The following is a 223,240-nucleotide window of genomic DNA, read 5'->3' as shown; positions in this document are numbered from 1 at the left end:
CGCTGGGCGGTGAAGCCAGCCTCAACCGCTATCTCTCGGAAATCCGCAAATTTCCGCTTCTTACGCCTGAGCAGGAATATATGCTCGCCAAGCGGTATGAGGAGCATCAGGACCCTGAGGCCGCGGCCCAGCTGGTCACCTCGCATCTGCGCCTGGTGGCGAAGATCGCGATGGGCTATCGCGGCTATGGCCTGCCGGTCAGCGAGTTGATCTCCGAAGGCAATATCGGCCTGATGCAGGGCGTGAAGAAATTCGAGCCCGAACGCGGCTTCCGCTTGGCGACCTACGCCATGTGGTGGATTCGCGCCTCGATCCAGGAATTCATCCTGCGCAGTTGGTCGCTCGTGAAAATGGGCACCACCGCGTCGCAGAAGAAGCTGTTTTTCAACCTGCGCCGGATGAAGAACAATATCGAAGCGTTCGAGGATGGCGATCTGAAGCCGGAGGATGTGACCAAGATCGCGACCGATCTGGGCGTGTCCGAACAGGATGTCGTGTCGATGAACCGCCGTATGGCGATGGGAGGCGACACCTCGCTCAACGTCCCCATGCGTGAGGATGGCGACGGTCAGTGGCAGGATTGGTTGCAGGATACCGATCCGCTGCAGGATGAGCGCGTCGCCGAGGAACAGGAACGCACCCAGCGCCACGAAATGCTGGTCGAGGCGATGACGGATCTTAACGACCGGGAAAAGCATATCCTGGCCGAACGGCGTCTGGCCGAAGAACCCAAGACGTTGGAGGAACTGAGCCAGGTCTATGGCGTATCGCGCGAACGTGTCCGCCAGATCGAGGTCCGCGCCTTTGAAAAGCTGCAAAAGGCGATGATGCGGATTGCCGGCGACAAGCTCAGCCACATGGCCCGCTTCGCCGCCGCCTAATTGGCCTATAGACGATAGAAGAAGGCCCCGGAGCGATCCGGGGCCTTTTTTATTGGACCCAGTCCATCAGCCCGCAACTGGTGCCTTGTTTACATGCGGCACGCTGATCATATGGCCGCGATCCATTCGACGCTTGGGGGCTGTAGCATGATCTCGACCGCACTGGCCCATAAGCTGGCCGCGCGCCACGTTCATTATGGCTGGGCGGTACTGCTCGCCACCTTCTTGACCATGCTGGTCGTGGCGGGCGCGGTCGGTGCGCCGGGCGTGTTCATGGTGCCGCTGCAACGCGAATTTGGCTGGACCACCGCCGATATTTCCGCTGCCCTCGCCATCCGCTTCTTGCTGTTTGGCCTGATGGGGCCATTTGCCGCCGCCTTCATGAACCGCTTTGGCGTGCGCCGGATGATGCTGATTTCGCTGGGCATCGTCATCACCGGCCTGCTGCTGTCACTGGGCATGAGTCAGCTTTGGCAGTTGGTCCTGCTATGGGGCGTGGTGATCGGCCTTGGCACCGGCCTCACTGCAATGGTGCTGGGCGCGACCGTCGCGACCCGTTGGTTTTCGGACCGGCGCGGGCTGGTGATGGGGTTGTTGTCGGCCAGTACCGCGACTGGCCAGCTTGCTTTCCTGCCGCTGCTGGCGGGACTGACTGACAGTTTCGGCTGGCGCTCTGCAGTGCTGCTCGTGTCCGGCACGATCCTGTTCGCCGCGCTGGTCGTGCTGTTGCTGATGCGCGATCGCCCGTCAGACCTGGGCTTTGCGCCCTATGGCGATAGCGTCATCCAGCCGGTCCCGACCCAGCCTGCTGGCCTTGGCGCGCTGCTGATGACGCCGATCACCGTCCTGCGCGATGCCGCAAAAGTGCCGACCTTCTGGTTCCTTTTTCTGTCCTTCTACATTTGCGGCGCCAGCACCAATGGCCTGGTCCAGACCCATTTCATCGCCCTGTGCGGCGATTACGGGCTGGCGGCGATCGGCGCGGCGTCGATGCTGGCGATGATGGGGCTGTTCGACTTTGGCGGCACGCTGGCGTCGGGCTGGCTGTCCGACCGGTTCGACAATCGCTGGCTGCTCTTCTGGTATTATGGGCTGCGCGGGGCTTCATTGCTCTATCTGCCGTTCAGCGACTTCTCGCTCTACAGCCTGTCGCTGTTTGCGGTTTTTTACGGCCTCGATTGGGTCGCGACCGTGCCGCCCACAGTCAAGCTGACCGCCCAGCGCTTCGGCCCGGAACGCGCCAATATCGTCTTTGGCTGGATCTTCGCCGGGCATCAACTGGGCGCGGCCAGCGCGGCGATGGCGGGCGGCCTGTCGCGCACGCTCTGGCACAGCTATATGCCCGCCTTCGTCGCGGCGGGAATCCTGTGTCTGATCGGCGCGGTGCTGGTGCTGCTGATCAACCGTGGCCGACCCGCCATCTTGCAGAGCGCTTGAAACAAGGGGTCAGGGCGCGTTACGCTGGCGGCATGACCGCCAGACCCGCCTCCCCCCGCCGCCGTTCCCGCTGGATCAGCATCCCGTTCAAGCTGCTGATCGGCTTCATCATCCTGTCGCTGCTGATGGTGACGCTCTACCGCTTCGTGCCCCCGCCGGTGACGATGACGATGCTGCTCGATCCCAATGGCATCACCAAGGACTGGATGAGCCTGGACGAGATCGACCCCGATATGGCCCGCGCGGCGATCGCGGCGGAGGATGGGAAATTCTGCACCCATCATGGCTTCGATGTCGATGCCATCGCCAAGGCGGCGATCCACAATGCCAGCGGCGGGCGGGTGCGCGGCGGATCGACGATCAGCCAGCAGACCGCGAAAAACGTGTTCCTGTGGCAGGGTGGCGGCTTCGTCCGTAAAGGGTTCGAGGCCTGGTTCACCATGTTGATCGAGGCGATCTGGGGCAAGCGCCGGATCATGGAAGTCTATCTGAACGTCGCGGAAACCGGTATCGGCACCTATGGTGTGCAGGCCGGCGCGATCCGCTATTTCAAACATGGCGCCGGACGCCTGACCCGCGCCGAAGCGGCCCGCATCGCTGCCATCCTGCCCCTCCCCAAACGCCGCGCCGCCGTCGCCCCGAGCGGCTTCACCCGCCGCTACGGCAACACCATCGCCGCCCGGATCAGCGCGGTCCAGCGCGACGGACTGGACGCCTGCCTCAAATGAAAAAGGGCGGGGATTGCGCCCCGCCCTTTTCGCTTTGTCGGTTGATCGGTCGGATCAGAAGCCCACGATCAGCGAAGCACTGATCGCACGTGGCGAACCGAAGTTCACAAATGCCGACGACGAACTGGCCAGCGTGTCCAGACCGCCGCTGAACGAGCCGACATAGAATTTGTCGAACAGGTTGCTGACGTTCAGCTGGATCGCGCCCTTTTCCATGCCGAGGCTGGCGAGCGAGTAGCGAATGTCCAGATCGACGATTGTGTAGGCCGCGAACTTGGCACCGGGAAAGATCAGCCTTGTGGTCGTACCAGTGGTGACGCTCTGAATCTCGCCATTGATGTCGTTGAGATAGCGCGAACTGGTCCGCTTGGCCTGAACGCCCATGGTGAGGTCGCCCAGATTGGCCTGCATACGGCCACCAAACAGATATTTCGGCGCTTCACGCTCGCGCTTGCCCGATGTGCGCAGATAGGCGGTCCCATCCTGCACATAACACAGCCCCGCCAACGCAATGTCGCTGGTCGCAGTACAACTGGACGTGATGGCGTCGTTCTGGATTTCCGACTTGATGTAGGAACCAAACACATAGGCCGTGAACTGTTCGATCGGGCTGTAGGAAATGCTGGCATCGACGCCATATTTCTTCACCGGACCAAGGTTCGCAGTCGTGGCATTGCCGTCAATGTCATAAGCGGTGATCAGACGGTTCTTATATTCCGAATACCAACCGGTGACAGCGGCCTGCACCTTGGCGCTGGTATAACGTACGCCCGCGTCAAAGCTGTCGGACGTTTCGGCGACACGTTCCGCCTCTTCGCTGCCCGCCGGAAAGGAGAAGGCATTGTAAAGCGCGTCGGTGCTGGGAACCGAAATATTCTTGGCATAGCTGCCTGCGAGGCTGATTTCCGGCGTAATCTTGAGGGTTGCACCAAGATTAGGCAGGAACTTGTCATATTTCAACTTGCGCGCCTGCGGCAATGCCGATCCGCTGGCCCGGCCGGTCGTGCTGTTAAAGCTATATGGATTGGCGGCGGTATAGGCCGCAATCTGGTCGCTCGGCACGCAGTTGACGAAACCGCCAGTACTCGTCGTGAAACAATTTTGGTTCAGGTCGCGCGTGAAATAAGGAATGCGGCCACCGATAAGAACGGTCAGATTATCGTCAAAAAACTGGCCGCGATATTCACCCGCGATCTGGTGCAGCGTCGCATAGGACAGACGATCACGCTTTTGCAGCACATTGCCAGCCCCGTCGGTCAGGGGATCGTTGATAGAGAACACATCCAGCGGCGTACCACCGGCGTCCAGAACGCCCGCTGCACCCGTCTGACGATGGCGCGCACGGTCGTAGCTGTACGATAAACGTACGCGATTGCTGTCGTCGATTTCATAGGCAAGGTTAGCAATACCAATCCAGCGACGCGTGTTAGTCTGGCTGGGCTGGAGGACAGTTACCCGGCCAATTGCGTTATCCCCGTTCAAGTCACGGCCGAAATAGAACTGGCCATTATAGTTGCCAGTGAACAGCTGACCGCCAGACGAGAAAAAGCCTTCATTGGCGCTGGTCGTGCCGCCGCCATTGGCCTTGACATACTGGTAGGCGCCATCAACCGAAAAGGTCAAACGTTCGGCGAGGGTAAACTTCGAGTTCAAACGAACATTGCCAGTATTGGACGGGTTGAAGCGTCGTTCAAAATCAGTGCCGCAGGAATTGGGCACGCTGGTCTGGCTGACCGTGCAGGGGAAGCCGCCAGAGATATTGTAGAAGCGGCCGGACTTGTCACCCGTGAAGGCGCTGGCGCGGAAAGGGGAACCGCCGAAATTGTTACGGTTCTGGTTGTAATGACCGGCGATCGACACGAAATCGCCATTGTCGCCGATGTCCTGCCAGATCTTGGCATTATATTGCTGCTTATAGACATCGCCATAGTTCGCATAGGCAGCGACGTTTTTCGCGCGCGAGGCAGAGAACCACGCCTTGGTGCCGTGACCGGTCAAATCGCCCGTATTGACGACCCCAAACATACGGAAATAAGGACGATCGCCCGAACCATTGGCAACGATGTTGCCATAGCTGACGCTCGCGAGGACGCCATAATCATCGCTGGGTTCGAGCGTGTTGATGTTGACAGTGCCACCAACCGCAGCGGCGGTCGGGCTGTCCACATCGGTAGAACCGAGATTGACGTTCACGGTTTCGATCAATTCGGGATCGACTTGCTGATTAGTGTAAACAGCATAGTTGCCAGAATCGTTCAGCGGGATGCCATCAAACGTCTGCGAGATACGATCGGAGCCGAAACCACGGATGGTGAAGTTACCACCGCTGGAACCCCAGGGATCGTTGTTGGTGAAGCTGACGCCCGGTACGAGGTTGATGATTTCGTTGACCGACTGGCCAGGGCGCTGTGCCTGGATGATCTCCTGGCCCAAAACCACCTTTGCTTTGGGTGAGTCAGGGATCTTGATCCCGCCAACACCTTGGTCGATGCGCGCACCGGTGACGATGATGCTATCTTCAAAGTCCGACGAGCCGGTCGACTGGGCGAAGGCGGCGGTGGGGGCGGCTACGGCGATCATCGCGGCGCTGCACATCAGAAATTGTTTCATGTGACCCTTTGTCCCTTGTTCAGGAGCGGCGCTGGAGCGCCCTGCTGTTATGCTCTTGCAAGCCGGAGCCGCCTGTGACGGCCTCTGGCGACGGCCCTGTGATGCTATGGCTGCACTTTTGTTACAATGTACAACAGCGCTCGTCACAGGTGCGAACAAAGCAGCTCCATCGCGTAACTGGCGAGGATAGACCCTGTATTAAATCATTGTTTTATATATGTTTTATGCGGTTTTTAGCGCGCTATTTGACGGTGGTGCAATTTTGCAACGCAGCAAGAATATTTGCGCTGACGCCGAACAGCATAACGAAAAAGGGGCCGACGGTTACCCGTCAGCCCCTTTTTCAGCGCAGCGCCTGGCCTGAAATCAGGCGGCGTCCTCGGCCCGCTTGGCATTTTCGCTGAACACGCGAATCGGTTCCTTCTTGCCCGCGACCACATCCTTGTCGACCACCACTTCGCCCACGCCCTGCATGGAGGGCAGGTCGAACATGGTGTCGAGCAGGATCGCTTCGAGGATCGAGCGCAGCCCGCGCGCGCCTGTCTTGCGTTCGATCGCCTTCTTGGCGATCGCGACCAGCGCTTCGTCGGTGAAGCTCAGCTCGACATTCTCCATCTCGAACAGCTTGCCATATTGCTTGACCAGCGCGTTCTTGGGCTCGCCCAGAATCTTGACCAGCGCCGACACGTCCAGATCTTCCAGCGTCGCGATGACGGGCAGACGGCCGACAAATTCGGGGATCAGACCGAATTTCAGCAGATCTTCCGGCTCGCTCGACCGCAGTAATTCGCCGGTCTTGCGCTCTTCGGGGGCCGCGACATAGGCGCCAAAGCCGATCGACTTGGCTTCCAGACGGTCACCGATGATCTTTTCCAGACCTGCAAACGCCCCGCCGCAGATGAACAGGATGTTGGTCGTATCGACCTGCAAAAACTCCTGCTGCGGATGCTTGCGCCCGCCCTGTGGCGGCACCGACGCGGTCGTGCCTTCCATCAGCTTGAGCAACGCCTGCTGCACGCCCTCACCCGACACGTCGCGGGTGATTGACGGATTTTCCGCCTTGCGGCTGATCTTGTCGATTTCGTCGATATAGACGATGCCGCGCTGCGCCTTCTCGACGTTGTAATCCGACGCCTGGAGCAGCTTGAGGATGATATTTTCCACGTCCTCGCCGACATAGCCAGCCTCGGTCAGCGTCGTTGCGTCAGCCATGGTGAAGGGCACGTCGAACGTCTTGGCAAGCGTCTGCGCCAGCAACGTCTTGCCGCAGCCGGTGGGGCCGACGAGCAGGATGTTGGATTTGGCCAGTTCGACCTCGCCCGGCTTGCTGCCATGGTTCAGCCGCTTGTAATGGTTATGGACCGCAACCGACAGGACACGCTTCGCCCGGTTCTGGCCGATCACATAATCGTCCAGCACGTCGCAGATTTCCTGCGGGGTCGGCACGCCGCCATCCTTCTTGCCGACGAGACCACCCTTGGTCTCCTCGCGGATGATGTCGTTGCACAGCTCGACGCATTCATCGCAAATGAACACGGTCGGCCCAGCGATCAGCTTGCGCACTTCATGCTGCGACTTGCCGCAGAAGGAGCAATAGAGCGTGCTCTTGGAATCGGAGCCGGTAAGCTTAGTCATTCGCCAATCTTTCTTCCCTGCCGGTTCTACAATCACCAAAACCGCATTCCGGCGCGGGTATTCTGGTCCATATTCATCCTAGACCGTGGCGCGCCGGTTTCACAAGGGGTGAAAGTAGCGCGCCCCGGTAAAGATGGGCTTTAAGAGTCGCTGGCTTCGGGCAGCGCAGGCCGCTTGCTGAACACTTCGTCGACCAGACCGAAGGCCTTGGCCTCGTCCGCCTCCAGGAAGGTATCGCGGTCCATCGCCCGCTCGATTTCTTCCAGCGGCCGGCCGGTATATTCGACATACAGATCGTTCAGGCGACGGCGGATACGCAGGATTTCCTTGGCCTGGATCTCGATATCGCTGGCCATGCCCTGTGCGCCGCCAGACGGCTGGTGGATCATGATGCGGGCATTGCCCAGCGCGATGCGCTTGCCCGGCTCACCGGCAGCGAGCAGGAAGCTGCCCATCGACGCAGCCTGGCCGATGCACACCGTGCCGACCTGGGGACGGATATATTTCATCGTGTCGTGGATCGCCATGCCCGCCGTCACCACGCCGCCGGGCGAGTTGATGTACATCCAGATGTCCTTCTTCGGATTTTCCGATTCGAGGAAGAGCAGCTGGGCGACGATCAGCGAGGCCATGTGATCTTCCACCTGGCCGGTCACGAAGATGATCCGTTCCCGCAACAGGCGCGAGAAAATGTCGAAGCTGCGCTCGCCACGGTTAGACTGCTCGATAACGATAGGAACCAGCGCGGCCATGGGATCATGCATGATGTTGGTCATTTTGCTCTTTCAGTCAGGTGCTTTTGCCCACCCCCTACATCGGCACAAACGGCAAATGGTTCAAGGGGGCGTGTGGGAAGGAAGCCGGTTCAGTCGCGCCGGGCAAAGTCGGATGGCGCGCGGAAGCCCAGATAAGAGAGCCGCCGCACCTCCCGCCGCCCGCGCACTACGGTATCGAGGATGAGGCCGCACATGCCCGACAGCGTCGCCAGGATCATGAGGCCCGTGACGAGGATGGCGGTCGGGAAACGCGGCACCAGCCCCGTGTCCATATAGGTGACGATCAGCGGCGCGGCCAGCCCCAGCCCCAGCGCCACTAGAAACGCTGCAATGACCCCGAAGAACAGGATCGGCCGCTCAATGCGATAGAGCGTGAAGATGGTGCGCAGAATGCGGAAACCGTCGCGATAGGTGGAAAGCTTGCTGACCGATCCTTCGGGCCGCGCGCCATAGGCGGTGACGACTTCGGCGACCGGCATGGCCAGTTCGAGCGCATGGACGCTGATCTCGGTCTCAATCTCGAAGCCTGCCGACAGCACCGGGAAGCTTTTGACGAAGCGGCGGGAAAAGACGCGATAGCCCGATAAAATGTCGGTGAAACTGCGCCCGAACAATTGCTTGAGCAGGCTGGTCAGCGCCCAGTTGCCCAGGCGATGCCCGGGGCGATAGGCTTCCTCCGCCTCCGACTTGCGGCACCCGACCACCATGTCGAGATTATCCTCCAGCATGGCCGCGACCATCGCGGGGGCAGCGGCGGCCTCATAGGTCGCGTCGCCATCGGCCATGATATAGATGTCCGCGTCCACATCGGCGAACATCCGGCGCACGACATGGCCCTTACCCTGTTGGCTCACGCGGCGGACGATCGCGCCAGCCTCCCGCGCCAGATCGCGGCTGCCATCGCTGCTATTATTGTCGAACACATAAATGTCGGCATGGGGCAATGCGCGGCGGAAATCCTCCACCGTCTGCACGATCGCGCCTGCTTCATTATAGCAGGGCAGGATGACCGCGATGCGCGGTACTGCCAACCCGCTGTCGCTCGTCATGGCGGGAAATTCCTTCATCGGCCTTACGATCCTGCTGCTTTCCGTGCCGAACGGCATGGACCGACAGGGTTAATATTTCCTCTGCCATGCCACCTGCGAAATGAAAAGCGCCCGTGCCTCCTGGTGGAAGCCGGGCGCTTGTTCATCGCATTGCAGCCTGGCTTATTCAGCCTTGGCGGCGGCCTTTTTGGGAGCGGCCTTTTTCTTGGGCTTTTCCTCGGCAGCAGGCGCTTCGGCTTCCGCCTCGGCAGGGGCAGCCTTCTTGGCAGCGGCCTTTTTCGGCTTAGCTGGCGCTTCCTCGGCTACCGCTTCGGCGTCGGCGGCGGGTTCGGCAGCGGCCTTCTTGGTCGCGGCCTTCTTCGCCTTGGGCTTTTCGTCATGGTCATGGCCGCAGCCCGGACCGTGGACATGGGGCTTGATGTCGCCATCTTCGGCTTCGATCGCCGCTTCCAGCTCTTCCTTGGTCACGGCGCGGTCGGTGACTTCGGCCTTGTCGAACAGGAAGTCGACGACCTTGTCCTCGTAGAGGGGCGCGCGCAGCTGGGCGGCGGCCATCGGGTCCTGACGGACATATTGCACGAAACGCTCACGGTCCTGCGGGCCGTACTGCTGCGCGGCCTGCATGATCAGGCGGTTCATTTCCTGGTCGCTGACGGTCACGCCATTGGCCTGGCCGATTTCGGAGAGGAGCAGGCCGAGGCGAACGCGACGCACGGCAATGGCGCGATAATCCTCCTTCTCGGCTTCCATTTCGGCAATCGCGGCAGCCGGATCTTCCTCATGGGTGGCTTCATGCTGAAGCTGCTGCCAGATCTGCTCGAACTCGGCTTCGACCATGCTCGGCGGCACGTCGAAATCATGCGCGGCAGCCAGCTGATCGAGCAGCTTGCGCTTCATATGGGTGCGGGTCAGGCCATTATGTTCCTGCTCGATCTGGCCCTTGAGCAGATCCTTGAGCTGGTCGAGCCCTTCCAGACCCAGCGACTTGGCGAAATCATCGTCCAGCTTGGGCTTGTCGCCGTCCAGGATCGACTTCACCTTGATGTCGAAGGTAGCGAGCTTGCCGGCCAGATGGGCCGCGCCATAATCTTCGGGGAAGGTCACTTCGATGACCTTCTCTTCGCCCTTCTTCACGCCGCCCAGCTGCTCCTCGAAACCGGGGATGAACTGGCCTGCGCCAAGCTTGAGCTTGACGTCCTCGGCCGCGCCGCCTTCAAAGGCTTCGCCGTCGATCTTGCCCAGAAAATCGATGACCAGCGTGTCACCGTCCTGCGCGGCATGATCGTCGCCCTTTTCTTCCAGCGCGCCCTGCTGCGTGGCGATGCGGCCGGCGGCCTCATCAACCTGTGCGTCGGCGACTTCGACGGTCAGCCGCTCCAGCTTGATGCCGTCGACGCTGGGTGCGGCGATTTCGGGCAGCACTTCCAGCGCAACCTTGATTTCCGCATCCTTGCCGAACTCGAAAGCTTCATCCAGCTCGACCGAAGGCTGCATCGCGGGACGCAGCTTCTGGTCGGCGATCAGTTTCTGGATGCTCTCCTGAATGCTGTTGTTGAGCGCGTCGCGCTGCAGCGCTTCGCCATGCATTTTCTTGACGAGATTGGCGGGCACCTTGCCGGGGCGGAAGCCGGGCATCCGCACCTGCGGGGCCATGGCCTTCACTTCCTTTTCCACTCGCGCGTCGATATCCTTCGACGTGATGGTGACAGTGTAGGCGCGCTTAAGGCCCTCGTTCAACGTCTCGACAGTCTGCATCTCTTCTCTCAAACGCTTTCTTCAGCTGAATTTCGATGGCGCTGCCGCGGGCGGCATACTGGTGCGGGCGAAGGGACTCGAACCCCCACATCTTGCGATACCAGAACCTAAATCTGGCGCGTCTACCAGTTTCGCCACGCCCGCATCGGTCGCCGGTCGGCGCGGCATAGAGAAAAGCGTGAGCAAGGGCAAGGGATAGTGAGTCGGGTCGCGGAACCGGCGTGATGGCCCATGCGTAACCTGTTCACCCCCCTAGCAGAGAGAGGCAGACATGGCCACCCAGCCCGACCCCACGCCCAACCCGGACGGCGTGCCCCCGCCCGACATCATCGACCCGCAATCGCCGCCCGAAACCCCCGCGCCCCCGACTCCGGAAGAATTGCCGATGACCGAGCCGGACGAAATCACCCCGGTCGGCCCCGATTATGACCAGCCCGACAGCGCGCCTGCGGAAGTGCCGCCGGACTGAGCGCAATTTTCCGCCTCCAGCGCGACATATCCACAGTTTTTATGTCCGGTGGCGGAACCTTTTTGGTTGATCGCTAAAATATGATCGCTCCGCCGCTGGACAGACCCCTGCAAGCATGATTGAATTGTGACAAATAAAAATCACGGAGAGGCGCGGCTGACAAAATAGGGGGTCGACGTGCATAGGGTTCGCGCAAAGCTGGAATGGTTCAAAACCGTCATCCTGCCACAGGAAGCCGCGCTGCGCGGTCGCTTGCGACGCATATTGCCCTCCACCCATGAACTGGACGACATGGTCGCCGAAGTCATGACCCGCGCCTATGCCACGGAAAATTGGGAAAATGTGACGACGGGCCGGGCCTATCTCTTCACCATCGCCCGCAACCTCGTCATCGACACGGCCCGCCGTAACAAGGTGGTCAGCTTTGAAACCATGGCGGACCTGGAGCTGCTGGGCGGCGAAAACACGATAGAGGCGCAATTGCACGCCCGCGAAGCGCTGCGCCAGGTACAGGTCATCGTCGAGTCGCTGCCTGTTCAATGTCGCCGCGTCTTTATTCTTCGCCGCATCCACGAAAAATCGATGCTGGAAATAGCGGAGGAGATGTCCCTATCCGTTTCTACTGTTGAAAAACATCTGGCCAAAGCCATCGCGATAGTTATGCGGGCCTGGGCAGAACGTGAGGAAACGGATTTCGAACGTGCAGGGGTCGGAGCCAGGATCAAGCTGCGGGACCAGGGCCGCGATCGAAGCGGAAGCAGCGCGCCTGCTGGCCAGGCTTAACAGCGACCCCAGTCCGCAAGACGAAGCCGAAATTTGCGAATGGGTCGAGGCTGACCCCAGCCACGCCGTCGCCTTCGCCCGTGCCGAAGCCGCATGGGAAGCCGCCGAGCGACTGAAAAGCGCCGCCGCCGACGTCACCCTGCCCCCGATGGCGCAGATCGTCAGCGAAGAACAGCAGCGCCGCCTGTCGCGCAACATCATGGTCGCCGCCGCCGTCGCGGTCATGCTCTTCATCGTCGCCGCGATCGTCACTGTCCGCACCTTCAGCGGGGTGGAACGTTTTCAGACCGGCATCGGCCAGATTCGCGATATCGCGCTGGAGGACGGGTCGACCCTGCACCTCAACAGCGACAGCGAGGCGGAAGTCCGCTTCACCGACAATGGTCGCAAGATCCGCATCGTGAAGGGCGAAGCGTCGTTCGACGTCGCGCGCGACCCGGAACGCCCGTTCGATGTCGAAGCGCGGTCCGCCGTCATCCGCGCGGTCGGCACCGCCTTCAACGTGCGGATGCGCCCGTCGATCGTCGAACTGACCGTCACACACGGCACCGTCACCGTACATTCGGGCGACAATGTCCAAAAGCGCGTCAGCGCGGGAAGCGGCGCGGTGATCCAGCCACGCACCATCGCGCTTACCCGCCTGGACCCAAAGCTGGTCGGCCAGCGCACCGCCTGGCGCGAACAGATGGTCGAACTGGACGGCGAAACCATCGAGCAGGCGACGGGCGAATTCAACCGCTACCGCGCCGCGCCGATCCTGATTGGCGACACGCGGGTTTCAGCGCTGCGCATCGGCGGCCGCTTCCGCATCAGCGACAGCCGCGAATTCCTCTCCGCCCTGCAACTCAGCCTCCCCATACGTGCGGTGACCGGCGAGGATGGATCGGTCATGCTCCTCTATCGCGACGATGAGCCGGACATGGTGGAGAATGGGGTCGGGTTGTGATGGTGCTGGCTGACCAACATTAAATCCGTTCGCCCTGAGCGAAGTCGAAGGGCTCGGCTGAGCCGCAGGCGAAGCCACTTCGCTCCGCTCAGTGGACGGCTTCGACTTCACCTCCGGTGAAGTTTATCCTGAGCACCTGCCGCAGACGGGCAGTCGAAGGGCTCAGCCCGAACGGATATATTTCTAACCCTTTGCCCTCACCCCAACAAATCCCGCACCATATCCGGCACCAGCACACTCGCGGGGCCAAGCCGCGTTTCCTCGAAATAAGTGCTCCCCGCCGACGGATCGAGATTCAGTTCCAGCGTTCGTGCGCCGACATGGCGGGCGGTCTGGACGAAGCCTGCCGCAGGATAGACCGCGCCCGACGTGCCGATCGACACGAACAGGTCGGCGCGGCGCAGCGCATCGTCGATCGCGTCCATCTCATAGGGCATCTCGCCAAAAAACACGATGTCGGGCCGCAGCTTTGGCCGCCCGCAGCCATCGCAGACCGATCCGGGCGGCAGCGATCCGGTCCATGCCACCGCCTTCCCGCATCCCGCACACAGGGCGGAGCGCAGCGCGCCATGCATATGGATCAACCGCTTCGCTCCGGCCCGCTCATGCAGGTCATCGACATTCTGCGTGACGATCAGCAACTCCCCCGGCCATGCCCGGTCGAGCGCGGCCAGCGCCTCATGCGCGGCATTGGGCGCGACCTCGTCCAGCTTCTCGCGCCGCTCGTCATAGAAACGATGCACCAGCGCGGGATTGCGCGCGATGGCTTGCGGCGTGCAGACATCCTCGACCCGATGCCCCTCCCACAATCCATCCGGCCCGCGAAAAGTGGCAAGCCCGCTTTCGGCGGAAATGCCAGCGCCAGTGAGGATGACGATATTGCGTATGTCCGGGTTCATGTCGCCCAAACTAGCCAATGCGCCGCGTCAACGCCATGCTCCTGCTTATCGAAGTCTTTACCCCGTCCGGGCTAGACCCCGACCCATTATTAAAGCCGGAACATGCCCCATGCGTTTTGTCCTGACCCTGCCCCTGATCGCCGCCAGCGCGCTGCCGCAGCCTGCCTTTGCGCAGGTCGCCGCCGCCGATAGTGGCGACACCGGCTGGATGATCCTGTGCGCGCTGCTGGTGCTGCTGGCCGCGCTGCCGGGACTGATGTTGCGCCATGCGGGCCTCGTCAATGTGCGCAACGCTTTGTCGGTGATGACGCAGGGCGCGGCGGTGGTGGCGGTCGTGTCGCTGACTTGGGCCATTGCGGGCTACTCGATCGCCTATGCACCGGGCAGCGCCTGGCTGGGTGGTGGCGCGAACCTGCTGCTCGCCAATCTGGGGCAGTTGCGGGAGGGGATGACCGTCCCTGAATCCGCCTTCGTCCTGTTCCAGATGGCACTGGCGCTGATCGCCGCCTGCCTGTTGATCGGCGCGGTGGCGGAGCGGGCGCGGCTTGGCTGGTTGGTCGGCTTTGCGCCGCTCTGGCTGTTGCTGGTCTATGCGCCGGTCGCCCATGCGGTGTGGGGCGGTGGCTGGCTGGCGGACCTTGGCGTGCTGGATTTTGCCGGTGGGCTGGTCGTGCATGGCGTGGCGGGTTTTTCCGCGCTGACGCTGGCTTTGATTGCCGGGCGGCGGCGCGAAGCCTCCGATCCTGGCCATGCGCCAGTGTTGAGCCTGGCGGGTGGCGCGCTGCTGTGGGTCGGCCTGTCGGGCGTGGTCGGTGGCTGGGCGCTTGGCGCGACCGACGATGCCGCGACCGCGATCCTCAACTATCATTTTGCCGCCTGCGCGGCCGCCTTGATCTGGGCCTTGCTCGACCGTCTGCTGGGCGCGCGCAGCAGCGCCACCGGCATCCTGTCCGGCGCGCTGGTAGGCATCGCCGCCATTTCTGCGAGCGCTGCGCTGGTCGGCACCGGCGGCGCGATGATGATCGGCGTCATCGCCGCGATCATCTGTCGCCTGATTGGTGGGCTGGCGGGTCGCTGGATCGACGATCCGGCCAGCATATTCGTCGTTCACGGACTGGGCGGCCTCACCGGCACCCTGCTGCTCCCCCTCTTCGTCTTGCCGCTGCTCGGCGGGGTCGGCTATGAAACGCCCGTCAGCCTGAGCGCCGCTTTGGTCAGCCAGTTGATCGGCCTTGCCGTCGTCGTGCTCTGGGCCATGGTCGGCACCGCCATCGCCGCGCTGATCGTGTCGATGGTCGTGCCGCTGCGCGTCAGCGCGCAGCAGGAAGCCGACGGCCTAGACGCCAGCCAGCATGGCCAGCAGGGCTGGGACTTCCGCTAAACGCCATGAGCGTCGCCGTCGCCATCTTCGCCCATCAGGAAGAAAAGCGCATCGCAGCCTGCCTTGGCTCGCTGCCGCTCGACCGGGCGGACACGATATTCCATGTGCTGGTCAATGGCACCACCGACGCCACCGTGGCGCGGGCGCAGGAAGCGGCGGGCGGACGCGCCAACGTTATCGTCCACGACATCGCCGTGGGCGGCAAGTCGCGCACCTGGAACCATCTGGTCCACAGCCTGCTGACCGGCGATGAGGCAGCCGTTATCTTCATGGATGGCGACGCGGAGATACAGGCCGGGTCGATCGACGCTTTGGTAGCGGACCTTGCCGCCCACCCTCATGCCAATGCCGCCGCCGGTATGCCGGTCAATGGCCGGATGGCGGACACCTATCGCCGCGATTTGCGCACGCAGGGCGGATTGTTCGGTGATCTCTATGCGCTGTCGGGGCGCTTCGTCGGCTCGATCCGCGCACGTGGCCTGCGCCTGCCCGACGATCTGATCGGTGACGATGGACTGGTCGCCGCCTGGGCGCATAATGATTTGCAGAAGGATAGCGGCTGGGATGTCACACGCATCGTCGCCTGCGAAGGCGCGGGCTTTGTGTGCGAACAGGTCAGCCTTACCCGCCCATCGACCTGGCGGATGCAGTATAAGAGGCTGATCAACTATTCGGTGCGCTTCTTCCAGAACCGGATCGTGTCGGACATAATGACCCAAGAGGGACCGGACGGCCTGCCCCCGCGCCTCGCCAGCCTCTACCCCGACTGGCTCCCCCGCTTCCGCCCGCGCGGCGGCATCAGCGCCTGGTTCGATCGCAAGGCACTGGCCCGGATGCGAAACGCGGTTTAACGATCCTTGCCCGCCAATTCCTTGTTCACGAACAAGGCAAAGCCGGTGACCACTGCACCCGACAGCAGATAGGCACCCGATGCGGCCAGCCCGAACTCCGCCGAAATCGCCAGTGCGACCAGCGGGGCAAAGCCCGCGCCCACCAGCCACGCCAGATCCGACGTCAGCGCCGATCCGGTATAGCGGGTCGCGGTGCGGAAATTGGAGGCGACCACGCCCGACGACTGGCCGAAGCTCAAGCCCAGCAGGATGAAGCCCAGCACCATGAAGGCGACCTCGCCCAGATCGCCGCCATTGAGCAGCAGCGGCGCGGCGACGGCAAAGAAACCGATGCCGACCGCCGAATAGCCGAGCAACCGGCGGCGGCCAATCATGTCCGCGACAAAGCCGGACACAATGATCGCCAGCACGCCGACACAGGCACCAATCGCCTCGATCACCAGAAAGCGCTCCAGCGGCTGGTCGGTATAGAGTGCGATCCATGACAGCGGGAACACGGTGACCATGTGGAACAGGGCGAAGCTGGCCAGCGGCGCGAAGGCACCGATGACGATGTTGCGCCCTTCGCTGCGGATGGTCGGGATGACCGGCGAAGGCTGGAGTTCGCGCGTCTCGTAGAGGCGCGCAAACTCCTCCGTCACGACGATGCGCAACCGGGCGAACAGCGCGACCACATTGATCGCGAACGCCACGAAAAAGGGATAGCGCCAGCCCCAGTCGAGGAAATCGGCAGGCGACAAGGTGGAGAGGAAGAAAGCGAACAGCCCCGCCGTCACGATCAACGCCAGCGGCGCTCCCAGTTGCGGCATCATCGCATACCAACCGCGCTTGCGCTGCGGCGCGTTGAGCGAGAGCAGCGACGCGAGGCCATCCCATGTGCCGCCCAGCGCCACGCCCTGCCCCGCGCGGAACAGCGCCAGCAGCAGGGCAGACCAGTGACCGATCGTCGCATAGCCCGGTAGGAACGCGATCGCCGCGGTCGATCCGCCGAGCAGGAACAAGGCGATGGTCAGCTTCACCCCTCGGCCATAGGCGCGATCCACCGCCATGAAGATGAACGACCCGATCGGCCGCGTGACGAAGGCCAGCGCGAAAATGGCGAAGGACCAGAGCGTCCCCATCAGCGGCGACAGATAGGGAAAGACATGGGCGGGAAAGACGATGCAGGATGCGATCGCATAAACGAAAAAGTCGAAAAATTCCGACGTCCGGCCGATGATGACGCCAATGGCGATCTCGCCGGGCGCGATCTTCTTGGCCCCTTGCGCATGAAGATTGCGCACGTCATGTTCCGCCTGCGTTTCGTTGGGCGTTGTCGTCGCGGATGTCATGGCGTGGAACGGGCCTTCATGCTGCGGGAACGATTGTCCGCCGCACTTCGTTGCACGGCGAATCATCGGCTTGTCAAATAGACCCATGCCCTATTTCGCAGTCGCACAGGGATAGGACAAAAGGTCCAATGTCGCCCCGGTAACTTCCTGACTAGACGGAGGCCATGATCGCTCGACCGCCCGCCAAAAGCCGCGCATTTCTGCGCCGATTCGCGCCCCTGCTGCTGCTGCCATTGGGGGCGTGCAACTGGGTGGTGATGGCCCCGTCCGGCGACGTTGCGATGCAACAACGCGATCTCATCCTGATCGCGACCGTGCTGATGCTGCTGATCGTGCTGCCGGTGATGGCGACTATCGCCTGGTTCGCGTGGAAATATCGGGCGAAGGCGCAGGCCGCCGATTATGATCCCGACTGGGACCATTCGACCAGCCTGGAACTGCTGATCTGGTCCGCGCCGCTGCTGATCATCATCGCGCTGGGGGCGGTCACCTGGACCAGCACCCATCTGCTCGATCCCTACCGCCCGATCGAGCGGCTGGATGCGCAGCGCAAGGTCGATCCGACCGCCAGGCGCTTGCAGGTGGAGGTTGTCGCGCTCGACTGGAAATGGCTGTTCATCTACCCTGAGCTTGGCATCGCGACGGTCAATGAACTGGCCGCGCCGGTCGACCAGCCGATCGAATTCAGGATCACCTCGGCGTCGATCATGAACAGCTTTTTCGTGCCGGCGCTGGCTGGGCAAATCTATGCCATGCCGGGGATGCAGACCAGCCTGCACGCAGTCGCCAACAAGCCCGGCAGCTTCGACGGCTTTTCCGCCAACTATTCGGGCGCTGGCTTTTCCAACATGCGCTTCAAATTCCACGCGATGGACCAAAGCGGCTTTGCTCAATGGGTCGCCCGCGTGAAGGCCAGCGGCAAGACGCTCGACCGCGTCACCTATGTGAAGCTGGAACAGCCGAGCGAAAAGGTGAAGCCGACCTATTTCGCCAGCGTCGAACCCCGCCTGTTCCACGCCGCGCTCAATATGTGCGTGCAGCCGGGCAAGCGCTGCATGGACGCGATCATGATGACCGACAGCCAAGGCGGCGCAGGCAAGGAATCGGCCCGCAACACCGCTGGCCTGCGCCATGACGGGACCATCGACGTGGGTGGCTATCACCCGGTCGAACCCGGCAAGAAGGGCGAGATCGCCCAGCCTGCAGGCATGACGCCAGCGGCAGAGCGCACCCCCGCCGAGCGCGGCAAACAGGCACCGGGGCAGCAGGATCATGAGGGGCATGATGGGCACTAGAAAACCCACCTCCGTTCGTGTCGAGCGTAGTCGAGACACATCATGCGCCGTGTCGGCGTTTCTCGACTTCGCTCGAAACGAACGGATGTTGTTAGCGAACACTCGCAGTTCGCGTCCCTCCCCCCTTTCAAGGCCGTAACGTCCATGTCCCCGCATCCCGCCTCCGAAAATAGCGGCATCTGGAAGCTGATCTTCGGTCGGCTCGACTGGAGTTCGCTCCCGCTGCATGAGCCGATCGTCGTCGGCACCTTCCTGATGGTCGCGCTGGGTGGCGCGGTGGTGTTGGGCCTCGTCACCAAATATCGGCTGTGGGGGACGTTGTGGCATGACTGGTTCACGACCGTGGACCATAAGCGCATCGGCATCATGTATATGATCCTGGGCCTCATCATGTTCCTGCGCGGCTTTGCCGACGCGATCATGATGCGGTTGCAGCAGGCGATGGCCTTCAACGGGTCCGAAGGCTATCTGAACGCCCATCATTACGACCAGATTTTCACCGCCCATGGCGTCATCATGATCTTCTTTGTCGCCATGCCGATGATCACCGGGATCATGAACTATATCGTCCCGCTGCAAATCGGCACGCGTGACGTCAGTTTCCCCTTCCTCAATAATTTCAGCTTCTGGATGACCACGGCGGGTGCCGTGATCGTCATGATGTCGCTGTTCGTGGGCGAATTTGCCCGCACCGGCTGGCTCGCTTACCCGCCTTTGTCGGGCATCGCTTACTCGCCAGGCGTCGGGGTCGACTATTATATCTGGGGGCTACAGATAGCGGGCATCGGCACGCTGCTATCGGGCGTCAACCTGATCGCGACCATCGTCAAGATGCGTGCGCCGGGCATGACGATGATGAAGCTGCCCATCTTCACCTGGACATCGCTCTGCGCCAACGTGCTGATCGTCGCCGCCTTCCCGGTGCTGACCGCCGTGCTGGCGCTGCTCAGCCTCGACCGTTATGTCGGCACCGCCTTCTTCACCAACGACATGGGCGGCAACCCCATGATGTATGTGAACCTGATCTGGATCTGGGGTCACCCGGAAGTCTATATCCTGATCCTGCCCTTGTTCGGCGTGTTCAGCGAGGTGACCTCCACCTTCTCGTCCAAGCGATTGTTCGGCTATTCGTCGATGGTTTACGCCACGATCGTCATCGCACTGCTTAGCTATCTGGTCTGGCTGCACCATTTCTTCACCATGGGATCGGGCGCCAGCGTCAACAGCTTCTTTGGCATCACGACGATGGTGATCTCGATTCCCACGGGGGCCAAGCTCTTCAACTGGCTCTTCACTATGTATCGTGGCCGCATCCGCTATGAATTGCCGATGATGTGGACGGTCGCCTTCATGCTGACCTTCACCGTGGGCGGCATGACCGGGGTGCTGCTCGCCGTCCCGCCCGCCGACTTCGTGCTGCACAACTCGCTGTTCCTGATCGCCCATTTCCACAATGTCATCATCGGCGGCGTCCTCTTCGGCCTGTTCGCGGCGATCAACTACTGGTGGCCCAAGGCATTCGGCTTCCGGCTGGAAACCACATGGGGCAAGCGCAGCTTCTGGCTGTGGGTCGTGGGTTTCTGGGTCGCCTTCATGCCGCTCTATGTGCTGGGCCTGATGGGCGTCACCCGCCGGATGCGCGTGTTCGATGACCCATCCTTACAAATCTGGTTCCAGATCGCGGCGCTGGGCGCGGTGATGATCGCGGCGGGCATCGCCTGCATGTTCATCCAGTTCGCAGTCAGCATCAAGAACCGCGACCAGTTGCGCGACACCACGGGCGATCCATGGGACGGCCGCACGCTCGAATGGGCGACCAGTTCGCCCCCGCCCGACTATAATTTCGCCTTCACCCCCGTCATCCATGATGGCGACGCCTGGGCAGACATGAAGAAGCGCGGCTATCAGCGTCCGCTGACCGGTTATGCCGCCATCCACATGCCGTCCAACACCGGCACCGGCATCATCATTGCGGGCCTGTCGGTCGCCTTCTCGGTCGGGATGATCTGGTACATGTGGTGGCTGGCGGGCCTGTCCTTCATCGCCATCCTGGCCGTCGCGATCGGGCATACCTTCAACTATAAGCGCGACTTCACCATCCCGAAGGATGTGGTCGAGCGTACCGAGGGCGAGCGCAGCGCGCTGCTCGCAACACAGGGCTAAGCATCATGGCCACACGATCCGCAATCGACCCCGCCTTCCTCGACAATGACGGCAAGCCCCTCTTCCATCTGGGCGAGGAGCCGCATCATCCCGAAGGGTCCAGCACAGCGCTGGGCTTCTGGATCTACCTGATGAGCGATTGCCTCATCTTCGCGTGCCTGTTTGCCACCTATGCCGTGCTGGGCGGCAATTATGCGGCGGGACCAGGGCCGCGCGATCTGTTCAACCTCAATCTCGTCGCGCTCAACACCGCGATGCTGCTCTTCTCGTCCATCACCTATGGCTTTGCCATGCTGGCGATGGAGAAGAACCGGGTCGGCGCGACACAGGCTTGGCTGGCGATCACCGGCCTGTTCGGCCTGGCGTTCCTCAGCATCGAACTCTACGAATTTGCGCATCTGATCCATGAAGGCGCGACGCCGCAGCGGTCGGGCTTCCTGTCCGCCTTCTTCGCGCTGGTCGGCACCCATGGGCTGCACGTCACCTTCGGCATCATCTGGCTGGTGACGCTGATGGTGCAGGTCGGCAAAAAGGGGCTGATCGCCGCCAACCAGCGCCGCCTGATGTGCCTTTCCATGTTCTGGCACTTCCTCGACGTCATCTGGATCGGCGTCTTTACCTTCGTCTATCTCATGGGGATGCTGCGATGAGCGCGCACGATCACGACACCCACGCAGGCAGCCATGGCACGATGGGCAGCTATTTGATCGGCTTTGGCCTGTCGGTGCTGCTGACCGCCATCCCCTTCTGGCTGGTCATGACTGGCTATTTTGCCAATCCGCAGGTTACTGCCTTCATCATCATGGGGTTCGCGGTGGTGCAGATCGTCGTTCACATGATCTACTTTCTGCACATGAACACCCGGTCTGAGGGTGGCTGGTCGATGATGGCGCTGATCTTCACGCTGGTATTGGTGGTCATCACCCTGTCCGGCTCCATGTGGGTCATGTATCATCTCAACGCTAATATGATGCCCCATATGGAGCATGATATGAGCCAGATGCCGTGACATCCCCGCGCCAGGGCCGGGCGGGCTTCCCGGTCGGCCTGACGCTGATCGCAGCCTTGCTGTTTGCGGGGCTGTGCGCATTGGGCGTGTGGCAGGTCGAGCGGCTGGCGTGGAAGCGTGACCTCATCGCCCGCGTCGATGCCCGCATCCACGCCGCGCCGGTCGCAGCGCCCGGCAGCGCCACGCAGGCCGACGAATATCGCCGCGTCAGCGCGACCGGCAGCTTCCTGCATGATCGCGCCACGCTGGTGCAGGCGTCCACCGTGCGCGGCCCCGGCTATTGGGTGCTGACCCCGCTGCGCCGCGCCGACGGCACGATCCTGCTCATCAATCGCGGCTTCGTGCCGCCCGACGCCCGCACCCGCTACGCCCGCCCGACCGGCACCGTCCGCGTCACCGGCCTGCTGCGCCTCACTGAACCGGGCGGCGGCTTCCTGCGGTCCAACGATCCCGCCGCCGACCGCTGGTATTCGCGCGACGTCGCCGCCATCGCCACCGCCCGCGCCCTGCCCGCCACGGCCAATTATTTCATCGACGCTGATGCCGCGCCGCAGCCCGACGCCCTGCCCGTCGGCGGCCTCACCGTCATCCGCTTCCCCAACAATCATCTTGTCTATGCGCTGACATGGTTCAGTCTGGCCGCCATGACCGCGGGCGCCTATATCCTCCTCATGCGCCAAAGCCGCCGCCCATGACCGCGCTCCTGCCGATAGCGACACGCTGGCTGCCCAGCCAGTGGCCCGCCGACGCCGCCGGGCGCAAGAATATGGCGCTGCTGGTGCAGTTGCGCTGGATCGCGCTGGCGGGCCAGGTCGCCACCATCCTGATCGTCCATTATGGCATGGGCATCCGCCTTCCGATGGCGGGGATGCTGGTCGTCCCCTGCATCGCGGCGGGGGTGAACCTCGCCAGCCTCGCCATCTTGCGGCGGCGCACCGACATCACCCATGCCGAACTCTTCCTGGCGCTGCTGTTCGACGTCCTCTCGCTCACCGCCCAACTCTATATGAGCGGCGGCGCGACCAATCCCTTCATCTCGCTCTATCTGCTCCAGGTCGCGCTGGGTGCGGTGCTGCTGCATCGGTGGAGCGTCTGGGGCATCGTCGCGGTGTCCGCCTTGTGCGCCGCGGGCCTCGCTTTCTTCTACCGCCCGCTGGACCTTAGCGAAACGCTGGAGGGTCGCCTGTTCGACCTCCACATCATCGGTACCTGGGTCTGCTTCACCATGATCGCGGTGCTGCTGGTGCTGTTCATGACCCGCGTGACCCGCAACCTTGCCGCGCGCGAAGCCTATCTGGCGCAATTGCGGCAACAGGCGGCGGAGGAGGAACATATCGTCCGCATGGGCCTGCTGGCGTCCGGGGCAGCCCACGAGCTTGGCACCCCCCTATCCTCGCTCGCGGTCGTGCTGGGCGACTGGCGGCACATGCCCGAAATCACCACCCATCCGGCGCTGGTCGAGGAGGTGGAGGAGATGCAGGCCGCCGTCACCCGGTGCAAGGCGATCCTGTCGGGCATATTGATGTCCGCAGGCGAAGCGCGCGGCGAAGCGCCACAGGTCACCAATGTCCGCGCCTTCATCGACTCCATGGCGCAGGGCTGGCGCACCGCCAATCCGGGGATGCCGCTGCGCTGCGACTTCGGCCCGCACGACTATCCCCGCATCGTCGCCGATCCCGTCATCCGCCAGGCGATCACCAACCTGCTCGACAATGCGCGGGAGGCGGGCGCGACCTATATAGACCTGCTGGTCGGGCGCGACAGCCAGTGGCTCAACATCGCCGTGCGCGACAATGGGCCGGGGTTTAGCGCCGACATGCTGGCCGATTTCGGCAAGCCCTATCGCTCCAGCAAGGGGCGGCAGGGCGGTGGGCTCGGCCTGTTCCTGGTCGTCAATGTGGTGCGCAAACTGGGCGGCAGCGTCAGCGCCAGCAATGGCGCGGACGGCGGCGCGCTGATCCTGCTGCGCCTGCCGCTCGGCACGCTGGCGATCGAGGAGGACAGGAATGACCGATAACCGTCTGCTCATGATTGTCGAGGATGACGACGCCTTCGCCAAAACCCTCAAACGCTCGTTCGAACGGCGCGGCTACACCGTGCTGATCGCCGACAGCGTGGAAATGGTCGCGATGCTGCTGGCCGATCATGATCCGGGCTACGCCGTCGTCGACCTGAAACTGGGCGGGCAATCGGGGCTGGTCTGCGTCGAGGCGCTCCACGCCCATGATCCCGACATGCTGATCGTGGTGCTGACCGGCTTTGCCAGCATCGCCACGGCGGTCGAGGCGATCAAGCTGGGCGCGACCAATTACCTCGCCAAACCGTCCAACAGCGACGATATCGAAGCCGCCTTCGCCCGGTCCGGCGGCGACACCGCCACCCCGCTTGCCCCCCGCCCGACATCGATCAAGACGCTGGAGTGGGAGCATATCCACGAAGCGCTGAAGGACAGCGAGTTCAACATCTCCGAAGCCGCCCGCCGCCTGGGGATGCACCGCCGCACCCTCGCCCGCAAACTCGCCAAGCGCCAGGTTGGTTGACGGGACTTTTCCGCCGTGGCAATGGGCGGTCGCACGCGGGTGTAGCTCAATGGTAGAGCAGCAGCTTCCCAAGCTGACGACGGGGGTTCGATTCCCCTCACCCGCTCCAAATCCTCCCAACTTCCTGAGCGCCCTACGTCGCGGCTTCCTCGTCCAGCCATAGGATGTTTGCGCCTGCACCCGGTAGAGCAGACCTTAATCCGGAAAATTGACAATCTTTGTCAATTTCTGCAAATTGGGACGCAAGAGGAGCGGCTTGTGGCGACGATGAACATATCCCTGCCGGACCCCATGAAGCATTGGGTCGAAGGTCAGGCGGAAACCGGGCGTTACAGCAACGCCAGCGACTATGTGCGCGACCTGATCCGCCGGGACCAGGAGCGCGCCATGAAGATTGCGCACATGCAGGCGCTTGTTGACGAAGGCAGGGCCAGCGGCATCAGCCCGCGCAATGTGGACGATATTTTCGCTGACGCAGCGGCGCGCGCGTAGGGATATTGATGCCTTCCTATACGCTGTCGAAAGCGGCGGAACGCGACCTCGCTGACATCGCAGCCTACAGCATCGAAACATTCGGGATTGAACAGGCGCTCGCCTATCGCGACGGGCTGATCAACTGCTTTACGTTTCTTGCCGAACATCCCAAATCCGCCCGCCTGCGCCACGAAATCAATCCGCCCGTGCGTGCGCGCCGGTTCCAGTCTCACCTCATCTTCTATGATGAGCAGCCCGATGGCGGCATCCTCATCCTGCGCGTCCGCCATGGCCGTGAGGACTGGCTGGATGGGGAGTAGGCTAAACCTGCATCGCCCCTCAATAAGGCGCATCCCCGTCCCGCGCCGGGATCGCACCCCGCCGGCCGATATTCCAGCCCGCCAGCCGATGCCCCGCCAGCGCCGCGTCCACCGGCGTCGCGCCTGCCAGCCGCGCGTGGAGATAGCCGCCGTTGAACGCATCGCCAGCCCCGCTGGAATCGATCACCGGCACCCTTTGCGGGATCGGCACGATGGTGCCATCGACCAGGCAGCCATCGCCGCCCAGCTTCACCACCACTTCGCGCCCCTCTCCCGCGCCCCAGCGGGCGGCGGCGTCCTGTGCGTCGTCGGCTGCGCCCATCTCCACCTCGTCCGCCAGCGTCGGCAGGCCCATGTCGCTCACGGCAATCGCCCGGTCGCGCCAGTGGCAGGCGGTCGCCGCGTCGCTCCACAGCCGGGCGCGATAATTGCCGTCGAAGGCGACCTTGCCGCCATTGACCCGCACCCTCGCGCACAGGTCCAGCAACGCCTCCCGCCCTGCGTCCGGCAGGATGGCGAGCGTGATCAGCGAGAAATAGAGCAGGTCGGATTGCGACGCCTGCGCCACCATCTCCGCGCTGCCGGGCAGGTCGAACATCCGCCGCGCCGCTGCCTCGCCGCGCCAGTAATGGAAGCTGCGCTCCCCGGTCGCGTCGGTCTCGATCGCGTAGAGGCCCGGCAACCGGTCAGCCGCGCGCAGCACCAGGCTGGTGTCGACCCCTTCCGCCTCCCACGCCGCGCACAGGTCCGCGCTCATCGGGTCCGCACCCAGGGCGCTGGCCAGCCGCACCGTGTCGCCCGATCGCGCCAGGTGGATCGCGGTGTTGATGACATCGCCGCCATAGCGCAGGTTCCAGCTGTCGCCGCTTCCCCGGCTCAGTTCCAGCATCGCTTCACCGATGACCGTGACATTCGCCTTTGCTACGCTGTTCATGCTGCATCCCGCTCCTTATGACACCGGTTTCGTGCGGAGTGACCGCGCGCAAGTCAAGCCGTCCGCCGTACGAAGTCCCGTTTTGCATCAATTGGGGAACATTTGGGTAACGACAGTGTTTTGCCTTTTAGGCAAGGACGCAACTGTTTCAACCGACGTCCGCCTTCGGGGAATTCATGATTAGCGCTGCGCCTGAAAGTCCCGACAACCGCTTTGAACTTCTGGTCCAGAGCGTCACCGATTACGCGATCTACATGATCGATCCCACCGGGATCGTCGTCAGCTGGAACGCGGGTGCGCGCCGGTTCAAGGGCTATGAGGCGGACGAGATTATCGGCCAGCATTTTTCCCGCTTCTACACGGCGGAGGATCAGGCGAGCGGCGTACCCGCCCTCGCCCTCTACACCGCCGACCATGACGGCCGGTTCGAGGCGGAGGGCTGGCGCGTGCGCAAGGACGACACGCATTTCTGGGCCAGCGTCGTCATCGATCCGATCCGTGATCCGCAAGGGCAATTGCTGGGTTTTGCCAAGATCACCCGCGACCTCACCGAACAGCGCGCCGCACGCGAAGCGCTGCGCCACAGCGAGGAACGCTTCCGCCTGCTGGTGGAGAGCGTCACCGACTATGCCATCTATATGCTGGACCCCATCGGCACGGTGACGAGCTGGAACCGGGGGGCCGAACGCTTCAAGGGCTATCGCGCCGACGAGATTGTCGGGCAAAATTTCGCCTGCTTCTATAGTGAGGACGACCGGATGGCCGGCCTCCCCTCCCGCGCGCTCCACACCGCTGAAACCGAGGGGCGGTTCGAGGCCGAAGGCTGGCGCATCCGCAAGGACGGCACCCGTTTCTGGGCTAATGTCGTGATCGATCCGATCCGTGACCCGCAAGGGCAATTGCTGGGCTTTGCCAAGATCACCCGCGACCTCACCGAACGGCGCGAATCGCAACGCGCGCTGGACGAGGCGCGCGATGCCATCATCCAGACGCAGAAGATGGACGCGATCGGCAAGCTGACCGGCGGGGTCGCGCATGATTTCAACAATCTGCTGGCGGTAATCGTCGGCAGTCTCGATCTGGCGCGGCAACGCATGGGCAGCGGCGCGGACATTAGCCGCTATCTCGACAATGCGATGGCTGCGGCAGAACGCGGCGCGACGCTGACGCAACGGATGCTGGCCTTTGCCCGCAAGCAGGAACTGAAACTGCAAAGCGTCGATTGCATCGGGCTGGTGCGCGACATGGCCGACCTGCTCCAGACGACGCTCGGGTCCGGAATCACTATCGAAACCCGCTTCCCCCTCGCCTTGGCCGCCGCCCATGCCGATCCCACGCAGCTGGAACTCGCGCTGCTGAACCTGGCGGTCAACGCCCGCGACGCGATGCCGGGTGGCGGGCTGATCATTGTCGAGGCGGCGGAAATCACGGTCGATAGCGGCGAGCGGCCCGATCTGGCAGCAGGCGCGTATATCCGCCTTGCCGTTACTGACGCTGGCGAAGGGATGGACGAAGCGACGCTGCAACGCGCGCGCGAACCCTTTTTCACCACTAAGGGCGTGGGCAAGGGCACCGGGCTTGGCCTGTCGATGGTCCATGGCTTTGCCCAGCAATGCGGAGGATCGCTGACCCTGTCGAGCGAGGTCGGGGTCGGCACCAGCGTCGCCCTGTGGCTGCCCGTCGCCAGCGCCGATGCGGTCGAGGCCGCCCCGGCGCGCAGCGAGGCGGTGGATGGCCTAGACACGCCGCTCGTCATCCTGGCGGTCGATGATGATGATCTGGTGCTGATGAACACGGCAGGGATGCTGGAGGATCTGGGCCATACCGTGTTTCAGGCCAGCAATGCCGTCGACGCGCTGCGCCTGCTGGAACAGGGCGCGGTCGATCTGGTGGTGACCGACCATGCGATGCCCGGCATGACCGGCGCGCAACTGGCCGACGCGATAGAGGCCTGTTTTCCTGGCCTGCCCGTCATCATCATCACCGGCTTTGCCGAACTGCCCCCCCACGCCAGCGCCCGCCCGCGCCTCGACAAGCCGTTCAAACAGGCCGAACTCGCCCGGATCGTCAAGGCCAGCCGGGCCTCGCGCGCCGCCGACAGGACTGTCCATGCTACCATTGCGCCGGGCGGCGATTGACGCTTTTGCCGATAGGGGCTTGCCAGCGGCCTGCACATCGCCAATGGGGCAAATATTCCAACAAAATCGCAGGATTACATGGACACGCCGTTTGCGCCCACCCCGACATCGCATTTCTTCACGTCGCTGCGCACCCGGCTCCATTATCTCGACTGGGGCAATCCGTCCGCACCCACGCTGATCCTGATCCATGGCGGGTTCGACCATGGGCGCAGCTGGGACTGGACGGCGCGCGCGCTGGCGAAGGATTATCATGTCGTCGCCCCCGACCTGCGCGGCCATGGCGACAGCGGCTGGTCCGCCGACGGCGCCTATATGATGACCAACTATGTCTATGATCTGGCGCAGCTGGTGGACCTGCTGGACCGGTCGCCGGTGACGATCGTCGCCCATTCGCTGGGCGGCTCGATCGCGCTGCGCTTTGCCGGGCTGTTCCCTGACAAGGTGCACAAGATCGTCGCGATCGAAGGGCTGGGCCTGTCCCCCGACCGGCTCCAGGAAAAGGCGGAGGAGACGGCCCCGGACGCCTGGCGCGCCTGGATCGAAACCCGCCGCGCCAGCGCCCGCCGCACCCCCAAACGCTATCCCACGATCGAGGCGGCGGTCGGGCGGATGCACGAACGCAACGAACATCTCTCCCTCGAACAGGCGCTGCACCTGACGATGCACGGCGTCAACCGCAATGAAGATGGCAGCTATAGCTGGAAATTCGACCCCTATCTCAACGGCATGGCGCCGCAGGCCGGATCGGACGACAGCCTTCCCGCTTTCTGGGCGCAGATCACCGCGCCGACCTTGCTATGCCTGGGGCTGGACAGCTGGGCCTCCAACCCGGTCAAGGACGGCCGCGCCGCCCACTTCACCAACGCCCGCCTGGTCGAATTTGCCGATGCGGGCCACTGGCTTCACCACGACCAGTTTGCGCGCTTCATCGCGGAATTGCGCGCCTTTTTGTGAGTTTACCCATCAGATAGCCAAACCAACCTCCGTTCGGGCTGAGCTTGTCGAAGCCTTGTTCTTCCCTTCAAGAAGGACGGCCCCCTTCGACCGCCTGTCAAGGCAGGCGCTCAGGACAGGCTTCGACAGGCTCAGGGCGAACGGTGTTGGGAGGCTGACAAAGTCGTCGGCAGCCTACGCCACAAACCCCGCCACCGCCGCGTCATATTCCGCCTTCAACCCCGCGATGAACGCGCCAGCAGGCTGCACCTTCGTAACCGCGCCGATCCCCTGCCCGCATCCCCACACATCGCGCCAGGCCTTCTTGTCGGTCATGGCGCTGGCGAAATCCATGTCCGCCGCCTTGGGCAGCGCGTCCGGATCCATGCCCGCCGCGACGATGCTGGGGCGCAGATAATTGCCGTGGACGCCGGTGAACACGTCGGAATAGACGATGTCGTCGGCATGGGCTTCGACGATCATCTGCTTGTAGGCGGCGTCGGCATTGGCCTCGCTCGTGGCGATGAAGGGTGATCCCATATAGGCCAGGTCCGCCCCCATCATCCGCGCCGCCGCGATCGAGCGGCCGGTGGCGATCGAGCCGGACAGGGCCAGCGGCCCGTCGAACCATTGGCGAATTTCCTGCACCAAAGCGAAGGGCGAGAGCGTCCCGGCATGGCCACCCGCCCCGGCCGCGACTGCGATCAGCCCGTCCGCGCCCTTCTCTATCGCCTTGCGCGCGAAGCGGTCGTTGATGATGTCATGCAGCACGATCCCGCCATAGCTGTGGATCGCCTCATTCACCTTTTCCTGCGCGCCGAGCGACGTGATGATGATCGGCACGCGATATTTGACGCACAGCGCCAGATCCTCCTCCAGCCGGGGATTGGTCTTGTGGACGATCAGGTTGACGGCAAAGGGGGCATCCTTGTCGGTCAGTTCCGCCTGAAGCCGTTGCAGCCAGCTTTCAAACACACCCGAAGGCCGGGCATTGAGCGAGGGGAAAGCGCCGACAATGCCCGCGCGGCACTGAGCGATGACCAGGTCTGGCTGCGATATGATGAACATGGGCGATCCGATCAGCGGCAACGACAAACGGCCTTGAAGCGATGTCGGCAGGGTCATGATCGCGGCTCTCCATATCTGTTCGCAATCCGCGCTATCATTCGCCGGGCCGCAGAAAAAGGCCAAATCTACTGTGTTGATGATATAATACAGTCGTGGTATGAAGGGACATAATCAACAGTCCGTTGGAGCTGGACGATGTATAGCGAGAGCGATCTACAGGATGCCGTAGCGGCCGGGGTGATCCCGGCACAAAGTGCGCAGGCGCTGCGCGACCATGTCGCCCGGTTGCGGTCCAGCCCGGTGGTGGATGAAGAATCCTTCCGCCTGCTGACCGGCTTCAACGATATTTTCGTTTCGATCGCTGGCGTCATCCTGCTGGTCGCGGTCGGCTGGCTGGGCAACAGTGTGCGGCTGGGCGCGGCGGAACATCATCCCTCGCTCATGTCGGGCCTGCTGGTCGCAGCGACCAGCTGGGGGCTGGCCGAATATTTCACCCGCCAGCGGCGCATGGCGCTGCCCTCCATCCTGCTGCTGGCAGGCTTTGTCGGCGGTGTCGCCTTTTCGCTTGGCGCGTTGGCAGCGCAATTCTTCCCCGATGCAGGGCATCGCGGCGGCGCGCTGATCCTGTCGGGCGTGGCCGCGTTCAGCGCCTTGGCGGCGTTCGCGCACTGGCGGCGCTTCATGGTGCCGATCACCGTGGCGGCGGGCGCAGGCGCAGCGGCGCTCGTCGTCGCCAGCCTCATCATTGCGGCAGTGCCTTTCAATCAGACACTGCCTTTCCTCCTGCTGCTCGCGGGAGGTCTGACCATCTTCGCCTTCGCCATGTGGTGGGATATGTCCGACCGCAGCCGCATCACCCGCCGGTCGGACGTCGCCTTCTGGCTGCATCTGACCGCCGCGCCGATGATCGCCCATTCGCTGTTCCATCTGCTGGGCGTGTTCGACGGCGATGACATCAGCGTGGCCAAGGCCGTGATGGTGATCGCCCTCTATGTCGCCTTTGGCCTGGTTGCCCTGGCGATCGACCGGCGCGCGCTGCTGGTCTCCAGCCTCGCTTATGTCCTGTTCGCCCTCTACGCCCTGTTCAAGCAGGCGGGCGCGGTCGAACTGTCCGCCGCATTCACCGCGCTGGTGATCGGCTCTTCGCTGCTGCTGCTGTCGGCGCTCTGGCACCATGCCCGCACGCTGGTGGTCAGCGGCCTGCCCCCGGTCCTGACCGACAAGCTGCCCTATCTGGACCGCGCACCGGCCTGATGGGGACGCTCGCGAAGGAAGTGGTGAACGGGTGGTGACGACTACCCCTCGACGATCCGCAACAATTTGCGCTCGACCGGGGCCAGGATGTTCTGCAACTCCTGGCCCCGCTTCAATATATGACCACCTTCGCCGACCAGCGCCCACATGCCCTGCCGGTTGCGTAGCGCCGGGCGCTTTTCGATGCGATATTCGGGGCGTTCGGCGGCGCGGCGGAATGCGCTGAAAATCGCGGCCTCCCGCCCCATATCCATCGCATAGTCGCGCCAGTGCCCGGCCGACACCATCCGACCATACAGGTCCATGATCCGCTGCAATTCCAGCCGGTCGAACCCGACCTGCCCCGCTCCATCCTTGGGAAACGGCGTCACATTGGACATCAGGCCCGGCCACGTTCCTTGAACAGCGACGTCTCATCATCGGGCAGCTTTGGCCGCTGCTGTTCCGCGATCAGCTCGGCCAGCCGCTTCTGCAACTGCTCGACCTCGCACTGGAGCAGTTCCAGCTTCTGCTTTTCCGGGTCGAAACAATCGGTGCAGGGGGTGCCATAGGGCATGAAGTCACGCTGATAGGCGGTCACGTCGACCAGCATCGCGCGCGCCGGGATGCCCACCATCGTCGCGCCCTCGGCCACATCCTTGGTCACCACCGCATTGGCCCCGACCCGCGCCCGCGCGCCGACCGTCACCGGCCCCAGCACCTGGGCGCCTGACCCGACGATGACACCATTGCCCAGCGTCGGGTGTCGCTTGCCCGCAATCCCATTGGCCGGATCGGTCCCGCCCAGTGTCACATTTTGGTACAGCGTGACATCGTCGCCAATCTCCGCCGTCTCGCCGACCACGGTAAAACCATGGTCGATGAAGAAACGCTTGCCGATTTTGGCACCCGGATGAATGTCGTTCCCGGTCAGGAAGCGCGACAAATGATTGACCGCCCGCGCCAGGAAAAAGAGCCGCGCCCGGTAGAGCCGATGCGCCACCCGGTGGAACGCCAGCGACCAAATGCCTGGATAAAGCAGGATTTCCGCTCTCGATCGGGGCGCGGGATCGCGCGACTTGACCGAATCAAGATAGGCAATGAGGTTGCGCACCATCCACATGTTCCCGAACGGGGCGCGCCTGTCCGCACGCCGCTGTTGCAAAATCGACCTCAACATAGCGTCCCAAGTCCGATTTTTCCAGAGACGGCGCTATTTCCCCTTTGCAACGCAAAATAGAAACTTGCTTGGCGGCCCCGGATAAGCCAATCATAGAGGTAGACAATCAGACCAGAGGCAACCGGATGATCGACGCTTTCACCGCCAATTTCGGCGAAATCCTGCCCTTCATCCTTGTCGGCTTTGGTGCCCAGATGGTCGATGGCGCGCTCGGCATGGCCTATGGCGTCATCTCCAGCACCCTGCTGCTCACACTCGGCGTGCCGCCCAGCCGCGCATCGGCCAGTGTCCATGTCGCTGAAACCTTCACCACCGCCGTTTCCGCGATCAGCCATATCCTGCACAAGAATGTGGACTGGAAGCTGTTTTCCAAACTCATCATCCCCGGCGTCATCGGCGGCGTGACCGGCGCCTATGTCCTGTCCAATATCGACGGCGCGGTCATCAAACCCTATATCCAGACCTATCTCGCGGGCATCGGCCTTTATCTGGTCTGGCGCGGCTTTCACCTGCCGCCCAAGCAGAAAGACCCCAATTGGGTTGCGCCGCTCGGCCTGGTCGGCGGGTTCATGGATGCGACCGGCGGTGGCGGCTGGGGTCCGATCGTGACGTCCAACCTGCTGTTGCAGGGGTCCAGCCCGCGCCATACGATCGGCACGGTCAATACGGTCGAATTTTTCCTGACCCTGTCGATCAGCATCACCTTCCTCATTCATCTGGGCTGGCAGGCCTTCACCACCTATACGCTCGGCCTGCTGATCGGCGGCGTCGCCGCGGCCCCGATCGGCGCGATGCTCGCCCGGCACATCCCGCCCCGCCTGCTGTTCACCGCGGTCGGCATCATCCTGACCATCACCTCGATGTTCGGCCTCGCCAAATTTCTTGGATATATCGGCTAAGGCACTTATATTCGGCTTTCTGATCGAGGAAGCCGATAGATGTCCAACTACATGCCTACCCTCAAACAGCTGCAATATCTGGTTGCGCTGAAGGAACAGGGTCATTTCGGCAAGGCCGCCGACAGCTGCTACGTCACCCAGTCCACCCTGTCGGCGGGCATCCGCGAGTTGGAGTCGCTGCTGGGCGTCACCCTGGTCGAGCGCACCCGCCGCGTCGTCCGCTTCACCGCGCTGGGCGATCGCATCGTGGAAAAGGCGCACCGGGTTTTGCGCGAGGCGGAGGAGCTTTCCGCCATCGCCGAAGCATCCGGCAAGCCGCTGTCGGGGGAACTGCGCATGAGCGTGATCCCGACCATTGCCCCCTTCCTCCTGCCGCGCCTCCTCCCCCGGCTGCGCGCCGACCGCCCCGAACTCAAACTCTATCTGCGCGAGGAAACAACATCGGCGGCGATCGAATCGTTGCGCCACGGCAATGTCGATTGCGTCCTGCTCGCCCTCCCCTTCCCGACGGGCGAACTGGAAAGCGAGATCCTCTTTCAGGACCGCCTCTATGTCGCCTTCCCGCGCGACGACCCGCGCGATCCGCCCGACTGGATCGGGCCGGAAATGATCGACGAGAGCAAATTATTGCTGCTGGAGGATGGTCATTGCCTCAAGGACCATGCGCTGGCCGCCTGCAACCGCCCCGAACTGCGCGCCAGCGCGATCATGATGGGGACGTCGCTGCACACGCTGATCCAGATGGTCGACAATGGCCTGGGCGTCACCATGCTGCCAGAAATGGCTATCACCAGCGGCATATTGGAACATACCCAGATTGTCGCCCGCCCCCTCCGCTCCGACCGCGCCTGGCGCGACATCGCCTTGGTCTGGCGCAAGAACAGTCCGCGCGAAAAGGAATTCCATCTCCTCGCCGGGATATTGCGCGAGGCTTCCGACCCTCCTGCGGTGATGGTGGAGGCGGCGTAGCGCCAAATCCTCGTCCGCAGGGCAGGGCTATCGCATATGAAACTACCCCCTCCTTCATCGTCATCCTGAATTTATTTCAGGATCCATTTCTCGTCTCCAACCGCAGCTTTTGGGGCATGATGGATGCTGAAACGAGTTCAGCATGACGTTGAAGGGATAACGGAACGTCATGCACAGTGGCCGTCCCTGCAAAGAGAGGAGTTGCAGTAGCGTTCAGTCCTGGCCATTCCACCCCTTCGCCTTGACCTCATCCTCAACCCGCGCCTCGACCCACCCGGTCGCGCCGTCGGCAAAATGCTCCTTCTTCCAGAAGGGCGCCTCCGATTTCAGCCAGTCGATCAGGAAGGCGCAGCTTTCCAGCGCGGCGGTGCGATGGCGCGATGCGGTGCCCACGAACACGATCCGCGCGCCCGGCTCCAGCCGTCCGAAACGGTGGATGACGCTCAAGCCCAGCAGCGGCCAGCGCGCCATCGCCTCGTCACAGATGCGGTCGACCTGCACCTTGGTCATCGCCGGATAATGTTCCAGTTCCAGCGCGATCAGCCCGCCGCCACCGCGCACCACGCCGGTAAAGCTCGCCACCCCGCCGCCGCCCAGCGCTTCGAGCGCCGCCAGTTCCGCCGCGACATCGAAATCCCCGGCCTGCACCGCGACCCGCTTCATCCCCCGGTCACCGGCGGAAACAGCGCCAACTCGCGCGCATCGCCAATCACCGTATCGAGGCCCACGAACCGCTGGTCCAATGCCGCCCGCAACCGCGTCGCATCCCCCAGCGCCTCGGCATAACCGCCGCCCCGCGCCGCCAGCCCAGCCACCAGATCGGCAACGGTCGCGCCCAGCTCAGGCCGCGCCACCTGCTCCTCATCCAGCCCGATCCGCTCACGCACCCAGGCGAAATAGACGATCGTCAGCATCGGCCCGGCTCAATCCATATGCTTTATGCCGACGCGCAGATAATCCCAGCCGGTTATCAGCGTCAGCAAGGCAGCGGCCCATAGCGTCACGATGCCGACCGCCTGGACGAAGGGGAATTGCGGCACCGCCCCCGCCAGGATCAGCGCACCCAGCGCAATGATCTGGAAGGTGGTTTTCCACTTGGCCAGCCGCGACACCGGAACCGACACCTGTATTCCCGCCAGAAACTCACGCAGCCCCGACACGGCAATCTCGCGCAGCAGGATGATCATCGCGGCAACGATGTGGATGCCCGCTATGTCGCGCGTTGCGCTCAGCATCAGGATGACGGCGGCCACCATGATCTTGTCGGCGATGGGGTCCAGGAAAATGCCCAGCCGCGACACCGCGCCCTGCGCGCGCGCCAGATAGCCGTCGAAATAATCGGTAATGCCCATCAGGCAATAGAGCGCGAAGGCCAGCGCATAGCCAGTGATCCAGCGCGCGCCCATTTCCGCGGGCCACAGCAGGGCGACCAGCAACGGCACCGTGACGATGCGCGAAAGCGTGAGCAGATTAGGCAGCGTCAGCATCGCCGCCGACTGCCACAGTCCGGCCCGACGCACAAGGTGGGCCGCATGTTTGCGGTGACGGGATTGGACAGCGGCACCGGCAGCGGCTAGACCCCGCACCGGTCGCTAACGGAAAAGAAGCCAGATTCATCCATGAAAGCCTCTCTCAGGCTCCTGAACAAGCGCCGTTTTCTGCCGCTTTTCATCACCCAGTTGCTGGGCGCGTTCAACGACAATCTGTTCAAGAACGCGATGGTGCTGTTCGTCGTCTATCAGGTCTATAATGACGAACGATCCGAAACCTGGTTCAGCGCGCTGGCGACCGGCATCTTCATCCTGCCCTTCTTTCTGCTGTCTGCGCTATCGGGGCAACTGGCCGACCAGCGCGACAAGGCGGTCATCATCCGATGGGTCAAGGGTGCGGAAATCGCGATCATGCTGGTCGGCGCGACCGGCCTTGGCCTCATCTGGGGTGGCATCGCCATCCACACGCTGGCCATTCCGCTGCTGCTGCTCGCTTTGTTCGCCATGGGAGTTCACTCCACCTTCTTCGGCCCGATCAAATATGCCATCCTGCCCCAGCATCTTCACGATGAAGAAGTGCTGGGCGGCACCGGCCTGGTGGAGGCCGGCACCTATATCGCCATCCTGGCCGGCACAATCCTCGCTGGCCTGATCCCGGTGGAGATTGCCGCGATCGGCATCGTCATCACCGCGCTGATCGGCTATGTCGCGGGCCGTGAAGTGCCGCCCGCCCCGTCGCTGCTGGAACGCACGCCGATCGATTTCCACATCATCCGGTCGTCCGTCACGCTGGTGCGCGGCACCATGCATATCCGTCGGCTCTTTCTGGCCATCATGTCGATCAGCCTGTTCTGGGCGGTCGGCTCCATCCTGTTCATCCAGTTTCCGCCGCTGGTCAAAAATGTGCTGACCGCCGACAAATCGGTCGCCAGCCTGTTCCTGGGCATTTTCTCGATCGGCATCGCCATCGGCTCAGTCGCGATCAACCGGCTGCTCTGCGGCCATGTATCGGCCAAATATGCCCCCGCATCGGTCATCGGCATGGGCGCGTGCATCGTCGCCTTCCATGTCGTGTGCGCATTATGGACGCCAGCGCCCGCCGGGGAGATGCTGTCCTTTACCGGCTTCCTCGCCCATCCCATGGCGATCGCGCTGTCCGCCTGCCTGTTGGGCGTTGCGACTTTCGGCGGCATGTTCGTCGTGCCGCTCTACGCCTTCCTGACCACCACGGTCGAAAAATGCGAAGCGGCGCGCACGGTCGCGGCCAATAATATCGTCAATTCCGGCGCGATGGTGATCGGATCGGTGATAGCGATCGGCCTGACGATCGCCGGGCTGTCGGTGGTGAAGCAGCTGCTGCTGGTCGCCCTGCTCTGCCTGCCCTGCGCCTGGCTGGCGTGGAAACTGCACAAGGCCTGCGACGGCCCTGTCTGCGCGTGATGCGCTCAGAAAATGAAGCTGTAGAACGCCGTGAAGAAGGCGCAGAAGCTCAACCCAAACAGCTTCCAGTCGCTATCGTCATCAACCATCTTCCGCTTGCGCGCAGGCGCTGGCTCCACGACACGCAGCACATGCTGGGGCAACCGCTGGCGAAAGGGGTGGCGGGCGGATTCGGTCGTCAGGACAAGGGGACGTGTTCGCATAGCCACTGGTTAACGCATTATTTACCATTTGGGCCATCGCGAAAGATGGTTAACATTGGCCTGTCCCGGCGCGGGACAGACTTGACTGTATCAGGTGAATAATACAGCATGGCTGAACCGATGACCGATCCGTCCAGCACCGTCGATCCTGCCTCGCTGCCCCCGCGTGAATTTGGCGCAGGGCCGCCCAGCGCCTTCGCCCCGCCCACGCCCTGGCGACGCCGGTTGCAGATATTGGGCTGGATCATCGCGGCCGGTCTGGCGCTGCTGATGCTGATGATCGGCTGGCTCGCCGTCACCGCCCCACTCTCCCGATCGCTGCGGCCGATCGCCCCGCCCAGCATCAGCCTGATGTCGGCGGACAGCCACCTCATTGCCCGGCGCGGTGCTGTGATCGACACGCCCGTCACCATCGCCCAGCTGCCCGCCCATGTGCCGCAAGCCTTCATGGCGATCGAGGATCGGCGCTTCTACAGCCATTGGGGCGTCGATCCGCGCGGCGTCGCCCGCGCCGCCTGGCACAATCTCTGGTCGGACGGGTCGTCGCAGGGCGGCAGCACCATCACCCAGCAACTGGCGAAGGGCGTATTCCTTTCCAGCGATCGCACCATGGGGCGCAAGGCGCGTGAGGCGATGATCGCCTTCTGGCTCGAAGCCTGGCTGACCAAGGACCAGATCCTCGAACGCTATCTCTCAAACGTCTATTTCGGCGACAATGTGTACGGCCTGCGCGCCGCCTCGCTCCATTATTTCAACCGCGCGCCCGAACGGCTGACCATCCCGCAGGCCGCGATGCTGGCGGGCCTGCTGAAAGCCCCGTCCCGCCTCGCGCCGACCAGCAACCTGAAGGGCGCCCGCGCCCGCGCCGCACTGGTGACGCAGGCGATGGTGGACGCTGGCTATATCAGCCAGGCGGAACGCAACGCGCTGCCGCCTGCCCGCCTCAACGTCCGCGAAACCCCCGATGCCACCACCGGCACCTATTTTGCCGACTGGGTGTTGCCGCAGGCGCGCGACCGGGCAGGCGCGGTCTATGGTGAGCAGAAGATCGACACCACGCTCGACTGGCGCATCCAGCGCCTCGCCGAAGCCGCGATCCGTCGCGCACCGCTGGGCGGGGCGCAGGCGGCGCTTGTGGCGATGAAGCCCGACGGCAGCGTCGTCGCCATGGTCGGTGGCAAGAATTACACCAAGAGCAGCTTCAACCGCGCCGTCCAGGCCAAGCGTCAGCCCGGATCGACCTTCAAGCTGTTCGTCTATCTCGCCGCTTTCCGCGCGGGCATGACGCCGGAGGATATGATCGACGACACGCCGATCACCACCGGCAGCTATCGCCCGGCCAATCATGGCGGCAAATATCGCGGCCGCATCAGCCTGCGTCAGGCCTTTGCTGCCTCCAGCAATGTCGCTGCCGTCCGGCTGACCCAGAAGGTCGGCGTCGATAATGTGATCAAGGTCGCCCGCGATCTGGGCGTCACCGCGCCGCTCACCGAGGATCTCAGCCTAGCGCTCGGCACATCGGAAATTCCGCTGATCGAACTGGCCGAAGCCTATGCGGCGGTCGCGGCGGGTGCCTATCCCGTCCTTGCCCATGGCCTGCCCCCCGAAGAGCAGGGCTGGTTCGAGAAGTTGATGGCGCGCCAGCGCTCCTTTGGCGACGACGAACTGGCGATGATCCGCGATCTCCTGTCCTCCGCCGCCAACCGCGGCACCGGCAGCGCGGCGGCTCTGCGCACCAGCACCTTCGGCAAGACCGGCACGACCCAGGACAGCCGCGACGCCATTTTCGTGGGCTATGCCGGCGGTCTGGTGACGGCGGTGTGGATCGGCAATGACGACAATAGCCCGCTCCCCGGCGGCGCAGCGGGCGGCGGCATCCCCGCGCGCATCTGGCGCAATTTCATGAGCGGCGCGATCAACGAAACGGTCGAGGATGCTCCGGTCGAAACCCAGGACGCAGACCTGGTCAACGCCATCGCCAATATCAGCGTCGAAACCGGCATCGGCAATGTCCAGCTCGGTGTCGACGAAGGCGGCATGACGGTGAATATCGGCCCGGCCCAAATCCGCCTGCCCACCGACCAGCCCGCCCCGCCAGCCGACGTCCCCCCACCCCGCATCGCCCCCACGCAACCGCCAGAGGGAGAGGATAGCGGGCCTTAAATCTATTCCCCTCCCGCAAGCGGGAGGGGCAGCGAGACTTGGGCGCGCAGCGCCTTAGTCGCAGCGGGGTGGGCAAACGCAACCTCGCATCAACCCACCCCCTAGCCCCCTCCCGCCTGCGGGAGGGCGAACAAGGTCAGCCCTAAACCGCCTGCCCAGCCGCCCATCCACTGGCCCAAGCCCATTGGAAATTATAGCCGCCCAGCCATCCGGTCACATCCACCGCCTCGCCGATCGCGTACAGGCCCGGCACCTTATTCGCCTCCATCGTCCGCGATGACAGGCCCGCCGTCGCGATTCCCCCGACCGTCACCTCCGCCTTGGCATAGCCTTCCGTCCCCGTTGGCTCGAACGGCCAGTCATGCAGCCGCGCGCCCAGTTGTCGCAGCACCTTGTCGGACAGGCTGCCCATCTCGCCCTGCACCTCGGCCCGATCCAGCAGCGCATCGGCCAGCCTTTCCGTCAGCGCCTGCGCGACAACCTTGCGCAGGCTGGCCCGCGGCCGCTCCCGCTTGGCCTCGATCAGCCAGTCCGCACCATGATCGGGCAGGAAATCGACATGGATCGGCGTGCGATGCTGCCAGTAGGAGGATATCTGCAACATCGCCGGGCCGGACAGGCCGCGATGGGTGAACAAGGCCGCCTCGCGAAACCGCACCTTGTTCCAGCGGACCGCGACGTCTGCCGACACCCCCGACAGCGCCTGAAACAGCGCCTCCTGCGTCCCCAGGGTAAACGGCACCAGCGCAGGCCGGGGCTGGACAATCGACAACCCGAACTGCCGCGCGACCTCATAGGCAAAGCCGGTCGCGCCCATTTTCGGAATGGACGGCCCGCCGGTCGCCAGCACCAGCGCGGGCGCACGATGCTCAACACCGCCCGTCGTCACCTGATACAGGCCGTCGCCATGGCTCACATCCGCCACCGGCTGCCCCAGCGCCAGCCTCACGCCGCCCTTGGCACATTCCTCCTCCAGCATCGCGACGATCTGTTTCGCGGACCCGTCGCAGAACAGCTGCCCCAGCGTCTTTTCATGCCAGGCGATGCCATAGCTATCGACCAGCGCGATGAAATCCTGCGCGCTATACCGCCCCAGCGCCGACTTGGCGAAATGCGGATTAGCCGACAGATAGCGATCCGCCGCCGTGTCGACATTGGTGAAATTGCACCGCCCGCCGCCCGAAATCAGGATTTTCTTGCCCACCTGGTCGGCATGATCGACCAGCAGCACCCGCTTGCCCCGCTGACCCGCGACAGCCGCGCACATCATTCCCGCTGCGCCCGCGCCCAGGATGATCGCGTCCCAATCGGCCATCAGCGACCCCGCTTCAGACGCACCAGCGCCTCGTCCAGCGCCGACAGGAAACGCGACCGGTCATTCTTGCCGAACGGCGGTGGCCCGCCAATCTGCTCACCCCCGGCGCGCAGATCCGCCATGATCGCCCGCGTGGCAATCGCCGCGCCGATGGAACTCAATGTGAAGGGCTTGCCATTGGGCGCGATCACGACCGCGCCCTCTTTCAGGCACCGGTCGGCCAGCAAAATGTCGGCGGTGATACACACCGTTCCCGCATCGGCGCGCTCGGCAATCCAGTCATCGGCCGCGTCGAACCCGTCGCTCACCACCACCCGGTCGAGCAATTCATGCGCCGGGATTCGGATCGGACTGTTGCTGACGATCGTCACCGGCACGCCATGGCGAAAGGCGACCTTGTAAATCTCGTCCTTCACAGGACAGGCATCGGCATCGACCAGAATCTTCATGGATGGCGCGATAAGCGCGGGGGCCGCACTTCACAATGGCCCGATTGCAGCGCCGCGTGGTCCCATTATTTCCCCCTATGACCATTCGCCGCCTTCACCCCACAGCGATCCTGCCCTACATGGGACGCAATGAGCGCTCCCCTGTACAACAAAGATATTTTGCGGCTCGCCGCCAGCATCCCGCACCACCACCGCCTGCCCGCCCCGCAGGCGAGCGTCGAGCGGCGGTCGCCCACTTGCGGATCACGGGTGACGGTGGACGTGGCGATGGCCGACGGTCGCCTGTCCGACATCGGGCTGGACGTAAAGGCGTGCGCGCTGGGGCAGGCGTCCGCCTCGCTGATGGCGGCGCAGGCGATCGGCATGAGCGCCGACGAACTGGCCGAGGCCCGCGACAAGCTGACCGCCTATCTGTCGGGCGCCAGCGACGATCTCGATTTCTGGCCTGGCCTTGCCGTGCTGGCCCCGGCGCGCGGCTATCCTGCCCGTCACGCCTCGATCCGCCTGGGCTTTGAAGCCATTGCCGAAGCCGCGCGGATGGCGGACGCCTGATGCCGACACCACCCACGCCGGTCAGCGCAACCGAAATACTCCTGTCCGATGGCGTCATCCTGCTGGGTGCTGCCTTGTTGTTCGTCATCATTTTCCGCCGCTTCGGGCTTGGTGCGGTGCTGGGCTATCTCGTCGCGGGGGCGCTGGTCGGGCCGCAGGGGCTGGGGCTGGTCGGCGGGGGCGAATCGAAGCTCGCCATTGCCGAAATCGGCATCGTCCTGCTGCTCTTCCTCGTCGGCCTGGAACTTCATCCCGCCCGTCTCTGGCGGTTGAAAAAGGACATCTTCGCACTCGGCATGGCGCAGGTCGTGCTGTGCGGCTGCGCCCTCACCGCGATCATCTTCTACTTCACCGGCTTCACCTGGGGCGCTGCGATTGCGCTCGGCCTGCCGCTCGCGCTTTCCTCGACGGCGCAGGTCTTGCCGGGCCTCAAGTCCAGTGGCAGAATCAATTCGCCCTTTGGTGAAAAAATATTCTCGATCCTGCTGTTTCAGGATCTCTCCATCGTCCCGCTGATCACTATCGTCGCGGCGCTCTCCCGCAATCCGGCTGACGCGGGCGGACCACCGGGATGGATGACGGCGGCCTACACGGTCGCAGCGATTGTCGGCCTCGTCCTTACAGGCCGCTTCATACTGCGCCCGCTCCTGTCCCTTGTCGGGCGGTTTGGCGAGCGCGAGCTGTTCGTCACCGTCGGCCTGTTCACCGTGCTGGCCGCCGCCGCGCTGATGCACAGCCTGCACCTGTCGACCGCGCTGGGCGCCTTCGTCGCGGGCGTGATGCTCGCCGATTCGCCCTACCGGCATGAGATTGAGGCCGACGTCGAACCCTTCCGCTCTATCCTGCTCGGCCTTTTCTTCCTGGCCGTCGGCATGGTGCTGGACCTCGCCACCGTCGCGGCCAACCCGATATTCGTCATCGGCATGGCGCTGATCCTGGTCGCGACCAAGGCGGCGATCATCGCTGGCCTTGCCCGCCTGTTCGGCATGGACTGGCGACCCGCACTGGGCGCTGGCCTGTTGCTGAGCCAGGGCGGCGAATTCGGCTTCGTCCTGTTCGCCCAGGCGCAGGGCGCGCTGCTGATCGCGCCCGAAGCCGCCAGCCTGTTCAGCGCCATCGTCACCTTCTCCATGGCGACCACGCCCTTCCTGATGCTGTTCGCCCGCCGCTTCGAGTTCGCCGCGCCCAAAGATGGCGCGGACCTGCCCGGCCCGGACCAGGCGCCACGCGGCACCGCCATCGTCGTGGGCTATGGCCGGTTCGGCCAGACCGTCGCGCAGATGCTGATCGGCCATGGCTTTGCCGTCGTGTCGATCGACAAGAAGCCTGCCCAGATCGAAGTGTCGCAGCGCTTCGACACGAAGGTCTATTATGGCGACGGCACCCGTATCGACCTGCTACACCGCGCAGGTGCGGACGAAGCCCGGCTGATCGCCTTCTGCATCGACGATCCCTCGCTCGACAGCCGCACACTCCAGCCGATCGCCGAAGCCTTCCCGCAGGCTGCGCTCATGGTCCGCGCTTTCGACCGGCGGCAATTGCTGGCCTTGCAGGATATGGATCTGGCCGCCGTCGTCCGCGAAGTTTATGAATCGGCCATCTGCATGGGCGTGCAGGCGATGCAGGCGCTCGGCGTCCCGCCTGAGGAAATCGAGGAAGTCGAACGCCAATATCGCGCCAATGATCAGCAGCGCCTCGCGCTTCAGATCGAGCATGGCAGCCTGATCGCGGCCAAAGACCTGATGTATCGCCCCGGCCGGGGGATGCGCCTGCTGACCCGTGGCGATGGAGACAAGACATGATCGCGATTTTCGCCGCCCTGTCCGCCGCCCTGGCCATCGGCGCGGGCGCGTTCGGCGCGCATGGCGTTACCGATGCCAAGGCGGTCGAATGGCTGCGCACCGGCGGCCTGTATCAACTGGTCCACGCCGTCGCCGCGCTGGCGATCATGGGCGTCGCGCGCGGCGCGGCGGCGCTGCTGCTGGTCGGCGCGGCAATATTCGCCCTCACCCTCTATGCCATGGCGCTGGGCGCACCCAAATGGCTGGGCGCGATCACCCCGATCGGCGGGCTGCTGATGATCGCCGGATGGCTGTGGGCGGCATGGACCTTCGGGCAACGCTGACGCGCGCCCTTGCCCCCGCCACTGACCCGGCCTAGATTGACGTCATGGCCGACCATCACCATCATCATCACGAACCCACCGGCACCCGGCTGGCCGACGCCGCGCGCGTCACGCTGGAAGCGCAGAGCGAACAATGGACGCCCATGCGCGCGGCCATTTTCGACGCGCTGGCGGCGGAGGAAAAGCCCGCTTCGGCCTATGACATCGCCGATACCGTGTCCAAGGCGCGCGGCAAGCGGGTCGCGCCCAACAGCGTCTATCGCATCCTCGACCTGTTCGTGACCAACAATATCGCGATGCGGGTGGAAAGCGCCAACGCCTATATCGCCAACGCCCATCCCGGCTGCCATCACGACTGCATCTTCCTGGTGTGCCGCACCTGCAAGCAGGCCACGCACCTTGATGATGACAAGGTCACCAACCAGGTCCGCGCCGTTGCCGAGCAGGAAGGGTTCAGGCCCGAACGCCCGGTGATCGAGATTTTGGGAACATGCGCCAAATGCGCTGCATAAGTGGATCGTTGCGCTTCGCGACGGAACGGCCTAGCGCCCTGACGAGTCTATGCCTTTTATGAACGATCGCCCCGAAACCCCGTTGCTCGACCAGGTGATCTGGCCGTCCGACCTGCGCGCCCTCAAGCCGGAGCAGCTGCGGCAACTCGCCGACGAGCTGCGGCAGGAAGTGATCGCCGCCGTCGGCGTCACTGGCGGCCATCTGGGGTCCGGGCTTGGCGTGGTGGAACTCACCACAGCGATCCATTATGTGTTCGACACGCCCCGCGACAAGCTGATCTGGGACGTGGGGCATCAATGCTACCCGCATAAAATCCTGACCGGGCGGCGCGATCGCATCCGCACCCTGCGTCAGGGTGGCGGCCTGTCGGGTTTCACCAAGCGCGCCGAGTCCGAATATGACCCGTTCGGCGCGGCGCACAGCTCCACATCGATCAGCGCGGCTTTGGGCTTTGCCATCGCCAACAAGATGCAGGATCAGCCGGGCAAGGGCATCGCCGTCATCGGCGACGGCGCGATGTCGGCAGGCATGGCCTATGAGGCGATGAACAATGCGCAGGCGGCGGGCAATCGCCTGATCGTCATCCTGAACGACAATGATATGTCGATCGCCCCGCCGGTCGGCGGCCTGTCGGGCTATCTCGCGCGCCTTGTCTCCAGTCGCGAATTTCTCGGCCTGCGCGACCTTGCCAAGAAGCTGGCGCGCAAGCTGCCCCGCCCGCTCCACAATGCCGCGCGCAAGACCGACGAATTCGCCCGCGGCATGGCGATGGGCGGCACCTTGTTCGAGGAACTGGGCTTTTACTATGTCGGCCCGATCGACGGCCACAATCTCGACCAGCTGATCCCGGTGCTGGAAAATGTCCGCGACGCCGCCGAAGGGCCGTGCCTGATCCATGTCGTCACGCAAAAGGGCAAGGGCTACGGTCCCGCCGAAGCCGCCGACGACAAATATCATGGCGTCCAGAAATTCGACGTCATCACCGGCACCCAGGCCAAGGCACCGCCCGGCCCGCCCAGCTACACCAATGTCTTTGCCCAGGCGCTGATCGCCGAGGCGCAGCGCGATCCCACAGTCTGCGCCATCACCGCGGCCATGCCGTCCGGCACGGGCCTCGACAAATTCGCAACCGCCTTCCCCGACCGCTGCTTTGACGTCGGCATCGCCGAACAACATGCCGTCACCTTCGCCGCTGGCCTCGCCGCGCAAGGGATGCGGCCTTTCTGCGCCATCTATTCGACCTTCCTGCAACGCGCTTACGATCAGGTCGTCCATGACGTCGCGATCCAGAATCTGCCGGTCCGGTTCGCCATCGACCGCGCGGGCCTTGTCGGTGCGGACGGCTCCACCCATGCGGGCAGTTTCGATGTCACCTATCTCGCCACCCTGCCCAATATGGTGGTGATGGCCGCGGCGGACGAAGCCGAACTGGTCCATATGACCCACACCGCCGCCTGCCATGACAGCGGGCCGATTGCGCTGCGCTACCCGCGCGGCAACGGCACCGGCGTCGATATGCCTGTCGTCCCCGAACGCCTGGAAATCGGCAAAGGCCGCATCGTGCGCGAAGGGCGGCAGGTCGCCATCCTCTCACTCGGCACGCGGCTGGAGGAAGCGCTGAAAGCCGCCGAAGCATTGGAAGCGCGCGGCCTTTCCACCACCGTCGCCGACCTGCGCTTCGCCAAGCCGCTCGACGAAGCGATGATCCGCCGCCTGCTCACCACCCACGAAGTCGCTGTGACGATAGAGGAAGGCGCAATCGGCGGCCTTGGCGCCCATGTGCTGACACTGGCCAGCGACCTTGGCCTCATCGACAACGGCCTGAAACTACGCACCCTGCGCCTGCCGGACGTGTTTCAGGATCAGGACAAGCCCGAAAAACAATATGCCGACGCCCACCTGGACGCGGATGCCATCATCGACACCGTGCTGACGGCATTGCGGCATAACAGCGTGGGAACGGAAGCGCGGGCGTAAAGTCCTCCTCCTTAGGGGGAGGGTCTGAGGTCTGATAACCTCACTTTGCTCCGTTCATTTCGAGCGAAGTCGAGAAACATCATGCACAGGTTTCTCGACTTCGCTCGAAACGAACGGAGGGCAGAGTTTCACCCGAAAATCAGCCAATGCAGCTATCACCATAAAAAAGGGGCCATCCGGCCCCTTTTCTCATTCCTTACTGCTGCGGCGTTGCCGCCCTCGCGTCCTGCCCGTCGCCTTCCGGCGCTGCAATAATGTCGCGGGTGGCTGCGCCCTTGTCGACCACTTCGGTCCCCGGATCGCCCGCGGTCGAGCGGATTCCCGCCGCTGCATTGGCGCGACCGGCGGCGTTCAACGTCGATGTTTCGGTCGCGCTGCGCTGGGCCGGGCCACCGAACATCGCTTCCATCGCCGCCTTGCTCGAATCGACCGCATTGGACGAAGGCGTGCCGGGCGCGGGCGGGACCAGCGCGAAATCGGGCGGGATCACCAGCGGCGCCTGACGCGACACCGCAAATTCATCGGGCCGTTCGCGGTTGAACAGGCCACCGCCGCCGCCACAGGCCGACAGGGTGGAGAGCAGACCGGCGGCAAGGATCAGTTTAAGCTTCACTTCAAAGTCTCCGTATTTGCGCCCTTGTCGCGCAGCAGCAACGCCCGCGCAAGCAGGATCAGCACGCCGATGGTGATCGCTGCGTCAGCCAGGTTGAAAATCAGGAAGGGCCGCCATGCGCCAAAGTGCAGGTCCGCATAATCAACGACATAGCCCAGCCTGATCCGGTCGACGATATTGCCGATCGCCCCGCCCAGCACCAGCCCCAGCGCCGCGACATCCTGCCGCGCCTTTTCGCGCCACATCCACACGCCGACAAAGCCCGCGATCAATATCGTCATCCCCACCAGCGCCCAGCGCATCAGGTCGGTATCGGCATGGAAAAAGCCCATCGACACGCCGCGATTTTCCAGCCAGCGCAGGCGAAAGATCGGCAAAATCTCGATACCCGTCTCCGCCCGGCTTTTCAGCGCCAGCGGATAGGTGACGGCATATTTGATCAGCTGGTCGAGCGCCAACGTCACGATCGCAACGGTCAGGCCCAGCGGGCGGTGATTGGCAGGGGTGGGCATGGTTCTGTTGTCTCAGCCTAAAAACATAGCGTCATGCTGACGAAAGTCAGCATCCAGGGTCGGTGCAGCGCCGCCCTGGATCCCGGATCGAGTCCGGGATGACGAAACGGTGCAATGGTCGTCATGCCGTCACCACATCATCGCAACGGTCGCACAGCGCGCCGTCATCGGTCACTTCCGGCAGCAACCGCCAGCAGCGCCCGCATTTATGCCATTCGCTGGGGCGGACGCTGATGCCGTCGCCCTTGCCCATCGTCACCCGCGCGACGATCGCCACTTCGGCGAAATCCACGTCACCCACGGCCAGCACCTGCCCCATGGTGACGTCGGCCTCCAGGCTGGATCGGACGATCTTCTCGCGCCGCAACGGCTCGATCGCCTCGTTCACCTGTTCGCGCTGGCTGCGCAGCTCGGTCCATTTTTCGTCCAGATGCGCGTTGATCCAGTGACGGTCGATCTCCGGCCATTCCAGAAAATGCACGCTTTCCTCGTCACTTGGGAAACGGCTTTGCCATACTTCCTCGGCGGTGAAGGGGATGATCGGCGCAGCATAGCGGACCAGCGCGTGGAACAGCGTATCGAGCAACGTGCGATAGGCGCGGCGCTTGGGGTCCGACGGCGCGTCGCAATAGAGGCAATCCTTGCGGATATCGAAGAAGAAGGCCGACAGGTCGCTATTGGCGAAGTCGAACAGCGCGCGGGTGTAGCGGCTGAACTCCAGCCAATTGTCGCTGCCCGCCGCCTTGTCCACGACCGACCGCAATTCCGCGTCCAGCACCGCCAGCCGGTGGAGCATATAGCGCTCCAGCTCCGGCATCTCGGCATAGGATACCGCCTCGACCTCTTCATCATAATCGGCAAGAGCGCCGAGCATGTAGCGGAAAGTATTGCGCAATTTGCGATAGGCGTCGGACGACCCGGCCAGCACTTCCTTGCCGATGCGGACGTCATCGAAATAGTCGGTGCTGGCGACCCAGACGCGCAAGATATCCGCGCCGCTTTCGCCCATGATCTTGAGCGGATCGACAACATTGCCCAGCGACTTGGACATTTTGCGCCCGGTGCCGTCCAGCGCGAAGCCATGAGTCAGCACCGCGTCATAGGGCGCACGCCCCCGCGTGCCGCTGGATTCGAGCAGCGAGGACTGGAACCAGCCGCGATGCTGGTCCGACCCTTCCAGATACAGGTCGGCGCGCACGCCCTCGCCATAGCGGGCTTCCACCACGAAACTGTGGGTCGAACCGCTATCGAACCACACGTCCAGAATGTCGGTCACGACCTCATAGTCGTTGAGGTCGTAGTCGGGCCCCAGCAACGCCTGATGATCCGCCCCGAACCAGGCATCCGCCCCCGCGCCTTTGAACGCTTCGATGATCCGGGCATTGACTGCCGGATCAACCAGATATTGCCCACTCTTGCGATGCACATAAAGCGCGATCGGCACGCCCCAGGCCCGCTGGCGGCTGATCACCCAGTCGGGGCGATCGCTGACCATCGCATTGATCCGGTTGCGCGACCGCTCCGGCACCCAGCGTGTATTGGCGATCGCATCGAGCGCCACGCCGCGCAGGGTCGGGCCGTTGGTCGGCAGGACCGTCGCCAGCGCCCCGGTGACCGGCTCCAGTGGCGGCAGCGGATAGTCCGCCACCTGCCCACTGGGCTTGTCCATGGGGATGAACCATTGCGGCGTGCAGCGATAGATGATCCGCGCCTTCGACCGCCAGCTATGGGGATAGCTATGCCTGAACTCGCTGGCCGACAGCAGCGCGCCAGCCGCGCGCAGATCGCTACAGATCGGGCCGTCCGCGCCGTTGAACTTGGTATTGATGACGCTGCCCTGCCCCGGCAACCATTCCCAATCGTCGCGATAGAAACCCGCATCATTGACCGCAAACACCGGGTCGATCCCCAGCGCCTTGCACGCAATGAAATCCTCCTCGCCATGGTCGGGCGCCATATGGACAAGGCCCGTGCCCGCGTCGGTGGTGACATGATCGGCGGGGAGGAAGGGACGGGGGCGATCGAAGAAGCCATCTCCCTTAAGCCCCTCCCCTTCAGGGGAGGGGTTGGGGTGGGGGCTATCAACCGGCGCGGTGCCATCTGGATGGCCCCCACCCCCGGCCCCTCCCCTGAAGGGGAGGGGTGAAGAAAGGCGGCCTGCCATCGGGTGGCGGGCGACAGCTCCGATAAGGTCGGTGCCTTTGCCTTGCCAATAAATGTCTACCTCGCGCGCCATACCGAGGCGATTGAGCAACTCGCCATTCAGCAACAGATCCTTGGCAGCCAAGAACTTGGGGCCGCCATGATCGCCGAAGAGAACATACTCAATCCCCTCCCCAAACGCGATCGCCTGGTTCACCGGGATCGTCCAGGGCGTCGTCGTCCAGATCACCGCGTAAGCGCCAACCAGTTCCGGCGCGTTGGGCGCGTCCACAATCTCAAACGCCACGTCGATCTGCGTCGACGTCACATCCTCATACTCGACCTCAGCCTCGGCCAGCGCGGTCTTTTCAACCGGGGACCACATCACCGGCTTGGCCCCGCGGTAGAGTTGGCCGCTTTCCGCAAACTTCAACAACTCGCCAACGATCGTCGCCTCGGCCTCGAACTTCATCGTGAGGTACGGATCGGCCCAATCGCCCATCACGCCCAGACGCTTGAACTGCTCCTTCTGCACGCCCACCCATTTGTCGGCATAGGCGCGGCACTGGGCGCGGAATTCGGCGGCGGGCACCTCGTCCTTGTTCAGCTTCTTCTTGCGATATTCCTCCTCGATCTTCCATTCGATCGGCAGGCCATGGCAGTCCCAGCCCGGCACATAGGGCGCATCCTTGCCCAGCAGCGATTGCGAACGGACGATGATGTCCTTCAGCACCTTGTTCATCGCATGGCCCATATGAATGTCGCCATTGGCGTAGGGCGGGCCGTCATGCAGGATGAAGCGCTCGCGCCCCTTGCGCCGCTCGCGCAGCCGGTCATACAGACCCATCGCCTCCCACTTCGCCGCAATCGCGGGTTCCTTCTGCGCCAGACCGGCCTTCATCGGAAAGTCGGTAACGGGCAGGAAAACGGTGGACTTATAGTCAGTTGCGTCGGTCATATTGGGTCCGGCAATAAAATTACCCCGTTCGTCCTGAGTAGCCATTGAGCGAAGTCGAAATGGCGTATCGAAGGATGCGTATGCGCACGATGCTTCGATACGGGCCTTCGACAAGCTCAGTCCCTACTCAGCACGAACGGCTGAAGTGAGCGCGGCATTAGGCGAGGCGGGGCGTTCCCGCAAGGTTTTGGCCCGCAAGGATTTGCCGCGCATCGTCACAGTCGCGCGCGATCTGCGCGATCAGCGCGTCCAGCCCGTCATATTTCGCCTCCGCCCGCAGGAAGGCGATCAGTTGCACGGCGATGCACTGGTCATAGAGGCTCTCGGCAAAGTCGAAGAAATGCGGCTCCAGCAACTCCTTAGGCGGGTCGAAGGTCGGTCGGATGCCCAGATTCGCCGCGCCGTCCAGCACCCGCCCGTCGGGCAAAATCCCGCGCACCGCATAAATACCATAGGCCGGGCGCAAATAGCTGCCCATATCGACATTGGCGGTCGGGAAACCGATCGTGCGACCCAGCTTGTCGCCATGCTGCACCACGCCCTCGATCGTGAAGGGCCGGGTCAGCAGCCGGGTCGCGGTGGCGCAATCGCCCGCCTGCAACGCCGCGCGAATGCGGCTGGACGAAATCACCGCCCCATCGGCATCCGTCACGGGCGCAACCGCCTGCGCCCACATATCCCATGGCGCGCCCAAATCGGACAAAAGCGCCACCGACCCGGCCCGCCCCTTGCCAAAGGTGAAATCCTGCCCCGTCACCACCCCGGCCACGCCCATATCGACAGCCAGCATGCGCACGAACGCCGCCGGATCGAGCGCCGCCAGCTCGGGGGTAAAGGCAAACACCATCATCGCGTCCGCCCCGGCGGCGGCGAACAAGGCCTGCCGCTGGTCCAGCGTGGTCAGGCGGAAATGGGGCGTATCGGGCCGGAACAGCCGCATCGGATGGGGATCGAATGTCGCGACGATGACGGGACGCCGCTCCGCACGGGCGCGGTCCATCGCATGGCCGACCACGGCCTGATGCCCGGCGTGAAACCCGTCAAAATTGCCCAACGCCATGATGGCCCCGCGCAGATGCGCCGGGACCGGGGCGCCGCTTGTCAGCCGCTCCATGGCGCGGCCTATAGGGGGCATCCCGGCCAAGAGCAATGACCGAGCCCCCTGTCGCGAACGCCCGCAATCCTCAGTCGTCAGCCCCCACGCAGGAAGGCGATCAGATCGGCATTCAGCCGGTCAGGCACCGTCGCGAACAGACCATGAGGTTCGCCCTCATATTCCAACCATTGCGCGCCAGCGATACCTGCGGCCGCCGCGCGACCGCTGGGGTCGATCGGGACCGTCTTGTCGGCGCTGCCGTGGATCACCAATGTGGGGATAGTGAAGCTCGCCAGATCGGGACGGAAATCGGTGCGACCAAAGGCATCGACACAGGCGATGGTAGCCAGCGGGCTGGCCATGATGCCCAGCGCGAAACTCCAGTCCAGCACACCCTTGCTGACCGGACTCGTGACCCAGCCAACGCCATAGAAATCCTTGGCGAAACTCTGGAGAAAGTCGAAGCGATCCTTGCGGATATCCTCCTGCATCTCGGCAAACACATGCTCCTCCACGCCATCGGGATTGTCGGCGGTCTTGAGCAGATAGGGCACGACCGACGACACCAGCACCACCCGGTCCACCCGCGCCGCGCCATGGCGGGTCAGATAACGGGCAATCTCGCCCCCACCCATGGAAAAGCCGACCAGACTGACGCGCGGCAGGTCCAGATGGGCGATCAGGTCGGCCAGATCGTCGGCAAATATATCATAGGTGTAACCGGTCGCGGGATGGCTGCTATGGCCAAAGCCGCGCCGATCATAGGTGATGACCTGATGCCCTGCCTCGACCAGCGCGACGGTCTGATATTCCCACATGTCGCCGGTCAGCGGCCAGCCGTGAATCAGGATGACGGGCGGACCTTCTCCGGCCACCTTGTAATGGATATGCGCGCCGTCGCGTGTGTCTAAAATGGGCATGGATGCAGTCCTCTATCCGGGGACTGGCTTAACCTGCGGGAATAGCGCCCTGTTCCGAACCGATACGACGAAGGGAGACGAAACTATAGGCAGGCCGATCATCGACAGCCTCATGCGCTTCTCGCGCCACTTCCGCCCAGTCGGCCGGATCGGGATAGGCAATGCTGGCGTCCCCCACCGCGTCCAGATGCACTTCCGTCAGCTCGATCCGGTGCGCCTGGCTCAGGAACAGTCGATAGATTTCCGCCCCGCCAATCACCATCACGCTAGGCGCATCGGCCAGCGCCAGCGCGCCTGCGACATCATGCGCGACTTCTGCGCCCGCGCCCGTCCACTTGCCGTCACGGGTCAGCACGATATGGCGACGCCCCGGCAGCAAGCCCGGCAGGCTGTCGAACGTCTTGCGTCCCATGATCATCGGATGCCCCAGCGTCAGCGCCTTGAACCGCTTGAGGTCAGCCGGCAGCCGCCAGGGCAGATCGCCATCCTGCCCGATCACGCCATTATCGGCGCGGGCCAGGATCAGAACGATCTCGCTCACAGCACCAGCCGCGTCACATGCCCCATCTTGCGCCCCGGCCGCGCTTCATGCTTGCCATACAGGTGCAGATGGTTGGCCGGGTCCGACAGGATCGCCAGCCAGTCATGCGCCGCGTCGCCGATCAGGTTGCGCATCTCCACCCGGCGCGCCGCCAGCGCCGTGTCGCCCAGCGGCAGGCCGCAAATCGCGCGGACATGATTTTCGAACTGGCTCGTCAGCGCGCCTTCGATCGTGCCGTGGCCGCTATTATGGACGCGCGGGGCCATTTCGTTGAACACCGGCCCGTCGGCGCTGGCGAAAAATTCGCAGGTCAGCACGCCGACATAATCCAGCGCATCGGCAATCTTGCGGGCCAGTGCGCGCGCAGCAGGCACCTGCCCCTCGATCAGCGGCCCGGCGGGCGCGATCGACGTGTCGAGGATACCGTCGACATGGACATTGGCAGAACTGTCCCAGAAGCGCACCTCACCGTCCGCCCCGCGCACCAATATGACCGAAAATTCCTCGGCAAAGGTCACAAAGCCTTCCAGGATCGCGCTCTGCCGCCCGATGGCGTTCCATGCACCGACCGCATCGCCCGGCTCATTGAGCCGCGCCTGCCCCTTGCCGTCATAGCCCATGCGGTTGGTTTTCAGGATCGCCCGGCTGCCGACCTGCGCAATGGCCGCTTCCAGATCGTCCAGATTCTCGACCGGCGCAAACGGCGCGGTCAGCCCGCCCAGGTCGCAGACGAAGCGCTTTTCGGCCAGCCGGTCCTGCGCCACCCGCAACGCCTGCGCGCCGGGGCGGACCAGACCGTGGGTGGAGAGCACCTCGACCGCCGCCGGATCGATATTCTCAAATTCATAGGTGACGACATCGACGCCATCGGCAAAGGCCGCCAGCGCCACCGCGTCGTCATAGCTGCCCCGCGTCCAGCGCGGCGACACGTCGGCGGCGGGGCCGCTCTCCTCCGGCGCATAGATAGCGGTGCAATAGCCCAGCTGCGCGGCGGCAATGGCGATCATCCGGCCCAGCTGGCCGCCGCCAAGGATGCCAATGGTCGAACCGGGCGCGATGGTCGTCATGGGGCCGCTCAGTCCTCGACCGTTTCGGCGACCGCATCACTCTGCTTGGCGCGCCAGGCGTCCAGCCGCTCGGCGAGCGCGGGATCGTTGGTCGCCAGGATCGCCGCCGCCAGCAGCCCGGCATTGATCGCGCCGGGCTTGCCGATCGCCAGCGTCGCCACGGGAATGCCACCTGGCATCTGGACGATCGACAGCAGCGAATCCATGCCCTTCAGCGCCTTCGATTCGACCGGCACGCCCAGCACCGGCAGCCGCGTCATCGACGCGCACATGCCCGGCAGATGCGCTGCGCCGCCCGCGCCCGCAATGACGACTTTCAGGCCGCGATCCACCGCGCTGGTGGCATAATCATACAGCCGCTGCGGGGTGCGGTGCGCCGACACCACCTTGCATTCATGGGCCACACCCAGCGCGTCCAGCGTTTCGGCGGCATGGCGCATCGTGTCCCAGTCGGACCGCGACCCCATGATGATGCCGACCTCGATTGCCCCGCTCATGCCCGTGCTTCCCCTCATGGCGCGGCCGCTACGGTGCCGCCCGGAAAGCAAAGCCCCTTAGCGGCACTAGGGGCGTTGGGCAAACGTCAAATCCCCCAACCCACCGTGCTCCCGCGCAGGCGGGAGCCCAGTTGAAACGGCGCGACCGGGCTCCCGCCTGCGCGGGAGCGCACAGGCTTTACCGCTCCGACAGATAATAGCGCTCGATCGCGCTCAGATCGTCGGCCAGTTCATAGACGATCGGCTGGCCGGTCGGGATTTCCAGTTCGGTGATCTCGTCATCTGGAATGTTCGACAGATGCTTGACCAGCGCGCGCAGCGAATTGCCGTGGGCGGAGATCAATACCCGCTTGCCCGCCTTCAGGTCCGGCGCGATGCGGCTTTCCCAATAGGGCAGCACGCGGGCGATCGTGTCCTTCAGGCTCTCGGTCTGGGGAATCGCGATCCCCGCATAGCGGCGATCCTTGCTCAGGTCGAACTCGCTGCCCGCTTCCAGCACCGGGGGCGGAATGTCGAAGCTGCGGCGCCAGATCTTGACCTGCGCGTCGCCATGCTTGGCCGCCGTCTCCGCCTTGTCCAGGCCCGTCAGCCCGCCATAATGGCGCTCATTCAAGCGCCAGTCCTTCTCAACCGGCAGCCACAGCCGCCCCATTTCCTCCAGCGCCAGATTGAGCGTCTTGATCGCGCGGGTCTGGAGCGAGGTATAGCATTGGTCGAAATCCAGCCCCTTGGCCTTCATCAACTGCCCCGCCGCCCGTGCTTCGCCCGCACCCTTCTCGGTCACGTCCACATCCCACCAGCCGGTGAAGCGGTTTTCCAGATTCCATGACGACTGGCCATGGCGGATTAGAACGAGGGTGGGCATCGGGCACGTCTCCTGCGCATCGGGAAAAGTCTGCCGCCCCCCATAACGCGCGAAACGCCCGGCGCAAGCTTGCAGCGGCGCGCGCGGCCCCCACATTGCAGTCGACAGGGCGATGGGCTAGCCATGGCGGACCGGGCAGAAGGAACACCCACTTGGCATTTGTGAAGGGCGCGTGGCGCATATTGGTCGCGATCAAGGACGGGCTGGTCCTGCTGTTCCTGTTGCTGTTCTTCGGCGCGCTCTACGCCGCCCTCTCCTTCTCGCCCAAGCCCGCCGCCAGCATCAGCGCGGGCGCGCTGCTGCTCGACCTCGACGGCACGATCGTCGAACAACCCGCCGAAACCGATCCCTTCGCCCTCCTGTCCGGCTCCGGCCCGGACATGAAGGAATATCGCCTGTCCGACATCGTCACCGCGCTGGAGGCGGCAAAGACGGACAGCAAGGTCAAGGCGGTCGTGCTGAACCTGGATGGCTTCATGGGCGGCGGTCAGGTCGCCATCGCCCGCGTCGGCCAGGCGCTCGATGGCCTTCGCGCCGCGAAAAAGCCGGTCCTCGCCTACGCCACCCTCTATACCGACGACAGCTACCAGCTCGCCGCCCATGCCAGCGAAGCGTGGAGCGATCCGCTGGGCGGCGTCGCGATCATGGGCCGGGGCGGGTCGAGCCTCTATTATAAAGGGCTGATCGACAGACTGGGCGTCAACACTCATGTCTATCGCGTCGGCACATACAAGAGCTTCGTCGAACCCTATATCCGCGCCGACCAGTCGCCCGAAGCCAAGCAGGCCAATCAGGCTTTGGCCGATGTTCTGTGGCAGAACTGGCAGGATGATGTCGCCAAGGCACGGCCCAGGGCGAAGATCGCCGCCTATGCCGCCGACCCCGTCGCCGCCGCCACCGCCGCCAATGGCAATATGGCGAAGGCCGCCTTGTCCGCCGGCCTGATCGACAAGCTTGGCGACGCCACCGCTTTCGGCGCGCGCGTTGCGGAAATCGCAGGCGAAGCGTCCGATGCCAAGGCTGGCACATTCGCCAAGATCGACCTGGCCGCCTATGTCAAAGCGCGCAAACCGGCCAATGACGGCCAGATCGGCGTGCTGACGGTCGCGGGTAACATCGTCGATGGCGAAGCTGGTCCCGGCACGGCTGCGGGCGACACGATTTCGGACCTGCTGCTGACCGCGCTCAACGAAAAGGATTTGAAAGCCCTGGTCGTCCGCGTTGATTCGCCGGGCGGTTCGGTCCTGGCGTCGGAAAAGATCCGCAACGCGATCCTCAAGGCCAAGGCGGACGGACTGCCCGTGGTCGTCTCGATGGGCAATGTCGCGGCCAGCGGCGGCTATTGGGTCTCCACCCCTGCCGACATGATCTTTGCGCAGCCGGATACCATCACCGGATCGATCGGCGTGTTCGGCATCCTCCCCAGCTTTGAAGGCACGCTGGCCAAGATGGGGGTCACCACCGACGGCGTCGCCACCACGCCCCTGTCCGGCCAGCCGGACCTTGCCGGGGGCACATCCCCGCAATTCGACGCGATCATGCAGATGGGGGTCGAGGATATCTATCGCCGCTTCGTCGGCGTCGTCGCCCAATCGCGCCGCAAGACCCCGGCGCAGATCGACGCCATCGCGCAGGGCCGCGTCTGGGACGGCGGCACAGCGCGGCAGAACGGCCTTGTCGACCGCTTCGGCGGGCTGGAGGACGCCATCGCCGAAGCCGCCCGTCGCGCGAAAATCGACCCCAAAGCCGCCCGCGCCTACACCATCGAAAAGACGCCCGACAAATGGGCCGCCTGGATCGAGGCGATGGCCGAGCGCGACACCGACGACGCAGGCGCACCCCGCGACATGCTGGCGCGCCAGGCCATGGTCCAGCGCGGCTGGGCGATGCAGGCGGTCGCCGACGTCAAGGCGCTCGTCACCGGCGCAGGCATCCGCGCCGACTGCCTGGAATGCCGCAGCTACGGCGCGCCGAAGATGCAGAGCGCAGCGGATGAACGCGGCATGATGGCGATGATCGCCGGGTTGTGGCGCTAACCCCTTCTCCCCAATGGGGAGAAGGATACGCAGCCTTACCCGCGTAGCGGGTTAGGCGAAGTTGGAAGAGGGGGTTCGACGTTAATATGGCGCTCCAACGTGAGGTCGGCGCTCCGCCTCCTCAAGCAAGGGAGTTGCATATGATTTTTCGTTATCTTTTCAACGTCATCCTGAACTTGTTTCAGGATCCATCGCGCGCCACAACCCGCCGCTTGTGACGATAAATGGATGCTGAAACGAGTTCAGCATGACAAAGTAAACGAGATGCACTCCATATGCGATAGCCCGGCTCCCCAAAGAGAGAGGGTACTACCCCTCCTCATCCCGATACACCGGCAACCCCAGCCCGCGCCAAATCGCCACCGCGCGCAACACGAACCCCAGCAGCGCCGCAATCAGCCCCGCCACCGGCACGTCCAGCCCGGCCATCCGCAACCCCACGAACAGCCCCGCCGCGACCGCCGCCGCCGTCACATAAAGTTCGGGCCGCAACAGGATCGACGGTTCGCCCGCCAGCAGATCGCGCATGATCCCGCCGACGCAGCCGGTCACCACGCCCATCATCCCGGCGACAAAGGGCGGCACGCCGAAACTCATCGCCTTGGCCGCGCCGAACACCGCGAACGCCGCCAGCCCGATCGCATCCAGCCAATCAAGCGCCCGCTCGCTCCAGAAGCGGCGCGGCGTACACCAGACGATCACCGCCGCACACATGCAGGTGATGGCAGGCGCGGCATCCACGACCCAGAATACCGGCGCGCCGATCAGCAGGTCGCGCAACGTGCCGCCACCCACCCCCGTTACCAGCGCGAAAAAGGCGAATGTCACCAACGTCTGCCGCAGCCGCGCCGCCGCCAGCGCCCCGGACGCGGCGAACACGAATGTGCCGATAATGCTGAGCGTCTCCAGCACCGGGCCGATGGTGGTGGCGAGGAGGGGTGTGGGTGGGAGCATGACTATACACTTACATCCGTTCGTTTCGAGCGAAGTCGAGAAACGTTGCGCACCCCAAACCCGTTCGGGCTGAGCGAAGTCGAAGCCTTTGCCTGAGCGGAGGCGAAGGCACCTCGCTTCGCTCGGTAGAACCCTTCGACTTTGCTCAGGGTGAACGGCGGTAGAGTACCCCTACTTCCGCCCCTTCTCCCCCGCCAGCCGGCTCATCAATATCGCCGCGCGCTTGGCCTGGCGTTTCATACTCGACAGGTCGGCCTGTTCCGCCGGGCTATGGTCGCCACTCGACGTCACGCCCAGCCCCACCAAGCCGTCCGTATCCTGCGCCACAAAGCTGATGTCGCCCGCGCCACGCTTCAGCGGGTCCAGTTCCGGCATCACCGCCAGCCCCAGATCGGCATTGACCCCGTTCAGCTTCGCCAGCAGCGCGCGATTGCCAGCCGTGGGGGCCATCGACGGATAACCCATGTCGAACGCGATCGTCGCCGACGTGCCGGGCAGATGCCCTGCGCCAACGATCGCCTGCATCTTCTCCCGCACCCGCGCCGTCTGTTCCTCACTCAGCGTGCGAAAATCGCCCTTGGCCACGGCGATCGGCGGAATGATATTGGTTTTGCCCGTCACCGCGATCCGCACGCCGTCCTTGTCCACGTCCGCGCTCTGCCCGCCACCGATCAGCCCGACATTGAAGGTCAAATTGGGTTCGGGCAGCTCCTTGCGAAACGCCACGATGATCCGCGCCAGTTCATAGACCGCGCCATCGCCCGCACTGGCGGAGAAAATCCCCGAACTATGCCCCGACTTGCCGGTCGCGGTCAGCGTCCAGCTGTTGGAGGATCGCCGCGCGATCGACCCCATATCCTTGCCATTTTCCTGGCTCAGACCCTCAAAATCCAGCGCCACATCGGCGCGCTTGCCGGCGGCAATCAGGTCGGCCCGCGCGATGCTGATCGGGTCGCCCGAATCCTCCTCGTCCCCGGTCAGCACCACCTCGATATTTGCGGCCTTCAGCGTGCCTGCCGCCTGCATGGCTTTGAGCGCCAGCAGCATCGTGACGACCCCGCCCTTGTCGTCCGCCACGCCCGGCCCGCGCGCCAGATCGCCCTTGCGCTCGAACTTTTGAAACGGCGAATCCGGCTCGAACACCGTATCCAGATGCCCGATCAGCAGCATCTTCGTGGTCCCCGCCTTCCCCTTATGCACCGCGATCAGATGCCCGGCGCGCTTGGCCGCATCCATCGGCTGCCAGGTCACGACAAAACCCAGCCTCTCAAATTCAGGCCGCAGCATGTCGGCCACCGCCTTCACCCCGACCAGGTTCATCGAACCGCTATTCTGGTTCACCAGTTTTTCGAGCAGGCCGATCGCGGGTTCATAGCCCGCCTCGACGCTGGTGGTGATTGTGCGTTCGGCGGGGGACAGCGCTGCCCCGGCGGGCATCCCCGCCATCAGCATCACGCCCGCGATCAGGCCTGCCCGCATCCTCACTTGGCCAGTTCCGCCTCGATGGCCGCGACCAGCGCCGTGTCGTCCGGCGCGGTCGTCGGCGCAAAGCGCGCCGCCACGCTGCCATCCTTGGCGATCAGGAATTTCTCGAAATTCCACAACACTTCCGGCACCGGATTGGGGGTCATGCCATAGCCTTTCAGCTTCTCGCGGAACGCATCGCCATCGCCCTGCGCTTCCGGCACAGCACTGGTCAGCGCGGCATAGAGCGGATGCTTGTCCGGCCCGGTCACCACGATCTTCTCGAACATCGGGAAATCGACACCGAAATTGGTGGTGCAGAAGGTCGCGATCTCGTCGTTGGTCCCCGGTTCCTGCGCGCCGAAATCATTGGCGGGGAAGCCCGCGACCACCAGCCCCTTGTCCTTATAATCGGCGTAGAGCTTTTCCAGCCCTTCATATTGCGGGGTCAGGCCGCATTTGGACGCGACATTGACCGCCAGCACCACCTTGCCCGCATAGTCCGCCAGGCTCGTGTCCGAGCCCTTGATCGTCTTGAGCGGAATCTGCTGAATGTCGGTCATATGATCGTCTCCTGTGAAAATTTGCGTGTAGCCTGCCACTATATCGCCGCGCCGAACAGATGCCCCGCACCCGCCGTCACCGCCATCGCCAATGCGCCCCAGAACAGGGTCCGGCTGATCGATCGCACCACCCGCGCACCGCCCAGCCGCGCACCGACATAGCCCAGCAGCGCCAGGCAGAGCAGGCACAGGCCTACGATCGCGACAATCGCGCTGCCCGCCGGCACGATCGCCGCAACCAGCACCGGCGGCGCGGCCCCCACGGCAAAGCTCGCCGCCGACGCCAGCGCCGCTTGCACCGGCCGGGCCGTGGCGATATCGGAAATGCCCAGTTCGTCGCGCGCGTGCGCGCCCAGCGCATCGGCAGCCATCAACTGCTGCGCCACCTGCCCCGCCAGATCGGGCGTCAGGCCGCGCTCGACATAGATGTCGCGCAGCTCCGCCCATTCCTCGTCCGGCTGCGCGGCCAGCGCATGACGCTCCTTGGCCAGGTCGGCGCGCTCCGTATCCGACTGCGCACTGACGGAGACATATTCCCCCGCCGCCATCGACATCGCGCCCGCCACCAGCGCCGCGATGCCGGTCAGCAATATCGTCTGCCCGTCCGCCCCGGACGCGGCGATGCCTGTCATCAGGCTGGCGGTCGACACAATCCCGTCATTGGCCCCCAGCACCGTCGCGCGCAGCCAGCCGACCCGGTTCACATAATGAACGGCATGATGCGGCTGGTCGGTTACAGTGTCCATTGGTCAGCCCTCGTTACGTTCCTGCCCCACCCTGCCGTCGGTTTGGCGCGAAGTCGAGTGTCCCATGATACGTGCTCCCGCGCAGGCGGGAGCCCAGTCCCACGCTATCAACTGGGTTCCCGCCTGCGCGGGAACACATCAGCCTTAACCCGCCAGTCCTTCCGCCTTCTCCGCCAGTTCCAGCCAGCGCATTTCCGCCGCTTCTTTCTCCGCCCGCGCCTTCTCGATCGCGCCGGTCAGCGCATCGAAGCGCTTGCGATCGCGCGTATAAAGCGCCGGGTCCGCCAGCAAATCCTCGTCCCGCGCAATCGCTGCTTCCAGTTCCTCGACCCGCTTGGGCAGCAGCTCCAGGTCGCGCTGGTCCTTGTAGCTGAGCTTGGCCGACACCGGTTTCGGCGGCGCGGGCGCGGCGACCGCCTTCTTCTCGGCTTTCACCGTCTTGCGCGGATCGCGCTTGGCGATCCAGTCGGCATAGCCGCCCACGATCACATCGACCACGCCGGTCCCGTCCAGCCCCAGCGTGACCGTCACCGTCCGGTCCAGAAAGTCGCGGTCATGGCTGACGATCAGCACCGTGCCGTCATAATCGGCAATGACTTCCTGCAACAGGTCGAGCGTTTCCAGATCCAGATCATTGGTCGGCTCGTCCAGCACCAAAAGGTTGGATTCACGCGCAAATTCCCGCGCGAACAGCAGCCGCGAGCGCTCCCCGCCGGACAGTGTCGCGACCTTCGCCTCCGCAAGGCTCGGATCGAACAGAAAGTCCTTCAGATACCCATGGACATGCTTGCGCACTCCGCGCACGTCGATCCAGTCGCCCCCCTCGGCCAGCACTTCGCGCACCGTCTTGTCGCCCTGCATCAAGCTGCGCTGCTGGTCGATGAAGATCATGTCCAGCGTCTTGGCCTGGCTCACCGTCCCGCTGTCAGGCTGCAACTCGCCGGTCAGCAGCTTCAGCAACGTCGTCTTGCCCGCGCCATTGCCGCCGACAATGCCGATCCGGTCGCCGCGCTGGACCCGCAGCGACAGATTGTCGATGATCGTGCGGTCGCCGAACATCTTGGTGGCATGTTCGACCTTGATCACGCTCTTGGTCTTGCTGTCATCGCTGGCCACCGCGATCTTGGCGACGCCCTGCGGCCCGTTCATCGCCGCGCGCGTCTCGCGCATTTCCCACAGCTTGGCCAGCCGCCCCTGGTTGCGCTTGCGCCGCGCTGTGACGCCCCGCTCCAGCCAGTGCGCCTCTATCTTCAGCTTCGCGTCCAGCTTTTCCGCCGCCCGCGCCTCTTCGGCATAGACCGCTTCCATCCACTGCTCGAAACCGCCAAAGCCGATCTCGTTGCGCCGCATCTGCCCCCGGTCCAGCCACAGCGTCTGCCGCGTCAGCCGGGTCAGGAAGGCGCGATCATGGCTGATGACGATGAAGCCGCCATTATAGCGCGCCAGCCAGTTTTCCAGCCAGTCGATCGCGGCAATATCCAGATGGTTGGTCGGCTCGTCCAGCAGCAGCAGGTCCGGCTCGCTCGCCAAGGCCCGCGCAATCGCCGCCCGCCGCCGCTCGCCGCCGCTCGCTGTCTTGGCCTCACGCGACAGGTCGATGCCCAGCTGGTCGGCAATCGCCTCCACTTCATGCGCGGGTGGCGCAAACTCACCCGCCAGCGCGAAATCATGCAGTGTCGCGAACGCACTGACGTCCGGGTCCTGCTCCAGCGTGATGATCCGCGCGCCCGGCTGCACCGACCGCACGCCTTCGTCCGCTTGGATCTGCCCGCCCAGCAGCTTGAGCAAGGTCGTCTTGCCCACGCCGTTGCGCCCGATCAGCGCCAGCCGGTCGCGCGCGCCGACATGAATATCCATCCCGCGAAACAGCCAGTGACTGCCCTGCGAGAGGCCGAGATTTTCAAACGAAAGAAGAGGTGCTGCCATGCGCGTGCAGCTAGGGCGTTGCGCGCGCCGGGGCAAGAGGCCGTGGAGCCCCAACCTGTCTGACGGCTTTCAACGCATGTCAGCATCCATTCATCGCAGCCGTCACAAACAGGCGACATCCCAACAGGAGAGTTCCCCCCATGAAATCCGCCCTCGCCCTTATGGCGCTTGCCGCTTCGTCGCTGCCGATGGCCGCCATTGCCCAGACCAATGTGACCATCGCCGAAACCGCGCCGGTCGTGACCCTGAACGTCACCGAAAGCGTCGAGGGGTCGCCCGACATCGCCACCGTCGGCACCGGCGTCCAGACCCGCGCGCCCACTGCGCAGGCCGCGATGCAGGACAATGCGGCAAAGACCGAGAAGCTGATCGCCGCCCTCGCCAAGGCCGGGATCGCGAAAAAGGATATCCAGACCAGCGGCATCAACCTCTCCGCGCAATATGACTATAACCAGCGCGAAGGCGAACCCAGCGGCGCGCGCTTCATCGGATATGACGCGTCGAACCAGCTGACCGTCAAACTGCGCGACATCAAAAAGGTCGGCCCGCTGCTCGACGCCATGGTGGCCGCAGGCGCGACCAACATCAACGGCCCGACCTTCGCGATCGACAATACCGCGCCGATGCTGGTGCAGGCCCGCGGTGCCGCGCTCAAGAGCGCCAAGGCCCAGGCCGATTTCTACGCCCAGGCCGCAGGCTACCGCTCCGCCCGCCTGCTTTCGATCGCCGAAAGCAACAGCGGCGGCCAGCCCCCCATGCCGATGCTGCAAAGCGCCCGCTTCAAGGCCGACGCTGCCCCCACCACCCCGGTCGAACCCGGCCAGGTCAGCGCATCGGTCACCCTGACGGTGCAATACGCGCTGGAACGCTGATCCTCATTCCTCAACACGCCAGCGCAGGACCGCCCGGTCCGCGCTGGCCCCGGCCACGATCCGCGCATCAATGCCCCGATCGGTAAAGCGCTTGAGCAGCGCCTCATGCCCTGCCCCGCGCACCGCGACATCCACCGGGATACCGACACGCTGCGCCGCCCAAAGCGCCAGCGCCAGCTGATCGGCATCACTCGGCACATCGTCGCTGTCGATCGACAGGGTCGGCAATGGCAGAACCGGCGGGGCTATCTCTATCGTCCAGCCCGGCGTCATGGCGGCGGCCCGCCGCTCCAGTTCGCGATAGCTGGCCAGCCCGGCGTCGGGCAGCGGCCTTGCGCGCACCACCGCCCGCTTGTTGCCGCTATCCACCGTCACCCCATCCATGGAAACGCCCGCGACCAGCGCAAGATGCTCGGTCATCCGCGCGACCTGGCCCTGCACCTCCCGCCGCACATTCTGCGTCGCCAGCAATTGCGCGGATTCCGTGTCGGTGCCTTCGCCCACGCGAATCTGCTCAATATCCAGCATGACCGGCTGGCCCAGCACATCGGTCAGGATGCGCGACGCGCGCGCCGCCGCATTTTTCTCATAGCGGCTGGTCAGCACGCTGGCGGTGACGGCCAATGGCTTGGCATCGAAATCCAGGTCGATCTGGCTGATCCGGGCATCGTCGGGAAATTCGCGGCGTATGATGTCGCGCGCGTCCCGCGACGCCCGTGCTTCCCACGCAATTTTTTGCAGGGACAATCCCAGCGGCATGGCAAGCGCCACGAAAATCACGATGATGAAGCTGGTCTGCACCCAGCTTTGTCGCGGCGACAGCGTGCGCCCAAAGCCATAGAGGCGCGCCATGATCCCCACTGCCAGCGCGATCGTCACGAAATTGGTGAAGAACAGCAGGAACGCGCCCCCCGCCACCGTGCCATTGAGCGTCGCCAGCCCAAAGCCCACAGTCGCCAGCGGCGGCATCAGCGCAGTGGCTATGGCCACGCCCACGATCGTCCCGGACTTTCCCCGGATCATCGCATAGGCACCGGCCAGCGCCGAAAACAGCGCCACCATCAGGTCGAACAGATTGGGCCGGGTCCGCGCCGCAATCTCGCTCGTCACGGTCTGCAAGGGCGATAGCAGGACGATGAAGGCGGTAAAGAATATCGCCACCGCCGCCCCGCCTGCCAGCGTCGTCAGCGTGCGCCGGATTTCCTGCGAATCCGTCGTCGCCAGCGCAAAGCCCAGCCCGACAATCGGTCCCATCAGCGGGGAAATCAGCATCGCGCCGATCACGACCGCCGGCGACGACAGCAACAGCCCCAGCACCGCAATGCCCGCCGACATCAGGATCATGAACGCATAGCGCGGCGTCCATCCATCATCCTCGCGCACCCGCTCGACCACGCTTTCATGGTCGATTTCGCGGATCACATGGCTGCGCCACCATCGCGGCACGGCGCGCCAAAGGGGTGGATCGACGACGGAGGCTTGATCTTGAATGGCCATGTTTACGGGGCATAAGGCAGGATGATACGGCTTGCCAGCCTGCAACGTCGCTTCATTCACCACCTGTTCAATGCCTTCCGCCTATGCCATGCCCATGAATATGATGCGCAAAAGTCTGATCGCCGGAATCATCGCCATGGGGGCCGCACTCGCGCTGGTCCCCGTTGCAGACGCAGGCGGACGACGCGATGAGCAGGACGCCGCGCGCCGCGCCATGCTCGAAGGCCAGGTCATGCCCTTCGCCATGATCAAGCGCCGCGTCGATTCGCAGATGAACGGGGCCAGCTATGTCGGCAGCGAATTCAACCCATCCTCCAACCGTTACCGCCTGAAATATGTGAAGGACGGCAAGGTCATGTGGGTTGATGCGGACGGCCGGACAGGCGATATCATCGGCTGGGCGCGCTGACCGCGCCTGACACGGAATAGAAACGGAACAGCCCATGCGTCTGCTGATCGTCGAGGATGAACCAAGTCTGGGCCAGCAGCTCAGGAACACGCTGGAGGGCGCGGGCTATGCCGTCGACCTCGCCACCGATGGCGAGGACGGGCATTTCCTTGGCTCGACCGAAAATTACGACGCGGTCGTGCTGGACCTTGGCCTTCCCACCATTGACGGCCTGACCGTTCTGGACCGCTGGCGCAAGGAAGGCCGCGCCTTCCCCGTGCTGGTGCTGACCGCGCGTGACAGCTGGTCGGATAAGGTGGCGGGGCTGGACGCGGGCGCTGACGACTATCTCGCCAAACCCTTCCAGTCCGAAGAGCTCATCGCCCGCCTGCGCGCCCTCATCCGCCGCGCGTCGGGCAATGCGTCGAGCGAACTGACCGCAGGCGACGTCCGCCTCGACACGCGATCGGGTAAAGTAACGCTCAGCGGCGATCCGGTAAAACTCACCGCGCAGGAATATAAGCTCCTGTCCTACCTGCTCCACCACAAGGGCAAGGTGGTCAGCCGCACCGAACTGATCGAACACATCTACGACCAGGATTTCGACCGCGATTCCAACACGATCGAAGTGTTCGTCACCCGCATCCGCAAAAAACTGGGCGCGGACGTCATCACCACCATCCGCGGCCTTGGCTACAGCCTGGACGAGCCGGGGCGGTAAGCAGCCTTTCCCCCTACCCCGTTCGGGCTGAGCCTGTCGAAGCCCTGCACTTTCTTAAGAAGGACGGCCCTTCGACAAGCTCAGGGCGAACGGATATGGGAACAGTCTGAAAATATGACCGATCCCATCACCCCTCTCCCCGTCCACTCCACCGGCTCCATCAGCCGCCGGATGATCGGCATCGCCGCGCTGTGGATCAGCGTGCTGCTGGTTGGCGGCGGCGTGGCGCTGGACCGGGTGCTGACGGACGCCATCACCCGCAATTTCGACGATGGCATGAATTATGTGCTGACCGCGATGATCGCCGCGTCGGAAATCGGCCCCGACGGCGAAGTCCTCTTCAACCGCGAACTCGCCGACCAGCGCTTCCTCGAACCCAATAGCGGCCTCTATTATCAGGTCAGCGCGAAGGGGCATGAGGACTGGCGCTCCCGCTCGCTCTGGGACCGCGCGATCAAGGTCCCCGCCGATCATCATGACCGCCACCTCCACGTCTATGACAGCAAGCAATTTCCCGGCGAAGATCTGCGCATCATGGAGCGCACCGTCGTCCTGCCCGGATCGAACACCCGCTGGATGTTTGTCGTAGCGCAAGCGCGCCAAGGGCTGAACGCCCAGATCCGCACCCTGCGCACCACGCTGGTGCAGAGCTTCGCCCTGCTCGCGCTCGGCCTGTTCGTGCTGGCCACGCTCCAGACCATTTACGGCCTGCGCCCCTTGCGCAAGGTGCGGCTGGAAATCATCCGTATGCGCGACGGCCTCAAAAGCCGCGTCACCGAACCCATGCCCGCCGAAGTGCTCCCCATGGTCGAGGAGTTGAACGCCCTGCTCGCCCATAACGAACGGCAGGCGGAGGAAGCGCGCACCCATGCGGGCAACCTCGCCCATGCGCTCAAGACCCCGCTGACCGTCATCATGAACGCCGCTACCGCGCAGGCGCCCGACCTTGGCGAAACGGTGATCCGCGAAGCCACCACCATGCGGCGGCAGGTCGATCATCACCTCGCCCGCGCCCGCGCCGTCGGGCGGCGCGGTGCCGCGCAGAGCCGCGCCGACGTCTGGGCCAGCCTCACCGCCGTCGAACGCGCCGTCGCCCGCCTCTATGCCCATGTCCGCGTCGATATGGACGGCGACAAGAACGCCGCCGTCCGTGTCGAGCGGCAGGATCTCGACGAAATGCTCGGCAACCTCGTCGAAAACGCCGCCAAATATGGCGGCGGCAGCGTATTCGCAACAGTCCAGCGCGCAGGCGACATGGTCGAGATATTGGTCGAGGATGACGGCAACGGCATCCCCCCGGAGGAGCGCACCCGCATCTTCGACCGCGGCGTCCGCCTCGATTCCGGCAAACCCGGCACCGGCCTTGGCCTGGCCATCGTCCGCGACGTCGCCGAAATCTACGGCGGCACCGTCACTCTGGAAGAAAGCGAGGATCTGGGCGGCCTCCTGGTCCGCCTAAAACTCCCTGCGGCCTAAAACCTTCTCCCCACGGGGGAGAAGGATACGAAGCCTTGGCCGCGAAGCGGCTTAGACGAAGTTGGATGAGGGGGCACGACGCCAAAGCCACCCTCCACCCTTGCCATCCACCCCCGCACCTGCGAAGCAATAGCATCTCACGCCCCACCCCGGCCAGAACAGGAACCCCATGCGGCGGCACCTCTACCTCATCGCCGGCTTCGCCTCGCTCGGCCTCGGCGCGATCGGCGCCTTCCTGCCGCTGCTCCCCACCGTCCCCTTCATGATCCTCGCCGCCTTCTGCTTCGCCCGCTCAAGTCCCGCGCTGGAGACAAAGCTGCTGGACCACAAACATTTTGGCCCCCACATCCGCCGCTGGCGGGACCGCGGCGCGATCAGCCGCCGCGGCAAGAAAGCCGCGCTCGCCGCCTTCACCTTCAGCGCCACCCTCGCCCTCTTCCTCTCCCCCTGGCCCTGGTATCTCCTCCCCCTCACCGCCGCCCTGATCGGCGGCACCTGGATCTGGACCCGCCCGGAAGCGTGAGGGGGGATCGCTAGAAGAACGACGCCAGTTCCCTCACTTCGTCATCCCGGACTTGATCCGGGATCCATTCCCGCAAGACTAGCGATTGAGCGCAAACGTAGAGCCAATGGATCCTGACTTCCGTCAGGATGACGACGCTGTTTAATTGATAGCAAACAGCGCCCCCCTCCCTTCTCCCCACGGGGGAGAAGGATACGCAGCCTTACCGATCGCTATGAGGTTAGGCGAAGTTGGAAGAGGGGGACCGACGCAGGCGGCGCAGACATATCGAGAGGCCGCCACACCACCTTCGTCACCGTGGCAATGAACGACCAGAAGCGGACCTTTAACGCCTTCTTGCTACTAGGCATCCCGAAGGAGACGCTATGCCATTCCGAATGCCAATTCTCGCATATGTGACGCTACTCGCAGGGTGTGGTCCAAAGCCGCCGGAAGTAGTTCACGTTGGCGATGCATATCTGCGCTTTCCCCGACACGACTTTTATAGAAGTATCACAGATGATGGAGCGTCTCGCCCGTCCTTTGTAGCATATGTAACGCCTGAAGAGGATCGACAACAAAGCATCAACCTCGAATATGACGATCGAGAGATAATTGAAAACAGGATTGATGCTGAACGAAAGGGAATACCCTACATTTACCGAGGTAGCTTTCAATTCAGATCTTCTCCCGACGCCTTCATCGTTAAGCGGCCATGGGGAACGTCGATCTGCCTGAGAAACTCGATAAAAGTCGGATCGCTTAGCAACTGTGCGACCAATGTGACCTACCGAGCAGCGCGCTGGAACGTATATTTCCAATATGAAATGCTAGACAACCGAATGAACGTAAAGGAGCGCGGTCTGTCCGTTTTAAGGGCCTACACTATCAAATCCTGATGTCGTAAGCCGCGCGTCCGCCATCCACCCCTGACGGCCATTCCCTAAAATCGCAGATTTGCGTGCATTTTCAGTGTTACAACCGTAACCTCTTGCAAGAGACTGGTTCATGAAGATGGTTAACAGCCGGGCAAAGCGGACTGTCGCCGAACGACCAGTTTTTGCCGTTCGGACTAGAAATATCTTTCCCCGCTAGCGGACATTATAAATGCCCTGCTACAGCGCTCCATCATGAGAGCCTATCGCCCATGAGCATTCGAAATACCATTGGTCGATGGACGAAACGCGAGGAAGCCGCTCTCCGCCGTCTATTCCATGGCAGGACTGCGAATGATCGTTTTCACGGCTTGCGGCGATCCAGGCGCAATGAAGCAAAGCTGTTTCTTTTGGCGTTCACTCCAGCGATTTTGACCGTCCCTTTTACCGGGAAATGGTCCGATGCTTCATCTACAGGCAAAACCATCATGGTCGTGACTGGTCTATGGATGATTTTCGTTTTGGTGGTCGGTGGATACCTGTTGTTCAGGTCTATCTATAGGACCTCGCGGAAGTAAACTGATTGAAAGCCGCCATTCCGCTAACCACCCTAGCCAGACCCACACGCTGTCCTACAACCACCCCACCTGCTACACCCGTGCCCAGCTCTTTCCCATCGTCCACCCCAGCACGCCCGCGCAAATCCCCCACACGCGACACGGGCGAAGTTTGCGAACTTCCGCACCGCCCGCAACCACCGCCCCGCGTAACATCCTGTCCGCAGTACGCACGAAAATATCGCAATCACCGGGAAATATGCGAAGTTAAGCCCCGCAAATCCTATTTGTCGGTCGCGCCCCAGACATCCTGCGCCTTCACATAACCGCGCTGGCCCTTCACGTCGAAGCTGCACCACCCGCCCGAACAGTCGGACAGGCGCCCGACCACGCCCTTTTGCGCGCGGAACAGCGTCCGCGCGCCATCGCTCGCTGATTCGCGCATCGGCGCTTCGGCCACCCGCACCACGCCGGTAGGCGTGTCGCTCAGCAGGCGGACATGCATCCACCCCTGCGCGCCGTCCGGGTCCTCGACCTTGCGCCACAGGCCCAGCACCTGCACCACCTTCACCGGCAGGTCGCGGCGGCGGTAGATCCAGTTGGACGGGTAATCCAGGCTTGGCCCGACCCGCATCCGCGCCTCCGGCTGCGAAATCGACGCCCAGTAAGGCACGGGCTTCCCCGCCGCGATCACCGCGCCGCCCGCAACGCCCAGCGCCATAACGACGCCCGCGCCCAGCCAGATGCGCTTCATGCCAGACCTGTTTTTCCTGTCACCCATGGCCTTCCCATAGCCGCTGCGCCGCCCCCGCGACAACCGCAGACTTGCCCGATCCGCCATAAGCGCTTGACCGATGGCGCGGGCGGGCATAGCGGCGGGACATGGCCAAAAAACCGCGCCCCGCCAAGCCGCGCGTCATCGTCACGCGACGCCTGCCCCCCAATGTGGAGGCGCGCATGGCCGAACTGTTCGACGCCAGCTTCAATGTCGGTGATCAGCCGATGAGCCGCACCGAACTCGCCCGCGCCATGGCGCAATGCGACGTGCTGGTGCCCACCATCAACGACCAGATCGACGCCACACTGATCGCCGCTGCGCCCGACCGGCTGCAACTCATCGCCAGCTTCGGCAGCGGCGTCGATCATATCGACCTGACCGCCGCCCGCGCCAAAGGCATCATCGTCACCAATACGCCCGGCGTCCTGACCGAGGATACCGCCGACATGACGATGGCGCTGATCCTGTCGGTCCCCCGCCGCCTGGCCGAGGGCGAGAAGCTGGTGCGCAGCGGCGAATGGCGCGGCTGGAGTCCGTCGGGGATGCTGGGCCACCGCATCGGCGGCAAGAAGCTCGGCATCATCGGCATGGGCCGCATCGGTCGCGCTGTTGCCCGCCGCGCCCGTGCCTTTGGCCTGACCATCGCCTATCACAACCGCCACCGCCTGCCGTTCGAGGTGGAGCAGGAACTGGAGGCTGAATGGGTCGGCGACGTCGACGGCCTGCTCGCCGCCTGCGACATCGTGTCGATCCACTGCCCGCTCAACGCCGACACGCGCGGCCTGATCGACGCCCGGCGGATCGCGCTGATGCGCCCCGACGCCTATCTCATCAACACATCCCGCGCGGAAATCACCGACGAAGCCGCGCTGATCGTCGCGCTGGACGAAGGCCGCATCGCGGGCGCGGGGCTGGACGTCTATACCCACGAACCCGCGGTCGATCCCCGCCTCTTCGCCCTCTCCAATGTCGTGCTGCTGCCGCATATGGGGTCCGCCACCTTCGAGGGCCGCGACGCCACCGGCGCGCGCGTCATCGCCAATATCCGCAGCTGGGTCGATGGCCACCGCCCGCCCAATCAGGTGCTGGAAGGCTGGGTCTGACCGCGTGACGGAGGTTGGCGCAGCGGTGGACGAAACCGGGCGACTGGTCCGCGACGCCGCCGGTTTCCTGCTCCGGCGTGATAGTGGCGGCACCTATCGCCTCGTCCTGCTGCGCGTTCCTGTCGATCTGGTCGAAAAGCGGGTCCGGGTGCGCGGTTTCCACGCTGGCGACGACATCGTCGAAGCGGACGGCGTCGCACCGGCCTGATCTCCCCGGCCTGATCCCCTTGCCAAATGCGCCGGGACGCGCGATCCCTTGGCCCATGCGCAATATCATCGCCCTCCTCCTCGCCCCCCTCGTCGCCACCGCCAGCCCCGCTATGGCGCAGGCGCAAACGCCCCATGACGCCCTCACCAAAGTCCTGGACGATCATTGGGCCTGGTGGCTTTCGGTCCATCCGGTCGATGCCACCGCACGCGGCGTCCGCAGCTATGACGACCGCATCTACGACATTTCGCTGGCGGGCCGCGCCGCGCAGATCAAGGCGGAGCAGGCCTTCGTCGCCCGGCTCGACGCGATCGCTGACACCGGCCTCGACGCCAGCGATCGCGTCAACCGCGCCGTGCTGCTCTGGATGCTGCGTGATGATATTGCCGGCGAAGCGCATCCCGCCGAACGGCTGATGCTGTTCACCACCTATTATGGCTGGCATCAGGGCTTTGCCAGCATGGGCGACGGCCTGCCCTTCTACAACCGCGCCGACTATGACAGCTATCTGACGCGCCTCTCGCTCTACCCCAGGCAAAATGGCGATGCGCTGGCCATCACGCGGCAGGCGATCAGGGGCGGCTATGTCCAGCCCTGCTCGGTTCTGGGCAAATATGCCGCCAGCATCAGCGGCATCGTCGCGGGCCAGCCGCAGGACACCCGCTTCTACGAACCCTTCACCCGCGCCAAGCCCCGCGACATCAGCGATGCGGACTGGGCCGCGATGCAGGCCCGCGCCGCGACCCTGATCCGCGATGTCATCGCCCCCGAATATGGCAAATGGCACGACCTGTTCGTGAAGGATTATCTGCCCGCCTGCCGCAAGAGCGACAGCGCCTCCACCCTGCCGGGCGGCGCGGCCTGGTATGCCAGCCGGGTCCGCGCCCATACCACCACCGACCTGACGCCGGACCAGATTCATGCCATCGGCCTGTCCGAAGTTGCCCGCATCCGCGCCCGCATGGATGAAGTGTCGGCCAAGGCAGGCTATTCCAGCCGCGCTGCCTTCACCACCCATTTGCGCACCGATCCGCGCTATTATGCCAAGACGCCGGAAGAACTGCTGCAAGTCGCCGCGCGTCAGGCCAAGGCGATTGACGGCCTGCTCCCCCGCTATTTCGGCACCCTGCCCCGCCTGCCCTATGGCCTCAAACCCATCCCCGCCGCCGAAGCCGAAGGGACGACCACCGCCTATTATATGCCCGGCTCCCCCGAAAGCGGCATTGCGGGGACATACTACGTCAACACCTCGAAACTCGACCAGCGCCCCTTTTGGGAACTGCCCGCGCTGACCGCCCATGAAGCGGTGCCAGGGCATCACAACCAGATCGCGTTGCAACAGGAATTACCGCTGCCCCCGTTCCGCAAATATCTCGCAGGCTTCACCGCCTATGTCGAAGGCTGGGCGCTCTACACCGAATATCTGGGTGAAGAGATGGGCCTGTACGACACGCCCGAAAAGATGATGGGTCGCCTCTCCTACGAAATGTGGCGCGCCTGCCGTCTGGTGGTCGATACCGGCATCCATGCCAAGGGCTGGGACAAGGCCCGCGCCGTCGCCTTCATGAAGGATAACAGCGCGCTGTCCGACGCCAATATCGATGCGGAGGTCAATCGCTATATCAGCTGGCCGGGCCAGGCGCTGGGCTACAAGCTGGGCGAGATCAAAATCCGCGAATTGCGGGCAAAGGCGGAGGCGGCACTGGGTCCGAAATTCGACCTGCGCGCCTTCCACGACGCCGTACTGGCGCAGGGCGCGGTGCCGCTGACGGTGCTGGACAGCCAGATCGACGCCTGGATCGCGGCGCAAAAAGCGCGCTGACCCGTCCCACCCAACGGCCCCAAGCCATTTTTGCTGCGCTGCGGCGGCTTGCCAATCCGTGTCGGTTCGCCTACCGGGGGCCGACAGCTCCCCAGACCGGGCATAAAGATCGGCAAGTGGCGCTGCGCGTCGAATCCGTGCACTTTATGACGTTGGGGAAAAGATGAGCATTTACCTGGATTATCTGGCCGAAATCGACAGCCGAAAGACTCAGGGACTTGCGCCCAAGCCGATCGACGACGGTGTCCTGCTCACCGAAATCATCGCCATCATCCAGGATGCGGCAAGCGAACATCGCGCCGACGCGCTCAAATTCTTCATTTACAACACGCTGCCCGGCACCACGAGCGCAGCCGCAGCCAAGGCCGCGTTCCTCAAGCAGATCATCCTGGGCGAAGTGACCGTCCCGGAAATCACCCCCGCCTTCGCGCTCGAACTGCTCAGCCATATGAAAGGCGGCCCCTCGATCGGCGTGCTGCTCGACATCGCGCTTGGCGATGATGCCGCGATCGCGGTTCAGGCCGGCGACGTCCTCAAGACGCAATTCTTCCTCTACGACGCCGATATGTTCCGCCTGCGCGACGCCTATCTGGCGGGCAACGCCGTCGCCAAGGACGTGCTGGAAAGCTACGCCCAGGCCGAATTCTTCACCAAGCTCCCCGATGTCGAGGATGAGATCAAGGTCGTCACCTACATCGCTGGCGAAGGCGATATCTCGACCGACCTGCTCTCGCCGGGCAATCAGGCGCACTCTCGCTCCGACCGCGAACTGCACGGCCTGTGCATGATGACGCCGCAGGCGCAGCAGGAAATCGTGGCATTGAAGGCCCAGCACCCCGACAAGCGCGTCATGCTGATCGCGGAGAAAGGCACGATGGGCGTCGGCTCCTCGCGTATGTCGGGCGTCAACAATGTGGCGCTGTGGACCGGCAAACAGTCCAGTCCCTATGTGCCTTTCGTCAACTATGCCCCGGTCGTCGGCGGCACCAACGGCATCTCGCCCATCTTCGCGACCACCGTGGACGTGACCGGCGGCATCGGCATCAACCTTAAAAACTGGGTCAAGATGACCGGCCCGGATGGCAAGGCCATCCTGAACAATGATGGCAATCCGGTGCTGGAGGAAGCATTCTCGGTCGCGACCGGCACCGTTCTCAAGATCGACGTCAAGAACAAGAAACTGACCGACGAAGCGGGCAATGAGCTGGTCGATGTCGCCTCCGCCTTCACCCCGCAGAAGATGGAATTCATGAAGGCGGGCAGCAGCTACGCCATCGTGTTCGGCAAGAAGCTCCAGACCTTCGCCGCCGAAACGCTGGGCGTCGAAGCGCCGCTCGTTTTCGCGCCGAACAAGGAAATTTCGGTCGAGGGCCAGGGCCTCACGGCGGTCGAAAAAATCTTCAACCGCAATGCCGTCGGCGTCGCGCCGGGCAAGGTGCTGCACGCCGGGTCGGACGTCCGCGTCACGGTGAACATCGTCGGGTCGCAGGACACGACCGGCCTGATGACCGCGCAGGAACTCGAAGCGATGGCGGCCACCGTCATTTCGCCGCTGGTCGACGGCGCCTATCAATCGGGCTGCCACACCGCGTCGGTCTGGGACAAGAAGGCGCAGGCCAATATCCCCAAGCTCATGTCCTTCATGAATAATTTTGGCCTCATCACCGCGCGCGACCCCAAGGGCCGCTATCATGCGATGACCGACGTCATTCACAAGGTGCTGAACGACATCACCGTGGACGACTGGGCGATCATCATCGGCGGCGACAGCCACACCCGCATGTCGAAGGGCGTGGCCTTCGGCGCGGACTCCGGCACGGTTGCGCTGGCGCTGGCGACGGGCGAAGCTACCATGCCGATCCCGCAGTCGGTCAAGGTCACCTTCAAGGGCCAGATGCAGCCCTATATGGACTTCCGCGACGTGGTCCACGCGACCCAGGCGCAGATGCTCGCCCAGTTTGGCGAAAATGTGTTCCAGGGTCGCATCATCGAAGTCCATATCGGCACGCTGCTGGCCGATCAGGCCTTCACCTTCACCGACTGGACCGCCGAAATGAAGGCCAAGGCGTCGATCTGCATCTCGCAGGACGAAACGCTGATCGAGTCGCTGGAGATCGCCAAGTCGCGCATCCAGATCATGATCGACAAGGGCATGGAAAATGCCGCCGGCACGCTGCAGGGCCTGATTAACAAGGCCGACGCGCGGATCGCGGAAATCCGTTCGGGCGTGAAGCCCGCGCTGGCGCCCGACCCCAACGCCAAATATTTCGCCGAGGTGGTTGTCGATCTGGACCTGATCAACGAACCGATGATCGCCGACCCGGACGTCAACAATGCGGACGTGTCCAAGCGCTACACCCACGACACGATCCGCCCCGTTTCCTATTATGGCGGCACCAAGAAGGTCGATCTGGGCTTTATCGGTTCGTGCATGGTGCATAAGGGCGACATGAAGATCCTGGCCCAGATGCTCAAAAATATCGAAGCTGCCGAAGGCAAGGTCGAGTTCAAGGCCCCGCTGGTCGTCGCGCCGCCCACCTACAACATCGTCGACGAACTGAAGGCCGAAGGCGATTGGGACGTGCTCAAAAAATATGCCGGCTTCGAATTTGACGATGTCGCCCCCAAGAGCGCGGCCCGCACCGCTTATGAAAATACCCTGTATCTCGAACGTCCCGGCTGCAACCTGTGCATGGGCAATCAGGAAAAGGCCGCCAAGGGCGACACCGTCATGGCCACCTCGACCCGCTTGTTCCAGGGCCGCGTCGTGGAAGATACAGACGAGAAAAAGGGTGAATCGCTGCTGGCCTCAACTCCGGTCGTCGTTCTGTCCTCCATTCTTGGCCGCACGCCCAGCATGGATGAATATAAGAGCGCCGTCGTCGGCATCGACCTGACCAAGTTCGCCCCGCCCGTCGCCCACTGAACCGGAGGGCTGGCAGACAATCGTCCCCTGCAAGGGGATGTGTCGGCACGAAATGCTGACGGAGGGGTGTCACCCTAACGATAGGGCGACACCCCTCCGTCTGGCCTGCGGCCATCCACCTCCCCTTAAAGACAGGGGAATCGCATATGGAACCGCCCCCCCCCTTCACCGTCACCCTGAACTTGTTTCAGGGTCCATTTCTCCAGCTCAAGCGGCTGTTCATGGCGAGAAATGGATGCTGAAATAAATTCAGCATGACGAAGTAAAATGATGTCCGGCTCATATGCGATAGCCCTACCCACAAAGGGGAGGATCGGCTTTGTTGGGCACGCCAATGATGCCGCACTCGGCAGTCCTATGGCGACAGGCGACGCCCGATCTCTCCTGCCTCCCAAACGCACACCTTGGCCGACCGGCCAATTGATTTGCCGCCCGCAATGCCTATCTCCCTGCTACACCGGGACATAGCTGCTTCGACCCATGGTTCATGCGTTCCCCGCTCGACCGGGGCGAAGCTACCGCGAGGAGACGCACATTCATGACCGCCATCGGACAGGACACACTTGGCACGCGCGACACATTGCATGTCGAGGGCAAGGACATCGCCTTTTATTCGCTCAAAAAAGCCGCGGCCAAGCTTGGCGACGTCTCCCGCCTGCCCTTCTCGATGAAGGTGCTGCTCGAAAATCTGCTCCGTTTTGAAGATGGCGTCACCGTCACGGTCGAGGATATCCAGGCGATCATCGACTGGCAGAAGGACAGGGGCAAGGCCGAGCGCGAAATCCAGTATCGCCCGGCCCGCGTGCTGCTCCAGGATTTCACCGGCGTCCCCTGCGTCGTCGATCTCGCCGCGATGCGCGACGCGATGAACGCGCTGGGTGCCGACGCCAGCAAGATCAACCCGCAAGTACCTGTCCATCTCGTCATCGACCACAGCGTCATGGTCGATGAATTCGGCACGCCCAAGGCGTTCGAGCAGAATGTGGAAATCGAATATCAGCGCAATATGGAGCGCTACGACTTTCTGAAATGGGGCAGCAAGTCCCTCGCCAATTTCTACGCCGTCCCCCCCGGCACCGGTATCTGCCATCAGGTCAATCTGGAAAATATCGCGCAGGCCGTCTGGTCCTCGGTCGATGCGGACGGCAATCTGGTCGCCTATCCCGACACCTGCGTCGGCACCGACAGCCACACCACCATGATCAACGGTCTGGGTGTATTGGGTTGGGGCGTGGGCGGCATAGAAGCCGAAGCCGCGATGCTCGGCCAGCCCGTTTCCATGCTCATCCCCGAAGTCGTCGGCTTCAAATTCACGGGCGAGTTGCAGGAAGGCGTGACCGCCACCGACCTCGTCCTCACGGCCACCCAGATGCTGCGCGCGCGTGGCGTGGTCGGTCGCTTCGTCGAATATTTCGGTCCCGGCCTCGCCAGCCTGTCGCTCGCAGACCGCGCGACGCTCGCCAATATGGCCCCGGAATATGGCGCGACCTGCGGCTTCTTCGGCATTGACGACAAGACGCTCGACTATATGCGCCTGACCGGCCGTAGCGATGACAACATCGCGCTGGTCGAAGCCTATGCGAAGGAGCAGGGCTTCTGGATCGACCCGTCAGCCGACCTCGTATTCACCGACACACTGGAACTGGACTTGGCTACCGTTGTCCCCAGCCTTGCCGGTCCCAAGCGTCCGCAGGATCGCGTCTCGCTGCCGCAAGTCGATGACGTATTCAACGCCGACCTCGTCAACACATACAAGAAGGCGCAACAGCGCGTGGCCGTAGAGGGCAAGGATTTCGACATTGGCGACGGCGACGTCACCATCGCCGCGATCACCAGTTGCACCAACACGTCGAACCCCGGCGTCATGGTCGCCGCGGGCCTCGTCGCCAAGAAAGCCAACGAACTGGGCCTCAAGCCCAAACCCTGGGTCAAGACCTCGCTCGCGCCGGGCAGTCAGGTCGTGACCGACTATCTGGAACGCGCAGGTCTCCAGAGCCATCTCGACGCCATCGGCTTCAACCTGGTCGGCTATGGCTGCACCACCTGCATCGGCAATAGCGGCCCGCTGGCCCCGCCGATCAGCGCGGCGATCAACGACAATGGTTTGGTCGCCGCCGCCGTCATCTCCGGCAACCGCAATTTCGAAGGCCGCGTCTCGCCCGACGTGCGCGCCAACTTCCTGGCCTCGCCCCCGCTCGTGGTCGCCTACGCGCTCAAAGGCACGGTGATCGAGGATTTCATCACAACGCCCATCGGCGTCAGCAGCGCGGGCAACGATGTCTATCTCAAAGACATCTGGCCCACCAATGACGAGGTCGCATCGACCATGGCAGGCTGCATGGACCGCGCCATGTTTCAGGCGCGCTACGCCAATGTCTATAAGGGCGACGCCCATTGGCAGGCGATCGACGTCACCGGCAGCGACACCTATAGCTGGCGCGCAGGCTCGACCTATGTCGCCAACCCGCCCTATTTCGAAGGGCTGTCCATGACCCCGGCACCGGTCACCGACATCATCGAAGCCAAGCCCTTGGCCATATTCGGCGATTCGATCACCACCGATCACATCTCGCCCGCAGGCTCGATCAAGGCGTCCAGCCCTGCGGGAAAGTGGCTGTCCGAACATCAGGTCGCGCAGGCCGATTATAACAGCTACGGCGCGCGGCGCGGCCATCATGAAGTCATGATGCGCGGCACCTTCGCCAATATCCGCATCAAGAATCTGATGCTGGACGGAGTCGAAGGCGGCATGACCAGCTACAAGGGCGAAACCCTTCCCATCTATGACGCGGCGATGAAGCATAAGGCCGACGGCACCTCGCTGGTCGTCATCGGGGGCAAGGAATATGGCACCGGCTCCTCGCGCGATTGGGCGGCGAAGGGGACCAACCTGCTGGGCGTCCGTTCGGTCATCGTCGAAAGTTTCGAGCGCATCCACCGCTCAAACCTTGTCGGCATGGGCGTGCTGCCGCTCCAGTTCAAAAATGGCGACACGCGCGATACGCTGGGCCTGACCGGCGATGAAAGCTTCACCATCACCGGTGTCGCGGACCTGAAACCCCGTCAGGACGTGGACGTGCTGGTCACCCGCGCCGACGGATCGACCTTCACCTTCACCGCGCTCTGCCGGATCGATACGATCAACGAGCTGGAATATTTCCTGAACGGCGGCATCCTCCAATATGTGCTGCGCAAGCTGGCTGCTTGATCGCCCCATAGGCTAGGCTAAGGCAGAAGGGCGCTTCCTACCGGGCGGCGCCCTTTTTCCTGTCAGGGGCAGCGATGAACATCTTGGTTGAAATCGTCGGCTGGACCGGCGCGCTGCTCGTTCTGGGCGCCTATCTTGGCGTATCGAGCGGGCGTCTGACCGGCGAATCGACGGCGTTCCAATGGCTCAACGCGCTGGGCGCGGCCTTCTTCGTCCTCAACACATGGTGGCACGGCGCGATACCCTCCATGGTCCTCAATATCATCTGGAGCGGCATCGGCTTCGTCGCGCTGTGGCGGATCGCCCGGCGGGATCGGGGCGTGCGCGAATAGGTCCGTTTTCCCGGCCCCAAGAAAGGCTGGGCTGGCGCGCCTCTTCTACCTTGGTTAGCATCGCCGCAGAATGAAAAGAGCGCTCATTGTCCGCCATGTTCCCCGCGAAGGGGCCGCGGGATATCTCCAGCCGATCGAAGCGGCGGGCTATCATATCGACCGGGTCGATGTGGCCAGCCCGGATTTTGCAGGCGTCGACCTGTGCGAACCCGACCTGCTGATCATGATGGGCGGGCCGATGGGCGTCTATGAGGCCGACGTCCACCCCTGGATTCCGATACAGATCGACAAGCTCGCCGCCCGGCTGGACCGTGACCGGCCGACGCTGGGCGTGTGCCTGGGCAGCCAGATGATTGCGGCGGCGCTGGGCGCGCCAGTCTATCCGGGCGGGCGGATGGAACTCGGCTTTGCGCCAGTCTCGGTCAATACCACCGGCGCGCAATCGCCGCTCCGCCATATCGATGGCGTGCCGGTGCTGCACTGGCACAGCGACACGTTCGACCTGCCCGATGGCGTCGACCTTCTGGCCTCGACGGACCTCTACGCGCATCAGGCCTTCCGCCGCGGACCCAACCTTCTGGCGCTGCAATTCCATGCCGAAATGGGCGAGGATGCCCGCTTCGACGAATGGCTGACCCATTTCTGGGCCGATCTGGACGTCGCGGGCCAGTGCGGCATCGCCCTGCGGCAGGACCATGACGATCACGGCCCCGGCGCGGTGGCGGCGGGCCGCGCGATGATCGGCGAATGGCTGGCAGGGGTCAAAGCATAGCGCGCTTGATCTTGTCATCGATTTCGCATTAACTCCGACAAATGAAAACTCTCCATTGGAACGCCAGTCGCCGCACCCTGCTGACCGTGGGGGTCGCAGGAGTAGCCGGGGCCACATCCGCACGGGTCAACGCCGCGCCACAGCGACGCGATCGATCGCTCGCCCCGCGCCCGCCCATGGGCTGGAACAGCTGGAACAGCTTTGCCACCACCATCACCGAAGCGCAGGCACGCGAAACTGCCGGGATCATGGCCGATAAGTTGCTCCCCTTTGGCTATGATATCTTCACCGTCGATATCCAATGGTATGAACCCGAAGCCTCCAGCTACACCTATAATGCCAAACCCAAACCCGCGATGGACGCCTATGGACGCATGATACCCGCGCCCAATCGCTTTCCGTCCAGCGCCAATGGGCGCGGCTTTGCGCCGCTGGCAAAGGCGGTGCATGATCTGGGCCTGCGATTTGGCATCCATGTCATGCGCGGCATCCCGCGCGCGGCGGTCGAGCAAAATCTGCCGATCCTGGGAACGTCCTACCGCGCGGCCGATATCGCAGACCAAGCCAGCCTCTGCTCATGGAACCCGGACATGTATGGTGTCGACATGGCCCGCCCCGGCGCGCAAGCCTATTATGACAGCATCTTCCGCCTCTATGCCGATTGGGGCGTCGATTTCGTGAAGATGGACGATATGAGCCGTCCCTATGACGCCCATGCAGCGGAGATCGAGGCCGCACATAAGGCGATTCTGGCCAGCGGACGGCCGATCATCCTCAGCCTCTCACCGGGCGAAACCCCCGTCATCCGGGGCGACCATGTCCGCCGCTTCGCGCAGATGTGGCGTATTTCCGATGACTTTTGGGACGATTGGACGATGCTGGAGGCGCAATTTACCCGCCTTGAGAATTGGACACCCTACCGCGGCCCGGACAGTTGGCCCGATGCCGACATGCTGCCACTCGGTCGGCTGGCGCTGGGGGAAAGGGACACGCGCTTCACCCCGGACGAGCAGCGCACGCTGATGACGCTGTGGGCGATCGCCCGTTCGCCGCTGATCATGGGCGGCGATTTGCGACATCTCGATAGCGCGACATTGGCGCTGCTGACCAATGGCGACGTGCTGGCCGTCAATCAGGCCAGCCATGGCAATTGCCCGCATTTCGTCGAAGATGGCGTGCGTGTCTGGTCGGCATGGGCGGACGGCGGCACCGATCGCTATGTCGCTTTGTTCAACACCGGCGACAAGGCGCGCGAGGTCGGCATCAAGTTACGCGACCTTGGGATCAGCAAGCCGGTCGCCGTGCATGACCTGTGGGAGGGCAAGGCGCTGCCACGGCAGGCGGATCGCATCTCGGCGATGTTGCCGCCGCATGGGGCTGCCCTCTACCGGCTGCGTTGAACCAGCGCCTTAGGGCCGCGCCGCCGCGCTTGCGTCCCGCACCGCCTTGAACTCCGACCCCGGCTTCCATCGCGGCCAGCGGGTCGATGTCGCGAGGTCGCGGCCGATGTCCAGCATCAGCTCCACATCCTGCGCTGCCCCGTCCAGCTTCCATGTCGCGTCGACCGCATCGCAGGCCTGATGATAGCATTGGCCGGTATAGGCATCGACCCAGGCCTGACCCGCTACGCGCCCTCCCTCGACCAGATCGGACGCGCCCGCAATCCCCATCATCAGCAGCACCGGCACGCCGCGCTTGGCCATGGAGAAATGATCGGCGCGGTAGAATAGCCCGCGTTCGGGCAGGCTTTCGGGCGTCACGACCCGGCCCTGCGCGGCGGCAGCCTTGCCCAGATCATCCTCCAGCGTCCCCTGCCCCTTGCCGACCAGAATGACGTCCTTCGCCTTGCCAGCCGTCTGGAGAATGTCGAGCGTCAGGTTGGCGACGGTCTTGTCGAGCGGCCAGACCGGGTTCTGCGCATAATGTTCGGACCCCAGCAATCCCCGCTCCTCTGCGGTCCAGGCGGCGAACAGGACGCTACGATCAGGCGCGGGGCCAGCCTTGAAGGCGCGGGCAATCTCGAACAGCCCGGCGATGCCCAGCGCGTCGTCATTGGCCCCGGCACGATAGACGCGCCCCTGCGCGTCGGGGGCGCCCTTGCCATAGGCGTCCCAATGCGCGCCGTACATCACCGTTTCGTCAGGCCGCTTGGTGCCGGGGATGCGGGCGAGGACGTTGGCGCTCTTGACGATGTCCTGCGTCACCGGGAAGCCAGCCGAGAAGCTCGCCCCCTCCAACTCAACGGCACGAAAGCGCTTCGACCGCGCCTGTTTGCGCAGCGCCGCCAAATCCAGACCCGCGCCCGAAAACAGCTTTGCCGCCGCGCCCCCTTCGATCCAGCCCTGCAACTGGAGGCTGGTCAGCTTTTCGGGCGCGCGGACCAGATCGTAATTTTCGCCGCCCGGACTGATCACCACATTCCAGCCATAGCCAGCGCCCGGCGTATCGTGGACGATCAGCGCCCCGATCGCCCCGCGGCGCGCCGCTTCTTCGAACTTGTATGTCCAGCGGCCATAATAGGTCATCGCCCGCCCGCCGAACTTGCCGACCGCATCGTCGCCCTTGGCGGCCTCGAAATCCGGGTCGTTGATCAGAAAGACCGCGACCTTGCCCTTGAGGTCCGTGCCCTTGAAATCATCCCAGCCGCGTTCGGGGGCAGACACGCCATAGCCCACGAACACCAAAGGCGCGGCGCTGATGGCGACCTTGTCCTTGGGCTGGAGGGTGGAGAGATACACGTCCTTCCCCGCCGTCCACGGCGTTGCGGTATCGCCCTGCTTCACGCCCAGCGTCTCGGCCTTGCCCAGCCTGGTGTGGAGCAACGGCACGCTCTGCACCCATTGCCCATCCGGCCCGCCCGGCTCCAGCCCCAGCGCCTGGAACCGGCCAACCAGATAGCCGATCGTCCGCTCCTCCCCGACCGTGCCGGGGGCGCGTCCCTCGAACAGGTCGGACGCCAGCACCCGGACCGATTGTTCGAGCTGCTGCGGCGCGACCGTCTGGGCGTGAGCAGGAAGGGCGAGGAGGCTCAGAGCCAGGAAAGCACGGGTCATGACAGGGGCTTACCCCCTGCCCGGCATCAGGGAAAGGGTCGTCAGAATTCGATGTCGAGTTCTTCCACCTCGTCCGGTTCGACCCGTGCCTCATCGATCCATTCGCGCATGATGTCCCAGCTGTTGATCGTCCGGCAATAGGCCGCAGCCGTCGCCGACACCGGCACGGCATAGGTCAGGAAGCGTTCGGCCACCGGCGCGAACATGGCGTCGGCGACGGTCGGCTTTTCGCCGAACAGCCACGGCCCGCCATAGCTGTTCAGACATTCGGCCCAGATCGTTTCGATCCGTTCGATGTCGGGCTTGGCCCCGGAAAAGATCGGAAATTTGGCGTGCCGGACTTTCAGGTTCATCGGCAAGGCGGAACGCAGATTGGCAAAGCCTGAGTGGATTTCCCCCGACACCGACCGGCAATGGGCGCGGGCGATGCGGTCAGCGGGATACATGCCTGCGTCAGGATACAGCTCATGCAGATATTCCGCGATCGCCAGCGTGTCCCAGACGCTAGCCCCTTCATGCGTAAGGCGCGGCACCAGCACGGAGGGCGAGAGCAAAAGCAGCTCAGCACGATTTTCAGGGTCGTCCAGCGCGATCAGCTTTTCTTCGACCTTCAGTCCCGCGATGCGACACAGCAACCAACCACGCAGCGACCAGGACGAATAATTTTTACTGGATAGAGTGAGTTGTGCGACGGCCATGACATTCCCTCCGGTCAGCCTTAACCTACATTTATGATGATGCGGTGCAACATATAATCCGTGTATAGCGTTGCATTCGTAAACCGATTCGGATGGACGGATTGAACAAGGCGCGCTTATAGTCATGCGAATGCTGTACAGTGGTTATCAGGCGTGGAACGATATGCTGGCGCCGGCACGCTTCGGGGCGCAGATTGCGCTGGGGATGCGCGACAAGCTGGGGCCGATGGCCGACTGGGCCATGCCGCGCCGCATGTTCGCGCTGATGGATGTGTTCCAGGGCGCGCGCGTCACGCACAAGCGCCCGGCCTATGCTATTACCTCGGTACGCAGCGGCAATGCCGAAGTCGCTGTGCGCGAGGAGATTGTCGCGGACCTGCCCTTTGGCGACCTGCTGCATTTCGTGAAGGATGAGGTAGACACCGCCCAGCCGCGCGTGCTGGTGGTGGCGCCGATGTCGGGTCATTTCTCCACCTTGCTGCGCAGCACGGTGGTGACCCTGCTCCAGGACCATGACGTCTATATTACCGACTGGAAAAATGCCCGCGACGTGCCGCTGGAGGCCGGGCGCTTCGGCTTTGAGGATTATGTCGATTATATCATCCAGTTTTTCCAGACGATGGGGCCGGGCGCGCATCTGCTGTCCGTATGCCAGCCCTGCGTCCCCGCTCTGGCGGCGGTCGCGGTCATGGCCGAGGATAAAGACCCGGCAACGCCCAAGTCGATGACGCTGATGGGCGGGCCGATCGACACGCGGGTCGCCCCGACCGTGGTCAATGACCTGGCCAATGACAAGCCGATCGACTGGTTCGAGAAGAATCTGATTTCCACCGTGCCGTTCCGCTATGCCGGGCGCGGGCGCGAAGTCTATCCGGGCTTCCTGCAACTGTCCGCCTTCATGGCGATGAACATGGAGCGGCACGGATCGCAGCATCGCGAACTTTACCAGTTGCTGGCCGATGGCAAGACGGTCGAGGCGGACAAGATCAAGACCTTCTACGAGGAATATTTCGCGGTCCTGGACATGACCAAGGAATTTTATCTCGAAACCGTCGACTTGGTGTTCCAGCGCACCCTGCTGGCCAAGGGCGAACTGATGCACCGCGGTCGTCCCGTCAATCCGGGCGCGATCCGCAAGACCGCGCTGCTGACGGTCGAGGGCGAGAAGGACGATGTTTGCGCCGTGGGCCAGACGGCGGCAGCGCACACGCTCTGCACCGGCCTGCGCCCGCACCTCAAACGCCATCATTTGCAGCCGGGCGTCGGCCATTATGGTGTATTTTCGGGTAGCAAATGGGAAAAGCAGGTCTATCCGCAGGTGCGGAACATGATCCTGTCGATGAACTGACAGCCCCGGTCGCGGGCAGCGCCGAATAGGAAATGCGGGGCATAGCTTCGCATATTTCCCGGCAATCATGATATTTTCGTGCGCAGTGCGGACAGGATATTACGCATCCTGCCATGGCTGGTGCGTGCGGAACTTCGTAAACTTCGCCCGTATCGCTTACGGGGAATGTGGGTGAAGTTTGCCGGTCGGCCATGCGGCGCGCGCGGTCGGGTGTGGGGTGTGAACGATGGGAAGGAGCCGGGTGCGCTTATAGCAGGCGGGGCTGGTATAGGACAGCGAGGGTTCTTCCCCCTCTTCCAACTGCGGCATAGCGCGCGATGGCTTGAGGGTTTTCTCAACCTCCGTTCGTTTCGAGCGAAGTCGAGAAACCTGCGCGCTGTGTTTCTCGACTTCGCTCGAAACGAACGGGGCGGGGTTGCGACGGCACACCCTATCGCCGCCGCCCCGGCCCTACCACTCATACGCCTTGGGTAGCGCGCCCTCGCTCGGCGTCGCATAGCGGTCGCGCAGCTTGGTCTGGCGGTTGTCGATCGGTTGCGGCACGCCGTCGATCCACACCGCGATCGGGGCGGAGGTCATCTCCAGCGGATCGCCGTCCCACAGCACGACATCGCCTGCCCGCCCGACCTTGAGCGATCCGATCCGGTCGCCCAGCCCCATGGCTTCGGCGGGCGCGCTGCTGATCGTGCGGAGCGCCTGACCCCAGCTGAGGCCCGTGGCCCCCTGCACCTTGTTCAGCGCCACCATATTGCCCGCCTGCTGGGTCGCGAGGCGCAGTTGCAGCCCCTCGTCCCGGTCCATCAGTCCCATGGAGACGGCGACGCCCGCCTTCACCATGCGCCCGACATTGCTCTGGGTCGCGGCGAGCTTTTCGAAGCTGGAGGGGAGATCGTCCAGGCCGCCCGCGATCACCGGCACCTTGGCGGCGGCGATTTGCGGCGCGACCATCCAGCCTTCGGCGGCCCCGGCGATGATGATCTTGAGCGCGGGGAAATCCTGCCGCAGCGACAGGACCGTCACTATGTCGCGCGCGCTTTCGACATGGACCATCAACGGCATCGCCCCGGTGACGACCGGCACCAGCGCTTCGGCATCCACACGGTTAAGCAGCGCATCCTTCGACCGCCCGTCATAGCTGGCAGGGGCTTTGGCAAACGCCTGCGCCTCACGCAGCATCGTCTTGAAGGTCAGGATCGCGGCGGGGCGACTGCCACCTGCATCCTTGGCCCCCTCCTCGCCCAGTTCGACATATTGGAAGGCGCGCGCCCTGGTGATCGCGTTCATGTCCGCGCCCAGGTCCACGACCGCACCTTGCCCGGCGAAAATGCCGGTGCCGGTCGAGGGGACGACGACGGCGCGGGTGATCCCCGCCGTGCGGCTGATCGCGATCGGGTTGGCAAGCGGGTTGATCGCGGGCGCCACGTCGATCGCGGCGGAGAAGGGCGAGCGGGCGCTGGCGTCGTTGGTTTCGTTGACCGCAGGCACCTCGACCAGGCCAACGCGCGAGTATCCCGACACCAGACCCGGCGTCACCCATTTGCCGCCCGCGTCGATAGTTTTGGTGCCGGGCGGAACGGCGATCCCGGCGCCAGCGGCGGTCACCTTGCCAGCGGAAATGAGGACGGTGCCGTTGCGGATGGGTTCGGAGCCGTCGCCAATGGCGAGGGTCGCTCCGGTGATGGCGAGGGACTGGGTGAAGGCGGGGGTCGAGAGGACAAAAAACAATGCCCCTAACACCGTTCGGGCTGAGCCTGTCGAAGCCTTGCCCTTCTTGCGAAAGAAAGAACGACCCTTCGACAGGCTCAGGGCGAACGGAGGGAGAGGATGGTTCTTGTAGCTCATTTCACATCTCCCGCGCCGATCTGGCCGAGTTCAAAATCGCTGACCGGGCGCAGTTTGGGATTGGCGCTGTCGTAGAGCAAAGCCCCGTCGATCCACACTTTTTCCGGCCGGGTGTAGGTGCTGAACGGATTGCCGTTCCACAGCACTACGTCGGCCATCTTGCCGACTTTCAGGCTGCCGGTCTGATCGGCGATGCCCATGGCGCGCGCGGGATTGATGGCCAGCCATGTCCAGGCGACCTCGTCGGCGATGGCGATCCCCATGCGGCGGCCAGCGCCCAGCGCCTTGGCGGCCTCCTGATTCAATCGCTGGATGCCATTCTCGTCATCGCTATGGACGATGGTGCAGGCGCCTGCCCGGTGGACCAGCGGGATATTTTCCCTGATCCCGTCATAGGCCTCCATCTTGAAGCCATACCAGTCGCCCCACAGCGCCGAACAGATGCCATTGTCGCGCAGCAGGTCGGCGATCTTGTAGGCCTCGACGGCGTGGTGGAAGGCGGTGACCTTGTAGCCGAACTCCTTGCCCATATCGATGACATTGGCCATTTCATCGGCGCGGTAGCAATGATTGTGGACAAGGATCTTGCCCTCCAGCACATCGGCCAGCGTTTCCATGCCAAGGTCGCGGGTCTGGTCTTTCCCGGCGGCGCGTTTCTTCTGATAGTCGCGCGCCTTGATCCAGGTCTGGCGGTTGACCGCCATATTGCCCATGCGGGTGGAGGGTTCGCGGCCCTTGGAGCCATAGACGCGCTTGGGATTTTCGCCGCAGGCCATTTTCAGGCCATAAGGCGCGCCGGGAAATTTCATCCCCTGCATGGTGCGGGCGGGGACGTTTTTCAGCGTGACGCTGCGCCCGCCAAACAGATTGGCCGATCCGGGCAGGATTTGCAGGCTGGTGACCCCGCCATTGGCCAGCGCCCGGCCGAAACCGGCATCCTGCGGCCAGACACTATGTTCGGCCCACACATGGGCGGTGACCGGCGCGGTCGCTTCATTACCGTCGGACAGCGCGTCCACGCTGGGGCTGGGATAGTCGCCCAGATGGCTGTGAATGTCGATCACGCCCGGCGTCACATATTTGCCGGTGCCGTCGAACACAGCGATGTCGGCGGGGATCGGCGTGTCCGGGCCGCCGATCGCCGTCACCTTGCCATCGGACAGGAATATGACGCCATTGTCGATCCGTCCCCCCTCCCCGTCGAAAATGGTCGCGCCCCTGATCGCCGTGGCGACGCCGGGGTAGGCTTTGTAGGTGGAGGGATAGGGATTGTCCGGTTCGGCAGAACTGCCCTGCGTCGGGGCGGGCGCATCCTTCTCCTTCTTCGCGCCGGCAGGCGTTGCGGCGCTGGCCAGCAGCGCGGCGATCAGTAATATCCTCATGCCCCGATTCATGGCTTATCCTCCGCGCCGATCGTGTCGAGATGCATCAGCCGTTTGATCGCGGGCGAAACGAGCAGCACCAGCACGCCCACCCCCATCGAAAACCAGCCGATGCGGGTATAGACGCCCAGCACCTGGGCCACGCCATCCGCGTCACCGCTACCGGTCGCGCGGGCGATCAGGCCAGCGATGAAATTGCCCGCTGCCATGGCCAGAAACCATGTCCCCATCACCAGCCCGACCATGTTGGGCACCGACAGCCGCGTCATCGCCGACAGGCCGACGGGGGAAAAGCACAGCTCCGCCATGGTGTGAAACAGGTAGATGAGGATGACGAACAGCAGCGGGGTCAAATCCTCCCCCGCCATCGCCGCGCCCGCCACCAGCACCAGAAAACCAGCCCCGCACAGGATCAGGCCAATGCCGAATTTGGCGGGCGAGGAAGGTTCCAGGCGGCGCTTGTCAAGGAAGGTCCACAGGATAGCGAACAAAGGCGCGAGCAGGATGATGAAGATGGAATTGACCGACTGGAACATCGACGCGGGAATGTCCCAGCCCAGCACCGTGCGATCGACATTGCGGTCGGTGAAGATGTTGAGCGACGATCCGGTCTGTTCAAACAGGCCCCAGAAGAGCGGGTTGAGCGCGATCAGGAACAAAGCGGCGAACATGCGGTCGCGGTCGACCTTGGCCAGCGTGCCAAGCGTGCGCCAGACGATATAGATGACTGTCAACGCCGCGAAGGCCAGCAAGGCATAGCCCAGCAGTTCGGCATAGCGGATGACGAACCAGATCGCGACCACGCCCAGTATCGCGCCCAGATAGATGGTCCATTCCTGACTGACCCCTGCAACCGCTGGCGCGCGCAATTGCTGCGGCGCGGGCGGCTCGCCCTTGCCCAGCAGCCAGGGGGTCAGCCATACGAACATCACAAGGCCCAGCAACATGCCGACCCCCGCCGCGCCAAAGCCCCAGCCCCAGCCCATCGTTTCGCCCAGCAGGCCGCAGACCAGCGGGCCGATCGCCCCGCCCGCATTGATGCCCATGTAGAAGATGGAGAAAGCCGGATCGCGCCGCGCATCGTCGCGCGGATAGAGTTCGCCTACCAGCACCGAGATATTGGCTTTGAGAAATCCGGTGCCAACGATGATGCTGGCCAGCGCCAGATAGAAACCGTTGAGATAGACGGGGTCCTGACCCCCCGGCCCCTCCGTCACCGCGATCAGGAAGTGGCCGAATGCGATGAACAGCCCGCCCGCCAGCACCGCCTTGCGCGGCCCCAGGAAACGGTCGGCCAGATAGCCGCCGATGACCGGGGTGATATAGACCAGCGAGGTGTAGGCGCCGTAGAGCAGATAGGCCTTGTCCTCCCCGAACAGGAAATGTTTGGTGAGGTAGAAGATCAGGATCGCGCGCATCCCGTAATAGGAAAAACGCTCCCACATCTCTGCGAAAAACAGCAGAAACAGCCCGCGCGGATGGCCAAGCCAGGTCTTGCCCGCTGCCGCCGCGCCAGAAATCGAGGTCGCCATCAGCTACCCTTGTCTTTTATGTGTGCCGGTCCGCCGAACGGGGACCAGAGGATGGCGCGAGACTAGAGCCTATTTCGCATCTGTCAAAAGCGCAGGCGGCCCTTGCGTCAAAGCGGGTGCCGCGCCATCTGGGACGCGATGTTCAATGATCGCTCCTCCCCGCTCGCCCTGCTCCAGACCCGCCGTTCGGGCAAACCGCGCGACCTGATCGCGCCCGGCCCGGATGACGCGCAATTGCGCCAGATATTGGAGGTGGCGATCCGCACGCCCGACCATGGCAAGCTGGCCCCGTGGCGCTTCGTGGTCGTGCCGCTGGAAAAGCGCGCGGCCTTTGCCGACCTGCTCGAAACCGCCTATCGCGCCGAAAAGGCCGATGCCGGACGGCTGGAGATTGAGGCGATGCACCAGTTTGCGCATCAGGCGCCAACATTGGTGGTGGCCCTGTCCGCGCCGGTGACAGGCAGCAAGATACCGGTTTGGGAACAGCATTTGTCGGTTGGCGCGGCGATCATGAATTTGCTGAACGCGACCCATGCGCTGGGCTTTGCCGGGGGCTGGCTGACCGGGTGGCCAACCTATAATCAGGATGTGCGCGCGGCCTTTGGCGCGGAAGGCGAAAGCATCGCCGGCTTCATCTTTATCGGCACGCCGGGCAAGCCGCAGGAGGAGCGACCCCGGCCAGATTATGACGCGGTGATATCAGTTTGGGACAGATAGTTACGCAACCGACCCGATCCGGCGCAAGCAACTGACTTGCGCGCATCGCTGTATTATGGCACTGATGCAGTCATGGCCGACGATTCCAAACCCGTCTATCTCCGCCTGCGCGAGATTATTGCTGCGTCCATATTGGATGGTGAATTTAGCGATGGCGACATGCTGCCATCAGTGCGCGCCTTTGCCGCGCAACAAGGCGCCAATCCGCTGACTGTGGCCAAGGCCTATCAGAGTTTTCAGGATGACGGGCTGGTCGTGGTGAAACGCGGCGTCGGCATGTTCGTCGCCGACGGCGCAACCCGCCGCCTGCGCGTGGCGGAGCGGGAGCATTTTCTGGAAACCGTCTGGCCCCCGGTCGCGGCGCAGATCCGGCGGCTGGGGCTGCGGGTCGAGGAACTGGACGCGCAGAAGGCGTAAGCCGACCGCGCCTTTTCCTGTCTTTTCAGGTGCCATTCCCCAACCTTCGCTCGAAACGAACGGAACAAGGGACAGTCATCGCGCCTTACCAGGGACGATTTTTACAGCGCCGCCAGCGCGTCCACCGCTTCCTGCCGTCCGGTGAAGTTCATCGCCGCGGCTCGACCGAGCGCCAGCTTCGCCTCACCCTTGCGCCCGGCGGCGGCATAGGCCTGCCCCAGATGGAGTTGCAGCACGGGAAGCCCCGGTGCCAGCGCCACTGCCTTTTCCAGCAGATCGGCCACCGCCGGTCCCTTCTCTCCGGTCCGCAATAGCGTCCAGCCATAAATGTCTGCGGTCATCGGGTTGGCGGGCATCAGGCGATAGGCATGGGCCGCGTATGCCCGCGCTGCCGAACGATCCCCGCTTTCCAGCGCGGCGCGGGCGAGGTCGGCCATCAGCACCGCGTCGCCATCGCCGGTCTGCGCCCGCACCGCCTGCAACAGGCGCAGCGCAGCGCGCCAGTCCTGGCGCTGCATGGCGATGGCTGCGGCAAGGCGCTGGGCTTCGGCGTCATTGGGGTGCTGGGTCAGGAAGAGCTGCACGACCTGCGCCGCCCGTACCGCATTGCCCGCCTGCCCCCATGCGGCCACAAGGCGCATGGCAGCGGCGCGGTCGAACCGTATATTGGCGGCCGCCTCATAAGCGCGCGCCGCGTCGGCGGGACGGCCCGCAGCGCCAAGCGCATCACCACGGATCAGCCAAGCGTCAGGCGCACCGGGATTGGCGCGGCTGAGCGCCTCAGCGCGGGCCAGTGCGTCACCGGTGCGGCCGCTGCTTAGCAAGGCACGGATATAGGGGACATTGTCGCGCGCGGTCGCGGCGCTGGCGGGCGGCGGTCCATCGGCCAGCATCGCATCGCGCGGACTGGCGAAGGGATCGGCAGCCGCGCGAACCGGCCAGGCGGCGCGGGCCAGCATATCGGCAGCCATCGCCCGGTTGCCCAACCCCTCCTGCGCGCGCGCGGCCAGCGTCAGCACATAGGGATCGGCGTCGCGCTGGGCGACGATCGGTGCGAGCTGGCTCGCGGCGGCAGCATAATCGCCGCTCAGATAGTGGGCGCGGGCCAGCAGGGTGCGGGCGGTGCGATTATCGGGCTGGGCCGCGACCAGCGGGGCCAGCGCTTGCGCGGCCAGGACGGCATTGCCCTCCTGCAAATTCAGCACGCCGCGCAGCAACCGGGTCGCCGGTTCATCGTCCAGCCGCCCCTGCGTGCGATCCAGCAACGTGCGGGCCAGATCAGCCTTGCCCGCGCGCGCCGCCATCACCGCCTGCATCATCCACGCCCGCGCATTGGCGGGATCGAGCGCCAGTATCCGGCGTGTGAGGCTGAGCATCGCGCCCGCCGATCCGGCATCGGCCAGCGTCGCGGCATATTGCTCCATCGTCGGGATCGAATCGGGACGAACCGCCAGCGCCCGGTCGAACCAGGGCAGCGACGCCGTCAGGCCATATTGCGCTCGGGTCAGTTCACCGCGCAGCGTCAGCGCCTTGGCATCGGCAGGGTTCAGCGCAACGGCCCGGTCCGCCGCCGCAATCGCCCCCGCCTGATCGCCGGTCGCCAGCCGGAAGCGGCCAAGCTCAACCCAATTTTCCGCGTCATCGGGGGCAATCGACAGCGCGCTGGCCAGCGCATTCTGCGCCGCGCGCATATCCCCCTGCGCCATGGCGGCGCGCGCGGTAACCCGCGCGACCATGTCCAGCTCAGTGTCGGGTACGTCAGGCGCGCGCGCCTCCTTGAGCGCAGCCGCGGCATCGCCCTGCAACAATAGCGCCTGCGCCATGACCGCGCGGGTCTGCGACGGCGGCGCACCCAATGCCCGCGCGCGCTCCGCTTCGGCCTGCGCCCCCGCGCCATCGCCCAGTTCCACCAGCGCCCGCGCCTGCGCCTCCCGCGCCACCACGGATCGCGGCGCGCCCTTGATCGCGTTCATCAACTCGATCCGCGCCGTGCGCGCGTCCCCCTTGGCGAGCGCCGCCAGCCCGCGTGTCAGCGCCGCGCTGCCGTCGCGCTCATGCGCGCGCCATTGCCACAGGCCAGCCACGCCCAGCAGCAGGATGACGATCCCGGCGATCAGGAGGATGCGGGTCCGGCTCATGCCTGCATCTGATATTGCTTGAGCAGATCGTAGAGGGTCGGGCGGCTGATCCCCAATATCTTGGCCGCGCCCGATATATTGCCGTCGGTGCGGGCAATCGCCCGGCGGATGGCGCGACGGTCGGCCATTTCCCGCGCGGCCTTCAGGTTTACGACTTCGCCCCCGGCGGCGCGTTCCTCGTCCAGATCGAGATCGGCGGCGGTCACCAGCTTGCCATCGGCCAAGATGACCGCCCGTTTCATGCGATTTTCCAGTTCGCGCACATTGCCCGGCCAGGTCCAGGCATCAAGCGCAGCCAGCGCGTCGGGGGCCAGCCCCTTGACCCCAGGGTTCATCTCGCGGGCGAAACGGGCCAGGAAATGCCGCGCCAGCAGCGCCGGGTCGCCCGGCCTGTCTTTCAGCGTGGGGATGCGGATGACGATTTCGGCGAGGCGATAGTAAAGATCCTCACGGAAGCTGCCCGCCGCGATCATCTCCTCCAGATTCTGATGGGTCGCGCAGACGATTCGGGTATCGACGGCAATCGCGGTGCGACCGCCGACACGCTCGATCGAGCGCTCCTGCAAGAAGCGCAGCAATTTGACCTGAAGCGCCAGCGGAATGTCGCCCACTTCATCGAGGAACAATGTGCCGCCCTGCGCCTGTTCGATCTTGCCCGGCGTCGTCTTGATTGCGCCGGTGAACGCGCCCTTTTCATGGCCGAACAGTTCGGATTCCAGCAGCGTCTCAGGGATCGCCGCGCAATTGATCGCGACGAAAGCGCCGTTCCGGCGCGGGCTGGCATCATGCAGCCCCTGCGCCAGCAACTCCTTGCCCGTGCCGCTGGCCCCCAGCAGCAGGACCGAGACCTGCGCGCTGGCGACCCGTTCGATCGTGCGGGCGACCTTCATCATTTCCGGCGCAGCGCTGATCAGGCGGCCCAAGACCCGGCCATCATCCGGGGCGGTGTCGGCAAGGCGCGCATTTTCCTGTTCCAGCGCATGGACATGGAAAGCACGGCGGACGATCATGCCCAGTTCGTCAATATCGACCGGCTTCTGGTAAAAATCATAGGCGCCGCCCGCAATCGCATCCAGCGCGCTTTCACGCGCGCCATGGCCGGACGCGACGATGACCTTGGTGTCGGGCTTGATCCGCAATATCTCCGCCAGCGTGGCAAAGCCCTCGCTGGTGCCATCCGGGTCTGGCGGCAGGCCAAGGTCCAGCGTCACGACATCGGGCGTTTCCGCGCGCAGCATCTCGATCGCCTCGTCCCGGTCGCCCGCGATGAACAGCTGATAATCCTCATAGGCCCAGCGCAACTGGCGCTGGAGACCCGGATCATCCTCGACGATCAGCAATTTGGGGCGCGTGTCGCTCATCAGGCGGCTTTCTCTTGTCTGTCGATCCGGGGGGCCAGCGGCAGGCGCAGGGTGAAGCGGCTGCCGACGCCGATCTTGCTTTCAACGTCGATCCGCCCGCCCATGGCCTGCGCCAGCGCGCGGGCCTCGAACGCGCCAATGCCGAAACCGCCCACCTTGCTGGAGGAAAAGGGCTTGAACAGGTCGCGGCGGATATATTCCGCGCTCATGCCCCGGCCATGGTCGATAATCTCGACCAGCACATCGCTGGCATCGGCGGACAGGCGCAGTTCCACCGGACTGTCGGGCGCGCTGGCGTCGATCGCATTCTGGAGCAGATGGGTGAGTATCTGTTCGACCCGCGCGGGATCGGCCAGCGCCAGCGGCGCAGTGCCGAACACTTCGACCGGATGCTGGCGTGCGCGGGTGCGGGCGACCTGATCGGCCATGTCGCGCAGCGAGAGCGGACGGGGTTCTTCCGCTCTGCCCTTATTATGCTGCGACAGGCGGGCGAGCATGTCGTTCATCTTGCCGACCGATTCCTGGAGGGTCAGGACCATGTCGGCGCGGAAATCGGGGTTGTCGGCATGGCGCTGCGCATTGCGGGCGAGCAGCGAAAGCTGGCTCACCAGATTTTTGACATCATGGATGATGAAGGCGAAGCGGCGGTTGAATTCCTCGAACCGCTGCGCATCGTCCAGCGCCTGCTGGCCCTGCGCCTCGCTGATATAGGTCGCGGCCTGCCGCCCGGCTGCGCGCAGCATGTCGAAATCCTCCCAGTCGAGCCGCCGGTCGATCGGCGGGCGGGCGAGCAGGATTGCAGCGATCAGGCGGCCATAATGGACCAGCGGCACCAGCGCCCAGCCGCGCCTGTCCTCCGTCATCCAGTCGGGCAGGCGCAGCGCGCCCTCCCCGGTCCTGGGCTTGCCAAGGTCGATGATCCAGCCAGTCTGTTCCCATGCGACCACCGTCTCCGGGGCCAGCGTCGCACTGTCGGGCAGGTCGCCGTCCCAGTTCCAGTGGGTCTCGAAGGTCAGCCCGCCCTGTTCGTCGCGTAGCAACAGCATGGCGGCGGGCGAATCAGTGATGTCGGCGACCGCCTTGGCCACCCGCTCGCCCAGCGGCGCGGCATCCTCGCCGGGGCGGCCGATCGTCTCGCCAAAGCGCATCCATTCGGTGCGATAATCATAGCGATGCTGGAAGAAATGCTTGGCGACCTGCACCTTCCACAGCGCGCGCATCTGCGGCGATGGCAGCAGCACCAGCGCAGTGACGGCAGTGAAGAATACCGCGCCGATCTCCACCACGCGCGCATAAGGCCCAGCGATCAGCTCGACCAGCACAGCAGCAGCGATCAAAACAATGACATAGAGCGCAATGGCAAAGAGCGAGAGCGACTGGAAGGTCAGGGTGCGCGACAATTGCAGCCGCCCGGCCATATCCTTGCGCATCCCCACCGCGATCACCGGGACGAGCAGCGCCATAAGCAGGCCGCGCAGCGCGTAAAGCTCGCTCACGCGGGTCGGGGCTAAATAGCAGAGCGCGTAGAGATTAAGGTCATAGGTCCACATCGCCGCCAGCGCGCCGAGCAGCAGCGCCACCCCGCCCCGCTCACGCGAGGGCCAGCCGGTGTAGAGATGATGGACCAGCAGCAGGCTGCCGATCGCGGTCATCATCCGCAGCACCAGCGACACATTGACCAGCGCGCGATGCATATCGCTGTCTGGCGACAATTGCCGCCAGACCAGGTCGGTGGAGGTCTGGAGCAGGATCAGCCCGGCAACTGCAGCATAAAGCGCGCTGATCGCCAGGATCGGCCCGGCCCGGCCCACCGGCCCGCGTCGCAGCATGACGAACATGGTCAGCAGCCAGGCGGCATTGCGGATGCTCTCGCCGATACCGGTCAGCGGTTTGGAGACGCCGCCGAAGGACACATACAGCGCCCAGCAACTGGTCAGCAGCAGCGCGGCCGCCAGCATCCGGGGTTCGGCCGTGTCGTCCCGCCGCCGCAGGATGAAGATGCCCAGCGCCGCAAACAGCACCGCGGCCAGCGCATGGCCCCAGTCGCCGACAAATTGAAGCAGCGTGCCCATAGAGTGCGCCTCAGCGCGCGCCGTCGGGCCAGAGGACCACCCGCAAAGTCTGGATCAGGATCAAAAGGTCCAGGAAAGGCGTGTAATTCTTGGCGTAATACAGATCATATTCCAGCTTGTGCCGGGCATCCTCGATCGACGCGCCATAGGGGTAGTTGATCTGCGCCCAGCCGGTGATGCCGGGCTTTACCATATGGCGTTCGGCATAATAGCGCAGATGCTGTTCCAGATCCTCGACGAACTGGCGGCGTTCGGGGCGCGGGCCGACAAAGCTCATTTCACCTTTCAGCACGGTCCAGGTCTGCGGCAATTCATCGATCCGCAGCTTGCGCAGCCAATAGCCAAGGCGGGTGATGCGCGGATCATCCTTTTCCGCCCAGACCGCCTGACCATCGACTTCCGCATCGGTCCGCATGGTACGCAGCTTCACGATCCAGAATTCCTGGCCGAACAGGCCAACCCGCTGTTGCCGGTAGAAAGCCGGTCCCTTGCTGTCGAGCTTCACCAAGATGGCGGCGATCAGAATGACGGGGCCGGTCAGCGCCAGCAGCAGGGCGCTGGCAAGGATGTCGAACAGCCGCTTGGCGAAACTGGATATGCGGCGACCGGCGGAAAAGCCGTCGGAAAAGATCAGCCAGCTGGGATTGACGCTGGCCAGATCGACGCGGCCCGTCTCCCGCTCAAGGAAGGTCGACAGGTCGTTGACATGCACGCCGGTGGTCTTGATCCGCAACAGGTCGGACATCGGGATAGCGTTGCGCCGTTCCTCCAGCGCCAGCACCACTTCGCTGGCGTTCAGGCGGACGACGAAATCGGACAGATTATAGATGGCGCTGCGGTTGATCGCTTCCTGCACCACCTGCGGCCCGTCATTCATGGCGATATAGCCGACAACCAAATAGCCAGCGCCCTTCTTCTTTTCCAGTTCGCGGATGCGGTCGGCGCGATTGCCCGCACCCAGCACGACCAGCCGCCGCTTGAACGCTTCGCCGCCCAGCATCGAACCGAGCAGCAGGCGCAGCGCCAGCAGCAAGCCCATCGCCAGCCCCATCGCGTAGAGCGAGTTGGAGCGCCACAGCGTCATGCCGGGCAGCAGGAAATAAAGGACAGAGAGAAAAATGACGCCCAGCGACACCGCGACCAGCAGCCGCGCAAAGGCGAATCGGATCGATTGCAACGCTTCGGTGCCATAGACGCCGACCGCGATCATGCCGGTCTGGATGGCGAAGGCGAAGCTGAGCAGCGGCCCCATGCGGGTCGTCACATGCTCGATATCCATGCCGATCTGGTGCGCGCGCAAGATCCAGCCGCCCTCTGCGGCGCAGAGCAGCAGCACGAAATCGAGCAGCCCCAGCAGCAGCACGGCGTGCGGCACATAATGTTTGAACAGCCTGATCATGGTCGCACTATCGGTCCTGGTGGTGTCGGACCTGCCCTTACAATGACTGTAAGAAAATCCGACAGGCCCATACCCTGCCCGAAAATGGCAAAGAAATCCTGAATCCGGGGCGAAAGTGCTTTAATATGGAGCGCTGGGATTGCCCTATCATGTCAGCGTGTCCCGCCGCTATTGATCAATTATCGTTGCGCAGCTTGTCGGCGGCATCCTTGGCCGCGTCGCCGACCATTTTGGCCGCGTCATCGACCGACTGCGCGGCGCCGGTGACGGCTTCCGCCTGACGGTCATCGCGGCGATCATTGGTCAGGTAGAAAAAACCGATGGCCAGAATCAGCGCCAGTGCGACCAGCGCAAACACCACGCCGCTGCCACGCGATCGCTCGACTATGATGACATGAACGGACGGATCGTCCCGCCCCGTGGGGTCATTGCCCATATTGCGTCTCCTTGATGGAGCAACAACGGGCAGAGCGGGCCAATCGTTCCGGTTAGAGTCTGATTCGAAATGCGCCTCCGGCGCGGTAACAGAAATGCGCTCTTTCGCGCATTTTGAAACAGACTCTCAGTCCTCCAGCGGACCATGGTCGCGACCCCGGCTGAGCCGGTCGACATCGTCCATAATCTCGTCCAGCACGGCTGTTTCGGTCGTCACCTGGCTGCGGCGCGACGGCAGGTCGCCGCTTTCGAGTATCTGTTCCAGCGCCGCGCGACCGCGGGCCACCCGGCTCTTGATCGTGCCGACAGCCACGCCGCAAATCTCGGCGGCTTCCTCATAGGCAAAGCCCCCTGCGCCGACCAGAATCAGCGCCTCGCGCTGGGGCTGGGGAAGTTGCAGCAGGGCGCGCTGCATGTCGCTAAGTTCGACATGCTTGTCCTGCGATGCGGGCGCCGCGAGGATGCGATCGGCGGTCAGATCGTCCCAATCACCGCGAAAGCGCGAACGGCGCATCTGCGAGAGATAATGGTTGCGCAGGATGATGAAGGTCCAGGCGCGCATGTTGGTGCCGGCCTGAAAGCGCTGCCGCGCCGCCCACGCCTTGAGCAGCGTTTCCTGCACCAGATCGTCCGCCGTATCCCGGTTGCCCGACAGCGAACGGCCAAAGGCGCGAAGGTGCGGGATGACCGCTGCCAGTTCACGCTTGAAATCCGTATCCGAAAGCGGCGCACGCTCTTCAGCTGGCACAATCTCGGTCAGGTCATCGCTGTCGCCAACGTCATCAGACATGGGCAGGTCCCCCTTGGTGGTTGCCGTCCTCATCCCATGAACCAACATCGTCAAAGCCATAAATGCGCCCGCATCCTAAATCATGTGCCGTCAAAAACCAGTTCCCGCAATCCGAGCCGTCAGCGCCAAAGAACGAACAGCATTACGATCACGGCCAATGCGAGCGAGATGCCCAGCACATAGCGCACGACATGCTCCGTCGATCCGCCGCGCGCGTCATCGGTTGCGATATGCTTTTCTGGATCAACCATGGCCCATCTCCCGATCGTTACGCATCATTAACGCCAGCAACGATCGGGAGTTCCACCAGTCGGTTATTAACGCCGAGTTGATCAGGCCGGGGCAGTCGCTTCATCGAAGAACAGCGCCTGCGAAATCGCGGCCTTCACCGTGGACCGCTGGAACGGCTTGGTGATCAGGAAGGTCGGCTCCGGCCGTTCGCCCGTCAGCAGCCGTTCGGGGAAGGCGGTGATGAAGATCACCGGCACCGAAAATTCAGCCAGTATGTCCTTCACCGCGTCAATGCCGCTGCTGTCGTCGGCCAGCTGAATGTCGGCCAGCACCAGCCCCGGACGATCGGCCAGCGCTTCGCGCACCGCATCCTCCGCCGTCACGGCGATGGCGGTCACATCATGGCCCAGATCTCGGACGATGGTTTCAATGTCCATCGCGATGATCGGCTCATCCTCGATAATCAGCACCTTGGCGCGGGTCTGCGCCTCGATTTCGCTCAGTGCTTCCTCGACCAGCGCTTCCACATCGGCGCTGTCCATGTCGATGAGATAGGCGACGTCGTCGACGGTGAAGCCTTCGAGCGCAGTCAGCAGCAGCGCCTGACGCGGCAGCGGGGTCAGACGGGCAAGCCGCGCCTGCGCGATCGCTTCGCGACTACCGCCTGACGTGACCGGAATATCCTCCAGATGGGAGGAGGACCAGATGGCGTGGAAGGTGCGATAGAGGCCCAGACGAGGATCGACGTCGGATGGGAACTCCTCCGGCGCGGCGACGATCGCCTCCAACGCGGCGCGGACATAGGCGTCGCCATGCGCCTGGCTGCCGGTCAACGCGCGGGCATAGCGCCGCAGGAACGGAAGATGGGGGTGCAATTGCTGTCCAAGCGACATCGTCAAATCTTCTCCCTGCCCATAAGGGGCGTAATGTTCCGAAGCATCGGTGCCGGCATAGAGGTGTGGCGTGTGAAAGGATGGAATGTCCCTGCCGACATGGCAACCCCCGTCCCCCCAAACATCGCCAAAAGCGCGGCTGCATAAAAAATGCTTCATTCGCCGGAACCATCAATGACGAGATTTGTTTCGCAGCCATATGGATTTTTCGATTTTATCGTGAATTTTGTATCAATCGCGCGGGACGACGAATTGACGTCCTGCAAGAATCCCGCAAATACGGGCAGACTGGCGTGTCAGATATTGCTTCAGAGGGGCTGATTTTGGTTTCTTCATCGACGGAACGTAATGCGGCGGGAGGGGGTAAGCCAGATGGCGTTACCAGCCCGGACAGCGGCCCCCATGCCGCTTCGTCACCCCGCAAGCGCCGTGCCGCCCCCAAAGAAGATGGCCATGTGTCCCAGGCGTTGCGCACCGTCTATCAGCGCGCTGTGGATGAAGATATCCCGTCGGAAATGCTCGATCTGCTGAGCAAGCTGGACTGATACAGTCATGAACGGGGGCAGCCTTCCTCCGGCCGCCCGCACCGGGACCGCCCGATCGCCGGGCGTTCCGCTTGCTGGATTTTTCCGGTCAACCGGCGTCAAGATGTTCCTCATCCTGACGCTGGCGCTTCTGCCGTTGGGGCTGATCGCGCTCATCGCCTCGCTCCAGGCCATCCGCACCGCCGACCTTGAAAAGGAAGCCCTGCTACGCGTCGCGGTGACGCAGAGCGCGCGCAAGCTGACCGCCGATCTGCAATCGGACCGGACAGCGCTGGAACTGACCGTCAACGCCCTCGCCAGCCCGGGTGGCGAGACCGGCATCTGCCAGCGGCTGGAGCTTTTCCTGACCTCGCATGATCGCAATGGCGGGCTTTTTTACATTTACGACCGGCGCGGCCAGCGCCTGTGCGGATCAACGGTCTCGGAACCCGCTGGCATCGCCATTGGCGAGCGTTTCGCGGGCAAGGACGCGCAATTGCTGCCCGCGTCCCAATTTCTGGTGAGCCGGGTGCGCAGCCGCAACGGCGCGTTGGTGGGCTTTGCCTATTATTCGCGCGCGCATCTCGAAAGCGTCGCTGATCCCGCCACCGCGCTGCAAAACCGGCAACTGACCCTGCGGCAGGGTAACGCGCGGATGGTCATCAGCCGTCCCGGCGGCGCGCCGATCAATGGCCATAGCAGCAGCCTGTCGGCCCGGCTCGATCCGCCCGACATCGTACTGACCATGACGGTGCGGGATCCGCCCGCAACGGTTGCCCGGATGCTCTCGCTCTTCCTGCCACTCGTCATGTGGTTTGCGGCGGCGGCGGTCGGCTGGTTTGTCGTCAATCGCCTGTTGATCCGCCCGCTGGTGCTGCTGCGCCGGTCTGTTGCGGCCTATCATCCGGGCGAAGTGCTGGAGCCGCTGCAAAAGGTCCGCACTCCGGCGCAGGAGATCGTCGCGCTGGGCGAAACCTTCCGCGAGATCAGCGAAGATGTCGCCACTCATGAAGCGGAAATGGCGCAGGGGCTGGAAACCCAGCGCAAGCTAACCCGTGAAGTGCATCACCGGGTCAAGAACAACCTCCAGATCATCGCCAGCCTGATCAACCTGCACGCCCGGTCCGCGCATGATCCCGAAGCGGTGGAAGCCTATGCCTCGATCCAGCGGCGGGTTGATGCTCTGTCCGTCGTCCATCGCAATCATTTCGCCGAGCTGGAGGATAATCGCGGCGTGGGCGTGCGCCCGCTGATCAGCGAATTGTCCGCCAGCCTGCGCGGCACCGCCCCGGCACAAGCCCGGCGCTTTGGCATTCAGATCGACGCGGACGACCTGCACATCAGTCAGGATGTCGCCGTGCCGATCGCCTTTCTGCTGACCGAACTGGTCGAACTGGCAATGATGCTCGACCCGCATGGCGCGATGCGGATTGCGGTGCGGGGCGTGGCGGGTCGCGACAATCGCGCGCTGCTGAGCGTGCGGTCGAGCGGCCTGCGCGCGTCGGAGGCGATGACCATCCATCTGGCCGAACGTTATGGCCGGGTGCTGACCGGCCTGTCGCGGCAACTGCGCGCGCCGCTGGACCATGATGCGGAAGCGGGCGGCTATACGATCGAGATCAGCGTCATTCCGTAAAGTTTTGAATGCTTCACCCTGCCCCGTTCATTTCGAGCGAAGTCGAGAAACGGTAGCGCGCCGGTTTCTCGACTTCGCTCGAAACGAACGGAGGTTGGGGCTTTTACGCCAAAATCATCACGCTCAGGCGCGCTGATAATCCCGGCGGAAATCGGCGGCAAATGTAGCGAACTGCCCGGCAGCGATGCTGTCGCGGATCGCCTGCATCAGCGATTGGTAGAAATGGATATTATGCTGGGTCATCAGCATCGCGCCCAGCATCTCTCCGGCTTTCACCAGATGATGCAGATAGGCCCGCCCCCAGGTCGCGCAGACCGGGCAGGTGCAGCGCGGGTCGAGCGGGCCGGTATCTTCGGCAAAGCGGGCATTGCGGATGTTGAGCGGTCCGGCCCAGGTGAAAGCCTGCCCGTTGCGCCCCGACCGGGTGGGCAGCACGCAATCGAACATGTCGATGCCGCGTTCGACCGCGCCGACGATGTCGTCTGGCTTGCCCACGCCCATCAGGTAGCGCGGCTTGTCCTGCGGCAGCATATCGGGCGCGAAATCGAGCGTGGCGAACATCGCCTCCTGCCCCTCCCCCACGGCCAGACCGCCCACGGCATAGCCATCAAAGCCGATGTCGATCAGTTGCTGCGCGGACTGCTGCCTTAAACCTTTGTCCAGCGAACCCTGCTGGATGCCGAACAAGGCCGCGCGCTCCGCATGGTCGCCACCTGCATCAAAACCGTCGCGCGATCGCCTGGCCCAACGCATCGATCGCTCCATCGACCGCGCCGCCTCATCATGGGTGCAGCCATTTTTGGTGCATTCGTCGAACGCCATCACAATGTCGCTGTCGAGCAGCCGCTGGATTTCCATCGACCGTTCGGGGGTCAGCATATGCTTGGACCCGTCGATATGGCTGGAAAAAGCGACGCCCTGCTCGCTCATCTTGGTGAGTTCCGACAGGCTCATCACCTGATAGCCGCCACTGTCGGTCAGGATCGGCCGGTCCCAGCCCATGAAACCATGCAGGCCACCCAGCCGCGCCATGCGCTCCGCGCCGGGACGCAGCATCAGATGATAGGTATTGCCCAGGATGATATCGGCCCCGGTCGCGCGCACTTCGGCCGGGCGCATCGCCTTGACCGTGGCGGCGGTGCCGACCGGCATGAAGGCGGGCGTGCGGATCTCGCCGCGCTGCATCTGTATCGCGCCGGTGCGCGCCTTGCCGTCAGTCGCGGCGATGGAAAAGGAAAAACGGGTCTGGGTCACGCGCGCCGTTTATGAGCGAACGGGCGCAGGCACAAGGGTTCAACCCGCCTTGCGCACGCCTTCAAACAGCATCAGCGCGTCGATGTTGAAGCCTTCGACCCGGCGATAGGGACCGATGAAGCGCAGGCAGTCCGCCGACAGGCGCAACGGCCATGCCGCGCCCGCCGCGTCATGGAGGGCCAGCGTGACAAATTTGGAGTCCTGATCGCGGTCGTTCATCCGACTCTGGCTAATTAATAAAGGTTAACAAAGCCCTGAGCGACGATCGAGAATAGCCAAGGACGGGCATTTTGTTGCATATCCGCAACAAGGAGTCTCATTTGGGCCAATTTGTGACGACGCGTTTGCAACAGTTCCCTACAAAAATAGTTAACGGGCTGTTCACCGGCGGGGGGTTGATTGCATCCTCCATGCGAGCCTGTTCTGTTCAGTCGGAATAGAAAAACGGGGACGCAGATGATTGATTCAGGACGGTTTAGTCCGGCAAGAGACGTGGTCGAAACGGCCGGTGAGGAGCATTTTGCGCCCGACACCGACCAACCGGCCTTTTCCGTAGCGGAAATAGCGGTTCCAACCGGCCGCTCCACCCTTTTCGACCTGGGCCAGATCGATGTGCGCTGGGACGAGGAACTGGCGACCCTGTGGGCATTCATGACCCCGCATGAACGGCCCAATTCCAATCTGGGCCTGATTCGCGACACGATGGCGTGGCAGCGGGAGAGCAAGCGCGTCTATGGCGGCGCTGACGGCAGCGGGCGCGATGGCCCGCTCAAATTCATGGTGCTGGGGTCGCGCTTCCCCGGCGTGTTCAATCTGGGCGGCGATCTGGAGATGTTCGCCGAATGCATCCAGCGCCGCGATCGCGCCACCTTGCTCAGCTATGGCGTCGCCTGCTGCGAGATTGTCGATCGCATCTGGCACTGCAACGACATGAACATCATCAATATCGGACTGGCGCAGGGCGACGCGCTGGGCGGCGGGCTGGAAGCGCTGATGTGCTTCGACGTCATCATCGCCGAGCGGCAGGCCAAATTCGGCCTGCCCGAAGTCCTGTTCGGCCTGTTCCCCGGCATGGGTGCCTATTCGGTGCTGTCGCGCCGGGTCGGCCCCGTGCTGGCGCGCGAGATGATTGCCGAGGGGCGCATCTATAGCGCGGACGAAATGTGCGAGATGGGCATTGTCGCGCAGGTCGTCGAGCAGGGAGAAGGCGAGGCGGCGACTGCCAAATGGATTGCCGACCATAGCCCCCACCATGCCGGTTATGTCGGCATCAACCGGGCCGGGCGACGGGTCAATCCGCTGACGCTGGCCGAACTGACCGACATTGTCGAGACATGGACCGATACGGCCCTGTCGCTGTCCGATCGCGACTTGCGGATGATGCGGCGGCTGGCGGCGGCGCAGACCCGCTTGCGCTGAAACGCCATCGCGGCGGCGGGTCAGGCCTGACGCCGCGGCCGTTTGTGGATGACGGGATCGGGGCGTTCGCCCCCTTCGAGCGGACCGTCGGCGATCATTTCGGCGATCCGTTCGCTCGTCACCGGACGGCTGAACAAATAGCCCTGCACATTGGTAAAGCCGGCTTCACGGGCGTGATGTAGCTGGTCGGCCGTCTCTATGCCTTCGGCCACCGTGTCCATCGCCAGATCGCGGGCAAGGTTGCCGATGGCGCGCACGATCGCGCGATCCTCCGCGTTCGAGCTGACCCCGGCCATGAAGCTCTGATCCACCTTGAGCGTGTCGAACCGGTAGGAACGCAGATAGGAGAGCGAGCTGTAGCCGGTGCCGAAATCGTCGAGCGCCAACCGCAGGCCGATGCGCTGCAATTCGCGCAGGATCGCGTTGGTCTGGCCGCTATCGTCCAGGAAAATAGATTCAGTGACTTCCAGCTCCAGCCGCCGTGCGGGCAGGCCGGTCTCCAGCAGCGCGGCGATGACATTGCCGGGCAGGTCGTGCGACTTCAATGAGGCAGGCGACACGTTGATGGCGATGCGAACCTCGCCAGGCCAGGAGGCCGCAGCGATACAGGCTTCGCGCAGCACCCAGCCGGTCATCGCCTCGATCATCCCCATGCTTTCGGCGATCGGGATGAATTCGCCGGGCGAAATCGGACCCAGCACCGGATGATCCCAGCGCAGCAGCGCCTCGCACGCATCGATATGGCCGCTTTCCAGGTCGACGATCGGCTGGAACAGCAATTTGAGTTCATTCGTCTCCAGCGCGCGCCGCAGACCGGTCTCAATCTCATGGACGCGATTGAAGCGTTCCTTGAGCGACCAGTTGAAGCTGGACGCGCGGTTGCGCCCCTCCCGCTTGGCTTCGTAGAGCGCCAGGTCGGCATGTTGCATCAGCTCGTCCATGTCGCGTCCGTCCTGCGGCGCAACCGCAAAGCCGATGGAGGCGGTGACTTGGAGATGATTGTCCGACAGATCGAAGCCATGGGCGAAATAGCTGATGATTTCCTGCGCGATCGCCGCCGCCGTCACCCGGTCCGTATCAGCGCAGATGATGACAAATTCATCGCCGCCAAAACGCGCGATCCGGCCACGGCCCTGCACGACCTCATCCAGCCGCTCCGCCACCGCGCGCAGCAACTGGTCGCCGACCATATGGCCAAGCGAATCATTAATTTCCTTGAACCGGTCAATGTCCATCCACAGGATGGCGACGGCATCGTTGCGCTTCTGGCTGGTTTCGAAGATTTCGCGCAGCCGCATCTGCATCGCCATGCGGTTTTCCAGCCCCGTCAGACTGTCGAAGCGGGCGAGTCGTTCGAATTTTTCCGCCAGCAACGACTTGTCACGCTTGCCGATCAGCGCCTGGACGACGATGCGATGGGTGGTCGAGCTGATTTCCGCCAGACCCAGCACCATCGCCACCATAGCGACCGACAGGACGCGATAGCCGGTCGATCCTTCCATCCATAGCCCGGTCGCGGTCGGCAGCAGGGCTAGGCATACCTGCCCGATGGCGATCTGGACGCGCCCTGCATTGCGGCCGGAGATACCGCCTGCATAGCCCGTCGCCATCGACACGCTGAGCATATGGATGACCGGATTGCCCGATCCGATGAGCGTCACGAAACCCATCAACCCCAGCAGCCCGGCATAGGCCCAGGCGCCCAGTTCATAGGCCAGTTCCCAGTTGCGCGAGGCCACAGCGGTGCCGCGCACCAGCTGGCGATGGAAGAAAACCGCGGAAATCACGCGCAATGTGGCAACAATACAGACCGCGATCACGACCGCATGGATCGCCGGAAAGTTGCTCATGCTGCTGATAACGATGCCTACGGCGGTGCCAGTGGCCGCGCCGATCGTCAGGGACGTTGGAGACGCATACAGGGATTCGACAAGGCTACGCCGAACATCGGCGTCCTGCCCCGGTCCTTGCGCCAAGCGCTTTTCCAGCAATGTCCTCAAAGCGCGCAAATTGGCGGGTCTCCGGTTCCCAGACCCGGTGTCGCATTTTCCCTTTATTTTTTGGTTAATATGGCCGCAGCCCCAGCCGAAGGGCTGCCCGGCTTGAACCGACTGGTCGGGCTGATATGGCAGCCCCATCCTGCCCCATAGCCTGGAGTCTGCCCGATGCACCCGCTTGATCGTCCCGTCTGGCACACGCTGCGCAGCGGCTGGGCGGCGTTGGCGCAGGGGGATGACCGGGCGATGCGGCTCGATCCCGCTTATGGCCCCTTCGCGGCGACCGGAGATGACGGCCCGGACAGCCTGATGGCGCTGGCCGCGCTCGCGACCGGCGATAGCGAAATGTGGCTGGTCGGACAGGATGTGGCGGTGGCCCCGGCGGGTATGACGATCGCGCGCACCGCGACGTTGGCCCAGATGGTCGCAGCAACAGTTACCCCTGCCCCGGCAACGCCATGTGAGTGGATCGTGCTTGGCGAAGCCGACGCTGACCAAATGCGCGCACTGGCACTATTGACCCGGCCCGGCCCCTTTCACCCGCTCACCCATCGGCTGGGCCGCTTCATCGGCGTGCGCGAACATGGGCAGCTGATCGCGATGGCGGGCGAGCGGATGCGCCTGCCCGGCTTTACCGAGGTCAGCGGCGTCTGCACCCATCCCGATTTTCGTGGCCGGGGTCTCGCCGGCGCACTGATGCGGATCGTCATGCAGGCAATGCTGGAGCGGGGCGAGACGCCCTTCCTCCACGCCTATGCCGCCCATGACCGGACGATCGCGCTTTACGAGACGCTGGGCTTTGCGGTGCGGGCAGAGTTGCCGATGGTGGTGCTGGTGCGCGATCCGGCTAACGCCTGACGGGCTCGCAGGCTATGCCGTCCAGGTCGCCATCCATGCTGACGTCATAGCCCGGCTGCCCGCGGTAAATCGGCGCAACGCCAGCAGCCCATGCCGCGCGGCAATCCCGAAAGACGGTGACCGTCGCATTACTACGGACAATCCTACGTTCGACCGGCGCGGTAGCACGATCGCCACCAGCCGAGGGCTGTTGCGCGTCCAGTTCCGCAGCACTCATCGGCAGTTCACGCACGACCGGCTCCGGCATCACGACCGGGGCCTCGACCATAGCTGGCTCTGCCGGACCCGGCGCGGTAGGTCCGTTGCGGAACCAGTGGAGTGATAGCGCGGCCACCAGCCCGACCGCGAAAACACCAACCAGCCGCAGAGCCAATGTCATCCGGGCTTCGCGCCGCTGCCGGGCGCGGTAGGCGGGGTCGAGTTGCACCGGGACGGCGCGGAAAGGCTTTTTGAAACTCATCGCCATTTTGCTAGCGGCAATCGGTAAACAGCCGGTTGCCGTGCGTAGCGCACAATAAAAAGGCCGGTGGATCGCTCCACCGGCCTCTTCTTGTCATAGCGAGAGCGTTGGACTTAGAAGTCCATGCCGCCCATGCCGCCCATGCCACCGCCGGGCATACCCATCGGTGCCTTGTCGTCGGCAGGCATTTCGGAGATCGCCGCTTCGGTGGTGATCAGCAGGCCAGCGACCGAGGCCGCGTCCTGCAGCGCCGCACGAACGACCTTGGTCGGGTCGATCACGCCGGCTTCCACCAGGTTTTCATAGACGTCGGTCGAGGCGTTGAAACCACGGGTCTCGTCATTTTCGCGAAGCAGGTTGCCGGCAACCACGGCACCGTCAACGCCCGCATTCTGGGCGATCTGGCGCAGCGGCGCTTCGATCGCCTTGCGGATGATGTCGATACCACGGGTCTGGTCGTCATTCGCGCCCTTCATGCCGGCCAAAGCCTTGGTCGCATAGAGGAGAGCGGTGCCGCCGCCAGGAACGATGCCTTCTTCAACGGCCGCACGGGTGGCGTGCAGCGCGTCGTCGACGCGGTCCTTGCGTTCCTTGACTTCGACTTCCGAAGCGCCGCCAACCTTGATAACGGCCACGCCGCCAGCAAGCTTCGCCAGACGTTCCTGCAGCTTTTCACGGTCATAGTCCGAGGTGGTGTTCTCGATCTGCTGACGGATCTGCTCGGTACGGCCCTTGATCGAGTCATGGTCGCCAGCGCCATCGACGATGACGGTGTTGTCCTTGTCGATGGTGACGCGCTTGGCGGTGCCGAGCATCGCCAGCGTGACGTTCTCCAGCTTGATGCCCAGATCTTCGGAAATCACTTCGCCCTTGGTCAGGACAGCGATATCTTCCAGCATCGCCTTGCGACGATCGCCAAAGCCGGGAGCCTTGACCGCTGCGACCTTCAGGCCACCGCGCAGCTTGTTGACGACCAGGGTCGCCAGCGCTTCGCCTTCGATATCTTCAGCGATGATCAGCAGGGGACGACCCGACTGAACGACCGCTTCGAGGATCGGCAGGATCGACTGGAGGTTGCTGAGCTTCTTTTCGTGGATCAGAATGTACGGATCAGCCAGCTCTACAGCCATCTTTTCCGGGTTCGTCACGAAATAGGGCGACAGGTAGCCGCGGTCGAACTGCATACCTTCGACGACGTCCAGCTCGAATTCGAGACCCTTGGCTTCTTCAACCGTGATCACGCCTTCCTTGCCGACGCGCTCCATGGCTTCGGCGATCTTTTCGCCAACCACGGTGTCGCCATTGGCCGAGATGATGCCGACCTGGGCAATTTCCTTGGTCCCGGCGACGGGCTTGGAACGGGCCTTGAGGTCCTCGACAACCTTGACGACGGCCAGATCGATGCCGCGCTTCAGGTCCATCGGGTTCATGCCGGCGGCAACCGACTTCATGCCTTCACGAACGATCGCCTGCGCCAGGACGGTCGCAGTGGTCGTGCCGTCGCCAGCAATGTCGTTGGTCTTGGAAGCGACTTCGCGCACCATCTGGGCGCCCATATTCTCGAACTTGTCCTTGAGTTCGATTTCCTTGGCGACGCTGACGCCGTCCTTGGTGATACGGGGCGCGCCGAAGCTCTTGTCGATGACGACGTTGCGGCCCTTTGGCCCCAAGGTCACCTTGACCGCGTCGGCCAGGATGTCGACACCGCGCAGAATGCGCTCACGAGCGTCGCGGGAAAATTTTACGTCTTTTGCAGCCATGGGAAAAACCCTCTTTCTTGCAAATTAGGAAATGGAAGAAGTCAGAAAATCTCAGGCAACAACGCCAAGGATGTCCGATTCCTTCATGATCAGCAGGTCTTCACCGTCGACCTTGACTTCGGTGCCGGACCATTTGCCGAACAGGATGCGGTCGCCAGCCTTGACGTCGAGCGGGGTCACCTTGCCATCTTCAGCCTTCGAGCCGGTGCCGACGGAGACGATTTCGCCTTCTTGCGGCTTTTCCTTGGCGGTGTCGGGGATGATGATGCCACCGGCGGTCTTTGCTTCCGCTTCGATGCGGCGGACGAGAACACGGTCGTGCAATGGACGAAATGCCATGTTGATTGCCTTTCCCTTCTGTTTGGGATCGGTCCGGCGCGCGATCCGGGGATGAATCTCCCCGAAAACCGCCCTCGCCTTATCCTTGTCCCGATAAACTGCGTCGCTGTTAGCACTCATTGAGGTAGAGTGCTAGCGCGGCTTGATATGGCGCAACCGAAAGATCGGTCAAGACCTTCCATATGCATTTTTTCGCGACCGATGCTTTTCCATGCGACATCCTCCAGCGCCGTTGCGGTGCGGCGGGGTGCTTCCTACCTGACGTGGATCAGCATTCACGAGAGGCCTCTCCCCCATGAGCGATCCAACCTACACCCCGCCTGCCGTCTGGACGTGGGACAAGGCCAGTGGCGGCCAGTTCGCCAATATCAACCGGCCGATCGCGGGCGCGACCCATGACAAGGATCTGCCGGTGGGGCAGCATCCGCTCCAGCTCTACTCGCTGGCCACGCCCAATGGGCAGAAGGTCACGATCCTGCTGGAGGAATTGCTGGAGGCGGGATTTACTGCGGCGGAGTATGACGCCTGGCTGATCAAAATCGGCGATGGCGACCAGTTTTCCAGCGGCTTCGTGGCGGTCAATCCCAACAGCAAGATCCCCGCGCTGATGGACCATAGCGTCTCCCCGCCGCAGCGCGTGTTCGAATCGGGCGCGATCCTGCTCTATCTGGCCGAAAAGTTCGGCGCCTTCCTGCCGACCGATCCCGCCAAGCGGACAGCCGCGCTCAGCTGGCTGTTCTGGCAGATGGGCAGCGCCCCTTTGCTGGGCGGCGGCTTTGGCCATTTCTACGCCTATGCCCCGGAAAAATATGAATATCCGATCAATCGCTACACGATGGAAGTGAAGCGGCAGCTCGACGTGCTGGATCGGCATCTGGCGGACAATGCGTATGTCGCAGGCGACGAATATAGCATCGCGGACATCGCCATCTGGCCCTGGTATGGCGGCGTCGTGCTGGGCTACGCCTATGACGCCGCGGAATTTCTGGATGCGGCCAGCTACACCAACCTGCTGCGCTGGGCGCGACAGATCGACGCCCGCCCGGCGGTGACGCGCGGGCGCAAGGTCAACAAGATCAACGGCCCGCTCGACGGACAATTGCATGAGCGCCACGACGCGGGCGACTTCGCGACGAAAACGCAGGATAAGGTTGAGGGGGCGGCATAAGAGTCTGTTTGGAAAAGCGCGAAAGGGCGCTTTTCAAGTGCGGTACCAGCCCGCTCCCCCGCCCGATCCAGTATCATCCTGTCGGGTGGTTGGGCGGGGGAGTGAGCCGGAACCGGCTTTCCCAAAAAACTCTAACGCCCCCTCCCCGTATCAATAGCCCACGGTGAAGCGCTGGCGGCTATGGCGCGGCGTTTCGATTTCATCGACCAGAGCGATGGCATAATCGGCATAGGATATGCTGCTCTTGCCATCCGCGTCACTCAGCAACTGGTCGGTGCCCAGCCGGAAATTGCCGGTGCGCGGGCCGACGAAGAAGAAGAGCGAGGGCGACACATAGGTCCAGTCGATGTCGTCCACGCCGCGCAGATAGTCGAGGAACGCCTTGCCCCGGCTGGCTTCGGGCAGATATTCCTTCGGGAAATCGGGCGTGCTGATCAGTGGCACACCCGGCGCCACCTCCAGACTGGCCGCACCGCCCACGACCAGATAGCGCGGCACGCCCGACTGGCGCACGACATCGACCAGCGACGCCGGGTCGGTATCGGAAAACATCACCGCACTGACCACGACATCATGACCTGCAATCGCTGCCGCCAGCGCTTCGGGATGGTTGACGTCGCCCGTAACCGCAGTGATCGCGGCATCCTTAACCGCATTTTCGGGATGACGGGCAATGGCTGTCACCTGATGCCCGCGCCGTGCCAGTTCCGCGCTGATTTCCTGCCCCGCACGACCCGTGCCGCCGATGATCGCTATTTTCATTTCCGTCTCCATATGTGGTTACCAATGGAAACCAGATAGAGATTTGGCTATCAGGGGTGCAAGAAGGCACTTTGCCTTCACCTGGTTACGCCGAGGATACTGCCCATGCCGTCCACTCCGCCGCCCCGCATCGGCGACGCCTATAATCCCGATTGCCCGACCCGGCACATTCTCGACCGGATCGGCGACAAATGGGCGGTGCTGGTGCTGCTTAGCCTGAAAGACGGCCCCGTGCGCTTCAACCTGCTGCGCCGCCGGATCGGCGCGATTTCGCAAAAGATGCTGTCGCAGACGTTGAAGAGCCTGGAGCGCGACGGGCTGGTCAGCCGCGCCGCCTTTGCGACCGTGCCGGTGACGGTGGAATATCGGCTGACCCCGCTGGCAGGCGGGCTGATCGGCATATTGGACCAGATTACCGGCTGGGCCGAAGCCCATGTCGGCGACATCATGGCCGCCCGGCGGGCGCATGATGTGGGGGTGGAGGCGCTGGCGGCTTAGGCTATTCACTTCTCCGTTGACGTTACCCCGCCGCCGTCACGATCGCCGCCCATTCCTCTTCGCTGATCACCGTAATGCCCAACGCCGCGGCCTGTTTGAGCTTACTCCCCGCCCCCGGCCCGGCGACCACCAGATCCGTCTTAGCACTGACCGATCCCGCCGCTTTGGCTCCCAGCCGTTCGGCCTGCGCCTTGGCCTCGTCGCGGCTCATGGTTTCCAGCTTGCCGGTGAACACAACGGTCTTGCCGGTGACGGCGCTGGCGGTGGTTTCCACGACGTAGGGCGGCGGCTTGACTTCTTCCAGCAGGTCCTCCCAAACCGCCACATTATGGGGTTCGTGGAAGAAATCGGCGAGCGCATGGCCCACCGCCGCACCGACATTCTCCACCCCGATATGGTCAGCAATCGCCTTGTCGCGCTTGGCGGGCGTGTCAAATGGCTGGTCGCGCAGGGCGATAATCTCTTCCGCCAACGCGCGCACGCCCGGCAGCGTGGTATAGCGTTTGAGCAGGTCACGCGCCGTCACCGCGCCGACATGGCGGATGCCCAGGCCAAAGAGCAGCCGCGCCGCGTCCGGCGCGCGCTTCGCCTCGATCGCGGCGAGCAGATTGTCGACCGACTTTTCCTTCCACCCTTCGCGACCGATCAGGTCAGGGCGATGGCGTTTCAGGCGGAAAATATCGGCCGGTTCGGTGATCCAGCCCAGGTCGAGAAACTCCTGGATCGACTTCTCGCCCAGCCCTTCGATATCCAGCGCAACCCGGCTGACGAAATGGCGCAGCCGCTCGAACCGCTGCGCGGGGCAGATCAGGCCGCCGGTGCAGCGATAATCGACCTCGCCCTCCTCACGCACCGCCTCGCTCTGGCAGATCGGGCATTCGGGCTTGAAGATATAGGGCGCGCCGGGACGGTCGCGGTCGAGATTGTCCACCACCTGCGGGATGACGTCGCCCGCGCGCTGGACGATGACGCGATCGCCGGGGCGCACGCCCAGCCGCGCAATCTCGTCGGCATTGTGCAGCGTGACGTTGGACACGACCACGCCGCCCACCGTCACCGGGGTCAGGCGGCCCACCGGGGTCAGCTTGCCGGTGCGCCCGACCTGAATGTCGATCGCCTCCAGCGTCGTCTGCGCCCGTTCGGCGGGGAATTTATGCGCGATCGCCCAGCGCGGTGCCTTGGCCACAAAGCCCAGCCGTTGCTGCCAATCGAGCCGGTCAACCTTATACACCACCCCGTCAATGTCGAAGGGCAGGTCGGCACGGGCGCTTTCGATGCTGCGATAATGGGCGAGCAGGGTTTCGAGGGTATCCACCCGCAGCAGCCGGTCCGACACCGGCAGACCCCAGGCGGCAATCGCCTGCATCACGCCCAATTGCGTGTCGGCGGGCAAGGCGCTGTGTGCGCCCCAGCCATGGGCCAGGAAGCGCAGCGGGCGGCTGGCGGTGACGGTCGCATCCTTCTGCCGCAGCGATCCGGCGGCGGCGTTGCGGGGATTGGCGAACTGGCGCGCCTTGTCCGGCTCGTCGGCCTCCGCCAGCAACCGGGCGTTGAGCGCGGCGAAATCCGCCTTGGCCATATAGACCTCGCCGCGCACCTCGAACAGGTCGGGGATCGCGTCGCCAGTCAGGCGCTGGGGTATATCAGCGATGGTGCGGACGTTGGCGGTTACATCCTCCCCCGTCGCGCCGTCGCCGCGCGTCGCGGCCAGCACCAGCTCGCCCTTCTCGTAACGCAGCGAACAGGACAGGCCGTCAATCTTCGGCTCGGCAGTCAGCGCGACCGGCGCATCGTCGGGCAGCGCAAGGAAGCGGCGGACGCGGGCAAGGAATTCGGCGATATCCTCGTCAGCGAACCCATTGTCGAGGCTCATCATGCGGACGGCGTGGGGGATTTTCTTGAGCGCGGAGGTCGGTGCCGCGCCCACCTGCGCATTGGGCGAATCGGCTCGGACGAGGTGCGGGAAGGCCGCTTCGAGTGCGTTGTTCTCGCGGATCAGCGCGTCATAGGCCGCGTCCGTAATCTCAGGCTGGTCCTGATCATGATAGAGCCGGTTATGCCTTGCCACCTCGCGCGCCAGACGCATCAAACGGTTGGCGGCTTCGGCTTCGGTGAGGGTGGAGGGGTCGGTCATGATCGCTCCATACCGCCCTCCGTTCGTCCTGAGTAGCCATTGAGCATAGTCGAAATGGCGTATCGAAGGATTGCGCCAGACGCAGACCCTTCGATACGGGCCTTCGACTTCGCTCAGTCCCTACTCAGGGCGAACGGGAATATACCATCAAACCCCCGCCACCGGCACTGTCTCGAACCGCTGCCCGAAACCGGCGGTGATCGGGCGGGTCTTGGCGATGGCGGCCTGCACGGCGGGGATTTTGAGCGAGGCCATGTGGTTTTCGCGGCTGTCCCACACTTCGGTGATCCACAGCGCATCGGGGTTGGCGGTGTCGAGCGCGATGACGTAGGACAGGCAGCCGGGCATCCCGGTCGTACCTTCGCGCAGATAGGTTAGCAATTCGTCGCGCTTGCCGGGTTTGGCGATCATCTGGCCGATCAGGCCGTAGCGCGGCTGGGCCGATTGCGCGGCGGCGGGGATGGCGCTGGCGGCCATGGCGGCGGCGGTCAGGCCGATCATGTCTCTGCGGTTATGGGTCATCGCGTCACTTCACTCCCTCCGTCCGTTTCGAGCCCTTCGACTGCCCGCCTGCGGCAGGCGGTCGAAGGGCTCGAAACGAACGGGTGTTGGTGGCTAAACCCGCTCCAGCAACCGTTCCGCCTGCGCCCGCGCCTCGGCTGTAATCTCCGCGCCCGACAGCATCCGCGCAATCTCCTCGCGCCGTTCCACATCGTCCAGCGCGTGAACGCCCGTCCGGGTGACCGTGCCATCGCTCGATTTGGCGATCAGCAGATGCCCCGCGCCGCGCGCCGCGACCTGTGGGCTGTGGGTGACGACCAAGATTTGGTTGCTGCGGGCGAGGCGCGAGAGGCGTTCGCCGATGGCGGACGCCACCGCGCCGCCGACGCCCCGGTCGATTTCGTCGAAGATCAGCGTGTCCGCCCCGCCCTGCTCCGCCAGCGCGACTTTGAGCGCCAGGATGAAGCGCGACAATTCGCCTCCGCTAGCGATCTTGGTCAGCGGGGCGAAGGGCGCGCCGGGGTTGGTCGAAATCTCGAATTCGACCCGGTCCATGCCCTGCCCGCTCCATTGCGCTTCATCGAGCGGCGCGACCACGGTGCGGAAACGGGCAGCGTCAAGTTTCAACGGCGCGAGTTCCGCCGCGACCGCCGCGTCCAGCTTGCCCGCCGCCAATTGGCGCTCACCCGACAAAGCCTGCGCCGCGGCGCGATAGGCCGCCGCCTTCTGCGCGACATCGGCCTCCAGCGCGGTGATATGCTCCTCCCCGCCTTCGATCGCGGTCAGGCGCGCGGCCATCTCGGCGCACAATTCCGCCAGATCATCGGGCTGGACCTGATGCTTGCGCGCCAGCCCGCGCAGATCGAACAAACGGGTTTCGATATCGTCCAGCCGGGCGGGATCGAAGCTCAAGGCCTCCGCCACCTCGGCCAGCCGGTCCTCCGCCTCGCCCGCCTCCACCACCGCGCGGTCCAGCGCCTCCAGCACGGCGGCCAGTCGCTCATCCTCCGCCGCGATCCGGTCCAGCCGCCGCGCCGCCTGCCGCAACTGGGCAAGGCCACCGTCGGAGCCGGTCAGGCAATCGGCGATCGCCGACAGATCGTCGGTCAGGCGCGCACCCTTCTGCATCGACGCGCGTTCTTCAGCCAGCGTCGCCTCCTCGCCCGGCTGCGCCCCGAAGCGGGTGAGTTCATCGACGGCATGGGCCAGATAATCGCGGTCGCGCGCCGCCGTATCCACGGTAGCACGCGCCTCAGCCAATGCACTCGCCGCCTTGCGCCACGCCCCATGCGCCGCGCCGACCGCGCCCGCATCGCAGCGGCCATAGGCGTCGAGCAGCGCCCGATGCCCCCGCGCATTGAGCAGCCCGCGATCGTCATGCTGGCCGTGAATTTCGACCAAACACCCGCCCAACTCGCGCAGCAGCGCCGCCGAACAGGCCGAATCATTGACGAAAGCACGGCTGCCGCCATCAGCCTTCACCGTGCGGCGAATGAGCAGCGGCTCGCCCGGCTCCATGTCGATGCCATTGTCCGCCAGCAGCATCGCGGCGCGATGGTCGGCGGGCGGCGGGTCGAAGGTCGCGGTGACGCTGGCCTGCGCCTCGCCATTGCGGACCAGGCCGCTATCGGCCCGCGCGCCCAGCGCCAGCCCCAGCGAATCGAGCAGGATCGATTTGCCCGCGCCCGTCTCCCCGGTCAGCACGGACAGGCCCGCACCGAAATCCAGGTCCAGCGCCTCGATCAACACGACATTGCGGATGGACAAAGCACTCAGCATGACGCGCTTCTACCCGTCAATGGACAAAAGGGGAACAGGCAAGAAAGGCGATTACGCCTTGCTGCCATGTTCCTGCATCAGCTTGTAGCTGCGCTCATACCATTTGGTACCGGGATAGTTGGCGCCCAGCACGGCGGCAGCCTTGCGCGCTTCGTCGGGGATGCCGAGCGAGAGATAGGATTCGACCAGCCGTTCCAGCGCTTCGGGCGTGTGCGTCGTGGTCTGATATTTGTCGATGACGACCCGGAACCGCAGCGTGGCGGCCAGCCACTGGCCACGCCGCTGGTAGAAGCGGCCAACTTCCATTTCCTTGCCGGCCAGATGGTCGTTGACCAGATCGACCTTCAACCGCGCGTCGGCGGCATAGCGAGTGCCGGGATAGCGGCGGATCAGTTCGCCGAGCGAATCCAGCGCCTGCTGCGTAATCTTCTGGTCGCGGCTGACATCGGCAATCTGCTCATAATAGCAAAGCGCGATCAGATAATAAGCGTAAGGCGCGTCCTTGTTGCCGGTATGGATCGACAGGAAGCGCTGCGATGCCGAAATGGATTCGGCATAGTCGCTGTTCATATAGTAGCTGAACGCCGACATGAGCTGCGCCCGGCGCGCCCAGGGCGAATAGGGATGCTGGCGCTCCACCTCGTCAAACAGGGCCGCAGCAAGCTTATACTGGCCGCGATCGAGCCGGTCCTTGCCGCTATTATAGAGGGTGGACACGTCGCGGGCGACATATTGGGTGTCGGCCTTGTTCTTGGACGTCGCGCAGCCTGCAAGCAGGGTGGCAAGCAGAAGCGGGGCGGTGGCCGCGCCGATGCGCGTTACAGTTTTCATCAGCATGGGGCGGGTCATAGCCGAGGGACACGCCGCCGCCAAGCGGCAGAATGGAGTCACGCTCAACAGGCCGTCCGCGCCGGCAGATCGAGCCGCGCGACCGCGCCGCCATTGCTCCCCGGCGTCAGCGAAAAGCGCCCGCCCAGCTGCACCGCCAGCGCATTGGCGATGCGCAGGCCCAGCGAATCGCTGGTGCCATGTTCAAAGTCCGGGGCAACGCCGTGGCCGTCATCAACGATGCGCAGCGCCAGCGCGCCCTGCGCCTCCTCCAGCGTCACCACGACCTTGCCGGGCCGGTCGGGCAGGCCATGCTCTATCGCATTGCTGACCGATTCCGCGACGATCAGCGCCAGCGGGACGGTGATGGACGGCTCGATCGTCAGCCCGTCAGGTGCGGTCACCGCAACATCTATGTCCGTACGGCCACTAGCCTCCAGCACATCATCGGACAACGCGGTCAGGAAGGCACGAATATCCTGCCCCGCGCCCGACGGGTCATAGAGTGCGCGGCTGATGCGGCCGACCAGTCCCAGCCGGGCCGAGGCATCGTCCAGCGCCTTGCGCGCCACATCATGATCCACATAGCGCCGCTGGAGCGACAGCATGGCGGCGACGACCTGCAGATTGTTGGACACGCGATGCTGAAGTTCGTGGAACAGAAGCTCGCGATTTTCCGCCAGCGCCCGGCTGCGTTCACGCTCCACCGCCAGATGAAAATTGGCGCGCTGCATGAAGTGGATCAGCAGGATATCGACCACCACCACGCCAGTGTAGAAAAGCATGGCCACGGCCACCGCCGGGTTCATCACAAAGCTGTAGAAGGGCGGGATGAAAACATACCAGGACAGCAGGCCACAAAATATCGCGGTGAAAATGCCGGGCCTTACCCCGAACAGGAAGGAGGAGAGAATGACCGCCGGAAAGAAAGTGACGAAGGGATAGCCGTTGGGCAGCAGCGGTTCAGCCGCGATGCGCAGCATGAAGGCCGCGCCGCAAAAAAGCAGCGACAAGATATAGGCATAGGCTGGCCGATCGAGGACGAGCGGCAGGCGTTCGACAAAGCGCTCATTGCTCCGCTGCATGATGTTCCCCAAATGGTCCATCGTTACAGTAGCAGAACCTTAAGCCGATGCCTTGATCGAAATTAGTCCATTGCGCAGCCGACATAAAAAAAAAAGGGGCGCCCGGTTGAACCGGACGCCCCATTTTTTATTCGGTTCGTCGGATGGACGATCAATCCTGGGTCAGGAAGTCGGGCAGGCCGCCCGGTGCCGGGCCGTCATCATTGCCGCCTTCGCTGCGTTCGCGACGCGGGCCACGATCGCCACCATCGCGGCGCGGACCACGACCACGATCACCACCTTCGCGACGCGGGCCACGGTCACCACCGCCATCGCGGCGCGGACCACGATCGCCACGGGGTTCGCGCGCTTCACGGGCAGGACGGGTGTCCTCCAGCTCTGCGCCGGTTTCCTGATCGACGACGCGCATCGACAGGCGAACCTTGCCGCGCGGATCGATTTCGAGAACCTTGACCTTCACTTCCTGGCCTTCCGACACGACGTCGGTCGGCTTTTCGACGCGCTCATTCTTCATTTCGGAGACGTGGACGAGGCCGTCCTTGCCACCCATGAAGTTCACGAACGCCCCGAAATCGACGATGTTCACGACCTTGCCGTCATAAATCTTGCCGACTTCCGCTTCCTGCGTGATGCCAAGGATCCACTTGCGGGCCGCTTCGATCTGCGCCGGGTCGGACGAGCTGATCTTGATCAGGCCTTCATCGTCAATGTCGACCTTCGCGCCGGTTTCGGCGACGATTTCACGGATGACCTTGCCGCCGGTGCCGATGACTTCGCGGATCTTCGACTTGTCGATCTGCAACGTCTCGATGCGCGGGGCATGGGCCGACAGCTCGGTGCGGGTCGAGGACAGCGCCTTGCTCATTTCGCCAAGGATATGCGCGCGGCCTTCCTTCGCCTGGGTCAGCGCGGCTTCGAAGATTTCGCGGGTGATGCCCGCAATCTTGATGTCCATCTGCATCGTGGTGATGCCTTCGGACGTGCCGGCAACCTTGAAGTCCATGTCGCCGAGGTGATCTTCGTCACCCAGGATGTCGGACAGGACGGCAAAGTTCTTGCCTTCCAGGATCAGGCCCATGGCGATGCCGGACACGGGGCGCTTCAACGGCACACCGGCGTCCATCATCGAAAGCGAACCGCCGCAGACGGTCGCCATCGAGGAGGAACCGTTCGACTCGGTAATGTCGGACAGGACGCGGATCGTGTAGGGGAACTCGTCCTTGCTCGGCAGCACGGGGTGCAGCGCACGCCATGCGAGCTTCCCATGACCCACTTCACGACGACCCGGCGCGCCGAAGCGGCCGACTTCACCGACCGAATAGGGCGGGAAGTTATAATGCAGCATGAAGTTTTCATAATGCAGGCCAGTCAGGCCATCGATCATCTGTTCAGCGTCCTTGGTGCCCAGCGTGGTGGTGCAGATGGACTGCGTTTCACCACGCGTGAACAGGGCCGAACCATGGGTGCGGGGCAGGAAGCCGACCATCGCTTCGATCGGGCGGATCTGCGTGGTGGTGCGGCCATCGATGCGCTTGCCGTCCTTCAGGATGGCGCCGCGCACGATTTCCGCTTCCAGCTTCTTGGTCAGCTTGATGCCGGCCATCACGGTCTGGGCGTCCAGGCCGTCGGCGGTGAACTTCGCCTTCGCCTTGGCACGGGCTTCGTTCAGCGCGTTGGAACGGGCCGACTTGTCGGTCAGCTTGTAGGCGGCGGCAATGTCCTTGCCGATCAGCTTCTTGAGCTTGGCCTTCAATTCGACCAGGTCATCGCTCTTGGCCATGTCCCATGGATCCTTGGCCGCTTTTTCAGCCAGGCTGATGATGGCGTCGACAATCTTCTTGCTCGCTTCATGCGCGAACAGGACGGCGCCCAGCATGATTTCTTCCGACAGCTCTTTTGCTTCGGATTCGACCATCATGACCGCGTCGTAGGTGGCGGCAACGACCAAGTCGAGTTCGCCGGTCTTGACCTCGTCCAGCGACGGGTTGAGCTGATATTCGCCATCCTTGTAGCCGACGCGCGCCGCGCCGATCGGACCCATAAAGGGCACGCCCGACAGGGTCAGCGCAGCGGACGCCGCGATCATCGCCACCATGTCCGGCTCGCTTTCGCCATCGAACGACAGCACCTGGGCGATGACGTTGATTTCGTTGTAGAAGCCTTCGGGGAACAGCGGGCGGATAGGACGGTCGATCAGGCGGGAAACCAGCGTTTCCTTTTCGGTCGCCCCGCGCTCACGCTTGAAAAAGCCGCCGGGAATGCGGCCGGCGGCGGAATATTTTTCCTGATAGTGAACGGTCAGCGGGAAGAAATCCTGGCCTTCCTTCACGCTCTTGGCGGCGGTCACGGCGCACAGCACCACGGTCTCGCCATAGGTGGCCAGCACGGCGGCGTCAGCCTGGCGTGCGATACGGCCGGTTTCGAGGGTCAGCGTCTTGCCGGCCAGCTCGATCGATACTTTCTTGACATCAAACATAGTTTTTTCCTTCGCCCGCGTCGGCCCTATTGCCGGGCGGGGCCTTTGGCGGAGCCGGTGAGGCTCCATGGGTGAGAAGCGAACTCCTCATATCCGTTCGCGCTGAGCGAAGTCGAAGGGCTTAGCTGAGCAGAGGCGAAGCAAACTTCGCTTCGCTCAGTAGAAGGCTTCGACAAGCTCAGCCCGAACGGTGTGGGGAAATGTCCCCCATATCATGAGCGCCGTGCCGAATTGCCCGACGCCATGTTTCAGAATCAGAAACGGCCCCGCATGGGGGCCGTCCCGTTGAAGGTCTGCGTTACTTGCGCAGGCCCAGCTTGGCGATCAGGTCGGTGTAGCGCGCCTGATCCTTCTTCTTGAGATAGTCCAGCAGCGAACGACGCTTGTTGACCATCATCAGCAGACCACGACGGCTGTGATTATCCTTGTGGTGACCCTTGAAATGCTCGGTCAGGTTGGTGATCCGCTCGGTCAGGATCGAAACCTGAACCTCTGGCGAACCCGTGTCACCCTCGGCGCGGGCATATTCCTTGATCAGCGCTTCCTTGCGCTCGGCAGTAATCGTCATTTAGTCGTCATCCTTCGACATCAGGTTGAAACCGCGCACCACGATGATCTCGCGATCATCCGACCGGACCAGCGCGACGGGGATGTTCCCGTCCATCGCCAGATACAGGCCGGTGGTGGCAGCGATCCCGGTCAGAACCTTCCCCTGTCGGAGCATCAGGGCCTGATCGGGAGAGACGGGGAGAGCCGGGATGTCGTCCAGCCCCGCCGTCAGCGGCAGCATAAGGCTACCGATGGCGCGCTCGTTAGCAGCATGACGCAATTTGTCCAGCGAAATCGCGGAATCCAGGGTAAACGGCCCCGCCTTGATCCGGCGCAGCATGGTGACATGGCCGACAGTGCCCAGCGCCAGCGCAATGTCGCGGGCAAGGCTGCGGATATAGGTGCCCTTGGAAACATGGGCGCGCAGGGTGATGGCCTCCAATTCCTCCCCGGCACGGGGAGGGGGACCAGCCGCAGGCTGGTGGAGGGGGCTGGCATCCCGACGCAATCGGATGTCCAGCCGCCCGGCCCCTCCACCATCGCCTTCGGCGACGGTCCCCCTCCCCGTGCCGGGGAGGATTGAATAGACCGTCACCCCCCGCACCTTCATCTCCACATCCGCCCCCGCCCGTGCCAGATCATAGGCACGCTGGCCGTCGATCAGGATGGCGCTATAGGCCGGCGGCACCTGTTCGATCGCGCCGGTGAAGCGCGGCAGCACCGCCTCCACCTCCGCCAGCGTCGGCCGCACGTCACTTGTCGCGATCACCGCGCCTTCCAGGTCGAGCGTGTCGGTCTGCGCCCCGAACGCGATCGTGAAATCATAAATCTTGTCGCTGTCGAGCATCCGCCCGGCGAGCTTCGTCGCCTCGCCAATCGCGATCGGCAGCACGCCTGTCGCCAGCGGATCGAGCGTGCCGCCATGGCCGACCTTGCACCTGCCCGCCCCGCTGTCCCGCAGTGCGCGCTTGACCGCGCTGACCGCCTGGGTCGAACCAAGGCCATAGGGTTTGTCAAGGATGATCCAGCCGTGCATGGACGCGCGCCTACACGCCAGCCGCTCGCTTGTCAGCCGCCCATCTGTTCCCGATAATGGCGACGACAAAGCGCGACATAGCGGTCATTGCCGCCAATCTGCGTCTGCGCGCCATCGCGCACCGCGTCACCCTGCCCGTCCACGCGCAGGTTCATTATCGCCTTGCGCCCGCAATCGCACACGGTCTTGATCTCGCTCAGCGTGTCCGCCAGCCCCAGCAGATGGGCGCTGCCCTCGAACAATTCCCCGCGAAAATCGGTGCGCAGGCCATAGCAGAGGACCGGAATGTTGAGGTCATCGCACAGCCGCGCGATCTGCCACACCTGATCGCGTGTCAGAAATTGCGCTTCGTCGATCAGCACACAGGACAGAGGCGTGGCTTCATGCTGGCGCGCGACGGCGGCGAAAATATCGACCGCCGGATCGAACAGATGCGCGTCCGTCTCCAGCCCGATGCGCGACGCTATGCGACCATGCCCAAAGCGATCGTCGATCGCTGCGGTCCACAGCATCGTCGCCATGCCGCGCTCACGATAGTTGAAGCTCGATTGCAGCAGCGTCGCGGATTTGCCCGCATTCATCGAGCTATAGTAGAAATAGAGCTTGGCCATGGGTCAGCGGATCGTGGGCGCAACACCAGACAGGAAGCGCACCAGCGCATCGGCCAGCGCGATCCTCTTGTCCGAAAAGCTGTGGTCGGTCGGCCAGACCATCAGCCGCGAATTGGGATTGGCCCCCTGCGCGTCGGCAGCCACCTTGCGCGCGTCAGTCCCCAGTCCCTTTTCCGCGCCAAGGATCGTGAGCGGACGACGGCCATAGCCCGCCAGCCGTCGGCCAAGGTCGAACTTGTCGCCATTGCCCTTTATCTCGGCGGTCAGGCTTTCATAGGTCGCGCCATGCAGCGGCGGCAGGTCGCTCTCCACTTCCGCCCTCCACGCCGCCTCGCCTTGCGCCGTCGCCAGCGCCGCGACGGTCTGCGCCGGGTCCCAAGGATCGATCAGGAACAGGCCCGCGACGCGCGGTTCGGCGGCGGCAATATCCGCCGCCATGAAGCCGCCCATACTATGCCCCGCCACCACGATCGCACTGGTATCGATGCGATACTTAGCGACTGTCGACGCCTGCGGGAGAAACTGGAGCGCGGCAAAAGCATCGTCGGACGCATTGCCAAAGGAGAAATTGCCCGGACTGCCCCACGACCCGCGATAATGGAGCGTCAGCACATTCCATCCCGCCCGGCGGGCTGCCTGTGCGAGGTCCAGATTCTGCTCATTGCCGGGAAAACCATGGAGCAACAGCAACGTGGGATGCAATCCGGCTCCAGCGGCCGTGTACATGACGGCATTCATCGCCCCATCGCCTGACGGCAGGACAAAAGCGCTCATGCCTGCGGGATAGGCCGCGTCGGGGGCGGGATCGCTGATGACGGCGGGGTGGACTGCGGGGTCTTTGGCCTGCAACGGTCCAGCAAGCAGCAAGGCCAGCCCGACTATCCCAATTCCGCGTCCGATCCGATCCATCGCCTGCCCCCGATCATTAACACATGAGACGCTACCGGACAGCGCTCGCCGTCCGATGAAAGACAAAGATTGGCTCAATCCTCGCCGTCATCATCCTTGGCCAAGTCCTGCGCTACCTTTGGGTCGCGCAGCAACTTGTCGATATGACTGCCCTCATCGAAACTGTCGTCGGCCAGGAACTTGATCTTCGCGGCATATTTCAGCCGCGTGCGCGATGCGACTTCGCGCTGGAAATAGGCGGTGTTGGTCCGGAGCGCCTTCAGCACCACTTCCTCGTCCCGCCCCAGCAACGGCTTGATGAAGGCGGTCGCATGGCGCAGGTCGGACGACATGCGCACTTCGGTGACGCTCACGACATGCCTGGCCAGCACATCGTCATGCACATCGCCGCGCTGGAGGATGTCGGAAAGGATATGACGCACCTGCTCCCCCACGCGGAGCGCACGGACGGACGGGCCTTGAGTTTGACTGGACATATATAAACCTCATGGCCCCGGCCGAAGCCGGAGCCATGTCTTTCCTATCACAGCGTGCGGATGCGTTCCTCGACCTCGAACAGTTCGAGCGTATCGCCTGCCTTGATGTCGTTGGTGTCCTGCAACACGGCGCCACATTCCATGCCGGCGCGCACTTCGGACACATCGTCCTTGAAGCGACGCAGCGAGTGGATGACCGTCTTGGACACGATGACATCGTCGCGGGTGAGGCGCGCATTGAGCCCCTTGCGGATGACGCCGTCCTTGACCAGCAGCCCGGCCGCCTTGTCCTTCTTGCCCGCAGGGAACACCTGCAACACTTCGGCGCGACCCACGATCGTTTCGATCCGTTCGGGGGCCAGCTGGCCCGCCATTTCGTTGCGCACTTCTTCCAGCAGGTCGTAGATCACGTCATAATAGCGCAGCGAGATTTTCTCGCGGATCGCCAGCGGACGCGCCTTGGCATTGGGACGGACGTTGAAGCCGATCAGCGGCGCGCGGCTGGCCGAGGCCAGCGTAACGTCGCTCTCGGTGATCGCACCCACGCCGGAGCTGAGGATACGCACCTTGATCTCGTCGGTCGAAATGCGGTTCAATGCACTGACGATCGCTTCGACCGAACCCTGCACGTCGCCGCGGATGACGACCGGATATTCGATGACCTTGGTGCTGAGCGCCGAGAACATATTCTCGAAATTGGTCGGCACCGACGCCGTCCGCTTGCGGGTGATCTGTTCCTGACGATAGGCGGCGACCTCACGGGCGCGCGCCTCATTCTCCACGACCGTCATCTGGTCACCGGCCATCGGCACGCCCGACAGGCCCAGCACTTCGACCGGGGTCGAAGGCCCTGCGGACTTGACCTGCTGGCCCTTGTCATTGACGAGCGCGCGCACCTTGCCGCTTTCCGCGCCGATGACGAAGGTATCGCCGACCTTGAGCGTACCCTTGCGCACCAGCACGGTGGCGACCGCGCCACGGCCCTTGTCCAGCTGCGCCTCGATCACATTGCCTTCGGCGGCGCGATCGGGGTTGGCGGTCAGTTCCATGACTTCAGCCTGGAGCAGTATCTTTTCGATCAGCTCGTCCAGACCGGTTTTCTTGAGCGCGGACACCTGCACGTCCTGCACGTCGCCGCCCATATCCTCGACCACGATTTCATGCTCGAGCAGGCGCTCACGCACCTTTTGCGGGTTGGCTTCGGGCTTGTCGCACTTGTTGATCGCCACGATCATCGGGACGCCAGCGGCCTTGGTATGGTTGATCGCCTCGATCGTCTGCGGCATCAGCCCGTCATCGGCGGCCACCACCAGGATGACGATGTCGGTCACGTTCGCACCGCGTGCGCGCATTTCCGAAAAAGCCTCATGGCCCGGCGTGTCGAGGAAGGTGATGATGTCGCCACCCTTGGTCGTCACCTGATAGGCGCCGATATGCTGGGTGATGCCACCGCTTTCGCCCGCGACCACATCGGTCCCGCGCAGCGCATCGAGCAGACTGGTCTTGCCATGGTCGACATGGCCCATGATCGTGACGACAGGCGCACGAACCTTGAGCGATTCGACCGGATCAAGATCGCCCTCGATACCGATTTCGACGTCGGCTTCGGACACGCGCTGGATGCGGTGGCCAAATTCCTCGACCAGCAGTTCTGCGGTATCCTGATCGATCGACTGGTTGAGCGTGACCGCCTGACCCATCTTGAACAGCGACTTGACCAGATCCGCGCCCTTTTCGGCCATACGGTTGGCCAGTTCCTGCACGGTGATGACTTCTGGCACGACCACGTCACGCGACTGTTTTTCGCGCGTCTTGGAACCACCGGCATAATGGGCGCGGCGTTCCTTTTCACGGGCGCGCTTCAATGCAGCAAGGCTGCGCGCGCGGGCGCTGTCGTCATCGGCCAGCGCCTTGGTGACGGTCAGCTTGCCAGCCTGACGACGATGATCCTCGCCCTTCTTCGCCCGTTCGGGCTTGGTCGGTTCGGGACGCTTGACCGGCGTAACCGGGGTAAAGCGGCGCGGCGGCGGCGGTGCGGCAGTGGTCGCTGCGGGCTGCTCGTCCGTCGCGGCGGGTGCAGCCGCGTCAGGCGCAGCGGCCACTTCCTGCGGCGCAGCGGCAGGTGCTTCCACAACCGGCGCGGCTTCAGGCGCCTTGGCTTCCTCGACCGTAGGTGCAGCTTCGGCGGCCTGGCGGTTTTCCTCGGCCCGGCGCTTTTCATTCTCGACCGCAGCGATACGCTCGGCCGCTTCGCGACGGCGCGCATCCTCCAGCGCGTTCATGCGCGCTTCCTCGGCCTCGCGCAGCAGCTTGGCCTGCAATTCCTGACGCGACATCAGGCTTTGCGGCGGCGACTGGCGCGCAGGCGCAGGCTGCGGCGCACGCTGCTGAGGCGGCGGCGGGGCAGCGGGACGGGGCGCTGCGGGTGCGGCTGTGGTCGCCACCGGCACCGGATCAGCCTGCGGCGCAGCAGCAGCCGGGGCAGCTTCGCCCGGCTTGCCCAGGACGCGGCGCCGCTTCACCTCAACCACGACCGTATTCTTGCGGCCATGGCTGAACTGCTGCTGCACCTGACCGGATTCCACGGTCCGCTTGATGCCCAGCGGCTTGCGGCCCAGAACCGGCTTGTCTTCCTTGCTGTCACTCATACGACTGAACTTAACCCTTCACTTCATCACCGGCCGGTGCAGGCACCGACGCATCATTCCATGCAATCTCGGCACCCTGCGCATCGGAGGATTGCTCCTCCTCCTGCGCGGGCGCCTCGATAACGCAACCCAGATAGCTTTCCAAGCGGCCCAGGGCCGCACGCAGGCGTAGAGCCGCGCGCGAGTCGGTCACCGCAACATGGACGACATTATCGCGCCCCATTGCCATAGATAGGGCCTCGCGGTCCACAGGCAAGACGGTGCCTGCAAGATCGCTGCCTTCCGCTTCCTGTCCGACGCGCAGTGCCTGGTCCAGTTTGCGGTTGCCATCGGCCGCCGCATCGGCGGCATGGAGCAGCAATTTGACCAGCCCCTTGCGGCAGGCGGTGTCGATTTTTTCAGAACCGGTGAGCAGCATGGACGCGCGCGCCTCAAGCCCCAGACGGCTGAGCAGATCCTGCCGCAGCGCCGTTTCAATCCGTTCGGGCAGGTCCACCTCGATCTGGAGCGCGCCGTCCTTGAAGGAGCGCGCGATCGCCCCTTTTAGCTTGCCCTTGGCCAGAGCCGCTTCCAGATCGGCGCGACTGACGCCGATCCATGCGCCCCGCCCCGGTGCCTTGGCCCGGACGTCGGGCAGCACCTGCCCCTCCGGCCCGATCGCCAGGCGAATGAGCGTTTCAGGGTCGGCGCGGTCGCCGGTCAATATGCATTTGCGTTCGGTCATGCGCGCCCCTCCGCCAAAACGGATGGACTGGCAACCCCAACGCTATCGGATAGGCCTAAACGCTCATCGGGGAGTGTCCGCAGCAATGGCGTCCTCCCTATCAGAGGGCGCAGGTGTGCGGTCGGCCAAAAGCTGCCCGCCCGCCGCATAATTTTCCAGGCTCAGTTCGGTGATATTGATCTGGACGGCAGCCGCCGGCTTCCCCAGCCGCTCCACGAGCGACTGGGTGATGTCAGCAACCAGCGCGGCTTTCTGCGCGCGCGTTACGGCCCCGGCCAGACGGATATCAACGAACGGCATGGCGGATCAGGCTTCCTCGTCCTCGAACCAGTGCGCACGAGCGGCCATGATGATCTCATTGCCCTGCTCGTCCGACAGGCCGTAGGCCGCCAAAATACCGCCCTTGTCCTCGGTGGTTTCAGTCTTGCGACGGCGCTGGTCGATGCGCTTCTTCTGCACCAGCTCGTCGGTCGCCAGATCGGCCAGATCGTCGAGCGTCTTGATGCCCGCCTTGCCCAGCGTCACCAGCATCGCTTCAGTGAGGTGCGGCATGTCGGCCAGCGCATCCTCGACGCCCAGCGCCTGCCGTTCTTCACGCGAAGCCGCCTCGCGACGCTCCAGCGCTTCAAGCGCACGGTTCTGCAACTCGCCCGCCAGATCGTCGTCAAAGCCTTCGATCGAGGCCAGTTCGTCGATGCTGACATAGGCGACCTCTTCCAGCTCGCCAAAACCCTCGGCCACCAGCAGCTGCGACAGCGTCTCGTCCACGTCCAGCTCGTTCTGGAACAGTTCCGACCGGGTCACAAATTCCTTCTGGCGCTTCTCGCTGGCGTCGGCTTCGGTCATGATGTCGATTGCCTTGCCGGTCAGCTGACTGGCGAGGCGGACATTCTGGCCGCGACGACCAATGGCCAGGCTCAGCTGATCGTCGGGAACGACGACTTCGATCCGCTCTTCTTCCTCGTCGATCAGCACGCGGCTAACCTGAGCGGGCTGAAGCGCGTTGACCACGAAGGTCGCGGTATCTTCCGACCAGGGGATGATGTCGATCTTTTCGCCCTGCATTTCCTGCACGACGGCCTGGACGCGGCTGCCCTTCATGCCGACGCAGGCGCCGACCGGGTCGATGCTCGAATCGCGGCTGATGACGCCGATCTTGGCGCGGCTTCCCGGATCGCGGGCGGCGGCCATGATGGTGATGACGCCATCATAGATTTCGGGGACTTCCTGCGCGAACAGCTTTTTCATGAACTCAGGATGCGCGCGGCTCAGGAAAATCTGCGGCCCGCGATTTTCGCGGCGCACGTTCAGAACGACCGAACGGATGCGGTCGCCGACGCGGACGACTTCGCGCGGGATCTGCTGGTCGCGGCGGATGACACCCTCGGCCCGGCCAAGGTTCACGACCACATGGCCGAACTCGACCGACTTGACGACGCCGGTGATGATCTCACCCACGCGGTCCTTGAATTCTTCATGCTGGCGCTCGCGCTCGGCATCGCGGACCTTCTGGAAGATCACCTGCTTGGCCGACTGGGCGTCGATGCGGCCCAGGTCGATGGGGGGCAAAGGATCGACGATGAAGTCGCCGACGACAGCGCCCTTCTGGAGCTTTTGCGCCGCCTTGATGTCGACCTGCTTGAAATAATCCTCGACCACATCGACCACTTCGACGACGCGCCACAGGCGCAGATCGCCGCTGTCGGGGTCCAACTTGGCGCGAATGTCGTTCTCTGCGCCGTAACGCGCACGCGCGGCGCGCTGGATCGCGTCCTCCATCGCCTCGATGACGATCGCCTTGTCGATCATCTTTTCGCTGGCCACCGAATTGGCGATGGCGATCAGTTCGGCCCGGTTGGCGGAAATGGCGTTGGCCATGGAAAGAACCCTTATCCTTCGGTTTCGATATCGTCCGCACCCTCGGCAGAGAGCGGCATGGTAGCATTAATCAGCGCGTCCGTCAGCACCAGCTTGGCGGTGTCGATCAGGGCGAAGGGAATGACGACATTCCCGACCTTGGTATCCTTGAAGGCGATATCCTCGCCCTCGACCGTGCCCAGCACGCCCTTGAACGTCTTGCGGTTGTCGATCGGCTCGGTCACGGTAATCCGGGCCTCGAACCCGCCCCATTCGACAAAGTCGTGCAGGCGGGTAAGCGGACGGTCGATGCCCGGAGAGCTGACCTCCAGCCGATAGGCTTCTTCGATCGGATCAACCTCATCGAACAGGTCCGACAGGCGGCGCGAGATCGTCATGCAATCGTCGATCACCAGCTGCCGCGTTTCCCGCCGCTCGGCCATGATCTGAAGCGTGCGCTCATCGCCCTGCCCAAACAGCTTCACCCGCACAAGGTCAAAGCCCAAAGCCTTCACCTCCGGTTCGATCAGCGCAGTCAGTGCGGCGATGTCCGCCATGCAATCTCCAGAACAATATAAGTTTGCCGCCGCCGCAGGCGGTGTGCCTGCGACCCTGACATGTTTGACGATGTAAGGAAGCAAGGGCGATATAGGTGGAGTGCGGAAAATCTGCAACATTATTCGTTCTGCTGTATTCTAACCGTTCGGGCTGAGCGAAGTCGAAGCCCTCCACCGAACGAAGAGAGGTGCTTCGCCATGCTCAGCATAGCCCTTCGACTTCGCTCAGGGCGAACGGAGAAAATCGTGACCCGAAGCTTTATTGCTACCCTGCCCCTCATCCTCATCGCCTGTTCGGCCGACAATGCCACCGGGCAGAACACCCCGACCACGGCCAAGCCGTTCAAGACCGCGACCATTGCCGATTTCGATTCGCCGTGGGCGATGACCTTCCTGCCCGACGGTCGCGCGCTGGTGACGGAGAAAGCGGGCGCGATGATTCTATTCGATCCGAAAAACGGCACCAAAATTCCCGTCGCGGGCATCCCCGCCGTCGATAGCGCCGGGCAAGGCGCTCTGATGGACGTCGTCCTCTCCCCCAATTTCGCGCAGGACAAGGCGGTCTATTTCAGCTTTTCCGAAAGTCGCGACGGGGTGAAGGGTGTGGCGCTAGCCAAGGGCGGCTTCGCCCAGGCCAGCGACGGCACGACCAAACTGGACGGCGTGCAGGTCATCTTCCGCGCCAGCCCCTATGTCGATGGTAACGGCCATTATTCGGGCCGCATCGCCTTTTCGCCCGATGGCAAATATCTCTTCTTCACCAATGGTGAACGACAGAAATTCGATCCCGCCCAAGACCCCAAGGCAACATTGGGCAAGGTGCTGCGCCTGAATCTGGACGGCACGCCCGCTGCGGGCAATCCGCTGGCGGCGCAGGGCTTTCACCCGGCGGTCTGGTCCTATGGCCATCGCAACCTGCTCGGCATCGCCTTCGACGCGGACGGTCGCCTGTGGGAACAGGAAATGGGACCGAAGGGCGGGGACGAGGTGAATCTCATCAAGCCGGGCCTCAACTATGGCTATCCCAAAGTGTCAAACGGCAGTCATTATGACGGCCGCGACATTCCCGATCACGCCTCCGGCGACGGCTTTGAAGCCCCCAAGGTCAGCTGGAACCCGGTCATCTCGCCCGGTGGCCTCCTCTATTATTCCGGCAATCTCTTCCCGGCGTGGAAAGGCTCGCTCTTCATCGGTGGCCTGTCCAGCAAGGCGCTGGTCCGGGTCAAGCTGGATGGCGACAAGGCCAGCAAGGCCGACCAGTGGGACATGAGCGCCCGCATCCGCGAAGTCGAGCAAGGCCCGGACGGCGCGCTCTGGCTGCTGGAAGATGGCGACGACGGGTCGCAGGGTCGATTGCTGAAACTGACGCCTGCGGGATGAAACGCCGCACGTTCGTCATGCTGACGAAAGTCAGCATCCAGGGCGGCATAAACCCGCCCTGGATGCCGGGTCAGGCCCGGCAAGACGACGTATAATTACACCAACCGGCTCTGCTTCACCGCCGCTTCGATGAAGCTGGCGAACAGCGGATGCGGGTCGAACGGCTTGGATTTCAGCTCCGGGTGGAACTGCACGCCGACAAACCAGGGATGGTCGGGCCGCTCGACGATTTCGGGCAGCGTGCCGTCGGGCGACATGCCGGAAAAGATCAGCCCGCCCTTTTCCAGCGGTTCGCGATAGCCCGCATTCACCTCATAGCGATGGCGATGCCGCTCGCTAATCTCGTCGGTCCCGTAAATGCCCGCGACCACGCTGTTGCCGGTCAGTTTCGCGGGGTAAGCCCCCAGCCGCATCGTGCCGCCCAGATCGGTCTCGGCGGTGCGCTTCTGCAGGCCTTCCGCGCTCATCCATTCGGTGATCAGGCCCACGACCGGCTCGGACGTCTCGCCAAATTCGGTGGTGGAGGCCGCCGCGATGCCCGCCGTATTGCGCGCACCCTCGATGCAGGCCATCTGCATCCCCAGGCAAATGCCGAAAAATGGCACATTGCGTTCACGCGCAAATCTGACGCTAGCGATCTTGCCTTCGGACCCGCGCACGCCAAAGCCGCCGGGGACCAATATGCCGTGCATCGGCTCTAGGAAAGCGGCGACATCGTCGCCCTTCTCGAACAGTTCGGCGTCGATCCACTTGATCTTCACCTTCACCCGATTGGCAAACCCGCCATGGGTCAGCGCCTCGTGCAGCGATTTATAGGCGTCAGGCAGGCCGACATATTTGCCGACCACGCCGATCGTGACCTCGCCTTCCGGGTTTTGCTGCCGGTCCATGATGTCGTCCCACCGCTCCAGCGACGGAACGGGCGCACCCTCGATACCAAAGGCGCGCAGCACTTCGGCGTCCAGACCTTCGGCATGATATTGGGCGGGAACGCCATAGATGCTGCTGGCGTCGAGCGCGGGGATGACCGCTTCGGGCCGCACATTGCAAAAGAGCGCAATCTTGCGCCGCTCGCTTTCCGGCAGCGGATGTTCGCAACGGCACAGGAGAATATCGGGCTGGATACCCAGCGACGTCAGTTCGCGCACGCTATGCTGGGTCGGCTTGGTCTTAAGCTCACCCGCCGCCGCAATATAGGGCACCAGCGTCACATGGACAAAGATCGACTGGCCGCGATCCAGATCATTATGCAGCTGGCGAATCGCCTCCATGAAGGGCAGCGATTCGATGTCGCCGACGGTCCCGCCAATCTCGCACAGCACGAAATCGATATCGTCAGTGTCGGCCAGCGCGAACGCCTTGATCTCGTCGGTGACGTGCGGAATGACCTGCACCGTCGCGCCCAGATAGTCGCCGCGCCGTTCCTTGGTGATGATCGTCTGATATACGCGGCCCTGCGTCACATTGTCGCTCTGGCGCGCGGAAACGCCGGTAAAGCGCTCATAATGGCCCAGGTCCAGATCGGTCTCCGCCCCGTCGTCGGTCACATAGACTTCGCCATGCTGATAGGGCGACATCGTGCCGGGATCGACGTTCAGATAGGGATCGAACTTGCGGATTCGCACGCGATAGCCCCGCGCCTGCAACAGCGCTGCCAGGGATGCGGCCATCAGGCCTTTACCAAGCGAGGAGACCACGCCGCCGGTGATGAAAATATACCGCGTCATGGGAGAAGAGGCCTAGCCTTTCAGAACAACAAAGAGCAAGCGCGCGAATCCACGCACGCTTAAAAAATATTCGAAATGTCGGTGAACGGTTTAGTTGGCGAGCGGAACAGCGCCGTTGCTGGCCGCATTCGCCGCACCCGCCAGAGGGTCAGCGCTGGTGGCCGGCGCGTTCTGCGTGACCGGCGCCTGCTTGACCAGCGACGTGTCGATGTCGCTGGGGGCATGACGCACCGACGCGATCACCGCCATGACGATGGACAAAGTGACGAAGATCGTCGCTAGCACCGTGGTCGAACGTGTCAGGAAATCCGCCGCGCCGCGCGCCGACATGAAGCCCGCCGGGCTGCCGCCCACGCCCAGACCGCCGCCTTCCGACTTCTGCATCAGGATGACGGTAACCAGCAGGGCGGCGATGATCGCCTGCACGACGAGAAGGAAAGTGAACATGCGACGGGTTCTGTCCGGAAATGGGGTGCGTTGCCGCGCACATAGCGATGAAGCGACGCGGGGGCAACCATTGCGCGTGGCGTCTTTGGCTTGACACACCATCCGTTCGCTTCGAGCGCAGTCGAGAAGCCGCGCGCACAGCGCCCGCGTTTCTCGACTTCGCTCGAAACGAACGGAGGTTGGGATCAATCTGCCGCCGCAATAATCGGCGCGAACTTGCCCGCGGTCAGGCTTGCGCCGCCGACCAGCCCGCCATCAACATCCGCGATGGCCATCAACTCGGCGGCATTGTCGCCATTCATCGACCCGCCATAGAGGATACGCATCCGGTCGGCTTGCCCGCCGATCCGGCTGGTCAGCGCGTTGCGCAATGCGCGATGCATCGCATCGACCGCCTCCATCGTCGGAATCCGCCCCGTGCCGATCGCCCAGATCGGCTCATAGGCAATCGCCAGCCAGTCCGCCGCCGCGCCCTCCGGCAAGGACGCCAGCAACTGCGCGGACACCACCGCTTCAGCGTCGCCCGCGTCGCGCACGTCCAGGCTTTCGCCCACGCACAAGATGACGTTCAGCCCCGCCGCCTTGGCCGCCAGCGCCTTGGCCGCAACGTCGCCATCGCTCTCGCCCTGGTCCTGCCGCCGTTCGCTATGGCCAACGATCGTCCAGCTGGCCCCTGCTTCCGCCAGCATAACGCCGGACAGGCAACCGGTATGCGCGCCACTGGCGTTCATGTGGCAATCCTGCGCCCCGATAAAGGCGCCGCCCCGAACCTGCGCCGCCGCCGCGATCAAAGTCGCAGGGACGCATAGTCCTACATCCACCCCCGGATGATCGGCCGCGATCCCGCCTATCGCTTCGACTTCGCCCAGATGGGCCTTCAGGCCATTCATCTTCCAGTTGCCCACGACGAGTTTACGCCTGTTCATGGATAATATTTCCCCATATTTGTTTTTGCTGCACGCCCATTGGCGATGAACGGGGCGGGTGCATTTGTCCAGACCAGCCACGCGCGTGGCGCTTGCCGCCGCGCCTATACCGTCTTAAAGCGACCGCCATCACGCCCGCTGTTCGGACATTTTCATGCTTGCTGTCTTTCGCCGCTTCATTCGCTCCAGGTTCGGCGCGGTCTTTGCGATCCTCTTCCTGGCGGTCATCGCCGGTGCCTTCGTTCTGGGCGATCTGTCCAGCGGCCAGTTCGGCAGCAGCCTGACCGGGGGTGGCGGCACAGCGGCCAAGGCGGGCAGCCACAAGCTGTCGCAAAATGAAGTGCAGGACCGTATCCAGCGCGTCTATGAAAATGCCCGCAAATCCAATCCCGGCCTGCTGATCGGCGATTTCTTCGCGCAGGGCGGCGCGACACAGGTGTTCGACCAGCTGGTCGCGTCCCTAACGCTGCGCGCCTTTGCCGACGATCAGGGCGTGCATATCTCCAAGCGGCTGGTCGATGCGCAAATCGCGCAAATCCCCGCTTTTCAGGATGCGGCGGGCAATTTCAGCCAGGATAATTTCCGATCGCTGCTGATCCGCGAACGCATCACCGAACAGGCGCTGCGCGACGATATCAGCCGCGAAATCCTCCAGCGCCAATTGCTGGGGCCGGTGGGTCTGGGCGTCCAACTCTCCGACTCTCTGGTGCTGCCCTATGCCTCGCTGCTGCTCGAAGCACGGCAAGGCACGATCGCGGCGATCCCGGCGGTCGCCTTCCTTGATGACAAGGCACCGACCGACGCGCAACTGGCCGACTATTACAAGCGCAACGCCGACCGCTTCACCATCCCCGAACAGCGCCGCATCCGCTATGCGGTGATCGACGCGCAGCGTTTCGCGCAGGCTTCGCAGCCCAGCGACGCGGAAATCGCCGCCGCCTACAATCAGAACAAGGCCGCCTATGCCGCCAAGCAGAGCCGCAGCGTCGAGCAACTGGTGCTACCGACACAGGCAGCGGCCAAGGCGATCGCCGATAAGGTCAAGGGCGGCACGCCCCTGTCCGCCGCGGCAAAGGGCGCTGGCCTGGAAGCGCTGACGCTGACCGACCAGAGCCAGGCCGCACTCACCGCATCGGCGGGCAAAGCCATTGCCGACGCCGCCTTTGCCGCCAAGCAGGGCGATCTGGTCGGTCCCGTGCGCGGATCGCTGGGCTGGGTCGTGCTGCGCGTGACCGCGATCACCGAGACCCCCGCCCGCCCGCTCGCCTCTGTGCGTGGCGAACTGGTCGAGACGTTGCGTGCACAAAAGGAAAAGGCGCTGCTGACCGAGCTGACCGGCAAGCTGGAGGACCAGATTGCCGATGGCGGCACGTTCGAGGAAGTGGTCAAGGATAATGGCCTGAAACTCGAAACCAGCCCGCTGCTGCTCGCCACCGGCAAGCAGGTCGAGGATTCGGCCTATGTTCCCTCCGCCGACCTTCAACCCCTTATCGCGCCCGCCTTCGCGATGAACGCGGACGATGACGCGCAGCTGGTGCCGATCACCCCGGACAAGCGCTATGCCCTGATCGCCGCCAGTGAAATCGTCGCCGCCGCGCCGCCGCCGCTGGCCAAGGTCAAGCCTCTGGTGCAGGCGCAGTACAAGCTCAATCAGGGCAATGAAAAAGCCAAGAAGGTCGCCGAGGATATCCGTGCCAAGGTCGCCAAGGGCATGAAGCTGGCCGATGCCGTCGCGGCAGTTGGCGTCAAGCTGCCCGCGCCGCAGGTGCTGGGCGGCCGCCGCGCCGACATCATGCGCGGTGAGCAGCGTCCCCCCGCCGAAGTCGCCATCCTCTTTTCGATGGCGGCGAACACGGTCAAGACGTTGCCGATCGGTCAGGATCGCGGCACCTTCGTCGTGCAATTGAACGCCATCCAGCGCGGCGATGCCAAGGGCCAGCCCGAATTGCTCAAACAGGTGCGCGACCAGCTCGGCGATGTCGTCGGCCAGGAATATGGCCAGCAATTCGAGCGCGCGGTCGAGAAGGAACTGGGCGTGACCCGCAATGCCAAGGCCGTGGCAGACGCCCGCACGGCACTGACCGCCACCAATAGCGGCGGGCAGTAATATGGGCGCGACGGGCGGGGACGGCATCGCATCGGCGCGCGCGGCGCTGGCGCGGGGCGAATCGGCGCTGGTATGGCGGCGGCAGATTGCCGACACCGACACGCCGATTTCCGCCGCGCTCAAATTGTTCGAGGCTGATCGCGGCGACTTTCTGCTGGAATCGGTAGAGGGCGGCGCCGTGCGTGGCCGCCACAGCCTGATCGGCCTGGCCCCCGACCTCATCTTCCGCGCCGATGGCAACACAGCCCAGATCAATCGCCAATGGGCAACCGACCGCAATGCGTTCGAGCCGATCGAAGCCGACGCGCTGACCGCGCTGCGGTCGTTGGTCGCTGAGTGTCGCGCAGAACTCGATCCCGCTCTGCCCGCAGCGCTTGCCTGCCTGGTCGGCTATTTCGGCTATGAGACGGTCGGGCTGGTCGAAAAACTGCACCGCCCTGCCCCCAATCCCATCGCCCTGCCTGACATGCTGTTCGTGCGCCCGACCGTGATCCTGGTGTTCGACCGGCTAGCCGACGCCCTCTATCTGGTCGCGCCGGTGTGGAAGGGCAGCTTTACCGACCCCGACAAAGCCATCGACGCCGCGCTCGGACGGATCGACGCCACCGCCGCGCGCCTTGCCGCCCCGCTGCCCGCCACCCCCGCCCCGGCGGACTTGGCCGACATCGCGGTCACCCCGGTGCTGGAGCCTGGCCGCTATGCCGCCATGGTGACCAAGGCCAAGGATTATATCGTCGCAGGCGACATATTTCAGGTCGTGCTGGCGCAGCGCTTCACCAGCCCCTTCACCCTGCCGCCGATCGCCCTCTATCGCGCGCTGCGGCGGATCAATCCCTCGCCCTTCCTCTATTATCTCGACCTGCCCGGCTTTGCGTTGATCGGCTCGTCGCCTGAGATATTGGTCCGCGCCCGCGACGGCGAAGTCACGATCCGCCCGATCGCTGGCACCCGTCCGCGCGGCAAAAACGCCGTGGAGGACGCCGCCAACCGCGAAAGCCTGCTGTCCGATCCCAAGGAGCGCGCCGAGCATCTGATGCTGCTGGACCTTGGCCGCAACGATGTCGGCCGCGTCGCGACCGCTGGCAGCGTGACTGTGACCGACAGCTACAGCGTCGAATTTTACAGCCATGTCATGCACATCGTCTCCAACGTCGTCGGCCAGCTATCGCCGGACAAGGACGCGATCGACGCGCTGTTCGCAGGCTTCCCGGCCGGGACGGTATCGGGCGCGCCCAAGGTTCGCGCCTGCGAGATCATCGCCGAACTGGAACCCGAAACCCGCGGTGCCTATGCTGGCGGGGTCGGCTATTTTGGCCCGGACGGCAATATGGACAGCTGCATCGTCCTGCGCACCGCCGTGCTGAAAGACGGCGTCATGCACGTCCAGGCAGGCGCAGGCATCGTCGCCGATTCCACCCCCGAATATGAACAGCGCGAATGCGAAGCTAAAAGCGGCGCGCTACTGGCAGCGGCCCGCGAAGCCGTGGCGCTGGCACGCGAAAGCGGCTTCGGGCAATAAAAATCCTCTCGTCATCCCAGCGAAAGCTGGGATCTCCCTTCTATTGCTCGAGCGCCGAAAAGAAAAATGGGATGCCAGCCTTCGCTGGCATGACGTATTTAGCGGAGCAATATCACCGACACGCCCGCCACCCGGTCGCACCGCGTGCCGCCTGATCCAGATGGAAATGATCGCGGTGCGCGGCATTATAATCGGGCGACAAGACCGTCGAAAACAGGTCGCACGCGCCAACGCGCACGGCGCGCAGAAATTCCGCGTCCTTGGCCTTGCCATCCCAATCGTTCAGCACGCTCACCTGCCGCCCATCCGCCAGCACGAACGCCGATATGTCGATCGCATCGGCAGTCGCATGTTCGCTGAAATCTCCGGCACTGCGCCCGTACATCCGCCGACAGCTATAGCTGCCAAAATGGCGCATCGACGCAACCGGCTGGCCATAGATGCGCTGCGCGGCGGGCTGCACCACCTGCCATTCCCACAGCTTGAGCGCCGCGACCACCGGGCAGGAGGGCGCAACCGCCGCCGGGGACAGGGCCACCGCCCCGCGCTCTGCCTTCAGTCGCACCGCGTCATCATAAACGCACTGCCCCGACCCGCCCGGCTGCATCGCGCTATAGGCCACCCCCGCCCGCTCCAGCAGGGCCAGACATTGCGCCCGATCCCCCGTCAGCGCCGCCAGCTTGCGCCCAGTGAACAGCCCGATCGGCTGATCAAGGTCGATATCGGTCCAGGGCAGATCCTGCGGCCTTTGCCGCATCACGGCATAGCCCAGCAGGATTAGACAGAGAAAGCAGCCCCACAACAGGCAACGGCGTAATATCAGGTGAATTCGGCGCATCCCCTAACCACGCCGGGCCTGCCGTAAAGGTTCCGACGTGACCGGATAACCCAGATGATCGGGGATGCACAAATGACGCTCACCGTCGCGATCCTCCAGCCATGGCCGCACCTTCTCCACCGGATGAGCGGCGGCATGGGTGACCAGATCGGCATGGCTCCCGGCCAGCGCCAGCCGCTCCAGATTGCGCCGGGTCGGGAAGATGACATGCCCCTCCCCCGCATCGCACCGTGCCAGCGTCGCCGCCGCACTGCTCCAGAACAGATGCACATTCTCGGTCGCGTCGGCGATCGCCTCCTGCCCGTCGGGCGCGCGGGCCAGGTAGAAGCGCGTATCATAGACCCGGATCGCCTTCTCGAACGGCGCGGGATGCCAGCGGGCAAAGGGCGTCAACGCATCGAGCGCCAGCGCTAACCCATGCGCGTCGAGCAGATCACCCAGCACCGCCCCATCCAGCAACCCTTGTCGTATCGCCATCACCATCGCACCATCGACCGCGCCCGCCAGTCCCACACCCAGCCCGCTTTCCTCGATCGTCTCGCGAATCGCCGCGATCCGCGCCGCCGCCTCGTCAATCTCCAGCCCATGGTCGATCCGCGCGGCCAGCGCATGATCGTGCGCGTCCACGCCCCCGCCGGGAAAGACCAGCGCACCCGCGGCAAAGGCCATGGTCGACGCCCGTTCCATCATCAAAATGTCGGGCGGCCCATCGGGCCGGTCACGCACGATCACCACCGTCGCGGCGGGGCGACCTGCATCATCCTCTATCGTCATGCCCTTGCTCTAGGCGCAGCTGCACCCACCGGTAAAGCCCGCCGCAGCGATCCCCTCACCCCGCCTGCGCCAGTTCCAGAAACTGGCGCAATGTCGGCGTCTCATCGTCCCGCCGCCACGCCAGCCCCGTCTCCAGCATCGGCGCATCGCCCAGATCGGCATAAACCACCCCCGCCCGTGCCAGATTGCGCAGCGACGCCGGGACCAGCGCAATCCCCAGCCCCGCCGACACCAGGCTGATGATCGTCTGCATCTGGATCGCCTGCTGCACGATATTGGCCTGCCCGCCCCGCGCCGCATAATAGCCGGTGACCAGATCGTGGAAAGCAGGCGCCACCGCGCGCGGGAACAGGATCAGCGGCAACGACACTATGGCCTCCGCGTCGATCGTTCCCGCCTCCACCCACTGCTCCGGCAACGCCGCGACCAGCGGCTCGCGGATCAACCGGCGATAGCAAAGCTCCGGCGGCAGGGGTGTGTCGGCAGGCGGGATCAATATGCCCGCATGGGCCTGCCCCGCCAGCAAGGCGGGTATCTGCACGTCGCTGGTCGCCTCGGTCAAGCGGATTTCGACCTGCGGGAACAGCGCGGCATAGCGCCGCACCAGCGCGGGCAGCACGCTGTAATCGGCGGTACTGACGAAGGACAATGCCAGATGCCCCGCCCGCCCCTCCCGCAACTGCCGCGCCGTTTCGGGTAGCGCATCGATCGCCGCGATAGCAGGCCGCACCTGCTCCAGCCATTGCGCCCCGAACGGGGTCAGCGCCACCCGCCGCTTGGTCCGCGCAAACAGGGCCGCGCCCAGTTCCCGCTCCAGCATCAGGATCGACTGGCTCAGCGGCGGCTGGGTCATATGCAGCCGTTCCGCCGCCTGCCCGAAATGCAGCGTGTCGGCGACCGTGACAAAATGCCGCAACTGGCGGATGTCCATATTTCATATGTCCTGCGACCTAATAGGCCATCAATAATATATTTCACACCCAATCCCAACGGGTATAAAGCGGCCCCAAGAGGATTATCTTTTCAGGGACACTGACCATGCCGGCCTATCGCTCCAGAACTACCACCCACGGCCGCAACATGGCGGGCGCGCGCGGACTGTGGCGCGCGACCGGCATGAAGGATGAGGATTTCGGCAAGCCGATCATCGCCGTCGTCAACAGTTTCACCCAGTTCGTGCCGGGCCATGTCCACCTCAAAGACCTCGGCCAGCTGGTCGCCCGCGAAATCGAGGCCGCAGGCGGCGTCGCCAAGGAATTCAATACCATAGCGGTCGATGACGGCATCGCCATGGGCCATGGCGGAATGCTCTATTCGCTGCCCAGCCGCGATCTGATCGCCGACAGCGTCGAATATATGGTCAACGCCCATTGCGCCGACGCAATGGTCTGCATCTCCAACTGCGACAAGATCACGCCCGGCATGTTGATGGCCGCGATGCGCCTCAACATCCCCGCCGTGTTCGTGTCCGGCGGGCCGATGGAGGCCGGCAAGGTCGTGATGCGCGGCAAGGAAGTAGCGCTCGACCTGGTCGACGCCATGGTCGTCGCCGCCGACGAAAGCTATACCGACGAAGAAGTCAAAACCATCGAACGCTCCGCCTGCCCGACCTGCGGGTCATGTTCAGGGATGTTCACCGCCAATTCGATGAACTGCCTGACCGAAGCATTGGGCCTCTCGCTGCCCGGCAACGGATCGACACTGGCCACCCATTCCGACCGCGAGCGCCTGTTTCGCGAAGCGGGCCATGTCATCGTCGATCTCGCCAAGCGCTGGTATGAACAGGATGACGCCACCGCTCTGCCGCGCACCATCGCCAACTTCGCCGCGTTCGAAAACGCCATGAGCCTGGACATCGCCATGGGCGGCTCGACCAACACCGTCCTCCACCTCCTCGCCGCCGCGTATGAAGGCGGGGTCGATTTCACCATGGCCGACATCGACCGCCTGTCGCGCCGCGTCCCCTGCCTGTGCAAGGTGGCGCCCGCCAAGCAGGACGTCCATATGGAGGATGTCCATCGCGCCGGTGGCATCATGGCGATATTGGGCGAGCTGGAACGCGCAGGCCTTGTCGACACCTCGCTCCCCACCGTTCACGCCCCCACCATGGCCGCCGCGCTGGCCCGCTGGGACATTGGCCGCACCAATAGTGAAGATGTCCGCAACTTCTTCCGCGCGGCCCCCGGCGGCGTCCCGACCCAGACTGCGTTCAGCCAGTCCGCCCGCTGGGAGGAACTGGACATCGACCGCGAAAAGGGCGTGATCCGCTCGGCCGAGCATCCCTTCTCCAAGGATGGCGGCCTCGCCGTCCTCTACGGCAACCTCGCGCCCGAAGGCTGCATCGTCAAGACGGCGGGCGTGGACGATTCGATCCTCACCTTCCACGGCACCGCGCGCGTCTATGAAAGCCAGGACGCCTCGGTCGCGGGCATTTTGGGCAATGAGGTCAAGGCCGGCGACGTCGTCGTCATCCGCTATGAAGGGCCAAAGGGCGGCCCCGGTATGCAGGAAATGCTTTACCCGACCAGCTATCTGAAATCGAAAGGTCTCGGCAAAGCATGTGCCCTCATCACCGACGGGCGCTTCTCCGGCGGCACGTCGGGCCTGTCGATCGGCCATGTCTCGCCCGAAGCAGCCGAAGGCGGCCTGATCGCGCTGGTCCAGACCGGCGACCCGATCGTCATCGACATCCCCAATCGCGTCATCAAACTGGACATTGATGACGCCGTGCTGGCCGAACGCCGCGCCGAAATGGAGAAAATGGGCGTCAAGGCGTGGAAGCCCTTTGGCCGCAAGCGCGAAGTCTCCCCAGCCCTGCGCGCCTATGCCGCCATGACCACCAACGCCGCCAAGGGCGCGGTGCGGGATGTCAGCCAGATCGAGAAGTAATCAATCAAAGCCCCTCCCCTTCAGGGGAGGGGTTGGGGTGGGGGCGTGCCGCAGGCACAACGTCAGCCACCCACCTGCGCCAGCCAGTCCGCCAGATTATAATGATTGCTCACCCGCGCGATCTTCCCCTCGCGGATCTCGAAAAAAGCACCGACCCGCAGCCGGTAACGCTGCCCTGACGCCGCCGGCAGATCGCCGTCCGTCACCAGATATTCGCCCTCCAGCATGAACTCCGCCGCTGCCCGCGCGCCGTCCGCCGATGTCAGAAACACCGGGCCGATGACGGCCTCGCTATAGCGACGGTTCATATGGTCGAGAAAATCGGCGAACGCCGCCTTCCCCTTGCGCACCGCGCCCTGGCTCGGCTCATGCACCACATCGTCGGTCAGCAGCGCCAGCATCGCCGCGCTGTCGCCGCGATTGAACGCGGCATAGTAGTCCCGCAACAGCGCGTCGCTCATGCCTGTTCCCCAGATTTCGCGCCCAGTCGCGCGGCGTGCCAGCGCAGCTGATCCGCCATGAAGGTGGAGATGAAATAATAGCTATGGTCATAGCCATCCCGCACGCTCAGCGTCAGGTCGATCCCCGCCGCCTCGCACGCAGCGCGCAGCAGGTCCGGCCGCAATTCCTTGTCCAGAAACGCATCCGCCCCGCCCTGATCGACCAGCAGCGCATCGATCCGCGCGCCATCCTCGATCAGCGCGACCGCATCATGCTTGCGCCATGCCGCCTTGTCGTCGCCCAGATAGCCGCCCAGCGCCTTGCACCCCCACGGCACTTGGCTTGGCGCGACGATCGGCGCGAAGGCCGACACCGCGCTGAACCGCTCAGGATAAGTCAGCCCGATGGTCAGCGCCCCATGCCCGCCCATCGAATGGCCCATGATCGACTGCCGCGCCATATCGGCCGGAAATTCCGTCGCGATCAGCGCGGGCAGTTCTTCCGTCACATAGGACCACATCTTGTAATGCGCCGCGAAGGGCGCCTCGGTCGCATCAACGTAAAAACCGGCGCCCAGCCCGAAATCATAAGCGCCATCGGGATCGTCAGCCACGCCTTCGCCCCGCGGCGACGTATCGGGCGCAACGAAGATCAGCCCCAGTTCCGCGCAGATCGCGCGAAACTCGCCTTTCTCGGTCACATTGGCATGGGTGCAGGTCAGCCCCGACAGATACCAGACCACCGGCAGCGTCGCCCCCGCCTCATGCGGCGGCACGAACACGGAAAAGACCATGTCCGTGCCGGTGCTGGCGGATGCATGGCGATACACGCCCTGCACCCCGCCAAAGGCGCGATTTTCCGAGACCGTTTCCATCACGCCCGTGCCGCTCATTCGCCGTCAGCGAAGCAATAGGCGCAGACCTTGTTACCGGCCGGATCGCGCAGATAGGCGGCATAAGCGGTCGGCGTGAAGGCGCGCGGCCCCGGCTCGCCTTCATCGACGCCGCCCTGGGCCAGCCCGGCTTCATGGAAAGCGCGGACCTGGGCCCGGTTTTCCGCCAGGAAACCCAGCGTGCCGCCATTGGCATAGGTCGCTGGCGCGCCGTTGGCAGGCTTCAGCACGATGAATTCCGGGCTATCCTTGCCATAGAGGAACGCCGCGTCCCCCATCGGGCCAAGATTGGCGATGCCCAGCTTGCCCAGCGCGGCGTCATAAAAGGCTTTGGACGCAGGCAGATCGAGCGCGCCAAGGCAGACATGCGTGAAGATAGCCATAAATACTCCCCTTTATACCAGAATGTTATGCCAGATTCTTGTCAGAATACGACAACGCTGCGGATGCTCTCGCCCGCGTGCATCAGGTCGAACCCCTTGTTGATCTCCTCCAGGCTCAGCACATGGGTGATCATCGGGTCGATCTCGATCTTGCCGTTCATGTACCAGTCGACGATCTTGGGCACGTCGGTCCGCCCCTTGGCCCCGCCGAACGCGCTACCCTTCCATACCCGGCCAGTCACCAGCTGGAACGGGCGGGTGCTGATTTCCTTGCCCGCTTCCGCAACGCCAATGATGATACTCTCGCCCCAGCCGCGATGGCACGCCTCCAGCGCGGTGCGCATCACCCCGGTATTGCCGGTGCAATCGAACGTATAGTCCGCCCCGCCATCGGTCAGCGCGACCAGATGCTGGACGATGTCGCCCTCCACCTTGTTGGGATTGACGAAGTGGGTCATGCCGAACCGGCGGCCCCATTCTTCCTTGCTGTCATTGATATCGACGCCGATGATCATGTCCGCGCCGACCAGCTTTGCGCCCTGAATGACGTTCAGGCCAATGCCGCCCAGCCCGAAGATGATGACGTTGGACCCCGGCGTCACCTTGGCGCTGTTCACCACCGCGCCCACGCCCGTGGTCACGCCGCAGCCGATATAGCAGCTCTTGTCGAACGGCGCGTCCTCGCGGATTTTCGCGACCGCGATTTCGGGCAAAACGGTGAAGTTGGAGAAGGTCGAACAGCCCATATAGTGAAAGATAGGCTGGCCCTTGTAGGAAAAGCGTGTCGTCCCGTCCGGCATCAGCCCCTTGCCCTGCGTCGCGCGGATCGCGGTGCACAGGTTGGTCTTGCCGCTCAGGCAGCTTTTGCACTGGCGACATTCGGGCGTGTAGAGCGGGATCACATGGTCGCCCGGCTTCACGCTGGTGACGCCCGGCCCGACTTCGCGCACGATCCCCGCGCCCTCATGCCCCAGGATCGACGGGAAGATGCCCTCGCTGTCGAACCCGTCGAGCGTATAGGCGTCGGTATGGCAGATGCCCGTCGCCATGATTTCTACCAGTACTTCGCCCGCTTTCGGCCCTTCCAGATCGACTTCGACAATCTCCAGCGGCTTCTTGGCTTCAAAGGCGACGGCGGCGCGGGTTTTCATGGGGGAAGCTCCTGATATGATGCTGCCTTGCCCTAGCAATATCCCACCCGCGCGATAAGGAAGGATTTTTGCAATTCATTATTTCATATAAGGGATAATCCATGCGCGGCTGGGATGGGATCGACGAATTTGTCGCCGTGGCGACCACCGGCAGTTTCAAGGGCGGGGCCGACGCGCTCGGCCTCTCCACCACCCATATGAGCCGCGCCATCGCCGCGCTGGAAAACCGGGTGCAGCGCCCGCTCTTCCACCGCACCACCCGCACCGTCCGACTGACCGACACGGGCCGCCTCTTCTACGACCATTGCAGCCGCATCGTCACTGAACGGGACGAGGCCATCGCCCTCATCAGCGAAGGGGCCGAGCCACAGGGCGATTTACGCATCACCTGCTCGACCGCGATGGGCGAGCGCTTCATCGCCCCCATCGTCCGGCAATTTGCCACGCGCTATGTCAAGCTCACTGTCACGATAGAGCTGACCAACCGTCTGGTGGACCTGATCGGCGAAGGCTATGACATGGCGATCCGCACCGGCACGCTGGCCGACAGCCGGCTGATCGGCACCCGCATAGCCTCGCGCACCCTCTACACCTGCGCCGCGCCTGCCTATCTCGCCGCGCACGGCACGCCCAACGCCATTGCCGACCTGGCCCATCATGACTGCCTGATCGGCACATCGACCAGCTGGCAGTTCCGCTCCTGGGGCCGGGTCGAAACCATCCGTCCGCGCGGCCGCTGGCGCTGCAACAGCGGCGCGGCGGTGGCGCAGGCGGCGGTCGCGGGAATGGGCATATGCCAGCTGCCCGAATTTTACGTCCTGCCCCATATCGCATCCGGCGCACTGGTGCCCCTCCTCGCCGATTTCGCGATGGAGGACGAACCCATCTGGGCCGTCTATCCCCAGCGTCGCCATCTCCTGCCCAAAATCACCGGCCTGCTCGACCTGTTGCGCAGCGAACTGCCCGTGGCGCTGGCGCGGCGGGACTAAGGCGGGATGACTTACATTTATCCGTTCGTTTCGAGCGAAGTCGAGAAACCTGTGCACCACGTTTCTCGACTTCGCTCGAAACGAACGGAGGTGGGGAGTTTCACCCTGAAGTCATACCATTCTAACCCTCGTGCCGGAAGATCCGCGCGACTTGAACGGCAATCTCGCGCGGACTGAGGCGACCGGGCCGGAACCAGTCCGCCGCCGCATTGAGCTGCGACAGGAGCAGGTTGCGATAGACTGACCGGTCGATCCCGGCGGGCAAGGGCAGGTCCGCCACGATCGCCCGGAACAGCCCTTCGAACCGGTCGCGCCGTGCCACCAGTTGCGCCCGGACATCATCGGGTACTTCGCGAAAATCATTCATCATCGGCATGGTCAGCGAATCGGGCGCCAACTGCACATCCAGCAGCGCCACACACGCTGCCTCCAGCCTGTCCCACGGATCGCCCGCTGCCGCCACCGCGGCTACGATCCGCGCTTCCGCCGCGTCCAGCGCGCCATTATGCAGCTCAACGAACAGTGCGTCCTTGGACTTGATATGGTGATAGAGCGACCCGCCCAGCACCCCGGACGCTTCGCCAATGTCGCGCATCGACGTGCCGCGATAACCCTTGCGCGCGAACAGCTGCGCCGCGACCGCGAGTATCTCGTCGCGCCGCGATCGCACCCCGTCCTCGCTTCCCGCCTGCTTGCTCATGACGCCCCGCCTAGCACAGAAATGTGCGCCGGATCATCCGGGCAACAACAGCGAAGAATCGCCATAACTGTAAAAACGATAGCCCGACCCGATCGCATGGTCATAGGCCGCGCGCATCCGCTCGGTCCCCATCAGCGCACTGACGAGCATGAACAAGGTCGATTTGGGCAGATGGAAATTGGTCATCAGCCCGTCAATCGCCCGGAACCGGTAGCCTGGCGTGATGAAAATGCGGGTCTCATCGGCAAAGGCCCGGATGATCCCGTCCTCCCCCGCCGCGCTTTCCAGCAGGCGCAGGCTGGTGGTGCCAACCGCGATCAGCCGCCCCCCCGCCGCCCGCGCGGCATTCAGCCGATCCGCCGTCGCCGCCTCGATCCGCCCCCATTCGGCGTGCATCCGATGATCGTCGGTATCGTCCGCCTTGACCGGCAGGAAGGTGCCCGCGCCGACATGCAGGGTCAACGTCTCGGTCGCGATCCCGCGCTCCGCCAGCGCTGACATCAATTCCGGGGTAAAATGCAGCGCAGCCGTAGGCGCTGCCACCGCGCCATCCTCCCGCGCGAACATCGTCTGATAATCGGCTCGGTCACGCTCATCGGTCGGGCGCTTGCTGGCGATATAGGGCGGCAGCGGCATCCGTCCCGCCCGCTCCAGCAGAACCTCCACCGGCTCCTCACCCTCGAAACTCAGCGTCACCCCGCCATCATCGTCGCGCGGTCCGGCAATCGCCGTCACCCCCGCCCCGAAATCGATCCGCTCGCCATCACGCACCCGCTTGGCATTACGCAAAAAGGCCTGCCACTGGCGCAGTCCCAATCGCTTGTGCAGCGTCGCCCCGATCCGCGCATTGCCGCGCATCCCCTCCAGCTGGGCGGGAATGACGCGCGTGTCGTTGAACACCAGCACATCGCCCGCGCGCAGCAGCGAAGGCAGATCACGCACGCTCAGGTCAGCAAAATCACCCTCGCCCGGCACCAGCAACAGCCTTGCGCTATCGCGCGGCGACGCAGGCCGCAGCGCGATATTCTCCGGCGGCAGGTCAAAATCGAAAAGATCTACGCGCATGGTAGGACGCTGCCCTGTTCAGCCATTATCAGTGTTCCCGCGAAGGCGGGAACCCAGTCCCGCCCTCCGGACTGGGTTCCCGCCTTCGCGGGAACAGCCGGTGCTATAATCATGATAGAGCGAACGGATGGTCGCCGGACGAACCAGCCCCTTCTCTCACTTACTTCTTCGGCGCGCCAATAATCGACGGCGCGACTGGCGCAACCGGCGCGGTCACCGGCGGCTTGCCATCGCTCTCGATCGAAGCCTGCAAGATCACGGTCGGATTGGCGGGCGGTTCGCCCTGCGCGATCGCGTCGACATAGTTCATGCCCTCGATCACCCGGCCGAACACCGTATATTTCTTGTCCAGCTGCATCCGCGGCAGCAGCACGATGAAGAACTGGCTGTTAGCGCTGTCCTCCCCCTGCGCCCGCGCCATCGACACCGTACCACGCAGATGCGGCATCGGGTTGAACTCGGCCTTCAGGTCCGGCTGGGTCGAACCGCCAGTGCCATCACCCTTGGGATCGCCACCCTGCGCCATGAAGCCGGGGATGACGCGATGGAATTTCAGGCCGTTATAAAAGCCCTGCCGCGTCAGCTCCTTGATCCGCTCGACATGGCCGGGCGCGATGTCGGGGCGCAGCTGGATGCGCACCCGCCCGCCACTCGACAGGTCCAGGTCCCAGATATTCTGCGGGTCGGCCGGCACAACCGCCGGTGGCAGCTTGGGGGTCAGGTCGCCGCCCAGCGACTTGGCATTTTCCGCCGCCCGCGCCGCGGCCTCCGCCTTCTTCATATCATCGCCCTTGCTGCCGCCGCCCTGGGCATAGGCCAGGCCGGACGCGGTAAGGGCGATGCCGATCGCCACGGTCTTGAGCGCGCAGGTGAAACGCATGGGACTTACTTTCCTCAATATCTTGGCCGTCCTGATAGCGCGCTGATCGCGATTGGCAACTGAACGCAGGCTGAGCGGTATTAAGCGCTGCCTTTGCGCCCCAGTTTTTCAACCCGCGCCACCACCTCGTCACGCACCGCCGGCCCGACAAATTTATGGATCGGCCCGCCATAAAGCGCGATTTCCTTGACCAGCCGGGACGCGATCGGTTGCAGGCACACGTCGGCCATCAGAAACACGGTTTCGACACGTGCATTGATCTGCTGGTTCATGCCCGCCATCTGATATTCATATTCAAAGTCGGCGACCGCGCGCAGCCCGCGGATGATGACGCTGGCCCCCTGCGATTCGGCAAAGTCCATCAGCAGCGAATTGAAACCGACGACAACGATGTCCGCGTCGATCCCGGCACATTCGCGCCGCACCATTTCCAGCCGCTCTTCATCGCTGAACATCGGCGACTTGCTGATATTGGTGGTCACCCCGATGACCAGCCGGTCGACCAGCTTCGCGCCGCGCCGGATGATGTCCATATGCCCCAATGTGATGGGATCGAATGTGCCGGGATAGACACCGATGCGCTGCTTGCTCATGGTCTTTAGCGATCCCTCTCCACAATATAGTCGGCAATGGCGCGCAGCAGGTCCGCCTCGACCCCATAGCCATGCAGATGCGCCTTGGCCTGATCGACCAACATATGCGCCTGCGCCCGCGCCCGATCGACGCCCAGCAGCGACACGAACGTCTCCTTGCCCGCCGCCGCATCCTTGCCCAGCGCCTTGCCCGCCAGCGCCGCGTCGCCCTCTACGTCCAGCAGATCGTCGGCAATCTGGAACGCCAGGCCAATGTCGCGGGCATAGCCGTGCAGCCCCTTGCGTGCATCCGCCGGGATCCGCGCCATGATCGCGGCGGCATCGACGCAAAAGGCGATCAGCGCCCCGGTTTTAAGATTTTGCAGGCGGGTGACAGTGGCCAGGTCAAACCTTGCATGTTCCGCTTCCAGGTCCATCATCTGCCCGCCCGCCATGCCCACAGGGCCACTGGCCAGCGCCAGCGCGCGGACCAGTTCGATCCGCACGAACGGATCGGGATGGGTCTCCTCGTCGGACAATATCTGGAACGCCAGATCGTGCAGGCAGTCGCCCGCCAATATCGCCGTCGCCTCGTCAAACGCCTTGTGAACGGTCGGCTTGCCCCGGCGCATGTCGTCATCGTCCATCGCGGGCAGATCATCATGCACCAGCGAATAGACATGGATGCACTCGATCGCCAGGCCGACCCGCAGCGCCGATTCGCGCGACAGATGGAACAGGTCGCTGGTCGCCTGCACCAGCAATGGCCGCAGCCTCTTGCCCCCGCCGATCGCGGCATGGCGCATCGCCTCATAGAGCCGCGCCCGTGGATCGTCCGGCACGCTCAGCAGATGGTCGAACGCGGTGTCGATCGCCGCCGCCACTTCCGCCGCGCGCGCCGTCACCAGTGCCCCTGCGGAGGCCGCCTCTCCCCCGGTCATGCCGCTCACTCCGTGCCGAACGGCTGCGCGCCGGTCACAGCGCCATTGGCGTCGATCGTCAGCTTGGCGATCCGCGCCTCGGCCGCCGCCAGCCGCTCGGTACAGCGCTTGCGCAATTCTTCGCCTTGCGCATAGAGCGAGATCGACTCGTCGAGCGGCACGTCGCCGCTTTCAAGCCGCCGCACGATCGTTTCGAGCGCGCGCAAGGCATCCTCGAAAGAGAGCGTTGCTGGATCGGGGGGCGCTATGCTGCTATCGTCTGCCATGTCCCTGCATTGACCGCCGCCGCCGCCCCGGTCAAGCCATCACACCGGCTTTCGTGCCGGCTTTCATGACTGTCATCGTGCCGTCATGACGTCATATGATAGCGATGGTGGATTATGGGCAGTTTTGCGTTGACGCAGCATGTTGCAGGTGCACATAGAAGGACCGCTATGAAATTTTATCTCCCCTTTATCGCCGTTGCCTCGCTCAGCCTGCTGGCCGCCTGCAACAAGAATGATGAACCCGAAGTCGTGGGCGGCCCTGCCGATCCTATGGCTGCCGAACTGGCCAACGCCGCGCCAGTCGAGCTGCCGCCGTCGGTCAAGGCCAACAAGCAGTTCCGCTGCAAGGACAACAGCCTGATCTTCGTCGACTATATGAGCGACGACAAGACCGCCCAGCTGCGCACCGAAAAGGGCGGCACCGCGACCACGCTCAAGGCCGCCGAAGTCGGCCAGCCCTTCACTGCCGAAGGCTTTGAAGTCAGCGGTGCAGGCGACGACGTCACCATCACCGTGCCCGGCAAGGGCGCACAGGCCTGCCACGTCTAAGACGCACGCAGCCTCATCCTTTTCCCAGGCCGGACCTTTCCCCAAAGGTCCGGCCTTTTTCTTATCCTCCCCAAGCTTGCTTGGGGAGGGGGACCGCGCCCGTAGGGCGTGGTGGAGGGGAAATGCGCCAGCGTTGCGCCATGCCCCCACACCCACCATTGTGAATCCCGCTTGGCCCCGCTAAAGGCGCGCACATGTCCAGCACCGCTCCCCACATCACCCCGGAAATCGTCGCCGAACATGGCCTCAGCCCGGAAGAATATGACCGCGTCCTGAAAACGATCGGCCGCGAGCCGAACCTCACGGAACTGGGCATATTCTCGGTCATGTGGTCGGAGCATTGCAGCTATAAATCCTCCAAAATCCACCTGATGAAGCTGCCGACCACCGGCCCGCAGGTCATTTGCGGCCCCGGCGAAAATGCCGGCGTGGTCGACATTGGCGACGGACAGGCGGCGATCTTCAAGATGGAGAGCCACAACCACCCCAGCTATATCGAACCCTATCAGGGTGCGGCGACCGGGGTTGGCGGTATTTTGCGCGACGTGTTCACCATGGGCGCGCGCCCCATCGCCAATATGAACGCGCTGCGCTTCGGACGGCCCGATCACCCCAAGATGCGTCACCTGATCAGCGGCGTGGTGCGCGGCATTGGCGGCTATGGCAATTGCGTCGGCGTGCCCACGGTGGGCGGCGAAGTCAATTTCCACCCCGCCTATGACGGCAATATCCTGGTCAACGCGATGACCGTGGGCATCGCCGACACCGACAAGATTTTCTATTCGGCAGCGTCAGGCGTGGGCAATTCCATCGTCTATGTCGGCTCCAAGACCGGCCGCGACGGCATCCATGGCGCGACCATGGCCAGCGCCGATTTCGGCGACGACGCCGACGCCAAGCGCCCCACCGTGCAGGTCGGCGATCCCTTCACTGAAAAGCTGCTGATCGAGGCGTGCCTTGAACTCATGGCATCCGACGCGATCGTCGCGATTCAGGATATGGGCGCGGCGGGCCTCACCTCCTCCAGCGTCGAAATGGCAAGCAAGGGCGGCGTCGGCCTGCTCCTCAACATGGACGCCGTGCCGCAACGCGAAACCGGCATGACCGCCTATGAAATGATGCTCTCCGAAAGTCAGGAGCGCATGTTGATGGTGCTGAAGCCCGGCCGCGAAGCCTTTGCCGAAGCCATTTTCCACAAATGGGAACTGGATTTCGCGGTGATCGGCACCGTCACCGACACGGGCCGCATGGTTCTGGTCCATCATGGCGAAACCGTCTGCGACATTCCCCTCGCCCCGCTGGCCGACGACGCCCCGCTCTATGATCGCCCCTCCATGCCGGTGTACGACTATAAAGTCTGGTCGGGCGTCCAGCCGCTCGGCGATATCCCCGAATCCACCGACATCGGCGCGGACCTCATCAAACTCATGGGCAGCCCCGACATCGCCAGCCGCCGCTGGATCTGGGAACAATATGATCACATGGTCGGCGCCGACACCGTCCAGCGCCCCGGCGGCGACGCCGCAGTGGTCCGCGTCCACGGATCGAACAAGGGCATTGCGATCAGCACCGATTGCACCCCGCGCTATTGCTATGCCGACCCCTATGAAGGCGGCAAGCAGGCGATCGCCGAATGCTATCGCAACCTGTCCGCCGTCGGCGCGACGCCGCTGGCGGTCACCAACTGCCTCAACTTCGCCAACCCCCAGCGCCCCGAAATCATGGCTCAGCTGACCGGCTGCCTCGACGGCATGGGCGACGCCTGCCGCGCATTGGATTTCCCGATCGTGAGCGGCAATGTGTCGCTCTATAATGAGAGCAAGGCGACGGGCGGCGGCAGCGCCATTTTGCCGACCCCCGCGATTGGCGGGATTGGCTTGCTGGCGGACGTCGACAAGATGGCGACTGTCGCGTTCAAGAATGAAGGCGACGCCATCTGGCTGATCGGCGGGCCAGAAGGGGCTTTGGGCACGCATCTGGGCCAGTCGATCTGGCTGCGCGAAATCGCCGGCCGTGAAGCGGGCGATGCGCCCAAGGTCGATCTAACCGCCGAGCGCGCCAATGCAGACACGATCCGCGCGCTGGTTGCGGCAGGCACCGTCAATGCCGTCCATGATATTGCCGACGGCGGCCTGATCGTCACGCTCACGGAAATGGCGCTGGCGGGCAAGATCGGTGCAAAGCTCGACACCGCACTCACCACGGCTTCCGCCTTTGGCGAAGATCAGGGCCGCTATGTCGTCGCCGCGTCACAGGGAATCGACATTCCGGGCGCTGTCCGCATCGGCACCACCGGCGGACTGGAAGTGGCGGGCGTCCCCCTCACCGACCTGCGCGCCGCGCATGAAGGCTTCTTCCCCGCTCTGATGGACAGCGAACTTTGACGACAGGGAGCGGAAATAGCCCCTCCGTCTGGCCTTCGGCCAGCCACCTCCCCATCGCTACGCGACAAGGAGGATCAAATCCTACCCAGTTCCTCCCTGTGCCGAAGGCATGGGGAGGTGGCAGCGCGAAGCGCTGACGGAGGGGCAATGGCGCGCGCAACGCCCCCCCCGCACCGTCGCCAAAGCCCGCGCGCTCCGACAGAACCTCTCCCTCCCCGAGGCCTTGCTCTGGCGATTGCTCAAAGGCCAACCGCAAGGCATCAAATTCCGTCGCCAGCATCCGGTCGGCCCCTATATCCTCGATTTCTACGCCCCGTCTGCAAAGCTGGGCATAGAAATTGACGGCGTAGCCCATGACATGGGCGACAGCCCCGCCCACGATGCGACCCGTGATGCGTGGCTGCTTACCCACGGCATAAGCCTGCTGCGTATCCCCGCCGCCGATGTGCTAAAAGACCCCGCAACCACCGCCGATGCGATCGTCGCCTATGTTCGGAGCCAAGCCTCATGACCACCGGCTACTCCACCACCCCTCTACCCAAAAAGCTCAGCCTCAAGCCCGGCCTGCGCGCCTTGTGGGATGCCATGCCCGCGTCCGTCGAGGCTGAACTCGCCGACTCCGGCGTCATCCGCCTGCCCCACCCGCAAGCGCCGATCGACGCCGCCCAAATCTTCGTCACCGATCGCGCTGACATGACTGCGAAAATCACTGCGCTCCGCCCGCTGCTAGCACCCACCGGCTTCCTCTGGGTCAGCTGGCCGAAAAAGGCATCCAAAGTTCCGACCGACATTACCGAAGATGTGATCCGCGCCGTCATCCTGCCCGCGACCGATCTGGTCGACGTGAAGGTGTGCGCTGTCGACGCCATCTGGTCGGGCCTCAAACTGATGATCCGCAAATCAGCGCGCTGACCGCGTCACCCGCCCGAACAGCACCTGATACGCATCCCCGCCACCCTCGGCCTCAAACGCCGCCATCACCCGCCGCAGATCCCCCGGGACAAGCGGCGCCCGCCCCTCACCCGGCACCACCGCGCCAATCCCGCGCAAATGGGCTATCAACCCCCGAGCCCCGCCGCAATCCAGCGCATACGTCTCATCAAAAGCGAACGCATCGCCAAACCCCGCCAGCATCGCGCGCAGCCCGTCCAGCGTCGGGTAATCCGGCACCCCCGCCACCAGCCCGCATTGCCTATGCGCCGCCCGCCAGCGCGCGAAACTCCCCTGCCCCATGGTCGAGAAGATCAGGCTCCCGCCCGGCCGCAACAGCCCCGCCAGCCGCGATATTCCGCTGGCCAGATCATCAAACCATTGAAACGCCAGGCTGGACACGATCAGGTCGAACCACGGCCCGTCAAAGATCGGCGCTTCCCCGTCCATGGTCAGAAATCGGCCCGCGACATGGCCCGCAGAGGCCGCCTGTTCCAGCATCCCCGGCGACAGGTCGGTCACCACCATCTCCGCCCCCGGCCAGCGCGCCTGCACATCGCGCGTCAGGAAACCGGTGCCGCAGCCAATCTCCAATATACGCTCGACCCCATCGGGCTTTTGCCGCTGGGCCAACTCTGCCACCAGCGCCGCCGCCTGTCGCTGCGGCCCGGCATGGTCGTCATAATGCGCCGCCGCCGCGCCGAAGGCGTCGCTGATCCGTTGCTTGCGCCAATGCCTGGAGCCATCAATCATGGTTACGCGCCTTGGCAGAGGCTTGCGCCGCTGACCAGTCCCCTTCATGGATGGCTCCCATGACATCCCCCCGCATCCCCGCCATGGACGTGCTGCGCGGCTGCGCGGTGATGGGCATCCTGTGGATGAACATCACCGCCTTCGCCCTGCCGCAATCGGCCTATTTCAACCCGGCCGCATCGGGATCGCTCGGCACCGGCGACATCGCCTTCTGGCTGAGCAGCCTGATCCTGTTCGACGGCAAGATGCGTGGCCTGTTTGCCATGCTGTTCGGCGCGTCGATGCTGCTGCTGATCGACCGGGAAGAAATGGCCGGGCGCGACGGTCGCCGCAGCCAGATGATCCGCGCGGGCTGGCTATTCGTCATTGGCATGGCCCATTATCTGCTGCTCTGGTGGGGCGACATTTTGGCGATCTATGCGCTGGTCAGCCTCATCGCGCTCCGCTTCGTGCGGCAGGAGCCAATGGCGCTGGTCAAGAGCGCCTTCCTCATCTTCCTTCTCCACTTCCTGCTCTGCGCTGCCTTCATCGCCACCCTATACGCCTGGGGCCATGCCGCAGCCTTGCCCGACGCCAGCGGCGCCACGCGCGATGGCTTTGCGACCTTCATGGCGACCATGGCCGATCCCGCCAGCCCCGGCGTCCGCGCGGAACTCGCCACCTATCGTAGCGGCTTTGGCGCGATCCTGTCGCACAAGCTTGCTGCCTTCCCCGGCGAATGGCTGTGGGGCTTCATGTTCACCAGCCTTGATGTGCTGGGCTTCATGCTGCTGGGCATGGCGATGCTGAAAGGCGGCTTCCTCACCGGTCGCTGGCCTGCCGATCAATATTGGCGCACCGCGCGCCATTGCTTCCTCATCGGACTGCCTCCCATGATGGGCCTGGCCATCTGGATCATCGCCAGCGGCTTTGCACCGCTGCCTGCTTTCGGCACCGTGCTGCTCTGGTCCTTCCCCTTCCGCATACCGCTTGCCGTGGGCGGGGCAGCGCTCATCCTGTGGCTGCTTGCGCGCCATCGCGATCACCCGCTGGTCGCGCGCCTCTCCGCCGCCGGGCGCATGGCGCTCAGCAATTATCTGGGGTCCAGCCTGCTGATGACCGCGCTTTTCTACGGCTGGGGGCTGGGCCTGTTCGGCCATGTCCGCCCCGCCCTTCTGCTTCCCTTCGTCCTGGGGGCGTGGGCGTTGATGCTGCTCTGGTCGCCGATCTGGCTGTTGCGATTCGCGCTTGGCCCGGCGGAATGGCTCTGGCGCAGCCTGGTCCGCGGCCAACCGCAAAAGATTCGCAAGAGCAGCTGATTACTATTGCGACCTATTATCATCTGCGCTATCTCCCCTTTATCAGGAGAGTGTCTCGATGGTCGTCTGTATCTGCAATGCCATTCGTGAAAAGGATTTGAAGGAAGCCGTGCGCGACGGCGCGGATACGCCATGCAGCGCCTATGCCCGCTTTGGCCGCCGCCCCAAATGCGGCCAGTGCGTCCCCTTCGCCCGCACGATCATCGCCGCCGAGCGCGCATCGGCCTGACACGACTGCAAATCATCCGCACGAAGGATTCGCGAAGCCGACGCAATAGCGCGCGATAAGATGGCGGAATATCAAGGCTTTTCAGCTTAACAGCGTTGATCCGAAAGCCTATAGTCCGGCGGCATTTCCCCCCAGCCGGAGTATCCGCCATGAAAGGCGACCCGAAGGTCATCGACTATCTGAACGAGGTGCTCAAAAATGAGCTGACCGCGATCAACCAATATTTCCTCCATTATCGCATCCTCAATCACTGGGGCGTCGAAAAGCTCGCCAAGTTCGAATATGAGGAATCGATCGACGAGATGAAGCACGCCGACAAGCTGGCGGAGCGCATCCTCTTCCTCGACGGCTTGCCGAATTTCCAGCTGCTGGGCCGCCTCAAGATCGGCGAAACGGTCGAGGAAATCCTCAAAGCCGACCTCGCGCTCGAATATGAAGCCCTGCCCCCGCTCAAGGACGGCATCGCCTATTGCGAATCGATTCGCGACTATGTGACCCGCGACCTGTTCCAGTACATCCTCGAAAGCGAGGAAGAGCATATCGACACGTTGGAAACCCAGTTCGAAATGATCGAACGCATGGGCATCCAAAATTATATCCAGCTCCAGAGCAAGGCACGCGAAGAGTGACACCCAGGCGGGAGGGGCGCTCCCTCCCGCCTACAGCAAAGCTTCCAATATCCCGATCAGCGGCAGGTCGGCGGGCGGCATGTCCAGCCCGTACATCTGCGCCGGGCGCACCCATTGCAGCGCCGTGGCATGGCGCGCCTGCGCCACCCCTTCCCATTTCCGGCAGACATAGAGCAGCAGCAGCAGATGCCTGTCGCCCAGCGGTTCGCTGGCGAAGGTCGCGGGTGCTAGGCAACTGGCATGGGTGCGGATACCCAGTTCCTCCTCCAGCTCGCGGATCAGCGCCGCTTCAGGGGTTTCTCCCGGCTCCAGCTTCCCGCCCGGAAACTCCCACAGCCCCGCCATTGATCTGCCCGGCGGACGTTGCTGCACGAGGACGCGGCCATCCGCATCGATCAGGGCGGCGGCCACCACCAGCAAAGGCGAAAAACTATCCATAAAGGTCCAATGAAAGGGCTTTTTTAACCGTGGGTCTTTTACAGGTCTGTCGGGGACTGTCTGTAGTGAACTGGGGACCGTATGCGCGGGATCATCGAAATCATCGCCCGCCTGGGCCTTACGCGATGCGAACGTGGTGCGACCGCGGTCGAATATGGACTCATCATCGCGATGGTCGTTCTGGCCATGATCACGGCGCTGACCAACGTAGCCAACAAGACGACCGGCATGTGGAACAACGTGTCCAATGAAGTAACGTCGCGTTAACCATCAATATCTGACAGCGGCTTGATCCTCATTAACAGTTTTTCAACTGACCTCCTCTAATCCGTTCCTTGCTGACCACATACATTCAAGCGGGGCGGCCGGGTAGTTAAACGCAGTTTCAAGATAAGGAGACCTAACATGCAGTTCATCCGTAAGATGCTGAAGAACGACAAGGGCGCGACCGCCATTGAATATGGCCTGATCGCGGCTCTGATCGCTGTCGCCGCCATTGGCGCGATGACCAGCCTGGGCACGAAGCTCGGCAGCACCTTCAACAATGTTTCGGGCAACCTCAAGTAAGCCCGGCACATTGTCGAATAAGGGGGCGGCGAAGGCAACTTCGCCGCTCTTTTTCGTTTGGCGTTACCAGGTCACGATCTTCACCCGCTGACCCGGCCGCAGCGACGCATTGGCCGCCAGCGCATTGATCGTCAGAAACCGCTCAAGCTGATAGTCGCTATAGGCCATACGGCGGCTGAGCGACTGGACCGTATCGCCTGCCTTCACCGTCACAACATCGACCTGGCGCGGCTTGATCGCAGCGGCTTCCTGCGCCGAAAGACGCTGGACCGACTGCACCATCGCATTGAACGGGCCGATGCCCTGCCCCGCCGCCGTCAGCAGCAGGAAGTGATAGGCTTTGCCGCCGCCAAAATCATAAGCAAAAACAGTCGCATCGACCGCGCCCGACTGACTGTTTGCGCGGACCGTGCGCCACGCGGCAGGCAGCCCGTTCACGGTAGCCCGCCGCACCTCGCCCTCCGGCACGCTGCCATTCGCTCCGCCCAGCTTGGCAAAGACGCTGTCGATATAGGCCGCCAGATTGCCCGAGTAGGGGGCCGCGCCAAATTGCGCCTGCCCGCCCGATCCGGTCACCGACACCGCATCCGCGCCATTTTCCATGCCAAAGCCGGTCGGCGCGGTGAAGGTCAGGCGCAGGTCGGGATGACGGAAACGATTACCCTCGATCACGCCCTGCCGGGGATCGTCACCATAGAGCAGCCCGTCGAGCGCGTTGAGGAAGGCGTCCCGGTTGCGCACGACGCTCTTCGACCCGCTGCCCGCCGCGCCCTTGGCTGCGCGCGCGACCCGGGATGCCGGATCGGGATGGGTACTGGCCCATTCCGGCATCGTGCGCGCGCTCCCCGCGACTCGCGCATCCAGATTGCTCTGCGCCGCCAGCGACGCCAGCATCCCGGACAGCGCGCGCGGATCATAGCCACCAGACGCCAGATAACGGATGCCCAAATCGTCAGCCTCATATTCCTGCGTGCGGGAGAATCGCAGCGTCAGCAGCTGGCTGCCCGTGCCAATCCCCTTCTGGATCAGCCCGGCAAATCCCGAATCGCCCAGCAGCGCCCCCGTCAGCACGCCCAGCAAAGCCCCACCAATCGCATTGCGCTGCGCCGCCTGTTGCCGCCGCTGGCCATGGCGGGCCGCGACATGGCCCACTTCATGCCCCAGCACGCCTGCCAGTTCCGCCTCATCATTCATCAGCGCCATCAGCTGGCGCGTGACATAGACATAGCCGCCGGGAATAGCGAAGGCGTTGTTGACCGGCGAATTGAGCAGGCTGACGGTAAAATCGCTCTGCGCGTTGGAGAGACCCGATTGCACCGCGATGCGGCGTCCGACGCTCTCGACATAGCGCGCCTGCGGCCCGGCATAGGGACCGCCAAATTCCTTGAGCAGTTCAGGATGCTGCTTCGCACCCGTGGCCTTGTCCTGCGCGCTGATCGACGAGACAGTCCGTATCGCGCGCTGCTGGCCGATCACGGCAGGCGCAGCCACCAGCGCGGCCATACCCACACTGGCGCACGCCAGCGACAATTTCCAGTTCATCCCCTAACCTCCATTTCTGTTACCTCATCGTAACGAGAAGAGGGGCCGGAGCGTTCCCCGTCAAGCGTCCGTCAGGCACCGATAGCGAGAAATTTGTCCGCCCGGTCGGTGCGCAGCGCCTGGGCATCCATGCCATCCAGCGCCGCCAGTTCCGCCTCGATCGCCGCGCCCAGGCTGGCAATCGCCTCGACGGGATCGCGATGCGCCCCGCCCACCGGCTCCGGCACGATCGTGTCGATGACGCCCAGATTTTTCAGATGCTGCGCCGTCACCTGCATCGCCGTCGCCGCATCGCTGGCCTTGTCGGCGGTGCGCCACAGGATCGACGCGCAGCCTTCGGGCGAAATCACCGAATAGACCGCATGTTCGAACATCAGCACGCGGTTGGCCGCCGCCAGCGCAATCGCGCCGCCGGAGCCACCTTCGCCGACCACCGCGGCCACCATCGGCACGCCGAGCTTCAGACACGCCTCGGTCGACCGCGCAATCGCTTCGGCTTGGCCTCGTTCCTCGGCCTGTACGCCGGGAAAAGCGCCCGACGTATCCACCAAAGTCACCACCGGCAGGCCGAACCGGTCGGCCAGTTCCATCAGGCGGATCGCCTTGCGATAGCCCTCCGGCTTGGCCATGCCGAAATTATGCCGCACCCGGCTGGCGGTATCGTCGCCCTTCTCATGGCCGATCACCATCACCCGCCGTTCGCCCAGCGTCGCAAAGCCGCCCAATATCGCCTGATCGTCGGCAAAGGCACGGTCGCCCGCCAAGGCCACGAAGTTATCGAACATGCCCGCGACATAATCTTTGAAGTGCGGGCGTTCGGGGTGGCGCGCCACCTGCGTCTTTTGCCAAGGCGTCAGCTTGGCGTAAGTGTCGCCCAGCATCTTCGCCGCGCGCGCTTCCAGCGTCGCGATCTCGCCGTCAATATTGATGTCGCCGACGCTGGCAGTGGCGCGCAGTTCGACAATGCGCGCTTCCAGTTCGGCAACGGGCTTTTCAAATTCCAGAAAGCTGACCATGGCGCATGGCGTTAGGGCGATGATGCGTCGTCGTCAACGCGCGGCTGAGGCATTTTCGGCACCATCTGCCCCAATGGATGACGGCTGTTGACCAGTTCAACGAGGCGGCGGCTATCAACATGGGTATAGATTTGCGTCGTGCCGATGTCGGCATGGCCCAGCATCGACTGAAGCGCGCGCAGATCCGCCCCGCCCTCCAGCAAATGGGTGGCGAAAGCGTGGCGCAGCACATGCGGGCTGACCCGTTCGGGCGCGATGCCAGCCGCCCCTGCCAGCGCCTTGACGATCTGATAAAGCCGGATGCGGCTGAGGTAACTTTTCCCCGACGGAAACAGCCATGCGCTATCCGGCGGCACATGCGCCAGCCAGGTCGCGACCGCGGCTCGTGCGCGATCGGAAATCGGCACCAGTCGCTCGCGCCCGCCCTTGCCCTTGAGGATCAGAAAGGGCCGATCCGCCGCCAGCGCCCGGCGCGGCAGCGACACCAGTTCGGTGGCGCGCAGCCCCGACCCGTACAGCAGCTCGATCAGCGCCGACAGCCGCAGATCGCCAGGCGCGGGATGCGCCACCGCCAGCCGCTCGGCGATCAGCGCGAACAGCCTATCGACTTCGGCCCCCGACAATATCTTGGGCAAGGGCCGCCGCATCACCGGGCGCGGCAATGCGCTGGCGGGATTGTCCGCGCGCAACCCCTCTTCCTCCAGAAATCCGTAAAAGGCCCGCAGCGCCGACGCCTTGCGCGCCACGGAAGATGCCGCCAGCGTCGCCCATTCGCCCGCCAGCCTGCCCAGCGCCTCCTTGCTCGCCCCGGCCAGCCCGCCGATCAGCGCGGCAGCGCCGTTCAGATCGGCACGATAGGCCAGCAAGGTATTGCGCGACGCGCCCCGCTCCGCCGCCATCATTTCCAGAAAGCGGTCGATCAGGGCATCATCATCACCCATCAGAGCCGCGTAATCGCCTCCGCCGCGATCATCCGCGCTTCGGGGTCCAGCCCCACGCGATGCAGCGCGGCGACGACATGATAGAGATGCCCCGGCGGCAGGCGGTTCCAGTCGCTCCCCTGCATCCCCACCGCTGCCAGCAAGGCGACCGTGCCCTTTTCGCCCCGCTGCGCCGCCGCGCCGATCGCGCGCGCCCAGCGGCTGCTGGCGGCAAGGTTCACGCCATTATCCTGCGCCAGACTGGCCGCATCATCAGCCGACAGCCGCGCCAGACCGGCCAGCGCCGCGATCAGCATCCGGCCCTTCTCCGGCCCTGCCTCGCCAACATAGGTCGATACTCGGCCTTCATTAATGTCCACCACCGGACTTGGTGCGCCGACCGCCAGCAGGCCCCAAAATTGCGCCGCGCCATCGCCGTTCAGCTGCCCCAGCGCCCGCGCCCAGCGCGCCGCGTTGCGATCATAACCGGCGGTCATCATCGCCGCGACCAGATTGGCAGCGTCGCGCGCATCGGCCTGCGCCACGGGCAGGGCCGCAGCCGCGCGCGCCGTCGCGATCAGGCCGACATAGTCGGGCCGCGCGCCATCCTGCCACCATGTCTGCATCGCGCCGATCCGCTCGCCCACGGTCGCCCCGGCATAGGCGGTGCGCAGCGTGTCGATCCGGTCGGCGATCTCCGCCGGGGCATCGCCATCGGCCGCCAGCTGGCTGTAGAAACCGACCAGCGCCGCGTTGGAAAACACCCCCAGCCGCGCCGCAATCTCCACCGCAGGCCGCCGCCGCACCGCCGCCAGCGCGGGCGCGCGCGCTTCCCACGCCCGCACATGCGACCCGACCGTGCCATAGAGCGTATCGGGAATTTCGACATTCAGCGCCGTCGCCAGACCAAAGCGCCACGCCGTCAGCTTGTCGACGCCGTCCCACTCGATCTTCACCGACCGGCGCGCATTGAAGCCGGTGCCGACCACCTTTTCGGCCAGCCGATAGTCGATCCCGCGCACCACGCCGCGCCGCTGCGCCTGATTGAGCGCGCCGCTGGCCGATCCCTGATCGCCCGACAATGCCGGGCAGATCGCCCGCGTCATGTCCCAGCCCGGCTCTTTGCTGAAACGCAGCGCACCCTCAGACAGCGGACACAGCCCGGCGGGGTCCGCGCTTGCCAGATAGGTCTGCATCGCAATGGCATAGAGGCGAGGCGAATAGCGGTCGGGATCGACGCTCTGCACCATCATCCGCGCGCTGTCCGCCTCACCCATGCGCAGCAGCAGCCAGGCGCGCTCCGCCGCCCAGTCCGCCCCGTCAATGTCGCGCGGCGTATCCACCGCCGACAGCAACGTCCGCCGCAACAGGATCGCGGCCCAGCGCGACATGATCGGCGCATGGGTCTGCTGCATCAAAGTGGCCAGGAATTTGCCCGACTGCCCGCCAAAGGCGTTCGGCTCCATCCCGCGCGTCGCGGGCGTCAGCGGACCGATGCGATCCAGCGACCGGCGCGCCGTATCGGGCAGGTCATATTTCGCCTTCTGCGCCGCCAGCTCTTCGGGCGTCAATTCTTCTTCGGCAGCGTTAGCCTCCGTCGGCGGCAATAGCGCCAGATCGGGCGGGGTCGCAGGATTGAGCGACGGGGCAGGCACAACGCCCGGCGTTGATCCCGGCGCAGGCCGCGCGGGCGTTGGCGCAGGCGCTTCGGGCGCATCGCCAAAGCCGGGCGGCAACAGCGATTCGGGCGCCTGTTGCGCCACGACCGGCAGCGCCAGTGCCAGCGCAAAGCTGCCCAGCGCCCATTTCGCCTTACCCCCGGACCTGCGCATGGGCTTTACTGGCCCAGCTTCTCGGCGGGGATGGCTTTCTCGACACGCTGCTGCGGCTGCTCGCCGCCGCGCGACCACAGGAAGGCCAGCAGCGCGACGACCAGCACCACCAGGACGATGGGCAGGATCGGCAGGCGCGTGCCACGACGGCGGCCAGCGCCCTCAAAACTGCTGAAATTGCGGTTGTTCTTCATGAGTCCTTGCTACGGCTGGTCCCGCCATCGCGCGAAACGACAGGGAAAGATGCGATTTGCCTCTGTGACGGGTCGCTGTATAGCCCCGGTCGCCATGCAGCGAAACAGCAAATTCCCGGCAACCAACGCCAAGCGCGGTCCCATCGTCCTGGTGGGCATGATGGGCGTGGGCAAATCCACCGTCGGACGGCGGCTGGCCGCGCGGCTCGGCGTGACATTCGTCGATGCCGATGAGGAGATTGAGAAAGCAGCCGGGCTGTCCATCACCGAAATTTTCGCCCGCTATGGCGAACCCCATTTCCGCGACGGCGAACGCCGCGTGATAGCCCGGCTGATGGACGGCGCGCCCAAGGTGATCGCAACCGGCGGCGGCGCCTTCATGCAGGATGATACCCGCGCGCTGATCCTGGATCAGGCCACCGCCATCTGGCTGGACGCGGACATTGACGTGCTGGTCGACCGCGTGTCCCGCCGCGAAGGCCGCCCCCTGCTCAAGGATCGCGATCCCCGCACGGTGCTGACCGATCTGGCGGCAGTCCGCAATCCGGTTTACGCGCTCGCCCCCATTCATGTGAAGAGCATCGCGGCCCCGCATGACATCACGGTCGACCGCATCATGGAGCATCTGACGGCATGGCAATAGTCCCGGTCGCGCTCGGCGCGCGCAGCTATGATATCATCGTGGAACAGGGCGCGCTCGACCGTGCGGGCGACATCCTGGCCCCCTATGCGCGCAAGGGGCGACTGGTCGTCGTCACCGACGCCCATGTCGCCGCCGCCCAGCTTCCCCGGCTCGACGCCAGCCTGCGCGCCGCCAATGTGACGCTCGAACCGATCATCCTGCCGCCGGGCGAACAGACCAAGAGCTGGCGGCATCTGGAACAATTGCTCGACGCGCTGCTGGCGCTGGAGATTGAGCGCGGCGATCATGTCGTGGCGCTTGGCGGCGGCGTGATCGGCGATCTTGTCGGCTTTGCCGCCTCCATCCTCAAGCGCGGCTGCCACTTCATCCAGGTGCCGACCACCCTGCTGGCCCAGGTCGATTCGTCGGTCGGCGGCAAGACCGCGATCAACACTGCGGCGGGCAAGAATCTGATCGGCAGCTTCTACCAGCCCACCCTCGTCCTGATTGACCCCTCGACCCTCGACAGCCTTCCCCCGCGCGAAACCCGCGCGGGCTATGCCGAAGTCGTCAAATATGGTCTGATCGACGATCCCGATTTCTTCGGCTGGTGCGAAGCCAATGCGCAGGCGCTGCTGGCCGGTGACCCCGACGCCCGCACCATCGCCATCGAACGCAGCGTCCGCGCGAAAGCCGCGATCGTCGCCGACGACGAGCGCGAAACATCCGGCCGCCGCGCGCTGCTCAACCTCGGCCACACCTTCGGCCACGCGCTGGAGGCCGACACCGGCTTTTGCGACACGCTCCTGCATGGCGAAGGCGTCGCGGCGGGCATGGCGCTGGCCTTCCGCTACTCAGCGCGCCTCGGCCTTTGCGCCCAGTCCGACGCGGACCGCGTCACCGCGCACCTCAAAGCCGTCGGCCTGCCCCACAACCTCGCCACCGCCCATGTCACCGCCGATGGCGCTGCATTGGTCGGCCACATGCTCCATGACAAGAAGATGGCGGCCGGCACCCTCCCCTTCCTGCTGGCGCGGGGCATCGGCCAGACCTTCCTGTCGAAAGACGTCGTGCTGGACGATGTAGCGGCGTTTCTGGACGCGGATCACGCGGCGACAGCCTAGCGAGGAGCGACCTTGTAACCGCTGCTAGGAGCGATCCAAATGACAGGTTTGCCCGGCAGATTAACGTCGATGCGGTCGACCTGACCATATTTCATCAGGCGTTCGCCCTCTATTCTTAAGCCATCACATGTCTGTCTGCCGACAAGGGGTCTAAGTTTGGGCAGCAGGCTATTCAGCGCCGCAGAATTGCGGTCAGCCGGAAGCAGTGCACCGTTCAATCGCACCTTTGCATTTACGAGAGCAGCCTCCGTCAACTGCCCACAGATTGTTCCACCCTCGATCTTCACGGGAGCGGACATCTCAAGCGTGACGGGCTGGTCGGCAGAAAGAAGAATTTCGGCTGTCTCGATCGAAGCCCCGCCTTCAACAACAGAATAGGTGGCAATGGTAGAACATGTTTTCGTTGCAACATCCGGATTCGAGCATAGCAGCATCCCTGCCTTCGACTGGGCGGTCACGTCGGTCTCGGTCTGGTTAGCGGCAACAGCGGCAAACAGGAACAGTGCAATCATTTCTAGCAACCCCGACAAGACATATCAAATTTATGACGAGATATAGCGTCGCAAAATGTCTGCGAGTAACCCTCTCAACACCTGCCAACAGACAAAAAAAAGGGCGCCACATCGGGCGCCCTTTCCTTGAACCTTGTAAGGCCGATTACTTCTTCAGCGTCAGGCCGCCAAAGCGCTTGTTGAAGCGCGCCACCTGGCCGCCCTGATCCAGCTGACGCTGGCCACCGATCCATGCGGGATGCGACTTGGGGTCGATGTCGAGCGCCATCTTGTCGCCTTCCTTGCCCCAGGTCGAACGGGTCTGGAACGTCGTGCCATCCGTCATCTGGACGGTGATCATGTGGTAGTCGGGGTGAATCTCGGCCTTCATGGCGTCATGCTCCGTAGTGCGCCGGTTCCGACCGGCTGTGGATGCGGGAAAAGTGCGAAGGCGCGCCGTTAGCGGGTTTGGCGCGCCATGGCAAGCATGATGCGTTGTCCCGCTCCTTCGTCCTCAATCCTTGGGCGGATCGCTGATCATCGCGACGAACTGCGCCTCGGCGGCCAGCTTGTCGCCCAGCATCGCCTTGCCCGCAAATTTGCAGATCGCGCCCCGGTTCTGGGTCACTTCGACATGCAGGTCGAGCAGGCAGCCCGGCTCCACTGGCGATCGGAACTTCGCGCCGTCGATGCTCATGAAATAGACGAGCTTGCCCGAATCGGCCAAATTCATCGATTCCACCGCCAGCACGCCCGCCGCCTGCGCCATTGCCTCGACGATCAGTACGCCGGGCATGATCGGCCGGGTCGGGAAATGGCCCTGGAAAAAGGGTTCGTTCACCGATACCGCCTTGATCGCGTGGATCGACTGGTTGGGCACCAGCGACACCACGCGGTCGATCAGCAGCATCGGGTAACGATGCGGCAGCGCGGCCATGACCCGACGGACATCCATCGGGCCACGCGCGCCTATATTTTCAACCTCTCCCGTCATTCTTGTCAGCGCGACTTGGGGGCCTGCGCCGGGTTGGCGGGCGCAGCTGCCGGGGCGGCTGCCTGGCCCTGACGACCGGGCTGCCAGCCAGCGGGCGGGGTGATGGAAACGCTGGGGACCAGCGCGTTGATTTCGGTCACGACGGCAGCCGTAATGTCAACGGTCGGCTGGTAAGACACAGTCGCGTCGGGGGCCAGCACCAGGTCAACCTTGGCCTTGGCCATCGCAGCCTTGAGCGCATCCGACAGCTTGGCCGTGATCTGCTCTTCGACATAGGCATTGGCCAGGGCGATCGGCTGGCCCAGACGCTGCAGTTCGGCCTGCGCGCTCTGCTGCGACTGCTGGAACGCCTGATACTGGGTCTCAATCGCCGGGGTGGGCTTGTTACCCGCAGCGGTCAGCGCCTTCTGGATCGCATCGCCCTTGGTCTTGAGGTCAGCGTCGATCGCGGTCTTGCGCGCGTTGAACGCGTCGAGCTGCGGCTTGTAGGTCGTCTGCATCTGCGTGCGCGCGACGGTATAGGCCGCGCTGGTGCCAACCGCGCGTTGCAGGTCGGCGACGGCGATGCCCAGCTTGGACTGCGCAGCGGCGGGAACGGCGGTCAGTGCAATGGCAGTCATCGGCGCGAGAACGAGCGCCGCAGCCTTGATAATGGTCTTCATCAGAATTGAGTCCCTACGTTGAAGGTGATGAGCTTGTTGTCGTCCCCTGGTTCTTTCAGCAGCGCCTTGGCGATATCGATACGGAACGGGCCGAACGGCGAGTTCCAGTTGACGCCAAAGCCAACCGACAGTCGGGGCTTCAGCGTATCGCCGAGATATTCTTCCACGAAATTGCCGCCGGAGAAGGTATAGTTCACATCGCAGGTCGGTTGATAGGGCGTGCCCCCGGCCCGCACCGTAGCGCCGGTCCCCGATGTCGGTGAACAATAACCAGCAAAGGCGATTGTGCCGGGATTTTTCAGCCCGGCCACAGCGCCCGCATCCATGAAGATCGAGGGACGCAGGCCCATTTCGCGCGCACCCGATCCCAGCGGAATTTCGACTTCGGCACGGGCCAGATAATAGATTTTGCCGCCCAGCGCGTCATCCGACACATTGTTATTATCGGTATTCTTGACATAGCCGGTGGTGTTGCCGTTCGCATCCGTCTCCGCCGTCAGGTAGAAGCGCTTGACGCGCGGACCGACACCACGAATGTCGAAACCACGGAATTGCGGTTCGCCCAGGAAGAAGCGATCGGTCAGGCGGATCTTGTCGACCGACTGCCCGGTCGAATCCAGACGTTCGCCTTCCAGGCTGTGGATATAGCCACCCTCGCCGGTCAGCGAGAAGATGAAGCCGCCACCCAGCGGGAAGAATTTGGAGGCATTGAGGCGGGTGCGGACATATTTGACGCTACCGCCAAGCCCTGCAAAATCCTGGCTCAGCACGATATTATGCCCGCGCGTCGGACGAATACGATTATCGCGCGTGTCGTAGATCAGCGAATAGCCGAGCGACGATGTCGTCCGCTTGCCGATCGCATCGCAGAGATAGCGACCCGCCAGCAACGGATCGCACTCGGTGATGCCATCGCCATTGGTGTCGGAATAATAGGTGTCCTTGTCGAGCGTCACATCGTCCAGATTGAGGCTGTAACGCAGCGCCAGCGACATATATTCGGTGATCGGCACACCCGCGCGAATCTGGAAACCCGTCGTCGTCTGTTCGTAGGTCGTGTCGCGGTCATTATTGGTCAGATAGCGGAAGCTATTGAGATCGCGGCGATAAATGTCGCCGCCCAGCGCGATATTCTTGTCGAGAAAATAGGGTTCGGTAAAGCCCACTTCCACCGACTTGCTATAGGCCGAATAATTGACCGACGTGCGCAGTTCCTGGCCCTTGCCGCGGAAGTTGCGCTGGGTGATCGACGCCGACACGATGAAGCGTTCCAATGACGAGAAACCGGCCGACAGCGACAATTCGCCGGTCGATTTTTCCTGCACATTGGTTTCCAGGATGATGCGATCCGGCGCGGAACCCGGCTTCTGCTCCACGTCCAGCTTCTCCTGGAAGAAGCCCAGCGAATTGATCCGGTCCTTCGACCGCTTGACCAGGAAGCTGTTGAACGCATCCCCTTCGGCCAGACGGAATTCGCGGCGCACCACCTTGTCCTGCGTCAGCGTATTGCCGTTGATGTCGACCCGCTCGACATAGACGCGCGGCGCATTGGCGATGCGGAAGTTGATCCCCATCGTCAGCGTATCCTTGTCGCGCTGGAAATCGGGCGACACATCGGCAAAGGCGTAACCGAACAGGCCCGCCGTCTCGCTCAGCGTGTCGACCGTATCCTCGACCTGCTTGGCGTTGTACCAGTCACCCTTCTTCATCGGCAGACGCTTGGTCAGGCCATCGCCCGACAGGTCGCGAATGTCCGATTCGACCTTCACATCGCCAAATTTATAGCGGTCGCCTTCTTCCACCACATAGGTGATGATGAAGTCCTGCTTGTCCGGCGTCAGTTCCGCCACGGCGGAAATCACGCGGAAATCGGCATAGCCTTCGGTCAGGTAATATTGGCGCAGCTTCTGCTGGTCATAGGCCAGGCGATCGGGATCGTAACTGGTGCCGGATGAAAACAGGCGGAACCAGCGCGACTGCTTGGTCACCATCTGGCTGCGCAGCGCGCCGTCCTTGAACTTCTCGTTCCCGATAATGTTGATCTGGCGGACCTTGGACTTTGGCCCTTCGGTAATTTCAAAGACGATATCGACGCGATTCTGGTCCAGCTGCACCATCTTCGGCTCGACGCTCGCGGCAAAGCGGCCCTGACGGCGATAGAGTTCGATGATGCGCGCCACGTCGGCGCGGACCTTGGAGCGCGTATAGATTTGCCGCGGGGCCAGCTTGATTTCGGGGCGGATCTTATCCTCTTTCAGCCGCTTATTGCCTTCCAGCACGATGCGGTTGATGACCGGATTTTCCTTCACCTCGACCGTCAGCACACCATTATCGTTGCGGATCTGGACGTCGGCGAACAGTTCGGTCTCATACAGGTCGCGCAGACCCTGATCGAGCGTTTCCTGGGTGAAGGGCTGGCCAACGCGCAGCTTGGTGTAGGACAGGATCGTGTCCGGCTCCAGCCGCTGGGTGCCGGTCACCGTGATCGCGCTGATCGTGCCGACCGGCGCGGGAGCGACGGGCGGGGCCAGCGTCGGCGCGCGGGCGGGCGCTGCGCCCTGCTGCGCCATCGCGGGTACCGTCGCAAAGCCAGCGATCATCGTCGTCGCCAAAAGGGCCGTGACGACCGGGCGCTGCCTCTTGCTGCTCATCATCGCTGTCACCCGCATCACCTCAAACCATATAAAATTGTTTCCGCCGACACAGACGACGCCAAACCGCGTCTCCCTGCCCGAAGCGGCTCAGCCGATCAAGCCGGACAGGCTTTTCCACAGTCCGAAAGACGACAAATCGTTGAAAGTCACCAGCACCATCATGGTCAGCAGCACCGCCAGACCCGATTTATAGGCCCATTCCTGCACCCGTTCACTGACCGGCCGCCGCTGCACCGCCTCTATCCCGTAAAACAGCAGATGCCCGCCATCCAGCATCGGGATTGGCAACAAGTTGATGAACCCCAAGTTAATCGAGATGAGTGCGGCAAAGAAGATGAAGCTTTCGATGCCCAGCGTCGCCGCCTGCCCGGAAACCTGCGCGATCTTCAAGGGGCCACCCAGTTCCTTGACCGACCGGCCGCCACTGACGATCTGGCCCATCGTCTCGACCATGGTGCGGACGATCTGTCCTGTCCGCTCCACCGCGACGACCGGTGCGCGCAACAGGCTGACCGGCTCGATCACGGGATCGCCAGGGGCCAGCCCCAGGCGCCCGATCTGGAACGTGTTGCCGAAACCATCATCCTCGGTCACGCTGCCGATCGTGCCGTCCTTGGCGAAGGTCTTGCCGTTCCGCTCGATCACCATGGCCACCGTCTCGCCGGGCCGGATCTGCGCATAGAGGCGAATATCGTCGAACGTCGCCATCTCGCGCCCGCCCAGCGACACGATCCGGTCGCCCGGCAGGATACCCGCCGCCGCCGCTGCGCTGCCCGGCTGCACCTGACCCGCTACCGCAGGCGTCCGGCTCTCGCCATGCACGAAGGCAAAGGTCGCCAAAATCAGGATCGCAAACAGGAAATTGATCGCTGGTCCCGCCGCAACGATCGCCGCGCGCTGCCATAGCGGCTTGGACGGAAAGCTCTGCGCCCGCTCGGCAGCGGGCAGTTCCAGCCAGGCCGGATCGGTCATGCTCGCCGCATTCATGTCGCCTTTGAAGCGGACATAGCCGCCCAGCGGCAGTGCCGCGACGCGCCAGCGTGTGCCGCGCTTGTCCACCCAGGCGAACAATTCCGGCCCGAAGCCGATCGAGAAAGCCTCCGCCTTCACCCCGCACCAGCGCCCGACCAGATAATGGCCCAGCTCATGCACGAAAACGAGCGGCCCGATGACCGCCACAAATGCCAGAACAGTCAGCAGAAAACCGGGATTGTGGATCAAACCGTCAATCTTTCCATCACATTGCCCGCCATGGCACGCGCCCCGGCGTCGGCCGCCAGCACATCGTCAATCGTGGAGGGCATCGGCGCGCTATAGCGGGTCAACACTTCCTCCACAATCATGGCGATATCAAGGAAGCCGATCGCCCCGCCCAGAAACGCCGCGACCGCCACCTCATTGGCCGCGTTCAGGATCGCGGGAACCGCCCCGCCCGCCGCCGCAGCCTCGCGCGTCAGGCGCAAAGCAGGGAAGCGATCCTCATCGGGTGCCTCGAAATCCAGTCGGCCAATCCGCGCCAGATCGAGCGGCAGGCAGGGCGTGGCGATCCGCTGCGGCCAGGCCAGCGCATGGGCGATCGGAATCCGCATGTCCGGCGACCCCAGCTGCGCCAGCGTCGATCGATCACGATATTCGACCATCGAATGGATCACCGATTGCGGGTGAACCAATATCTCGATCCGGTCGAGGTCGACCGGGAACAGATGCGCTGCCTCGATCAGTTCCAGCCCCTTGTTCATCATCGTCGCGCTATCGACGCTGATCTTGGCTCCCATCGACCAGTTAGGATGCGCCACCGCCTGCGCGGGCGTGATGTTGGCCATCTCCGCGCGGCTGCGCGTGCGGAACGGCCCGCCGCTGGCGGTCAGCGTAATTCTTGCGACATCTTCCAAACGACTGCCTGCAAGGCACTGGAAAATCGCATTATGCTCACTATCCACCGGCAACAATGTCGTGCCGGATACGCCAGCCGCCGCCATCATCAGCCCGCCAGCCGACACCAGCGACTCCTTGTTCGCCAGCGCCACCGTGCCGCCAGCCTTCAACGCCGCCATCGTCGGTCGCAGCCCAGCGCAACCAACAATCGCCGCCATCGTCCAGTCCGCGCCAGCCCCTGCGACATCGACCAGCGCCTGTTCGCCCGCAGCCGCCTCGATCCCCGTCCCGGCCAGCGCCTCTTTTAACGCGCCATACAGCCGTTCCTGACCGATGACCGCGACCTTCGCCCCTGTCTCCCGCGCCAGTGCCGCCAGACTGTCCAACTCACTGTTCGCGGTCAGCGCCACCACATCATAGGCGTCGCGCTCCCGCCGGATCAGGTCCAGCGTCGACTGCCCCACCGACCCGGTCGCGCCGAAGATGGAAACCTTCCGACTCATCGCAGCACCAGCATCAGATAGAGCAGGGCCGCCAGCGGCGCAGCGGTCGCCACTCCGTCCAGCCGGTCCATCACCCCGCCATGGCCGGGCAGCAGCGATCCGCTATCCTTGACCCCCGCCCGCCGCTTCATCGCGCTTTCCAGCAGGTCGCCACCTTGCGCCGCCACCGCCAGCAGGCCGCTGGCCGCCGCCAGTTCGATCGGCAGCCCGGCAAAGCGATGCAGCGCAAAGCCGACCAGCAACGCCGCCAGCACGCCGCCGCCCAGCCCAGACCAGGTCTTGGACGGGCTGATCCGCGGCGCCAGCTTCGGCCCGCCGATCGACCGGCCTGCAAAATAGGCGCCAATGTCGGTGGCCCACACCAAAGCCAGCGCCCACAGCGCCAGCGTCAGGCCAAAGATATTCGGTGCCTGCCCGCGCAGGAACAGCAAAGCCATCACCGGCAGGCAGACATAGATCACGCCCAGCGCCAGCCGGACCGATCGCGTCGCCACAATCACGAACGCAAACGCCGCGACCAGCAGGCCCGCCGCAAACCAGGACAGGCCCGCCGCCAGCGGACAAAGAATCGCGAGCGGCACCGACACCGCATACATGGACAGCTTCTTGTGATCCGCCGACGCGCCGCTCAAATCAGCCCATTCGGCCTGCATCAGCACGCCCGCCACCGACAGCAGCACCCAGAACAGCAGCCCGCCCGACAGCAAAGCACCCAGCGCCACCGCAATCAGGACGACGCCCACAATGGCGCGGGTGCGCAATTCACCTGCCATGCCGCTCACAGCCCGCCGAAACGGCGGTCCCTCAAGCGGAAAGCATCCAGCGCCTGTGCCAGTGCATGGGCATCGAAATCGGGCCACAGCATGTCGGTGAAATAGAGTTCGGCATAGGCCGCCTGCCACAGCATGAAATTGCTCAAGCGCTGCTCACCCGACGTCCGGATCAGCAGGTCGAGCGGCGGCAGGTCAGCGGTGTCGAGCGCCGCATCAATATCCCCGACGCCAATCGCGTCCGCCGCAATCTCGCCCGCCACGACGCGCTGCACCAGCGTCTGCGCCGCGCGGACCATCTCGTCCTGCGCGCCATAGTTGAGCGCGATCGCAATGATCGGCCCGCTATTGCCCGCCGTCCGCTTGACCGCATCCTCGATCAGGGCGACCAGCGACGGCTCCAGCGCCTTATAATTGCCGATAATCCGCAACCGCACGCCATTGGCATGGAATTCGTCCAGATCCGCCTGGATGAAATGCCGCAGCAACCCCATCAGGTCGGCAACTTCGCTCGCCGGACGCTTCCAGTTTTCCGACGAAAAAGCGTAGAGCGTCAGACACTCCAGCCCCATGTCTCGCGCCGCGCGCGACACGCGGCGCACTGCCTCCACCCCGGCACGATGCCCCGCGATGCGCGGCAGCAACCGCTTCTTCGCCCAGCGGCCATTGCCGTCCATGATGATGGCGACATGGCGCGCGCCATGGGCGGGCGCGGCCTGGGGCAGATCGGGCCGGACTTGCGTGGCCATCAGCTGGTGGGGATTGCGCGGATCATGGGCGGAACAGTCCCGGCTTACTGGCCGAGAATTTCCTTTTCCTTGGCCGCGAAGGTCGCATCCAGCTCGGCAATGACGCCGTCGGTCAGCTTCTGGACCTCGGTTTCCTTGCGCTTGCGCTCATCCTCGCTGATTTCGCCCTTCTTCTCGTCGGCCTTCAGGCTGTCCATGCCATCACGGCGCACGTTGCGCACCGCGATGCGCGCGGCTTCGGCATATTTGCTGGCCAGCTTGGCCAGTTCCTTGCGGCGGTCCTCGGTCAGGTCAGGGATCGGCAGGCGCAGCGTCTGCCCGTCGACGATGGGATTGAGGCCGAGGCCGGCCGACCGGATCGCCTTGTCCACCGGACCCACATTGGTCTTGTCCCACACCTGTACCGACAACATGCGCGGTTCGGGCGCGGACACGGTCGCCACCTGATTGAGCGGCATCGACGCGCCATAGACGGTCACCGTCACCGGATCGAGCAGCATCACATTGGCGCGCCCGGTGCGCAGGCCCGAAAGGTCGCCCTTGAGCGATTCGACCGCACCCGTCATGCGGCGTTCCAGGTCCGATTTGTCATATTGCGGCATGTGATCAGCTCTCCTGATTTTGTACGATCGTCGCCACGCCCTGCCCGGCCAGCACTGTCGCCAGATTGCCGGTTTCGCGGATGTTGAACACGACGATGGGAATATGATTGTCACGGCACAGAGCAATCGCGCTGGCATCCATGACCTTAAGATTGTCTGTCAGCACCCGGTCGAAACTGATGGCGTCATAACGGGTCGCGCTGGCCACCTTCTTGGGATCGGCATCATAGACGCCATCCACGCTGGTCCCCTTGAAGATCGCGTCACAATTCATCTCCGCTGCGCGGAGCGCTGCCGTCGTGTCAGTGGTGAAGAAAGGATTGCCTGTGCCCGCCGCGAATATGACGATCCGGCCCTTCTCCATATGCCGCACCGCCTTGCGCCGGATATAGGGTTCGCACACCGACGCCATCGGGATCGCCGATTGGACGCGCGTGTCGCAGCCAATCTTCTCCAGCGCATTCTGCACCGCCAGCGCGTTCATGACCGTCGCCAGCATACCCATATAGTCGGCGCTGGTGCGGTCAAAACCCTTGGCCGCCCCGGCAAGACCGCGGAAGATATTGCCGCCGCCTACGACGACGCACAGCTCGAACCCGGCTTCCTTGGCCGCCGCAATCTCGCCAGCGACGCGATCGACGGTTTCGGGGTCAATGCCGAACTGGCCCGAACCCATCAGCACCTCGCCCGACAATTTCAGCAATATGCGCTTGAAGGATGGCCGGGTCATGCGGGGCAAAATTCCATCTGAACGAGGCCCATTTGTTTTGGGCAAGGAAATGGCGCGCACCTTAGCAGTGCGCGCCAGTATGTGAAGCGGGGTTTTGGCGATTCACGCCACCCCCATGTCCGTTCGCTGCGCACCTGTCGAGAGAAGTTTCCCGACAGGCGCGCGAAAGCGAACCGACTATGCGTCAGGCAACGCCAGCCGCCGCCGCGACTTCGGCGGCAAAATCGCTGACTTCCTTCTCGATGCCTTCGCCCAGTTGGAAGCGGACATAGCTCGTCAGGGTGATCGACGCGCCCGCTTCCTTGGCGGCCTTGGCCACCACGTCGGCGATCGGGGTCTTGTTGTCCATCACGAACAGCTGCGACAGCAGCGCATTTTCCTTGGCATATTTGGCCACCGCGCCATCGACCATCTTGGCGATGATTTCAGCGGGCTTGCCCGATTCGGCAGCCTTTTCGGTCGCGATGGCGCGCTCGCGCTCCAGCTGGACCGGATCGATGTCGGCAGCCGACAGCGCCAGCGGGAAGGCAGCGGCGATGTGCATCGCAATCTGCTTGCCCAGCGGTTCCAGAACGTCGGCAGGCGCATCGCCTTCCAGCGCGACCAGCACGCCGATCTTGCCAAGGCCAGGGGCCGCAGCGTTGTGAACGTAAGGAACGACGATGCCCTGGTTCACCGAAACATGGCCCACGCGGCGGACATTCTGGTTTTCGCCGATGGTCGCGATGTTGGCGACCAGCTTTTCCGACACGGTGCCACCTGACGGATAGGGCGACGCCAGCAGCGCTTCAGCGTCCGCCACGCCGCTTTCCAGCGCGATGGTGGACACGGTGCGGACGAAATCCTGGAACTGGTCGTTCTTGGCGACGAAGTCGGTTTCGCTGTTCACTTCGACGGCCACGCCCTTGGTCCCGGCAACAGCCACGCCGACCAGACCTTCGGCCGCGGTGCGGCTCGACTTCTTCTGCGCAGCGGCCAGACCCTTGGCGCGCAGCCAGTCGGTTGCCGCTTCGATGTCGCCGTTGGTTTCGGTCAGCGCCTTCTTGCAATCCATCATGCCGGCGCCCGAACGGTCGCGCAGTTCCTTGACGGTGGCGGCAGTAATATCGGCCATGTTTCGGCTCCTAATATATCTGTGGTTCAAATAAGCGGCAGGGCGCGTCTCTGCAAAGAGCGCGCCCTAGCCTGTCATTCTTGCAGTTGTGCGACGCCTTTTAGGCTTCGGCGACAACCTCTTCAGCCAGCGGCTCGTCCATCGCGCCCAGGTCGACGCCCGAAGCCTGCTGCGCACCACGGTTGCCCTTGGTCGCGGCAGCCGCAATGGCGTCGCAATACAGGCGGATGGCGCGGCTGGCGTCATCGTTCGCGGGAACCGGGAAGGCGATGCCGTCGGGCGAGACGTTGGAATCGAGGATCGCAACGACCGGGATACCCAGCGTGTTGGCTTCCTTGATCGCCAGTTCTTCCTTGTTGGCGTCGATCACGAACATGACATCGGGGATGCCGTTCATGTCGCGAATGCCGCCCAGCGACATTTCCAGCTTCTCGCGTTCGCGAGTCATCTGGAGGACTTCCTTCTTGGTGAAGCCATGGGTGTCACCCGACAGCTTTTCCTCAAGGGTCTTGAGACGCTTGATCGAACCCGAAATCGTTTTCCAGTTGGTGAGCATCCCGCCCAGCCAGCGATGGTTGACGAAATGCTGGCCGGACTTGCGCGCCGCGTCGGCGATCGGGTCCTGCGCCTGGCGCTTGGTGCCAACGAACAGCACCTTGCCGCCAGCAGCAACGGTCGACGACACGAAGTCGAGCGCACGGCCGAACAAAGGCACGGTCTGCGACAGGTCAAGAATGTGGATGCCGTTGCGCTCGCCGAAGATGTAAGGCTTCATGCGCGGATTCCAGCGATGCGTCTGGTGGCCGAAATGCGCGCCAGCGTCGATCAATTGGTGCATGGTGACGACAGGTGCCGCCATAAGATAATCTCCTTCCGGTTGTGCCTCTGGGAATCAGGAACCGGGAAAGAGCCTGAAAGACCCCGCCGGCACCGGATATGTCGATTCCCATGTGGAATAGGGCGCGCCTTTAACGACCCGCGAAACATTGCGCAAGGGGTTGACTTGCGTCAAAGACAGGAACATATAGTGAACAAACGGAACAAATATGCTTAACCGCCGTTTGCACCGGTATAGTGAGACTAACCGTGCAAATGGCAAGATAGAAAGTGATCTCCATGTTCACATTCGTTGCAGTGACCCTGTTTTCTACGGCCTTCATGATGGCCGTCGGCACCATCGCGTGGATGTTTCTCCACTATCATGACAAGATGGTGGCCGCTTTGCTGTTCCAGCCGATCCCGCAGGACGCGCCCGTCTATCATGTCCGCATCCGTCGACCGCGCGTCGTGCCATCCGCACGCCGCGCTACCTTGCCGCTGCCCAGCGGTGTTCTTGCCGCCTGACAGGATTTAGACGGGGTCGGGTGGAGCCTCGCGCTGACGCCGGACCTTGGCATAGGACAGGATGCCGAACGGGATCAGCGCAACATAGATGCCGCAGATCAGCAGCAGCGTCAGCCACGGATCGGTCACCAGCAAAGCTGCGAGCAATCCGGCCAGGGCAATCGCCTCCAGCCTGATCCGCTTGCGCAGCCGCAACGCCGACCAGGTATAGGTCGCAATGTTGGAGATCATCAGGAAAGCGATGAACGCGGCCCAGGGCGCCACGACATACCAAGCCTGAAAAATCTTCTCCCCCGTCACCAGCCACAGATAGAGCGGCACGAAGGCGAGGCCCGCGCCGGCTGGCGCAGGCACGCCGGTCAAGAACCCCGCCGATTTGTGCGGCTGCACATCCACATCGATATTGGCGTTGAACCGCGCCAGCCGCAGCGCGCAGGACAGCGCATGGGCCAGCGCGAAGATCCAGCCGAATTTGGGCATCGCATGAAGCGACCAGAGATAGAGGATCAGCGCCGGGGCGACCCCGAAGGCGATCGAATCGGACAGCGAATCCAGCTCCGCGCCAAAGCGGCTCTCGCCACGCAGCAGCCGGGCGATTCGCCCGTCCAGACCATCCAGCACACCGGCAAACAGGATCGACAACACCGCCCGCTCCCATTCACCCGATATGCCATAACGCACGCCGGTCAGGCCAAAGCACAGCGCCATCGCCGTCACCGCATTGGGCGCGACCATCCGCAGGGTGATCCCCCGGCGCAAACCCCGTGGCACGGCGCGGCGCTGCCTCACTGCTGAATACCCGCGATCACGCGACGGTCGCCAATCTGGCCCAGGATCGTCTCCCCTGCCACGGTCCGCTGGCCCAATATCACGCGCGGCGCAGTCCCGGCGGGCAAATAGACATCCACCCGGCTGCCAAAGCGGATAAGGCCGATGCGCTGCCCCGCCGCGACCATATCGCCGGGCTTGACGAACGGCACGATCCGCCGCGCGACCAGACCTGCAATCTGGGTAAAGCCGACCCTCAAGCCATCATGCCGCTCGACCAATATATGCTGGCGCTCATTATCCTCGCTCGCCTTGTCCAGGTCCGCGTTCAGGAATTTGCCGGAGATATAGACCACCGACTTGATCGTCCCGCCAATCGGCGTGCGATTGATATGGACGTCGAACACACTCATGAAGATCGACACGCGGATCAACGGCTGATCGCCCAGCCCGGCGGCACCAGCCATTTCCCGCGGCGGCGGCACCTTCTGGATCAAAGTCACCAGCCCGTCGGCGGGCGCGATGATCGCGCCTTCATCCTGCGGCACAGCGCGCACCGGATCGCGGAAGAAGGCCAGCACCCACATCGTCACGATCAGCATCAGCCAGCCGATCACGTCCCAGCCCAGCAGGAAGAAAATGCCGGTAATGGCCGCTGCAATCAGGCCGAATTTCACCCCTTCCGGGTGAACCGGGGGGAAGCGCCATTTGATATTGCCGCCAGTGGCAATGCTGATCTCGTCATGTTCCATAGTCACCGTCTTTAGGGAGAGACCCTCGCCCTGACAACGACCGATGCCGCCCATGTGTCCCTCGCCCCGCTCGCATCGCCAAAATCCCGCCTGAACGGTTGAACATTGGCCGCGCTTTGCCTAGGGCGTTTCGCAAATCCACCCAAAATGAAGAAGGCGAACAGGCGCATGGCGAAGATCAAGGTGAAAAACCCCGTCGTGGAGATTGACGGCGACGAAATGACCCGGATCATCTGGCAGTGGATTCGCGAACGCCTGATCCTCCCCTATCTCGACATCGACCTGAAATATTATGACCTCAGCGTCGAAAAGCGCGACGAGACCAACGACCAGATCACCATCGATTCCGCCAACGCGATCAAGCAATATGGCGTCGGCGTGAAATGCGCCACCATTACCCCTGACGAACAGCGGGTGGAAGAATTCAACCTCAAGTCGATGTGGAAGTCGCCCAACGGTACGATCCGCAACATCCTGGGCGGCGTCGTGTTCCGCGAACCCATCGTCATCAAGAACGTCCCCCGCCTCGTCCCTGGCTGGACCGACCCGATCGTCATCGGCCGTCACGCTTTTGGCGACCAGTATAAGGCGACCGACTTTCTGGTCCCCAGCGCGGGCAAGCTGACCATGGTGTGGGACGGCGACAATGGCGAAAAGATCGAAAAGGAAGTGTTCAACTTCCCGGCCGCCGGCGTCGCCATGGGCATGTACAACCTTGACCAGTCGATCATCGACTTTGCCAAGGCGAGCATGAACTATGCGCTCGACCGCAAATGGCCGCTGTACCTCTCGACCAAGAACACCATCCTCAAGGCCTATGATGGCCGCTTCAAGGATCTTTTCCAGCAGGTGTTCGACGAAGAATTTGCCGACCGGTTCAAGGCAGCGGGCATCGTCTATGAGCATCGCCTGATCGACGACATGGTCGCCTCCGCGCTCAAGTGGAGCGGCAAGTTCGTCTGGGCCTGCAAAAATTATGACGGCGACGTCCAGTCCGACACCGTCGCGCAGGGCTTCGGCTCGCTCGGTCTCATGACCTCGGTCCTGCTTTCGCCCGATGGCAAGACGGTCGAGGCCGAAGCCGCGCACGGCACCGTCACCCGCCACTATCGCCAACATCAGCAGGGCAAGGCCACCTCGACCAACCCGATCGCGTCGATCTTCGCCTGGACGCAAGGGTTGGCTTTCCGCGGCAAATTCGACGGCACGCCCGACGTCACCAAATTCGCCGAAACGCTGGAGCGCGTCTGCGTCAAGACCGTCGAGGATGGCGCGATGACCAAGGATCTGGCGCTGCTGATCGGCCCGGAACAGGCCTGGATGACCACGGAACAGTTTTTCGAAACGATCCGCGTCAATCTGGAAGCCGAAATGGCGACATGGAACTGATCGCCGCCTGAGGCTTTCAATACGCAAACGGAACGAGGCGGCGCCGTGCAACGGCGCCGCCTTTTTCATGACAATTGCCGCAGGGGAATGAAGCGATGACAACGACAGCCCGCAAACGCCTGGAAGTCCGCACCGCCGTCCCGACCGACGTGCGCGCCATCCTGCGGCTGATAGCCCGCGTCTATCCGGGCCTGCCCAATTACTCCCCCGCCACCGTCCGGGGCCAGATCAACAATTTCCCCGATGGCTGTTTCGTCGCGCTCTACGACAATAAGGTGGTGGGCTATTGCGCTACCATGCGCGTCAGCAAATCGATGGCCTTCGCCTGGCACGATTGGGAGGAGATTACCGCCAACGGCTTTGGCACCCGCCACAGCGCCGCGGGCGAATGGCTCTACGGCTATGAAATGGCGGTCGATCCCAAGTTGCGCGGCCTGCGTATCGGCCAGCGCCTCTATGACGAGCGCAAGGAACTGGCCGAACAACTCGACTTGCATGGCATCGTCATCGCCGGACGGATGCCGGGCTATCTGCGCACGAAACGCAAGGTCGAAGGACCAAAGGATTATCTGGACAAGGTCGTCCAGGGCAAGATCCGCGATCAGGTCGTCAGCTTTCAGCTCAAAAACCAGTTTGAACCGCTCGGCGTCCTGGAAAATTACCTGCCGGAGGATAAGCAGTCGGACGGTCATGCTGCCCATCTGGTCTGGCGCAACCCCTATGTCGACCCGGACGAAGCACCCGAAATGCGGGTGCCTCGCGGCGTCGAAAGCGTCCGCCTCGCCACCTGCCAGTTACAGGCGCGCGCCGTGACCGATTTTGAGGGGTTCGTCCGCAACATCGAATATTTCGTCGATGTGGCGGCAGATTACCGGTCGGACTTCATCGTCTTTCCCGAACTCTTCACCCTGCCCCTGCTGTCGTTCGAGACGAAAAAGCTCAATCCGATGGAGGCAATCGACAAGCTCACCAACTACACCCCACGCCTGACCAAGGAACTCACGCGGATGGCGCTGGAATATAATATCAACATCATCGGCGGCTCCCACCCGACCCGCGCCGATGATGGCGACATCCAGAATATCGCCTATGTCGCCTTGCGCGACGGATCGCTCCACACCCAGGAGAAAATCCACCCGACCCCTAACGAAGCCTTCTGGTGGAATATCAAGGGCGGCGATGCGCTCGACGTGATCCAGACCGACTGCGGGCCGATCGGCGTATTGATTTGCTACGACAGCGAATTTCCAGAACTCGCCCGCCGCCTGGTCGATCAGGGCGCGCGCATCATCTTCGTCCCCTTCTGCACCGATTCACGCTCCGGCTATATGCGCGTGCGCTATTGCGCGCAGGCCCGCGCGATCGAAAATCAATGCTATGTCGTCATGTCGGGCAATGTCGGCAACCTGCCCAATGTCGACAATATGGACATCCAATATGCCCAGAGCGCCATCCTGACCCCCTGCGACCTACCCTTCGCGCGCGACGGCATCGCAGCGGAATCGACCGAAAATGTCGAAACCCTGACCATGGCCGACGTCAACCTGGCCGACCTAAGCTGGGCCCGCGCCGAAGGCACCGTCCGCAACCTGCGCGACCGGCGCTTCGATCTCTATCATATCGAATGGGACAACAACCCCGACCACGCCCACGCCCAAAGCGGCGGGCCGGTCCCGGCGGGTGGGCATAATTCACCGGGGGGTGGGTGATAGGAGTGTGCAGCAGACTGTAAATAGCAAACTCAGCGCCCGACGTTGATTGCTCGTATGGCTGACATTAGAAAGGCGAGATGAGCTTCGGTAAAACCGCCATTTCCGCACTCCTCTGCTTCACCGTGCTGTTGCCGATAGCAGTCATAGTGCGCGCGGCTGCCGGAACCAGAACAAGAGATGTGCTTCAATTGACGATCACTTTTGAAGCGCCCGACACCTGCCGTATCAACGTTGGCGATCAATCATTCTTGATGCCAAAGCAGGATGACGATCTACGCGCGACGCTCAAGCCGCTCGTTAGAAAGGGGCGAATTCTCTCCATCGTAGGTGGTGGGGATATTCCGTACCGATGTATCGGTCATACGATTTATACCGCGCAACGGGCTGGTTTTGAGAAAGTAGGATTTGTCGCAGAACCGCCCGACGCCAAATAGCCAGCAATGCCAGCACGCATTGGTGGGGACTTACGGTATGTTCAGTCGCAATCATCGCAATCTGGTATAAGGCTGATGCGGTTTACCCCGCCCGCCCGATACTCTCCGCCAGCACGTTCGCCACATAGGCGTTCAACGAAACACCCTCCCGCGCAGCCACGAATTTCAACTTTTCATGCAGAGACCGTGGCACGCGCTGCCGCCATTGGCCCAGCGCGCCGGGACCAGGAACATCACGTCCCAATGCCTTGGCTGCATCGTGCCATTCGGCAATGGCCGCTGCCGCATCGGCCAGCGCCGCCTCCGGCGTATCGCCATCACCCATACAGCCTGGCAGCGCGGGAACGGTCGCCATCCAGCCGCCGCCGTCTGCATCCGGCAATGGCTCGACCATGATCGCATAATCGGCCTGCCGCGCCTTTGTTTTAGCCATGCTTGCTGTCCTTCACAAATGCCATCAGCTTACGCACATAGACCGGCTTGATCGGGCGCTTGGCCGGAATGGTCAGGATCGTATCACTGCCCGGCACCGCCACTTTCCAGTGCGACCCGCCCCCTGTCGGTGGCAGGCAAGCCCAACCCAATTGCGCGCACAGCGTCTGAATATCCGATATCGTCCAATCCCCGGCGGGATTGCGCAGCATCCGGTCCAGCAGCTTGTCCGCCTTGGTCATCGCCTATTGATACCGTATATGGTGTCAGATGGCAAGGATCGGGCGATCACTCCACCGTCACGCTCTTCGCCAGATTCCTCGGCTGGTCCACATCCGTCCCCTTGGCCACCGCGACATGATAGGCCAGCAACTGCACCGGCACCGCATAGACCAACGGCGCGATCAGGGGATGCACCTTGGGCATCTCGATTGTCGCCATGCAACCCTCGCCCGCCAGAGCGATGCCTTCCACGTCGGAAATCAGCACCACCTTTCCGCCGCGCGCCTGCACTTCCTGCATATTGCTCACGGTTTTCTCGAACAGCGGGCCTGACGGCGCGATCACGATCACCGGCACCGCTTCGTCGATCAGCGCGATCGGGCCGTGCTTCATCTCGCCCGCGGCATAGCCCTCGGCATGGATATAGCTGATTTCCTTGAGCTTCAGCGCCCCTTCCAGCGCCATCGGATAATCCGGCCCACGCCCCAGATACAGCACGTCGCGCGCCGGTGCGATCAGATGCGCCATCGCTTCGATATCGCCATCATGGCCCAGCGCCTCATTCATCGCGGCTGGCGCTTCGGACAGGTGCCACACGATCTCGGCCTCCTCTTCCGGGGTCAGCAGCCCCTTGGCCCGCGCCAGATTGGCGGCCAGCGCGGCCAGCACGGCGAGTTGGCAAGTGAAGGCCTTGGTCGACGCCACACCGATTTCCGGCCCGGCATGGGTCGGCAGCAACAGGTCGGCCTCCCGCGCCATCGAACTGGTCGGCACATTGACCACCACCGCGATAATCTGGTCCGCTGCCTTGGCGTGGCGCAGCGCGGCCAGTGTGTCCGCCGTCTCGCCCGACTGGCTGATGAACAGGGCGAGGCCACCCGGCTCCAGCACCGGGTCGCGATACCGAAACTCGCTTGCCACATCGATGTCCACCGGCACGCGCGCGAATTTCTCGAACCAATATTTGGCGACCATCCCGGCATAGAAGCTGGTGCCGCAGGCGACGATCGTGATGCGCTTCACCGCCCCCAGATCGAAATCCATGTCCGGCATGGCGACTTCGTTTTCCATCCGGCGCAGATAGGCGCGCAGCGTCTGGGCGACGACGACCGGCTGCTCGTAAATCTCCTTCTGCATGAAGTGGCGATGATTGCCCTTGTCGATCATCGCCCCCGACACGCCGGACAGGGTCACCGGCCGCACGACCGGCGCATTATCCTTGTCGAAAATCTCCGCGCCGTCCTTCGTGATGACGACCCAGTCGCCCTCCTCCAGATAGGCGATCTTCTGCGTCAGCGGTGCCAGCGCCAAAGCATCGGACCCCAGATAGGTCTCGCCATCGCCATAGCCCACCACCAAAGGCGACCCCAGCCGCGCCCCGATCAGCATGTCGGGATGGCTGCGGAACAATATCGCCAACGCAAACGCTCCGTGCAGGCGCGGCAGCACCTTCGCGACGGCCTCCTTGGGCGACGCCCCCTGCTCCACCAGCTCGCTTACCAGATGGGCGACCACCTCGGTGTCGGTCTGGCTGTCGAAGATGCGGCCGCGCGCCATCAGTTCGGCACGCAGCGGCTTGAAATTCTCGATAATGCCATTGTGGACCAGCGCCACTTCGCGCGTCGCATGGGGGTGCGCGTTGCTGGTCGTCGGCGCGCCATGGGTCGCCCAGCGGGTATGGGCGATGCCGGTGGTGCCGGGCAGCGGCTCGTCGCGTAACTCGGTCACCAGATTGGCGAGCTTCCCCTCCGCTCGCCGCCGCTCGATCGCGCCGTCATGGACGGTGGCGACCCCCGCGCTGTCATAGCCGCGATATTCCAGCCGCTTGAGCCCATCGACCAGCCGCTCCGCCACGTCGCTATTGCTGATGATGCCAATGATGCCGCACATGTGCCGGGGGAGCCTTTCAGAGTTGATAGGGAACGCGGATGCCCGGCATCTGTGCCGGAAAATCCTTAGTATTGCGTGTCACCAGCACACGACCGCGCGTCTGGGCTGTCGCCAATATGATGGCATCCATGGCTTTGAGCCGGGGACGTTCGCGGCGCAAGGCCGCAGCACGGCTGCCGATCTCCGCGTCAATCTCGTCCACGCCGAAGCCGGACAGCAAAGTCTCCGCGCGCCACAGCCCGTCGCCTGCGCCTTTCGACATGACCTCGATCCAGACCGCCCGGCTGATCCACGCCCGCGCACCAAAGTCCGTCGCGCGGTCAATCTCCGTGCGCGCGGGTGGAAAGCCCGCCAACGCATCAATGATGATGTTGGAATCGAAGCTGAAGCCGCTCACCGCGAAGCCGGCTTCTTGGGATCGGGATATTGACCCGCCACCATATCAAGATAAATCTGGCGCTGCCGATCATCTTCCGCGTCGAACAGGTCGGGAAACTCGGCCTTGGTTGCTTCATAATCATCGTCCCAGGGCCGGGTCGATGACGCGCGTTCCCGCCGCTGCCACTCAACCGAATCGCCGACATCGACTTGGCCCTTCCACGCGCCAAAGCCGATATCGAGCCACTTCTTGCTGCTCGCCGATTGCGCTTCGGCGCGATAATCCCGCACCGCCTCCCGCAACACCGCCGCCCGCGACTTGCCCTGTTCACGGGCAAGCTGGTCCAGCCATTTGACGTCATCGTCGGGAATGTCAGCCAGAAAGCGCATGATGATATTCTGATATCATATCATGATATCAAGTCAAGATACCGCAGAGTCGCTCACATATGTCCGGCTTACTGTCGGCTTTATCGTAACCAGCCAGATATCGGGCGGCGCCAGCATCCGAATCGGCAATCCGCTGGTGCCAACGCCAGCCGCGACGATCATCGTCTTGGCCCCGTCGCGATACAGGCCACAGGCATAGCGCGTGCCATATTTCGACGGCACATAGACGACCCCGGCAAAGGGCAGCGCCACCTGCCCGCAATGGGTATGCCCCACCAGCGTCAGCGACGGCGCGTCCGGCAGAGCGGGGAACACATCCGGCCCATGCGACAGGACCAGCCGCGCGCCACCCAGCCGCGCCATCGCCGCTATCGTATCGGGCAGGTCGGGCCTGCGCGTGTAAATATCTTGCAACCCGCCAATCGCCAGCGGCCCGCGCCGCACCACGCCATCCTGCAACAGGGTGATGCCCAGCCGCGCAAAAGCCGCTGACCAGTCCCGACCACTCAGCGCAACCCGGTTCAGCTTGCTGCGACTGTCATGATTGCCCAGCACCGCCACCACACCCAGCGGCGCGCGCAACCTGCCAAACGGCGCGATGCTCGCCTGTGCGTCATAGGTCGCCCCGCCCTTGGCATCGCCAATATAGTCCCCGCCCAGCAGGATGAGGTCAGGCTTCAGCGCATTGATCTGCGCTACGATCCGCGCCATCCGCGCCGGGCTATTGTCCGGCCCCGACAAATGCGTGTCGGTCAGCAGCGCGACGGTGACCGGACCACGCGGCGCATCCGCCGGGAAGGATAGCGCAATCTCCACCCGCCGCACCACCGGCATGGCGCTGGCGTTCATGACCAGCCAGCCAGCAAAGGCCAGCAGAACGATCATCACGCCAACCAACCCCGCCAGCCAGGGATGCCGCTGAACCAGCTTCATCCCTTGGCAGCCGCCTTCCGCGCCATCATCCGCGCCCGAAACCGCGCCGCCCAGCCCGGCTTACTCTCCTGCGCAGGCCGCACCAGACACAGCGCATCGGCCTCAACTGCCTTCGTCACCACGCTCCCCGCCGCGACGATCGCACCCTCGCCGATCGTCACCGGCGCGACCAGCGCACTGTTCGACCCGACGAACGCTCCCGCGCCGATCTCGGTCTTATATTTGAAGAAGCCGTCATAATTGCAGGTGATCGTCCCCGCGCCGATATTCGCCCCCGCCCCCACGCTGGCGTCACCGATATAGGACAGGTGATTGACCTTGGCCCCTTCGCCCAGCACCGCCTTTTTGATCTCGACGAAATTGCCGACCTTGGCATTCACCCCGATCTGCGCGCCGGGCCGCAGCCGCGCATAGGGACCGATCGCCGCGCCGCTTTCCACACTGGCCCCTTCCAGATGGGAGAAGGCGTGGATGACCACATCGTCCGCCACGCGGACGCCCGGCCCGAACACGACGTTCGGCTCCACCACCACGTCACGGCCCAGCACCGTGTCATGGGCAAAGAACACCGTCTCCGGCGCGACCAAAGTCACCCCCTCGCGCATCGCCTCTACCCGGCGACGCGCCTGCCACATCGCCTCCACGCCCGCCAGTTCGACCCGGCTGTTGACCCCCGCCACTTCCCAGGCTTCGGTCTCGATGACGGCGCTCGGCGCGCCCGGCAGCATGATGATGTCGGGCAGATAATATTCGCCAGCGGCATTGTCGTTGCCGATCTGGTCGAGCAGCACAAACAGATCGGTCGATCGCACCGCCATCAGCCCGCTATTGCACAGCGTCACCGCCCGCTCGGCCTCGCTGGCATCCTTAAATTCGACCATCTTTTCGATGATCCCCTGCCCGTCGGCGATGATCCGGCCATAGGCGGCGGCGTCATCGGGCCGGAAACCCAGCACCACCGCGCGCGGATCATCCCCCCGGTTCAGCCGGTCGAGCATCGCCCGCATCGTCGCTCCGCTGACCAGCGGCACGTCGCCATAGAGGATCAGCACATCGCCTGCAAAACCAGCCAGCGCATCATGCGCCTGCGCGACGGCATGGCCGGTGCCAAGCTGCTTGTCCTGCACCGCAATCACCGCGCCGGTGCCCGCCACCGCAGCCTCGACCTGCTCGCGGCCCGCGCCGACCACGACCACCTGCCGCTCCGGCTCCAGCGCGGCGACGCTTGCCAGCAGGTGCAGCAGCATCGGCCGCCCCGCGACCGGATGCAGCACCTTGTGCAGCGACGATTTCATGCGCGTGCCCTGCCCGGCGGCAAGGATGATGACAGCAAGAGGACGGCTGGCGGTCACGATAAGGATGTCCCTCATAAATGGGTCTATGACCCATGGCTCTGCCATGTTTGGCTTGCCTTTGCCACCGCGGTCGCGGCATGGCGCGGCCATGGCAAAAATTCCTTTCGATATTGTTGGCTTCGACCTCGACGGCACGCTGATCGACACCAGCGGAGACCTTGCCGCTGCGGTCAATCACGCCATCGCCACGATCGACCGTCCGCCCTTTCCGGTCGAAGCCATCCGGCCTTTCGTGGGCAAGGGTGCCAAGGTCATGCTCGAACGCGCGCTCGATGCGTCGGGTGGCTATGATGAGGCGACACTGGCGCAATTGCTGCCCGTCCTGCTCGACTATTATCAGGCGAACCTCAGCGCCCATTCCGTCACCTATCCCGGCCTGATTGCGGCGATGGACGCGCTAGCCGTGGCGGGCGTGAAACTCGCCATCTGCACCAACAAGGCAGAACGCTTCACCCTTCCACTGATGGATCAGCTCGGCCTGACGCCCCGTTTCGCCAGCATCGTCGGCGGCGACACGGTCGGCATCGCCAAGCCCGACCCCGCACCCATCCACGCCATGATCGATCGTGCGGGCGGTGGCCGGGCGATCTTCATCGGCGACACGATCAACGACATAGCCGGCGCGCGCAATGCCGGCATCCCCAGCATCGCGGTCAGCTTCGGCTTTCTCGACGGCCCGGTCGAGGATCTCGCCGCCGATGCCATCATCGACCATTTCGATGCACTGCTGCCCTTGCTCGAAAGCTGGCCCGCATGACCCTGCGGCTGGAGCAGGACGGCGCAATCGCCCGCCTGCTGATCGAACGCCCAGCGCGCCGCAACGCCATGACACAGGCGATGTGGGAAAGCCTCCCCCTGCTGGTGGGCCAGGCAATGGCGGACGACAATGTGCGCGTGCTGATCCTCGCCTCCGCCACGCCGGGCCTGTTCTGCGCCGGAGCCGACATCGGCGAATTTGCTGATCACAGCGGCGAGGAAGCCTGGCGCATCGCCAATCAGGCGGCGATCCGCGCCAGCCAATATGCCCTCGCCCAAGCGCCCAAGCCGGTCATCGCCGCGATCGACGGCGATTGCGTGGGCGGCGGCTGCGGCCTCGCCATCGCCTGCGACCTGCGCATCGCCGCCCCCACTGCGCGGCTGGGGATCACCCCTGCCAAACTCGGCATCGTCTATTCGCTGTTCGACACCAAATTGCTGGTCGATCTGGTCGGCCCGGCCCGCGCCAAGCGCATCCTCTTCACCGGCGCGCTACACAATGCGGACGACGCCCTCTCCATCGGCTTGATCGACGAAATCGCCCCTGATCCCCTCGCCGCTGCCACCGCCCTGGCCCACACCATCGCCACCAACGCCCAGCATAGCATCCGCGCGTCCAAGGCGATCATCCGCCGCATCTTGGACGGTCAGGCCGATGACGACGACACGACCCTGGCCATGTTCCGCGACGCTTTCACCCTGCCCGACTTTGCCGAAGGCGTAGCCGCGTTTCAGGCGAAGAGGCGGCCCGATTTTTAAAGTCGGATGACTTCACCTTGACCCGTTCGTTTCGAGCGAAGGTCGGGATTTCATCAGACTCTAATCCCGTCTCGGTCACGAAAAAGGCCTCCGCGATGCGAAGGCCTTTTCCCTATCTACCGATCACCAGATCCGATCACATATGGATCGGCTTGCCGGTCACCGCCATCGCCGCTTCCTTGATCGCCTCGCTATGCGTGGGATGCGCGTGGCAGGTATAGGCGATGTCCTCGCTCGATGCGCCGAATTCCATGGCCTGCACCACCTGCGCGATCATCGTGCCTGCCGGGACCGCGATGATCCACACGCCCAGCACCTTGTCGGTTTCGGCGTCGGCGATGACCTTCACGAAACCGTCCGGCTCATGATTGGTCTTGGCGCGGCTGTTGGCCATCATCGGGAATTTGCCGACCTTGATCGCACCCTTCTCCTTGGCCTGTTCCTCGGTCAGCCCCACGCCCGCAATTTCAGGCTTGGTATAGACGACGCCGGGGATCAGGTCATGGTTCACGATGCCAGTCAGGCCCGCGATATTCTCGGCAACGGCAATACCTTCATCCTCGGCCTTGTGCGCCAGCATCGGGCCGGGGATGACGTCGCCGATCGCCCAGACGCCCGGCACCTTTGTCGCGAAATCATGGTCAGTTTCGATCTGACCGCGCTTGTTCAGTTCCAGCCCGATCTTGTCGAGGCCAAGGCCATCGGTATTGGCGCGACGGCCGATCGATACCAGCACCACGTCCGCCTCGATCGTTTCGGCCGCGCCGCCAGAGGCAGGCTCGACCGTCAGGGTCACGCCCTTCTTGCCCGCCTTCGCGCCGGTCACCTTGGTGCCAAGCCGATATTCAAAGCCCTGCTTCTTGAAGATCTTGTTGGCTTCCTTGCGGATTTCGCCGTCCATGCCAGGCAGTATCTGGTCGAGATATTCCACGACCGTCACCTTGGAGCCCAGCCGACGCCACACGCTGCCCAGTTCCAGGCCGATGACGCCGCCGCCGACCACGACCAGATGCCCCGGCACCTTGTCCAGTTCCAGCGCACCGGTCGAATCGACGATCTGACCGCCCGCATTATCAACCTCGACACCCGGCAGCGGCATGACCGACGATCCGGTGGCAATGACGATATTCTTCGCCGTCACCGTCTCTCCACCAACCGAAACCGTGTTCGCGCCGGTGAAGCTCGCCAGACCCTTGAGCCAGGTCACTTTGTTCTTCTTGAACAGAAATTCGATGCCGCCGGTCAGCCCCTTGACCGCGTCAACCCGCTGCCCCTGCATGGTGGGCAGGTCCAGGCTCATCTTGTCGATCTTGACACCCAGCTTCGCCAGCGTGCCGTTGGCCGCTTCGTCATAGAGTTCGGAGGCATGGAGCAGCGCCTTGGACGGGATGCAACCGACATTGAGGCAGGTGCCGCCCAGCGTCTCACGGCTTTCCGCACACGCCACCTTCAGGCCCAGCTGCGCCGCCCGGATCGCGGCGACATAGCCGCCGGGGCCAGCGCCGATCACCAGAACGTCATAATCGAAATCGGACATGGGATTTTCCTCTCGCCGTCATGCCAGCGAAAGCTGGCATCCCCCTTTTCTTCAGAAAGAACAAGCGGGACCCCGGCTTTCGCCGGGGTGACGTTAGAATGTGATGATTACAGGTCGATCAGCAGGCGGGTCGGATCCTCGATCGCATTCTTCACCGCGACCAGGAAGGTCACCGCCTCACGACCGTCGATCAGGCGATGGTCGTAGGACAGCGCCAGATACATCATGGGACGCACCACGACCTGCCCGTCACGCACGACCGGACGGTCCTCGATACGGTGGAGGCCCAGCACCGCCGACTGGGGCGGGTTGATGATCGGGGTGGACATCAGGCTGCCGAACACGCCGCCGTTGGAGATGGTGAAGGTGCCGCCCTTCATATCTTCCATCGTCAGCTTGCCTTCCTTGGCCTTGCGGCCAAAGTCGCCAATCGTCTTTTCGATCGTCGCAACGCTCATGCTTTCAGCGTTGCGGATGACCGGGACGACCAGACCGGTCGGTGCCGACACCGCGACTGAAATGTCGCAAAAGTCGTTATAGACGATCTCGTCGCCTTCGATCTGCCCATTGACGCCCGGAATATCCTTCAGCGCCATGCAGACAGCCTTGGTGAAGAAGCCCATGAAGCCCAGACGGACGCCATGCTTCTTCTCGAACAGGTCCTTATATTTGGCCCGCGCCTCGATGACTGCGGTCATGTCGACATCGTTGAAAGTAGTCAGCAGCGCTGCGTTGTTCTGCGCTTCCTTTAGCCGCTTTGCGACGGTCTGGCGCAGGCGGGTCATCTTGACCCGCTCCTGCGCGCGACTTGGACCGGCAGCCGGGGCAGCAGCGGCAGGCGCCGCCGCCACAGCCGTTGCGGCGGCCGCCTTGGCCGTGCCGGCGGCGACAGCCGCCGTCACGTCATCCTTGGTCAGGCGCCCGTCCTTGCCGGTCCCCTTGATCTTGCTGGGGTCCAGACCATGTTCCAGCACCAGACGGCGCACGGCGGGCGACAGGGTCAGGTTACCACCATCATCATCGTCCAAGGCGACAGGCGCAGGCGCCGAAGCGGCTGGCGCAGGCGCAGCGGCCTCCGCCTTGGCAGCGGGCGCTGCGGCAGGCGCGGCAGCAGCCGCAGCGCCTTCGTTGATCAGCGCCAGCAACGCGCCGACATTCACCGTCTCGCCTTCCTTGGCGATGATGTCGCCCAGCGTGCCTGCAACCGGCGCGGGCACGTCAACCGCGACCTTGTCGGTTTCCAGGCTGACGATGGGCTCATCGAGCGCGACGGCTTCACCGGGCTTTTTGAGCCACTGGCCCACGGTTGCTTCGGTAACGGATTCGCCCAGGGTAGGGACTTTGACTTCGGTGGCCATGAGCTTGTTCAGCCTTTCTTCTGGCGACGGATTTCTTCACGAACGCTGTGACCCAGCGCATCGGCGACGAGGGCGCCCTGTTCGGCGACATGGCGTTTGGCGAGGCCCGTAGCGGGCGACGCCGACGCCTTGCGACCGGCATAGCGGGCGCGCATCGGCGCCTTGCCGGCACTCGCCAGCGCTTCCTCGATATAGGGTTCGACATGGAACCACGCGCCATTGTTGCGTGGCTCCTCCTGGCACCAGATCACTTCGGTCAGGTTGGTCATCCGCTTCAGACGGACGGCCAATGCGTCGGTCGGAAAGGGATAGAGCTGCTCGATACGGACGATCTGGGTGTTCTTGTCCCCCGCCGCGTCGCGCGCCTCAATGAGGTCATAGGCAACCTTGCCCGAACATAGGACCAGCCGCTTGGTTTCCGCGTCCGGGGCCGGATTGCTGTCCGACAGGATTCGCATGAAATGCGTATCGCCTTGGAAATCCTTGGCACTGCTCACCGCCAGCTTGTGCCGCAACAGCGACTTGGGCGTCATGATGATCAACGGCTTGCGGAAAGGACGCAGCATCTGGCGGCGCAGGACGTGGAAATAATTGGCCGGCGTCGTGATGTTGGCGACCTGGATATTGCCTTCTGCGCAGAGTTGCAGGAAGCGTTCCAGACGCGCCGAACTATGTTCCGGTCCCTGCCCCTCATAACCATGCGGCAACAGGCAGACCAGGCCGTTGGAGCGCAGCCACTTGGTTTCCGACGAGGCGATATACTGGTCGAAGATAATCTGCGCGCCATTGGCGAAGTCGCCAAACTGCGCTTCCCACAGCACCAGGCTCTTGGGGTCGGCCAGCGCATAGCCATATTCAAAGCCCAGCACGCCATATTCGGACAAGGGGCTATCCAGCACCTCGAACCGGCCATGCGGCACGGTCGACAGCGGGATATATTTCTTCTCCGTATTCTGATCGACCCAGACAGAATGCCGCTGGCTGAACGTGCCACGCCCGGAGTCCTGCCCCGACAGTCGCACGCCATAGCCTTCCGACAGGAGCGAACCGAAGGCTAGGGCCTCGCCGGTCGCCCAATCGAAATTAGCGCCAGACTTGAACATCTCGGCCTTCGCATCCAGCACGCGCTGGAGCGTCTTGTGGACGACATGGCCCTTCGGCACGGTGGTCAACGTCTTGCCCAGGCTGTCGAACAGCTTGGGCGCAATCGCCGACTCTACGCTCTGGCGCGTCGTTTCGGCGTCAGCAGGCTTGTGCAGCCCCGACCAGCGACCCGCAAACCAGTCGGCCTTGTTGGCCTTGTAGCTTTTGGACGCCTCAAACTCTTCTTCCAGATGGTTGACGAAGTCGCCCGTGGCCTTGGTCACATAATCGTCGTCGATCACGCCCTGCGCCTTCAGGCGCGTGGCATAGACGTCGCTGACTGGGGGATGCTGGCGAATTTTCGCATACATCAGGGGCTGGGTGAACGAAGGCTCGTCCCCCTCATTGTGACCGAAGCGGCGATAGCACCACATGTCGATCACGATGTCGCGATGGAAGGTCTGGCGATATTCCACCGCCAGCTTGCAGGCGAAGGTCACCGCTTCGGGATCGTCGCCATTCACATGCAGGATCGGCGCCTGAACGCCCTTCGCCACGTCGGACGGATAGGGCGAACCGCGCGAAAATTGCGGGCTGGTGGTGAAACCGACCTGATTGTTGACGATGAAGTGGATGCAGCCACCAGTATTGTAACCGGCCACGCCCGAAAAGCCGAGGCACTCCCAGACGATACCCTGCCCCGCAAAGGCAGCATCGCCATGGATCAGCACCGGCAGCACCTGCTCATGCTTGGCCAGGTCATCGCGGAACGTCTGCTGCGCGCGCACCTTGCCCAGCACCACCGGATCAACGGTTTCAAGGTGCGAGGGGTTGGGGACCAGCGACATATGGACCTTGATCCCGTCAAATTCGCGGTCGGTCGAGGTGCCGAGGTGATATTTGACGTCGCCCGAACCGCCGACATCTTCGGGGTTGGCGGTGCCGCCCGAAAATTCGTGGAAAATGACGCGAAAGCCCTTGGCCATGACATTGGCCAGCACGTTCAGGCGGCCACGATGGGCCATGCCATAGACGATTTCGCGGATGCCCGACTGGCCGCCATATTTGATGACGGCTTCGAGCGCCGGAATCATGGACTCGCCGCCGTCCAGACCAAAACGCTTGGTGCCGACATATTTGCGGCCCAGGAATTTCTCATATTGCTCGCCCTGGATGACCTTGGCCAGGATCGCCTTCTTGCCTTCCGGCGTGAAGATGATTTCCTTGTCCTTGCCTTCCATCCGCTCCTGAAGGAAGCGGCGCTCCTCCACATCGGCGATATGCATATATTCCAGGCCAACATTGCCGCAATAATTGGCGCGCAGGATGGCGACGATTTCGGTCACGGTCGCGAACTGAAGGCCCAGCGTGCCGCCAAGGAAAATCTTTTTGGCCGGGTCGGTCAGGCCATGATATTCGGGCGTCAGATCGGCCGGCAGATCGCGCTGGGTCAGGCCAAGCGGATCGAGATTGGCGGCCAGATGCCCGCGCACGCGATAGGTGCGGATCAGCATCTGCGCGCGGATGGCGTCCTCGGCCGCCTGCGCGATGTCGGCGTCCGACACCGTCTTGCCCGCAGATTTGGCAGCGGCCTTTACGGCCACCTGCATCTGCGTCGGGTCCAGCGCCCCGGTCAGGTCATCGGTATCCGCCAACGGCCAGTTCGGGCGGGCCCAGCTTGGGCCTTGCTCGACTTCAAAATCCTGGTTCTCGTAACCCATCATCATATCCCATCCGTGCCGCGTGCAGTCGCGGTCGGGCAAAGGACGGCCGGGGTGCAGCCCGGCCGCCTTACAGGCTTGCTTAGCCCTTCAGCACTTCCAGCAGAGTCGTGCCCAGCTCGGACGGGCTGGCAGCGACCTTGATGCCTGCGGCTTCCATCGCCGCGATCTTGCTTTCCGCGTCGCCCTTGCCGCCCGACACGATCGCGCCGGCATGACCCATGCGACGGCCCGGAGGCGCCGTGCGACCGGCGATGAAGCCGGCCATCGGCTTCTTGCGGCCACGCTTGGCCTCGTCGATCAGGAATTGCGCCGCCTGTTCTTCCGCGTCGCCACCGATTTCGCCGATCATGATGATCGATTCGGTGGCGTCGTCGGCCAGGAACAGCTCCAGCACGTCAATGAAGTTGGTGCCGTTGACCGGATCGCCGCCAATGCCGACAGCGGTGGTCTGGCCCAGGCCAGCGTTCGAGGTCTGGAACACCGCTTCATAGGTCAGTGTGCCCGAACGCGAGACGACGCCGACGCTGCCCGCCTTGAAGATGGAACCGGGCATGATGCCGATCTTGCATTCATTGGGGGTCAGTACGCCGGGGCAGTTCGGGCCGATCAGGCGCGACTTGCTGCCCGACAGAGCGCGCTTCACGCGCACCATGTCCAGCACGGGGATGCCCTCGGTGATGCAGATGATCAGCGGGATTTCTGCGTCGATCGCTTCCAAGATCGAATCGGCCGCAAATGGTGGCGGCACATAGACGACCGACGCATCCGCGCCGGTCTTGGTCTTGGCTTCCAGCACCGTGTCGAACATGGGCAGGCCGATATGGGTGGAACCACCCTTGCCCGGCGTGACGCCCGCAACCATCTGCGTGCCATAGGCGAGCGCCTGCTCGGTGTGGAAGGTGCCGGTGGCACCGGTCATACCCTGGGTGATGACCTTGGTGTTCTTGTTCACCAGAATGGACATGCGTGTCCCTTTATATTCCGTGGACGTGGCACTTGGTCGAAATCGTCCCGTTCCAGGCTGCGCACTTACCTGGAACGGAACGGTGCAGCTCTAAAGTCAGGCGAGCGAAGGATCGATCACCTTGCAAGCATCGAGCAATTCCTTGACCGCATCGACAGACACGGTGAGGTTCGCCTTGGCTTCGTCGTTCAGTTCGATCTCGATGACCTGCTCGACGCCGTCCTTGCCGATGATCACGGGCACGCCGACATAGAGATTGTCGACGCCATATTGGCCGGTCAGGTTGGCGGCGCAGGGCAGCAGGCGCTTCTTGTCGCCCAGATAGGATTCGGCCATCGCGATAGCGCTGGTGGCGGGCGCGTAGAAGGCCGAACCGGTCTTGAGCAGCGCAACAATCTCGCCGCCACCAGACCGGGTGCGCTGCACGATTGCGTCGATACGCTCCTGGGTCGAACGGCCCTGCTTGATGAGGTCTGGGACAGGGATGCCCGCGACGGTCGAATATTCGATGACCGGCACCATCGTATCGCCATGGCCGCCCAGCACGAAGCTGGTGACGTCCTTGGCCGACACGTTGAATTCTTCGGCCAGGAAATGGTTGAAGCGCGAGCTGTCCAGTACGCCGGCCATGCCGACGACCTTGTTGTGCGGCAGGCCCGAAAATTCGCGCAGCGCCCAAACCATCGCGTCGAGCGGGTTGGTGATGCAGATGACGAAAGCGTCGGGCGCGTTGGCGGCAATGCCTTCGCCCACGGCCTTCATGACCTTCAGGTTGATGCCCAGCAGGTCGTCGCGGCTCATGCCCGGCTTGCGTGCAACACCGGCGGTGACGATGATGACGTCCGCGCCCGCAATATCGGCATAATCATTGGAACCGGTGATCTTGGCATCGAAGCCTTCGACCGACGCGCATTGCGACAGGTCGAGCGCCTTGCCCTGGGGCACGCCTTCCACGACGTCGAACAGGACGATGTCGCCCAGACCCTTCAATGCCGCGAGATGCGCGAGCGTGCCGCCAATGTTACCAGCGCCAATGAGCGCGATCTTGTTACGGGCCATAAGTCTGTCATCCTCCAAGACGTGAATTCTGGAATTGATGGCCCGCTTAAGCCGATAAGGCAGGGGTTTCAACTAACAAAGACGGCAGAAACAAATTATCTTTGCAATTCATTCGCAATTGCGTTAAGCGGCTGCAACACCCTGTCGCTCCCGGCTCCTACCCTGGCCGCCGAGCTGTCCCTGCAGCGGTATCCTGCCGGATGCTTTTCCCATGGAAAGCATCCGGCCTGTTTTTCCCGGTTTTCAGCAAGAAGATTGCGCCATGATGACGGCGCCGCGCGGCAGGATGTGCCTTGGTACGCCGCTTATTTAGGGCCGTGGCCCAGCGCCAGATAATCGTCCGACTGCATTTCCATCAGCCGCGACACGGTGCGCTCGAACTCGAACGCGCCATCGCCCTCGGGGTAGAGCCGCGCCGGCTCCGCATCGGCGGATGCCAGCAACTTGACCTTATATTCGTAGAGCGAGTCGATCAGCGTCACGAAGCGCGCCGCCTCATTACGGTTTTCCGGCCCCAGCACCGGGATGCCGACGATGATTATCGTATGATATTTGCGCGCGATAGCCAGATAATCAGGCGCGCCCCGCGCCTCCGCACAGAGCCGCTTGAAGGAAAAGACCGCCACGCCTTTCAGGCTTTTGGGCACATGCAGCGTTCGGCCACCCTGCACCTTGATATCCTCCGACGGCACATGGGCACGGTCGGACGGGGGATAATCGGTCAGGCGGAAGAAAGCGGTGCTGAGCGCTTGTGTTGCCGCATCGCCATTGGGGCAGTGCCAAAGCGTCGCGTCGCCCAGACGATCGCGGCGATAGTCGGTCGGGCCGTTCAACGTCAGCACGTCCAGCCGTTCCTTGATCAGGTCGATGAAGGGCAGGAAAAGCTGGCGGTTGAGGCCGTTCTTGTAAAGTTCGTCGGGTTCGCGGTTGGACGTAGTGACGATCGTCACCCGCTTTTCCAGCAGCCCGGTGAACAGCCGCGACATGATCGCGGCGTCGGCCATATTGTTGACGACCATCTCGTCAAAGCAGAGCAACCGCGCTTCGTCGGCCAGCGAGTCCACCACCGGCGGGATCGGATCGCCCTTTTCCGACTTGCGCGCTTCGGCGAGCCGGGCATGAACGTCGAGCATGAATTCATGGAAATGCGCACGCTTCTTCCGCTGGATTTTCACCGTGTCGAAGAACAGGTCCATCAGCATCGACTTGCCGCGCCCGACCCCGCCCCACATATAGAGGCCGCGCGGCGGCTCAGGCACCTTGCGCAACAATTTCCACAGCGTCGAACCACGCGCAGGCACGGCTTCCAGTTCCTGCTGCAAGGCGTCGAGTCGCAGCGCCGCGGCGCGCTGATCGGGATCGGCGCGCAATTCGCCCGCGGCGATGAGCGCCTCATATCGGGCAATCACCCCTGTCACTTGGGTGCAGGCACCTTGCGCAGCGTCGCGGTCGATGCCGCGATCAGGCCATCCCCCTGCGCGATGGTCATGCGCAGGAACATCATCTTGCCGGTTTCCTTGAGCAGTTCGACGTCGGCGATCATCGCCACGCCAACCCTGCCCAGGCCCAGATATTGCATCGACAGGTCGATCGTCAGCGCGCCCATCTGATCCTTGCGCCCCATCGCCCACAGCGCGATGAAATAGGCGTGGTCGGCAAAGCCTGCCGCAAAGCCGCCGTGCAGATTGCCATAGCGGTTGATGTGCAGCGGCTGCACCTCCAGCGCGACCTGCGCCCGGCCCGGCGCATCGCTGAGCGCATAGCCGCTGCCGATGACGGACAGGAAATTGTCCCCGTCAGGCTCGCCCCAACGCCGCCAGCCGCTCCACTCCTCCGCTGGCGTGGCGGAAGCAATCGTCCCTGTTCCGCTCACGACAATCAGAGCTGCCGCTCGACCATCATCTTCTTGGTTTCGGCGATCGCCTTGGCCGGGGACAGACCCTTGGGGCAGACATTCGCGCAGTTCATGATGGTGTGGCAGCGATAGAGGCGGAAGGGATCTTCCAGCTCGTCCAGCCGATCACCGGTATATTCGTCGCGGCTATCCGCCAGCCAGCGATAGGCCTGCAACAGGATTGCCGGACCCAGGAACTTGTCCGAATTCCACCAGTAGGACGGGCAGCTGGTCGAGCAGCAGGCGCACAGGATGCACTCATAGAGGCCATCCAGCTTCTCGCGGTCGGCGGGCGACTGGAGCCGCTCCTTGCCCGACGGCGGCGGCGACACGGTTTTGAGCCAGGGCTGGATCGAATTATACTGCGCGTAGAAATGGGTGAAGTCGGGGACCAGATCCTTGATCACGTCCATATGCGGCAGCGGGGTGATCCGCACATCCTTGCCCGAACATTCCTCGATCGCGGTGGTGCAGGCCAGGCCGTTCTTGCCGTTCATGTTCATCGAACAGCTACCGCAAATCCCTTCGCGGCACGAGCGGCGGAAGGTCAGCGTCGGATCATATTCATTCTTGATCTTGATCAGCGCGTCCAGAACCATCGGCCCGCAATTGTCGAGGTCAATCTCATAGGTGTCGTAACGCGGGTTCTGCCCGGAGTCGGGATCATAGCGATAGACCTTGAAGCTGCGCACCTTCGTCGCACCTGCGGGCGCGGGGTGCGTCACACCCTTGCCGCTGATCTTGCTGTTCTTGGGCAACGCAAATTCGGCCATCGCTCGTCGAGCCTCTTTCAGAGTGTCGTTCGGTCGCGGCCCGCATAACAAAAAATAAGCAAAGGTCCAGCACCTACAAAAGGGAAAGACGCCACCGCCCTTGCATCTGCCCCGGCATCGCCGCTAGGCGACTGGCCCTGTGGGAGCGTTTGTGACCTGATGGATATCGCCTTTCTCGCCATTGCCGAAGCGCAACAGCTCTACCACTGGCTGCCCGCCGCGCTGGCGCTGGCGCGCCGCCCCGGCGTGCGGGTCAGCATCCTTTCGCCCTCCGACCAGATATTGGCGCTGGTCGCCAGCTATGACCTGGAAAAACGGCTGATCCCGGTGCGTTTGCGTCGTCCACCCGGCCGCGCCGACTCGCTGTTCCGCCAGCCTTCGCGGCTCGCCACGCTGCTGCTCAACTACCGTGCCATTGCCCGTTTCCCCCTGCTGGCGACGACCGAGATTTCCTCCGCCTGGGCGCGCCGCGTCCCCGGTTTTGCCACCCGCCTCATCCTCATCAAACATGGCGCGGGCGACCGCGAAGGCGGCTACAAGAAACGCCATGCCGATTTCGACCTGACGCTTGTCGCAGGCGAAAAGGACCGCCGCCGCCTGATCGAGCGCGGCCTTTGCACCCCCGATACCGTCGCCGTCGGCGGCTATCCCAAGTTCGAGCTGAAGGCGCCCCGCCAGCGATTCTTCGACAATGACCGCCCGGTGCTGCTCTATAATCCGCATTTCGACCCAAAGCTCTCGTCATGGGTCACCCATGGCCCGGCGGTGCTGGCGGCACTGGAGACGCTGACCGGCTGGAACGTCATCATCGCGCCCCACACCAAGCTGGCGCGCGCCGTCCCGCCCATCGTCAGCGCCGCGCCGCACATCCGCGTCGACATGGGCAGCCGCCACTCGATCGACATGAGCTATACGATGAGCGCCGACGTCTATCTGGGTGACGTGTCCAGCCAAGTCTATGAGTTCCTGGTCCAGCCGCGCCCCTGCATCTTCCTCAATCTCGACCGGCGCGATGCCAGCAGCGAAGCCTTTGCGCACTGGAAGCTGGGACAGGTGATCGAGAGCGCCGACGCCCTGCCCGCAGCACTCGCCCGCGCCGCAGACTTGCAACCGGGCTTCGTTGCTGCTCAGGAAGCGGCCATGCGCGATTCCATCGACCTTTCCCCCATCCCCGCGTCCCAGCGGCAGGCCGACCTCATCCTGAACTTCGCGAAGGCGCATCTATGAGCCAGACCCTCACCACCTCTCTTGGCCCCGTCCGCCTTGTCGGCGACAATGTAACGCCGATCTGGGGCATGACCAATGCCGAACGCAGCCGCCGTATGGCGGAAAGCGCCGCGAAGAATGGCAGCGTGCTGGCGGCGGGCCACGAACTGCTGTTCAACTTGACCTACGCCTTCGATCCGCTGCTGCTGCGCCTCGCGCTCGAAACGCCCGGCACCCTGTTCGTCTGGGGCGACGCACCGATCGTCGGCCAGGTGCCGCTGGGCATCGATCCGCTGACCGCCCCCCATATCATCGACCTGTCGGACGGCCGCACCCTCTACAACCGCCAGCTGCGCAAGCTGGAACAGCCGATGGTGCGCGAATTGACCCCATCGACCCGGCGCGAAATTGAGCGGCGCAGCTATTTCGGCGCCTATAAGGGCGTGACCGACCTGCTCACCAAATATCTCTGGCCCGAACTGGCGCTGGTGCTGACCCGGATCGCGGCGCAGCTGCGTATGACCCCAAACATGGTCTCGGTGATCGGCGTGACCCTGTGCCTGCTTGCAACATGGCTGTTCGCGCAGGGCATGTATTGGACCGGCTTCCTCTCCGGATTCATCTTCATGGTGCTGGATACGGTGGACGGCAAACTGGCACGCTGCACCATCACATCGTCCAAATGGGGCAATGTGATCGACCATGGGGTCGATCTGGTCCACCCGCCCTTCTGGTGGTATTTCTGGGGGACGGGGCTGGTCTATTGGGGGCTGGCGCTTTCGACCCAGACATTCGCACTGGTGATCGCGGCGGTGATTGCAGGCTATGTGCTGCAACGACTGATCGAGGGGATGTTCCTCAAGGATTTCGGCATGGACATTCATGTCTGGCAGCGCTTCGACAGCCAGTTCCGCCTGATCACCGCGCGGCGCAACCCGAATATGGTCATCCTGTTCGTGTCGCTGCTGTTCGGACGCCCCGACATCGGCCTGATCGCGCTCGCCTGGTGGACAACGATATCGCTGGTCGTCCACGCCGTGCGGCTGGCGCAGGCCTATGGCGTCAGGCGGTCCGGCCAGCCGATCGTCAGTTGGATGGAGCAGGCCCGGCCATGAACCCCACGATCGAGAAATTCGGCTGGCCAGCCACGCTGATCGCGGAGTTCACCCACTGGGTCGTGCTGCTCCGCCCGGCCCAGCCGACACTGGGGTCGCTGATCCTGGCGGCCAAAAGCGATGCAACAGCGTTCGGCGACCTGCCTGGCGACGCCCATGCCGAACTCAAGACCGTCACCGCTGCGATCGAGGCGGCGCTGACCAAGGCGGTGGGCTATACCAAGATCAACTATCTGATGCTGATGATGGTCGATCCCCATGTCCATTTCCACGTCATCCCCCGCTATGACGGGACACGCAGCGCGGCGGGTGTGACCGTGGCGGATGCAGGCTGGCCGGGGCAGCCGGACCTTGGGTCTGCGGTCAAGCTGGACAGTGAGCTGGACAATGTAAAAGCGTGGCTGAAAAATTATTTCGATGCCGAAATGATATAGCCGCGCGCTTGTTTGACCCTCGCATCGCTTACTGCCCGTAACGCCCCTCGGCGACCCACTTGGCCGTCAGCGCCTTCGCCGCCTCGACATCCTGATGGAAGTCGACCTCCTGCCATTCCAGCCCCTCGATCGACACGGTGCCGACGCGGTTGCCCTTGGCGATGATGTCGATAGCGCGCAGATACCAGCGTTCGACGCCTTCGGGCGTGCGCATCATCTGGTCGATCTGGTTGCGGAAGATCGCCGGGCCTTCGCCGGTGAAGGCCAGCATCCCGATCGATTCGGCATTGGTGTCGGGCGGCAACAGCCGCTTGCCGATATGGTGCAGGCGGCCGCTCTCGTCGCGGCTCACCTTCATATCGTCATCGTCATAGTCGCCGTCCGCCTTCACATCGACGGTCACGGTGATGGCGTCCCTGGCTCCCGCAATGAGTTTCGCGACGATCTCGTCCGACACGATGGTATCGCCGTTCAGGATGATGAAGTCCCGGTCCATCTCCTCCCGCACGATCCAGCAGGTGCCAAGGTTATCGGCGACCTGAAAGAAGGGATTGAACACGCAGCGGATGCGCGCGCCGGTCTCGCGATACAATTGCAGCGCATGATCCTCGACCCGTTCGGTGCGGAAACCCGTCACCACCACGATATCGGTCACGCCATTGGCGACCAGCGCGGCGATCTGCCAGCTGATCAGGGTGCGGCCGTTGAAGTCGATCATGCATTTGGGCACGTCGCGGGTCAGCGGCAACAGGCGCGATCCTTGCCCGGCGGACAGGATGATGGCTTTGGTGATGGTCATGGCGCGGGTCTTTAGAGGGGAAATTGGCCGAAAAAAAGGCGGCTTCAAACTGACGTTCGCAACGCCTAGAGCGGATCGACTTCAACTTCATCCGTTCGTTTCGAACGGGAATTGCAATGTGGCGAGGGCTGGAAAGCAGAATGATGGCGAAACCCAGGCCCGGCGCAGCACAGGACGGCTTTTCCCGCATTTTGGCCAATACCGGCTGGCTGCTGGGGGGCAAGGGCGTGGGCGCGGTGTTGAGCCTGGCCTATCTCGCCATCGTCACCCGCACACTGGGCGTCGCTGATTTCGGGCGGTTCGCGCTGGTGCTGAGCGCCGCGACGGTCATCAAGACGATTACCAGTTTCGACAGCTGGCAGATCGTCGTGCGCTATGGCCAGACCCATTTGGCCACCGGCAACGCCGACGCGCTGAACCGCGTTTTGCGTTTCTGTATCCTCATTGATCTTGCCTCCGCCGTGGTGGGCGGGGCGATTGCCGCTTTCATTATCCTGGCCTTTGGCGGGCTGCTGGAGCTGCCGCCCGGCATGGGGTGGCAGGCCTGGATCTTCTGCATGGTGATGATGATCACCATCCGATCCAGCCCTACGGGCATATTGCGTTTGTTCGACCGGTTCGATTCCGCCGCGCTCGCCGAGACCATGATCCCGGTGGGCCGAATGATCGGCGCGGTCGCGGCGCTGGGACTGATGCCGACGATCACCGGCTTCCTGATCGCCTGGGGCGCGGCGGAGCTGCTCTGCGCCATCGCTTATTGGTGGCTCGCACTGCGCGAAGGGCGCGGGCGGATCGGCCAGTGGACGGCAGGCCGGGCGATGGACGCCCGGGCGGAGAATCCGGGCATCATCGGCTTCCTGACCGCCACCAACCTCCAGACCAGCCTGTCGTCCATGGGGCAGCAGGTCGCGGTGCTGGTGGTCGGGCTGTTCGTCGGGCCGGTCGGCGCGGGTCTCTATCGCCTTGCCAATCAGCTTGCCAATTCGCTGACCAAGATTTCGGGGTTGCTCTCGCGCAGCATCTTCGTCGAACTGTCGCGCAGCGGCAGTCAGGGGGGGGAAGCGCTGGGCGCGCTGTTCCGCCGCACCAACCGGCTGGCGCTGGTGGCGGGCGCGGTCATCATCGCGCTGATTCTGATCATCGGCCATCCGCTGCTGGGACTGATCGCGGGCCGCGACTTCCTGCCCGCCTATCCGCTGCTGTTGCTGCTCGGCATTGCCGCCTGCATCGACCTGATCGGGGTCAGCTATCGCCCGCTGCTGATGGCGACCGACCGGGCGGGCCTGTCTCTGCGCATCACCTTCATCTCGACCACTTTGTTGCTGGGGATGCAGGCCGCGCTGCTGCCGCTTTACGGCACGATCGGCGCGGCCAGCGCCAACATCGTCGCGGCCATCGCCGGCTTCGTCATGATGGGCCTGGCCAGCCGCAACGCGGTGCGGGCGCAGGGGTGAACGGGAGGGTGCGTAACTTCACCACCTCCGTTCGTTTCGAGCGAAGTCGAGAAACGGCGCGCAAGGTCTCTCGACCTTGGCTTGTCCTGAGCGACTGCCTTAGCAGGCAGTCGAAGGGCTCGAAACGAACGGAGGGTGGACGATGACACCCCGCCCCTGCCCCGCGGTCCCTCTGCATATCCCCCAACGAAAAAGAGGCCGGAAAACCGGCCCCTTCTCGATCGTCTGGTAGTGCCTGAAACGCTTAGCGCTTCGAGAACTGGAAGCTCTTGCGAGCCTTCGCCTTACCATATTTCTTACGTTCGACGACGCGGCTGTCGCGGGTCAGGAAGCCTTCGGCCTTGACCGCGCTGCGCAGCGCCGGTTCGTACTTGGTCAGCGCCTGGGCGATGCCATGCTTGACCGCACCGGCCTGACCCGACAGACCGCCGCCCTTGACCGTGCAGATCACGTCATATTGGCCATTGCGATCGGTCACGCCGAACGGCTGGTTGATCACCAGACGCAGGGTGGGACGAGCGAAATAGATTTCCTGATCGCGGCCATTGACCGTGATCTTGCCGGTGCCGGGCTTCACCCAGACGCGGGCGACGGCATCCTTACGACGGCCGGTCGCATAAGCGCGGCCAAGATTGTCGATTTCCTGCTGGCGCAGCGGCATGGTCGAAACCGGCGGCGCAATCGGCGCATCGGCAACGACGTCAGCGGCGGGCGCTTGCGCAGCGGCAGGCGCGGCAACCGGAGCCGCAGCGGCTTCGGCGGCGATCTGTGCGAGATCGGACAGGGACTGGCGGTTATCGGACATTATGCACCCACCTTGTTCTTGCGGTTGCGCGACGCGAAGTCGAGCACTTCGGGGTTCTGGGCTTCATGCGGATGCTCGGCGCCGCCGAACACGCGCAGGTTGCGCATCTGCTGGCGACCCAGCGGGCCACGCGGGATCATGCGTTCGATCGCCTTTTCCAGCACGCGCTCAGGGAAACGGCCTTCCAAAATCTTGGCAGGGGTGGTTTCCTTGATGCCGCCGGCATAGCCGGTGTGCTTGTAATAGACTTTGTCGGTCAGCTTCTTGCCGGTGAACTTCACCTTGCCCGCGTTGATGATGATGACATTGTCACCACAATCGACATGGGGCGTGAAGCTGGTCTTGTGCTTGCCGCGCAGGATATTCGCCACGGTCGAAGCGAGACGGCCAACAACAAGGCCTTCCGCGTCGATCAGGACCCATTTTTTTTCGACCGTCGCCGGCGATGCCGACTTGGTGGTCTTCATCAGCGCCTTCATGGTGCCAATTCTCCAGAATGAAAAAGGAAACCGGACGCCGTTGCCGACGCCCGGAAGTGGGGCGCTAATGACCGGTGGCAGGTCACAAGTCAAGAGATTCGGCGGCTTTGCTGACGGGTAAAATAATACCCGTCACTATTGGGCAGGGGTCAACTCACGCTTTTCCGACACAGCGCGCGTCCCCAGCGCCAAATTACGCTGCTGTTTTTCGATCAGGCCGGTGCGCCGCGACAGGCGGTAGGTGATGCCGACAGCAATACCCTGCCCAGCCAGTTGCTCGTCCAGATCGAGCGCCTTGTCCGACTGCGCCGTCACCCGCAGCACGCCCTCGACCGGGACCGGACGGCCCAGCGGCGCGCCAGCCACGGTCCGCACACCCCGCCCCGCGCCATCCTCCACCTTGCCGCCTGCAAACAGGAAGAGCGGCCGCAATTCCCCGGCGAGCAGCGCCAGCCGCCCGTCGGGCGACAGGCCCGACAGCAAAGCCTGGACCGACAGGAGCGACCGGTGGCGCTGCGTGTCCGGCGCGAATGCCGCCAGCATCTTGGCGAGGCCAGCCTGCACCGCGCTCCAGACCGCATCCATATTGTCGAGCGCGATGATCTGCCCTGCGGCATCCACATGGAAATGATGCTCCACCCCGATCAGCGGCGTCAGCGCGGCGGCATAGGGTTCAGCGCCCGATGCAGGCGCATCGCTGTCGATGGCGCGCAACGTGGCGTGGAGGATATAGCCGTCCCCCCCCCCTTTCGAACCGCAGGTCGCGGGTGGCGCTGAACCGGCTGACCTTGCCTTCGACGGGGCGGTGCTGTTCGATCTGATAGGTGAGACGCTGATCGACCGGCGGCGCAAAGGGGATGGCGATGGCTTCGGCCCGCGCGATCCCCGGCACCAGCAGCACCAGGCAGAGCGCCGCCGCGCGAATCCCCCTCACAGGCGACGCACGCCGATGGCATGGGCGCCCCAGGCCGCCGACGCCACCACCAGCGCGCCGACTGCCTGATGCAGCACGGCGAGCGGCAGGGCGATGCCGCTGATGACGGTGGCGATACCCAGAACGATCTGCGTCCCCACCGTCGCATTGATCGCGATCGAAGGAGTGCGCTGCCCGGCCCGCTTGGCGTGTCGCGCCAGCAGGATCAGCGCCAGCGCAGCGCCCCATGCCCACCAGCGATGCAGGAAATGAACGAGATAGGGGTCGCTCGACACGGTGGCCCAGAGCGAACCCAGCCAGCTAATCCCTTCAGGCACCAGATGGTCGTTCATCAGGGGCCAAGTGTTGGACACATAGCCCGCGTCCAGCCCGGCGGTGAAGGCTCCCAGCATCAACTGCACGAACAGCGCCAGCAATGCGATCAGCGCCAGCGGTTGCAATTGTGCTGGACGAGCGCGGCTGTTGCGGGACAGCGCCAGCAGATCGAGCGCGGTCCAGACCAGCCCGCCGATGATGAAAAGCGCCGTCAGCAGATGCACCGCCAGCCGGTAATGGCTGACATCGGTGCGCAGTGACAGGCCGGACTTGACCATCCACCAGCCGATCGCGCCCTGCAATCCGCCCAGCGCCAGCAGCGCGACCAGTCGGAAGCCATAGCCTGCCGGGATCGCGCGCTTCCATGCGAACCACAGCAGCGGCAGGGCGAAGGCGACGCCGATCAGCCGCCCCAATAGCCGGTGCAGCCATTCCCAGAAAAAGATGAACTGGAAATCGGCCAGGCTCATGCCCCGGTTGATCTGCTGATATTCGGGGATTTGCTGGTAGAGGCGAAACGCCTCCATCCACTGGTCATGGGTCAGCGGGGGAATGGCGCCGGTGATCGGCTTCCACTGGGTGATCGACAGCCCCGATTCGGTCAGGCGAGTGATGCCGCCAACCACGACCATGACGAACACCAAAGCGGCGACAAACAGCAACCAGCGGGCGATCGCCACCGGACGGGGAAAGGGATTGGCCATGACCGGTCCATGCCCCCAAGCCCGCATCGTTTCAAGCAGGACGATCGGGACAAATCGTCCAAGCCGTCAGCGCGTCGCTTTCCACGCCGCAACCAGTTCCCGCCCGCGCGTGCCCACCAGCGCCGCATCGTCACCGGGGCGGTAGAGCGCGCCGCCCACGCCAATGCCTTCGCAACCGCCCGCCAGCCATTCACCGATCGTGTCCGCGCCGGTGCCGCCCACGGCCCAGACGCCGACATGCCTGGGCAGCACATCCTTGACCGCCTTCACATAGGCCGGGCCGAGCCGGGCGGCGGGGAAGAGTTTGATCCGGCGCGCGCCGGAGGCAATGGCGGAAAAGGCTTCGCTGGGGGTCATGAAACCGGGCAGCAGCTCAAGGCCCAATTCCGCGCCGCGGGCGATGACGGCCGGGTTGGTGTTGGGCGTCACCATGATGCGTCCGCCTGCGCCATGCAGTTGCTCGACCGCCTCGACGCTCAGCACCGTGCCACCGCCGATGATCGCGCGGTCGCCAAAGGCCTGTTGCATCGCGCCGATGCTGGCCAGCGGATCGGGCGAGTTGAACGGCACTTCGAGGATGCGGATGCCCGCCTCGACCAGCGCGGCGGCGACGTCCAGCGCCTCGTCCGCGCGGATGCCGCGCAGGATGGCGGCAATCGGCGGCGCGCCATCGTCCAGCAGTTCGTCCATCGTCATAGTGTCATCTCTCCACCATAGCCCAGCCCGGCCAGCGCGCAGGCGTCGCCGTCCAGACGCTGCGACGCAACGCCCTGCGCCGCCAGTGCGCGGGCATAGCGATCCGCCAGCCGCGCGTCGCCGATCAGCGTGACGCCATCGTCCGCCTGCAACAGCGCGCGGGCATCGGCAATCTCGCCGCCGATCAGCAGCCCGGACAGATAGCCCAGCGCCCAGTCGGCCGATCGCCCGGCGCGCAGCCGCATCGCGCGTGCAGCGAACAACCGCGCCAGCACAGCGCCCTCGCCCGCCCGCGCCAGCCCTTCGGCAAAGCCAGCCGCTTCCTGCGCGGCATCGCCCACCGCATCCTTTGGCCCCAGCGTCGATCGATCCCGCAGCAGGGCGAACAGCTCACCGGTCGGCACGGTACGGAACGCCAGCACGCGGCCATCCTCCACCAACGCCCATTTGCTGTGAGTGCCGGGCAGCACGATCAGACGGCGACCCTGCGTTAGCGCCGGGTCACGCGCGCAGGCGCCGAAAATCTGGGTTTCCTCGCCGCGCATCACGTCGGGGATGCCGTCCGCGCCGGTGCAGGCCAGCCCTGCCATGATCGCAATCGGCGCGCCGCGCCAGTCAAAGCCTATGGCGGCCGCGCGCCAGCTTGCTGCGCCCGCCGGGCAATCGGCATAGGGTGCCTCGACCCAGCCATCGCGCGCGCCGACCATGCCGCACAGGGTGATGGACAGTGGTGTTCCGTCGGCCAGCCACGGCGCGACCGTATCGGCAAAAGCGGCTTCGGCTGCCCGTCCGACAGCGCCGATGCCCGGCCCGTCGCGGCGTGCGACGATCCGCCCGTCCTCGACCCGGAACAGGCGCAAATTGCTGGTCCCCCAGTCGCCTACGACCGTGTAGCCGCTCATGGCCGATCGGCTTCCGCAAAAATCTCGATACGCTTCACAAGTCCTCGACACGGCTTCTTGAATTTCTATTTGTATGAGTATATCAGCAGGCCAAGCGCGTCAACGTGCCACAGATTTTCCAGCGTCAGGATGCCCCAATGAGCGATTCGTCCAAGCCCGCCCCCAAGCTGCGCAGCCGCGCCTGGTTCGACAACCCAGACAATATCGATATGACCGCGCTCTATCTGGAACGCTATCTGAATTTCGGGCTTTCGCTGGACGAACTGCGCAGCGGCAAGCCGATCATCGGCATCGCCCAGACCGGCAGCGACCTGTCGCCCTGCAACCGCCATCATATGGTGCTGGCAGAGCGGATGCGGGACGGCATCCGCGAAATGGGCGGCATCGCGCTGGAATTTCCGGTCCACCCGATTCAGGAAACCGGCAAGCGCCCGACGGCGGGGCTTGACCGGAACCTTGCCTATCTGGGGCTGGTCGAGGCGATCTATGGCTATCCGCTGGACGGCGTGATCCTGACCACCGGCTGCGACAAGACCACGCCTGCGCTGCTGATGGCGGCGGCGACCGTCAACATCCCCGCCATTGCCTTGTCGGTCGGCCCGATGCTGAACGGCTGGCACAAGGGCGAGCGCACCGGGTCCGGCACCATCGTGTGGAGGGCGCGCCAGTTGCTGGCCGCGGGCAAGATTGACGATGAAGGCTTCATCAAGCTGGTGGCGTCGTCCGCCCCCTCGACCGGCTATTGCAACACGATGGGCACGGCATCGACCATGAACAGCCTGGCCGAAGCGCTGGGCATGATGCTGCCCGGATCGGCGGCGATCCCTGCCCCTTATCGCGATCGGCAGGAGGTCGCCTATCTGACCGGCAAGCGCATCGTCGAGATGGTGCATGAGGATCTCAAGCCCTCCGACATTCTGACGAAGGATGCTTTCCACAACGCCATCATGGTCAACAGCGCCATCGGCGGATCGACCAATGCGCCGATCCATCTGGCCGCGATCGCCCGCCATATCGGCGTCGACCTGCCACTCAAGGATTGGGAGACGGTGGGTCACAAGATTCCGCTGCTGGTCAACCTCCAGCCTGCGGGCGAGTATCTGGGCGAGGACTATTATCGCGCCGGTGGCGTCCCTGCAGTAGTGGCGCAGCTGATCGCGCAGGGGCTGATCCATGAAGGCGCGATGACCGTCAATGGCAGGACCATGGGCGATAATTGCCGGGGCGTGGAAATTGAGGATGAGAAGGTCATCCGTCCGTTTGACCAGCCACTGGTCGAGGATGCAGGCTTTCTGGTGCTGTCGGGCAATCTGTTCGACGCCGCCGTCATGAAAACCAGCGTCATCAGCGCCGAATTTCGCGATCGTTATTTGTCCAACCCAGACGATCCCAACGCCTTTGAAGGCCCGGCGGTCGTGTTCGACGGGCCGGAGGATTATCACCACCGCATCGATGATCCGTCGGTCGGCATCACCGACCAGACCCTGCTGTTCATGCGCGGCGCGGGGCCGATCGGCTATCCCGGTGCCGCCGAAGTCGTCAATATGCGCCCGCCCGCTTATCTGATCACCGAAGGCGTATCCGCTCTGCCCTGCATCGGCGACGGGCGGCAGTCGGGCACGTCTGGCAGCCCATCGATCCTCAATGCCTCGCCCGAAGCGGCGGCGATGGGTGGCCTCGCGCTGCTGGAAACCGGGGACCGGGTGCGGATGGACCTCAATACCGGAACAGTGAACGTGCTGATTTCCGACGAGGAACTGGAAGCACGGCGCGCCGCATTGGTCGCAGCAGGCGGGTTCAAATACCCTGCGTCGCAAACCCCCTGGCAGGAAATCCAGCGCTCAGTCGTGGGTCAGATGGACACGGGCGCGATCCTGGAAGGGGCGGAGAAATATCAGCGTATCGCCCAGACCATGGGCCTGCCGCGCGACAATCATTAACGACCCGCATTGAATGGCGGGGAACAGCGAACCATCTTCGCGGCTCCCCGTCATTGCCGATTTTGCATCACTTGTGCCGGAAAACGATCAGCGCGTTTGCGCCCGATCGGCTAGCCAACAGTCCGGTCATTTTCAGGAGACGTCCATGTCCAGCGAAGTCCTATTCAACGGAGCCATTCTCATCGGCGCAAACGAGCGCCAAGGCGGCGATCCCTTTTACGCCATCCATCCGGCTACCGGCGAAAAGGGCAAGGTCGCCTTTTCCAGCGCCATGCCTGCCGAGGTCGCGGAAGCCGCAGCGCTGGCCGACGCGGCCTTTGACAGTTTTTCAACACTGACGCCCGACGCCCGCGCCACCTTCCTGGAAACCGTTGCCGACAATATCATCGCCATTGGTGACCTGCTGATCGAAACAGCTATGGCCGAATCCGGCCTGCCGCGCGCCCGGCTGGAGGGCGAGCGTGGCCGCACCGTCGGCCAGTTGCGTCTGTTCGCCAGCTATGTCCGGCTCGGTGACTGGCTTGACGCCACGATCGACCCTGCCCTGCCCGACCGTGCGCCGCTGCCCCGCGCGGACCTGCGCCGCGTCAACCATTCGGTCGGCCCGGTCGCCGTGTTCGGCGCGTCCAACTTCCCGCTCGCCTTCTCGGTCGCGGGTGGTGACACCGCGTCCGCTTTCGCGGCGGGATCGCCCGTCATAGTCAAGGGTCATAGCGCCCATCCCGGCACCGGCGAGCTGGTCGCGCGCGCCATCCAGGCGGCGGTCAAGGCGTGCGGCCTGCATGAAGGCGTATTTTCCTACCTGCCCGGTGCCAACCGCGCATTGGGCGGCGCGCTGGTTGCCGATCCGCGTGTCAAGGCGGTGGGCTTTACCGGATCGCGCGGCGGTGGCGTCGCGTTGATGAAGATCGCCGCCGATCGCGCAGAACCGATCCCCGTCTATGCCGAAATGTCGTCGATCAACCCTGTCATCCTGTTGCCCGGTGCGCTCGCCGACCGCGCCGCTGCGATGGGCGCAGCGTTCGTCGGGTCGCTGACCATGGGGTCTGGCCAGTTCTGCACCAACCCCGGTCTGGTCATTGCGCTCGACGGGCCGGACCTCGACACGTTCGTGGCCGCAGCGGCGGAAGCCCTGTCCGGCGCAGCGCCGCAGGTCATGCTGACGCCCGGCATCCACGCAGCCTATGAAAAGGGCGTCGCCGCTCTGGAGGGCGCAGACGGCGTCACCACCATCGCGCGCGGCACCGAGGCAGAGGGCTGCAATCGCGGCAAGGCCGCTTTCTTCGCGACCGATTCGGCGACCTTCGGGGCCAATCCGCTGCTGGCGGAAGAAGTGTTCGGATCATCGTCCGTCCTGATCCGGTGCGGCAGCATCGAGGAAGTCATGGCGACGATCGCGGGCCTGGAAGGCCAGTTGACCGCGACGCTGCAACTGACCGATGCCGATAGTGCAGACGCTTCCAAGCTGCTGCCCGTGCTGTCGCGCAAGGTTGGGCGTATCCTGACCAATGGCTGGCCCACCGGCGTCGAAGTGACCCATGCCATGGTCCATGGCGGTCCCTTCCCCTCGACCGCCGATGGCCGCTCCACCTCGGTCGGCACGCTGGCGATGATGCGCTTCCTGCGGCCCGTCTGCTATCAGGACGTGCCGGACGCGCTGTTGCCCGCCGCGTTGCAGGCGTCCAATCCGCTTGGCCTCACCCGCCGGATCGACGGCAAGCTGGTCGTCGCGGCATGAGCATCAGGGCAGGTCTGGTAGGGCTGGGTAAAATCGCGCGCGACCAGCATCTGCCCGCGATCCTCAAGACCGACGGCATTGATCTGGTCGCTATCGCCAGCCGCAATGCGCTGGGGGAAGGGGTGAATAATTACCCCGACCTCGGCGCGATGCTGACGGGCGAACCGGACCTGGACGCCGTCATCCTGTGCCAGCCGCCCCAGGCCCGCTATCATGCGGCAAGGCAGGCGTTGCTGGCAGGCAAGCATGTGTTTCTGGAAAAGCCGCCGGGCGCGACCGTGTCCGAAGTGGAGGCGCTGATCGCGCTGGCCAAGGCACAGAATGTCAGCCTCTATGCCAGCTGGCACAGCCGCTACGCCGCCGCCGTGGCGCAGGCCAAAGCATGGATTGCCCAGCGCAGGATCGAGCGCATCTCTATCCAGTGGCGCGAGGACGTCCGCCACTGGCATCCCGGCCAGCCCTGGATATGGGAAGCGGGCGGTTTCGGCGTGTTCGATCCGGGCATCAATGCGCTGTCGATCCTGACCGAAATCGTGCCGGAACCCGTCACCCTGCTGTCGGCCAATCTGGAAGTGCCGTCCAACAAGGACGCCCCCATTGGCGCGACACTGGCGATGGCGACGGCGTCGGGCGCACCGATCGATACCGTGTTCGACTGGCGGCAGACCGGGCCGCAGACATGGGATATTGCGGTCGATACCGACAATGGCGCGCTGCTCCTGTCCGAAGGCGGCAACACATTGCGGCTAGACGGCGAAGTGCAGCTGAAGGCGCCGGACGAGGAATATCCGGCCATGTATCGCCGCTTCGTGGATCTGGTCGCGGCCCGCGCGATCGACGCTGATACCGCGCCGCTCCGGCTGGTAGCGGATGCCTTCCTTTGCGGGCGGCATTGCCCTACGGCTATATTCGAGGACTGAAACGGGAGCGGTAATAGTGGCTAGCGGGCGCAAGGTCGGATCGGAAGAGAGCGGGCTGCGCATCCACCAGACGATCGCGCGCGATCTGGGCACCGCTATCCTGACCGGCCGTTACCAGCCCGGAGAATTGTTCGAGGGCGAAATTGAAGCGTCCGACCGCCTGGGTGTGTCCCGCACCGCCTATCGCGAGGCGGTGCGTATCCTGATCGCCAAGGGGATGTTGGAAAGTCGCCCCAAGGCCGGCACCCGCGTCCTGCCGCGCAATCGCTGGAACGTGCTGGACCCCGAAATGCTCGCCTGGATGTTTGCGGGCGAGCCGGACGCCAATTTCATTCGCGACCTGTTCGAGCTGCGCGGCGTGATCGAACCGGCGGCGGCGGAGTTCGCCGCGCGGCGACGCACTGACGATCAACTGGCGGTGATGGAGGCGGCGCTCGCAGAAATGGGCCGCTATGGCCTGTCCACCCCCGAAGGCCGCGCCGCGGACCAGCGCTTTCACAATATGATCCTCGCCGCGACCCGCAACGACGCGCTGGAGGCGCTGGCCAGTTCGGTCGGCGCGGCGGTCAGCTGGACCACCACCTTCAAGCATCGCAAGAAACTGTTGCCACGCGATCCCCTGCCCGACCATCGCGCCGTATTTCAGGCGATCGCCGCGCGTGATACGGCAGCGGCGCGGGCGACCATGTCAGAGCTGCTGCGGCTGGCGCTGGCGGACATGGACATCGCGCTGGCGGAGCCGAACAGCGACGACTGACCGGCTCTTTGCCGCCCCCTACATTTTGATACAAATTTCTTCCTGCGACTCGTTTGCAATTGCGAATCGTTCGCGGTATGCGATCGGCACCCTTTCTCGCAGGACCAGTCCCCCTTCCGATGCACGGAACCGCCCGCATTCAGCAACAAAAGAAAAAGAGCGCCAAATCCTTTTGGCTCAAGCAGCTGCATAGCTGGCACTGGATCAGTTCGGCCGTCAGCCTGATCGGCCTGCTGCTATTCGCCTTCACCGGCATTACGCTCAACCACGCCGCCGATGTCGAAGGATCGCCCCAGACGATCGAGAAGAGCGCGACCCTGCCCGCCGACCTGCGCAAGCTGGTCGCGCCAGACGGTGCGCCCGACGCCAAAAAGCCGCTGCCTGCGCCGGTCGCGGCCTGGGTTGAAAAGGCGGTCGGCCAACGCGGGACGGGCGAGGCGGAATGGACTGCTGATGAAATCTATCTGGCCCTGCCCCGCCCCGGCGGCGACGGCTGGGTCTCGATCGACCGAAATGACGGCGCGGTGACGAGCGAGGCGACCAGCCGGGGCTGGGTCAGCTACCTCAACGATCTGCACAAGGGCCGCAATACCGGCACGGTGTGGAAATGGTTTATCGACATTTTCTCGGTCGCCTGTTTCCTGTTCGCGCTGACCGGGCTGCTGCTGCTCCAGTTGCACGCCAAGAAGCGTCCCAGCACCTGGCCACTGGTCGCCATTGGCCTGGCCCTGCCAGCGGTGCTGGCCATCATCTTCATCCATTAAGGGGAATTTTCCATGCAGATCAGCTATCGCCTGCTGCTGACCGGCACTGCCGCGCTGGGAACGATGGCGGCACCCGCCGCCGCGCAGACGCTCAACCTGACGGTCGGCATCCCGCGCCTGTCGGTCGCCGAATATCACCGCCCCTATGTGGCGATCTGGGTCGAAAAGGAGGGGGCGACCCCGCGCACCCTGTCGGTCTGGTATGATTATGACATGAAGAAGGGCGAAGGCACCAAATGGCTGCGCGACGTGCGGCAATGGTGGCGCGCGTCGGGCCGGACGATGAGCTTTCCGGCCGATGGCGTGACTGGCGCGACCCGCGCGCCGGGTGACAACAAGATTTCGTTTGTGGCTGGCAAAGGGCCGCTCGGTACGCTCAGCCCAGGCAATTACACGCTGATCGTGGAGGCTGCGCGCGAAGTCGGTGGCCGCGAAGTCGTCCGCCTGCCCTTCGCCTGGCCGCCCAAGCCCGGCGCGAGCGTCAAGGCGCAGGGCAGTGCAGAATTGGGCACCGTCGCCCTGAATTTCAGCAAATAAGGGGATAGGATGATGAAAGCCAGACTGATGATCGCGGGCGCCTTGGCCGCCCTGATGCTGCCCGTCGCCGCGCAGGCGCACCGCCAGTGGATGATGCCGTCCTCCACCACCCTGTCCGGCACCGAAAGCTGGATCACGGTCGATGCGGCAGTGTCCAACGACCTTTTCTATTTTGAACATAACCCGATGCGCACAGACGCTATCGTCGTGACCCAGCCGGACGGTAGCGCAGGCAAAATCGAAAATGCCGCGACGGGCAAATATCGCTCGACCTTCGACGTGCATCTGACCCAGCCAGGCACCTACCGCATCGGCAGCGCCACGACCAATATGATGGGCAGCTATATGCTGAACGGCAAGCAGGAGCGGTTGCCGCGCGGCACGACCAAGGACAAGCTGGCCAGCGTAATCCCGGCGGGCGCGACCGATGTGCAGGTGGCCGAAGCGTCCAACCGCAACGAGATTTTCGTGACGCTGGGCGCGCCCAGCACCGGCATATTCAAGCCGACCGGATCGGGCATCGAGCTGGTGCCGGTGACCCACCCCAATGATCTGGTGTCGGGCGAGGCCGCGACCTTCCAGTTCCTGCTGGACGGCAAGCCTGCGGCAGGCCTGAAGGTCACCGTCATTCCCGGCGGTATCCGTTATCGCGATGCACTGGGCCAGATGGATCTGGTCGCCGATCAGGATGGCAAGGTCGCCATCACTTGGCCGCAGCCGGGCATGTATTGGCTGAACGCCAGTGTCGGCGGCGGTCGTGAGGGCGGCGAAGGCGGCGGCCCCGGTGGTCCGGGTGCAGGCGCACCGGGTGCAGCCCCTGCGCCGCGTCCTGCTAGCCCGGCTGGCCCGCCGCAGCGGCGCGCAGCCTATGTCAGCACATTGGAAGTGCTGGCGCCCTGACCGCCGCCGTCCGCATCGCGATCCCGCCCGACCTGTCGCCCGACCAGTTTGCCGGGCGGGCGCGGGCGGGTCGTGTCGTGACGCTGGGCGGGCCGACCATGGGGACCAGTTGGTCCGCGCATCTGGTCGATCCGCCCGCCCATTGCCTCGCCGTGATCGAGGATGTGCTGGCCCGCATCATCGACCAGATGAGCAATTGGGAGGCACAGTCCGCCATCAGCCGCTTCAACCGCGCGCCGGTGGGGCAATGGATGACCCTGCCGCCGGACATGCTGACGGTGTTGCGAGCGGGGCTGGAGATGGCGCGGCTGTCGGACGGCGCGTTTGATCCGGCGATTGGCCATCTGGTTGATCAATGGGGCTTTGGTCCTGCCACCCTGCCCTGCCCTGCGCCGCGGCTTGGCCGTTCGCCATGGCAGGCGATCGCGCTGGAGGGTGACAAGGCCCGCCGTCTCTCCGATGTCGCGCTCGATTTTTCGGGCATTGCCAAGGGGTTTGCGGTCGATGCCGTTGCGGCGGCGCTGCGCGGGCTGGGGGTCGCCAACTTTCTGATCGAAATCGGCGGCGAATTGCGCGGCGAAGGGGTAAAGCCCGACATGCAGCCATGGTGGGTCGATGTCGAACCGCCGCCCGGCCTTGCCGTTCCCGTGTTGCGGATCGCATTATGTGGCCTGTCGGTCGCGACATCGGGCGACTATCGCCGCTTCCGCATGGATGGCGAGGCCAGGCTGTCGCACAGCATAGACCCGGCGCGTGGCACGCCGATCGCTACGGGGGTCGCTTCTGTGACGGTGCTGCATGAGCGCGCCATGCTGGCCGACGCATGGGCCACCGCGATTACCGTATTGGGGCCGGGCCAAGGCATGGCGCTGGCCACTCGCCACGCCCTGCCCGCCCGGCTGGTGCTGCGCACGGGGGATGGCGCACAGGAATATATGACACCCGCATTGGCCGCGATGCTGGAATGAAGGGGTGGTGTGCGGGCGCAAGGCTGCTATGCGAGCCCCATGCAAAATCTGGCCGGGACCGTCTCCGTCGATGGGGACATATATGAATGGGAACTCCGGCGCGAGCCGCAATGGAGTGATGCCGAAGGCTGGAAGGGCATGACTGTCGCCCTGTCGCAGCAGGATTGCCAGCGCGGCGCGGTGCTGGAATTTCCGCCGCCCAAGCGTCTGCTCAAGGGCTTGCAGCGGGGCCGCCTCCAGATCAACGATGCCATCATCGCCAGAGGCATCCGCGCCGCCCTGCTGGCGGGATGGGAACCGGCATCGCGCGGCAAGCCGATGGTGTTCACGGTTGATGCTGACGGTAATTAAGACCTGATGGCTTCAGGTTAACACCCCACCACCCGTTCGTTTCGAGCGAAGTCGAGAAACCTGTGCGCCCCGTTTCTCGACTTCGCTCGAAACGAACGGATGAAGGAAAAGGCATTCCGCCCTTGCGTCAGCCTTCGGCCCAGCGGCGCAGCAGGTTGTGGTAGATGCCGGTCAGGCGGATGACTTCGCCATGGCCCTGCCCCAGCGTGCCGCCCAGTTCCTGCACGCTGCGATCCAGATCGAACAGGATCTGCCGGGCGGCATCGTCGCGGATCATCGACTGGAGCCAGAAGAAGCTGGCCACCCGCCGCCCGTGCGTCACCGGTTCGACCCGGTGGAGGGAGGATGACGGGTAGAGGACCGCATGGCCCGCGGGCAGCTTGACGCTTTGCACCCCGAAATTGGTTTCGATCGTCAGTTCGCCGCCGTCATAGGCATCCGGCTCTTCCAGAAAAACGGTGATCGACAGGTCGGACCGGACGCGAAAGCCCGTCCCGGCCTGAATCCGCACCGCATTATCGACATGGACGCCGAACGCCTGGCCGCCCGCAT

218 protein-coding genes, 2 tRNA genes and 1 pseudogene (2 of these 221 running past the window's edge) are annotated in these 223,240 nt (G+C 63.8%); 88 read left to right on the top strand and 133 right to left on the bottom strand.

Features of this window, described 5'->3' with window-relative positions; genetic code table 11:
* The 3 genes from rpoH to mtgA all read left to right on the top strand — a co-directional run.
* Positions 1-881, top strand: partial view of an RNA polymerase sigma factor RpoH gene (gene rpoH / locus KRZ98_RS01665; protein WP_217671949.1) — the 3' portion only. 34 nt of this gene lie to the left of the window's left edge; the window shows 881 of its 915 coding nt (coding positions 35-915); its start codon lies beyond the left edge, outside the window; it ends in the stop codon at positions 879-881.
* A 147-nt stretch (positions 882-1,028) separates the two neighbouring features.
* Positions 1,029-2,318, top strand: coding sequence for an MFS transporter (locus KRZ98_RS01660; protein WP_217671948.1), 1,290 nt, complete (start codon positions 1,029-1,031; stop codon positions 2,316-2,318).
* 32 nt (positions 2,319-2,350) lie between these two features.
* Complete coding sequence (gene mtgA / locus KRZ98_RS01655) at positions 2,351-3,046, top strand: monofunctional biosynthetic peptidoglycan transglycosylase (RefSeq protein ID WP_217671947.1); 696 nt, start codon at positions 2,351-2,353, stop codon at positions 3,044-3,046.
* Positions 3,047-3,100: 54 nt separating this feature from the next.
* Here mtgA and KRZ98_RS01650 read toward each other — a convergent pair whose 3' ends face one another.
* The 6 genes from KRZ98_RS01650 to KRZ98_RS01625 form a co-directional block, all read right to left on the bottom strand.
* On the bottom strand, positions 3,101-5,656 hold the full coding sequence (locus tag KRZ98_RS01650; protein WP_217671946.1) for a TonB-dependent receptor: 2,556 nt from the start codon (positions 5,654-5,656) through the stop codon (positions 3,101-3,103).
* A 366-nt stretch (positions 5,657-6,022) separates the two neighbouring features.
* Positions 6,023-7,291 (bottom strand): ATP-dependent Clp protease ATP-binding subunit ClpX, encoded by a 1,269-nt coding sequence (gene clpX / locus KRZ98_RS01645; protein WP_217671945.1) that lies wholly within the window; start codon positions 7,289-7,291, stop codon positions 6,023-6,025.
* Between the two features lie 140 nt (positions 7,292-7,431).
* Positions 7,432-8,067 carry an ATP-dependent Clp endopeptidase proteolytic subunit ClpP gene (gene clpP / locus KRZ98_RS01640; RefSeq protein WP_217671944.1) on the bottom strand — a complete coding sequence of 212 codons (636 nt, stop codon included), beginning with the start codon at positions 8,065-8,067 and terminating at the stop codon, positions 7,432-7,434.
* 89 nt (positions 8,068-8,156) lie between these two features.
* On the bottom strand, positions 8,157-9,134 hold the full coding sequence (locus KRZ98_RS01635) for a glycosyltransferase family 2 protein (RefSeq protein WP_217672395.1): 978 nt from the start codon (positions 9,132-9,134) through the stop codon (positions 8,157-8,159).
* Positions 9,135-9,278: 144 nt separating this feature from the next.
* On the bottom strand, positions 9,279-10,871 hold the full coding sequence (gene tig / locus KRZ98_RS01630; protein ID WP_217671943.1) for a trigger factor: 1,593 nt from the start codon (positions 10,869-10,871) through the stop codon (positions 9,279-9,281).
* Between the two features lie 59 nt (positions 10,872-10,930).
* Positions 10,931-11,015: transfer RNA gene (locus tag KRZ98_RS01625), tRNA-Leu, on the bottom strand.
* Between the two features lie 127 nt (positions 11,016-11,142).
* Here KRZ98_RS01625 and KRZ98_RS01620 point away from each other — a divergent pair.
* The 3 genes from KRZ98_RS01620 to KRZ98_RS01610 all read left to right on the top strand — a co-directional run bounded on the left by KRZ98_RS01620 (position 11,143) and on the right by KRZ98_RS01610 (position 13,069).
* Entirely contained in the window at positions 11,143-11,340 is a 198-nt protein-coding gene (locus KRZ98_RS01620) for a hypothetical protein (RefSeq protein ID WP_217671942.1), read from the top strand.
* Positions 11,341-11,517: 177 nt separating this feature from the next.
* Complete coding sequence (locus tag KRZ98_RS01615) at positions 11,518-12,123, top strand: RNA polymerase sigma factor (protein ID WP_217671941.1); 606 nt, start codon at positions 11,518-11,520, stop codon at positions 12,121-12,123.
* Positions 12,041-13,069, top strand: a complete 1,029-nt coding sequence (locus KRZ98_RS01610) for a FecR domain-containing protein (RefSeq protein ID WP_217671940.1) — start codon at positions 12,041-12,043, stop codon at positions 13,067-13,069. Before KRZ98_RS01615 ends, KRZ98_RS01610 begins: the two co-directional genes overlap by 83 nt.
* Before the next feature lie 197 nt (positions 13,070-13,266).
* On the opposite strand, the gene KRZ98_RS01605 is transcribed toward KRZ98_RS01610, so the two are convergent.
* Positions 13,267-13,968 (bottom strand): NAD-dependent deacylase, encoded by a 702-nt coding sequence (locus KRZ98_RS01605; RefSeq protein WP_217671939.1) that lies wholly within the window; start codon positions 13,966-13,968, stop codon positions 13,267-13,269.
* A 109-nt stretch (positions 13,969-14,077) separates the two neighbouring features.
* On the opposite strand from KRZ98_RS01605, the gene KRZ98_RS01600 reads away from it, so the two are divergent.
* Both KRZ98_RS01600 and KRZ98_RS01595 read left to right on the top strand, forming a co-directional pair.
* Positions 14,078-15,349 (top strand): ammonium transporter, encoded by a 1,272-nt coding sequence (locus tag KRZ98_RS01600; protein WP_217671938.1) that lies wholly within the window; start codon positions 14,078-14,080, stop codon positions 15,347-15,349.
* 5 nt (positions 15,350-15,354) lie between these two features.
* Positions 15,355-16,200, top strand: coding sequence for a glycosyltransferase family A protein (locus KRZ98_RS01595; protein ID WP_217671937.1), 846 nt, complete (start codon positions 15,355-15,357; stop codon positions 16,198-16,200).
* Here the strand turns inward: KRZ98_RS01595 and KRZ98_RS01590 are convergent.
* Positions 16,197-17,531 carry an MFS transporter gene (locus KRZ98_RS01590; protein ID WP_217671936.1) on the bottom strand — a complete coding sequence of 445 codons (1,335 nt, stop codon included), beginning with the start codon at positions 17,529-17,531 and terminating at the stop codon, positions 16,197-16,199. The genes KRZ98_RS01595 and KRZ98_RS01590 overlap by 4 nt on opposite strands.
* Positions 17,532-17,695: 164 nt before the next feature.
* Between KRZ98_RS01590 and cyoA the strand changes: the two genes are divergently transcribed.
* From cyoA to KRZ98_RS01540, 10 genes are all read left to right on the top strand, one after another.
* Positions 17,696-18,826 carry a ubiquinol oxidase subunit II gene (gene cyoA, locus KRZ98_RS01585; protein WP_217671935.1) on the top strand — a complete coding sequence of 377 codons (1,131 nt, stop codon included), beginning with the start codon at positions 17,696-17,698 and terminating at the stop codon, positions 18,824-18,826.
* A gap of 144 nt (positions 18,827-18,970) precedes the next feature.
* Positions 18,971-20,989 carry a cytochrome o ubiquinol oxidase subunit I gene (cyoB, locus tag KRZ98_RS01580; RefSeq protein ID WP_217671934.1) on the top strand — a complete coding sequence of 673 codons (2,019 nt, stop codon included), beginning with the start codon at positions 18,971-18,973 and terminating at the stop codon, positions 20,987-20,989.
* A 5-nt stretch (positions 20,990-20,994) separates the two neighbouring features.
* Positions 20,995-21,639 carry a cytochrome o ubiquinol oxidase subunit III gene (gene cyoC, locus KRZ98_RS01575; protein WP_217671933.1) on the top strand — a complete coding sequence of 215 codons (645 nt, stop codon included), beginning with the start codon at positions 20,995-20,997 and terminating at the stop codon, positions 21,637-21,639.
* Positions 21,636-21,998, top strand: a complete 363-nt coding sequence (gene cyoD / locus KRZ98_RS01570; protein WP_217671932.1) for a cytochrome o ubiquinol oxidase subunit IV — start codon at positions 21,636-21,638, stop codon at positions 21,996-21,998. The genes cyoC and cyoD overlap by 4 nt, the downstream gene beginning before the upstream one ends.
* Positions 21,995-22,693 carry an SURF1 family protein gene (locus KRZ98_RS01565; protein WP_217671931.1) on the top strand — a complete coding sequence of 233 codons (699 nt, stop codon included), beginning with the start codon at positions 21,995-21,997 and terminating at the stop codon, positions 22,691-22,693. Before cyoD ends, KRZ98_RS01565 begins: the two co-directional genes overlap by 4 nt.
* Positions 22,690-24,015: an ATP-binding protein gene (locus KRZ98_RS01560; protein WP_217671930.1), complete on the top strand. Its 1,326-nt coding sequence runs from the start codon at positions 22,690-22,692 to the stop codon at positions 24,013-24,015. The genes KRZ98_RS01565 and KRZ98_RS01560 overlap by 4 nt, the downstream gene beginning before the upstream one ends.
* A complete protein-coding gene (locus KRZ98_RS01555) occupies positions 24,005-24,538 on the top strand; it encodes a response regulator transcription factor (RefSeq protein WP_217671928.1) in 534 nt (177 codons plus the stop codon). Before KRZ98_RS01560 ends, KRZ98_RS01555 begins: the two co-directional genes overlap by 11 nt.
* A gap of 35 nt (positions 24,539-24,573) precedes the next feature.
* Positions 24,574-24,647: transfer RNA gene (locus KRZ98_RS01550), tRNA-Gly, on the top strand.
* 149 nt (positions 24,648-24,796) lie between these two features.
* Positions 24,797-25,030: a type II toxin-antitoxin system ParD family antitoxin gene (locus KRZ98_RS01545; protein ID WP_217671926.1), complete on the top strand. Its 234-nt coding sequence runs from the start codon at positions 24,797-24,799 to the stop codon at positions 25,028-25,030.
* Positions 25,031-25,038: 8 nt separating this feature from the next.
* The gene (locus KRZ98_RS01540) at positions 25,039-25,332 is read left to right on the top strand and encodes a type II toxin-antitoxin system RelE/ParE family toxin (RefSeq protein ID WP_217671925.1); all 294 of its coding nucleotides are present in this window, start codon (positions 25,039-25,041) and stop codon (positions 25,330-25,332) included.
* Between the two features lie 19 nt (positions 25,333-25,351).
* Here KRZ98_RS01540 and KRZ98_RS01535 read toward each other — a convergent pair whose 3' ends face one another.
* Positions 25,352-26,266, bottom strand: a complete 915-nt coding sequence (locus KRZ98_RS01535) for a sugar kinase (protein WP_217671923.1) — start codon at positions 26,264-26,266, stop codon at positions 25,352-25,354.
* Positions 26,267-26,442: 176 nt separating this feature from the next.
* Between KRZ98_RS01535 and KRZ98_RS01530 the strand changes: the two genes are divergently transcribed.
* Together KRZ98_RS01530 and KRZ98_RS01525 are read left to right on the top strand one after the other, a co-directional pair.
* Entirely contained in the window at positions 26,443-28,404 is a 1,962-nt protein-coding gene (locus KRZ98_RS01530; RefSeq protein ID WP_217671921.1) for a PAS domain-containing sensor histidine kinase, read from the top strand.
* Positions 28,405-28,482: 78 nt separating this feature from the next.
* Positions 28,483-29,361, top strand: coding sequence for an alpha/beta fold hydrolase (locus KRZ98_RS01525; RefSeq protein ID WP_217671920.1), 879 nt, complete (start codon positions 28,483-28,485; stop codon positions 29,359-29,361).
* Between the two features lie 174 nt (positions 29,362-29,535).
* Here the strand turns inward: KRZ98_RS01525 and KRZ98_RS01520 are convergent, their stop codons facing one another.
* Positions 29,536-30,465, bottom strand: a complete 930-nt coding sequence (locus tag KRZ98_RS01520) for a nitronate monooxygenase family protein (RefSeq protein WP_217671918.1) — start codon at positions 30,463-30,465, stop codon at positions 29,536-29,538.
* Between the two features lie 138 nt (positions 30,466-30,603).
* Here KRZ98_RS01520 and KRZ98_RS01515 point away from each other — a divergent pair, with 138 nt between their 5' ends.
* Positions 30,604-31,662: a hypothetical protein gene (locus KRZ98_RS01515; protein ID WP_217671916.1), complete on the top strand. Its 1,059-nt coding sequence runs from the start codon at positions 30,604-30,606 to the stop codon at positions 31,660-31,662.
* Positions 31,663-31,703: 41 nt separating this feature from the next.
* Here KRZ98_RS01515 and KRZ98_RS01510 read toward each other — a convergent pair whose 3' ends face one another.
* A complete protein-coding gene (locus KRZ98_RS01510) occupies positions 31,704-32,042 on the bottom strand; it encodes a DUF2794 domain-containing protein (RefSeq protein WP_217671915.1) in 339 nt (112 codons plus the stop codon).
* On the bottom strand, positions 32,042-32,758 hold the full coding sequence (gene epsC / locus KRZ98_RS01505) for a serine O-acetyltransferase EpsC (protein WP_217671914.1): 717 nt from the start codon (positions 32,756-32,758) through the stop codon (positions 32,042-32,044). Before epsC ends, KRZ98_RS01510 begins: the two co-directional genes overlap by 1 nt.
* A gap of 188 nt (positions 32,759-32,946) precedes the next feature.
* Between epsC and KRZ98_RS01500 the strand changes: the two genes are divergently transcribed.
* Complete coding sequence (locus KRZ98_RS01500; RefSeq protein WP_217671912.1) at positions 32,947-33,720, top strand: sulfite exporter TauE/SafE family protein; 774 nt, start codon at positions 32,947-32,949, stop codon at positions 33,718-33,720.
* A gap of 39 nt (positions 33,721-33,759) precedes the next feature.
* The gene (locus KRZ98_RS01495; RefSeq protein ID WP_217671910.1) at positions 33,760-34,689 is read left to right on the top strand and encodes a hydrogen peroxide-inducible genes activator; all 930 of its coding nucleotides are present in this window, start codon (positions 33,760-33,762) and stop codon (positions 34,687-34,689) included.
* 213 nt (positions 34,690-34,902) lie between these two features.
* Here the strand turns inward: KRZ98_RS01495 and KRZ98_RS01490 are convergent, their stop codons facing one another.
* The 3 genes from KRZ98_RS01490 to pgsA are packed head-to-tail and all read right to left on the bottom strand — an operon-like array spanning position 34,903 to position 36,176.
* Complete coding sequence (locus KRZ98_RS01490; protein ID WP_217671908.1) at positions 34,903-35,352, bottom strand: molybdenum cofactor biosynthesis protein MoaE; 450 nt, start codon at positions 35,350-35,352, stop codon at positions 34,903-34,905.
* Positions 35,349-35,603 carry a molybdopterin converting factor subunit 1 gene (gene moaD, locus KRZ98_RS01485; RefSeq protein ID WP_217671907.1) on the bottom strand — a complete coding sequence of 85 codons (255 nt, stop codon included), beginning with the start codon at positions 35,601-35,603 and terminating at the stop codon, positions 35,349-35,351. Before moaD ends, KRZ98_RS01490 begins: the two co-directional genes overlap by 4 nt.
* 9 nt (positions 35,604-35,612) lie before the next feature.
* The gene (gene pgsA / locus KRZ98_RS01480; RefSeq protein WP_006954539.1) at positions 35,613-36,176 is read right to left on the bottom strand and encodes a CDP-diacylglycerol--glycerol-3-phosphate 3-phosphatidyltransferase; all 564 of its coding nucleotides are present in this window, start codon (positions 36,174-36,176) and stop codon (positions 35,613-35,615) included.
* Positions 36,177-36,308: 132 nt separating this feature from the next.
* Here pgsA and KRZ98_RS01475 point away from each other — a divergent pair, with 132 nt between their 5' ends.
* Complete coding sequence (locus tag KRZ98_RS01475) at positions 36,309-37,619, top strand: MFS transporter (RefSeq protein WP_217671906.1); 1,311 nt, start codon at positions 36,309-36,311, stop codon at positions 37,617-37,619.
* A 5-nt stretch (positions 37,620-37,624) separates the two neighbouring features.
* Here KRZ98_RS01475 and KRZ98_RS01470 read toward each other — a convergent pair whose 3' ends face one another.
* Positions 37,625-37,822: a hypothetical protein gene (locus KRZ98_RS01470; RefSeq protein ID WP_217671904.1), complete on the bottom strand. Its 198-nt coding sequence runs from the start codon at positions 37,820-37,822 to the stop codon at positions 37,625-37,627.
* 108 nt (positions 37,823-37,930) lie between these two features.
* Between KRZ98_RS01470 and KRZ98_RS01465 the strand changes: the two genes are divergently transcribed.
* The gene (locus tag KRZ98_RS01465) at positions 37,931-39,985 is read left to right on the top strand and encodes a transglycosylase domain-containing protein (protein WP_217671902.1); all 2,055 of its coding nucleotides are present in this window, start codon (positions 37,931-37,933) and stop codon (positions 39,983-39,985) included.
* Positions 39,986-40,127: 142 nt separating this feature from the next.
* Here the strand turns inward: KRZ98_RS01465 and KRZ98_RS01460 are convergent, their stop codons facing one another.
* Positions 40,128-41,300: an NAD(P)/FAD-dependent oxidoreductase gene (locus tag KRZ98_RS01460; protein WP_217671900.1), complete on the bottom strand. Its 1,173-nt coding sequence runs from the start codon at positions 41,298-41,300 to the stop codon at positions 40,128-40,130.
* Positions 41,300-41,749: a YaiI/YqxD family protein gene (locus KRZ98_RS01455; protein ID WP_217671899.1), complete on the bottom strand. Its 450-nt coding sequence runs from the start codon at positions 41,747-41,749 to the stop codon at positions 41,300-41,302. The genes KRZ98_RS01460 and KRZ98_RS01455 overlap by 1 nt, the downstream gene beginning before the upstream one ends.
* 129 nt (positions 41,750-41,878) lie before the next feature.
* Between KRZ98_RS01455 and KRZ98_RS01450 the strand changes: the two genes are divergently transcribed.
* Genes KRZ98_RS01450 through dxs form a run of 5 tightly spaced genes read left to right on the top strand, consistent with a single transcriptional unit; the run spans position 41,879 to position 46,916 of the window.
* On the top strand, positions 41,879-42,301 hold the full coding sequence (locus tag KRZ98_RS01450; protein WP_019051786.1) for an iron-sulfur cluster assembly scaffold protein: 423 nt from the start codon (positions 41,879-41,881) through the stop codon (positions 42,299-42,301).
* On the top strand, positions 42,301-44,103 hold the full coding sequence (locus tag KRZ98_RS01445) for a cation:proton antiporter (protein WP_217671898.1): 1,803 nt from the start codon (positions 42,301-42,303) through the stop codon (positions 44,101-44,103). The genes KRZ98_RS01450 and KRZ98_RS01445 overlap by 1 nt, the downstream gene beginning before the upstream one ends.
* The gene (locus KRZ98_RS01440) at positions 44,100-44,426 is read left to right on the top strand and encodes a DUF423 domain-containing protein (RefSeq protein WP_217671897.1); all 327 of its coding nucleotides are present in this window, start codon (positions 44,100-44,102) and stop codon (positions 44,424-44,426) included. The genes KRZ98_RS01445 and KRZ98_RS01440 overlap by 4 nt, the downstream gene beginning before the upstream one ends.
* A 44-nt stretch (positions 44,427-44,470) precedes the next feature.
* The gene (locus KRZ98_RS01435) at positions 44,471-44,938 is read left to right on the top strand and encodes a Fur family transcriptional regulator (protein ID WP_217671895.1); all 468 of its coding nucleotides are present in this window, start codon (positions 44,471-44,473) and stop codon (positions 44,936-44,938) included.
* A gap of 49 nt (positions 44,939-44,987) precedes the next feature.
* On the top strand, positions 44,988-46,916 hold the full coding sequence (gene dxs / locus KRZ98_RS01430; protein WP_217671894.1) for a 1-deoxy-D-xylulose-5-phosphate synthase: 1,929 nt from the start codon (positions 44,988-44,990) through the stop codon (positions 46,914-46,916).
* 196 nt (positions 46,917-47,112) lie between these two features.
* On the opposite strand, the gene KRZ98_RS01425 is transcribed toward dxs, so the two are convergent.
* The 9 genes from KRZ98_RS01425 to gpmA form a co-directional block, all read right to left on the bottom strand.
* On the bottom strand, positions 47,113-47,529 hold the full coding sequence (locus tag KRZ98_RS01425; protein ID WP_217671893.1) for a DUF3035 domain-containing protein: 417 nt from the start codon (positions 47,527-47,529) through the stop codon (positions 47,113-47,115).
* Positions 47,526-48,041, bottom strand: a complete 516-nt coding sequence (gene lspA / locus KRZ98_RS01420) for a signal peptidase II (RefSeq protein WP_217671891.1) — start codon at positions 48,039-48,041, stop codon at positions 47,526-47,528. Before lspA ends, KRZ98_RS01425 begins: the two co-directional genes overlap by 4 nt.
* A gap of 121 nt (positions 48,042-48,162) precedes the next feature.
* Positions 48,163-51,141 carry an isoleucine--tRNA ligase gene (gene ileS / locus KRZ98_RS01415; protein ID WP_217671889.1) on the bottom strand — a complete coding sequence of 993 codons (2,979 nt, stop codon included), beginning with the start codon at positions 51,139-51,141 and terminating at the stop codon, positions 48,163-48,165.
* A 157-nt stretch (positions 51,142-51,298) separates the two neighbouring features.
* Positions 51,299-52,255 (bottom strand): bifunctional riboflavin kinase/FAD synthetase, encoded by a 957-nt coding sequence (locus KRZ98_RS01410; RefSeq protein WP_217671888.1) that lies wholly within the window; start codon positions 52,253-52,255, stop codon positions 51,299-51,301.
* Positions 52,256-52,332: 77 nt separating this feature from the next.
* Positions 52,333-53,157 carry an alpha/beta fold hydrolase gene (locus tag KRZ98_RS01405; RefSeq protein ID WP_217671886.1) on the bottom strand — a complete coding sequence of 275 codons (825 nt, stop codon included), beginning with the start codon at positions 53,155-53,157 and terminating at the stop codon, positions 52,333-52,335.
* A 28-nt stretch (positions 53,158-53,185) separates the two neighbouring features.
* A complete protein-coding gene (locus KRZ98_RS01400; RefSeq protein WP_217671885.1) occupies positions 53,186-53,698 on the bottom strand; it encodes a dihydrofolate reductase in 513 nt (170 codons plus the stop codon).
* The gene (locus tag KRZ98_RS01395; RefSeq protein ID WP_217671883.1) at positions 53,695-54,765 is read right to left on the bottom strand and encodes a 5-(carboxyamino)imidazole ribonucleotide synthase; all 1,071 of its coding nucleotides are present in this window, start codon (positions 54,763-54,765) and stop codon (positions 53,695-53,697) included. Before KRZ98_RS01395 ends, KRZ98_RS01400 begins: the two co-directional genes overlap by 4 nt.
* Positions 54,766-54,773: 8 nt before the next feature.
* On the bottom strand, positions 54,774-55,262 hold the full coding sequence (gene purE, locus KRZ98_RS01390; protein WP_217671881.1) for a 5-(carboxyamino)imidazole ribonucleotide mutase: 489 nt from the start codon (positions 55,260-55,262) through the stop codon (positions 54,774-54,776).
* Between the two features lie 178 nt (positions 55,263-55,440).
* Positions 55,441-56,127 carry a 2,3-diphosphoglycerate-dependent phosphoglycerate mutase gene (gene gpmA / locus KRZ98_RS01385; RefSeq protein ID WP_217671880.1) on the bottom strand — a complete coding sequence of 229 codons (687 nt, stop codon included), beginning with the start codon at positions 56,125-56,127 and terminating at the stop codon, positions 55,441-55,443.
* Between the two features lie 152 nt (positions 56,128-56,279).
* Between gpmA and sppA the strand changes: the two genes are divergently transcribed.
* On the top strand, positions 56,280-58,163 hold the full coding sequence (gene sppA / locus KRZ98_RS01380; protein ID WP_217671879.1) for a signal peptide peptidase SppA: 1,884 nt from the start codon (positions 56,280-56,282) through the stop codon (positions 58,161-58,163).
* 309 nt (positions 58,164-58,472) lie between these two features.
* On the opposite strand, the gene KRZ98_RS01375 is transcribed toward sppA, so the two are convergent.
* The 5 genes from KRZ98_RS01375 to KRZ98_RS01355 all read right to left on the bottom strand — a co-directional run bounded on the left by KRZ98_RS01375 (position 58,473) and on the right by KRZ98_RS01355 (position 63,816).
* Positions 58,473-59,117 carry a trimeric intracellular cation channel family protein gene (locus tag KRZ98_RS01375; protein ID WP_217671877.1) on the bottom strand — a complete coding sequence of 215 codons (645 nt, stop codon included), beginning with the start codon at positions 59,115-59,117 and terminating at the stop codon, positions 58,473-58,475.
* Positions 59,118-59,288: 171 nt separating this feature from the next.
* Positions 59,289-60,596, bottom strand: coding sequence for a M20/M25/M40 family metallo-hydrolase (locus KRZ98_RS01370; RefSeq protein ID WP_217672394.1), 1,308 nt, complete (start codon positions 60,594-60,596; stop codon positions 59,289-59,291).
* A gap of 2 nt (positions 60,597-60,598) precedes the next feature.
* Positions 60,599-61,144 carry a glutathione peroxidase gene (locus KRZ98_RS01365; protein WP_217671875.1) on the bottom strand — a complete coding sequence of 182 codons (546 nt, stop codon included), beginning with the start codon at positions 61,142-61,144 and terminating at the stop codon, positions 60,599-60,601.
* Positions 61,145-61,182: 38 nt separating this feature from the next.
* A complete protein-coding gene (locus KRZ98_RS01360) occupies positions 61,183-61,890 on the bottom strand; it encodes a VIT family protein (protein ID WP_217671873.1) in 708 nt (235 codons plus the stop codon).
* 144 nt (positions 61,891-62,034) lie between these two features.
* Entirely contained in the window at positions 62,035-63,816 is a 1,782-nt protein-coding gene (locus tag KRZ98_RS01355; protein ID WP_217671872.1) for an ABC-F family ATP-binding cassette domain-containing protein, read from the bottom strand.
* Positions 63,817-63,956: 140 nt separating this feature from the next.
* Here KRZ98_RS01355 and KRZ98_RS01350 point away from each other — a divergent pair, with 140 nt between their 5' ends.
* On the top strand, positions 63,957-64,688 hold the full coding sequence (locus tag KRZ98_RS01350; RefSeq protein ID WP_217671870.1) for an SIMPL domain-containing protein: 732 nt from the start codon (positions 63,957-63,959) through the stop codon (positions 64,686-64,688).
* A 3-nt stretch (positions 64,689-64,691) separates the two neighbouring features.
* Here KRZ98_RS01350 and KRZ98_RS01345 read toward each other — a convergent pair whose 3' ends face one another.
* Complete coding sequence (locus KRZ98_RS01345; RefSeq protein ID WP_217671868.1) at positions 64,692-66,185, bottom strand: DUF389 domain-containing protein; 1,494 nt, start codon at positions 66,183-66,185, stop codon at positions 64,692-64,694.
* A gap of 70 nt (positions 66,186-66,255) precedes the next feature.
* Between KRZ98_RS01345 and KRZ98_RS01340 the strand changes: the two genes are divergently transcribed.
* From KRZ98_RS01340 to KRZ98_RS01325, 4 genes are all read left to right on the top strand, one after another.
* Positions 66,256-66,594, top strand: coding sequence for a hypothetical protein (locus KRZ98_RS01340; RefSeq protein WP_217671867.1), 339 nt, complete (start codon positions 66,256-66,258; stop codon positions 66,592-66,594).
* A gap of 34 nt (positions 66,595-66,628) precedes the next feature.
* On the top strand, positions 66,629-67,294 hold the full coding sequence (locus KRZ98_RS01335) for a response regulator transcription factor (RefSeq protein ID WP_006953141.1): 666 nt from the start codon (positions 66,629-66,631) through the stop codon (positions 67,292-67,294).
* A 171-nt stretch (positions 67,295-67,465) separates the two neighbouring features.
* Positions 67,466-68,770 (top strand): HAMP domain-containing sensor histidine kinase, encoded by a 1,305-nt coding sequence (locus KRZ98_RS01330; protein WP_217672393.1) that lies wholly within the window; start codon positions 67,466-67,468, stop codon positions 68,768-68,770.
* A 169-nt stretch (positions 68,771-68,939) separates the two neighbouring features.
* On the top strand, positions 68,940-69,293 hold the full coding sequence (locus KRZ98_RS01325) for a YbaN family protein (protein WP_217671865.1): 354 nt from the start codon (positions 68,940-68,942) through the stop codon (positions 69,291-69,293).
* A 1,218-nt stretch (positions 69,294-70,511) separates the two neighbouring features.
* Here KRZ98_RS01325 and KRZ98_RS24345 read toward each other — a convergent pair.
* The gene (locus KRZ98_RS24345) at positions 70,512-70,637 is read right to left on the bottom strand and encodes a hypothetical protein (protein WP_302849058.1); all 126 of its coding nucleotides are present in this window, start codon (positions 70,635-70,637) and stop codon (positions 70,512-70,514) included.
* Positions 70,638-70,987: 350 nt separating this feature from the next.
* Positions 70,988-71,458, bottom strand: a complete 471-nt coding sequence (locus tag KRZ98_RS01320; RefSeq protein WP_254798009.1) for an SH3 domain-containing protein — start codon at positions 71,456-71,458, stop codon at positions 70,988-70,990.
* 128 nt (positions 71,459-71,586) lie between these two features.
* Between KRZ98_RS01320 and KRZ98_RS01315 the strand changes: the two genes are divergently transcribed.
* The 8 genes from KRZ98_RS01315 (at position 71,587) to KRZ98_RS01280 (ending at position 83,253) form a co-directional block, all read left to right on the top strand.
* Positions 71,587-72,585 (top strand): D-glycerate dehydrogenase, encoded by a 999-nt coding sequence (locus KRZ98_RS01315; protein ID WP_217671862.1) that lies wholly within the window; start codon positions 71,587-71,589, stop codon positions 72,583-72,585.
* A gap of 4 nt (positions 72,586-72,589) precedes the next feature.
* A complete protein-coding gene (locus KRZ98_RS01310; RefSeq protein ID WP_217671860.1) occupies positions 72,590-72,793 on the top strand; it encodes a DUF5818 domain-containing protein in 204 nt (67 codons plus the stop codon).
* Positions 72,794-72,848: 55 nt separating this feature from the next.
* Complete coding sequence (locus tag KRZ98_RS01305) at positions 72,849-74,615, top strand: DUF885 family protein (RefSeq protein ID WP_217671859.1); 1,767 nt, start codon at positions 72,849-72,851, stop codon at positions 74,613-74,615.
* A gap of 163 nt (positions 74,616-74,778) precedes the next feature.
* The gene (locus KRZ98_RS01300; protein WP_217671857.1) at positions 74,779-77,541 is read left to right on the top strand and encodes a bifunctional aconitate hydratase 2/2-methylisocitrate dehydratase; all 2,763 of its coding nucleotides are present in this window, start codon (positions 74,779-74,781) and stop codon (positions 77,539-77,541) included.
* A 538-nt stretch (positions 77,542-78,079) separates the two neighbouring features.
* Entirely contained in the window at positions 78,080-80,749 is a 2,670-nt protein-coding gene (gene acnA / locus KRZ98_RS01295; RefSeq protein WP_217671856.1) for an aconitate hydratase AcnA, read from the top strand.
* 74 nt (positions 80,750-80,823) lie between these two features.
* Positions 80,824-81,081, top strand: a complete 258-nt coding sequence (locus KRZ98_RS01290; protein WP_217671855.1) for a hypothetical protein — start codon at positions 80,824-80,826, stop codon at positions 81,079-81,081.
* 70 nt (positions 81,082-81,151) lie between these two features.
* Positions 81,152-81,853 carry a glutamine amidotransferase gene (locus KRZ98_RS01285; RefSeq protein ID WP_217671853.1) on the top strand — a complete coding sequence of 234 codons (702 nt, stop codon included), beginning with the start codon at positions 81,152-81,154 and terminating at the stop codon, positions 81,851-81,853.
* Positions 81,854-81,894: 41 nt separating this feature from the next.
* Positions 81,895-83,253 (top strand): glycoside hydrolase family 27 protein, encoded by a 1,359-nt coding sequence (locus tag KRZ98_RS01280; RefSeq protein WP_217671851.1) that lies wholly within the window; start codon positions 81,895-81,897, stop codon positions 83,251-83,253.
* 9 nt (positions 83,254-83,262) lie between these two features.
* Here the strand turns inward: KRZ98_RS01280 and KRZ98_RS01275 are convergent, their stop codons facing one another.
* Together KRZ98_RS01275 and KRZ98_RS01270 are read right to left on the bottom strand one after the other, a co-directional pair.
* Positions 83,263-84,906 (bottom strand): M28 family metallopeptidase, encoded by a 1,644-nt coding sequence (locus KRZ98_RS01275; protein WP_217671850.1) that lies wholly within the window; start codon positions 84,904-84,906, stop codon positions 83,263-83,265.
* A 41-nt stretch (positions 84,907-84,947) separates the two neighbouring features.
* A complete protein-coding gene (locus KRZ98_RS01270; protein ID WP_217671849.1) occupies positions 84,948-85,604 on the bottom strand; it encodes a glutathione S-transferase in 657 nt (218 codons plus the stop codon).
* A 124-nt stretch (positions 85,605-85,728) separates the two neighbouring features.
* Here KRZ98_RS01270 and KRZ98_RS01265 point away from each other — a divergent pair, with 124 nt between their 5' ends.
* Entirely contained in the window at positions 85,729-86,952 is a 1,224-nt protein-coding gene (locus KRZ98_RS01265) for a polyhydroxyalkanoate depolymerase (RefSeq protein ID WP_217671847.1), read from the top strand.
* A 450-nt stretch (positions 86,953-87,402) separates the two neighbouring features.
* On the opposite strand, the gene KRZ98_RS01260 is transcribed toward KRZ98_RS01265, so the two are convergent.
* The 3 genes from KRZ98_RS01260 to KRZ98_RS01250 all read right to left on the bottom strand — a co-directional run bounded on the left by KRZ98_RS01260 (position 87,403) and on the right by KRZ98_RS01250 (position 91,708).
* Positions 87,403-88,677, bottom strand: coding sequence for an amidohydrolase family protein (locus tag KRZ98_RS01260; RefSeq protein ID WP_254798005.1), 1,275 nt, complete (start codon positions 88,675-88,677; stop codon positions 87,403-87,405).
* A gap of 113 nt (positions 88,678-88,790) precedes the next feature.
* Complete coding sequence (locus KRZ98_RS01255) at positions 88,791-90,188, bottom strand: amidohydrolase (RefSeq protein WP_217671845.1); 1,398 nt, start codon at positions 90,186-90,188, stop codon at positions 88,791-88,793.
* The gene (locus KRZ98_RS01250) at positions 90,185-91,708 is read right to left on the bottom strand and encodes a peptide MFS transporter (protein WP_217671843.1); all 1,524 of its coding nucleotides are present in this window, start codon (positions 91,706-91,708) and stop codon (positions 90,185-90,187) included. Before KRZ98_RS01250 ends, KRZ98_RS01255 begins: the two co-directional genes overlap by 4 nt.
* 138 nt (positions 91,709-91,846) lie before the next feature.
* Between KRZ98_RS01250 and KRZ98_RS01245 the strand changes: the two genes are divergently transcribed.
* Positions 91,847-92,425, top strand: coding sequence for a nitroreductase (locus tag KRZ98_RS01245; RefSeq protein WP_217672391.1), 579 nt, complete (start codon positions 91,847-91,849; stop codon positions 92,423-92,425).
* 72 nt (positions 92,426-92,497) lie between these two features.
* Positions 92,498-92,842 carry a GntR family transcriptional regulator gene (locus KRZ98_RS01240; protein WP_217671842.1) on the top strand — a complete coding sequence of 115 codons (345 nt, stop codon included), beginning with the start codon at positions 92,498-92,500 and terminating at the stop codon, positions 92,840-92,842.
* Positions 92,843-92,943: 101 nt separating this feature from the next.
* Here KRZ98_RS01240 and KRZ98_RS01235 read toward each other — a convergent pair whose 3' ends face one another.
* The 8 genes from KRZ98_RS01235 to KRZ98_RS01205 all read right to left on the bottom strand — a co-directional run bounded on the left by KRZ98_RS01235 (position 92,944) and on the right by KRZ98_RS01205 (position 102,161).
* Complete coding sequence (locus KRZ98_RS01235; protein ID WP_217671840.1) at positions 92,944-94,980, bottom strand: tetratricopeptide repeat protein; 2,037 nt, start codon at positions 94,978-94,980, stop codon at positions 92,944-92,946.
* Complete coding sequence (gene prsR / locus KRZ98_RS01230; protein ID WP_217671839.1) at positions 94,977-96,341, bottom strand: PEP-CTERM-box response regulator transcription factor; 1,365 nt, start codon at positions 96,339-96,341, stop codon at positions 94,977-94,979. Before prsR ends, KRZ98_RS01235 begins: the two co-directional genes overlap by 4 nt.
* Positions 96,341-98,413 carry an XrtA/PEP-CTERM system histidine kinase PrsK gene (prsK, locus tag KRZ98_RS01225; protein ID WP_217671838.1) on the bottom strand — a complete coding sequence of 691 codons (2,073 nt, stop codon included), beginning with the start codon at positions 98,411-98,413 and terminating at the stop codon, positions 96,341-96,343. Before prsK ends, prsR begins: the two co-directional genes overlap by 1 nt.
* Before the next feature lie 10 nt (positions 98,414-98,423).
* Positions 98,424-99,812 carry a TIGR03013 family XrtA/PEP-CTERM system glycosyltransferase gene (locus tag KRZ98_RS01220; RefSeq protein ID WP_217671836.1) on the bottom strand — a complete coding sequence of 463 codons (1,389 nt, stop codon included), beginning with the start codon at positions 99,810-99,812 and terminating at the stop codon, positions 98,424-98,426.
* Between the two features lie 175 nt (positions 99,813-99,987).
* Positions 99,988-100,248, bottom strand: coding sequence for a hypothetical protein (locus KRZ98_RS01215; protein ID WP_217671835.1), 261 nt, complete (start codon positions 100,246-100,248; stop codon positions 99,988-99,990).
* A 126-nt stretch (positions 100,249-100,374) separates the two neighbouring features.
* Complete coding sequence (locus KRZ98_RS01210) at positions 100,375-101,037, bottom strand: sigma-70 family RNA polymerase sigma factor (protein ID WP_119745701.1); 663 nt, start codon at positions 101,035-101,037, stop codon at positions 100,375-100,377.
* Between the two features lie 119 nt (positions 101,038-101,156).
* A complete protein-coding gene (locus KRZ98_RS24340) occupies positions 101,157-101,288 on the bottom strand; it encodes a hypothetical protein (protein ID WP_302849057.1) in 132 nt (43 codons plus the stop codon).
* Between the two features lie 81 nt (positions 101,289-101,369).
* Positions 101,370-102,161, bottom strand: coding sequence for a response regulator (locus KRZ98_RS01205; protein ID WP_217672390.1), 792 nt, complete (start codon positions 102,159-102,161; stop codon positions 101,370-101,372).
* An 80-nt stretch (positions 102,162-102,241) separates the two neighbouring features.
* On the opposite strand from KRZ98_RS01205, the gene KRZ98_RS23935 reads away from it, so the two are divergent.
* Together KRZ98_RS23935 and KRZ98_RS01195 are read left to right on the top strand one after the other, a co-directional pair.
* Positions 102,242-102,706: a NepR family anti-sigma factor gene (locus KRZ98_RS23935; RefSeq protein ID WP_254798003.1), complete on the top strand. Its 465-nt coding sequence runs from the start codon at positions 102,242-102,244 to the stop codon at positions 102,704-102,706.
* A 103-nt stretch (positions 102,707-102,809) separates the two neighbouring features.
* Complete coding sequence (locus KRZ98_RS01195; RefSeq protein ID WP_217672388.1) at positions 102,810-104,321, top strand: sensor histidine kinase; 1,512 nt, start codon at positions 102,810-102,812, stop codon at positions 104,319-104,321.
* 123 nt (positions 104,322-104,444) lie between these two features.
* On the opposite strand, the gene tgt is transcribed toward KRZ98_RS01195, so the two are convergent.
* Both tgt and KRZ98_RS01185 read right to left on the bottom strand, forming a co-directional pair.
* A complete protein-coding gene (gene tgt / locus KRZ98_RS01190; RefSeq protein WP_217671833.1) occupies positions 104,445-105,575 on the bottom strand; it encodes a tRNA guanosine(34) transglycosylase Tgt in 1,131 nt (376 codons plus the stop codon).
* A 39-nt stretch (positions 105,576-105,614) separates the two neighbouring features.
* Positions 105,615-105,794, bottom strand: a complete 180-nt coding sequence (locus KRZ98_RS01185) for a hypothetical protein (RefSeq protein ID WP_217671832.1) — start codon at positions 105,792-105,794, stop codon at positions 105,615-105,617.
* 237 nt (positions 105,795-106,031) lie between these two features.
* On the opposite strand from KRZ98_RS01185, the gene KRZ98_RS01180 reads away from it, so the two are divergent.
* Positions 106,032-106,994, top strand: coding sequence for a crotonase/enoyl-CoA hydratase family protein (locus tag KRZ98_RS01180; RefSeq protein ID WP_217671831.1), 963 nt, complete (start codon positions 106,032-106,034; stop codon positions 106,992-106,994).
* A 20-nt stretch (positions 106,995-107,014) separates the two neighbouring features.
* Here KRZ98_RS01180 and KRZ98_RS01175 read toward each other — a convergent pair whose 3' ends face one another.
* Positions 107,015-109,003, bottom strand: coding sequence for a bifunctional diguanylate cyclase/phosphodiesterase (locus tag KRZ98_RS01175; protein WP_217671830.1), 1,989 nt, complete (start codon positions 109,001-109,003; stop codon positions 107,015-107,017).
* A gap of 156 nt (positions 109,004-109,159) precedes the next feature.
* Here KRZ98_RS01175 and KRZ98_RS01170 point away from each other — a divergent pair, with 156 nt between their 5' ends.
* Complete coding sequence (locus KRZ98_RS01170) at positions 109,160-109,849, top strand: GNAT family N-acetyltransferase (RefSeq protein WP_217671829.1); 690 nt, start codon at positions 109,160-109,162, stop codon at positions 109,847-109,849.
* Here the strand turns inward: KRZ98_RS01170 and KRZ98_RS23930 are convergent.
* The 3 genes from KRZ98_RS23930 to groES all read right to left on the bottom strand — a co-directional run bounded on the left by KRZ98_RS23930 (position 109,839) and on the right by groES (position 112,408).
* The gene (locus tag KRZ98_RS23930) at positions 109,839-110,315 is read right to left on the bottom strand and encodes an excalibur calcium-binding domain-containing protein (RefSeq protein ID WP_254798001.1); all 477 of its coding nucleotides are present in this window, start codon (positions 110,313-110,315) and stop codon (positions 109,839-109,841) included. The two genes, KRZ98_RS01170 and KRZ98_RS23930, sit on opposite strands and share 11 nt — an antisense overlap.
* Before the next feature lie 107 nt (positions 110,316-110,422).
* Positions 110,423-112,069: a chaperonin GroEL gene (gene groL, locus KRZ98_RS01160; protein ID WP_217671828.1), complete on the bottom strand. Its 1,647-nt coding sequence runs from the start codon at positions 112,067-112,069 to the stop codon at positions 110,423-110,425.
* 51 nt (positions 112,070-112,120) lie between these two features.
* On the bottom strand, positions 112,121-112,408 hold the full coding sequence (gene groES, locus KRZ98_RS01155; RefSeq protein WP_119745439.1) for a co-chaperone GroES: 288 nt from the start codon (positions 112,406-112,408) through the stop codon (positions 112,121-112,123).
* A gap of 295 nt (positions 112,409-112,703) precedes the next feature.
* On the opposite strand from groES, the gene yghU reads away from it, so the two are divergent.
* On the top strand, positions 112,704-113,576 hold the full coding sequence (yghU, locus tag KRZ98_RS01150; RefSeq protein ID WP_217671827.1) for a glutathione-dependent disulfide-bond oxidoreductase: 873 nt from the start codon (positions 112,704-112,706) through the stop codon (positions 113,574-113,576).
* A 150-nt stretch (positions 113,577-113,726) separates the two neighbouring features.
* Here yghU and KRZ98_RS01145 read toward each other — a convergent pair whose 3' ends face one another.
* Complete coding sequence (locus KRZ98_RS01145; protein WP_217671826.1) at positions 113,727-114,338, bottom strand: NAD(P)-dependent oxidoreductase; 612 nt, start codon at positions 114,336-114,338, stop codon at positions 113,727-113,729.
* Between the two features lie 105 nt (positions 114,339-114,443).
* On the opposite strand from KRZ98_RS01145, the gene KRZ98_RS01140 reads away from it, so the two are divergent.
* Positions 114,444-114,836 (top strand): helix-turn-helix domain-containing protein, encoded by a 393-nt coding sequence (locus tag KRZ98_RS01140; RefSeq protein WP_217671825.1) that lies wholly within the window; start codon positions 114,444-114,446, stop codon positions 114,834-114,836.
* A gap of 22 nt (positions 114,837-114,858) precedes the next feature.
* Here KRZ98_RS01140 and ligA read toward each other — a convergent pair whose 3' ends face one another.
* The 16 genes from ligA to rimP all read right to left on the bottom strand — a co-directional run bounded on the left by ligA (position 114,859) and on the right by rimP (position 133,006).
* A complete protein-coding gene (gene ligA, locus KRZ98_RS01135; RefSeq protein WP_217671824.1) occupies positions 114,859-116,970 on the bottom strand; it encodes an NAD-dependent DNA ligase LigA in 2,112 nt (703 codons plus the stop codon).
* A 147-nt stretch (positions 116,971-117,117) separates the two neighbouring features.
* The gene (locus KRZ98_RS01130; protein WP_217671823.1) at positions 117,118-117,492 is read right to left on the bottom strand and encodes a putative quinol monooxygenase; all 375 of its coding nucleotides are present in this window, start codon (positions 117,490-117,492) and stop codon (positions 117,118-117,120) included.
* Positions 117,493-117,585: 93 nt separating this feature from the next.
* Entirely contained in the window at positions 117,586-119,250 is a 1,665-nt protein-coding gene (gene recN, locus KRZ98_RS01125) for a DNA repair protein RecN (protein WP_217671822.1), read from the bottom strand.
* A gap of 51 nt (positions 119,251-119,301) precedes the next feature.
* Positions 119,302-120,087 carry an outer membrane protein assembly factor BamD gene (locus KRZ98_RS01120; protein ID WP_217671821.1) on the bottom strand — a complete coding sequence of 262 codons (786 nt, stop codon included), beginning with the start codon at positions 120,085-120,087 and terminating at the stop codon, positions 119,302-119,304.
* Positions 120,088-120,143: 56 nt separating this feature from the next.
* A complete protein-coding gene (locus KRZ98_RS01115) occupies positions 120,144-121,163 on the bottom strand; it encodes a sensor histidine kinase (RefSeq protein WP_217671820.1) in 1,020 nt (339 codons plus the stop codon).
* Between the two features lie 151 nt (positions 121,164-121,314).
* Positions 121,315-123,639, bottom strand: coding sequence for a polyribonucleotide nucleotidyltransferase (pnp, locus tag KRZ98_RS01110; protein WP_217671819.1), 2,325 nt, complete (start codon positions 123,637-123,639; stop codon positions 121,315-121,317).
* 298 nt (positions 123,640-123,937) lie between these two features.
* Positions 123,938-124,207, bottom strand: a complete 270-nt coding sequence (gene rpsO / locus KRZ98_RS01105) for a 30S ribosomal protein S15 (protein WP_119745455.1) — start codon at positions 124,205-124,207, stop codon at positions 123,938-123,940.
* Positions 124,208-125,224 (bottom strand): tRNA pseudouridine(55) synthase TruB, encoded by a 1,017-nt coding sequence (gene truB, locus KRZ98_RS01100; protein ID WP_217671818.1) that lies wholly within the window; start codon positions 125,222-125,224, stop codon positions 124,208-124,210.
* A gap of 32 nt (positions 125,225-125,256) precedes the next feature.
* Positions 125,257-125,835 carry a thymidine kinase gene (locus KRZ98_RS01095; protein ID WP_217671817.1) on the bottom strand — a complete coding sequence of 193 codons (579 nt, stop codon included), beginning with the start codon at positions 125,833-125,835 and terminating at the stop codon, positions 125,257-125,259.
* Between the two features lie 3 nt (positions 125,836-125,838).
* Positions 125,839-126,744, bottom strand: coding sequence for a S9 family peptidase (locus KRZ98_RS01090; RefSeq protein ID WP_217671816.1), 906 nt, complete (start codon positions 126,742-126,744; stop codon positions 125,839-125,841).
* A 74-nt stretch (positions 126,745-126,818) separates the two neighbouring features.
* Entirely contained in the window at positions 126,819-127,220 is a 402-nt protein-coding gene (gene rbfA, locus KRZ98_RS01085) for a 30S ribosome-binding factor RbfA (protein WP_217671815.1), read from the bottom strand.
* 47 nt (positions 127,221-127,267) lie between these two features.
* The gene (gene infB / locus KRZ98_RS01080; RefSeq protein WP_217671814.1) at positions 127,268-129,868 is read right to left on the bottom strand and encodes a translation initiation factor IF-2; all 2,601 of its coding nucleotides are present in this window, start codon (positions 129,866-129,868) and stop codon (positions 127,268-127,270) included.
* 10 nt (positions 129,869-129,878) lie between these two features.
* Positions 129,879-130,592 (bottom strand): DUF448 domain-containing protein, encoded by a 714-nt coding sequence (locus tag KRZ98_RS01075; RefSeq protein WP_217671813.1) that lies wholly within the window; start codon positions 130,590-130,592, stop codon positions 129,879-129,881.
* Between the two features lie 63 nt (positions 130,593-130,655).
* On the bottom strand, positions 130,656-130,892 hold the full coding sequence (locus KRZ98_RS01070; protein WP_217671812.1) for a 4-oxalocrotonate tautomerase family protein: 237 nt from the start codon (positions 130,890-130,892) through the stop codon (positions 130,656-130,658).
* A 6-nt stretch (positions 130,893-130,898) separates the two neighbouring features.
* Positions 130,899-132,470, bottom strand: a complete 1,572-nt coding sequence (gene nusA / locus KRZ98_RS01065) for a transcription termination factor NusA (protein ID WP_119745472.1) — start codon at positions 132,468-132,470, stop codon at positions 130,899-130,901.
* An 11-nt stretch (positions 132,471-132,481) separates the two neighbouring features.
* Positions 132,482-133,006, bottom strand: a complete 525-nt coding sequence (rimP, locus tag KRZ98_RS01060) for a ribosome maturation protein RimP (protein WP_217671810.1) — start codon at positions 133,004-133,006, stop codon at positions 132,482-132,484.
* Positions 133,007-133,252: 246 nt separating this feature from the next.
* Between rimP and KRZ98_RS01055 the strand changes: the two genes are divergently transcribed.
* Positions 133,253-134,386, top strand: a complete 1,134-nt coding sequence (locus KRZ98_RS01055) for a PQQ-dependent sugar dehydrogenase (RefSeq protein ID WP_217671809.1) — start codon at positions 133,253-133,255, stop codon at positions 134,384-134,386.
* A gap of 95 nt (positions 134,387-134,481) precedes the next feature.
* Here KRZ98_RS01055 and KRZ98_RS01050 read toward each other — a convergent pair whose 3' ends face one another.
* The 3 genes from KRZ98_RS01050 to tpiA all read right to left on the bottom strand — a co-directional run bounded on the left by KRZ98_RS01050 (position 134,482) and on the right by tpiA (position 137,486).
* Positions 134,482-136,113: a CTP synthase gene (locus KRZ98_RS01050; RefSeq protein ID WP_217671807.1), complete on the bottom strand. Its 1,632-nt coding sequence runs from the start codon at positions 136,111-136,113 to the stop codon at positions 134,482-134,484.
* Between the two features lie 90 nt (positions 136,114-136,203).
* On the bottom strand, positions 136,204-136,560 hold the full coding sequence (gene secG / locus KRZ98_RS01045) for a preprotein translocase subunit SecG (protein WP_006951806.1): 357 nt from the start codon (positions 136,558-136,560) through the stop codon (positions 136,204-136,206).
* A gap of 185 nt (positions 136,561-136,745) precedes the next feature.
* Complete coding sequence (gene tpiA, locus KRZ98_RS01040; protein ID WP_217671805.1) at positions 136,746-137,486, bottom strand: triose-phosphate isomerase; 741 nt, start codon at positions 137,484-137,486, stop codon at positions 136,746-136,748.
* Positions 137,487-137,640: 154 nt separating this feature from the next.
* On the opposite strand from tpiA, the gene KRZ98_RS01035 reads away from it, so the two are divergent.
* Both KRZ98_RS01035 and trpE read left to right on the top strand, forming a co-directional pair.
* Positions 137,641-139,593, top strand: a complete 1,953-nt coding sequence (locus tag KRZ98_RS01035; protein WP_217671804.1) for a peptidylprolyl isomerase — start codon at positions 137,641-137,643, stop codon at positions 139,591-139,593.
* A gap of 1 nt (position 139,594) precedes the next feature.
* Complete coding sequence (gene trpE / locus KRZ98_RS01030) at positions 139,595-141,112, top strand: anthranilate synthase component I (RefSeq protein WP_217671802.1); 1,518 nt, start codon at positions 139,595-139,597, stop codon at positions 141,110-141,112.
* Between the two features lie 112 nt (positions 141,113-141,224).
* On the opposite strand, the gene KRZ98_RS01025 is transcribed toward trpE, so the two are convergent.
* From KRZ98_RS01025 to KRZ98_RS01015, 3 genes are read right to left on the bottom strand one after another with little or no spacing between them, the layout of a single operon-like run.
* A complete protein-coding gene (locus tag KRZ98_RS01025; protein ID WP_217671801.1) occupies positions 141,225-141,950 on the bottom strand; it encodes an extensin family protein in 726 nt (241 codons plus the stop codon).
* A 3-nt stretch (positions 141,951-141,953) separates the two neighbouring features.
* Entirely contained in the window at positions 141,954-142,724 is a 771-nt protein-coding gene (locus KRZ98_RS01020) for an NUDIX domain-containing protein (protein WP_217671800.1), read from the bottom strand.
* 55 nt (positions 142,725-142,779) lie between these two features.
* Positions 142,780-143,655 carry a LysR family transcriptional regulator gene (locus tag KRZ98_RS01015; protein WP_217671799.1) on the bottom strand — a complete coding sequence of 292 codons (876 nt, stop codon included), beginning with the start codon at positions 143,653-143,655 and terminating at the stop codon, positions 142,780-142,782.
* A gap of 107 nt (positions 143,656-143,762) precedes the next feature.
* On the opposite strand from KRZ98_RS01015, the gene ilvD reads away from it, so the two are divergent.
* On the top strand, positions 143,763-145,613 hold the full coding sequence (gene ilvD / locus KRZ98_RS01010) for a dihydroxy-acid dehydratase (RefSeq protein ID WP_217671798.1): 1,851 nt from the start codon (positions 143,763-143,765) through the stop codon (positions 145,611-145,613).
* A 62-nt stretch (positions 145,614-145,675) separates the two neighbouring features.
* Here ilvD and KRZ98_RS01005 read toward each other — a convergent pair whose 3' ends face one another.
* The 4 genes from KRZ98_RS01005 to KRZ98_RS00990 are packed head-to-tail and all read right to left on the bottom strand — an operon-like array spanning position 145,676 to position 148,480.
* Entirely contained in the window at positions 145,676-146,074 is a 399-nt protein-coding gene (locus KRZ98_RS01005) for a ketosteroid isomerase-related protein (RefSeq protein ID WP_217671797.1), read from the bottom strand.
* On the bottom strand, positions 146,071-146,928 hold the full coding sequence (gene fghA, locus KRZ98_RS01000) for an S-formylglutathione hydrolase (RefSeq protein ID WP_217672386.1): 858 nt from the start codon (positions 146,926-146,928) through the stop codon (positions 146,071-146,073). Before fghA ends, KRZ98_RS01005 begins: the two co-directional genes overlap by 4 nt.
* Positions 146,929-146,942: 14 nt before the next feature.
* The gene (locus KRZ98_RS00995) at positions 146,943-147,329 is read right to left on the bottom strand and encodes a VOC family protein (protein WP_217671796.1); all 387 of its coding nucleotides are present in this window, start codon (positions 147,327-147,329) and stop codon (positions 146,943-146,945) included.
* 41 nt (positions 147,330-147,370) lie between these two features.
* Positions 147,371-148,480, bottom strand: a complete 1,110-nt coding sequence (locus KRZ98_RS00990) for an S-(hydroxymethyl)glutathione dehydrogenase/class III alcohol dehydrogenase (protein WP_217671795.1) — start codon at positions 148,478-148,480, stop codon at positions 147,371-147,373.
* A 101-nt stretch (positions 148,481-148,581) separates the two neighbouring features.
* Here KRZ98_RS00990 and KRZ98_RS00985 point away from each other — a divergent pair, with 101 nt between their 5' ends.
* Entirely contained in the window at positions 148,582-149,469 is an 888-nt protein-coding gene (locus tag KRZ98_RS00985; protein ID WP_217671794.1) for a LysR family transcriptional regulator, read from the top strand.
* A 121-nt stretch (positions 149,470-149,590) separates the two neighbouring features.
* On the opposite strand, the gene KRZ98_RS00980 is transcribed toward KRZ98_RS00985, so the two are convergent.
* From KRZ98_RS00980 to KRZ98_RS00955, 6 genes are all read right to left on the bottom strand, one after another.
* Complete coding sequence (locus tag KRZ98_RS00980; protein WP_217671793.1) at positions 149,591-150,169, bottom strand: TetR/AcrR family transcriptional regulator; 579 nt, start codon at positions 150,167-150,169, stop codon at positions 149,591-149,593.
* A 33-nt stretch (positions 150,170-150,202) separates the two neighbouring features.
* Positions 150,203-151,234, bottom strand: a complete 1,032-nt coding sequence (gene queA / locus KRZ98_RS00975; protein WP_217671792.1) for a tRNA preQ1(34) S-adenosylmethionine ribosyltransferase-isomerase QueA — start codon at positions 151,232-151,234, stop codon at positions 150,203-150,205.
* A gap of 160 nt (positions 151,235-151,394) precedes the next feature.
* Positions 151,395-152,114, bottom strand: a complete 720-nt coding sequence (locus tag KRZ98_RS00970; protein ID WP_217671791.1) for a peptidylprolyl isomerase — start codon at positions 152,112-152,114, stop codon at positions 151,395-151,397.
* A gap of 80 nt (positions 152,115-152,194) precedes the next feature.
* Positions 152,195-152,707, bottom strand: a complete 513-nt coding sequence (gene coaD, locus KRZ98_RS00965; RefSeq protein ID WP_217671790.1) for a pantetheine-phosphate adenylyltransferase — start codon at positions 152,705-152,707, stop codon at positions 152,195-152,197.
* Positions 152,708-152,712: 5 nt separating this feature from the next.
* Positions 152,713-153,627 carry a polyprenyl synthetase family protein gene (locus tag KRZ98_RS00960; RefSeq protein WP_217671789.1) on the bottom strand — a complete coding sequence of 305 codons (915 nt, stop codon included), beginning with the start codon at positions 153,625-153,627 and terminating at the stop codon, positions 152,713-152,715.
* 5 nt (positions 153,628-153,632) lie between these two features.
* Complete coding sequence (locus KRZ98_RS00955; protein WP_217671788.1) at positions 153,633-153,893, bottom strand: exodeoxyribonuclease VII small subunit; 261 nt, start codon at positions 153,891-153,893, stop codon at positions 153,633-153,635.
* A gap of 168 nt (positions 153,894-154,061) precedes the next feature.
* Here KRZ98_RS00955 and KRZ98_RS00950 point away from each other — a divergent pair, with 168 nt between their 5' ends.
* From KRZ98_RS00950 to KRZ98_RS00935, 4 genes are all read left to right on the top strand, one after another.
* On the top strand, positions 154,062-154,442 hold the full coding sequence (locus KRZ98_RS00950; RefSeq protein ID WP_217671787.1) for a hypothetical protein: 381 nt from the start codon (positions 154,062-154,064) through the stop codon (positions 154,440-154,442).
* 194 nt (positions 154,443-154,636) lie between these two features.
* Positions 154,637-156,826: a phosphoribosylformylglycinamidine synthase subunit PurL gene (gene purL, locus KRZ98_RS00945; protein ID WP_217671786.1), complete on the top strand. Its 2,190-nt coding sequence runs from the start codon at positions 154,637-154,639 to the stop codon at positions 156,824-156,826.
* Positions 156,827-156,935: 109 nt separating this feature from the next.
* Positions 156,936-157,337, top strand: a complete 402-nt coding sequence (locus KRZ98_RS00940; RefSeq protein WP_217671785.1) for an endonuclease domain-containing protein — start codon at positions 156,936-156,938, stop codon at positions 157,335-157,337.
* On the top strand, positions 157,334-157,738 hold the full coding sequence (locus KRZ98_RS00935; protein ID WP_217671784.1) for a hypothetical protein: 405 nt from the start codon (positions 157,334-157,336) through the stop codon (positions 157,736-157,738). Before KRZ98_RS00940 ends, KRZ98_RS00935 begins: the two co-directional genes overlap by 4 nt.
* On the opposite strand, the gene KRZ98_RS00930 is transcribed toward KRZ98_RS00935, so the two are convergent.
* The gene (locus tag KRZ98_RS00930; protein ID WP_217671783.1) at positions 157,727-158,509 is read right to left on the bottom strand and encodes a methyltransferase domain-containing protein; all 783 of its coding nucleotides are present in this window, start codon (positions 158,507-158,509) and stop codon (positions 157,727-157,729) included. The two genes, KRZ98_RS00935 and KRZ98_RS00930, sit on opposite strands and share 12 nt — an antisense overlap.
* A gap of 59 nt (positions 158,510-158,568) precedes the next feature.
* Here KRZ98_RS00930 and KRZ98_RS00925 point away from each other — a divergent pair, with 59 nt between their 5' ends.
* The 3 genes from KRZ98_RS00925 to bfr all read left to right on the top strand — a co-directional run bounded on the left by KRZ98_RS00925 (position 158,569) and on the right by bfr (position 160,665).
* On the top strand, positions 158,569-159,807 hold the full coding sequence (locus tag KRZ98_RS00925; RefSeq protein WP_217671782.1) for a DUF418 domain-containing protein: 1,239 nt from the start codon (positions 158,569-158,571) through the stop codon (positions 159,805-159,807).
* A gap of 58 nt (positions 159,808-159,865) precedes the next feature.
* Positions 159,866-160,036 carry a bacterioferritin-associated ferredoxin gene (locus KRZ98_RS00920; RefSeq protein WP_037476694.1) on the top strand — a complete coding sequence of 57 codons (171 nt, stop codon included), beginning with the start codon at positions 159,866-159,868 and terminating at the stop codon, positions 160,034-160,036.
* 149 nt (positions 160,037-160,185) lie between these two features.
* Complete coding sequence (bfr, locus tag KRZ98_RS00915; RefSeq protein ID WP_217671781.1) at positions 160,186-160,665, top strand: bacterioferritin; 480 nt, start codon at positions 160,186-160,188, stop codon at positions 160,663-160,665.
* A 30-nt stretch (positions 160,666-160,695) separates the two neighbouring features.
* Here bfr and KRZ98_RS00910 read toward each other — a convergent pair whose 3' ends face one another.
* Positions 160,696-161,103, bottom strand: a complete 408-nt coding sequence (locus KRZ98_RS00910) for a (deoxy)nucleoside triphosphate pyrophosphohydrolase (protein ID WP_217671780.1) — start codon at positions 161,101-161,103, stop codon at positions 160,696-160,698.
* Positions 161,104-161,184: 81 nt separating this feature from the next.
* Here KRZ98_RS00910 and KRZ98_RS00905 point away from each other — a divergent pair, with 81 nt between their 5' ends.
* Positions 161,185-161,370 carry a Flp family type IVb pilin gene (locus KRZ98_RS00905; protein ID WP_217671779.1) on the top strand — a complete coding sequence of 62 codons (186 nt, stop codon included), beginning with the start codon at positions 161,185-161,187 and terminating at the stop codon, positions 161,368-161,370.
* Positions 161,371-161,508: 138 nt separating this feature from the next.
* On the top strand, positions 161,509-161,670 hold the full coding sequence (locus tag KRZ98_RS00900) for a Flp family type IVb pilin (protein ID WP_006954731.1): 162 nt from the start codon (positions 161,509-161,511) through the stop codon (positions 161,668-161,670).
* A 63-nt stretch (positions 161,671-161,733) separates the two neighbouring features.
* On the opposite strand, the gene KRZ98_RS00895 is transcribed toward KRZ98_RS00900, so the two are convergent.
* From KRZ98_RS00895 to KRZ98_RS00875, 5 genes are all read right to left on the bottom strand, one after another.
* Complete coding sequence (locus tag KRZ98_RS00895; protein WP_217672385.1) at positions 161,734-163,173, bottom strand: M48 family metalloprotease; 1,440 nt, start codon at positions 163,171-163,173, stop codon at positions 161,734-161,736.
* A 110-nt stretch (positions 163,174-163,283) separates the two neighbouring features.
* Positions 163,284-164,228 (bottom strand): acetyl-CoA carboxylase carboxyltransferase subunit alpha, encoded by a 945-nt coding sequence (locus KRZ98_RS00890; protein ID WP_217671778.1) that lies wholly within the window; start codon positions 164,226-164,228, stop codon positions 163,284-163,286.
* An 11-nt stretch (positions 164,229-164,239) separates the two neighbouring features.
* Positions 164,240-165,169, bottom strand: coding sequence for a tyrosine recombinase (locus KRZ98_RS00885; protein ID WP_217671777.1), 930 nt, complete (start codon positions 165,167-165,169; stop codon positions 164,240-164,242).
* Positions 165,169-166,980: a hypothetical protein gene (locus KRZ98_RS00880; protein ID WP_217671776.1), complete on the bottom strand. Its 1,812-nt coding sequence runs from the start codon at positions 166,978-166,980 to the stop codon at positions 165,169-165,171. Before KRZ98_RS00880 ends, KRZ98_RS00885 begins: the two co-directional genes overlap by 1 nt.
* Positions 166,981-166,985: 5 nt before the next feature.
* Complete coding sequence (locus KRZ98_RS00875) at positions 166,986-167,174, bottom strand: hypothetical protein (protein WP_217671775.1); 189 nt, start codon at positions 167,172-167,174, stop codon at positions 166,986-166,988.
* Positions 167,175-167,268: 94 nt separating this feature from the next.
* Between KRZ98_RS00875 and KRZ98_RS00870 the strand changes: the two genes are divergently transcribed.
* A complete protein-coding gene (locus tag KRZ98_RS00870; RefSeq protein WP_217672384.1) occupies positions 167,269-167,817 on the top strand; it encodes a shikimate kinase in 549 nt (182 codons plus the stop codon).
* On the top strand, positions 167,808-168,920 hold the full coding sequence (aroB, locus tag KRZ98_RS00865) for a 3-dehydroquinate synthase (RefSeq protein WP_217671774.1): 1,113 nt from the start codon (positions 167,808-167,810) through the stop codon (positions 168,918-168,920). Before KRZ98_RS00870 ends, aroB begins: the two co-directional genes overlap by 10 nt.
* Here aroB and KRZ98_RS00860 read toward each other — a convergent pair.
* The 13 genes from KRZ98_RS00860 to rpsB all read right to left on the bottom strand — a co-directional run bounded on the left by KRZ98_RS00860 (position 168,917) and on the right by rpsB (position 180,923).
* Positions 168,917-169,432 (bottom strand): hypothetical protein, encoded by a 516-nt coding sequence (locus KRZ98_RS00860; RefSeq protein ID WP_217671773.1) that lies wholly within the window; start codon positions 169,430-169,432, stop codon positions 168,917-168,919. The genes aroB and KRZ98_RS00860 overlap by 4 nt on opposite strands.
* Positions 169,433-169,577: 145 nt before the next feature.
* The gene (rpmE, locus tag KRZ98_RS00855) at positions 169,578-169,802 is read right to left on the bottom strand and encodes a 50S ribosomal protein L31 (RefSeq protein WP_119745543.1); all 225 of its coding nucleotides are present in this window, start codon (positions 169,800-169,802) and stop codon (positions 169,578-169,580) included.
* Between the two features lie 123 nt (positions 169,803-169,925).
* Complete coding sequence (fabZ, locus tag KRZ98_RS00850; protein WP_217671772.1) at positions 169,926-170,405, bottom strand: 3-hydroxyacyl-ACP dehydratase FabZ; 480 nt, start codon at positions 170,403-170,405, stop codon at positions 169,926-169,928.
* 5 nt (positions 170,406-170,410) lie between these two features.
* A complete protein-coding gene (locus KRZ98_RS00845; RefSeq protein ID WP_217671771.1) occupies positions 170,411-171,067 on the bottom strand; it encodes an OmpH family outer membrane protein in 657 nt (218 codons plus the stop codon).
* Entirely contained in the window at positions 171,067-173,721 is a 2,655-nt protein-coding gene (bamA, locus tag KRZ98_RS00840; RefSeq protein ID WP_217671770.1) for an outer membrane protein assembly factor BamA, read from the bottom strand. The genes KRZ98_RS00845 and bamA overlap by 1 nt, the downstream gene beginning before the upstream one ends.
* An 87-nt stretch (positions 173,722-173,808) precedes the next feature.
* Positions 173,809-174,942 carry an RIP metalloprotease RseP gene (gene rseP, locus KRZ98_RS00835; RefSeq protein ID WP_217671769.1) on the bottom strand — a complete coding sequence of 378 codons (1,134 nt, stop codon included), beginning with the start codon at positions 174,940-174,942 and terminating at the stop codon, positions 173,809-173,811.
* Entirely contained in the window at positions 174,939-176,099 is a 1,161-nt protein-coding gene (locus KRZ98_RS00830; RefSeq protein WP_217671768.1) for a 1-deoxy-D-xylulose-5-phosphate reductoisomerase, read from the bottom strand. Before KRZ98_RS00830 ends, rseP begins: the two co-directional genes overlap by 4 nt.
* Positions 176,096-176,872, bottom strand: a complete 777-nt coding sequence (locus KRZ98_RS00825; protein ID WP_217671767.1) for a phosphatidate cytidylyltransferase — start codon at positions 176,870-176,872, stop codon at positions 176,096-176,098. Before KRZ98_RS00825 ends, KRZ98_RS00830 begins: the two co-directional genes overlap by 4 nt.
* Positions 176,873-176,877: 5 nt before the next feature.
* Positions 176,878-177,618, bottom strand: a complete 741-nt coding sequence (locus KRZ98_RS00820; RefSeq protein WP_217671766.1) for an isoprenyl transferase — start codon at positions 177,616-177,618, stop codon at positions 176,878-176,880.
* 44 nt (positions 177,619-177,662) lie between these two features.
* Positions 177,663-178,220 carry a ribosome recycling factor gene (gene frr, locus KRZ98_RS00815; protein WP_217671765.1) on the bottom strand — a complete coding sequence of 186 codons (558 nt, stop codon included), beginning with the start codon at positions 178,218-178,220 and terminating at the stop codon, positions 177,663-177,665.
* 4 nt (positions 178,221-178,224) lie between these two features.
* Complete coding sequence (gene pyrH, locus KRZ98_RS00810) at positions 178,225-178,950, bottom strand: UMP kinase (protein ID WP_217671764.1); 726 nt, start codon at positions 178,948-178,950, stop codon at positions 178,225-178,227.
* A gap of 184 nt (positions 178,951-179,134) precedes the next feature.
* The gene (gene tsf, locus KRZ98_RS00805) at positions 179,135-180,064 is read right to left on the bottom strand and encodes a translation elongation factor Ts (protein ID WP_217671763.1); all 930 of its coding nucleotides are present in this window, start codon (positions 180,062-180,064) and stop codon (positions 179,135-179,137) included.
* 100 nt (positions 180,065-180,164) lie between these two features.
* Positions 180,165-180,923 carry a 30S ribosomal protein S2 gene (gene rpsB, locus KRZ98_RS00800; RefSeq protein WP_006954689.1) on the bottom strand — a complete coding sequence of 253 codons (759 nt, stop codon included), beginning with the start codon at positions 180,921-180,923 and terminating at the stop codon, positions 180,165-180,167.
* A gap of 257 nt (positions 180,924-181,180) precedes the next feature.
* Between rpsB and KRZ98_RS00795 the strand changes: the two genes are divergently transcribed.
* On the top strand, positions 181,181-181,408 hold the full coding sequence (locus KRZ98_RS00795) for a hypothetical protein (protein ID WP_217671762.1): 228 nt from the start codon (positions 181,181-181,183) through the stop codon (positions 181,406-181,408).
* 6 nt (positions 181,409-181,414) lie between these two features.
* On the opposite strand, the gene KRZ98_RS00790 is transcribed toward KRZ98_RS00795, so the two are convergent.
* Both KRZ98_RS00790 and KRZ98_RS00785 read right to left on the bottom strand, forming a co-directional pair.
* Positions 181,415-182,143, bottom strand: a complete 729-nt coding sequence (locus tag KRZ98_RS00790) for a phosphatidylcholine/phosphatidylserine synthase (RefSeq protein ID WP_217672383.1) — start codon at positions 182,141-182,143, stop codon at positions 181,415-181,417.
* A 50-nt stretch (positions 182,144-182,193) separates the two neighbouring features.
* Positions 182,194-182,928 (bottom strand): phosphatidylserine decarboxylase, encoded by a 735-nt coding sequence (locus KRZ98_RS00785; RefSeq protein WP_217671761.1) that lies wholly within the window; start codon positions 182,926-182,928, stop codon positions 182,194-182,196.
* A 168-nt stretch (positions 182,929-183,096) separates the two neighbouring features.
* Between KRZ98_RS00785 and KRZ98_RS00780 the strand changes: the two genes are divergently transcribed.
* The 3 genes and pseudogenes from KRZ98_RS00780 to KRZ98_RS00770 form a co-directional block, all read left to right on the top strand.
* Positions 183,097-184,317 (top strand): NADP-dependent isocitrate dehydrogenase, encoded by a 1,221-nt coding sequence (locus KRZ98_RS00780; RefSeq protein WP_217671760.1) that lies wholly within the window; start codon positions 183,097-183,099, stop codon positions 184,315-184,317.
* A 95-nt stretch (positions 184,318-184,412) separates the two neighbouring features.
* Positions 184,413-186,026 (top strand): carbon-nitrogen hydrolase family protein, encoded by a 1,614-nt coding sequence (locus tag KRZ98_RS00775; protein WP_217671759.1) that lies wholly within the window; start codon positions 184,413-184,415, stop codon positions 186,024-186,026.
* A gap of 338 nt (positions 186,027-186,364) precedes the next feature.
* Positions 186,365-186,463, top strand: a pseudogene (locus KRZ98_RS00770) (biopolymer transporter ExbD); the annotation flags it as partial.
* 82 nt (positions 186,464-186,545) lie between these two features.
* On the opposite strand, the gene KRZ98_RS00765 reads toward KRZ98_RS00770, so the two are convergent.
* The 7 genes from KRZ98_RS00765 to glmU are packed head-to-tail and all read right to left on the bottom strand — an operon-like array spanning position 186,546 to position 192,003.
* Complete coding sequence (locus KRZ98_RS00765; RefSeq protein ID WP_217671758.1) at positions 186,546-186,896, bottom strand: type II toxin-antitoxin system HicB family antitoxin; 351 nt, start codon at positions 186,894-186,896, stop codon at positions 186,546-186,548.
* Positions 186,889-187,137, bottom strand: coding sequence for a type II toxin-antitoxin system HicA family toxin (locus KRZ98_RS00760; protein ID WP_119745578.1), 249 nt, complete (start codon positions 187,135-187,137; stop codon positions 186,889-186,891). The genes KRZ98_RS00765 and KRZ98_RS00760 overlap by 8 nt, the downstream gene beginning before the upstream one ends.
* A 46-nt stretch (positions 187,138-187,183) precedes the next feature.
* Positions 187,184-189,007: a glutamine--fructose-6-phosphate transaminase (isomerizing) gene (gene glmS / locus KRZ98_RS00755; protein ID WP_217671757.1), complete on the bottom strand. Its 1,824-nt coding sequence runs from the start codon at positions 189,005-189,007 to the stop codon at positions 187,184-187,186.
* Between the two features lie 16 nt (positions 189,008-189,023).
* Entirely contained in the window at positions 189,024-189,404 is a 381-nt protein-coding gene (locus KRZ98_RS00750; protein ID WP_217671756.1) for a type II toxin-antitoxin system VapC family toxin, read from the bottom strand.
* On the bottom strand, positions 189,401-189,775 hold the full coding sequence (locus KRZ98_RS00745) for a ribbon-helix-helix domain-containing protein (RefSeq protein WP_217671755.1): 375 nt from the start codon (positions 189,773-189,775) through the stop codon (positions 189,401-189,403). Before KRZ98_RS00745 ends, KRZ98_RS00750 begins: the two co-directional genes overlap by 4 nt.
* A gap of 33 nt (positions 189,776-189,808) precedes the next feature.
* Positions 189,809-190,708 (bottom strand): metallophosphoesterase, encoded by a 900-nt coding sequence (locus tag KRZ98_RS00740; protein WP_217671754.1) that lies wholly within the window; start codon positions 190,706-190,708, stop codon positions 189,809-189,811.
* Positions 190,705-192,003, bottom strand: a complete 1,299-nt coding sequence (gene glmU / locus KRZ98_RS00735; protein WP_254798054.1) for a bifunctional UDP-N-acetylglucosamine diphosphorylase/glucosamine-1-phosphate N-acetyltransferase GlmU — start codon at positions 192,001-192,003, stop codon at positions 190,705-190,707. The genes KRZ98_RS00740 and glmU overlap by 4 nt, the downstream gene beginning before the upstream one ends.
* 148 nt (positions 192,004-192,151) lie before the next feature.
* On the opposite strand from glmU, the gene KRZ98_RS00730 reads away from it, so the two are divergent.
* Positions 192,152-192,820, top strand: a complete 669-nt coding sequence (locus KRZ98_RS00730) for an HAD family hydrolase (protein ID WP_217671752.1) — start codon at positions 192,152-192,154, stop codon at positions 192,818-192,820.
* On the top strand, positions 192,817-193,578 hold the full coding sequence (locus KRZ98_RS00725) for an enoyl-CoA hydratase/isomerase family protein (protein ID WP_217671751.1): 762 nt from the start codon (positions 192,817-192,819) through the stop codon (positions 193,576-193,578). The genes KRZ98_RS00730 and KRZ98_RS00725 overlap by 4 nt, the downstream gene beginning before the upstream one ends.
* Positions 193,579-193,714: 136 nt before the next feature.
* On the opposite strand, the gene lpdA is transcribed toward KRZ98_RS00725, so the two are convergent.
* From lpdA to KRZ98_RS00685, 8 genes are all read right to left on the bottom strand, one after another.
* Positions 193,715-195,115 carry a dihydrolipoyl dehydrogenase gene (lpdA, locus tag KRZ98_RS00720; RefSeq protein WP_217671750.1) on the bottom strand — a complete coding sequence of 467 codons (1,401 nt, stop codon included), beginning with the start codon at positions 195,113-195,115 and terminating at the stop codon, positions 193,715-193,717.
* A 107-nt stretch (positions 195,116-195,222) separates the two neighbouring features.
* Positions 195,223-196,473, bottom strand: a complete 1,251-nt coding sequence (gene odhB, locus KRZ98_RS00715) for a 2-oxoglutarate dehydrogenase complex dihydrolipoyllysine-residue succinyltransferase (RefSeq protein ID WP_217671749.1) — start codon at positions 196,471-196,473, stop codon at positions 195,223-195,225.
* A gap of 8 nt (positions 196,474-196,481) precedes the next feature.
* Entirely contained in the window at positions 196,482-199,277 is a 2,796-nt protein-coding gene (locus tag KRZ98_RS00710; RefSeq protein WP_217672382.1) for a 2-oxoglutarate dehydrogenase E1 component, read from the bottom strand.
* Positions 199,278-199,359: 82 nt separating this feature from the next.
* Complete coding sequence (gene sucD / locus KRZ98_RS00705) at positions 199,360-200,244, bottom strand: succinate--CoA ligase subunit alpha (RefSeq protein WP_119745596.1); 885 nt, start codon at positions 200,242-200,244, stop codon at positions 199,360-199,362.
* 96 nt (positions 200,245-200,340) lie between these two features.
* Positions 200,341-201,303: a malate dehydrogenase gene (mdh, locus tag KRZ98_RS00700; RefSeq protein WP_217671748.1), complete on the bottom strand. Its 963-nt coding sequence runs from the start codon at positions 201,301-201,303 to the stop codon at positions 200,341-200,343.
* Between the two features lie 305 nt (positions 201,304-201,608).
* A complete protein-coding gene (gene zapE, locus KRZ98_RS00695; protein ID WP_217671747.1) occupies positions 201,609-202,721 on the bottom strand; it encodes a cell division protein ZapE in 1,113 nt (370 codons plus the stop codon).
* Complete coding sequence (locus KRZ98_RS00690; protein WP_368389769.1) at positions 202,718-203,176, bottom strand: PaaI family thioesterase; 459 nt, start codon at positions 203,174-203,176, stop codon at positions 202,718-202,720. Before KRZ98_RS00690 ends, zapE begins: the two co-directional genes overlap by 4 nt.
* Before the next feature lie 5 nt (positions 203,177-203,181).
* Entirely contained in the window at positions 203,182-203,970 is a 789-nt protein-coding gene (locus KRZ98_RS00685; RefSeq protein ID WP_017182650.1) for a succinate dehydrogenase iron-sulfur subunit, read from the bottom strand.
* Between the two features lie 159 nt (positions 203,971-204,129).
* On the opposite strand from KRZ98_RS00685, the gene KRZ98_RS00680 reads away from it, so the two are divergent.
* Genes KRZ98_RS00680 through KRZ98_RS00670 form a run of 3 tightly spaced genes read left to right on the top strand, consistent with a single transcriptional unit; the run spans position 204,130 to position 206,725 of the window.
* On the top strand, positions 204,130-205,197 hold the full coding sequence (locus tag KRZ98_RS00680; RefSeq protein WP_217671746.1) for a glycosyl transferase: 1,068 nt from the start codon (positions 204,130-204,132) through the stop codon (positions 205,195-205,197).
* The gene (locus KRZ98_RS00675) at positions 205,194-206,291 is read left to right on the top strand and encodes a CDP-alcohol phosphatidyltransferase family protein (RefSeq protein WP_217671745.1); all 1,098 of its coding nucleotides are present in this window, start codon (positions 205,194-205,196) and stop codon (positions 206,289-206,291) included. The genes KRZ98_RS00680 and KRZ98_RS00675 overlap by 4 nt, the downstream gene beginning before the upstream one ends.
* A complete protein-coding gene (locus KRZ98_RS00670) occupies positions 206,288-206,725 on the top strand; it encodes an HIT family protein (protein WP_217671744.1) in 438 nt (145 codons plus the stop codon). The genes KRZ98_RS00675 and KRZ98_RS00670 overlap by 4 nt, the downstream gene beginning before the upstream one ends.
* Positions 206,726-206,753: 28 nt before the next feature.
* Here the strand turns inward: KRZ98_RS00670 and KRZ98_RS00665 are convergent, their stop codons facing one another.
* Entirely contained in the window at positions 206,754-207,524 is a 771-nt protein-coding gene (locus tag KRZ98_RS00665) for a sugar phosphate nucleotidyltransferase (protein WP_217671743.1), read from the bottom strand.
* 140 nt (positions 207,525-207,664) lie between these two features.
* On the opposite strand from KRZ98_RS00665, the gene KRZ98_RS00660 reads away from it, so the two are divergent.
* A complete protein-coding gene (locus tag KRZ98_RS00660; protein ID WP_217671742.1) occupies positions 207,665-208,978 on the top strand; it encodes a lipopolysaccharide biosynthesis protein in 1,314 nt (437 codons plus the stop codon).
* Between the two features lie 244 nt (positions 208,979-209,222).
* On the opposite strand, the gene rpsI is transcribed toward KRZ98_RS00660, so the two are convergent.
* From rpsI to KRZ98_RS00630, 7 genes are all read right to left on the bottom strand, one after another.
* On the bottom strand, positions 209,223-209,783 hold the full coding sequence (gene rpsI / locus KRZ98_RS00655) for a 30S ribosomal protein S9 (protein WP_217671741.1): 561 nt from the start codon (positions 209,781-209,783) through the stop codon (positions 209,223-209,225).
* Positions 209,783-210,262, bottom strand: a complete 480-nt coding sequence (rplM, locus tag KRZ98_RS00650) for a 50S ribosomal protein L13 (protein WP_217671740.1) — start codon at positions 210,260-210,262, stop codon at positions 209,783-209,785. Before rplM ends, rpsI begins: the two co-directional genes overlap by 1 nt.
* 135 nt (positions 210,263-210,397) lie before the next feature.
* On the bottom strand, positions 210,398-210,976 hold the full coding sequence (locus KRZ98_RS00645; RefSeq protein ID WP_254797999.1) for a hypothetical protein: 579 nt from the start codon (positions 210,974-210,976) through the stop codon (positions 210,398-210,400).
* The gene (locus tag KRZ98_RS23925) at positions 210,936-211,196 is read right to left on the bottom strand and encodes a hypothetical protein (protein WP_254797996.1); all 261 of its coding nucleotides are present in this window, start codon (positions 211,194-211,196) and stop codon (positions 210,936-210,938) included. Before KRZ98_RS23925 ends, KRZ98_RS00645 begins: the two co-directional genes overlap by 41 nt.
* The gene (locus tag KRZ98_RS00640) at positions 211,193-212,215 is read right to left on the bottom strand and encodes a COX15/CtaA family protein (protein WP_217671739.1); all 1,023 of its coding nucleotides are present in this window, start codon (positions 212,213-212,215) and stop codon (positions 211,193-211,195) included. The genes KRZ98_RS23925 and KRZ98_RS00640 overlap by 4 nt, the downstream gene beginning before the upstream one ends.
* Before the next feature lie 66 nt (positions 212,216-212,281).
* Positions 212,282-212,911 (bottom strand): 2-dehydro-3-deoxy-6-phosphogalactonate aldolase, encoded by a 630-nt coding sequence (locus tag KRZ98_RS00635; protein WP_217671738.1) that lies wholly within the window; start codon positions 212,909-212,911, stop codon positions 212,282-212,284.
* Positions 212,908-213,813 (bottom strand): 2-dehydro-3-deoxygalactonokinase, encoded by a 906-nt coding sequence (locus KRZ98_RS00630; protein WP_217671737.1) that lies wholly within the window; start codon positions 213,811-213,813, stop codon positions 212,908-212,910. Before KRZ98_RS00630 ends, KRZ98_RS00635 begins: the two co-directional genes overlap by 4 nt.
* 137 nt (positions 213,814-213,950) lie before the next feature.
* On the opposite strand from KRZ98_RS00630, the gene KRZ98_RS00625 reads away from it, so the two are divergent.
* The 9 genes from KRZ98_RS00625 to KRZ98_RS00585 all read left to right on the top strand — a co-directional run bounded on the left by KRZ98_RS00625 (position 213,951) and on the right by KRZ98_RS00585 (position 222,688).
* Positions 213,951-215,753 (top strand): IlvD/Edd family dehydratase, encoded by a 1,803-nt coding sequence (locus KRZ98_RS00625; RefSeq protein ID WP_217671736.1) that lies wholly within the window; start codon positions 213,951-213,953, stop codon positions 215,751-215,753.
* A 145-nt stretch (positions 215,754-215,898) separates the two neighbouring features.
* The gene (locus tag KRZ98_RS00620; protein WP_217671735.1) at positions 215,899-217,491 is read left to right on the top strand and encodes an aldehyde dehydrogenase (NADP(+)); all 1,593 of its coding nucleotides are present in this window, start codon (positions 215,899-215,901) and stop codon (positions 217,489-217,491) included.
* The gene (locus KRZ98_RS00615) at positions 217,488-218,411 is read left to right on the top strand and encodes a Gfo/Idh/MocA family protein (protein WP_217671734.1); all 924 of its coding nucleotides are present in this window, start codon (positions 217,488-217,490) and stop codon (positions 218,409-218,411) included. The genes KRZ98_RS00620 and KRZ98_RS00615 overlap by 4 nt, the downstream gene beginning before the upstream one ends.
* Before the next feature lie 16 nt (positions 218,412-218,427).
* Positions 218,428-219,168, top strand: coding sequence for an FCD domain-containing protein (locus KRZ98_RS00610; protein ID WP_217671733.1), 741 nt, complete (start codon positions 218,428-218,430; stop codon positions 219,166-219,168).
* A 119-nt stretch (positions 219,169-219,287) separates the two neighbouring features.
* Positions 219,288-219,932, top strand: coding sequence for a PepSY-associated TM helix domain-containing protein (locus KRZ98_RS00605; protein WP_217671732.1), 645 nt, complete (start codon positions 219,288-219,290; stop codon positions 219,930-219,932).
* Between the two features lie 12 nt (positions 219,933-219,944).
* On the top strand, positions 219,945-220,469 hold the full coding sequence (locus tag KRZ98_RS00600; RefSeq protein ID WP_217671731.1) for a DUF2271 domain-containing protein: 525 nt from the start codon (positions 219,945-219,947) through the stop codon (positions 220,467-220,469).
* A gap of 12 nt (positions 220,470-220,481) precedes the next feature.
* Positions 220,482-221,369 (top strand): DUF4198 domain-containing protein, encoded by an 888-nt coding sequence (locus tag KRZ98_RS00595; protein WP_217672380.1) that lies wholly within the window; start codon positions 220,482-220,484, stop codon positions 221,367-221,369.
* A 98-nt stretch (positions 221,370-221,467) separates the two neighbouring features.
* On the top strand, positions 221,468-222,337 hold the full coding sequence (locus KRZ98_RS00590) for an FAD:protein FMN transferase (protein ID WP_217672379.1): 870 nt from the start codon (positions 221,468-221,470) through the stop codon (positions 222,335-222,337).
* Positions 222,338-222,376: 39 nt separating this feature from the next.
* Entirely contained in the window at positions 222,377-222,688 is a 312-nt protein-coding gene (locus KRZ98_RS00585) for a hypothetical protein (RefSeq protein ID WP_119745735.1), read from the top strand.
* A gap of 127 nt (positions 222,689-222,815) precedes the next feature.
* Here KRZ98_RS00585 and KRZ98_RS00580 read toward each other — a convergent pair whose 3' ends face one another.
* Positions 222,816-223,240: the 3' portion of a Fe2+-dependent dioxygenase gene (locus KRZ98_RS00580; protein ID WP_217671729.1), read on the bottom strand. Its footprint extends 259 nt past the window's final position; only the last 425 of its 684 coding nucleotides appear in the window; its start codon lies off the right edge, out of view; the stop codon is at positions 222,816-222,818.

This window comes from Sphingobium sp. AS12, assembly GCF_019097845.1.
Taxonomy (GTDB): domain Bacteria; phylum Pseudomonadota; class Alphaproteobacteria; order Sphingomonadales; family Sphingomonadaceae; genus Sphingobium.
Note: the sequence above shows the minus strand (reverse complement) of the source record. Positions and strands in the feature narration are given on the sequence as shown.

What these genes read in the sequence shown, in the direction of transcription:
- KRZ98_RS01660 (WP_217671948.1), top strand. Translation starts at nt 1,029, where the DNA reads ATGATCTCGACCGCACTGGCCCATAAGCTGGCCGCGCGCCACGTTCAT.
- mtgA (WP_217671947.1), top strand. Translation starts at nt 2,351, where the DNA reads ATGACCGCCAGACCCGCCTCCCCCCGCCGCCGTTCCCGCTGGATCAGC.
- KRZ98_RS01650 (WP_217671946.1), bottom strand. Translation starts at nt 5,656, where the DNA reads ATGAAACAATTTCTGATGTGCAGCGCCGCGATGATCGCCGTAGCCGCC.
- clpX (WP_217671945.1), bottom strand. Translation starts at nt 7,291, where the DNA reads ATGACTAAGCTTACCGGCTCCGATTCCAAGAGCACGCTCTATTGCTCC.
- clpP (WP_217671944.1), bottom strand. Translation starts at nt 8,067, where the DNA reads ATGACCAACATCATGCATGATCCCATGGCCGCGCTGGTTCCTATCGTT.
- KRZ98_RS01635 (WP_217672395.1), bottom strand. Translation starts at nt 9,134, where the DNA reads ATGAAGGAATTTCCCGCCATGACGAGCGACAGCGGGTTGGCAGTACCG.
- tig (WP_217671943.1), bottom strand. Translation starts at nt 10,871, where the DNA reads ATGCAGACTGTCGAGACGTTGAACGAGGGCCTTAAGCGCGCCTACACT.
- KRZ98_RS01620 (WP_217671942.1), top strand. Translation starts at nt 11,143, where the DNA reads ATGGCCACCCAGCCCGACCCCACGCCCAACCCGGACGGCGTGCCCCCG.
- KRZ98_RS01605 (WP_217671939.1), bottom strand. Translation starts at nt 13,968, where the DNA reads ATGAACCCGGACATACGCAATATCGTCATCCTCACTGGCGCTGGCATT.
- KRZ98_RS01600 (WP_217671938.1), top strand. Translation starts at nt 14,078, where the DNA reads ATGCGTTTTGTCCTGACCCTGCCCCTGATCGCCGCCAGCGCGCTGCCG.
- KRZ98_RS01595 (WP_217671937.1), top strand. Translation starts at nt 15,355, where the DNA reads ATGAGCGTCGCCGTCGCCATCTTCGCCCATCAGGAAGAAAAGCGCATC.
- KRZ98_RS01590 (WP_217671936.1), bottom strand. Translation starts at nt 17,531, where the DNA reads ATGACATCCGCGACGACAACGCCCAACGAAACGCAGGCGGAACATGAC.
- cyoA (WP_217671935.1), top strand. Translation starts at nt 17,696, where the DNA reads ATGATCGCTCGACCGCCCGCCAAAAGCCGCGCATTTCTGCGCCGATTC.
- cyoB (WP_217671934.1), top strand. Translation starts at nt 18,971, where the DNA reads ATGTCCCCGCATCCCGCCTCCGAAAATAGCGGCATCTGGAAGCTGATC.
- cyoC (WP_217671933.1), top strand. Translation starts at nt 20,995, where the DNA reads ATGGCCACACGATCCGCAATCGACCCCGCCTTCCTCGACAATGACGGC.
- cyoD (WP_217671932.1), top strand. Translation starts at nt 21,636, where the DNA reads ATGAGCGCGCACGATCACGACACCCACGCAGGCAGCCATGGCACGATG.
- KRZ98_RS01560 (WP_217671930.1), top strand. Translation starts at nt 22,690, where the DNA reads ATGACCGCGCTCCTGCCGATAGCGACACGCTGGCTGCCCAGCCAGTGG.
- KRZ98_RS01555 (WP_217671928.1), top strand. Translation starts at nt 24,005, where the DNA reads ATGACCGATAACCGTCTGCTCATGATTGTCGAGGATGACGACGCCTTC.
- KRZ98_RS01540 (WP_217671925.1), top strand. Translation starts at nt 25,039, where the DNA reads ATGCCTTCCTATACGCTGTCGAAAGCGGCGGAACGCGACCTCGCTGAC.
- KRZ98_RS01535 (WP_217671923.1), bottom strand. Translation starts at nt 26,266, where the DNA reads ATGAACAGCGTAGCAAAGGCGAATGTCACGGTCATCGGTGAAGCGATG.
- KRZ98_RS01530 (WP_217671921.1), top strand. Translation starts at nt 26,443, where the DNA reads ATGATTAGCGCTGCGCCTGAAAGTCCCGACAACCGCTTTGAACTTCTG.
- KRZ98_RS01525 (WP_217671920.1), top strand. Translation starts at nt 28,483, where the DNA reads ATGGACACGCCGTTTGCGCCCACCCCGACATCGCATTTCTTCACGTCG.
- KRZ98_RS01520 (WP_217671918.1), bottom strand. Translation starts at nt 30,465, where the DNA reads ATGACCCTGCCGACATCGCTTCAAGGCCGTTTGTCGTTGCCGCTGATC.
- KRZ98_RS01515 (WP_217671916.1), top strand. Translation starts at nt 30,604, where the DNA reads ATGTATAGCGAGAGCGATCTACAGGATGCCGTAGCGGCCGGGGTGATC.
- KRZ98_RS01510 (WP_217671915.1), bottom strand. Translation starts at nt 32,042, where the DNA reads ATGTCCAATGTGACGCCGTTTCCCAAGGATGGAGCGGGGCAGGTCGGG.
- epsC (WP_217671914.1), bottom strand. Translation starts at nt 32,758, where the DNA reads ATGGTGCGCAACCTCATTGCCTATCTTGATTCGGTCAAGTCGCGCGAT.
- KRZ98_RS01500 (WP_217671912.1), top strand. Translation starts at nt 32,947, where the DNA reads ATGATCGACGCTTTCACCGCCAATTTCGGCGAAATCCTGCCCTTCATC.
- KRZ98_RS01495 (WP_217671910.1), top strand. Translation starts at nt 33,760, where the DNA reads ATGTCCAACTACATGCCTACCCTCAAACAGCTGCAATATCTGGTTGCG.
- KRZ98_RS01490 (WP_217671908.1), bottom strand. Translation starts at nt 35,352, where the DNA reads ATGAAGCGGGTCGCGGTGCAGGCCGGGGATTTCGATGTCGCGGCGGAA.
- moaD (WP_217671907.1), bottom strand. Translation starts at nt 35,603, where the DNA reads ATGCTGACGATCGTCTATTTCGCCTGGGTGCGTGAGCGGATCGGGCTG.
- pgsA (WP_006954539.1), bottom strand. Translation starts at nt 36,176, where the DNA reads ATGCTGACGCTGCCTAATCTGCTCACGCTTTCGCGCATCGTCACGGTG.
- KRZ98_RS01475 (WP_217671906.1), top strand. Translation starts at nt 36,309, where the DNA reads ATGAAAGCCTCTCTCAGGCTCCTGAACAAGCGCCGTTTTCTGCCGCTT.
- KRZ98_RS01470 (WP_217671904.1), bottom strand. Translation starts at nt 37,822, where the DNA reads ATGCGAACACGTCCCCTTGTCCTGACGACCGAATCCGCCCGCCACCCC.
- KRZ98_RS01465 (WP_217671902.1), top strand. Translation starts at nt 37,931, where the DNA reads ATGGCTGAACCGATGACCGATCCGTCCAGCACCGTCGATCCTGCCTCG.
- KRZ98_RS01460 (WP_217671900.1), bottom strand. Translation starts at nt 41,300, where the DNA reads ATGGCCGATTGGGACGCGATCATCCTGGGCGCGGGCGCAGCGGGAATG.
- KRZ98_RS01455 (WP_217671899.1), bottom strand. Translation starts at nt 41,749, where the DNA reads ATGAAGATTCTGGTCGATGCCGATGCCTGTCCTGTGAAGGACGAGATT.
- KRZ98_RS01450 (WP_019051786.1), top strand. Translation starts at nt 41,879, where the DNA reads ATGAGCGCTCCCCTGTACAACAAAGATATTTTGCGGCTCGCCGCCAGC.
- KRZ98_RS01445 (WP_217671898.1), top strand. Translation starts at nt 42,301, where the DNA reads ATGCCGACACCACCCACGCCGGTCAGCGCAACCGAAATACTCCTGTCC.
- KRZ98_RS01440 (WP_217671897.1), top strand. Translation starts at nt 44,100, where the DNA reads ATGATCGCGATTTTCGCCGCCCTGTCCGCCGCCCTGGCCATCGGCGCG.
- KRZ98_RS01435 (WP_217671895.1), top strand. Translation starts at nt 44,471, where the DNA reads ATGGCCGACCATCACCATCATCATCACGAACCCACCGGCACCCGGCTG.
- dxs (WP_217671894.1), top strand. Translation starts at nt 44,988, where the DNA reads ATGCCTTTTATGAACGATCGCCCCGAAACCCCGTTGCTCGACCAGGTG.
- lspA (WP_217671891.1), bottom strand. Translation starts at nt 48,041, where the DNA reads ATGCCCACCCCTGCCAATCACCGCCCGCTGGGCCTGACCGTTGCGATC.
- ileS (WP_217671889.1), bottom strand. Translation starts at nt 51,141, where the DNA reads ATGACCGACGCAACTGACTATAAGTCCACCGTTTTCCTGCCCGTTACC.
- KRZ98_RS01410 (WP_217671888.1), bottom strand. Translation starts at nt 52,255, where the DNA reads ATGGAGCGGCTGACAAGCGGCGCCCCGGTCCCGGCGCATCTGCGCGGG.
- KRZ98_RS01405 (WP_217671886.1), bottom strand. Translation starts at nt 53,157, where the DNA reads ATGCCCATTTTAGACACACGCGACGGCGCGCATATCCATTACAAGGTG.
- KRZ98_RS01395 (WP_217671883.1), bottom strand. Translation starts at nt 54,765, where the DNA reads ATGACGACCATCGCGCCCGGTTCGACCATTGGCATCCTTGGCGGCGGC.
- purE (WP_217671881.1), bottom strand. Translation starts at nt 55,262, where the DNA reads ATGAGCGGGGCAATCGAGGTCGGCATCATCATGGGGTCGCGGTCCGAC.
- gpmA (WP_217671880.1), bottom strand. Translation starts at nt 56,127, where the DNA reads ATGCCCACCCTCGTTCTAATCCGCCATGGCCAGTCGTCATGGAATCTG.
- KRZ98_RS01375 (WP_217671877.1), bottom strand. Translation starts at nt 59,117, where the DNA reads ATGCTCCCACCCACACCCCTCCTCGCCACCACCATCGGCCCGGTGCTG.
- KRZ98_RS01370 (WP_217672394.1), bottom strand. Translation starts at nt 60,596, where the DNA reads ATGCGGGCAGGCCTGATCGCGGGCGTGATGCTGATGGCGGGGATGCCC.
- KRZ98_RS01365 (WP_217671875.1), bottom strand. Translation starts at nt 61,144, where the DNA reads ATGACCGACATTCAGCAGATTCCGCTCAAGACGATCAAGGGCTCGGAC.
- KRZ98_RS01360 (WP_217671873.1), bottom strand. Translation starts at nt 61,890, where the DNA reads ATGGACACTGTAACCGACCAGCCGCATCATGCCGTTCATTATGTGAAC.
- KRZ98_RS01355 (WP_217671872.1), bottom strand. Translation starts at nt 63,816, where the DNA reads ATGGCAGCACCTCTTCTTTCGTTTGAAAATCTCGGCCTCTCGCAGGGC.
- KRZ98_RS01350 (WP_217671870.1), top strand. Translation starts at nt 63,957, where the DNA reads ATGAAATCCGCCCTCGCCCTTATGGCGCTTGCCGCTTCGTCGCTGCCG.
- KRZ98_RS01345 (WP_217671868.1), bottom strand. Translation starts at nt 66,185, where the DNA reads ATGGCCATTCAAGATCAAGCCTCCGTCGTCGATCCACCCCTTTGGCGC.
- KRZ98_RS01340 (WP_217671867.1), top strand. Translation starts at nt 66,256, where the DNA reads ATGCCTTCCGCCTATGCCATGCCCATGAATATGATGCGCAAAAGTCTG.
- KRZ98_RS01335 (WP_006953141.1), top strand. Translation starts at nt 66,629, where the DNA reads ATGCGTCTGCTGATCGTCGAGGATGAACCAAGTCTGGGCCAGCAGCTC.
- KRZ98_RS01330 (WP_217672393.1), top strand. Translation starts at nt 67,466, where the DNA reads ATGATCGGCATCGCCGCGCTGTGGATCAGCGTGCTGCTGGTTGGCGGC.
- KRZ98_RS01325 (WP_217671865.1), top strand. Translation starts at nt 68,940, where the DNA reads ATGCGGCGGCACCTCTACCTCATCGCCGGCTTCGCCTCGCTCGGCCTC.
- KRZ98_RS24345 (WP_302849058.1), bottom strand. Translation starts at nt 70,637, where the DNA reads ATGATGGTTTTGCCTGTAGATGAAGCATCGGACCATTTCCCGGTAAAA.
- KRZ98_RS01320 (WP_254798009.1), bottom strand. Translation starts at nt 71,458, where the DNA reads ATGAAGCGCATCTGGCTGGGCGCGGGCGTCGTTATGGCGCTGGGCGTT.
- KRZ98_RS01315 (WP_217671862.1), top strand. Translation starts at nt 71,587, where the DNA reads ATGGCCAAAAAACCGCGCCCCGCCAAGCCGCGCGTCATCGTCACGCGA.
- KRZ98_RS01305 (WP_217671859.1), top strand. Translation starts at nt 72,849, where the DNA reads ATGCGCAATATCATCGCCCTCCTCCTCGCCCCCCTCGTCGCCACCGCC.
- KRZ98_RS01300 (WP_217671857.1), top strand. Translation starts at nt 74,779, where the DNA reads ATGAGCATTTACCTGGATTATCTGGCCGAAATCGACAGCCGAAAGACT.
- acnA (WP_217671856.1), top strand. Translation starts at nt 78,080, where the DNA reads ATGACCGCCATCGGACAGGACACACTTGGCACGCGCGACACATTGCAT.
- KRZ98_RS01290 (WP_217671855.1), top strand. Translation starts at nt 80,824, where the DNA reads ATGAACATCTTGGTTGAAATCGTCGGCTGGACCGGCGCGCTGCTCGTT.
- KRZ98_RS01285 (WP_217671853.1), top strand. Translation starts at nt 81,152, where the DNA reads ATGAAAAGAGCGCTCATTGTCCGCCATGTTCCCCGCGAAGGGGCCGCG.
- KRZ98_RS01280 (WP_217671851.1), top strand. Translation starts at nt 81,895, where the DNA reads ATGAAAACTCTCCATTGGAACGCCAGTCGCCGCACCCTGCTGACCGTG.
- KRZ98_RS01275 (WP_217671850.1), bottom strand. Translation starts at nt 84,906, where the DNA reads ATGACCCGTGCTTTCCTGGCTCTGAGCCTCCTCGCCCTTCCTGCTCAC.
- KRZ98_RS01270 (WP_217671849.1), bottom strand. Translation starts at nt 85,604, where the DNA reads ATGGCCGTCGCACAACTCACTCTATCCAGTAAAAATTATTCGTCCTGG.
- KRZ98_RS01265 (WP_217671847.1), top strand. Translation starts at nt 85,729, where the DNA reads ATGCGAATGCTGTACAGTGGTTATCAGGCGTGGAACGATATGCTGGCG.
- KRZ98_RS01255 (WP_217671845.1), bottom strand. Translation starts at nt 90,188, where the DNA reads ATGAATCGGGGCATGAGGATATTACTGATCGCCGCGCTGCTGGCCAGC.
- KRZ98_RS01250 (WP_217671843.1), bottom strand. Translation starts at nt 91,708, where the DNA reads ATGGCGACCTCGATTTCTGGCGCGGCGGCAGCGGGCAAGACCTGGCTT.
- KRZ98_RS01245 (WP_217672391.1), top strand. Translation starts at nt 91,847, where the DNA reads ATGTTCAATGATCGCTCCTCCCCGCTCGCCCTGCTCCAGACCCGCCGT.
- KRZ98_RS01240 (WP_217671842.1), top strand. Translation starts at nt 92,498, where the DNA reads ATGGCCGACGATTCCAAACCCGTCTATCTCCGCCTGCGCGAGATTATT.
- KRZ98_RS01235 (WP_217671840.1), bottom strand. Translation starts at nt 94,980, where the DNA reads ATGAGCCGGACCCGCATCCTCCTGATCGCCGGGATCGTCATCCTGCTG.
- prsR (WP_217671839.1), bottom strand. Translation starts at nt 96,341, where the DNA reads ATGAGCGACACGCGCCCCAAATTGCTGATCGTCGAGGATGATCCGGGT.
- prsK (WP_217671838.1), bottom strand. Translation starts at nt 98,413, where the DNA reads ATGGGCACGCTGCTTCAATTTGTCGGCGACTGGGGCCATGCGCTGGCC.
- KRZ98_RS01220 (WP_217671836.1), bottom strand. Translation starts at nt 99,812, where the DNA reads ATGATCAGGCTGTTCAAACATTATGTGCCGCACGCCGTGCTGCTGCTG.
- KRZ98_RS01215 (WP_217671835.1), bottom strand. Translation starts at nt 100,248, where the DNA reads ATGGGCAATGACCCCACGGGGCGGGACGATCCGTCCGTTCATGTCATC.
- KRZ98_RS01210 (WP_119745701.1), bottom strand. Translation starts at nt 101,037, where the DNA reads ATGTCTGATGACGTTGGCGACAGCGATGACCTGACCGAGATTGTGCCA.
- KRZ98_RS24340 (WP_302849057.1), bottom strand. Translation starts at nt 101,288, where the DNA reads ATGGTTGATCCAGAAAAGCATATCGCAACCGATGACGCGCGCGGCGGA.
- KRZ98_RS01205 (WP_217672390.1), bottom strand. Translation starts at nt 102,161, where the DNA reads ATGTCGCTTGGACAGCAATTGCACCCCCATCTTCCGTTCCTGCGGCGC.
- KRZ98_RS23935 (WP_254798003.1), top strand. Translation starts at nt 102,242, where the DNA reads ATGGAATGTCCCTGCCGACATGGCAACCCCCGTCCCCCCAAACATCGC.
- KRZ98_RS01195 (WP_217672388.1), top strand. Translation starts at nt 102,810, where the DNA reads ATGTTCCTCATCCTGACGCTGGCGCTTCTGCCGTTGGGGCTGATCGCG.
- KRZ98_RS01185 (WP_217671832.1), bottom strand. Translation starts at nt 105,794, where the DNA reads ATGAACGACCGCGATCAGGACTCCAAATTTGTCACGCTGGCCCTCCAT.
- KRZ98_RS01180 (WP_217671831.1), top strand. Translation starts at nt 106,032, where the DNA reads ATGATTGATTCAGGACGGTTTAGTCCGGCAAGAGACGTGGTCGAAACG.
- KRZ98_RS01170 (WP_217671829.1), top strand. Translation starts at nt 109,160, where the DNA reads ATGCACCCGCTTGATCGTCCCGTCTGGCACACGCTGCGCAGCGGCTGG.
- KRZ98_RS23930 (WP_254798001.1), bottom strand. Translation starts at nt 110,315, where the DNA reads ATGGCGATGAGTTTCAAAAAGCCTTTCCGCGCCGTCCCGGTGCAACTC.
- groL (WP_217671828.1), bottom strand. Translation starts at nt 112,069, where the DNA reads ATGGCTGCAAAAGACGTAAAATTTTCCCGCGACGCTCGTGAGCGCATT.
- groES (WP_119745439.1), bottom strand. Translation starts at nt 112,408, where the DNA reads ATGGCATTTCGTCCATTGCACGACCGTGTTCTCGTCCGCCGCATCGAA.
- yghU (WP_217671827.1), top strand. Translation starts at nt 112,704, where the DNA reads ATGAGCGATCCAACCTACACCCCGCCTGCCGTCTGGACGTGGGACAAG.
- KRZ98_RS01145 (WP_217671826.1), bottom strand. Translation starts at nt 114,338, where the DNA reads ATGAAAATAGCGATCATCGGCGGCACGGGTCGTGCGGGGCAGGAAATC.
- KRZ98_RS01140 (WP_217671825.1), top strand. Translation starts at nt 114,444, where the DNA reads ATGCCGTCCACTCCGCCGCCCCGCATCGGCGACGCCTATAATCCCGAT.
- ligA (WP_217671824.1), bottom strand. Translation starts at nt 116,970, where the DNA reads ATGACCGACCCCTCCACCCTCACCGAAGCCGAAGCCGCCAACCGTTTG.
- KRZ98_RS01130 (WP_217671823.1), bottom strand. Translation starts at nt 117,492, where the DNA reads ATGACCCATAACCGCAGAGACATGATCGGCCTGACCGCCGCCGCCATG.
- recN (WP_217671822.1), bottom strand. Translation starts at nt 119,250, where the DNA reads ATGCTGAGTGCTTTGTCCATCCGCAATGTCGTGTTGATCGAGGCGCTG.
- KRZ98_RS01120 (WP_217671821.1), bottom strand. Translation starts at nt 120,087, where the DNA reads ATGCTGATGAAAACTGTAACGCGCATCGGCGCGGCCACCGCCCCGCTT.
- KRZ98_RS01115 (WP_217671820.1), bottom strand. Translation starts at nt 121,163, where the DNA reads ATGCAGCGGAGCAATGAGCGCTTTGTCGAACGCCTGCCGCTCGTCCTC.
- pnp (WP_217671819.1), bottom strand. Translation starts at nt 123,639, where the DNA reads ATGTTTGATGTCAAGAAAGTATCGATCGAGCTGGCCGGCAAGACGCTG.
- rpsO (WP_119745455.1), bottom strand. Translation starts at nt 124,207, where the DNA reads ATGACGATTACTGCCGAGCGCAAGGAAGCGCTGATCAAGGAATATGCC.
- truB (WP_217671818.1), bottom strand. Translation starts at nt 125,224, where the DNA reads ATGCACGGCTGGATCATCCTTGACAAACCCTATGGCCTTGGTTCGACC.
- KRZ98_RS01095 (WP_217671817.1), bottom strand. Translation starts at nt 125,835, where the DNA reads ATGGCCAAGCTCTATTTCTACTATAGCTCGATGAATGCGGGCAAATCC.
- KRZ98_RS01090 (WP_217671816.1), bottom strand. Translation starts at nt 126,744, where the DNA reads ATGGATCGGATCGGACGCGGAATTGGGATAGTCGGGCTGGCCTTGCTG.
- rbfA (WP_217671815.1), bottom strand. Translation starts at nt 127,220, where the DNA reads ATGTCCAGTCAAACTCAAGGCCCGTCCGTCCGTGCGCTCCGCGTGGGG.
- infB (WP_217671814.1), bottom strand. Translation starts at nt 129,868, where the DNA reads ATGAGTGACAGCAAGGAAGACAAGCCGGTTCTGGGCCGCAAGCCGCTG.
- KRZ98_RS01075 (WP_217671813.1), bottom strand. Translation starts at nt 130,592, where the DNA reads ATGACCGAACGCAAATGCATATTGACCGGCGACCGCGCCGACCCTGAA.
- KRZ98_RS01070 (WP_217671812.1), bottom strand. Translation starts at nt 130,892, where the DNA reads ATGCCGTTCGTTGATATCCGTCTGGCCGGGGCCGTAACGCGCGCGCAG.
- nusA (WP_119745472.1), bottom strand. Translation starts at nt 132,470, where the DNA reads ATGGCCAACGCCATTTCCGCCAACCGGGCCGAACTGATCGCCATCGCC.
- rimP (WP_217671810.1), bottom strand. Translation starts at nt 133,006, where the DNA reads ATGGCGGACATCGCCGCACTGACTGCGCTGATCGAACCGGAGGTGAAG.
- KRZ98_RS01050 (WP_217671807.1), bottom strand. Translation starts at nt 136,113, where the DNA reads ATGACGCGGTATATTTTCATCACCGGCGGCGTGGTCTCCTCGCTTGGT.
- secG (WP_006951806.1), bottom strand. Translation starts at nt 136,560, where the DNA reads ATGTTCACTTTCCTTCTCGTCGTGCAGGCGATCATCGCCGCCCTGCTG.
- tpiA (WP_217671805.1), bottom strand. Translation starts at nt 137,486, where the DNA reads ATGAACAGGCGTAAACTCGTCGTGGGCAACTGGAAGATGAATGGCCTG.
- KRZ98_RS01035 (WP_217671804.1), top strand. Translation starts at nt 137,641, where the DNA reads ATGCTTGCTGTCTTTCGCCGCTTCATTCGCTCCAGGTTCGGCGCGGTC.
- trpE (WP_217671802.1), top strand. Translation starts at nt 139,595, where the DNA reads ATGGGCGCGACGGGCGGGGACGGCATCGCATCGGCGCGCGCGGCGCTG.
- KRZ98_RS01025 (WP_217671801.1), bottom strand. Translation starts at nt 141,950, where the DNA reads ATGCGCCGAATTCACCTGATATTACGCCGTTGCCTGTTGTGGGGCTGC.
- KRZ98_RS01020 (WP_217671800.1), bottom strand. Translation starts at nt 142,724, where the DNA reads ATGACGATAGAGGATGATGCAGGTCGCCCCGCCGCGACGGTGGTGATC.
- KRZ98_RS01015 (WP_217671799.1), bottom strand. Translation starts at nt 143,655, where the DNA reads ATGGACATCCGCCAGTTGCGGCATTTTGTCACGGTCGCCGACACGCTG.
- ilvD (WP_217671798.1), top strand. Translation starts at nt 143,763, where the DNA reads ATGCCGGCCTATCGCTCCAGAACTACCACCCACGGCCGCAACATGGCG.
- KRZ98_RS01005 (WP_217671797.1), bottom strand. Translation starts at nt 146,074, where the DNA reads ATGAGCGACGCGCTGTTGCGGGACTACTATGCCGCGTTCAATCGCGGC.
- fghA (WP_217672386.1), bottom strand. Translation starts at nt 146,928, where the DNA reads ATGGAAACGGTCTCGGAAAATCGCGCCTTTGGCGGGGTGCAGGGCGTG.
- KRZ98_RS00995 (WP_217671796.1), bottom strand. Translation starts at nt 147,329, where the DNA reads ATGGCTATCTTCACGCATGTCTGCCTTGGCGCGCTCGATCTGCCTGCG.
- KRZ98_RS00990 (WP_217671795.1), bottom strand. Translation starts at nt 148,480, where the DNA reads ATGAAAACCCGCGCCGCCGTCGCCTTTGAAGCCAAGAAGCCGCTGGAG.
- KRZ98_RS00985 (WP_217671794.1), top strand. Translation starts at nt 148,582, where the DNA reads ATGCGCGGCTGGGATGGGATCGACGAATTTGTCGCCGTGGCGACCACC.
- KRZ98_RS00980 (WP_217671793.1), bottom strand. Translation starts at nt 150,169, where the DNA reads ATGAGCAAGCAGGCGGGAAGCGAGGACGGGGTGCGATCGCGGCGCGAC.
- queA (WP_217671792.1), bottom strand. Translation starts at nt 151,234, where the DNA reads ATGCGCGTAGATCTTTTCGATTTTGACCTGCCGCCGGAGAATATCGCG.
- KRZ98_RS00970 (WP_217671791.1), bottom strand. Translation starts at nt 152,114, where the DNA reads ATGCGTTTCACCTGCGCGCTCAAGACCGTGGCGATCGGCATCGCCCTT.
- coaD (WP_217671790.1), bottom strand. Translation starts at nt 152,707, where the DNA reads ATGAGCAAGCAGCGCATCGGTGTCTATCCCGGCACATTCGATCCCATC.
- KRZ98_RS00960 (WP_217671789.1), bottom strand. Translation starts at nt 153,627, where the DNA reads ATGACCGGGGGAGAGGCGGCCTCCGCAGGGGCACTGGTGACGGCGCGC.
- KRZ98_RS00955 (WP_217671788.1), bottom strand. Translation starts at nt 153,893, where the DNA reads ATGGCAGACGATAGCAGCATAGCGCCCCCCGATCCAGCAACGCTCTCT.
- KRZ98_RS00950 (WP_217671787.1), top strand. Translation starts at nt 154,062, where the DNA reads ATGAAATTTTATCTCCCCTTTATCGCCGTTGCCTCGCTCAGCCTGCTG.
- purL (WP_217671786.1), top strand. Translation starts at nt 154,637, where the DNA reads ATGTCCAGCACCGCTCCCCACATCACCCCGGAAATCGTCGCCGAACAT.
- KRZ98_RS00940 (WP_217671785.1), top strand. Translation starts at nt 156,936, where the DNA reads ATGGGGAGGTGGCAGCGCGAAGCGCTGACGGAGGGGCAATGGCGCGCG.
- KRZ98_RS00935 (WP_217671784.1), top strand. Translation starts at nt 157,334, where the DNA reads ATGACCACCGGCTACTCCACCACCCCTCTACCCAAAAAGCTCAGCCTC.
- KRZ98_RS00930 (WP_217671783.1), bottom strand. Translation starts at nt 158,509, where the DNA reads ATGATTGATGGCTCCAGGCATTGGCGCAAGCAACGGATCAGCGACGCC.
- KRZ98_RS00925 (WP_217671782.1), top strand. Translation starts at nt 158,569, where the DNA reads ATGACATCCCCCCGCATCCCCGCCATGGACGTGCTGCGCGGCTGCGCG.
- KRZ98_RS00920 (WP_037476694.1), top strand. Translation starts at nt 159,866, where the DNA reads ATGGTCGTCTGTATCTGCAATGCCATTCGTGAAAAGGATTTGAAGGAA.
- bfr (WP_217671781.1), top strand. Translation starts at nt 160,186, where the DNA reads ATGAAAGGCGACCCGAAGGTCATCGACTATCTGAACGAGGTGCTCAAA.
- KRZ98_RS00910 (WP_217671780.1), bottom strand. Translation starts at nt 161,103, where the DNA reads ATGGATAGTTTTTCGCCTTTGCTGGTGGTGGCCGCCGCCCTGATCGAT.
- KRZ98_RS00905 (WP_217671779.1), top strand. Translation starts at nt 161,185, where the DNA reads ATGCGCGGGATCATCGAAATCATCGCCCGCCTGGGCCTTACGCGATGC.
- KRZ98_RS00900 (WP_006954731.1), top strand. Translation starts at nt 161,509, where the DNA reads ATGCAGTTCATCCGTAAGATGCTGAAGAACGACAAGGGCGCGACCGCC.
- KRZ98_RS00895 (WP_217672385.1), bottom strand. Translation starts at nt 163,173, where the DNA reads ATGGCCGCGCTGGTGGCTGCGCCTGCCGTGATCGGCCAGCAGCGCGCG.
- KRZ98_RS00890 (WP_217671778.1), bottom strand. Translation starts at nt 164,228, where the DNA reads ATGGTCAGCTTTCTGGAATTTGAAAAGCCCGTTGCCGAACTGGAAGCG.
- KRZ98_RS00885 (WP_217671777.1), bottom strand. Translation starts at nt 165,169, where the DNA reads ATGGGTGATGATGATGCCCTGATCGACCGCTTTCTGGAAATGATGGCG.
- KRZ98_RS00880 (WP_217671776.1), bottom strand. Translation starts at nt 166,980, where the DNA reads ATGCGCAGGTCCGGGGGTAAGGCGAAATGGGCGCTGGGCAGCTTTGCG.
- KRZ98_RS00875 (WP_217671775.1), bottom strand. Translation starts at nt 167,174, where the DNA reads ATGAAGAACAACCGCAATTTCAGCAGTTTTGAGGGCGCTGGCCGCCGT.
- KRZ98_RS00870 (WP_217672384.1), top strand. Translation starts at nt 167,269, where the DNA reads ATGCAGCGAAACAGCAAATTCCCGGCAACCAACGCCAAGCGCGGTCCC.
- aroB (WP_217671774.1), top strand. Translation starts at nt 167,808, where the DNA reads ATGGCAATAGTCCCGGTCGCGCTCGGCGCGCGCAGCTATGATATCATC.
- KRZ98_RS00860 (WP_217671773.1), bottom strand. Translation starts at nt 169,432, where the DNA reads ATGATTGCACTGTTCCTGTTTGCCGCTGTTGCCGCTAACCAGACCGAG.
- rpmE (WP_119745543.1), bottom strand. Translation starts at nt 169,802, where the DNA reads ATGAAGGCCGAGATTCACCCCGACTACCACATGATCACCGTCCAGATG.
- fabZ (WP_217671772.1), bottom strand. Translation starts at nt 170,405, where the DNA reads ATGACGGGAGAGGTTGAAAATATAGGCGCGCGTGGCCCGATGGATGTC.
- KRZ98_RS00845 (WP_217671771.1), bottom strand. Translation starts at nt 171,067, where the DNA reads ATGAAGACCATTATCAAGGCTGCGGCGCTCGTTCTCGCGCCGATGACT.
- bamA (WP_217671770.1), bottom strand. Translation starts at nt 173,721, where the DNA reads ATGATGAGCAGCAAGAGGCAGCGCCCGGTCGTCACGGCCCTTTTGGCG.
- KRZ98_RS00830 (WP_217671768.1), bottom strand. Translation starts at nt 176,099, where the DNA reads ATGAGTCGGAAGGTTTCCATCTTCGGCGCGACCGGGTCGGTGGGGCAG.
- KRZ98_RS00825 (WP_217671767.1), bottom strand. Translation starts at nt 176,872, where the DNA reads ATGGCAGGTGAATTGCGCACCCGCGCCATTGTGGGCGTCGTCCTGATT.
- KRZ98_RS00820 (WP_217671766.1), bottom strand. Translation starts at nt 177,618, where the DNA reads ATGGCCACGCAAGTCCGGCCCGATCTGCCCCAGGCCGCGCCCGCCCAT.
- frr (WP_217671765.1), bottom strand. Translation starts at nt 178,220, where the DNA reads ATGCCGCAATATGACAAATCGGACCTGGAACGCCGCATGACGGGTGCG.
- pyrH (WP_217671764.1), bottom strand. Translation starts at nt 178,950, where the DNA reads ATGACCCGGCCATCCTTCAAGCGCATATTGCTGAAATTGTCGGGCGAG.
- tsf (WP_217671763.1), bottom strand. Translation starts at nt 180,064, where the DNA reads ATGGCCGATATTACTGCCGCCACCGTCAAGGAACTGCGCGACCGTTCG.
- rpsB (WP_006954689.1), bottom strand. Translation starts at nt 180,923, where the DNA reads ATGGCGGCACCTGTCGTCACCATGCACCAATTGATCGACGCTGGCGCG.
- KRZ98_RS00795 (WP_217671762.1), top strand. Translation starts at nt 181,181, where the DNA reads ATGTTCACATTCGTTGCAGTGACCCTGTTTTCTACGGCCTTCATGATG.
- KRZ98_RS00790 (WP_217672383.1), bottom strand. Translation starts at nt 182,143, where the DNA reads ATGGTCGCGCCCAATGCGGTGACGGCGATGGCGCTGTGCTTTGGCCTG.
- KRZ98_RS00785 (WP_217671761.1), bottom strand. Translation starts at nt 182,928, where the DNA reads ATGGAACATGACGAGATCAGCATTGCCACTGGCGGCAATATCAAATGG.
- KRZ98_RS00780 (WP_217671760.1), top strand. Translation starts at nt 183,097, where the DNA reads ATGGCGAAGATCAAGGTGAAAAACCCCGTCGTGGAGATTGACGGCGAC.
- KRZ98_RS00775 (WP_217671759.1), top strand. Translation starts at nt 184,413, where the DNA reads ATGACAACGACAGCCCGCAAACGCCTGGAAGTCCGCACCGCCGTCCCG.
- KRZ98_RS00765 (WP_217671758.1), bottom strand. Translation starts at nt 186,896, where the DNA reads ATGGCTAAAACAAAGGCGCGGCAGGCCGATTATGCGATCATGGTCGAG.
- KRZ98_RS00760 (WP_119745578.1), bottom strand. Translation starts at nt 187,137, where the DNA reads ATGACCAAGGCGGACAAGCTGCTGGACCGGATGCTGCGCAATCCCGCC.
- glmS (WP_217671757.1), bottom strand. Translation starts at nt 189,007, where the DNA reads ATGTGCGGCATCATTGGCATCATCAGCAATAGCGACGTGGCGGAGCGG.
- KRZ98_RS00745 (WP_217671755.1), bottom strand. Translation starts at nt 189,775, where the DNA reads ATGCGCTTTCTGGCTGACATTCCCGACGATGACGTCAAATGGCTGGAC.
- KRZ98_RS00740 (WP_217671754.1), bottom strand. Translation starts at nt 190,708, where the DNA reads ATGAAGCTGGTTCAGCGGCATCCCTGGCTGGCGGGGTTGGTTGGCGTG.
- glmU (WP_254798054.1), bottom strand. Translation starts at nt 192,003, where the DNA reads ATGAAATCGTCGCTGCACAAGGTGCTGCATCCGGTCGCGGGGCGGCCG.
- KRZ98_RS00730 (WP_217671752.1), top strand. Translation starts at nt 192,152, where the DNA reads ATGGCAAAAATTCCTTTCGATATTGTTGGCTTCGACCTCGACGGCACG.
- KRZ98_RS00725 (WP_217671751.1), top strand. Translation starts at nt 192,817, where the DNA reads ATGACCCTGCGGCTGGAGCAGGACGGCGCAATCGCCCGCCTGCTGATC.
- lpdA (WP_217671750.1), bottom strand. Translation starts at nt 195,115, where the DNA reads ATGTCCGATTTCGATTATGACGTTCTGGTGATCGGCGCTGGCCCCGGC.
- odhB (WP_217671749.1), bottom strand. Translation starts at nt 196,473, where the DNA reads ATGGCCACCGAAGTCAAAGTCCCTACCCTGGGCGAATCCGTTACCGAA.
- KRZ98_RS00710 (WP_217672382.1), bottom strand. Translation starts at nt 199,277, where the DNA reads ATGGGTTACGAGAACCAGGATTTTGAAGTCGAGCAAGGCCCAAGCTGG.
- sucD (WP_119745596.1), bottom strand. Translation starts at nt 200,244, where the DNA reads ATGTCCATTCTGGTGAACAAGAACACCAAGGTCATCACCCAGGGTATG.
- mdh (WP_217671748.1), bottom strand. Translation starts at nt 201,303, where the DNA reads ATGGCCCGTAACAAGATCGCGCTCATTGGCGCTGGTAACATTGGCGGC.
- KRZ98_RS00685 (WP_017182650.1), bottom strand. Translation starts at nt 203,970, where the DNA reads ATGGCCGAATTTGCGTTGCCCAAGAACAGCAAGATCAGCGGCAAGGGT.
- KRZ98_RS00680 (WP_217671746.1), top strand. Translation starts at nt 204,130, where the DNA reads ATGGATATCGCCTTTCTCGCCATTGCCGAAGCGCAACAGCTCTACCAC.
- KRZ98_RS00675 (WP_217671745.1), top strand. Translation starts at nt 205,194, where the DNA reads ATGAGCCAGACCCTCACCACCTCTCTTGGCCCCGTCCGCCTTGTCGGC.
- KRZ98_RS00670 (WP_217671744.1), top strand. Translation starts at nt 206,288, where the DNA reads ATGAACCCCACGATCGAGAAATTCGGCTGGCCAGCCACGCTGATCGCG.
- KRZ98_RS00665 (WP_217671743.1), bottom strand. Translation starts at nt 207,524, where the DNA reads ATGACCATCACCAAAGCCATCATCCTGTCCGCCGGGCAAGGATCGCGC.
- KRZ98_RS00660 (WP_217671742.1), top strand. Translation starts at nt 207,665, where the DNA reads ATGATGGCGAAACCCAGGCCCGGCGCAGCACAGGACGGCTTTTCCCGC.
- rpsI (WP_217671741.1), bottom strand. Translation starts at nt 209,783, where the DNA reads ATGTCCGATAACCGCCAGTCCCTGTCCGATCTCGCACAGATCGCCGCC.
- rplM (WP_217671740.1), bottom strand. Translation starts at nt 210,262, where the DNA reads ATGAAGGCGCTGATGAAGACCACCAAGTCGGCATCGCCGGCGACGGTC.
- KRZ98_RS00640 (WP_217671739.1), bottom strand. Translation starts at nt 212,215, where the DNA reads ATGGCCAATCCCTTTCCCCGTCCGGTGGCGATCGCCCGCTGGTTGCTG.
- KRZ98_RS00635 (WP_217671738.1), bottom strand. Translation starts at nt 212,911, where the DNA reads ATGACGATGGACGAACTGCTGGACGATGGCGCGCCGCCGATTGCCGCC.
- KRZ98_RS00630 (WP_217671737.1), bottom strand. Translation starts at nt 213,813, where the DNA reads ATGAGCGGCTACACGGTCGTAGGCGACTGGGGGACCAGCAATTTGCGC.
- KRZ98_RS00625 (WP_217671736.1), top strand. Translation starts at nt 213,951, where the DNA reads ATGAGCGATTCGTCCAAGCCCGCCCCCAAGCTGCGCAGCCGCGCCTGG.
- KRZ98_RS00620 (WP_217671735.1), top strand. Translation starts at nt 215,899, where the DNA reads ATGTCCAGCGAAGTCCTATTCAACGGAGCCATTCTCATCGGCGCAAAC.
- KRZ98_RS00615 (WP_217671734.1), top strand. Translation starts at nt 217,488, where the DNA reads ATGAGCATCAGGGCAGGTCTGGTAGGGCTGGGTAAAATCGCGCGCGAC.
- KRZ98_RS00605 (WP_217671732.1), top strand. Translation starts at nt 219,288, where the DNA reads ATGCACGGAACCGCCCGCATTCAGCAACAAAAGAAAAAGAGCGCCAAA.
- KRZ98_RS00600 (WP_217671731.1), top strand. Translation starts at nt 219,945, where the DNA reads ATGCAGATCAGCTATCGCCTGCTGCTGACCGGCACTGCCGCGCTGGGA.
- KRZ98_RS00595 (WP_217672380.1), top strand. Translation starts at nt 220,482, where the DNA reads ATGAAAGCCAGACTGATGATCGCGGGCGCCTTGGCCGCCCTGATGCTG.
- KRZ98_RS00590 (WP_217672379.1), top strand. Translation starts at nt 221,468, where the DNA reads ATGGGGACCAGTTGGTCCGCGCATCTGGTCGATCCGCCCGCCCATTGC.
- KRZ98_RS00585 (WP_119745735.1), top strand. Translation starts at nt 222,377, where the DNA reads ATGCAAAATCTGGCCGGGACCGTCTCCGTCGATGGGGACATATATGAA.